This window comes from Haloferax marisrubri (genome assembly GCF_001469875.2).
GTDB classification, from domain to species: Archaea; Halobacteriota; Halobacteria; order Halobacteriales; family Haloferacaceae; genus Haloferax; species Haloferax marisrubri.
The window spans coordinates 1-195,812 of the sequence record NZ_LOPW02000010.1 but is presented as its reverse complement, the minus strand read 5'-3'; the positions used below and the strand labels follow the sequence as shown (position 1 = coordinate 195,812).

Annotated in this window: 203 protein-coding genes, 5 tRNA genes and 1 other RNA gene; 115 read left to right on the top strand and 94 right to left on the bottom strand. The window is 67.7% G+C overall.

Annotated features, from left to right (window positions below; genetic code table 11):
* The 4 genes from AUR65_RS08170 to AUR65_RS08155 all read right to left on the bottom strand — a co-directional run.
* The coding region (locus AUR65_RS08170) for a DUF7345 domain-containing protein (RefSeq protein WP_449405008.1) at positions 1–726 on the bottom strand (726 nt) is incomplete at its 3' end.
* Between the two features lie 52 nt (positions 727–778).
* Positions 779–3,028, bottom strand: coding sequence for a transglutaminase TgpA family protein (locus tag AUR65_RS08165; protein WP_058566358.1), 2,250 nt, complete (start codon positions 3,026–3,028; stop codon positions 779–781).
* Positions 3,025–4,053, bottom strand: coding sequence for a DUF58 domain-containing protein (locus AUR65_RS08160; RefSeq protein ID WP_058566373.1), 1,029 nt, complete (start codon positions 4,051–4,053; stop codon positions 3,025–3,027). The genes AUR65_RS08165 and AUR65_RS08160 overlap by 4 nt, the downstream gene beginning before the upstream one ends.
* A gap of 5 nt (positions 4,054–4,058) precedes the next feature.
* Positions 4,059–5,015, bottom strand: a complete 957-nt coding sequence (locus AUR65_RS08155) for an AAA family ATPase (protein WP_058566357.1) — start codon at positions 5,013–5,015, stop codon at positions 4,059–4,061.
* 184 nt (positions 5,016–5,199) lie between these two features.
* Here AUR65_RS08155 and mutS point away from each other — a divergent pair, with 184 nt between their 5' ends.
* On the top strand, positions 5,200–7,983 hold the full coding sequence (gene mutS / locus AUR65_RS08150; RefSeq protein WP_058566356.1) for a DNA mismatch repair protein MutS: 2,784 nt from the start codon (positions 5,200–5,202) through the stop codon (positions 7,981–7,983).
* Complete coding sequence (mutL, locus tag AUR65_RS08145; protein WP_058566355.1) at positions 7,980–9,671, top strand: DNA mismatch repair endonuclease MutL; 1,692 nt, start codon at positions 7,980–7,982, stop codon at positions 9,669–9,671. The genes mutS and mutL overlap by 4 nt, the downstream gene beginning before the upstream one ends.
* 122 nt (positions 9,672–9,793) lie before the next feature.
* On the opposite strand, the gene AUR65_RS08140 is transcribed toward mutL, so the two are convergent.
* On the bottom strand, positions 9,794–10,051 hold the full coding sequence (locus AUR65_RS08140) for a DUF7573 domain-containing protein (RefSeq protein ID WP_058566354.1): 258 nt from the start codon (positions 10,049–10,051) through the stop codon (positions 9,794–9,796).
* Positions 10,052–10,204: 153 nt separating this feature from the next.
* Here AUR65_RS08140 and AUR65_RS08135 point away from each other — a divergent pair, with 153 nt between their 5' ends.
* Positions 10,205–10,441 carry a hypothetical protein gene (locus tag AUR65_RS08135; protein ID WP_058566353.1) on the top strand — a complete coding sequence of 79 codons (237 nt, stop codon included), beginning with the start codon at positions 10,205–10,207 and terminating at the stop codon, positions 10,439–10,441.
* On the opposite strand, the gene AUR65_RS08130 is transcribed toward AUR65_RS08135, so the two are convergent.
* The 3 genes from AUR65_RS08130 to AUR65_RS08120 all read right to left on the bottom strand — a co-directional run bounded on the left by AUR65_RS08130 (position 10,395) and on the right by AUR65_RS08120 (position 12,845).
* On the bottom strand, positions 10,395–11,381 hold the full coding sequence (locus tag AUR65_RS08130; RefSeq protein ID WP_058566352.1) for a 5,10-methylenetetrahydromethanopterin reductase: 987 nt from the start codon (positions 11,379–11,381) through the stop codon (positions 10,395–10,397). The genes AUR65_RS08135 and AUR65_RS08130 overlap by 47 nt on opposite strands.
* 52 nt (positions 11,382–11,433) lie before the next feature.
* A complete protein-coding gene (locus tag AUR65_RS08125) occupies positions 11,434–12,189 on the bottom strand; it encodes a coenzyme F420-0:L-glutamate ligase (protein ID WP_058566351.1) in 756 nt (251 codons plus the stop codon).
* A gap of 161 nt (positions 12,190–12,350) precedes the next feature.
* Complete coding sequence (locus AUR65_RS08120; RefSeq protein WP_058566350.1) at positions 12,351–12,845, bottom strand: metallophosphoesterase family protein; 495 nt, start codon at positions 12,843–12,845, stop codon at positions 12,351–12,353.
* A 60-nt stretch (positions 12,846–12,905) separates the two neighbouring features.
* On the opposite strand from AUR65_RS08120, the gene AUR65_RS08115 reads away from it, so the two are divergent.
* The 3 genes from AUR65_RS08115 to ddh all read left to right on the top strand — a co-directional run bounded on the left by AUR65_RS08115 (position 12,906) and on the right by ddh (position 16,251).
* Positions 12,906–14,156, top strand: coding sequence for an NUDIX domain-containing protein (locus AUR65_RS08115; protein WP_058566349.1), 1,251 nt, complete (start codon positions 12,906–12,908; stop codon positions 14,154–14,156).
* Between the two features lie 284 nt (positions 14,157–14,440).
* Complete coding sequence (locus AUR65_RS08110) at positions 14,441–15,211, top strand: DUF3179 domain-containing (seleno)protein (protein ID WP_058566348.1); 771 nt, start codon at positions 14,441–14,443, stop codon at positions 15,209–15,211.
* A 113-nt stretch (positions 15,212–15,324) separates the two neighbouring features.
* Positions 15,325–16,251: a D-2-hydroxyacid dehydrogenase gene (gene ddh, locus AUR65_RS08105; RefSeq protein WP_058566347.1), complete on the top strand. Its 927-nt coding sequence runs from the start codon at positions 15,325–15,327 to the stop codon at positions 16,249–16,251.
* A gap of 54 nt (positions 16,252–16,305) precedes the next feature.
* On the opposite strand, the gene engB is transcribed toward ddh, so the two are convergent.
* Together engB and AUR65_RS08095 are read right to left on the bottom strand one after the other, a co-directional pair.
* Positions 16,306–16,923, bottom strand: coding sequence for a GTP-binding protein EngB (gene engB / locus AUR65_RS08100; protein ID WP_058566346.1), 618 nt, complete (start codon positions 16,921–16,923; stop codon positions 16,306–16,308).
* Positions 16,924–17,062: 139 nt separating this feature from the next.
* On the bottom strand, positions 17,063–17,395 hold the full coding sequence (locus AUR65_RS08095; protein WP_058566345.1) for a DUF7344 domain-containing protein: 333 nt from the start codon (positions 17,393–17,395) through the stop codon (positions 17,063–17,065).
* Positions 17,396–17,876: 481 nt separating this feature from the next.
* Here AUR65_RS08095 and AUR65_RS08090 point away from each other — a divergent pair, with 481 nt between their 5' ends.
* From AUR65_RS08090 to AUR65_RS08075, 4 genes are all read left to right on the top strand, one after another.
* On the top strand, positions 17,877–18,539 hold the full coding sequence (locus AUR65_RS08090) for a helix-turn-helix domain-containing protein (RefSeq protein WP_058566344.1): 663 nt from the start codon (positions 17,877–17,879) through the stop codon (positions 18,537–18,539).
* A gap of 91 nt (positions 18,540–18,630) precedes the next feature.
* Positions 18,631–19,353, top strand: a complete 723-nt coding sequence (locus tag AUR65_RS08085) for a 5-formyltetrahydrofolate cyclo-ligase (protein ID WP_058566343.1) — start codon at positions 18,631–18,633, stop codon at positions 19,351–19,353.
* Positions 19,354–19,395: 42 nt separating this feature from the next.
* Positions 19,396–20,700 (top strand): TIGR00341 family protein, encoded by a 1,305-nt coding sequence (locus AUR65_RS08080; RefSeq protein WP_058566342.1) that lies wholly within the window; start codon positions 19,396–19,398, stop codon positions 20,698–20,700.
* 92 nt (positions 20,701–20,792) lie between these two features.
* Positions 20,793–21,530 carry an SIMPL domain-containing protein gene (locus AUR65_RS08075; protein WP_058566341.1) on the top strand — a complete coding sequence of 246 codons (738 nt, stop codon included), beginning with the start codon at positions 20,793–20,795 and terminating at the stop codon, positions 21,528–21,530.
* 136 nt (positions 21,531–21,666) lie between these two features.
* Here the strand turns inward: AUR65_RS08075 and AUR65_RS08070 are convergent, their stop codons facing one another.
* A complete protein-coding gene (locus AUR65_RS08070) occupies positions 21,667–22,644 on the bottom strand; it encodes an NOG1 family protein (RefSeq protein WP_058566340.1) in 978 nt (325 codons plus the stop codon).
* A gap of 213 nt (positions 22,645–22,857) precedes the next feature.
* On the opposite strand from AUR65_RS08070, the gene AUR65_RS08065 reads away from it, so the two are divergent.
* Both AUR65_RS08065 and AUR65_RS08060 read left to right on the top strand, forming a co-directional pair.
* Positions 22,858–23,220 carry a DUF5518 domain-containing protein gene (locus AUR65_RS08065; protein WP_058566339.1) on the top strand — a complete coding sequence of 121 codons (363 nt, stop codon included), beginning with the start codon at positions 22,858–22,860 and terminating at the stop codon, positions 23,218–23,220.
* Positions 23,221–23,358: 138 nt separating this feature from the next.
* The gene (locus tag AUR65_RS08060) at positions 23,359–24,147 is read left to right on the top strand and encodes a hypothetical protein (protein ID WP_058566338.1); all 789 of its coding nucleotides are present in this window, start codon (positions 23,359–23,361) and stop codon (positions 24,145–24,147) included.
* A 37-nt stretch (positions 24,148–24,184) separates the two neighbouring features.
* Here the strand turns inward: AUR65_RS08060 and AUR65_RS08055 are convergent, their stop codons facing one another.
* Positions 24,185–24,682: a DUF367 family protein gene (locus tag AUR65_RS08055; RefSeq protein ID WP_058566337.1), complete on the bottom strand. Its 498-nt coding sequence runs from the start codon at positions 24,680–24,682 to the stop codon at positions 24,185–24,187.
* Positions 24,683–24,796: 114 nt separating this feature from the next.
* Between AUR65_RS08055 and AUR65_RS08050 the strand changes: the two genes are divergently transcribed.
* Entirely contained in the window at positions 24,797–25,147 is a 351-nt protein-coding gene (locus AUR65_RS08050) for a nuclear transport factor 2 family protein (RefSeq protein WP_058566336.1), read from the top strand.
* Between the two features lie 102 nt (positions 25,148–25,249).
* On the opposite strand, the gene serS is transcribed toward AUR65_RS08050, so the two are convergent.
* The 3 genes from serS to AUR65_RS08035 form a co-directional block, all read right to left on the bottom strand.
* Entirely contained in the window at positions 25,250–26,635 is a 1,386-nt protein-coding gene (gene serS, locus AUR65_RS08045) for a serine--tRNA ligase (protein WP_058566335.1), read from the bottom strand.
* A 177-nt stretch (positions 26,636–26,812) separates the two neighbouring features.
* The gene (locus AUR65_RS08040; protein ID WP_058566334.1) at positions 26,813–28,381 is read right to left on the bottom strand and encodes an SLC13 family permease; all 1,569 of its coding nucleotides are present in this window, start codon (positions 28,379–28,381) and stop codon (positions 26,813–26,815) included.
* 140 nt (positions 28,382–28,521) lie between these two features.
* Entirely contained in the window at positions 28,522–28,782 is a 261-nt protein-coding gene (locus AUR65_RS08035) for a hypothetical protein (protein ID WP_058566372.1), read from the bottom strand.
* Positions 28,783–28,865: 83 nt separating this feature from the next.
* Between AUR65_RS08035 and AUR65_RS08030 the strand changes: the two genes are divergently transcribed.
* From AUR65_RS08030 to AUR65_RS08020, 3 genes are all read left to right on the top strand, one after another.
* On the top strand, positions 28,866–29,774 hold the full coding sequence (locus tag AUR65_RS08030) for an MBL fold metallo-hydrolase (RefSeq protein WP_058566333.1): 909 nt from the start codon (positions 28,866–28,868) through the stop codon (positions 29,772–29,774).
* 222 nt (positions 29,775–29,996) lie between these two features.
* Positions 29,997–31,997 carry an AMP-dependent synthetase/ligase gene (locus tag AUR65_RS08025; protein ID WP_058566332.1) on the top strand — a complete coding sequence of 667 codons (2,001 nt, stop codon included), beginning with the start codon at positions 29,997–29,999 and terminating at the stop codon, positions 31,995–31,997.
* A gap of 129 nt (positions 31,998–32,126) precedes the next feature.
* On the top strand, positions 32,127–34,034 hold the full coding sequence (locus AUR65_RS08020) for a cation:proton antiporter domain-containing protein (protein ID WP_058566331.1): 1,908 nt from the start codon (positions 32,127–32,129) through the stop codon (positions 34,032–34,034).
* A 50-nt stretch (positions 34,035–34,084) separates the two neighbouring features.
* Here the strand turns inward: AUR65_RS08020 and AUR65_RS19925 are convergent, their stop codons facing one another.
* The 6 genes from AUR65_RS19925 to nasA form a co-directional block, all read right to left on the bottom strand.
* Complete coding sequence (locus tag AUR65_RS19925) at positions 34,085–34,255, bottom strand: hypothetical protein (RefSeq protein WP_004976349.1); 171 nt, start codon at positions 34,253–34,255, stop codon at positions 34,085–34,087.
* 351 nt (positions 34,256–34,606) lie between these two features.
* Complete coding sequence (locus tag AUR65_RS08015; RefSeq protein ID WP_058566330.1) at positions 34,607–35,740, bottom strand: thiolase family protein; 1,134 nt, start codon at positions 35,738–35,740, stop codon at positions 34,607–34,609.
* Positions 35,741–35,870: 130 nt separating this feature from the next.
* Positions 35,871–36,050 carry a hypothetical protein gene (locus AUR65_RS08010; RefSeq protein WP_058566329.1) on the bottom strand — a complete coding sequence of 60 codons (180 nt, stop codon included), beginning with the start codon at positions 36,048–36,050 and terminating at the stop codon, positions 35,871–35,873.
* A gap of 2 nt (positions 36,051–36,052) precedes the next feature.
* Entirely contained in the window at positions 36,053–37,807 is a 1,755-nt protein-coding gene (locus AUR65_RS08005; protein WP_058566328.1) for a nitrite/sulfite reductase, read from the bottom strand.
* A 265-nt stretch (positions 37,808–38,072) separates the two neighbouring features.
* Positions 38,073–38,705, bottom strand: a complete 633-nt coding sequence (locus AUR65_RS08000) for a molybdenum cofactor guanylyltransferase (protein ID WP_058566327.1) — start codon at positions 38,703–38,705, stop codon at positions 38,073–38,075.
* A 58-nt stretch (positions 38,706–38,763) separates the two neighbouring features.
* Positions 38,764–40,878, bottom strand: a complete 2,115-nt coding sequence (gene nasA, locus AUR65_RS07995) for an assimilatory nitrate reductase NasA (protein WP_103429256.1) — start codon at positions 40,876–40,878, stop codon at positions 38,764–38,766.
* A gap of 349 nt (positions 40,879–41,227) precedes the next feature.
* Here nasA and AUR65_RS07990 point away from each other — a divergent pair, with 349 nt between their 5' ends.
* The 5 genes from AUR65_RS07990 (at position 41,228) to AUR65_RS07970 (ending at position 44,636) form a co-directional block, all read left to right on the top strand.
* Positions 41,228–42,646 carry an ATP-binding protein gene (locus AUR65_RS07990; RefSeq protein ID WP_058566326.1) on the top strand — a complete coding sequence of 473 codons (1,419 nt, stop codon included), beginning with the start codon at positions 41,228–41,230 and terminating at the stop codon, positions 42,644–42,646.
* A gap of 50 nt (positions 42,647–42,696) precedes the next feature.
* On the top strand, positions 42,697–43,308 hold the full coding sequence (locus tag AUR65_RS20180; protein ID WP_233194334.1) for a hypothetical protein: 612 nt from the start codon (positions 42,697–42,699) through the stop codon (positions 43,306–43,308).
* Between the two features lie 50 nt (positions 43,309–43,358).
* Positions 43,359–44,183, top strand: a complete 825-nt coding sequence (locus tag AUR65_RS07980) for an MBL fold metallo-hydrolase (protein ID WP_058566325.1) — start codon at positions 43,359–43,361, stop codon at positions 44,181–44,183.
* The gene (locus AUR65_RS07975; protein WP_058566324.1) at positions 44,180–44,392 is read left to right on the top strand and encodes a hypothetical protein; all 213 of its coding nucleotides are present in this window, start codon (positions 44,180–44,182) and stop codon (positions 44,390–44,392) included. The genes AUR65_RS07980 and AUR65_RS07975 overlap by 4 nt, the downstream gene beginning before the upstream one ends.
* A 61-nt stretch (positions 44,393–44,453) precedes the next feature.
* Positions 44,454–44,636 (top strand): hypothetical protein, encoded by a 183-nt coding sequence (locus tag AUR65_RS07970; RefSeq protein WP_233194333.1) that lies wholly within the window; start codon positions 44,454–44,456, stop codon positions 44,634–44,636.
* A gap of 24 nt (positions 44,637–44,660) precedes the next feature.
* Here the strand turns inward: AUR65_RS07970 and AUR65_RS07965 are convergent, their stop codons facing one another.
* The gene (locus AUR65_RS07965) at positions 44,661–45,644 is read right to left on the bottom strand and encodes a DUF5787 family protein (protein ID WP_199180577.1); all 984 of its coding nucleotides are present in this window, start codon (positions 45,642–45,644) and stop codon (positions 44,661–44,663) included.
* A gap of 126 nt (positions 45,645–45,770) precedes the next feature.
* On the opposite strand from AUR65_RS07965, the gene AUR65_RS07960 reads away from it, so the two are divergent.
* From AUR65_RS07960 to AUR65_RS19920, 12 genes are all read left to right on the top strand, one after another.
* Positions 45,771–46,580 carry a DUF6517 family protein gene (locus tag AUR65_RS07960; RefSeq protein ID WP_058566322.1) on the top strand — a complete coding sequence of 270 codons (810 nt, stop codon included), beginning with the start codon at positions 45,771–45,773 and terminating at the stop codon, positions 46,578–46,580.
* A gap of 237 nt (positions 46,581–46,817) precedes the next feature.
* Complete coding sequence (locus AUR65_RS07955; protein ID WP_058566321.1) at positions 46,818–48,053, top strand: translation initiation factor IF-2 subunit gamma; 1,236 nt, start codon at positions 46,818–46,820, stop codon at positions 48,051–48,053.
* Between the two features lie 22 nt (positions 48,054–48,075).
* Positions 48,076–48,444 carry a twitching motility protein PilT gene (locus tag AUR65_RS07950; protein WP_058566368.1) on the top strand — a complete coding sequence of 123 codons (369 nt, stop codon included), beginning with the start codon at positions 48,076–48,078 and terminating at the stop codon, positions 48,442–48,444.
* Between the two features lie 7 nt (positions 48,445–48,451).
* Positions 48,452–49,024, top strand: coding sequence for a DNA-directed RNA polymerase (locus tag AUR65_RS07945; protein WP_004041780.1), 573 nt, complete (start codon positions 48,452–48,454; stop codon positions 49,022–49,024).
* Entirely contained in the window at positions 49,024–49,221 is a 198-nt protein-coding gene (gene spt4, locus AUR65_RS07940) for a transcription elongation factor subunit Spt4 (protein ID WP_004967450.1), read from the top strand. Before AUR65_RS07945 ends, spt4 begins: the two co-directional genes overlap by 1 nt.
* Before the next feature lie 2 nt (positions 49,222–49,223).
* The gene (locus AUR65_RS07935) at positions 49,224–49,763 is read left to right on the top strand and encodes a GTP-dependent dephospho-CoA kinase family protein (protein ID WP_058566320.1); all 540 of its coding nucleotides are present in this window, start codon (positions 49,224–49,226) and stop codon (positions 49,761–49,763) included.
* A gap of 68 nt (positions 49,764–49,831) precedes the next feature.
* Positions 49,832–50,137 carry a 30S ribosomal protein S24e gene (locus AUR65_RS07930; protein WP_004041777.1) on the top strand — a complete coding sequence of 102 codons (306 nt, stop codon included), beginning with the start codon at positions 49,832–49,834 and terminating at the stop codon, positions 50,135–50,137.
* A gap of 33 nt (positions 50,138–50,170) precedes the next feature.
* Positions 50,171–51,829: a bifunctional N(6)-L-threonylcarbamoyladenine synthase/serine/threonine protein kinase gene (locus AUR65_RS07925; RefSeq protein ID WP_058566319.1), complete on the top strand. Its 1,659-nt coding sequence runs from the start codon at positions 50,171–50,173 to the stop codon at positions 51,827–51,829.
* Between the two features lie 65 nt (positions 51,830–51,894).
* Positions 51,895–52,173, top strand: a complete 279-nt coding sequence (locus AUR65_RS07920; RefSeq protein ID WP_058566318.1) for a DUF5808 domain-containing protein — start codon at positions 51,895–51,897, stop codon at positions 52,171–52,173.
* A 54-nt stretch (positions 52,174–52,227) separates the two neighbouring features.
* Positions 52,228–52,866, top strand: a complete 639-nt coding sequence (locus AUR65_RS07915; protein WP_058566317.1) for a non-canonical purine NTP pyrophosphatase — start codon at positions 52,228–52,230, stop codon at positions 52,864–52,866.
* A gap of 98 nt (positions 52,867–52,964) precedes the next feature.
* A complete protein-coding gene (locus AUR65_RS07910) occupies positions 52,965–53,372 on the top strand; it encodes an ACT domain-containing protein (RefSeq protein ID WP_058566316.1) in 408 nt (135 codons plus the stop codon).
* Positions 53,373–53,590: 218 nt separating this feature from the next.
* Complete coding sequence (locus AUR65_RS19920) at positions 53,591–53,764, top strand: hypothetical protein (protein WP_199180576.1); 174 nt, start codon at positions 53,591–53,593, stop codon at positions 53,762–53,764.
* 31 nt (positions 53,765–53,795) lie between these two features.
* On the opposite strand, the gene AUR65_RS07905 is transcribed toward AUR65_RS19920, so the two are convergent.
* A complete protein-coding gene (locus AUR65_RS07905) occupies positions 53,796–54,272 on the bottom strand; it encodes a PIN domain-containing protein (RefSeq protein WP_058566315.1) in 477 nt (158 codons plus the stop codon).
* A gap of 231 nt (positions 54,273–54,503) precedes the next feature.
* On the opposite strand from AUR65_RS07905, the gene AUR65_RS07900 reads away from it, so the two are divergent.
* The 3 genes from AUR65_RS07900 to AUR65_RS07890 are packed head-to-tail and all read left to right on the top strand — an operon-like array spanning position 54,504 to position 57,118.
* Entirely contained in the window at positions 54,504–55,532 is a 1,029-nt protein-coding gene (locus tag AUR65_RS07900; protein WP_058566314.1) for a substrate-binding domain-containing protein, read from the top strand.
* A gap of 24 nt (positions 55,533–55,556) precedes the next feature.
* On the top strand, positions 55,557–56,255 hold the full coding sequence (locus AUR65_RS07895; protein WP_008574837.1) for an ABC transporter permease: 699 nt from the start codon (positions 55,557–55,559) through the stop codon (positions 56,253–56,255).
* Positions 56,252–57,118, top strand: coding sequence for an ABC transporter ATP-binding protein (locus AUR65_RS07890; RefSeq protein WP_058566313.1), 867 nt, complete (start codon positions 56,252–56,254; stop codon positions 57,116–57,118). The genes AUR65_RS07895 and AUR65_RS07890 overlap by 4 nt, the downstream gene beginning before the upstream one ends.
* A gap of 363 nt (positions 57,119–57,481) precedes the next feature.
* Here the strand turns inward: AUR65_RS07890 and AUR65_RS07885 are convergent, their stop codons facing one another.
* Complete coding sequence (locus AUR65_RS07885) at positions 57,482–58,135, bottom strand: potassium channel family protein (protein ID WP_058566312.1); 654 nt, start codon at positions 58,133–58,135, stop codon at positions 57,482–57,484.
* A gap of 41 nt (positions 58,136–58,176) precedes the next feature.
* Complete coding sequence (locus AUR65_RS07880) at positions 58,177–58,794, bottom strand: hypothetical protein (RefSeq protein ID WP_058566311.1); 618 nt, start codon at positions 58,792–58,794, stop codon at positions 58,177–58,179.
* Positions 58,795–58,892: 98 nt separating this feature from the next.
* On the opposite strand from AUR65_RS07880, the gene AUR65_RS07875 reads away from it, so the two are divergent.
* Both AUR65_RS07875 and AUR65_RS07870 read left to right on the top strand, forming a co-directional pair.
* The gene (locus AUR65_RS07875; RefSeq protein ID WP_199180575.1) at positions 58,893–59,504 is read left to right on the top strand and encodes a metal-dependent hydrolase; all 612 of its coding nucleotides are present in this window, start codon (positions 58,893–58,895) and stop codon (positions 59,502–59,504) included.
* Between the two features lie 145 nt (positions 59,505–59,649).
* Positions 59,650–60,261 carry a class I SAM-dependent methyltransferase gene (locus AUR65_RS07870; protein ID WP_058566310.1) on the top strand — a complete coding sequence of 204 codons (612 nt, stop codon included), beginning with the start codon at positions 59,650–59,652 and terminating at the stop codon, positions 60,259–60,261.
* A 27-nt stretch (positions 60,262–60,288) separates the two neighbouring features.
* On the opposite strand, the gene AUR65_RS07865 is transcribed toward AUR65_RS07870, so the two are convergent.
* Complete coding sequence (locus AUR65_RS07865) at positions 60,289–61,614, bottom strand: MFS transporter (protein ID WP_058566309.1); 1,326 nt, start codon at positions 61,612–61,614, stop codon at positions 60,289–60,291.
* Positions 61,615–61,770: 156 nt separating this feature from the next.
* Between AUR65_RS07865 and AUR65_RS07860 the strand changes: the two genes are divergently transcribed.
* Entirely contained in the window at positions 61,771–62,820 is a 1,050-nt protein-coding gene (locus AUR65_RS07860; RefSeq protein ID WP_058566308.1) for a pectinesterase family protein, read from the top strand.
* A gap of 88 nt (positions 62,821–62,908) precedes the next feature.
* Here the strand turns inward: AUR65_RS07860 and AUR65_RS07855 are convergent.
* Positions 62,909–62,980, bottom strand: a tRNA-Thr gene (locus AUR65_RS07855).
* Positions 62,981–63,058: 78 nt separating this feature from the next.
* Positions 63,059–63,736 (bottom strand): DUF7114 family protein, encoded by a 678-nt coding sequence (locus tag AUR65_RS07850; RefSeq protein ID WP_058566307.1) that lies wholly within the window; start codon positions 63,734–63,736, stop codon positions 63,059–63,061.
* A gap of 60 nt (positions 63,737–63,796) precedes the next feature.
* Here AUR65_RS07850 and AUR65_RS07845 point away from each other — a divergent pair, with 60 nt between their 5' ends.
* The gene (locus tag AUR65_RS07845) at positions 63,797–64,492 is read left to right on the top strand and encodes an enoyl-CoA hydratase/isomerase family protein (RefSeq protein WP_058566306.1); all 696 of its coding nucleotides are present in this window, start codon (positions 63,797–63,799) and stop codon (positions 64,490–64,492) included.
* A gap of 33 nt (positions 64,493–64,525) precedes the next feature.
* Here AUR65_RS07845 and AUR65_RS07840 read toward each other — a convergent pair whose 3' ends face one another.
* Positions 64,526–65,356, bottom strand: coding sequence for an NAD+ synthase (locus AUR65_RS07840; protein ID WP_058566305.1), 831 nt, complete (start codon positions 65,354–65,356; stop codon positions 64,526–64,528).
* Between the two features lie 275 nt (positions 65,357–65,631).
* On the opposite strand from AUR65_RS07840, the gene AUR65_RS07835 reads away from it, so the two are divergent.
* Positions 65,632–65,702 (top strand) — tRNA-Gly (locus tag AUR65_RS07835).
* A gap of 583 nt (positions 65,703–66,285) precedes the next feature.
* On the opposite strand, the gene AUR65_RS07830 is transcribed toward AUR65_RS07835, so the two are convergent.
* From AUR65_RS07830 to AUR65_RS07820, 3 genes are all read right to left on the bottom strand, one after another.
* The gene (locus AUR65_RS07830) at positions 66,286–66,465 is read right to left on the bottom strand and encodes a hypothetical protein (protein ID WP_004041759.1); all 180 of its coding nucleotides are present in this window, start codon (positions 66,463–66,465) and stop codon (positions 66,286–66,288) included.
* 50 nt (positions 66,466–66,515) lie between these two features.
* Positions 66,516–66,812, bottom strand: coding sequence for a DUF7577 domain-containing protein (locus AUR65_RS07825; RefSeq protein WP_058566304.1), 297 nt, complete (start codon positions 66,810–66,812; stop codon positions 66,516–66,518).
* Positions 66,813–66,926: 114 nt separating this feature from the next.
* Positions 66,927–67,844 carry an acyltransferase gene (locus tag AUR65_RS07820; protein WP_058566303.1) on the bottom strand — a complete coding sequence of 306 codons (918 nt, stop codon included), beginning with the start codon at positions 67,842–67,844 and terminating at the stop codon, positions 66,927–66,929.
* Between the two features lie 167 nt (positions 67,845–68,011).
* On the opposite strand from AUR65_RS07820, the gene AUR65_RS07815 reads away from it, so the two are divergent.
* Positions 68,012–69,298, top strand: a complete 1,287-nt coding sequence (locus AUR65_RS07815; protein WP_058566302.1) for a glycoside hydrolase family 68 protein — start codon at positions 68,012–68,014, stop codon at positions 69,296–69,298.
* Between the two features lie 13 nt (positions 69,299–69,311).
* Here the strand turns inward: AUR65_RS07815 and AUR65_RS07810 are convergent, their stop codons facing one another.
* Positions 69,312–71,495 carry a GH32 C-terminal domain-containing protein gene (locus AUR65_RS07810; RefSeq protein WP_058566301.1) on the bottom strand — a complete coding sequence of 728 codons (2,184 nt, stop codon included), beginning with the start codon at positions 71,493–71,495 and terminating at the stop codon, positions 69,312–69,314.
* 173 nt (positions 71,496–71,668) lie between these two features.
* Here AUR65_RS07810 and AUR65_RS07805 point away from each other — a divergent pair, with 173 nt between their 5' ends.
* The 4 genes from AUR65_RS07805 to AUR65_RS07795 all read left to right on the top strand — a co-directional run bounded on the left by AUR65_RS07805 (position 71,669) and on the right by AUR65_RS07795 (position 73,884).
* Positions 71,669–72,742, top strand: coding sequence for an aldo/keto reductase (locus AUR65_RS07805; RefSeq protein WP_058566300.1), 1,074 nt, complete (start codon positions 71,669–71,671; stop codon positions 72,740–72,742).
* Positions 72,742–72,912, top strand: a complete 171-nt coding sequence (locus AUR65_RS19915) for a hypothetical protein (RefSeq protein WP_006601108.1) — start codon at positions 72,742–72,744, stop codon at positions 72,910–72,912. Before AUR65_RS07805 ends, AUR65_RS19915 begins: the two co-directional genes overlap by 1 nt.
* Positions 72,913–73,053: 141 nt before the next feature.
* The gene (locus tag AUR65_RS07800) at positions 73,054–73,506 is read left to right on the top strand and encodes an SHOCT domain-containing protein (RefSeq protein WP_058566299.1); all 453 of its coding nucleotides are present in this window, start codon (positions 73,054–73,056) and stop codon (positions 73,504–73,506) included.
* A 129-nt stretch (positions 73,507–73,635) separates the two neighbouring features.
* Entirely contained in the window at positions 73,636–73,884 is a 249-nt protein-coding gene (locus AUR65_RS07795; RefSeq protein WP_058566298.1) for a hypothetical protein, read from the top strand.
* Positions 73,885–74,061: 177 nt separating this feature from the next.
* On the opposite strand, the gene AUR65_RS07790 is transcribed toward AUR65_RS07795, so the two are convergent.
* From AUR65_RS07790 to AUR65_RS07780, 3 genes are all read right to left on the bottom strand, one after another.
* On the bottom strand, positions 74,062–75,612 hold the full coding sequence (locus AUR65_RS07790; protein ID WP_058566297.1) for a heme-binding protein: 1,551 nt from the start codon (positions 75,610–75,612) through the stop codon (positions 74,062–74,064).
* A gap of 105 nt (positions 75,613–75,717) precedes the next feature.
* On the bottom strand, positions 75,718–77,505 hold the full coding sequence (locus tag AUR65_RS07785) for a site-2 protease family protein (RefSeq protein ID WP_058566296.1): 1,788 nt from the start codon (positions 77,503–77,505) through the stop codon (positions 75,718–75,720).
* A 148-nt stretch (positions 77,506–77,653) separates the two neighbouring features.
* Positions 77,654–78,106, bottom strand: a complete 453-nt coding sequence (locus AUR65_RS07780; RefSeq protein WP_058566295.1) for a hypothetical protein — start codon at positions 78,104–78,106, stop codon at positions 77,654–77,656.
* A 130-nt stretch (positions 78,107–78,236) separates the two neighbouring features.
* Here AUR65_RS07780 and AUR65_RS07775 point away from each other — a divergent pair, with 130 nt between their 5' ends.
* A complete protein-coding gene (locus AUR65_RS07775; RefSeq protein ID WP_058566294.1) occupies positions 78,237–78,776 on the top strand; it encodes an LURP-one-related/scramblase family protein in 540 nt (179 codons plus the stop codon).
* Between the two features lie 104 nt (positions 78,777–78,880).
* Positions 78,881–79,396: a BGTF surface domain-containing protein gene (locus AUR65_RS07770; protein WP_058566293.1), complete on the top strand. Its 516-nt coding sequence runs from the start codon at positions 78,881–78,883 to the stop codon at positions 79,394–79,396.
* A gap of 39 nt (positions 79,397–79,435) precedes the next feature.
* Here the strand turns inward: AUR65_RS07770 and lysS are convergent, their stop codons facing one another.
* Both lysS and pyrH read right to left on the bottom strand, forming a co-directional pair.
* Positions 79,436–81,109, bottom strand: a complete 1,674-nt coding sequence (gene lysS, locus AUR65_RS07765) for a lysine--tRNA ligase (protein WP_058566292.1) — start codon at positions 81,107–81,109, stop codon at positions 79,436–79,438.
* Position 81,110: 1 nt separating this feature from the next.
* The gene (gene pyrH / locus AUR65_RS07760; RefSeq protein ID WP_058566291.1) at positions 81,111–81,824 is read right to left on the bottom strand and encodes a UMP kinase; all 714 of its coding nucleotides are present in this window, start codon (positions 81,822–81,824) and stop codon (positions 81,111–81,113) included.
* A gap of 93 nt (positions 81,825–81,917) precedes the next feature.
* Here pyrH and AUR65_RS07755 point away from each other — a divergent pair, with 93 nt between their 5' ends.
* The 4 genes from AUR65_RS07755 to AUR65_RS07740 all read left to right on the top strand — a co-directional run bounded on the left by AUR65_RS07755 (position 81,918) and on the right by AUR65_RS07740 (position 85,184).
* The gene (locus AUR65_RS07755; protein ID WP_058566290.1) at positions 81,918–82,262 is read left to right on the top strand and encodes a hypothetical protein; all 345 of its coding nucleotides are present in this window, start codon (positions 81,918–81,920) and stop codon (positions 82,260–82,262) included.
* Between the two features lie 24 nt (positions 82,263–82,286).
* Positions 82,287–83,072, top strand: a complete 786-nt coding sequence (locus AUR65_RS07750; RefSeq protein ID WP_058566289.1) for a molybdopterin synthase — start codon at positions 82,287–82,289, stop codon at positions 83,070–83,072.
* A 307-nt stretch (positions 83,073–83,379) separates the two neighbouring features.
* Positions 83,380–83,625 carry a DUF7123 family protein gene (locus tag AUR65_RS07745; RefSeq protein WP_049917659.1) on the top strand — a complete coding sequence of 82 codons (246 nt, stop codon included), beginning with the start codon at positions 83,380–83,382 and terminating at the stop codon, positions 83,623–83,625.
* A gap of 419 nt (positions 83,626–84,044) precedes the next feature.
* Positions 84,045–85,184: a site-2 protease family protein gene (locus tag AUR65_RS07740; protein ID WP_058566288.1), complete on the top strand. Its 1,140-nt coding sequence runs from the start codon at positions 84,045–84,047 to the stop codon at positions 85,182–85,184.
* A 39-nt stretch (positions 85,185–85,223) separates the two neighbouring features.
* Here the strand turns inward: AUR65_RS07740 and thiL are convergent, their stop codons facing one another.
* A complete protein-coding gene (gene thiL, locus AUR65_RS07735; RefSeq protein ID WP_058566287.1) occupies positions 85,224–86,114 on the bottom strand; it encodes a thiamine-phosphate kinase in 891 nt (296 codons plus the stop codon).
* Between the two features lie 152 nt (positions 86,115–86,266).
* Between thiL and AUR65_RS07730 the strand changes: the two genes are divergently transcribed.
* The 10 genes from AUR65_RS07730 to AUR65_RS07685 all read left to right on the top strand — a co-directional run bounded on the left by AUR65_RS07730 (position 86,267) and on the right by AUR65_RS07685 (position 93,957).
* Entirely contained in the window at positions 86,267–87,295 is a 1,029-nt protein-coding gene (locus AUR65_RS07730) for a lysylphosphatidylglycerol synthase transmembrane domain-containing protein (protein ID WP_058566286.1), read from the top strand.
* A 115-nt stretch (positions 87,296–87,410) separates the two neighbouring features.
* On the top strand, positions 87,411–87,866 hold the full coding sequence (locus AUR65_RS07725; RefSeq protein WP_058566285.1) for a 30S ribosomal protein S19e: 456 nt from the start codon (positions 87,411–87,413) through the stop codon (positions 87,864–87,866).
* A 105-nt stretch (positions 87,867–87,971) separates the two neighbouring features.
* Entirely contained in the window at positions 87,972–88,337 is a 366-nt protein-coding gene (locus AUR65_RS07720) for a DNA-binding protein (RefSeq protein ID WP_004976420.1), read from the top strand.
* A 3-nt stretch (positions 88,338–88,340) separates the two neighbouring features.
* Positions 88,341–88,931, top strand: coding sequence for a DUF7411 family protein (locus AUR65_RS07715; protein ID WP_058566284.1), 591 nt, complete (start codon positions 88,341–88,343; stop codon positions 88,929–88,931).
* A 76-nt stretch (positions 88,932–89,007) separates the two neighbouring features.
* Positions 89,008–89,913, top strand: coding sequence for an EamA family transporter (locus AUR65_RS07710; RefSeq protein WP_058566283.1), 906 nt, complete (start codon positions 89,008–89,010; stop codon positions 89,911–89,913).
* 63 nt (positions 89,914–89,976) lie between these two features.
* Entirely contained in the window at positions 89,977–91,272 is a 1,296-nt protein-coding gene (hisS, locus tag AUR65_RS07705; protein WP_058566282.1) for a histidine--tRNA ligase, read from the top strand.
* Between the two features lie 117 nt (positions 91,273–91,389).
* Positions 91,390–91,857 (top strand): universal stress protein, encoded by a 468-nt coding sequence (locus AUR65_RS07700; protein ID WP_058566281.1) that lies wholly within the window; start codon positions 91,390–91,392, stop codon positions 91,855–91,857.
* A gap of 90 nt (positions 91,858–91,947) precedes the next feature.
* The gene (gene truA / locus AUR65_RS07695) at positions 91,948–92,796 is read left to right on the top strand and encodes a tRNA pseudouridine(38-40) synthase TruA (RefSeq protein ID WP_058566280.1); all 849 of its coding nucleotides are present in this window, start codon (positions 91,948–91,950) and stop codon (positions 92,794–92,796) included.
* 86 nt (positions 92,797–92,882) lie between these two features.
* The gene (locus AUR65_RS07690) at positions 92,883–93,530 is read left to right on the top strand and encodes an HAD family hydrolase (RefSeq protein ID WP_058566279.1); all 648 of its coding nucleotides are present in this window, start codon (positions 92,883–92,885) and stop codon (positions 93,528–93,530) included.
* 100 nt (positions 93,531–93,630) lie between these two features.
* Positions 93,631–93,957, top strand: coding sequence for a hypothetical protein (locus AUR65_RS07685; RefSeq protein ID WP_058566278.1), 327 nt, complete (start codon positions 93,631–93,633; stop codon positions 93,955–93,957).
* Positions 93,958–93,966: 9 nt separating this feature from the next.
* Here the strand turns inward: AUR65_RS07685 and AUR65_RS07680 are convergent, their stop codons facing one another.
* Positions 93,967–95,304 carry a M28 family metallopeptidase gene (locus AUR65_RS07680; protein WP_058566277.1) on the bottom strand — a complete coding sequence of 446 codons (1,338 nt, stop codon included), beginning with the start codon at positions 95,302–95,304 and terminating at the stop codon, positions 93,967–93,969.
* 138 nt (positions 95,305–95,442) lie between these two features.
* On the opposite strand from AUR65_RS07680, the gene AUR65_RS20590 reads away from it, so the two are divergent.
* Together AUR65_RS20590 and pepF are read left to right on the top strand one after the other, a co-directional pair.
* Positions 95,443–95,598 carry a DUF7563 family protein gene (locus tag AUR65_RS20590; RefSeq protein WP_013035426.1) on the top strand — a complete coding sequence of 52 codons (156 nt, stop codon included), beginning with the start codon at positions 95,443–95,445 and terminating at the stop codon, positions 95,596–95,598.
* A gap of 84 nt (positions 95,599–95,682) precedes the next feature.
* Entirely contained in the window at positions 95,683–97,482 is a 1,800-nt protein-coding gene (gene pepF / locus AUR65_RS07675) for an oligoendopeptidase F (RefSeq protein ID WP_058566276.1), read from the top strand.
* A 21-nt stretch (positions 97,483–97,503) separates the two neighbouring features.
* Here the strand turns inward: pepF and AUR65_RS07670 are convergent, their stop codons facing one another.
* Positions 97,504–98,115 (bottom strand): universal stress protein, encoded by a 612-nt coding sequence (locus AUR65_RS07670; protein WP_058566275.1) that lies wholly within the window; start codon positions 98,113–98,115, stop codon positions 97,504–97,506.
* 144 nt (positions 98,116–98,259) lie between these two features.
* Here AUR65_RS07670 and AUR65_RS07665 point away from each other — a divergent pair, with 144 nt between their 5' ends.
* From AUR65_RS07665 to AUR65_RS07650, 4 genes are read left to right on the top strand one after another with little or no spacing between them, the layout of a single operon-like run.
* Positions 98,260–99,039 carry an electron transfer flavoprotein subunit beta/FixA family protein gene (locus AUR65_RS07665; RefSeq protein ID WP_058566274.1) on the top strand — a complete coding sequence of 260 codons (780 nt, stop codon included), beginning with the start codon at positions 98,260–98,262 and terminating at the stop codon, positions 99,037–99,039.
* The gene (locus AUR65_RS07660; protein ID WP_058566273.1) at positions 99,040–100,071 is read left to right on the top strand and encodes an electron transfer flavoprotein subunit alpha/FixB family protein; all 1,032 of its coding nucleotides are present in this window, start codon (positions 99,040–99,042) and stop codon (positions 100,069–100,071) included.
* The gene (locus AUR65_RS07655; RefSeq protein WP_058566272.1) at positions 100,068–101,441 is read left to right on the top strand and encodes an FAD-dependent oxidoreductase; all 1,374 of its coding nucleotides are present in this window, start codon (positions 100,068–100,070) and stop codon (positions 101,439–101,441) included. Before AUR65_RS07660 ends, AUR65_RS07655 begins: the two co-directional genes overlap by 4 nt.
* A complete protein-coding gene (locus tag AUR65_RS07650; RefSeq protein WP_058566271.1) occupies positions 101,438–101,749 on the top strand; it encodes a ferredoxin family protein in 312 nt (103 codons plus the stop codon). The genes AUR65_RS07655 and AUR65_RS07650 overlap by 4 nt, the downstream gene beginning before the upstream one ends.
* 240 nt (positions 101,750–101,989) lie before the next feature.
* On the opposite strand, the gene AUR65_RS07645 is transcribed toward AUR65_RS07650, so the two are convergent.
* Positions 101,990–102,424: a group I intron-associated PD-(D/E)XK endonuclease gene (locus AUR65_RS07645; RefSeq protein WP_084816392.1), complete on the bottom strand. Its 435-nt coding sequence runs from the start codon at positions 102,422–102,424 to the stop codon at positions 101,990–101,992.
* 147 nt (positions 102,425–102,571) lie between these two features.
* Positions 102,572–102,679, bottom strand: a tRNA-Lys gene (locus AUR65_RS07640).
* Positions 102,680–102,765: 86 nt separating this feature from the next.
* Here AUR65_RS07640 and AUR65_RS07635 point away from each other — a divergent pair.
* Positions 102,766–104,019 carry a M20/M25/M40 family metallo-hydrolase gene (locus AUR65_RS07635; protein ID WP_058566270.1) on the top strand — a complete coding sequence of 418 codons (1,254 nt, stop codon included), beginning with the start codon at positions 102,766–102,768 and terminating at the stop codon, positions 104,017–104,019.
* Here AUR65_RS07635 and AUR65_RS07630 read toward each other — a convergent pair.
* Together AUR65_RS07630 and AUR65_RS19910 are read right to left on the bottom strand one after the other, a co-directional pair.
* Complete coding sequence (locus AUR65_RS07630; protein WP_058566269.1) at positions 104,007–104,678, bottom strand: DUF7119 family protein; 672 nt, start codon at positions 104,676–104,678, stop codon at positions 104,007–104,009. The genes AUR65_RS07635 and AUR65_RS07630 overlap by 13 nt on opposite strands.
* Before the next feature lie 171 nt (positions 104,679–104,849).
* A complete protein-coding gene (locus AUR65_RS19910; RefSeq protein ID WP_199180574.1) occupies positions 104,850–105,020 on the bottom strand; it encodes a hypothetical protein in 171 nt (56 codons plus the stop codon).
* Between the two features lie 304 nt (positions 105,021–105,324).
* On the opposite strand from AUR65_RS19910, the gene AUR65_RS07625 reads away from it, so the two are divergent.
* The 4 genes from AUR65_RS07625 to AUR65_RS07610 all read left to right on the top strand — a co-directional run bounded on the left by AUR65_RS07625 (position 105,325) and on the right by AUR65_RS07610 (position 109,162).
* Entirely contained in the window at positions 105,325–105,648 is a 324-nt protein-coding gene (locus AUR65_RS07625) for a hypothetical protein (protein ID WP_004041667.1), read from the top strand.
* A gap of 88 nt (positions 105,649–105,736) precedes the next feature.
* Positions 105,737–107,515 (top strand): nitrite/sulfite reductase, encoded by a 1,779-nt coding sequence (locus tag AUR65_RS07620; protein WP_058566268.1) that lies wholly within the window; start codon positions 105,737–105,739, stop codon positions 107,513–107,515.
* Positions 107,516–107,638: 123 nt separating this feature from the next.
* Entirely contained in the window at positions 107,639–107,923 is a 285-nt protein-coding gene (locus tag AUR65_RS07615; protein WP_058566267.1) for a DUF6360 family protein, read from the top strand.
* Positions 107,924–108,241: 318 nt separating this feature from the next.
* Positions 108,242–109,162 carry a DMT family transporter gene (locus AUR65_RS07610; protein ID WP_058566366.1) on the top strand — a complete coding sequence of 307 codons (921 nt, stop codon included), beginning with the start codon at positions 108,242–108,244 and terminating at the stop codon, positions 109,160–109,162.
* 29 nt (positions 109,163–109,191) lie between these two features.
* On the opposite strand, the gene AUR65_RS07605 is transcribed toward AUR65_RS07610, so the two are convergent.
* Positions 109,192–110,139 (bottom strand): DMT family transporter, encoded by a 948-nt coding sequence (locus AUR65_RS07605; protein WP_058566266.1) that lies wholly within the window; start codon positions 110,137–110,139, stop codon positions 109,192–109,194.
* A gap of 202 nt (positions 110,140–110,341) precedes the next feature.
* Here AUR65_RS07605 and AUR65_RS07600 point away from each other — a divergent pair, with 202 nt between their 5' ends.
* Both AUR65_RS07600 and AUR65_RS07595 read left to right on the top strand, forming a co-directional pair.
* Complete coding sequence (locus AUR65_RS07600; protein ID WP_058566265.1) at positions 110,342–110,830, top strand: Lrp/AsnC family transcriptional regulator; 489 nt, start codon at positions 110,342–110,344, stop codon at positions 110,828–110,830.
* Between the two features lie 68 nt (positions 110,831–110,898).
* Positions 110,899–111,150, top strand: a complete 252-nt coding sequence (locus AUR65_RS07595) for a hypothetical protein (RefSeq protein WP_233194356.1) — start codon at positions 110,899–110,901, stop codon at positions 111,148–111,150.
* A 16-nt stretch (positions 111,151–111,166) separates the two neighbouring features.
* Here the strand turns inward: AUR65_RS07595 and AUR65_RS07590 are convergent, their stop codons facing one another.
* Complete coding sequence (locus AUR65_RS07590; RefSeq protein WP_058566264.1) at positions 111,167–113,278, bottom strand: PAS domain-containing sensor histidine kinase; 2,112 nt, start codon at positions 113,276–113,278, stop codon at positions 111,167–111,169.
* A gap of 240 nt (positions 113,279–113,518) precedes the next feature.
* Between AUR65_RS07590 and AUR65_RS07585 the strand changes: the two genes are divergently transcribed.
* Both AUR65_RS07585 and AUR65_RS19905 read left to right on the top strand, forming a co-directional pair.
* Positions 113,519–113,893, top strand: coding sequence for an SHOCT domain-containing protein (locus tag AUR65_RS07585; protein ID WP_058566365.1), 375 nt, complete (start codon positions 113,519–113,521; stop codon positions 113,891–113,893).
* Between the two features lie 151 nt (positions 113,894–114,044).
* A complete protein-coding gene (locus AUR65_RS19905; RefSeq protein ID WP_199180573.1) occupies positions 114,045–114,182 on the top strand; it encodes a hypothetical protein in 138 nt (45 codons plus the stop codon).
* A 57-nt stretch (positions 114,183–114,239) separates the two neighbouring features.
* Here AUR65_RS19905 and AUR65_RS07580 read toward each other — a convergent pair whose 3' ends face one another.
* Positions 114,240–115,472, bottom strand: a complete 1,233-nt coding sequence (locus tag AUR65_RS07580) for an MBL fold metallo-hydrolase (RefSeq protein WP_058566263.1) — start codon at positions 115,470–115,472, stop codon at positions 114,240–114,242.
* A 92-nt stretch (positions 115,473–115,564) separates the two neighbouring features.
* Between AUR65_RS07580 and AUR65_RS07575 the strand changes: the two genes are divergently transcribed.
* Positions 115,565–115,948: a hypothetical protein gene (locus AUR65_RS07575; RefSeq protein WP_058566262.1), complete on the top strand. Its 384-nt coding sequence runs from the start codon at positions 115,565–115,567 to the stop codon at positions 115,946–115,948.
* Positions 115,949–116,029: 81 nt separating this feature from the next.
* On the opposite strand, the gene AUR65_RS07570 is transcribed toward AUR65_RS07575, so the two are convergent.
* The 4 genes from AUR65_RS07570 to rnpB all read right to left on the bottom strand — a co-directional run bounded on the left by AUR65_RS07570 (position 116,030) and on the right by rnpB (position 119,618).
* Complete coding sequence (locus tag AUR65_RS07570; RefSeq protein WP_058566261.1) at positions 116,030–117,262, bottom strand: digeranylgeranylglycerophospholipid reductase; 1,233 nt, start codon at positions 117,260–117,262, stop codon at positions 116,030–116,032.
* A 238-nt stretch (positions 117,263–117,500) separates the two neighbouring features.
* Positions 117,501–117,812 carry a hypothetical protein gene (locus tag AUR65_RS07565; protein ID WP_058566260.1) on the bottom strand — a complete coding sequence of 104 codons (312 nt, stop codon included), beginning with the start codon at positions 117,810–117,812 and terminating at the stop codon, positions 117,501–117,503.
* A 105-nt stretch (positions 117,813–117,917) separates the two neighbouring features.
* Entirely contained in the window at positions 117,918–119,048 is a 1,131-nt protein-coding gene (locus AUR65_RS07560; protein WP_058566259.1) for a zinc metalloprotease, read from the bottom strand.
* 142 nt (positions 119,049–119,190) lie between these two features.
* An RNA gene (gene rnpB, locus AUR65_RS07555) (RNase P RNA component) lies at positions 119,191–119,618 on the bottom strand.
* A gap of 150 nt (positions 119,619–119,768) precedes the next feature.
* Here rnpB and AUR65_RS07550 point away from each other — a divergent pair.
* Positions 119,769–120,371: a TIGR00296 family protein gene (locus AUR65_RS07550; RefSeq protein WP_058566258.1), complete on the top strand. Its 603-nt coding sequence runs from the start codon at positions 119,769–119,771 to the stop codon at positions 120,369–120,371.
* 88 nt (positions 120,372–120,459) lie between these two features.
* Here the strand turns inward: AUR65_RS07550 and AUR65_RS07545 are convergent, their stop codons facing one another.
* The 3 genes from AUR65_RS07545 to AUR65_RS07535 form a co-directional block, all read right to left on the bottom strand.
* Positions 120,460–121,617, bottom strand: coding sequence for a nicotinate phosphoribosyltransferase (locus AUR65_RS07545; protein ID WP_058566257.1), 1,158 nt, complete (start codon positions 121,615–121,617; stop codon positions 120,460–120,462).
* A gap of 160 nt (positions 121,618–121,777) precedes the next feature.
* Positions 121,778–123,208 carry an Hvo_1808 family surface protein gene (locus tag AUR65_RS07540; RefSeq protein WP_058566256.1) on the bottom strand — a complete coding sequence of 477 codons (1,431 nt, stop codon included), beginning with the start codon at positions 123,206–123,208 and terminating at the stop codon, positions 121,778–121,780.
* Between the two features lie 45 nt (positions 123,209–123,253).
* Positions 123,254–124,699, bottom strand: a complete 1,446-nt coding sequence (locus tag AUR65_RS07535; RefSeq protein ID WP_058566255.1) for an Hvo_1808 family surface protein — start codon at positions 124,697–124,699, stop codon at positions 123,254–123,256.
* 99 nt (positions 124,700–124,798) lie between these two features.
* On the opposite strand from AUR65_RS07535, the gene AUR65_RS07530 reads away from it, so the two are divergent.
* A complete protein-coding gene (locus AUR65_RS07530) occupies positions 124,799–125,371 on the top strand; it encodes a cysteine hydrolase family protein (protein WP_058566254.1) in 573 nt (190 codons plus the stop codon).
* An 84-nt stretch (positions 125,372–125,455) separates the two neighbouring features.
* Here AUR65_RS07530 and AUR65_RS07525 read toward each other — a convergent pair whose 3' ends face one another.
* Complete coding sequence (locus tag AUR65_RS07525) at positions 125,456–125,941, bottom strand: PaaI family thioesterase (protein ID WP_058566253.1); 486 nt, start codon at positions 125,939–125,941, stop codon at positions 125,456–125,458.
* Positions 125,942–126,055: 114 nt separating this feature from the next.
* Between AUR65_RS07525 and AUR65_RS07520 the strand changes: the two genes are divergently transcribed.
* Positions 126,056–128,647, top strand: a complete 2,592-nt coding sequence (locus AUR65_RS07520; RefSeq protein ID WP_058566252.1) for a PAS domain S-box protein — start codon at positions 126,056–126,058, stop codon at positions 128,645–128,647.
* Between the two features lie 82 nt (positions 128,648–128,729).
* On the top strand, positions 128,730–129,857 hold the full coding sequence (locus tag AUR65_RS07515; RefSeq protein WP_058566251.1) for a hypothetical protein: 1,128 nt from the start codon (positions 128,730–128,732) through the stop codon (positions 129,855–129,857).
* A 202-nt stretch (positions 129,858–130,059) separates the two neighbouring features.
* Here the strand turns inward: AUR65_RS07515 and AUR65_RS07510 are convergent, their stop codons facing one another.
* A complete protein-coding gene (locus AUR65_RS07510; protein WP_058566250.1) occupies positions 130,060–130,743 on the bottom strand; it encodes a helix-turn-helix domain-containing protein in 684 nt (227 codons plus the stop codon).
* A 219-nt stretch (positions 130,744–130,962) separates the two neighbouring features.
* The gene (locus tag AUR65_RS07505; RefSeq protein ID WP_058566249.1) at positions 130,963–131,874 is read right to left on the bottom strand and encodes a hypothetical protein; all 912 of its coding nucleotides are present in this window, start codon (positions 131,872–131,874) and stop codon (positions 130,963–130,965) included.
* A 54-nt stretch (positions 131,875–131,928) separates the two neighbouring features.
* Between AUR65_RS07505 and AUR65_RS07500 the strand changes: the two genes are divergently transcribed.
* Both AUR65_RS07500 and AUR65_RS07495 read left to right on the top strand, forming a co-directional pair.
* On the top strand, positions 131,929–132,615 hold the full coding sequence (locus AUR65_RS07500; RefSeq protein WP_058566248.1) for a lipoate--protein ligase family protein: 687 nt from the start codon (positions 131,929–131,931) through the stop codon (positions 132,613–132,615).
* 114 nt (positions 132,616–132,729) lie between these two features.
* Entirely contained in the window at positions 132,730–134,019 is a 1,290-nt protein-coding gene (locus AUR65_RS07495; protein WP_058566247.1) for a dihydroorotase, read from the top strand.
* A 33-nt stretch (positions 134,020–134,052) separates the two neighbouring features.
* On the opposite strand, the gene AUR65_RS07490 is transcribed toward AUR65_RS07495, so the two are convergent.
* Positions 134,053–134,505, bottom strand: coding sequence for a hypothetical protein (locus AUR65_RS07490; protein ID WP_058566246.1), 453 nt, complete (start codon positions 134,503–134,505; stop codon positions 134,053–134,055).
* A 131-nt stretch (positions 134,506–134,636) separates the two neighbouring features.
* Here AUR65_RS07490 and AUR65_RS07485 point away from each other — a divergent pair, with 131 nt between their 5' ends.
* A complete protein-coding gene (locus AUR65_RS07485) occupies positions 134,637–135,158 on the top strand; it encodes a DUF7529 family protein (protein WP_058566245.1) in 522 nt (173 codons plus the stop codon).
* An 80-nt stretch (positions 135,159–135,238) separates the two neighbouring features.
* On the opposite strand, the gene AUR65_RS07480 is transcribed toward AUR65_RS07485, so the two are convergent.
* The gene (locus tag AUR65_RS07480) at positions 135,239–135,976 is read right to left on the bottom strand and encodes a DUF5806 family protein (protein WP_058566244.1); all 738 of its coding nucleotides are present in this window, start codon (positions 135,974–135,976) and stop codon (positions 135,239–135,241) included.
* A gap of 120 nt (positions 135,977–136,096) precedes the next feature.
* Between AUR65_RS07480 and AUR65_RS07475 the strand changes: the two genes are divergently transcribed.
* Complete coding sequence (locus AUR65_RS07475; protein WP_058566243.1) at positions 136,097–136,465, top strand: universal stress protein; 369 nt, start codon at positions 136,097–136,099, stop codon at positions 136,463–136,465.
* Positions 136,462–137,016 carry a GNAT family N-acetyltransferase gene (locus AUR65_RS07470; RefSeq protein WP_058566242.1) on the top strand — a complete coding sequence of 185 codons (555 nt, stop codon included), beginning with the start codon at positions 136,462–136,464 and terminating at the stop codon, positions 137,014–137,016. Before AUR65_RS07475 ends, AUR65_RS07470 begins: the two co-directional genes overlap by 4 nt.
* Before the next feature lie 36 nt (positions 137,017–137,052).
* Here AUR65_RS07470 and AUR65_RS07465 read toward each other — a convergent pair whose 3' ends face one another.
* A complete protein-coding gene (locus AUR65_RS07465) occupies positions 137,053–137,508 on the bottom strand; it encodes a universal stress protein (RefSeq protein WP_058566241.1) in 456 nt (151 codons plus the stop codon).
* A gap of 101 nt (positions 137,509–137,609) precedes the next feature.
* Between AUR65_RS07465 and AUR65_RS07460 the strand changes: the two genes are divergently transcribed.
* Positions 137,610–138,071, top strand: coding sequence for a universal stress protein (locus tag AUR65_RS07460; RefSeq protein ID WP_186328097.1), 462 nt, complete (start codon positions 137,610–137,612; stop codon positions 138,069–138,071).
* Between the two features lie 125 nt (positions 138,072–138,196).
* On the top strand, positions 138,197–139,456 hold the full coding sequence (locus AUR65_RS07455) for a DHH family phosphoesterase (RefSeq protein WP_058566239.1): 1,260 nt from the start codon (positions 138,197–138,199) through the stop codon (positions 139,454–139,456).
* A 63-nt stretch (positions 139,457–139,519) separates the two neighbouring features.
* Here the strand turns inward: AUR65_RS07455 and AUR65_RS07450 are convergent, their stop codons facing one another.
* Genes AUR65_RS07450 through AUR65_RS07440 form a run of 3 tightly spaced genes read right to left on the bottom strand, consistent with a single transcriptional unit; the run spans position 139,520 to position 140,866 of the window.
* On the bottom strand, positions 139,520–139,948 hold the full coding sequence (locus AUR65_RS07450) for a DUF5807 family protein (protein ID WP_058566238.1): 429 nt from the start codon (positions 139,946–139,948) through the stop codon (positions 139,520–139,522).
* A gap of 54 nt (positions 139,949–140,002) precedes the next feature.
* Entirely contained in the window at positions 140,003–140,440 is a 438-nt protein-coding gene (locus tag AUR65_RS07445) for a DUF7112 family protein (RefSeq protein WP_058566237.1), read from the bottom strand.
* 24 nt (positions 140,441–140,464) lie between these two features.
* Positions 140,465–140,866, bottom strand: a complete 402-nt coding sequence (locus AUR65_RS07440) for a 30S ribosomal protein S6e (protein WP_058566236.1) — start codon at positions 140,864–140,866, stop codon at positions 140,465–140,467.
* A gap of 154 nt (positions 140,867–141,020) precedes the next feature.
* On the opposite strand from AUR65_RS07440, the gene AUR65_RS07435 reads away from it, so the two are divergent.
* Complete coding sequence (locus tag AUR65_RS07435; protein WP_058566235.1) at positions 141,021–141,323, top strand: rubrerythrin-like domain-containing protein; 303 nt, start codon at positions 141,021–141,023, stop codon at positions 141,321–141,323.
* Positions 141,324–141,326: 3 nt separating this feature from the next.
* Here AUR65_RS07435 and AUR65_RS07430 read toward each other — a convergent pair whose 3' ends face one another.
* Together AUR65_RS07430 and AUR65_RS07425 are read right to left on the bottom strand one after the other, a co-directional pair.
* Entirely contained in the window at positions 141,327–141,845 is a 519-nt protein-coding gene (locus tag AUR65_RS07430) for a high-potential iron-sulfur protein (RefSeq protein WP_058566234.1), read from the bottom strand.
* A gap of 117 nt (positions 141,846–141,962) precedes the next feature.
* The gene (locus AUR65_RS07425; RefSeq protein WP_058566233.1) at positions 141,963–143,057 is read right to left on the bottom strand and encodes an aminopeptidase; all 1,095 of its coding nucleotides are present in this window, start codon (positions 143,055–143,057) and stop codon (positions 141,963–141,965) included.
* Between the two features lie 168 nt (positions 143,058–143,225).
* On the opposite strand from AUR65_RS07425, the gene gnd reads away from it, so the two are divergent.
* From gnd to AUR65_RS07385, 8 genes are all read left to right on the top strand, one after another.
* Complete coding sequence (gene gnd / locus AUR65_RS07420; protein ID WP_058566232.1) at positions 143,226–144,125, top strand: phosphogluconate dehydrogenase (NAD(+)-dependent, decarboxylating); 900 nt, start codon at positions 143,226–143,228, stop codon at positions 144,123–144,125.
* A 174-nt stretch (positions 144,126–144,299) separates the two neighbouring features.
* Complete coding sequence (locus AUR65_RS07415; protein ID WP_058566231.1) at positions 144,300–144,878, top strand: 2Fe-2S iron-sulfur cluster-binding protein; 579 nt, start codon at positions 144,300–144,302, stop codon at positions 144,876–144,878.
* A gap of 198 nt (positions 144,879–145,076) precedes the next feature.
* Positions 145,077–146,543 (top strand): MATE family efflux transporter, encoded by a 1,467-nt coding sequence (locus AUR65_RS07410; RefSeq protein WP_332888738.1) that lies wholly within the window; start codon positions 145,077–145,079, stop codon positions 146,541–146,543.
* A gap of 62 nt (positions 146,544–146,605) precedes the next feature.
* Positions 146,606–146,678, top strand: a tRNA-Arg gene (locus AUR65_RS07405).
* Between the two features lie 162 nt (positions 146,679–146,840).
* On the top strand, positions 146,841–147,455 hold the full coding sequence (locus AUR65_RS07400; protein WP_058566230.1) for a DUF7437 domain-containing protein: 615 nt from the start codon (positions 146,841–146,843) through the stop codon (positions 147,453–147,455).
* On the top strand, positions 147,445–147,966 hold the full coding sequence (locus AUR65_RS07395; RefSeq protein WP_058566229.1) for a hypothetical protein: 522 nt from the start codon (positions 147,445–147,447) through the stop codon (positions 147,964–147,966). The genes AUR65_RS07400 and AUR65_RS07395 overlap by 11 nt, the downstream gene beginning before the upstream one ends.
* 250 nt (positions 147,967–148,216) lie before the next feature.
* Positions 148,217–148,588 (top strand): hypothetical protein, encoded by a 372-nt coding sequence (locus AUR65_RS07390; RefSeq protein WP_058566228.1) that lies wholly within the window; start codon positions 148,217–148,219, stop codon positions 148,586–148,588.
* A complete protein-coding gene (locus tag AUR65_RS07385; protein WP_058566227.1) occupies positions 148,589–148,918 on the top strand; it encodes a hypothetical protein in 330 nt (109 codons plus the stop codon).
* Between the two features lie 194 nt (positions 148,919–149,112).
* Here AUR65_RS07385 and AUR65_RS07380 read toward each other — a convergent pair whose 3' ends face one another.
* A complete protein-coding gene (locus AUR65_RS07380; RefSeq protein WP_058566226.1) occupies positions 149,113–150,258 on the bottom strand; it encodes a Fic family protein in 1,146 nt (381 codons plus the stop codon).
* A gap of 356 nt (positions 150,259–150,614) precedes the next feature.
* On the opposite strand from AUR65_RS07380, the gene AUR65_RS07375 reads away from it, so the two are divergent.
* Both AUR65_RS07375 and AUR65_RS07370 read left to right on the top strand, forming a co-directional pair.
* The gene (locus AUR65_RS07375) at positions 150,615–151,769 is read left to right on the top strand and encodes an HNH endonuclease (RefSeq protein ID WP_084816391.1); all 1,155 of its coding nucleotides are present in this window, start codon (positions 150,615–150,617) and stop codon (positions 151,767–151,769) included.
* 264 nt (positions 151,770–152,033) lie between these two features.
* Positions 152,034–153,845: a methyl-accepting chemotaxis protein gene (locus tag AUR65_RS07370; RefSeq protein ID WP_233194331.1), complete on the top strand. Its 1,812-nt coding sequence runs from the start codon at positions 152,034–152,036 to the stop codon at positions 153,843–153,845.
* A 208-nt stretch (positions 153,846–154,053) separates the two neighbouring features.
* Here AUR65_RS07370 and katG read toward each other — a convergent pair whose 3' ends face one another.
* From katG to AUR65_RS07300, 14 genes are all read right to left on the bottom strand, one after another.
* The gene (katG, locus tag AUR65_RS07365; protein WP_058566225.1) at positions 154,054–156,210 is read right to left on the bottom strand and encodes a catalase/peroxidase HPI; all 2,157 of its coding nucleotides are present in this window, start codon (positions 156,208–156,210) and stop codon (positions 154,054–154,056) included.
* 312 nt (positions 156,211–156,522) lie between these two features.
* Entirely contained in the window at positions 156,523–157,182 is a 660-nt protein-coding gene (locus AUR65_RS07360; RefSeq protein WP_058566224.1) for an aspartate/glutamate racemase family protein, read from the bottom strand.
* The gene (locus AUR65_RS07355; RefSeq protein ID WP_058566223.1) at positions 157,182–158,114 is read right to left on the bottom strand and encodes a nitroreductase family protein; all 933 of its coding nucleotides are present in this window, start codon (positions 158,112–158,114) and stop codon (positions 157,182–157,184) included. Before AUR65_RS07355 ends, AUR65_RS07360 begins: the two co-directional genes overlap by 1 nt.
* Positions 158,111–159,058 carry an aminopeptidase gene (locus AUR65_RS07350; RefSeq protein WP_058566222.1) on the bottom strand — a complete coding sequence of 316 codons (948 nt, stop codon included), beginning with the start codon at positions 159,056–159,058 and terminating at the stop codon, positions 158,111–158,113. The genes AUR65_RS07355 and AUR65_RS07350 overlap by 4 nt, the downstream gene beginning before the upstream one ends.
* A gap of 1 nt (position 159,059) precedes the next feature.
* Entirely contained in the window at positions 159,060–159,719 is a 660-nt protein-coding gene (locus AUR65_RS07345; protein WP_058566221.1) for an AroM family protein, read from the bottom strand.
* A 1-nt stretch (position 159,720) separates the two neighbouring features.
* Positions 159,721–160,638 carry a DUF1177 domain-containing protein gene (locus tag AUR65_RS07340; RefSeq protein WP_058566220.1) on the bottom strand — a complete coding sequence of 306 codons (918 nt, stop codon included), beginning with the start codon at positions 160,636–160,638 and terminating at the stop codon, positions 159,721–159,723.
* Between the two features lie 8 nt (positions 160,639–160,646).
* Positions 160,647–161,792, bottom strand: a complete 1,146-nt coding sequence (locus AUR65_RS07335) for a DUF917 domain-containing protein (protein ID WP_058566219.1) — start codon at positions 161,790–161,792, stop codon at positions 160,647–160,649.
* Positions 161,789–162,151, bottom strand: coding sequence for a hypothetical protein (locus AUR65_RS07330; RefSeq protein WP_058566218.1), 363 nt, complete (start codon positions 162,149–162,151; stop codon positions 161,789–161,791). Before AUR65_RS07330 ends, AUR65_RS07335 begins: the two co-directional genes overlap by 4 nt.
* Positions 162,148–163,212, bottom strand: coding sequence for an ABC transporter ATP-binding protein (locus tag AUR65_RS07325; protein ID WP_058566217.1), 1,065 nt, complete (start codon positions 163,210–163,212; stop codon positions 162,148–162,150). The genes AUR65_RS07330 and AUR65_RS07325 overlap by 4 nt, the downstream gene beginning before the upstream one ends.
* Positions 163,209–164,351, bottom strand: a complete 1,143-nt coding sequence (locus AUR65_RS07320; protein ID WP_058566216.1) for an ABC transporter ATP-binding protein — start codon at positions 164,349–164,351, stop codon at positions 163,209–163,211. The genes AUR65_RS07325 and AUR65_RS07320 overlap by 4 nt, the downstream gene beginning before the upstream one ends.
* A gap of 1 nt (position 164,352) precedes the next feature.
* Positions 164,353–165,258: an ABC transporter permease gene (locus tag AUR65_RS07315; protein WP_058566215.1), complete on the bottom strand. Its 906-nt coding sequence runs from the start codon at positions 165,256–165,258 to the stop codon at positions 164,353–164,355.
* 2 nt (positions 165,259–165,260) lie between these two features.
* Positions 165,261–166,280 (bottom strand): ABC transporter permease, encoded by a 1,020-nt coding sequence (locus AUR65_RS07310; RefSeq protein ID WP_058566214.1) that lies wholly within the window; start codon positions 166,278–166,280, stop codon positions 165,261–165,263.
* 54 nt (positions 166,281–166,334) lie between these two features.
* Positions 166,335–168,020, bottom strand: a complete 1,686-nt coding sequence (locus AUR65_RS07305) for an ABC transporter substrate-binding protein (protein WP_058566213.1) — start codon at positions 168,018–168,020, stop codon at positions 166,335–166,337.
* Between the two features lie 304 nt (positions 168,021–168,324).
* The gene (locus AUR65_RS07300) at positions 168,325–168,807 is read right to left on the bottom strand and encodes a DUF7529 family protein (RefSeq protein ID WP_058566212.1); all 483 of its coding nucleotides are present in this window, start codon (positions 168,805–168,807) and stop codon (positions 168,325–168,327) included.
* A gap of 193 nt (positions 168,808–169,000) precedes the next feature.
* On the opposite strand from AUR65_RS07300, the gene AUR65_RS07295 reads away from it, so the two are divergent.
* A complete protein-coding gene (locus tag AUR65_RS07295; protein WP_058566211.1) occupies positions 169,001–169,540 on the top strand; it encodes an Lrp/AsnC family transcriptional regulator in 540 nt (179 codons plus the stop codon).
* 344 nt (positions 169,541–169,884) lie between these two features.
* Here AUR65_RS07295 and AUR65_RS07290 read toward each other — a convergent pair whose 3' ends face one another.
* From AUR65_RS07290 to AUR65_RS20505, 3 genes are all read right to left on the bottom strand, one after another.
* Entirely contained in the window at positions 169,885–170,118 is a 234-nt protein-coding gene (locus AUR65_RS07290) for a DUF7123 family protein (RefSeq protein ID WP_058566210.1), read from the bottom strand.
* Positions 170,119–170,233: 115 nt separating this feature from the next.
* Positions 170,234–170,650, bottom strand: a complete 417-nt coding sequence (locus AUR65_RS07285) for a hypothetical protein (RefSeq protein ID WP_058566209.1) — start codon at positions 170,648–170,650, stop codon at positions 170,234–170,236.
* The gene (locus tag AUR65_RS20505; RefSeq protein ID WP_058566362.1) at positions 170,643–170,936 is read right to left on the bottom strand and encodes an ArsR/SmtB family transcription factor; all 294 of its coding nucleotides are present in this window, start codon (positions 170,934–170,936) and stop codon (positions 170,643–170,645) included. Before AUR65_RS20505 ends, AUR65_RS07285 begins: the two co-directional genes overlap by 8 nt.
* A gap of 588 nt (positions 170,937–171,524) precedes the next feature.
* Here AUR65_RS20505 and AUR65_RS07275 point away from each other — a divergent pair.
* The 4 genes from AUR65_RS07275 (at position 171,525) to AUR65_RS07260 (ending at position 176,043) form a co-directional block, all read left to right on the top strand.
* Positions 171,525–173,051: a COG1361 family protein gene (locus AUR65_RS07275; RefSeq protein ID WP_058566208.1), complete on the top strand. Its 1,527-nt coding sequence runs from the start codon at positions 171,525–171,527 to the stop codon at positions 173,049–173,051.
* Entirely contained in the window at positions 173,048–173,725 is a 678-nt protein-coding gene (locus AUR65_RS07270; protein WP_058566207.1) for an ABC transporter ATP-binding protein, read from the top strand. The genes AUR65_RS07275 and AUR65_RS07270 overlap by 4 nt, the downstream gene beginning before the upstream one ends.
* Positions 173,722–174,870, top strand: a complete 1,149-nt coding sequence (locus AUR65_RS07265; RefSeq protein ID WP_084816389.1) for an ABC transporter permease — start codon at positions 173,722–173,724, stop codon at positions 174,868–174,870. The genes AUR65_RS07270 and AUR65_RS07265 overlap by 4 nt, the downstream gene beginning before the upstream one ends.
* Before the next feature lie 204 nt (positions 174,871–175,074).
* A complete protein-coding gene (locus AUR65_RS07260; RefSeq protein WP_058566206.1) occupies positions 175,075–176,043 on the top strand; it encodes a DUF7551 domain-containing protein in 969 nt (322 codons plus the stop codon).
* 56 nt (positions 176,044–176,099) lie between these two features.
* Here AUR65_RS07260 and AUR65_RS07255 read toward each other — a convergent pair whose 3' ends face one another.
* Positions 176,100–177,101: a lysylphosphatidylglycerol synthase domain-containing protein gene (locus AUR65_RS07255; protein WP_058566205.1), complete on the bottom strand. Its 1,002-nt coding sequence runs from the start codon at positions 177,099–177,101 to the stop codon at positions 176,100–176,102.
* A gap of 149 nt (positions 177,102–177,250) precedes the next feature.
* Here AUR65_RS07255 and fer point away from each other — a divergent pair, with 149 nt between their 5' ends.
* From fer to AUR65_RS07230, 5 genes are all read left to right on the top strand, one after another.
* Complete coding sequence (gene fer / locus AUR65_RS07250) at positions 177,251–178,015, top strand: ferredoxin Fer (protein WP_058566204.1); 765 nt, start codon at positions 177,251–177,253, stop codon at positions 178,013–178,015.
* A 117-nt stretch (positions 178,016–178,132) separates the two neighbouring features.
* Positions 178,133–178,729 carry a TlpA family protein disulfide reductase gene (locus AUR65_RS07245; RefSeq protein ID WP_058566203.1) on the top strand — a complete coding sequence of 199 codons (597 nt, stop codon included), beginning with the start codon at positions 178,133–178,135 and terminating at the stop codon, positions 178,727–178,729.
* A complete protein-coding gene (locus AUR65_RS07240) occupies positions 178,723–179,481 on the top strand; it encodes a cytochrome c biogenesis protein CcdA (RefSeq protein WP_103429255.1) in 759 nt (252 codons plus the stop codon). Before AUR65_RS07245 ends, AUR65_RS07240 begins: the two co-directional genes overlap by 7 nt.
* Before the next feature lie 52 nt (positions 179,482–179,533).
* Complete coding sequence (locus AUR65_RS07235) at positions 179,534–181,042, top strand: hypothetical protein (protein ID WP_233194329.1); 1,509 nt, start codon at positions 179,534–179,536, stop codon at positions 181,040–181,042.
* Positions 181,043–181,111: 69 nt separating this feature from the next.
* On the top strand, positions 181,112–181,585 hold the full coding sequence (locus AUR65_RS07230; protein WP_058566201.1) for an FKBP-type peptidyl-prolyl cis-trans isomerase: 474 nt from the start codon (positions 181,112–181,114) through the stop codon (positions 181,583–181,585).
* 72 nt (positions 181,586–181,657) lie between these two features.
* Here the strand turns inward: AUR65_RS07230 and AUR65_RS07225 are convergent, their stop codons facing one another.
* From AUR65_RS07225 to AUR65_RS07210, 4 genes are all read right to left on the bottom strand, one after another.
* On the bottom strand, positions 181,658–182,539 hold the full coding sequence (locus AUR65_RS07225) for an ABC transporter ATP-binding protein (protein ID WP_058566200.1): 882 nt from the start codon (positions 182,537–182,539) through the stop codon (positions 181,658–181,660).
* Positions 182,539–183,654: a FecCD family ABC transporter permease gene (locus AUR65_RS07220; protein WP_058566199.1), complete on the bottom strand. Its 1,116-nt coding sequence runs from the start codon at positions 183,652–183,654 to the stop codon at positions 182,539–182,541. Before AUR65_RS07220 ends, AUR65_RS07225 begins: the two co-directional genes overlap by 1 nt.
* Positions 183,651–184,640 carry an FAD-dependent oxidoreductase gene (locus AUR65_RS07215; RefSeq protein ID WP_058566198.1) on the bottom strand — a complete coding sequence of 330 codons (990 nt, stop codon included), beginning with the start codon at positions 184,638–184,640 and terminating at the stop codon, positions 183,651–183,653. Before AUR65_RS07215 ends, AUR65_RS07220 begins: the two co-directional genes overlap by 4 nt.
* 230 nt (positions 184,641–184,870) lie before the next feature.
* Positions 184,871–185,407, bottom strand: a complete 537-nt coding sequence (locus AUR65_RS07210) for a DoxX family membrane protein (protein ID WP_058566197.1) — start codon at positions 185,405–185,407, stop codon at positions 184,871–184,873.
* A gap of 123 nt (positions 185,408–185,530) precedes the next feature.
* Here AUR65_RS07210 and AUR65_RS07205 point away from each other — a divergent pair, with 123 nt between their 5' ends.
* A complete protein-coding gene (locus tag AUR65_RS07205) occupies positions 185,531–186,154 on the top strand; it encodes a GNAT family N-acetyltransferase (protein WP_058566196.1) in 624 nt (207 codons plus the stop codon).
* Between the two features lie 18 nt (positions 186,155–186,172).
* On the opposite strand, the gene AUR65_RS07200 is transcribed toward AUR65_RS07205, so the two are convergent.
* The 3 genes from AUR65_RS07200 to AUR65_RS07190 all read right to left on the bottom strand — a co-directional run bounded on the left by AUR65_RS07200 (position 186,173) and on the right by AUR65_RS07190 (position 187,081).
* Positions 186,173–186,532 (bottom strand): hypothetical protein, encoded by a 360-nt coding sequence (locus AUR65_RS07200; protein ID WP_058566195.1) that lies wholly within the window; start codon positions 186,530–186,532, stop codon positions 186,173–186,175.
* A 111-nt stretch (positions 186,533–186,643) separates the two neighbouring features.
* On the bottom strand, positions 186,644–186,826 hold the full coding sequence (locus AUR65_RS07195) for a hypothetical protein (RefSeq protein ID WP_058566194.1): 183 nt from the start codon (positions 186,824–186,826) through the stop codon (positions 186,644–186,646).
* 57 nt (positions 186,827–186,883) lie between these two features.
* Positions 186,884–187,081: a CopZ family metallochaperone gene (locus AUR65_RS07190; RefSeq protein ID WP_058566193.1), complete on the bottom strand. Its 198-nt coding sequence runs from the start codon at positions 187,079–187,081 to the stop codon at positions 186,884–186,886.
* A gap of 132 nt (positions 187,082–187,213) precedes the next feature.
* On the opposite strand from AUR65_RS07190, the gene AUR65_RS07185 reads away from it, so the two are divergent.
* From AUR65_RS07185 to AUR65_RS07175, 3 genes are all read left to right on the top strand, one after another.
* A complete protein-coding gene (locus tag AUR65_RS07185) occupies positions 187,214–187,813 on the top strand; it encodes an AsnC family transcriptional regulator (protein ID WP_058566192.1) in 600 nt (199 codons plus the stop codon).
* 138 nt (positions 187,814–187,951) lie between these two features.
* Positions 187,952–190,537: a heavy metal translocating P-type ATPase gene (locus AUR65_RS07180; protein WP_058566191.1), complete on the top strand. Its 2,586-nt coding sequence runs from the start codon at positions 187,952–187,954 to the stop codon at positions 190,535–190,537.
* A gap of 49 nt (positions 190,538–190,586) precedes the next feature.
* The gene (locus AUR65_RS07175) at positions 190,587–190,814 is read left to right on the top strand and encodes a hypothetical protein (protein WP_058566190.1); all 228 of its coding nucleotides are present in this window, start codon (positions 190,587–190,589) and stop codon (positions 190,812–190,814) included.
* Positions 190,815–190,826: 12 nt separating this feature from the next.
* Here the strand turns inward: AUR65_RS07175 and AUR65_RS07170 are convergent, their stop codons facing one another.
* On the bottom strand, positions 190,827–191,681 hold the full coding sequence (locus AUR65_RS07170; protein WP_058566189.1) for a hypothetical protein: 855 nt from the start codon (positions 191,679–191,681) through the stop codon (positions 190,827–190,829).
* A gap of 216 nt (positions 191,682–191,897) precedes the next feature.
* Here AUR65_RS07170 and AUR65_RS07165 point away from each other — a divergent pair, with 216 nt between their 5' ends.
* Positions 191,898–195,503 (top strand): tetratricopeptide repeat protein, encoded by a 3,606-nt coding sequence (locus AUR65_RS07165; RefSeq protein WP_233194328.1) that lies wholly within the window; start codon positions 191,898–191,900, stop codon positions 195,501–195,503.
* A 60-nt stretch (positions 195,504–195,563) separates the two neighbouring features.
* Here AUR65_RS07165 and AUR65_RS07160 read toward each other — a convergent pair.
* Positions 195,564–195,640: transfer RNA gene (locus AUR65_RS07160), tRNA-Cys, on the bottom strand.
* Positions 195,641–195,812: the final 172 nt, after the last annotated feature.

Sequence of the window (195,812 nt, the reverse complement as noted above, 5' to 3'; positions counted from 1 at the left end):
GCCCGTGGCGGGCGTCTCCGTGTCGGTCGGAGTCGGGGTCGGAGTCGCCGTCGTTCCGGGGCCGCCCGCGCCGTGTTCGAGAACGACGTTCGGTTCGCCCGAGACGAACTCGGTCTGCGAGCCGCGCCAGATGACCGTGTGTTCGCGCGTCTCGTCGCCCGCGGGTTCGACGGTCGTCGCGCCGTACTCGTCGGGCCACGAGAGGATGAGCCGGGAGCTACTGTCGAGGAAGAAGCCCTCGATGGCGTCGCCGACGACGAGGCGGTCGCCGTCGACCGCCGCGAAGTTCGACCACTCGAAGGAGTAGCTGACGACGCCGAAGCTATCGGGGAGCGACCGCGTCTCGGCGGCGACCGAGACGTTCGTCGCGGTCATCTCCCGGCCAGTGGTGTTCTCGGCGGCACCGACGGTCGAGGCGATGCGGTCTGCGAACGCCGAGGTGTAGTCGTCGGGATTGGCCCGCACGTCGTCTCGGAGCGTCTGGAAGGCCTCGGTCGTGTTCTCGTCGTCGAGTCGGGTCCAGTACTGAATCTCCCAGCGGGCGTCGCCGCTCTCGGAGACCTCGACGACGATTCGCGTGCTGTCCGGTTCGACGCCCTGCTGGACGAGCGGTTCGACGCCCGGACCGCTCGCGGGGGCCTCCTGTGCGGCCGCGGTCGGCGCGACCACGGCGAGCACACAGAGGGCGGCACACAGGACTGCGAAGACAGCGTCTCGTGTCGCCATTGACCGTTCGTGCGAGCGCCCGCAGAAAAAGTGACGCGGTTCTTCCCGCCGTTCAGTCCGTCCAGCGTCTGACGAGCGGCAGACGGGCGCGGACGACGGCGTTCGCCGCGGCCACGGCCTCGTCGGCGTCGGCGCGGGTGACGCCGTCGCCGTACTTGGCGCGCTCGTAGAGTCGGCCGACCTGTCGGGTCCGCTCGTCCACGCCGACGCGGGAGAGCGAGTCGAGGTACGCCCTGACCGTCTCGCCGGGGCGACGCGGCCGGTAGTCGCGTTCGAGGGCGAGTTCGAGGCGGTCGTACGCCCGGAACACGTCGTCTGCCGGCGAGTCGGTGCGCCGCTGATACGCGGCGGTCGCAAAGCGGAGGTGCGCCGGAAGCCGCGTCCGCCTGACGCCGGCCACGACGCCGAGGAGCCCGACGAGACCGACGAAAACCGTCTCCCGAGACGGCACCTCGGGGACGAGGCCGCCGCCCTCGTCCTCCTCGGTCGTGCCGTCACCCGTGGGCGTGATACCGAGGCGCTCGTCGATGTTGGGGCCCGGCGCGTTGCTGTCGATGGGCGTCCCGTTCGGCTCAGACCCGTTTTCGGTCGGCGTCGCGGTGTCGTTCGCGGTCGTCGTGGGCTGTTCGGTCTCGTTGGACTCGACGTTCGTCTCGTTGGTGTCGACGCCCGTCTGGCCCTCGGTGCGGGCGTCGCTGAGGGTCGTCGACTCCGCGTCCTGTCGCGGGCCGGCGGGCGTCGGGTCGAAGCGCACCCAGCCGGTGTCCTCGAAGTAGACCTCGACCCACGCGTGGGAGTCGAGGCCGCGGACGACGTAGCGGTCGTCGCCGACGCGCTCGCCGGTCGTGTAGCCGGTGACGAAGCGCGCCGGGACGCCCTCCGAGCGGAGGAGCACCACCATCGTCGAGGCGTAGTAAGTACAGTAGCCGGCGTCCATCTCGAAGAGGAACGACTCGGCGATGTCGCCGTCGGGGCGAGACACCCGAAGCGAGTACTCCTTGTTGGCTTCGAGCCACTCCTCGACGGCGACGGCCTTGTCGTACGGCGTCTCCGCGTCGCCCGTTATCTCGGCGGCGCGGTCGCGGACGCGGTCGGACGTGCTGTCGGGGAGCGCGAGATACCGCTCGCGAATCTCGTCCGGGTAGTCGGTGCCGGTCCGCCGGAGCGACGCCGCGGTGTACTGCGGGACGGCGCTCGTGACGTTGTAGGTCTCGCCGATTTCGACGGCTCGGTCGGGCCGGAGGTTCCCCTGCTGGGTGACGAGCGTCTCGTTTTCGATGGCTCCGGAGACGGCGACGGGCCGCCACGCCGCGGGCATCGAGTCGAGCGGCGTCGCCGGCGTGACGGTCTGGCGGACCAGCCGCGACGGACCGTCTGGTCCGGCCAACCGGCCGCCCTCGTAGTCGCGGGTGTCGCCGGTCCTGACCCAGCCGTCGCCGGTGTAGCGGTCGAACGTCGCCGTCTGCCAGTAGTCCGGCGACGTGCTCTGGACCTCGAAGCGGACCTGCGGCGAGAGGCTGATGCTCCCGACGATGGAGATGCGGTCGTCCGCGCTCACGAGGCTGGCCTCGACGGTCGGCTGGTCGGCCACGCCCTCGTCGGGGATGACCGGCGACCCGCCCGTCCCGGGAAGGACCGTGACGGTGGCCGAGAGGACGACCATCGCGGCGAGGACGACCGTCAGCACGTCGAGTTGGCCGCCGGCGCTCCCGAAGCGGTCGATGCCGTCGAAGCCGACCGCGGCCATGCCCGCGCCGACGCCGAGGAGCGTGAGCGTCCCCGTGGCGTCGGTGGTGAGGACGAACAGGCCGAGACCGCTCCCGGCGACCGCGACGGCCGGCGCGATTCGCCCGCGGACGGCGAGATACCACGCGAGGAACACCGGGCCGGGCGTCACCGCGAGCGCCCACACGTCGGCCGACAGGAGCCGAAGCGCCGAGAGGCCGCTGAGGAGCGCGAACGTGTCGGCCAGCAGGCGCTCCGGCGAGAGCAACGCGACCTGGCTCTCGGGGAGCGCGAGGAAGTACGCCGCGAAGCCGCCGGCGGCGATGAGGACCGCGAGGGCGAGCGCGTATCTGGGCCGGAGCGTCCAGCCCACGACGGTGGCGAGGGCGAGCGTCCCCGCGGCGAGGAGGACGAACTGGTCGCGGCGACCCACGACGTTCGTGATGTCGTAGACGACCGCAAGGAACGCGCCGATGAGGACCAGCGAGGCCGCCGTCGCGAGGAGGCCGGTGGGGACGCCGAAGACGGTGTTCGTCGGCGAATTTGTCGATGACGACGATGCGTTCGCGGTCGTCACGCCGACACCCCCGAGTCGGTACCGCGGGTTCCGGCGGGACTCGCCGCGCCTCGGGGCGACGAAGCCGCCGCGTCGCCGTCGGCGCGCAGGCGGTCGAACGTCGTCTCGCGGCCGCCGAGCGCGACCCGGGTCTTCCCGGCGTCGCCGCTGACGACGACCTCGGCGGTCTCGTCGGGGACCGACCCCGAGCGGAGCCGCGAGAGGTGGACGAGAACGCGCCGGCGGTCGCCGGGCGTCGCCTCGACGACTCCGGCGGGCGAGGTGAGGTGGACCGGAACGCCGGCGTCGAGGAGCGCACAGCAGAGCGTCGCGGCCGCCTCGGCCGCGTCGTCCTCGTGGCCGTCTGTCGCGCCGGCCGAGACGCGCACCGCGTCGGCCGTGACCCGGTCGGAGTAAGCTTTCACCACGAGGTCGCCGGACTTGGCGCTCGACTTCCAGTGGATGTCGCGGAGCGGGTCGCCGGGGACGTACTCGCGCAGGCGGTCGAACTCGGCGCGCTCGTTGGTGCGCCCCGCGTCGGCGAGCGCCGAGAGGTCGCGGCGGGCCGCGGTGCCGAGCGACCGGACCCGCGGGAAGACGAGCACCTCGGTCGTCCCGCCGGCGGTGAACGACTTCGAGAACAGGCCGAGGATGTCGCGGGCGACGACGGTCGCCGGGCCGAGCGTCGCCGGGCCGCGGGCGCGGTAGGTCACTTCGTAGTCGACGCGGCCGTCGCCGACGACCGAATCGACCGCGGTGTCGCCGTCGAGGCCGGGTGAGAGGGCGTCGGTCGTCGTCGCCGGAAACGGCCTGTCGGCGTCGAGGGCGAGCGAGACGGTGCGCGTTTCGCCGGGGAAGCCGTCGTCGGGGGCGACGCGCTCGACGCGGGGCGGCGAAACCCGCCAGACCTGCACCGCGCCGACGACGAGGCCGACGGCGACCGGGACGACGACGGCGTTGAGCGCCCGCGGGCCGTAGGCGACGGCGTTGGCGACGCCGGCGACCACGACCGCGACGGCGACCCAGCCGCGGAGCGTGAGCCTCATCGGTTTCATTCGACCGGGACGGTGTCGAGCGCCCGCTCGACCACGTCGCGGCCGGAGCGCTCGTCGGTCGTCCGGACGCGGTGGGCCCAGACGCTCCGCACCTCGCGTTGCACGTCGTCGGGGACGACGTAGTCGCGGGCGTCGAGGGCGGTGCGGGCCTGCGCGGCGCGGACGAGCGCGATGGAGCCGCGGGGGCTCACGCCGAGGTCGGCGCGCGCTCTGGTGTCGGCGGCGAGCCGAGAGACGTAGCGGCGGACCGGTTCGCTCACCGTCACCCCGAGGATGCGCTCGCGGGCGTTGCGCACGTCGCCCGCCGACGCGACCGGTTCGAGCGACTCGATGGGGTGGTGTCCCGAGACGCGGCCGAGCAGTTCCGTCTCCTCGGCCTCGTTCGGGTAGCCGAGGTGAATCTTCTTCATGAACCGGTCGAGTTCGGCCAGCGGGAGGTCGTACGTCCGGTCGGGTTCCACGTCGTTCTGCGTGGCGATGACGGTGAAGGGGTCGGGGACGCGGCGGGTGACGCCGTCGACCGTCACCTGCAGTTCTTCCATGACTTCGAGGAGGGCGGCCTGCGTCTTCGGCGGCGCGCGGTTGATTTCGTCGCCGAGGACGACGTTCCCGAAGACCGGTCCCTCGCGGAACTCGAACTCGCTGGTCTGTTGGTTGAACACGTTCACGCCCGTCACGTCGGACGGGAGGAGGTCGGGCGTGAACTGAATGCGCTCGAACGAGCCCTCTATCGAGGTGGCGATGGCGCGGGCGAGCATCGTCTTGCCGACGCCCGGCACGTCTTCCAAGAGGAGGTGGCCGCGGGCGAACAGCGCCACGATGATGTCTTCGATGGCGTCGTGGTGGCCGACGATGACTCGTTCGACGTTCTCGGAGATTCGTGTCGCGAGGTCCGACACCGCCTCGACCGAGAGCGCGGGGTCGAAGTCGGCGTCTGCATGTGCATCAGTCATTGATATCCCGGATTTCCCACCGACCGTGTCGCGGGGCGGCGGGACTCTGTGTGTTAGTATTGCCTCAGTCTACCTAACCTTGCTGGGTGTGTGCACGACCCAGCCCGGGCGGCGGTTCGGGCGAACGGCCGCCGACCGCGTCGTTCCCGGCCGTTTTTATTGCTCGGCCGCCCGCCTTGTGGGTATGAACGCGGACGCCCAGCGGGAGGCGGTGTACGGCGCGCCGCCGGAGATGCTGGAAGTGCGAGACGACCTGACGCCGATGCTCTCGCAGTACGCCGACCTCTGCGAGGAACACGACGACGCCGTCGTGCTGTTTCAGGTCGGCGACTTCTACGAGGCGTTCTGCGGCGCGGCGGAGGCCGTCGCCCGCACCTGCGAGGTGACGCTGACCCAGCGCGAGGACTCCACCGGGACGTGGCCGATGGCCGGCATCCCCATCGACAACGCCGCGGGCTACCTCGAACGCCTGCTCGACGCCGGCTACCGGGTCGCGCTCGCGGAGCAAGTCGAAGACGCCGAGGAGGCGTCCGGGCTCGTCGACCGCGCCGTCACCCAACTCATCACGCCCGGCACCGTCGTCGACGAGGAACTGCTCGACGCCGGGCGGGCGACCTATCTCGGCGCGGTCGCTCGGGGCGGCGGCGACGCCGAGAGCCGCGACAGCGACGCCGAGGACGACACCGACACCTACGGACTCGCCGTCGTGGACGTTTCGACCGGCGAGTGCCTCGTCACCGGGGCGGACCGCGCGCTGGCGCTCGAAGAACTGGAGCGCCTCGCGCCCGCCGAACTCGTCGTCGGCCCGGACTGCGACCTCCCGAACCTCTCGTTCGACCCGATGGAGACGCCGTTCGAACCGGGGGCGTTCGACGCCGACGCGGCCCGCGAGACGCTGTCGGCCTACGCGCCCCGGCCGGACGCCGTGGTCGAGTCGGACGCCGAACTCCGGGCGGTCGGCGCGGCGCTCGCCTACGCCGAGTACGCCCAGGGCGACTCGAAACTGGAGTACGTCACCCGAGTCACGCGGTTCGACCCCCGCGAGTTCCTCCAACTCGACGCGACGGCCATCCGAAGCCTCGAACTGTTCGAGTCGCGGAGCGCCCGCGCGGGGAGCACGCTGTTTTCGGTCCTCGACGAGACGGCCTGCGCGCTCGGTCGCCGCCGACTGGAGGCGTGGCTCCGCCGCCCGCTCGTCGACCGCGACCGAATCGAGGCCCGACTGGACGCCGTGGACGCCCTCTGCGACGACGCCCTCGCCCGCGCCGACCTCCGAGACCACCTCTCGTCGGTGTACGACCTCGAACGGCTGGTCGCCCGCGTCTCCCGCGAGCGCGCCGACGCCCGCGACCTGCGCTCGCTGAAGACGACGCTCGACCGGGTGCCGGAAATCCGCGAGGCGCTCGCCGGGACTGGTTCCGACCTGCTGGCGGACCTGCGCGACTCGCTGGACGAACTCGAAGACGTGCGCGACCTCGTCGGCGACGCGGTCGTCTCCGACCCGCCGCAGGAGATTACCGAGGGCGGCGTCATCGCCGACGGCTTCGACGCCGAGTTAGACGACATCCGCGGCACCGCCGAGGCGGGCCGCGAGTGGGTGTCGAACCTCGAAGCCCGCGAGCAGGAACGCACCGGCATCGACTCGCTCGAAGTCGGCTACAACCAGGTCCACGGCTACTACATCGAGGTGACGAACCCGAACCTCGACCGCGTCCCCGACGACTACCAGCGCCGCCAGACGCTGAAGAACTCGGAGCGGTTCTACACGCCCGAACTGAAGGAGCGCGAGGACGAGATTCTCCGCGCCTCGGACCGCGCCGACGCTCTCGAATACGACCTGTTCTGCGAGGTCCGCGCCGACGTGGCGACCGAGTCGGCCCGGATTCAGGCCGTCGCCGACGCGCTCGCCGACCTCGACGTGCTCCGAACGCTCGCGGACGTGGCGGTGGCGAACGACTACGCCCGCCCCGAGTTCCACGCGGGCGACGAGACCGGCGGCATCCGCATCGACGCCGGCAGACACCCCGTCGTCGAGCGCGCACAAGACGAGTTCGTCCCGAACCCCGCCGACCTCCCGCGGGGGAGCGTCGCGCTCGTCACCGGCCCCAACATGTCCGGCAAATCGACGTACATGCGGCAGGTGGCGCTCGTCTGCGTCCTCGCGCAGGTCGGAAGCTTCGTCCCCGCGAAGTCGGCCCGACTGCCGGTCCTCGACCGCGTGTTCACCCGCATCGGCGCGTCCGACGACATCGCGGGCGGCCAGTCCACGTTCATGCGCGAGATGAGCGAACTGACCGAAATCCTCCACAACGCCACCGGCGACTCGCTCGTCCTCCTCGACGAGGTCGGCCGCGGCACCTCCACCGCCGACGGCCTCGCCATCGCCCGCGCGGCCACCGAGTTCCTCCACGACGAGGTCGGCGCGACGACGCTGTTTGCGACCCACTACCACGACCTGACCGACGCGGCCGACGACCGCGAGGGCGTGTTCAACCTCCACTTCACCGCCGCGCGCCGCGACGGCGAGGTCACGTTCCTCCACAGCGTCGCCGACGGCCCCTCCTCGTCGTCCTACGGCGTCGAAGTGGCGCAGTTGGCCGGCGTGCCGGCGAGCGTGGTGGCGCGCGCTCGGGACCTCGTGGACGAGACCGAGACCGACGCCGGAACCGCGGACGACTCCGACGCGGACGGCGTGGCCGCCGCGAACGGTGAGACCGACGAGACCTCCGAAGACGGCACGCTGGCCGCCTACGTCGATGGGTTAGAGAACGGCCACGGAGAGAACGAGCACCGGAAGCAGGGAACCGCGGCAACCGCGACGACCGCGACGAACGCAACGGCCGCGGCGGCCGAACCGACCCCCGAACTCGAAGCCGTCGCCGAGGCGCTCCGCGAGGCCGACCTCGTGGACACCACGCCGTTGGAGGCGCTGAATCTCCTCTCCGACCTCAAAGGAAAGCTCGAATGATTCGCCGACTCGACCCGGAGACGCGCTCGAAAATCGCCGCCGGCGAGGTCGTCGCTCGCCCAGCGAGCGTCGTGGTCGAACTGGTCGAAAACGCCCTCGATGCCGACGCTGAGACCGTCGAAATCGAGGTCGACGGCGACGGAACCGAGCGAATCCGCGTCGCCGACGACGGTCGCGGGATGGCAGAATCGGACGCCGCGCTCGCGGTCGAGCGACACGCGACGAGCAAACTCTCGGCGGCCGACGACCTCGAAACGGTCGAGACGCTCGGCTTCCGGGGCGAGGCGCTGCCGAGCATCGCCGCGGCCGCCGCCCGCCTCGAACTGACGACGAACGACGGCGGCCCGCGGGGGACGCGAGTCGTCGTCGACGGCGACGAGCGGACCACGGACGGCGAGCGCGAGAAGACCGTCTCGCCCGCGGGTCGGGCGCGCGGGACGACCGTCGAAGTGACCGGCCTGTTTTCCGACCGCCCGGCGCGGAAGAAGTCGCTCGCGTCTCCGAAAGCCGAGTTCGCCCGCGTCTCGGCGGTCGTCACGCGCTACGCGCTCACGCGCCCGGACGCGCGGTTCGTCCTGCGACACGACGGCCGCGAGACGCTCGCGACGCCCGGGACCGGCCGCTTCGCCGACGCGCTCTTGGCGGTGTACGGCCGCGACGCCGCGAGTCACGCCTCGACGTTCGACTCGTCACGGGAGGTCTCGGCCGCCGGCGAGACGGCCACGGTCGAAGTCGACGGCGCGCTCTGCCACCCGGAGGTGACGCGCTCCCGACGGGACCACGTCCACGTCTCGGTCAACGGCCGCGCCCTCGCCGACTCGCGGCTCCGCCGGGCGGTCGCCGACGGCTACGGGACGCTCCTGCCCGACGGGCGCGAACCGGTCGGCGTCGTTCGACTCCGCCTGCCGCCCGCGTGGGTCGACCACAACGTCCACCCCGCGAAGGACGAGGTTGGCTTCAGAGACGCCGACGCGGTCGCCGAGGCGGTCGAATCGAGCGTACGTGACGCGCTCTCGACGGTCGACCTCCGCCGGAGCGGCGAGGTGGCGATGGACCTCGATAGCTCGCTCGCGCCCGTCGAGGCCGCGTCGGTGTTCGACGACCTCCGCGTCATCGGGCGCTTCCGCGACCTGTACCTGCTCTGTGAGGCCGACGACGAACTCCTCGTCGTCGACCAGCACGCGGCCCACGAGCGCATCAACTACGAGCGACTCCGCGAGGCTGTCGAGTCGGCGGGTATCGACGCGGTCTCCGTCGACCCGCCCGCGACCGTCTCGCTGTCGCCGACCGACGCGGCGCTCCTCGATGCGAACCGCGACCTCATCGAGGAACTGGGGTTCCGCGTCGCCGAGTTCGGCGACGGGGGCGGGAACGACACCTACCGCGTCGAAGCCGTGCCCGCGCCGCTCGGCAGGCCGTTCGCCCCGGACGCCCTCGCCGACGTGGTGGCCGACCTCGCCGCCGGCGACGACGCAGACCCCCGAGACGAACTGCTCAAAGACCTCGCGTGCCACCCGTCGATAAAAGCCGGCGACGACCTCGGAGACGACGAGGCCGCGCGGTTAGTCGAGCGACTCGGCTCGTGCGAGACGCCCTACACCTGTCCGCACGGCCGGCCGACAGTCCTCTCTATTGACGAGGAGACGTTCGTCCGCGGATTCGGCCGACGAAGCGGTCGGCTCGGGTAGGTCTCGGGGAGGCCTCAGCGGGAGCAACGTTGCCGAGCCACCCCGACTGAGTCGTGCGAAGTGGTGCGGTGGCTCAGACAGGGGTAGTTACCAGATAGTGACGAGAATTTCGCGGCCGGCCGCTACCAGTCCTTGCAGTCCAGACAGACGTACTCGTCGCCGTCAAGCCACCGCTTTTGGACCGACTCTCCGCACTGCGGGCACGCCGCGGCCTCGGGTGTCCACCGATAGGTGGCGAGCGTACTCACGTCGCGGTCGTCGGCGTCGCTGGCATTGGTGTCGCCGGCATCGGGTGAGTCGTCAGCGCCGTCGACAGCCGTCGGTTCGTCGGCAGCGCCGTCGTCGCCGCCGGCGAAGTCGTCGAGCGAGCGGTTCGGCATGACTCAGCGTCCGTGGGCGCGGTCCTTATCGGTGCCGACCGAGCGGCGCGGTGGACGACCGCCGCGAACAGGGGGGCGAGGCGAGTTCCACCGGACGGGTGAGCGCCGTGCGAAACCCACACAATCAATACCCCCGAATCCCGAGAGTCGCGCATGGCAACACTCACGGACTTCGTCATCGCGCTCCTCACGAGCGTCCTCGAACTGGTGGTGACCTTCGCCGACGTGGCGCTGAGCGACCCGCTCTCGACGGTGAGTTTCCTCTTCGGCAACATCTTCATCCTCCTCGCCGTCGGCGCGTTCGCCTACGTCACCCTCGGCGCAATCGGCGCGGAACTCGGGATTATCGGTGTCGGCTCGTCGACCGGTAGGCCGCCGCAGCGAGAGTAATCGCTTCTTCGAGGTCGGGGCCGACCGGTGACCCGACCACGACGCCGTCAGCGTGTTCGAGCACCGCGTCCATCTGGTCGGCCACGTCGTCCGGCGTCCCGGCCATCGAGAAGGCGTCTATCATCGCCGGCGTGACGAGGCCGAACGCCTCGGAGAACGCGCCGGCGGAAATCTTCTCGCCGATGTCGCTCGCGCGGTCGGCGTCGATGCCGTGTCTGTCGAGGACCGGCGGGGCCGCTCCGGCGGTGATAAACGCGACCGGCGGGCGGGCGGCCTCGCGAGCCGCCTCCGCGTCCTCCGAGACGGAGACGCTGGCGTAGGCGGCGAGGGTGAACTCGCCGCGCGAGTCGGGGCGGTCCTCGACGCCGATATCGACCTGTTCTCTGGCCCACGCGAGGTCGTCGGGGTGCGAGCCGTTGAACAACAGGCCGTCGGCGTGCTTGCCGGCCATGCGACACATGTGCGGTCCCTCGCCCCCGACGTACACCGGCACCTCGCCGGGCACGTCGAAGTTGAGGCCGGCGTCGGTCGCCTCGAACGTGCCGTCGTGGGTGACGCGCTCGCCGTCCCAGAGCTTCTGTGCGACCTTGAACGCCTCCAGCACGGAGCGGAGGCCGCGCTCGTCTTCGAGGCCGAGGTTGCGGAGCGTCGAGGGGTCCCCCGGGCCGATACCGAGGAGGCCGCGGCCGCCCGAGGCCTCGGCGACGGTCGCCACCTTGCCGGCGAGCGTCACGGGGTGCAGCTCGTAAGGGTTGGCGACGCCGGGGCCGAGGCGGATGTCTTCCGTCTCGGCCGCGAGCCGCGCGAGGACCGCGAAGGGGTCGCGGTTGTTGTAGTGACACGAGACGAAAAGCGAGTCGTAGCCCTCGCGTTCCGCCTGCGTGCCCAGTTCGACGAGGTCGTCGACGGGATGTTCCGGGGTGAGTTCGAGTCCGAGCATAGTGTGAGCGTGGTGTGTGCGTGATGTGAGCGTGAAATGGTGAAGCGAGTCGTCAGGGGTCGTAGCGCCACTCGCGGAGCGCCTGTCGCACGAAGTCGCCGTCGATGTCGCGGAAGTGGGCGTCGCTTTCGCCGTGGTCGCCCCACTCGAAGTCGCGGACGACGACGACGGGCGTGCCGCCGTCGCCCTCGCCCTGCACGAGGTTGGCGGCGGCGGCGAGTTCGTCCACGACGCTCTCGACGGTGACGCCGAGTTCGCGGCCGTCGCGATCAGCCTCGCCGCGCCAGTCGCGCGAGGCGCTCAGGCCCGCCCAACCGATGGCGACGCCGCGCTGGCCGTGTCGGAACGGCCGGCCGCAGGTGTCGGTGACGACGACCCGGTCGGCGTCGATGCCGGCGCGGATGCGCTCGGCCGACTCGCTCGGGCGCTTCGGGAGCAACAGCAGGTCGTGGTCGGGGACGTTCGAGCGGTCGATGCCGGCGTTGACGCCGACGTGGCCGAACCGCGTCTCCGTCAGGAGGAACGGCTCCGCCATGACGAGGTCGACGCTCTCTTCGAGGACCGCCTGCGCGAACCGCGGGTCCTTCTCGTCGCCGGTCAGTTCGGCGAGGCGGGCGGCGAGTTCGCGCGCCCGCGGGCCGGCCGGGAAGTCGTCGAGGTCGGCGAACCGCCCTTCGGCCTTCGAGACGACGGTGGAGGCGACGCAGACCACGTCGTCGGGCCGGAGGTCGACGCGCTCCGAGACGAGGGCGGCGAGGTCGTCGCCCTCGCGAATCTCGGGCACGTCGGGGACGGGAAACAGCTCCATACCGAACCGGAAGGCGAGGGCGGTGAAAAACGACGGGATGCTGGCGAACCGGGCCGGTATCGCAGGCGGGCGGGGAGGGCCGACTCGCTGGTGGGCGCATCGCCCGACGAGACGGTTCCGGGGCGGCGACGCGGCGGCGGTGCGTCGGCGACCCGCCGAACTCAGTCGTCGCGGACGACCTCGACCGACAGCGTGCCGTCGACGACAGAGCCGACCATCATCGTCGCGTCGTCGCCCGGATTCGCCGCCGTCGCGGTGCCCGGGTTGAGGACGCGGACGCCGTCGACCGTCTCGTCGACCACCTCGTGGATGTGGCCCGCGACGCCGACCGCACCGTTGCCTGCGGCGTCCCTGACCGCGTCGGCGACGCGGGACTCGTAGCCCGTTCTCGTGCCCGTGCCGTGGGTGACGACGAACGTGACCCCCTCGACCTCCGCGACCTCGACGAACGGGAGGTCGATTGCCGGCGGGTCGATGTTCCCGCGAACGCCGACGAACCGCGCCGAGAGGTCGCGGAGGCGGTCGAGCGTGTCCGGCGAGTCGAAGTCGCCCGCGTGAATCACGAGGTCGGCCTCGCGGACCCGTTTTTGGACCCACGGGGGAATCCCGTCGGCCCGCCCCGGAACGTGCGTGTCGCTCAGGATAGCGAGTCGCATACCGACACCACGCGACCGGCCTGAATAGTCGTTTTGTCAGTCGCTGACGTAAGTCACGATATGCCACACGTCGTCACCGTCTTCCTCCGACACGGCGGCCGCGTCCTCCTCGCCCGCCGGAGCGAGGCGGTCGGAACGTATCAGGGCCGCTGGGCCGCCATCTCCGGCTACGTCGAGGGCGACCTAGCCGACGCCGAGCGCGACGTCCGGCGCGAACTCGCCGAGGAAATCGGCGTCCACGAGTCCGACGCCGACCTCGTCCGTGCGGGAGAACACGTCTCAGTCGCCGACGGAGGGCGCGAGTGGACCGTCCACCCGTTCCTGTTCGACGCGCGGAACCGTGACATCGACCCGAACGAGGAACTCGCCGCGGTCGAGTGGGTCCACCCGACCGCGATTCGGGAGCGCGAGACGGTCCCCGGACTGTGGACGGCCTACCGCCGGGTCGCGCCCGCGGTCGAGACCGTCGCCGCCGACGAGACCCACGGGTCGGCGTGGATTTCGCTCCGAGCGCTGGAGGTCCTGCGCGACACCGCCGCCGAGGCGGATTCGCGGGACGCGGTCGCGTCGGTCGCCCGGCGACTCCGCGACGTGCGCCCGAGCATGGCCGCCGTCGAGAACCGCGTCAACCGCGTTATGGCGGACGCGGACCCTGAACCCGAATCGGTTCGCCGCCGCGCCGAGACGGCCATCGACACCGCCGCCGAAGCCGACGACGCGGCGGCCGCCCGCGCCGCCGAACTCATCCGCGAACGCGGGTTCGACCGACTCGCCACGCTCTCGCGGTCGGGGACCGTCCTCGCGGCACTCGAAGCCGTCGCGGCCGCCGAGGCCGATGTATTCGTCGTCCTCGTCTCCGAGTCCCGACCCGGTGGCGAGGGCGTCGGCGTCGCCGAGAGCCTCGCCCGAGAGGGACTCGACGCGACGCTGACCACCGACGCGGCGCTCCCCGGATTCGTCGCGGGCGGGGGAGCAGACGCCGTCCTCCTCGGGGCCGACTCGGTGCTCGCGTCCGGCGGCGTCGTCAACAAGGTCGGGAGCCTCCCCGTGGCGCTCGCGGCCGCCCGCGCCGACGCCCCCGTGTTCGCCGTCTGCGCCCGCGACAAGGTTTGCGGCGACGACCGCTTCGTCGGCGAGGACGCGGGCGCGCTGTACGACGGCGAGGCCGCGATAGGAACCGAGAACCCGCTTTTCGAGGTCGTCCCCGCGGACCTGCTCTCGGGCGTCGTCACCGAGGACGGGGTGTTGGACGCGGACGAAATCGGTGCGGTCGCGGCCGAACACGCCGCGCTGGCGGCGTGGGACGACTGAGGCGAGTGTGGGGTTTCGGGGAACCGTCGGGACCACCGCTCGGCGGGGCGAAAAGGGTGGATTCTTGAGCGTCCGACCCGGACTCCGACTCGGTGGCGATGACGAAGGTTACCCCCACTCAGCCCCTTGTGATGATAGATTTCATCCGAGCCACCAACTACTGACGACCCGCCGCTCGGTCGCCCCGAACACACTTCGCCCCGGAGCGCCGCGTCCGCGACCGTAGCGCGCCGAATCAGCCGTTTCGAGCTAGCTATTTCTCGTCAAACGAACAATATGAGGGTATGTACCGCCGCACGTTTCTCGGCCTCGTGAGCGCGGCGACCGCCGGACTCGCGGGCTGTACCGAGGGGAGTGTGCGGCCGCCGAGGGCCGGATTCCCCCCACCGGAGAACCCCGACCCGGTCGTCGCGCAGGGCTTCCCACGGACGGTCTGTAGCGCGCCGCCGAGCCCCGTCGACGGGGTCCACGCCATCGTCGACCCCGCGGTCGATTCGGGGTGGGCGGGCCGGCGAGTCGACGCGAAGTACCGCTTCGGCGACGACCCCGAACCCGGTCTGTACGACGGGACGTACGTCGTCGGCGTCGAGCGCGGCGGGGCGACCCGCGCGTACCCGCTTTCGGTGCTCTGGTGGCACGAAGTCGTCAACGACAGCCTCGGCGGCGACCCGCTGTTCGTGTCGTACTGTCCGATGTGCCAGTCCGGCCTCGTGGCCGAGCGGGTCGTAAACGGGGCGCCGACGACGTTCCTCGTCTCGGGGCAACTGTGGCAACCGCCGGCGACCCGCGGTTTCACGAGCGCCGCCGAGGGGCGGGTGTTCGGCGCGTCGGTCCTGACCGGCGACGCAGAACTCCGAAACGCCGCGAACCTCGTGCTCTACGACGAGGCGACCGGGAGCTACTGGAGCCAACTGCTGGCGACGGGTATCTGTGGCCCGCAGTCCGGCGAGGAACTGGCGGTACTCCCGTCGTCGGTGACGACGTGGGCGGAGTGGCGCGCCGACCACCCCGACACCGACGTGCTCCTCCCGCCGCCGTGGTCGAAGACGACGTAGGGCGGGGGCAGAGACCGGGAACCGAAAATCGGAGAGCGGAAACCAGAACTCCGAAACCGGACACCGACGCCGAAGCCGCAACGTCCTTCGTGAGCCGCCGCGACCCCTCGGCCATGCACATCGAACGCATCGCGGTCGACGAGTCGGTCGGTCGGACGATGCCGCCGGGGCTGTTCGTCGAGGCGCTGTCGGGACACGGCGTGCCCGTCGAGCGCGTCGGCGACGACGAGGAGTTCGGGCCGGGCGACGCGGTCGCCACGTTCGGCCACAGAGACGCGTTCGTCGACGCCGACTGGGTCCACTGCGTCCGCGCCGGCTACGACGAGTTCCCCGTCGCCGACTACGAGGCGGCCGGCACGGCCCTGACGAACAGCACCGGCGTCCACGGGACCACGGTCGGCGAGACGGTCGTCGCCTACATGCTGACGCTGGCCCGCCGTCTCCACGCCTACCGCGACGCTCAGCGCGACCGTGAGTGGGACCTCCCGCGCTACAAGGAGCCGTTCACCCTCGACGGCGAGCGGGTCTGCGTCGTCGGCCTCGGCACGCTCGGCCGGGGCGTCGCCGACCGCGCGGCCGCCCTCGGCATGGACGTCGTCGGCGTCCGGCGCTCCGGCGACCCGGTCGAGAACGTCTCCACGGTGTTCACGCCCGACCGGCTTCACGAGGCCGTCGCCGACGCCCGGTTCGTCGTGTTGGCGATGCCGCTGACAGAGGAGACGGCGGGCATGGTCGCCGCGCCGGCGTTCGAGGCGATGCGCGAGGACGCCTACCTCGTGAACGTCGCGCGCGGCCCCGTCGTCGACGAGGACGACCTCGTGGCGGCGCTCGACGCCGGCGACATCGCGGGCGCGGCGCTCGACGTGTTCGCCGAGGAACCGCTCCCCGCGGAGTCGCCGCTGTGGGGCTTCGACGAAGTGCTCGTCACGCCGCACGTGAGCGCTGCGACGGGGAAGTACCACGAGGACATCGCGGCGCTCGTGCGGGAGAACGTCGAGAAGATAGCCGCCGGCGACCCGCTCACGAACCGGGTGGCGTGAGGGGCCGCCGCGGTCCGAACCGGGGACGAAACAGCCGACGCGTCGCCGCGTCGCTCAGAGGAACTTGAACAGGTCGTCGCGGCCCTGTTCGTGGAGGTGCGACCGCAGGGCCTCCTCGAGGTGCGAGATGTCGCCGCGCTTGGCCGTGATGGGCGCGATGACGTTCCGCCACTGCTTCCACGGCGGAAAGAGACCGAGACGGTCACAGAGGTCGTTCAGGCGTTCGTCGCGGTCGTCGACCTTGTCCATCTTGTTGACCGCGACCACGGTCGGGATGTCGAGTTCGTCGAGGAAGAAGAACATCTCCACGTCGTGGGGGATGGAGTCTTCGGTGGTGTGGCGGTCGATGATGTCGATGACGCTTTTCCCGTCGACGACGAGGACCGCCGCGAGGATGTCGTCCGCGTGCTCCTCGATGTACTGGACGACGTCGGTCTTGATGGCCTCGCGGGTGTCGCGGTCGACCCCGGACATGAACCCGAATCCGGGGAGGTCGGTGAACATGAAGTGCTCCGCGTTCCAGTCGAAGTGGTTGGGTTTGCGGGTGACGCCGGGCTTCTTGCCCGTCGTGAATTTGCTGTGACCCGTCAGCTCTCGCATCAGGGTGGACTTCCCCACGTTCGACCGCCCGACGAGGACGATTTCGTCGCGGTCCGGTCGGTCTTGGAACATACCGGTGGTTCGCCACCGCGACAGATAAGATGGGCGGAACGGACCCGCCGGTTCGGGGCGTGGGCGTCGAAAAAATCACGTCTCCAAGCGAGTCGCCCCCACGACGACTCGCCGACGACGCGTGAATGCGGCGGTCGCGTCAGTCACAGCCGCTGGCCGATAGCTCGCCCGCGTTCTCGTCGATGAATCGCAGCAGCGGCTCGATTTCGTCGAATCGAGGGCCGCACGCGACGGAACCGCGACGACGGTTCCACTCGACGAAGCCGGCGTCAGCGAGCTTCGGGAGATGAACGTGGAACAGTTCCACCTTCAGTCGGTCGCGGTCGCGGCCGCCACCAACGGCCGCGTCCCGCGTTGCCGCTTCGAGGCGTGCGCGTCGCCGTCGGCGAAGGCCCATCAGCAACCGTCGCCGATGGACGTTCCCGAGGGCGTCGAACGCCTCGTCGAGGCGGGGAGACGTCGCGGCTACCATCGGCGCGACCCCCGCTGGATCCGAACGGGCGTCGCGCGACGGACGCGAGACGCCGAGGCAAGGCGTCTCCCGCAAGTCGCCGGAAGGCCCCGCTCTGGGCACCCGGTGGACACCACCCGATACCGGTACCGTCGAGAGCGCGACCAGTCAATCACACGTCCGTACGCCTCTGCGCCACCACGACGCGGTTTGACGGCGTACGGCTGTCGATGTCTGTGTGTGTTCACAACTACGTCCCCCGAGAGAGCATAGCTAGCAAGTCAGCATTCTCTTTCTGCTTTCACACTCCGGCCATTGAAGTACCACATCCGGAAGCCTACGTTACAGGTTATGAACCGAATCCGGTCACGAACGGGTTGAATCGGCCTGAATGCTAGCTAAATGAGGTGAATGCCGGCGTCTCCGAACCACCGCAAACCCCGTTTTTGGCAGTCGTTCGACAAGAGAGTTCAATACGGCGGCGGCTGAAGGTCAGCCAGTAATGGCCGTAATCGTCGAGTTGACGATGGACTCAGAGAGCTTCGACCTCGGGAGAGTCACCGCCGTGGCGAACGGCATCCACATCGAGTTGGAGCGCGTCGTCCCGACCGGCGGTGAGGTCATGCCGTTTTTCTGGGCACACGGAACCGACTTCGAGGCGTTCGAATACGCCGTCCGAGACGATCGGCTCGTCGACGAGCTGACCGCGGTCGCGCGCGTCTCCGACCGCGTGCTGTACAAGGTCAACTGGGGCGAGACCACGTCGAGTCTGACCCGAATTCTCACCGACAGCGAGGCAACGATTCTCGAAGCCCACGGCAACGACCCGTGGGTGTTCCGCCTCCGATTCAACGACCACACGGGGCTGACCGAGTTCCACAACCGCTGTCAGGACGAGGCCATCGATTTCCACGTCGAGCGCATCTACACCCTCGCAGAAGGTGAGTCGGGGGTCTACAACTTCGACATCACGAACGAGCAACAGGAGGCGCTCGTCACCGCCGTCTCGGAGGGCTACTTCGAGGTCCCCCGGCAGACCACGCTCAACGAGGTGGCAGACCGACTCGGAATCAGCCCGCAGGCCGCCTCCGAGCGCGTCCGCCGCGGGGCCGACACCGTCTTACGGAAGGTGCTGTTGTCGCAGTCGGCGGCCGACCTCTCGTAGCGACCGACCCCCCGACCGCGCGACGGCGGGAGTCGGTCGCGGCCCGAACGCGGGAGCTATTGGCCCGGCGCGAGTACGCGACGGCGACGCGATGGACAAAGCGACGCTCCGAACGACGGTGTGGGACGACCTCGAATCGTCGGGCGCGGCCCGGTTTCCCTTCCCGCCGCACGGCCGCATTCCGAACTTCGCCGACGCGAGCGCGGCCGCCGAGCGCCTCGCGGCGACGCCCGAGTGGGCCGCCGCCGACGCGGTGAAGGCCAATCCGGACGCCCCGCAACTCCCCGTCAGGCGGCGGGCGCTCCGCGAGGGCAAGACCGTCTACATGGCCGTGCCGCGGCTCCGCGACGAGGAGTGTTTCTACGAACTCGACCCCGCGCGCATCGACGACGAACACCTCGACAGCGCGCCGACCGTCTCGCACGTCGAGACCTACGCCGACAAAGTCGGTCCCGACGCCCTGCCGCCAATCGACCTCGTCGTCTCGGGGTCCGTCGCCGTCTCCGAGGCGGGCGCTCGCGTCGGGAAGGGCGAGGGGTTCAGCGACCTCGAATACGCGGTGTTGCGAGGGCTGGGAGCCGTCTCCGCGGAGACGACCGTGGCGACGACGGTCCACGAGCGACAGGTCCGCGGCGACCTGCCCGAGCCGGACGCCCACGACGTGCCGATGGACCTCGTCGTCACCCCCGAGCGGCTGGTCCGAACCGAGACCCCGTATCCGCGCCCGGAAGGCATCGACTGGGACGCGCTCCCCGACGAACGCCTCGACGAGATGCCCGTCCTCCGGCGGTTGCACGACGAGTCCGACGAGTAGCCGAGCCCCTGCTTATTTGACCGCCCGGGCCGACGTGAGGCCGTGCGACTCGTACAGGTGTTGGTGCCGACCGGCAAGCGCGAGGCCGTCCTGCGGACGCTCGACGAGGAGGGCGTGGACTACGCCGTCTCCGAGGAGACCTCCGGGCGCGGCTTCGTCGCCGTCGTCACCTTCCCGGTCCCCAAGGAGGCCGTCGAGCCGGTGTTGGCGCGGCTCCGCGAGGCGGGCGTCGAGCGCGACGCCTACACCGTCGTCGTCGCGGCCGAGACGGTCGCGTCCAAGCGGTTCGACCAACTGCGCGAGCAGTACGAGGAAGACGACGAGAACGGCGACCGCATCGCCCGCGAGGAACTGGCCTCGAAGGCCGCCGACCTCGCGCCGTCGGTGCCGACCTACGTGCTCATGACGGTCATCTCGGCGCTCGTCGCCACGGCGGGCCTGCTCCTCGACTCGCCGGCCGTGGTCGTCGGCTCGATGGTCATCGCCCCGCTCGTCGGCCCCGCGATGTCCGCGAGCGTCGGCACCGTCGTCGACGACGACGAGATGTTCGCCCGCGGGGTTCGCCTGCAGGCGCTCGGCGGCCTCCTCGCGGTCGGTGCGGCGGCCGTCTTCGCCTTCCTGCTCAGACAGACCGGGGCGGTGCCGCTGTCTCCGGCTGAGGTGCTGTCGATTCCCGAGGTGGACGAGCGCCTCGCGCCCGACGTGCTGTCGCTCGTCATCGCGCTCGGCGCGGGGGCTGCGGGCGCGATTTCGCTCTCCTCCGGCGTCTCGACCGCGCTCGTCGGCGTCATGATAGCCGCCGCGTTGGTCCCGCCGACCGCCGTCGTCGGCATCGGCGTCGCGTGGGGCGCGCCCGAGGCCGTCGTCGGCTCGGCCATCCTCGTCCTCGTCAACATCCTCTCCGTCAACTTCGTCGCCATCGGCGTCCTCTGGCAGCAGGGCTACCGGCCGGAACGCTGGATTCGCCGCGACGAGGCCCGTCGGGCCGCCCTGTTCCGCATCGCCGTCATCGGGGTCGGCCTGCTCGTCCTCTCGTCGTTCCTCGGCGCGGTCACCTACACGACCTACCGGAACGCCGACTTCCAGAGCGACGCGCGCGACGCCATCGAGGACGCGCTCTCGGACACCGACGCCCGGCTGCTGTCGATGGAACTGCAGTACGACAGCGGGCCGCTCCAAGAGCCCGAGGGCGTCGTCGTGACCGTCGGCTACGACCCGGCCTCCGACCCGCCGATGGTCGAACGCGAACTCACGAGGCGGGTAAACGCCGTCGCCCCCGAACCGCTGTCGCCGTGGGCGGCGGCGGAAATCGACGTCGAAGTGCGCTACGTCGCCGTCGTGGAGTAGCACGCGGCGGGGGCTTTGTCACCCGTTTCGAAGGCTACAGTCGCTCTTTGTCTCTAGCGCGAGTTGAATAGCTGAACCGACGTACGATGGGTATGCAACGACGCACGATTGCTCCGATATTCCTCGTCGGCCTCGTCCTCCTCGCGGGCTGTCTCTCGGCACCCCTGCAGGCGACGACCGACGGCGGCGTAGACGCGACGAACGCGACGACCATCTCCACGACCGGTACCGGCGAAGTGACCGCCGACGCCGACCTCGCCGTGGTCTCCATCGCCGTGACGGCCTCCGCCGACTCGGCCGACGAGGCCCGCGGCACCGTCGCCGACGACGTGGCCGCCGTCCGCGCCGCCCTCACCGACGCCGGTGTCGCCGAGGACGCCATCCAGACGACCGGCTTCAACATCTACCCCGAGTATGACTACAGCGGCCAGGAACGCGACCTCCTCGGCTACCGCGCCACCCACACCCTCCGCGTCGAGGTCGCCCCCGACCGCGCCGGTGAAGTCATCGACCTCGCGGTCGGTGCCGGTGCCAGCGAAATCCGCGGCGTCGCCTTCACGCTCACCGACGAGAAGCGCGCCGAACTCCGCGAGGAGGCCCTGACCCGCGCCGTCGACTCCGCGAAGGCCGACGCCGACGCCGTCGCCAGCGCCTCCGACCTGACCGTCACGGGCGTCCACACCGCCACCGTCGGCGGCAGCGCCTCGCCCGGTCCGTACCCGGTCGCCTACGCCGAGGACGCCGCCCGCGCCTCGTCCGGTTCGACCGAACTCTCGCCCGGCCCCGTGACCGTCTCGGCGACCGTCCAGATGGTCTACGAAGCCGAGTAAGCACCCGCGCCCCGCTGACCGAACTCGCGGTTCGACCCACCCCACGCCCTCATTTCTCAGGCATTCACCGCGTAGCCGCTGCTCTCCGGGCGTTGCGGCGTGACGAAAACGACAGAACCGAAAAATCCCGCGTCGCTTACTCGTTGCGCGACGGCGGGATGTCGGGTTCGAACCCGATGGCCTCGACCGCGGCGTCGAGGACGGCCTCGACGTTCTCGCCCGTCTCGACACTCATGTAGAGGTCGGCCTCCATGTCGGTCGAGCGGTCGCTCTTGTTACAGACAGTGAGCACCGGGATGTCGCGCTCCTCGAAGCGCGCCTTCACGGCGTCGCGGAGTTCGAGTTGCGACTCGATGGGGTAGCCGCACGCGCCGCTGGCGTCGGCGACGAAGAGGACGGCGTCCGCGAGGTGTTCGAGGGCGCTCACGGCCTGCCGCTCGATGTCGTTGCGCTCGTCCTCCGGGCGGTCGAGCAGTCCCGGCGTGTCGATAATCTGGTAGCGGATGCGGTCGCGGTCGAAGTGCCCGATTTGGACGCCCTTCGTCGTGAAGGGGTAGCGGGCGATTTCGTTCGACGCGCGGGTCACGTCGTTGACGAACGAGGACTTGCCGACGTTCGGGTAGCCGGCGACGACGATTGCCGGTTCGTCCGGGCGGATGTCGGGGAGGTCCTTCAGGGCGTCGCGCGCCTCGCCGATGCGGAGCAGGTCGTCTTCGACCTCCTCGACGACGCTCGCCATGCGGGCGAACGCCTGCTTTCGGTGCTTGCGCGCGAGGTCCGCGTCGGTCTTGCGGAGCTTCGGCTGGTACTCGCGGGCGATGTTGTCGACCTGCCGGGAGGCCCACATCACTTCCGAGAGGCTCTTTCGGACCTCGTCCACGTCGACGATGGCGTCGGCGAGTTCGTAGTAGAAGGGGTCGACCGTCTCGAAGTCGGGCCACTCGACGACGACGTTCTCGAGGTTGTCCGAGAGGATGTTCGACGCCGTCTGGAGCATCGACTGCTGAGCCTCCAACTTGTTCTGCTTCGCTCGCCCCGTGCGCGCGGCCCGCGAGAAGGCCTTGTCGATGAGTTCGTCCGACCGGGGCGTGGTCGGGAGAGACTCGAAAATCATTGCAGTCCGCTACATGGCCGAGCCGTAAAAGCGCGTCCGTTTGGGGCTCGGCGCTTCGAACGGGGGATTCGCCGTGCAGGTCTCCCGCACGGTTCGACCGGAAGCGAAGGGGTTCGCGGCGGCCGACGCGGAGACGCGAGCGAACGCGAACGCCGAACCGCCCCGCTCGCGACCGCCACGAAGTTCTTGCCCGCCCGCGACCTACTTCGGCCCATGACTGACTGGAAGGCGGTCGCCGTCGGGTTCGTCGTTATCGTCGTCGTCGGTACCGGGGGACTCGCGCTCCCGCTCGTCGGCCAAATCGGCGCGGGCCTGCTCGGGGGCTTCGCGGCGGGCTACCTCGCGGGCGGCACGCTCGGTAACGGCGCGTGGAACGGCCTCGTCGCGGGGTCCATCTCGGGTATCGTCGTGACGCTCCTCGCGGCCCTGCTCGGGAGTCTCGTGGGACTCGCGGGCGGCCCGCTGGGCGGCCTCCTCGGCGGCGTCGGCGTCCTCGTCGCGGGCGTCGTGTTGACGCTCATCTTCGCAATCGACAGCGCCATCGCCGGGGCCGTCGGCGCGTGGGTGAAGGGGTAGCTCGACGGCGCGGGGGAACGACCTCCGACCTCGCCGGATGTGGAACCGCCGAAAAACGAGGTTTAGCAGGGTCCTAAGTCCGTTATTTCACGTAAACCGTCGCGGGTCTCTAAGGGGGAGGGACCACACCCGACGGCCATGGGTAAGGAGTCAACGCACACCCGTCGAAGAACCCTCCAATCGATTTTCGGCGTCGCCGTTGCCGGCCTCACCGGTCTCGCAGGATGTAGCTCGCCCGACGCCTCGGGCTCGACGGCGCGGACGACCGACGCGGGGACACAGACCACGACCGAGACGCAAACCACGACCGACGCAGAGACGACTGCGAACGAGACAACCGCGAACGAGACGACCGAACAGGAGGACGAAACAACCGAAAGCGGGCTCGAATCCGCCGACTTCGTCGAGAACCCCGAGGAGATACACCCGACGCTGGTCGAAGAGACATCGGTCCCCTCGGACGAGGTCTTGCTCGGCTTTCGGCTCGAAGACTCGTCGCTCCCGTTCACGACCGAGGTGTACCGCGCGCCCGACGACGCCGAGGTTCAGGCGACCGAAACCTACGACACCCAAGACCTCTCGGAGGTCGACCTGCTCCCCGACTCGCCGCAGTCGCTCGACACCGTCGACACCGACCGCGAGGACATCCACTACGGGACGACGGCCATCGGAGAACCGCTGAAAGTCACGCTCGTCGCGCGCCACGACGGCGACACTATCGACTGGAGCGCGTGGTCCCGGACCGGCTATCCGCACGACGGCCACGACGAGGAAGAGCCCGCGCTCGAAGTCGACTGTTACTGCGGCGGGATGAACTACACCGCGCCGAGCGGCGGGACGTGGGCGCGAGTGATTCAGGTGACGCCGACCGAGCGCGTCGAGACCGGGACGACCGTCGCGCTCAACTGGACGTCGAGTCGGCTCTGAGACGCGGCCCGGACGGACGGGCCGTGCCAGTCACGGACTACTCGCCGCGTTCGAGGTACTCTTGTTGAATCTCGACGACTTCGGTCGAGTCCGCGCACTCCGAGTACCGGCGCAGCGGTTCCTCGTTGAGTTCGAGGAACGTGTGGCCCCAGTTGAACTTCGAGAGCACGTCCTCGGCCCGCTTCTTCTCGCCGAAGATGACGAGCGCGGCGGCTATCGCCTCGACCGTCGTCAGTTGCATCGGGCGACCGAAGTTCACGGGGTTGGCGGCGACGAGATACGGGAGCGCGCGGTGTTCGCCGGGGAGCGAGAACATGGCCTCGCCGGCCGACTCCCACGAGCAGTCGAGCGCGACGAGCGCGCCGGTGTCCGCGTCGGCGGGCGACAGCGCCTTGTCGGCGTGAGGGTTGAGCACGACGCCGTAGGGAGTCTCGCGGTCGGAGCCGTGGAGGGCGGCCATGTCGAAGCGTTCGAGCTTCTTCGCCGTGCACTTCTTCGGGTCGTCGTCGCCCTCGTATCGAACGTGCAGGTCCACAGCCGCGATACGCGACTGGCCGAGAAAAGCGTCCCGAACGCGGCGTCGGTGCGCGAGGCGTGCGCGAGGCGAAACCGGCGTCGGATTCTTGCCGCCGGCCGACGAATAGCGGGTGTGCATCCCGACGCGACGTATCTGGCCCGGCAGTACTACACGGCGCTCGACCACCACGGATACGACATGCTTCGGAACATCCTCGAACCGGGGTTCGTCCAGCACCGCGGCGATATGGCGCTCTCGGGGCGCGAGGAGTTCGTCGAGTTCATGCGGGACGACCGGCCGCAGAAGGACACGCGACACGTCATCGAGCGCTACATCCAGTCGAAGTCCGACGACGAAATCGTCGTCCGCGGCCACCTCGAAGACCGCGACGGCGACGAACTGTTCGTCTTTCTCGACCGGTTTCGGGCGCGAGACGGGAAGCTCTCGGAACTGAAGACGTTCGTCAAGTCGTCGCCGAACTGACGGCGTGCGTCGCCGGGGAAAACGGGAGAGAGGGGAGAAGAGAAGAGAAGAGAAGAGAAGAGAAGAGAAGAGAAACTCGCAGTCGCGGCGTATGTCAGTCGCTCAGTCCTTCTTGCCGGCACCGACGGCGGCCTCGCCGACGGGCTCGTGGCCCTCGATGACTTCGAGGCCGCCCATGTAGGGCTGGAGCGGTTCGGGCACGTCGACCGTGCCGTCCTCGTTCTGGTAGTATTCGAGCAGCGCGACCATGACGCGGCCGACGGCCGTGCCCGACGCGTTGAGCGTGTGGAGGTACTCGGCCGACTCGTGGCGCTCGGGGCGGTAGCGGAGGCCGGCACGGCGCGCCTGGAAGTCCTCGAAGTTCGAGGCCGACGAGACCTCGAGCCAGCGGCCGCCGAGGTCCTCGGGGCTGTCCTCGGACTCCGTGCCCGGGGCCCACACTTCGAGGTCGTAGGTCTTCGCCGACGCGAAGGTGAGGTCGCCGGTGCAAAGCGAGAGGACGCGGTACGGCAGGCCGAGCCGTTCGAGCACTTCGGCGGCCTCGTCGACGAGGGCTTCGAGCCGGTCGTACGACTCCTCGGGCTCGACGAAGTTGACGAGTTCGACCTTGTTGAACTGGTGGACGCGGACGATGCCGCGGGTCTCGGTGCCGTGTTCGCCCGCCTCGCGCCGGAAGTTCGGCGTGTACGCCTGGTGCTTCAGCGGGAGGTCGTCCTTCAGCAGAATCTCGTCGCGGTACATGTTCGTGACCGGGACCTCGGCGGTGGGACAGAGCCACAGGTCGTCGTCCTCGTAGCCCTCGGTCTCCGAACCGCCGATGCGGTAGGCGTCTTCCGCGAACTTCGGGAGCTGACCGGTGCCCTCCATCGAGGTGGTCTTGACCGGAATCGGCGGGAACAGGTCGACGTACTCCTGTTCGCGGTGCACGTCGAGCATGAACTGCACGAGCGCGTGTTCGAGCATCGCGCCCTGTCCCTTCAGGAAGTAGAAGCCCGAGCCGGTGGTCTTGGCCGCGCGGCCCTCGTCGATGATGTCGAGTTCCTCGCCGAGGTCGTAGTGCGGCGTCACCTCGTCGGGGAGGTCGCGCAGGTCGTCGAAGCCGACGCGGCTGACCTCCTCGTTGTCGGCCTCGTCGGCCCCGACGGGGACCGACTCGTGGGGGAGGTTCGGCAGTTCCATGAGCGCCTCGTCGAGTTCCGCTTCGAGTTCGTCGGCGCGGGCTTCGAGCTCCTGTAGCTCCGTCTTGAGTTCGCCCGAGCGGTCGATGGCCTCCTGTGCCTCCTCGTCTTTGCCCTCCTGTTTCAGCTGGCCGATCTTCTGGCTGACCTCGTTGCGCTCGTGGCGGAGGTCGTCGCCTTCGGCCTTCAGCGAGCGCCACTCGTCGTACACGTCGAGGACGCGGTCGATGTCCACGTCCTCCATGTTACGGGCGGCGAGCGCGTCGCGAACTCGCTCCGGTTCGTCGCGGAGCAGTTGCCTGTCAATCATTGGGCTATGATTTCCGGGCGGGCGGGAAAATCGTATCGCATCGCCGAGGGTCGGGGGCGAGAACGCGGCGACCGAACGCGACGAAACGGCGTCGAAAGAACGCGGCAAATCCGCGTCGAAAGAGCGCCGCGAATCCGCGGTGAGAGCGGCCGCGGCGGTCGGAAGCCGACGGACCGATTACCAGAGGAACGCCGGCCAGACGAACTGGAAGAGGAACCAGATGAGGATGGTTAGCACGCCGGTCATCACGACGTTGAGGACGGTCCCGGCCCGCATCATGTGAGACTGCTTGATGTGGCCGCTCCCGAAGACGATGGCGTTCGGGGGCGTCGCCACCGGCAACGCGAAGGCGAACGAGGCCGCGATGGCCCCGCTGACCGCGAGGAACACGGCCGCGGAGACCTCGGTGAGTCCGAGCGTCGCCGCGAAGACGCTCCCGATGCCGATGAGCACGGGGACGATGATGGTCGCCGTCGCGGTGTTCGAGGTCATCTCCGTGAGGAAGATGACGAGGAGCACGATAGCGCCGACGACGAGGATGATGGGCGCGCCGGTCAAGGAACCGAAGACGGCCTCGGCGAGCCACCGGGTCGCGCCCGTGGAGGCGAACGCGTCGGCCAGCGAGATGCCGCCGCCGAAGAGGAGAATCGTCCCCCAGTCGATGTCGACGAGCTCGTCCCACTCCATGGTGTCCGCGAGGACGAGCGCCGGGATGGAGACCATCCCGACCATCACGTAGTACAGGAGACCCTGATGGCCCTCGACGCCGAGGAGCGTCATGCCCTCGCCGGTGCCGAACAGGGTGTTGAACACCGGGTCCGAGAGGACGCCCTCGAACGCGAGGTCGAGGCCGCCGAGCACCCACAGCCCGGCCGTGGCGGCGAAGATGTACGCGACACGACGGCCGCGGGTCGAGAGCGCGCCCTCGTCGGCGAGGTACTCGCGCGCCTGTTCGCGAGCGCCCTCCACGTCGTCGACCTCGGGCGGGAAGAAGCGGAACGTGAGGAGGTACCAGACGATGGGAAGGGTGATAGCGACGATTGGGAGTCCGACGAGGAGCCACTCGGCGAAGCCGATGTCGTAGCCGAGGAGCGCGTTGAGTTGAGTGGCGACGACCGCGTTCGGTGGCGTGCCGATGAGGGTGCCGACCCCGCCGACGCTCGCGGCGTAGGCGGTGCCGAGAAGGGTCGCTATCTGCATGTTCGAGAACGTTCCCTCGTCGGCGTCGGCCTCGTAGACCTCCTCGCGGCCGAGCACCTGCGCGAGGACGCCGAGCGCGATGGGCGTCATCATCGCCGTCGTGGCGGTGTTCGAGACCCACATCGACAGGAACGCCGTGGCGAGCATGATAGCGAGGATGAGCCGCCGCGGCGACGACCCCATGACGGCCATGAGCCACAGCGCGATGCGGCGGTCGATGTTGTACTTCTGGAGCGCGTTCGCCAGCATGAAGCCGGCGATGAAGAGGAAGATGAGGTGGTCGGCGAAGCCGGCGAGCGCCGGGTCGATATCGCCGTAGACGCCGTAGGCCGTGAGCAACACCGGTATCGACAGCGCCGTCACCGCGAGGGGAAGCGCGCCGGACACCCAGAGGATGCCGGCGAACACCATCGTCGCTAATGCGTACTGACCCCGCGTCGAAAGCCCCTCAAGCGACGGCCCGAAGGCCAGCGCGAGAGACGCGACGAGGGCGAGCGTGAAGACGGCGAATCGTCCGCGAGCAGTCTTTGTAACACCGCGTATCATTGATACACGCGATCTCTAACGATAGTCTTACTTAATTATTTTCAATACGGTAGCGAATGGCGGTATATCGGTGTCGACAGCCGTCCTCCCGTCGAAATCGGCAGACAGAAGCGAGATTTCGCGTCGCGTCTCGACGCGATTTAAAAGTGGTCGACGAGCGTGCGGACCTGTTCGTCGTCGAGTTCCGCGGCGTACAGCGAGAGCAGGGCGCGGCGGCGCGACCGCGAGAGGCCGCGGCTCCCGGATTCGAGCATGGAGATGTGCGCCTGCATGAGGTCGTCGACGGCGCGCTCGACGGCCCGCTGGTTGTAGCCGGCGGCGACTCTGAGCAGTCGCCACGCCATCGGCGAGACGTCCGAGATGTCGACGTCCGGGAGCGGGTCACCACCCTGTTCGGACATGGAGACGGCTTTGCGGTCGCCCATAATCAACGTGGGGGGTCGGCCGACCGAACGCTTTTCTTGCCCGGAGACGGCCGTCAACTATGGCTATTGGCGACGTCGAACCCGTCCCGGACAGTACGGACCTCTACTACGTCGACAGCGGCATGTACGAGGTGGAGAAGTACGGCTCGGTCTACCTCGTCGACGCCGAGAAACCCGCGCTCATCGACACCGGCATCGCCGCCGATAGAGAGCACGTCTTCGGGATGCTCGACGAGGTCGGCGTCGACGACCTCGCGTACATCCTGCCGACGCACGTCCACCTCGACCACGCGGGCGGCGCGGGTTACCTCGCCGAGCGCTACCCGGACGCGACCGTCATGACCCACGAAATCGGCGCGCCGCACCTCGTGGACCCGTCGCGGCTCATCGAGGGCACGAAGGCGGCCGTCGAAGACCAATGGCAGTTCTACGACGAACCGCGCCCAATCGACGAGGACCGCGTCGAGAGCCTCACCGACGGCGACGAAATCGACCTCGGCGACCGGACGCTCACGGTCCACCACGCGCCCGGCCACGCGCCGCATCAGGTGATGTTCCACGACGACGGCGACGACGTGCTGTTCGTCGGCGACGCGCTGGGCATCTGGGAGCCGAAGTCGCGGACGCTCCGACAGACCTCCCCGCCCTCGCAGTTCCACCTCCAGAAGGCGCTCGACGACGTGCGGACCATCGAGGACATCGACCCCGAGACGGTCTGTTTCGGCCACTTCGGCCCGAAACCCTACGACGGCGACCTCGCCGAGGCGTACAAGCGCGTCCTCGTGGAGTGGGTCGAGGCCATCCGACAGAAGCGCGCCGAACTCGGCGACGACGAGGCCGTCATCGACCACTTCGTCGAGCACACCCAGATGGACGAGGTGTGGGGCGAGCGGAAGGCCCGCGACGAAGAACGCCTGAACACCCGCGGCGTGCTCGGCTATCTCGACTACATCGGCGACGACGAGTGACGCGAGTCGGTCGGCGGGTTCGGTCAGTTCGGCCAGTTCGGTCAATCCGGTCAATCCGGCCAACCCGACCGAGTCAACCAGCCCGGGCGACGCGCTGACACTACCGCTGCCGACCCAAAAGCGCCGCGCTCGGGTTCGAAATCAGCGTTTCCCCGCGGTACCGCGGGCTTTCAACAGACCGAACGTACATAGTTTTAAATGTTGAATCATTACTAACAGAGCATGGACTGGCGGGACGCGGAGGCGGCGTTCGACGACCCTGTCATCGAGCGGACGACCCTCCCACGGATGTTCGAAGCGAGCGCGTCACGGAACGCCTCGCGAGTCGCACAGCGATACAAAGGCGGCGTCTACCGGCGGTCGCTGGTCGCCGAAGGCGTCGTCCCGGCGGCCCCCGACGGCGACTACGCGGACCTGACCTACGAGGAGATGCGGGGCATCGTGCGCCGGCTCGCGGCGGGATTCCGCGACCTCGGCATCGAGGCCGGCGACCGCGTCGGCATTCTCTCGCACACGCGCATGGAGTGGGCCCAGACGGACTTCGCGGTCCTCGGCGCGGGCGGCGTCGTCACCACGGTGTACACCTCGTCGTCGGAGCGGCAGGTGCAGTACTTGCTCTCCGACCCCGGCGCGAACGCCGTCGTCGTCGAGAACGAGGAGCTACTGGAGCGCGTGCTCGCCGTCGAAGACGAGTTGGACCTGCGGTTTATCGTCGTCGTGGACGAGTACGACGGCCACGACGACCGCGACGACGTGCTGACGCTCGGCGAACTCTACCGCCGCGGCGAGGAGGTGTACGACGAGGCTGCCTACAAGTCGTGGCTGGACGAGCGTGACCCCGACGACCTCGCCAGCCTCATCTACACCTCGGGGACGACGGGCCAGCCGAAGGGCGTCCAACTCACTCACTGGAACTTCCGGTCGAACGTCAACGAGAGCTATCGGCGCTTCGGCCCGCGCCCGGACAAGGGCGACACGCCGGTCATCGGCCCCGATTCGGTGGCGCTGTCGTTCCTTCCGCTCGCACACGTCTTCGAGCGCATGGCGGGGCACTTCATGATGTTCGCGGCGGGCGCGGCGGTCGCCTACGCCGAGAGCCCCGACACGCTCCGCGAGGACTTCCAACTCGTCCGGCCGACGACCGGGACGAGCGTCCCGCGGGTGTACGAGAAGCTCTACGACGCGATTCGGGCGCAAGCCAGCGAGTCGCCCGCGAAAAAGCGCATCTTCGAGTGGGCCGTCGGCGTCGGGCAGGCGTACCACACGACCGACGCGCCGGGCTACCTGCTCACCGCGAAACACCGCCTCGCCGACCGCCTCGTGTTCGGGCAGGTTCGCGAGGCGCTCGGCGACAACCTCGACTTCTTCATCAGCGGCGGCGGGAGCCTCTCGGCCGAACTGTGCGCGCTCTACCACGCGATGGGCCTCCCGATTTACGAGGGCTACGGCCTCACCGAGACCTCGCCGGTCATCTCGGTCAACCCCCCGGAGGAGCCGAAAATCGGCACCATCGGCTACCCGCTTCGGAACGTCGAGACGAAACTCGACACGACCGTCGTCGGCGACCGACTCGGCGACGCGGGCGGCGAGGTGGGCGAACTGCTCGTCCGCGGGTCGAGCGTCACCGAGGGCTACTGGAACAACCCCGAGGAGACCGAGGCGGCGTTCGTCGAGGACGACGAGGGCAACCGCTGGTTCCGCACCGGCGACGTGGTCGAACTCCGGCCCGACGGCTACATCACCTTCCGCGAGCGCGCCAAGCAGATTCTCGTCCTCTCGACGGGCAAGAACGTCGCACCCGGCCCCATCGAGGACGCCTTCGCCTCCTCGGCGGTGGTCGAACAGTGCATGGTCCTCGGCGACGGCCGCAAGTTCGTCTCGGCGCTCATCGTGCCCAGTTTCGACGGCCTGCGGAAGTGGGCCGACGAGGAGGGCATCGACCTCCCCGACGAGCCGAAAGCCATCTGCCGCGACGACCGGGTGTACGAGCGCATCGAGGCCGAAGTGGAGGCGGCCAACGAGAACTTCGAGTCCTACGAGCGAATCAAACAGTTCCGCGTCGTCCCCGAGGAGTTCTCGGAGGGCAACGACCTGATGACGCCGACGATGAAAAAGAAGCGCCGGAACATCCTCGACCGCTACGCCGACGAGGTGTCTCTCATCTACGACGAGGACCGCCAGACCGAAGAGCGACGGGGCGACGGGCGGACCGCGACCCAGTAGAATCCGACAGCCGAAACGTCTCCAGCCGTTTTTTCGCCGAACCTCCCCCCAAGTCCGCGGAAATACCGCCCGAGATGTGTGGACTTATCTTCCGTCGTCACATGCACCGAATCAATGGAGGCGATATAAGTGGCCACAGCAGGAGGGGCCAACCTCATCCCGCTCGTCGCCGCGATAATCGGCATCGGCGTGGTCTCGCAGGTGCTCTCGGACCGGTTTCAGGTCCCCAGCGTCGTGTTCCTCATCGCGTCGGGCATCCTGCTCGGCCCCGAGGTCCTCGGCGTCATCTCTCCCGACTCGTTCGGGAACGCACTACAGGCCATCGTCGGTCTCTCGGTCGCTATCATCGTTTTCGAGGGCGCGTTCCACCTTCGAATCGACAAGCTACGGGAAGCGCCGGCCGCGACGTTCCGCCTCGTCACCGTCGGGGCGATAATCTCCTTCGTGGCGACCGGCGTCGTCGTCCACTACGCGCTCGGCGCGCCGTGGCCGGTGTCGTTCCTCGTGGGCGCGCTCCTCGTCGCGACCGGGCCAACGGTCATCGCCCCGATTCTCGAAGTCGTCCCGGTCCGCGACCGAGTCGGCGCGGCGCTCGACACGGAGGGTATCGTCAACGACGTGACGGCGGCTATCGTCGCCATCGTCATCTTCGAGGCCATCCTCGAAGGCGTCAGTAGCCCCGACGCCCTCGTGGTCCTGTTCGCCGAGCGCCTCGGCGTCGGTGTCGTCATGGGCGCAATCGTCGCCGGGGCGCTGTACTACGCCCTCCGGTACGTCGACCTCTCGCCGGGCAACGCGCCGCAGAACGCGCGCCTGCTCGTCCTCGCCGGCGCGCTCGTGTCCTACGCGGCCGCCGACTACGTCGCCACGGAGGCCGGCATCGCCGCGGTGGCGACCGCCGGCATCCTCCTCGGCAACGCGGACGTGCCGTACGAAGAGGAGATTTCGGCGTTCAAGGGCGACATCACGCTGCTCGTGCTGTCGTTCGTCTTCATCGCCCTCGCGGCGCTGTTGGACTTCCAGAACCTCCTGAACCTCGGCGTCGGCGGCCTCGCCGTCGTCGCCGCCGTCGCGCTCGTGATTCGGCCGCTCTTGGTCTTCGTCTCGGCGCGCGGCGACCGCTTCACGAGAGAAGAGAAGCTCTTCATGAGCTTCGTCGGCCCGCGCGGTATCATCCCCGCGTCCGTGGCCTCGCTGTTCGCTATCGCCCTGCAGGAGGAGGCGACGCGGCTCGCGGCCGAAGGGATGGCCCAGCAGGCCGCCGCGCTGAACCAGAGCGCCTCGATTCTCGTCGGCACGGTGTTCCTCGTCATCCTGACGACCGTCGTCTTCGAGGCCGGCCTCGCTCGCCAAATCGCAGAATACCTCGACGTCATCCCAATGCGTGTACTCATCATCGGAGGCGGGAAGGTGGGCCGTGCGCTCGCCGAACGCCTCGCAGACCGCGGAGAGAACGTGGTCCTCATCGAGGAGGACCAAGAAGTAGTCCAGACAGCCCGGAACATGGGCTTTACCGTCCATCACGGCGACGGAGCCGACACGAGCGTCTTACGCTCCGCGGGGGCCGCGAACGCCAAGTTCGTGGTCGCCGCGACCGGCGACGACGACGTGAACCTGCTCGTCGCGCAGTTGGCGAACTCGAAGTTCGAACCCGAGAGCGTCCTCGCGCGGGCGAACAACCCCGACAACGTCGAGGCGTTCGAAGAACTCGGCGTCCGGACCATCTCGTCGACCATCGCCACGGCGCAGGCGCTCGACAACTACATCGAGCGCCCGTCGATGTCGAACTGGATGGGCGAAATCGGTCGCTCCGGCGACGTCCAAGAGGTCGAGGTCACCGCCGAGAGGCTCATCGGTCGGACCATCCGCGAGGTCGGACCCGAACTGCCCGACGGCTGTCTCATCACCCTCGTCTCGCGGAACGGCGACACGACGGTCCCCAACGCGGAGTACACGCTCCAAGAGGGCGACCGCATCACCATCATCGGCGAGCGCGAGGCCGTCCGGGACGCAGAAGAGTTAGTCAACCCCGAATAGCGGCTCTCGCCGCCCGCTGAATTTCGGTTTTTTGCGTCGTCCCCGACAGGTCAGCGCCGCGCCCAGCGGACGAACACCGCCCAGTAGCCGACGGTGAGCGCGACGAGGACGTACCAGACGGGCGCGCCGAGGTCGGGCCTCGGAACGAACCCCGCGGAGGCGGCCCCGGCGGCCGCCAGCGCCGCGAACGCCCCCGACAGTACGGTCGTCGTGAGGTTCATCACCGGGATACTCTCGACTTCCGGAGTATGAACGTGACGAAAGGCGCACGTATGTTCGTGAGCGTTAGCGGCGGAGAAACGAGCGGGAGGCGACCGTCGCGTCGTCACCCGGTCTCACCGACTTCGCTTCGAAAACTAAAACAAAAACAGCCGAATTCTCGTTCTACCTGCTGAACTCGATTGCCACACCACTGCCACCTTTTTCCCTCGCTTCGCTCGGCAAAAATCTGGACCAAAAAAACAGCCGAATTCTCGCCCTACCTGCTGAACTCGATTGCCACACCACTGCCACCTTTTTCCCTCGCTTCGCTCGGCAAAAATCTGGACCAAAAAAACAGCCGAATTCTCGCCCTACCTGCTGAACTCGATTGCCGCGCCCTGACCGAAGCCGACGCAGAGCGACGCGAGGCCGCGGTCCACGTCGCGCTTCTGCATCTCGTGGATGAGCGTCACCGGCAGGCGCGCCCCGGACGCCCCGAGGGGGTGGCCGAGCGCGATTGCGCCGCCGTTGACGTTGAGTTTGTCCGCGTCGATGCCGAGTTCGCGGCGGGAGTACTCACACTGGCTGGCGAACGCCTCGTTGATTTCGACGAGGCCGTAGTCGTCGATGTCGGTGCCGGCGCGGTCGAGGAGGCCGCGGGTGGCCGGGACCGGGCCGATGCCCATGACCGTGGGGTCGACGCCGGCGACGTTGTTCGTGCCGACCGAGGCGAGTACGTCGAGGCCGTGTTCGTCGGCGAACTCGCGGCTGGTGACGAGGACGGCGGCCGCGCCGTCGGTTATCTGCGAGGAGTTACCGGCGGTGACGGAGCCGTCGCCCGAGAAGGCGGGGTCGAGACCGCCGAGAATCTCCATCGAGGTGTCGCGGCGGATGCCCTCGTCCTCGGTGACGACGCCGTCGTCCGTCTCGACCGGGACGATTTCGTCGTCGAAGCGACCCGAGTCGGTCGCCTCGGCGGCGCGCTGGTGGCTCCGGAACGCGAACTCGTCTTGGGCCTCGCGGGAGACCTCGTGCTCGTTTGCGACCTTCTCGGCAGTCATCCCCATCTGGAGTTGGAAGATGTTGTACTGCTCGCTCAGTTCCGGATGGAGATGCTGGTAGGAGTCGCCGTCCATCGGCACGCGGGACATGCTCTCGACCCCGCCGGCGACGATGCACTCGCGGTTGCCAGCGGCGATGGCGTCGGACGCGGAGATGATAGCCTGCATCGAGGAGGCGCACCAGCGGTTGATGCTCGTCGCGGGCGTCCCCTCGCCGAGCTCCGACAGGAGGGCGATGACGCGGGCGACGTTGTTGTCCTGTTCGGTGCGCTGTTGGGCGACGCCCCACATCAGGTCCTCCACGTCGTCGGGGTCGACGTCGTGTTCGTCGAGGATGTGGTCGATGAGCGTGACCGAGAGGTCCTCGCTTCGAACGTCTTCGAACACGCCGCCCGCCTTGCCGAACGGCGTGCGGTACGCGGCCGCGATGACTGGCTCTGGCATGGCACATCATCAGGGTTCGAACACCATAAATAGTTTAGAACTCACTATTCGTCGTAACGAGTTGTTCTTCGGGTCGAAAAACGCCGAGAAAACGGTGAAAGTGGAGACGACGGCACCGAGTCTCGGAACGTCAGGAACGAGTGGCGGAGTCGCTGTCCTGCCGACCGGGGATTCCGCCGGTACCCGCGTCGGCAACCGTTGGCTCCGCCGGGAAGAGTTCCGGCGCGACGTCCGCCGAGGCGTGCTCGAAGGCCACGTCGTCGGCGTCTGCGTCGTCCGCCGGGTCGTCGGATGCGATGCGTTCGGTCATGTTCAGTCGCTCGTGACCGTCTGTTCGGACTGCGCTTCGTCCTCGGCGAACGGGTACCACGACTGCTTCGCGTCGTGCATGTACGGCGCTTCGAAGTCCGTCTCCTCGGGGACGCAGTACTCGGTGACCGCCTCGGTCCCCTCGGCTTCGACCCACTCGCGGAACGTCTGTCCGGGCTCGCGGCGCTCCGCGAACGCCTCCACGAGCGAGGCGATGGCACCCGGCACCTCGTCCGCCGGGATGCGCTGTTGAATCCACTCGACGAACGACGGCTCCTCGCCGATGCCGCCGCCGACGCCGATGTCCATGGCCTCGACCATCTCGCCGTCCTTCTGGGCGCGCATGCCGAACAGGCCGATGTCGGCCGTGTTCGCCTGCCCGCAGTCGGCGGTACAGCCGGAGTAGTGAATCTTCAGTTGGCTCACGTCGTCGGGCACGTCCACGTTGTCGCGGAGCCACCGGAGCATCCGGGCGGTCCGGGCCTTCGTCTCCGTGAGCGCGAGCGAGCAGAACTCCGTGCCGGTGCAGGCGACCGTGCCGCGCTGGAACGGGTTCGGGACGGGCGTGTGTTTTCCGAGGAGCGGCTCTGCGAGCAGGTCGTCGAGCTTCTCCTCCGGCACGTCCATCAGAAGCGGGTTCTGACGACGGGTGAGGCGGACCTCGCCGGAGCCGTACTCGTCGGCGATGTCGGCCAGTTCGATGGCGTCGGACGCCGTGAGTCGGCCGACGGCGACGCTGAGGCCGACGTAGTAGTCGCCGTTAGCCTGCTCGTGGACGCCGATGTGGTCGTGTTTCCCGTCGGACTCCGGGCGGCCCGCGTTGTAGGTGTACTCGTCGCGGATGTTCTCGCCCGCAGACTGGAGTTCGAAGTCGACGTACTCCTCCTGAAGCAGGTCGCGAATCTTCTCCGTTCCCCACTCGTCCACGAAGAAGCGACTGCGGGCGCGGGCCCGAACGTCGCGGTTGCCGTGTTCGTGGTAGAGTTCGACGAAGCCGCGGACGACCTCGTAAGCGCGGTCCTCGTCGGCGACGAAGATGTCGAGGTCGCGGGCGACGCGCGGCTTTCGAGAGCCGAGGCCGCCGCCGACGCGGACGTTGAAGCCGGTGACCGTCTCGCCGTCGATTTCTTTCTTCGCGGGTTCGAGCCCCACGTCGTTTATCGAGTCCTGTGCGCAGCCCTCGCGACAGCCGGTGACGCTGATGTTGAACTTCCGCGGCATGTTCGACAGGGCGTCGTTCCCGCGGAGGTCCTCCTGGAAGCGGTCGAGAAGCGGCTGGGACTCGACGAGTTCGTGCTTGTCGCGGCCGGCGACCGGACAGCCGGTGATGTTCCGCATGGTGTCGCCGCCGGCGGACCGCGAGGAGACGCCCGCCGCTTCGAGCTTCTCCCAGACCTCGGGGATGTCTTCGAGTTCGAGCCAGTGGAGCTGAATCGACTGGCGGGTCGTCAGGTCGACCCACGCGTCGCCGAACTCGGGGTTCTCGACGGGGCCGGAGGCGTAGTCGCGCGCAACCTCACCGATGGCCCGAAGTTGACCCGGGTCGAGGACGCCGTTGGCGTTCGTCAGCCGCATCATGAAGTACGAGTCCTGGCCCGTCCGCTGCTGGAAGACGCCCCAGAACTTGAAGCGGGTGAACCACTTGTCGCGCTCGTCTTCGGGGATGGCGTCGACCCCCTTTTCCGCGAACTCCTCGATTTTCTCGCGAACCTCGTCGCCGTACAGTTCCGACTTCCACGCTTCCTTCTTACTCGCCATTACCGACCACCAGTGGGCAATTGTCCACTATTTGTGTGCGTTTGTTTCCGAACTTGGTCATGTTTCGTGATAACACGACTCGATAGAGGTTCATAAGAGTATTCGTTGATAATGTGTAGAAATCGACGCCATACGGACTATTCGTCCATTTTATAACCAGATATTCCGAATATAAGGTCGTATTCTGTGCAGATAATCGACTGTTTATTCGACAATCTAAATCTAATGTAATGGAAGATAATGTGGTATGGGCCTCGAACGCGGTTCACCGACGAACGGTGAGCGCGCGCAAGTCGTCGAAGGAGTTCACGTTGTGAAACGCGTGCGTTCCGGCGTGAGCCTCCACTTCGCGGTCGTCGAGGACGGTGGCGTCGAGCGCGGACATGACGGCCTGCAGGCGCTCGTCGCCGTCGCGGATGGTGTCGGTGCAGGCGACCACGCCGGCGCGGCAGTGGATGACCGCGGGCAGCGGTTGGGTCGTCTCGGAGACTCTCGGGACGACGCCGGCGCCGCCCTGCAGGCGGCCGAAGAGGTGTGAGATGAACCCGCTCGGGACGAGCGGCATGTCGCACGGGAGGACGGCCGCGTACTCGGCGCTCGTCGCCCGGAGTGCGGTTCGGAGGCCGAAGACGGGGCCTCGGTCGGGGTGCGGGTCCTCCGCGAACTGGACGTCGAAGTCCAAGAGCGCGCCGGCGAGCGAGTCGCGCTGTTCGGCGCGGCAGTTGACGATGAGTTCGTCGACGACGGGGTCGAGCGAGGCGGCGACCCGGTGAATCATGGGCTGGCCGCCGACGGTGGCCGTCGCCTTGTCTATGCCGCCGAATCTGGTCGACCGGCCGCCGGCGAGGATGATGCCCGCGCGGCCGGTGTCGAGGTGGGGGTGCGACGCGTCTGCCATTCTCAGGCGGCGGTGCGTTCGAGTTCGCAAGGCCGTCCGCCGGCGGCGACGAGCGCCATCAGTCGCTCACCTCCGCCACGAGGCTGTCGGACGCGGCGGTCGTCTCCGGGTGTTCGAGGCGGACAGCGCACTGCTTGAAGTTCGGTTCGTTCGACTGCGGGTCGACCGCAGGGCTGGTGAGTCGGTTAGTCATAGGATGGTGGATAGAGAGCCAGACGAGGCCCGGCGGGACGGCGTCGTCGGGGTCGAGCGTCACCGGGACCGACGCCCGACGGGAGACGACGGTGGTTCGGCGGTCGCCCTCGGGGTCGGCGACCGCGTCGCGGTGCGCGTCGATAGTGTCGGGATGCGCGCGGGCGACCGGCTGGTCCGGCGTGTCGCTCCGCGTGCGAACCCCGGTGTTGTACCCGTCGGCCTCGCGGCCGGTCGTGAGCGTCAGCGGGTACGACTCGTCGGCGGGTTCGGGGAGCGACGACCCGGAGAGCGCGCTGAACTGCGCCTTCCCGGACGCCGTCGGGAACGACCACGTCGGGTCACCCGACTCCCCGTCGCCGGCGTCGTAGTAGCGGTAGCCGCCCTCGCTCGTCGGGTCCGGCGCGGGCCAGCGGACGGCGCGCTCGCCGTCGAGTCGGGTGTACGAGAGCCCCGAGCAGTCGGCGTCGGTGCCCTCGGTGAGGGCGGCGAACTCGTCGAACAGGTCGCTCGGCGAGACGGACGGTCTCGGGAGCAGTCCGGGCGCGACGCGGGCGGCCACGTCGGCGATGATGTCGAGGTCCTGCCTGACGCCCGGCGGCGTCTCGGTGGCCGGGCGGACCCGCGAGACCGTCCGCTCCATGTTCATCGTGGTCCCCTCGGACTCGCCCCACGTCGCCGCGGGGAGCACCACGTCGGCGAGTTCGACCGTCTCGGACCGGAAGGCGTCCTGCACGACGAGGAAGGAGTCTTCGAGCACCTCGCGGGCGGCCGTCGCGTCCGGGAACCCGGCGAGCGGGTTGGTCGCGACGGTCCAGACGACCGACGGCGACGACTCGAACATGCCGACCGGTCCCGGTCCGTTGTCGTCAGGGAGCCGAGAGACGGGCACGTCCCACGCCTCGGCGACGGTCCGGCGGTGGTCCGGGTGTTCGAACGGTCGGTGGCCGGGCCACGTCCCCTTCGAGGAGACGACGCGGGTGCCCATCGAGTTCGCCTGTCCGGTGAGCGAGAAGGGGCCGGAACCGGGGCCGAGGTTCCCGGAAGCGAGACAGAGGTTCACGAGCGCGCCGGCGGTCGCGGTGCCGCGAACGCTCTGGTTGACGCCCATGCCCCAGTAGACGAGCGTGGGCGCGTCGAGGAGCGACGCCAGTTTCTCGACCTCGTCGAGGGTGACGCCGGCGTCCGACGCCGCCTCCTCGACCGGGGGGAGTTCGTCGACGACTCGGTCGAACCCCTCGGTGTGTTCCGCGACGAACGACTCGTCCACGCGGTCGGTCTCGACCAGATGGCCGAGAACCGCCTGCGCCAACGCGAGGTCGCCGCCGGGGTCGATGGCGACGTGGTCGTCGGCGACCCCCGCGGTCTTCGTCTCGACGGGGTCGACGACGACGAGGTCGCCGTCGTCGGCCGACTGGCGAATCCACCGGAACATCACGGGGTGGGCGACGGCCGGGTTCGCCCCCCAGACGAGGTGCGTCTCCGCCTCGGGGATGTCGTCGTAGGTCGGCGGCGGCGCGTCGCTGCCGAAGGCGCGGTAGTAGGCTTTGACCGCGCTCGCCATACAGAGCGTCGTGTTCGCGTCGTAGTTTCGGGTGCCGATACCGCCGCGGGCGAGTTTTCCGAGGGCGTAGGCGGCCTCGTTCGTCTGTTGGCCGCTCCCGAGGACGGCGACCTCGTCGGGGTCGTCGGCCATCGCGTCGGTGATGGCGTCGCCGACGCGCGCGAGCGCGTCCGACCACGAGGTCTGACGGAGTTCGCCGTTTTCCCTGACGAGCGGTCGCGTGAGCCACGACCCGTCCGGGTCGGCCGACTCACGGATGCCGCGACCGCAGGCCAGCCCGTTGTTCACGGGGTGCGAGGGGTCCCCCCGGACCGCGTCGAGGCCGTACGCCGTGTCGGAACCGAGATGGACGTGGCCACAGCCGACAGCACAGCGCATACAGGTCGTCGGGACTTGTTTCGCCACGCGATTCACCACCTACCGTCCGCGTCGAATGTACCGCATTCGGGCAAGTATCCCGTGCCGTTCGTGAATATCATTTCACTTTCTTGGCTCACAGTGGCGGAAGATAACCATAAAGACCTAATCGTTTAAGAAGCAATATTTTCCCCACATATTCTGAATAAAGAGACAATATACAAACGTATGGAAGGAATATAATCGCGTAATTCGTCCGTTTTAGGATATGTTTTTGAATTGTTTTTCAGAAATTAACGGACCACCGCGGTTCTGTGCCGCGTTCCTTGCCATCGGGGTAGTTCGGTCGCGCGCACCACGCGGCGGCGCTCCGACGCTCTTATGCGTCTCCCCGGGCAATTTCTGGGGGATGAGTGAACGGGCGCTCGAGGTTGTCGAGTTTCTGCTGACGGCCCACCTCTACACCGACGACCGAACGCTTGACGAAAACGACCTTCCCCCGCGGTATCGACGCGTCTTCTGGGCGGACGCCGAGGACGACGGCGACGAGGACGACTCGTCGATGGCCGGCATCGAGCGACCGCTCGTTGTGACCGAGTCCGTCGCGCGGAAGGCGACCGGTGTCGAACACCCCTGGGACGCGATTTCCGACCTCATGTTCACCCAACGTGAGGACTTCTCCGGCCGCCTCTCGCTGACGCAACCCGAGATGGCGCTGGAGTGGTTCGTCAAACGAGCCGACTACGACCGGCTCGTGACGAACCCGACGGTCGCGAAGTCGGTCGAGGACCGAGACGACGTGGACGTGACCCACGCGGACGCGAGAGAACAGACCCGGCCGATTCACGCCGACCGCGTGTGGATAGACAGCCTGCTGGACGAGTACTTCGACGACGAGGACGACGCCGAGATGCTCGACCTCGTGCAGGTCCGCGCGCCCGAGGAAATCGAGATGACCCTCGACGACCTCGTGCTCACGACGGACCAGGAAGGTGAGATTCACAAGTTGATGAAGGCCATCGAGCACCGCGAGTACCTCGCGGACATCGGCCTCCGTGAAATCGGGAAAATCCTCTTCGTCGGGCCGCCGGGGACCGGCAAGACCACCGTCTCGCGGGCGCTCGCCCACGAGCTCGGCCTCCCGTTCGTCGAGGTGAAGCTCTCGATGATTACGAGTCAGTACCTCGGCGAGACGGCCAAGAACGTCGAGAAGACCTTCGAAGTGGCAAAGCGGCTGTCGCCGTGTATCCTCTTTATCGACGAGTTCGACTCGGTGGCGAAGACCCGCCGGTCGGACGAGCACGCGGCGCTCAAGCGCGCGGTCAACACGCTGCTCAAGAGCATCGACGACATCTCGCTGATTCGTGACGAGGTCATCCTCATCGGCGCGACCAACCACCCCGACCAGCTCGACTCGGCGGCGTGGCGGCGCTTCGACGAAATCGTCAACTTCCCCAAGCCGGACCGCGGGATGCGCGCCGACATCCTTCGGGTCATCACGAACCGGATGGACATCGACGAGTTCGACCCCTCGGCCATCGCCGACGTGACGGAGGGCCTCACCGGCTCCGACCTCCGACTCGTCCTCCGCGAGGCCGTCCTCGAAGCGCTCACCGAAGAGCGGATGGAACTCACGCAGGACGACCTGCTGGAAGCCGTCGCCGACTTCGAAGAGCGTGACAACCTGAAGAACCTCGACATGATGTCCGACTCGTCGGAACTCGTCGCGGGGTCGGGTTCGGACGACGGTCACGACCACGACCACGACCACGACCACGCGGACGAACACGAAGGCGAGACGCAGAAAGACGCCGGCGCGGCGCAGTAACGCTCCCTTTCTGACAAAACATTTACTAGTGGGCCGCAAACGGCGAGCCGATGCCCTCCAGCAGACGCCGATTCGTTCGCACGATTGCGGCGGGCGGGGTTCTCACGGCGCTTTCCGGGTGTACGTCGGACCTCGAACCGTCCACCGAGACACCCCTTCCCGAACCGGAGTCGAATCCTGCGCCCGCCTCTGGTGACCCGATTACAATCTCGCGCGACTACCGAGACTCGTCGAAGTACGACTACTATCCGGACACTGCGGAGATTCGACGACGCACCGGTTATCGCAAACACGTGAACGAGTCGGGAACGACGAAAGAGCCGATATACGACCGGGAACCGGCATCGTCGTGGGTGACGCGAGTCGGTGGGACCATCGCAGGAACCGAGGCGATGGCGACGGCTCGGGAACGACTCGGCGTCGAGTCGTTAGCTGATATCAGCCGAGGAATTGGCTACGACGACGGGGAAGCGAGGCGAGTGATGCTCGCCTACGAGGTGTGGCCGAATCGGAGCGGTGAAGCACGAACGCCGTCCGTCGAATTCGAGGCCCTCGTCTCGGCGGTTCCGCGCACGGTTACTGCGAACCTCCAGTTCGAAGCGGCGACGCTCTCGGGGACGTTCCACCCCGTGGTCGAGTTCCGGCAGATATACCGGTCCTGACTCGCCGCGGTCGGCCACGTTTATACCTCGCCGCCCCCGTGGTTGAGTCAATGCGCGTGACCCTCCTCGGGACCGGCGACACGACCGGCACGCCCACCGTCGGGTGCGACTGCGAGACCTGCCTCGCGGCCCGCGAGCGAGGCATCGAGCGGACGCGCTTTTCCGTCCACGTGCAAAACGAGCGGACCGGCGAGTCGCTCCTCGTGGACTTCAGCCCCGACTTCCGCCATCAGTTTCTCACGCAGGACGTGCCGCTTCCCGACGAGGCCCTCGTAACCCACATCCACTTCGACCATCTCGACGGCCTCGGGAACGTCTACCGCCTCCTCGACGACCTCGCGGTCCACGCCGCCAACGAGACCGACCCGGTCACGGGCGAGAGCGTCGCCGACGCGATTCGCTCGAAGTTCGACTACCTCGACCGCATCTCGGTCGAAGACCAGACGCCGTTCGAGTCGTTCCGCGCCTGCGGTCTCGACGTGACGTTCGTGCCGGTCGTCCACCCGCCGCTGGTCTGTTACGGCGTCGCCATCGAGGACCCCGAGACGGGCGCGAAGCTCTCGCTGTCCGGCGATTCCACCTACGCCATCCCCGAGGAGTCCCGCGACGTGCTCCGTGACCCCGACCTGCTTCTCGCCGAGGCTATCGTCCCCGCGTCGGTCTGCGAGTACCACCCCATCGGCGGCGACGACTACGACGAAAACGGCGTCGCACGGACCTTCGGCACGAAGCACATGACCCGCGAGGGAGCTATCGCGCTCGGCGAGGAACTGAACGCCGACGAGACCCGCCTCGTCCACGTGGCGCACTTCTACCCCGCCGACGAGGCGTTCGAAGAGCCGCTGGCGGTCGACGGCGAGGTGTACGAACTGTGAAACTGCGAACCGTCGCCGAGGACAAGGCGTTCAGGTATCTCATGGTCGCCGGTGTCGTCGCGGCCGCGGGCAACTTCGTCCTGACGTACGTCGATACGGGCCAACTGGACGTCTTCGGCGTCGTCGTCCAGGTCGTTTTCGTCGCCGTCATCGGCGTCGCGCTCGTCACCTACTGGAACTACATGGAGCGGCGGGCCGACGCGGAGTGAGGCCCGGGAGCGAACCCGGCGGTCCGGTGCGGTTTTGCGACCGGAGCGCGTCGAGTCGGTCGTGACCGATATCCTCGCGGCGCTCCGATACAGCACGCCGCTGGCAGTCGTCGCCGGAGTCGTCTGGTTCCTCGTCGCCTCGTGGTCCGGCGAGCCGAACTGGGTCGAGGGCGCGGTGTTCGTCGTCGGTTTCGGCGTCGTCGCGACGCTCGGCTGGATCTACTCCGACGAGCGGAACGAGTAGCGACTCGGCGGGAGGCAGGGCGAGTCAGAAGTACCGGTCGAGTCCCGACTGTCTGCGGACCGCGCCGGGCGGGTCGGCGACCCAGCCCGTCCGCGACTCGCGGAGGCCGTCGCGGTCCAGTTCGGGCGGGTCGGCCGCCTCGAACGCCGAGCAGTCGGCACCGCACTCGGAGCCGGGGTCGACCACGCGGTCGAAGTGGGCGCAGACGGGGCGGCCGTCGGCGTCGGCGCGGGCGTGGGCACAGCCCGGCAGGTCGTAGGCGCGCCACCCCTTGCCGTAGGCGCGTTCGGCGAGTCGGAGGCGCGCAGTTCGCTTTTCCGCGGGCGAGACGAGCGCCACGTCGGTGTGGAGCGAGTGGTACTCGACGGGTTCGACGCCGGTAGAGTGCGGCGAGAGCGGGCGGGCCTCGCGGACCACCTCCCGGTCGCCGGTATCGGGGTCGAAGCGCCAGACGCCGACTTCCTCGGGGATTCGGTTGAGGTGCGCGCCGGTGACGTAGCTCTCAGTCGTGAGAATCACTTCGTCGAAGACCGCGAGGCTCACGTCGAGCCGAAGCTGTCGGAGCAGGTCGCCGGGAGTGCCGAGGTCGGGCTTGTTCTCGATGCCGACGAGCCGGGCGAACCAGTCGTCCGGATAGCGGGCGGCGCGGCGGACGTACTCCCTGCTTCGGCGGCGCTCGGACTCGAAGAAGCCGACCTCGACGGCGCGGTCGGTGGCGCGCCGGGCGCGCCCCGGGTGGCAGTCGAAGCCGTCGCGCCAGAAGACGGCGCTTCCGGCACCCACGTCGCTCTCGATGGCCGCCGCGGGAATCGCGCGGTCGGTGATGCGGGCGCGCTCGTCGAATCCCGGCCCCGGGACGACGGCGCACACGTCGATGATGCGGCTCCCCGGCGAGGCGACCGACGCGCCGAGTTGGCGCGCGGGGAGCCAGTCGGTCGTCTGTTCGAGGTGGGCGCAGAGCGCCAGTTCGAAGGCGAACTCCGACGGCGACGACACCGGAGCGGGCACGTGAGACGGTCGGAGGCGGAACGGCAAAAAGGTCGCTCCCGACGCCGCCGACGAGTCGTGTCGGTGTTCTCGCATTTGATTTTCGGGGAGGTACATATTTGAAACAGAGCGGGGCAGTACTGACCGATGAAGGGGGAAAACAACGAAACCCACAGTATCAGACGGAGAACGTACCTCGGTATCGCGGCCAGCGCGGGCCTCGCGAGTCTCGCCGGCTGTAGCTCCGGGACGACCGCGAGCGCCGCGCGGGCACCGCCGAAGGTACCGGAGGGGGCGCTCAAATCAGGCGGCTGGGAGTACATCGGGGGACACTCGCTGGACCCGGCGTTCGAGCGGTCGGTCGGCCCGGCGAGCGTCTCCGCGGCGTTCGAGACGCTCGTCTACGAGGACATGGACCTCGCGGAGACCCTGAAGGAGAAGACGCTCGGGCAGGCCGAGGGGCAGTTCTCCCTGTTCTTCGCGACGCGCGTGACGCTCAACCCGAGCCTGTCGAACCTCCCGGAGACGGTCCGCGGGACGGTCGTCGACTTGGTCGAGAAGCACGCGCAGAAGCACTACGAGGGGCAGTTGGAAGACGTGGACGTCACGGACATCGAACAGACGGACACGCGGACGACGACGGTCGATACCGGAGACTCGGCGCGCGTGACCGAGTACGGGGCCACCATCGCCTTCGACGAGATTACGTTCCCGTTCACCGACGAAAAGGAGTTCACCATCGAGAGCCAGGAGTTCGACGTGAGCGGGATGCTCGCCGTCTGGGAGCACGACGGGACGATTCTCGTCGCCGGCGGCGCACACCCCGGCGAGAACATCGAACTCAGCGTGACCAAGGAGCCGACCGAGGCCATCGAGGTCTCGGTCGACATCGACCTCGGCCTCACGCCCGACGCCTACCGCGAGGAACTCCGTTCGCTCGTCAAGGGCGTCGAATAGCCGGCGAAGCCCGGAGCCGACAGCCGTTCGAGGGGTTACTCGAATCGGTTCGTGAACCGTCGTGCTGGGGGGCACGACGACCCATTTTTCGGAGCGTCACCGGGACCGGGAGACGCCGCTGAATCGCCGCGCGCGGTGTGTGACCGCCCGACGCAGCCACAGCGTCGCCGCTCCGAGAACAGCACCTTTATCAGTCGTTCGGAGCCAAGTTCACGCAAGATTACTCTCAGGAGGTCAATGGTGACGAAAAACCCACAACAACCGGAGGTGAACATCGGACTCGTCGGTCACGTCGACCACGGAAAGACGACGCTCGTCCAAGCGTTGTCCGGCTCGTGGACGGACCAGCACTCGGAGGAGATGAAGCGCGGTATCTCCATCCGACTCGGGTACGCCGACGCGACGTTCCGTCAGATTCCCGGCGTTGACGCGCCGGAGTGTTACACGGTCGAAGAGGAGACCGAAGACGGCGAGGAGACGGACGTACGCCGCACCGTCTCGTTCGTCGACGCGCCCGGCCACGAGACGCTCATGGCGACCATGCTCTCTGGTGCCGCCATCATGGACGGCGCCATCCTGCTCGTGAGCGCGACCGAGGACGTGCCGCAGGCCCAGACGGCCGAGCACCTGATGGCGCTCGATATCATCGGCATCGAGAACATCGTCATCGCGCAGAACAAGGTCGACCTCGTCGACCGCGAGCGCGCCCTCGACAACTACGAACAGATCAAGGAGTTCGTGGAGGGAACGGTGGCCGAAGACGCGCCCATCGTCCCCATCAGCGCCCAGCAGGAGGTCAATCTCGACCTCCTCATCGAGGCCATCGAGGAGGAGATTCCGACGCCCGACCGCGACGAGACCGAAGACAGCCGGATGTTCGTCGCGCGCAGTTTCGACATCAACCGCCCGGGGACGACCTGGGACGGTCTCATGGGCGGCGTCATCGGCGGCAGCGTCGTCGCCGGCAAGCTCGAAGAGGGCGACGAACTCGAACTCCGCCCCGGCCGCGAGGTCGACGAGGAGGGCCAGACCGAATGGCGCTCCATCACGACCGAGGTCCGCTCGCTGCAGGCGGGCGGCAACATGGTCGATGAGGTCCGCCCCGGCGGTCTCTGCGGCGTCGGGACCGGTCTCGACCCGAGCTTCACGAAGGGCGACGCGCTCGCGGGACAGGTCGCCGGCGAGCCCGGCACGCTCCCGCCGACGCGCGAGCAGTTCACCATGGACGTGGAACTGCTCGACCGCGTCGTCGGCGGCGAGGAAGACGAGGGTATCGACGAGATATCCACCGGCGAGCCCCTGATGCTCACCGTCGGCACCGCGACCACGGTCGGCGCGGTGACGAGCGCGCGAAGCGGCGAGGCGGAAGTCTCGCTCAAGCGCCCCGTCTGCGCCGCCGAAGGCGCGAAGATAGCCATCAACCGCCGCGTGGGCGCCCGCTGGCGGCTCATCGGTATCGGGACGCTCAAGTGACGTGACCGCCACCGTAGTCGTCATGGACACGAACGCGCTCATGATGCCGGTCGAACTCAACGTCCGCGTGTTCGACGAACTCGACCGGCTGCTCGCGGCCGACGCCGACCTCGTGGTCCCCACTGCCGTCCTCGACGAGCTGGAGAAGCTCTCGGCGGGCAGCGGGACCGAAGGCGTCGCGGCGAGCGTGGGCGCGGACCTGGCGACCCGGTGCCGGGCGGTCGAAACCGAAGAATCGTACGCCGACGACGCGGTCGTCGAACTCGCCGAATCGGGCGAGGCCGACTACGTCGTCACGAACGACAAGCCCCTCCGTGACCGGGTGCTCGACTGCGGGATTCCCGTCGTCGGCATCCGGGGGCACGCCACGCTGGCAATCACGGAACCTTAACGAAACTATGTACAAACGGGTACGACTCAAAGATACAGTCGAAGTCCCACCCCGACACCTGGGCGACGTGACGCCCGAGCGGGTCAAGCGACTGTTGCAGGACAAGTTGGAAGGACGGATGGACGAAGACGTGGGGAGCGTCGTGAGCGTCGTGAACGTCAACGACATCGGCGAGGGCACCGTGCTGCCCAACCGCCCCGGCGTCTACTACGAGGCCGATTTCGACGCCATCACCTACGACCCCGACATGCAGGAGGTCGTCGACGGCATCGTAGTCGAAGTCGTCGAGTTCGGTGCCTTCGTCGGCATCGGCCCGGTCGACGGGCTGCTGCACGTCTCGCAGATATCCGACGAATACCTCGCCTACGACGGCGAGAACCAACAGCTCGCGTCGACCGAGTCCAACCAGACGCTCGCCGTCGACGACGAGGTTCGCGCTCGCATCGTCACGAAGAGCATCGACGAGCGCAACCCGCGCGACTCGAAGATCGGCCTCACGGCCAAACAGCCGGGGCTCGGCAAGCACGGCTGGCTCGAATCGAAGCGCCAGCAGAGCGAGGCCTCGGCGGAGGGTAACTGATGGCGAAGCCCCGTCTCGCCTGCCGCGAGTGCCACTTCGTCAACGAGCCGGACAAACAGACGTGTGAGAACTGCGGGTCGAGCAGTCTCACCGAGGACTGGGCGGGTTACGTCGTTATCACCCACCCCGAAGACAGCGAAATCGCCACCGAGATGAACGTCACCGAACCCGGTGGCTACGCGCTGAAGGTCCGCTGAGAATGCTCACCCTGCCGACGGCGCTTCGCGCGGCGTTCAAAGAGCCGTTCGGCCCGGTGTACACCGAGGCCGACGACCTCCTCGCAGACGCATCCAGCGAGGACGTGGACGCGCCGCTCGTCGCCGTCGGCGACGTCGTCACCTTCCATCTCCGCCGCGCCGGTCGCCCGCCGGACGTGGCCGTCATCGACGGCAAGACGAAGCGCGAGGCCGTCGGCGAGGAGATTCGCCGCGCGGTCGAGACCGGCCGCCTCGTCGAGGTCGAAAACGAACCGGGAACCCTTTCGGTCGACCTCGTGGAGGCGCTCGTGGCCGCGCTCGACGCCGACGAGCCGACGACGCTCCTCGTCGAGGGCGAAGAGGACCTCGCCACGCTCCCGGCGGTGCTCGCCGCGCCCGTCGGTTCGACCGTCGTCTACGGCCAACCCGACGAGGGAATGGTCCGCGTCACCGTCACCGACGCGACCAAGACCGAGATGCGGGACCTCCTCGCGCGGTTCGACGGCGACTTCGACGCCGTGGTCGCGCCCATCGACGCCTGAGACGCGGGCGCGCTCGTCCCTTCGAAATCCTTTTACTTGCTTCGGGGGGAATTACTGGTAACTGAACCATGGATATCGAAATCATCTCCGAGGAGGAGAACCCCATGTTGCACCGGACGGACGTTCGATTCGAGATCGTCCACGAGGAAGCGACGCCCTCTCGTCTGTCGGTCCGCGACTCGCTCGCGGCCAAACTGAACAAGGACTCCGACGAGGTCGTCGTCCACGAACTCGACACGAAGTTCGGCATGCGCAAGACCGCGGGCTACGCGAAGGTCTACGAGAGCCCCGAATTCGCGCGTGACGTCGAGCAGGACCACATGCTCGAGCGCAACAAGATCACCGACGCCGAAGTCGAAGCCGAAGAGGCGTAGTCCCGGCTTCGAACCGCCGTTTCTTCACACTCGATGCGCATTCTCGGAATCGAAGGTACAGCGTGGGCCGCGAGCGCCGCGGTTTTCGAGACCGACGACCCCGACGCGCTCCGCTCCGGAACCGAGCGGACGCCCGACCCCTCGGCCGACCACGTCTTCATCGAATCTGACCCCTACCAGCCCGACAGCGGCGGCATCCACCCGCGCGAGGCCGCAGAACACATGGGGACCGCCGTCCCCGAGGTCGTCGAGACCGCGCTCGCGCACGCCGCGGAGCGACACGACGGCGACGGCCCCGTCGTGGACGGCGTCGCCTTCTCTCGCGGGCCCGGACTCGGCCCGTGTCTCCGCATCGTCGGCACCGCGGCCCGCTCGGTCGCCCAGACGCTCGACGTGCCGTTGCTGGGCGTCAACCACATGGTCGCGCACCTCGAAATCGGCCGCTACCAGTCCGGTTTCGACTCGCCGGTCTGTCTGAACGCCTCGGGCGCGAACGCCCACCTGCTGGGCTACCACAACGGTCGCTACCGCGTCCTCGGCGAGACGATGGACACCGGCGTCGGCAACGCCATCGACAAGTTCACCCGCCACGTCGGCTGGACCCACCCCGGCGGCCCGAAAGTCGAGGCGGCCGCCGAGGACGGCGACTACGTCGAACTGCCGTACGTCGTCAAGGGGATGGACTTCTCGTTTTCCGGCATCATGAGCGCCGCGAAGGACGAGGCGGACGCGGACACGCCCGTCCCCGACATCTGCGCCGGCCTGCAGGAGACCATCTTCGCCATGCTCACCGAGGTGGCCGAACGCGCCCTGTCGCTGACGGGGACGGACGAACTCGTCCTCGGCGGCGGCGTGGGTCAGAACGCCCGCCTGCGAGAGATGCTCGCGGAGATGTGCGACCAGCGCGGCGCGAAGTTCCACGCGCCCGAACCGCGCTTCCTCCGCGACAACGCCGGCATGATAGCGGTGCTCGGCGCGCGGATGCTCGCCGCGGGCGACACGCTCGCGGTCGAGGAATCGACCGTGGACCCGAACTTCCGCCCCGACCAGGTCGACGTGACGTGGCGCGGCGCGGACGAGTCGGTCGCGCGCGCCTACACCGACGACGGCGCGATTCGCGGGGCCGAGGCGACCGTCGACATCGGTCCGGACGAGGTCGTCAAGCGGCGCGTGCCGAAGACGTACCGCCACCCGGAACTGGACGACAGACTCCGCCGCGAGCGAACCAAAGCCGAGTCGCGGCTGACGAGCGACGCCCGGCGCGCCGGCGTTCGGACGCCCGTCATTCGGGACATAGACCCCGTCGAGGGCGTCATCACGTTCCAGCGGGTCGGCGACGCGGACCTCGCGGAGCGACTGGACCCCGAGTCCGTCCGCGTCGTCGGTGAGTACCTCGCGCGCCTCCACGGGGCCGGTATCGTCCATGGCGACCCGACCACGCGGAACGTCCGGGTCGGAACGGGGCCGGACGGCGAACCGCGCGTGTATCTCATCGACTTCGGCCTCGGCTTCCACACGGGTCACGTCGAGGACCACGCGATGGACCTCCACGTGTTCGCCCAGAGCGTCGAGGGGACCGCGGACGACGCCGACCCCCTCATCGACGCGCTCGAAGCGGGCTACGAAGCCGTCGGCTCCGAGGAGGTCATCGCCCGGTTGCGAGAGGTCGAATCGCGCGGCCGGTACCGATAGGTCGCCGCGGCCGAATTCGTCGGAAGGCCAAAACGATTTATCCCGAGCCGGCGTATTCGTCTCACATGGCAGACAAACCGCAGCGCGGAACGCTTTTCGGCATCCCGTACAACTTCGAGCGCCCGAGCGCCGGCCGACTGCTCTCGTCGTACTGGCAGCCCGGCAAGGGCATGCTGGTCGAAAAGCCGTTCGGCATCGGCTACACGCTGAACCTCGCGAGCTGGCGGTCGTGGGTCGTCCTCCTCGTCGCCGGCGGCCTCCTCTGGAACGAGCGCCAGAAGGCAGAAGAAAAGGAAGAGGCGGCCGAGGCCGACGACGGCCCCGTCGAAGTCATCGTCGACTGAGGCGAAGCGACCGACACCGACGACTTTTCCACGTCCGCCCGCAGAGGGGCGGGCATGCTCCGATACGTCACCACGAACGCGGGGAAGGTCCGCGAGGCGCTTTCGTACCTCGACGACGACGTGACCCAACTCGACTTCGACTACACCGAGGTGCAGGCGTCCGAACTCGGCCCCATCGCGGCCCACGGCGCGCGCGAGGCCTACCGCTACGCCGACGAACCGGTGCTCGTGGACGACGCCGGGCTCTTCATCGACGGCTTCGAGGGCTTCCCCGGCCCGTACTCCTCGTACGTCGAAGACACCCTCGGCGTCGAGGCGGTCCACCGACTAGCCGCGGCCGAGCTCGACGAACCCCGGCGGGCCTCGTTCCGTTGCGTCCTCGCGTACTGTGACGGCGAGCCCTTCGAGGCGAGTCCGGACCCGATAGACCGCGACGACCGGACCGTCGCGGCCGCCCGCGGCGCGGAACAGGACGCGGAGGAGACCGAGGCGCTGCCGGTGAAGCTCTTTACCGGGAGCGTCAACGGCCGCATCGTCCCGCCGCGCGGCGAGGGCGGCTTCGGCTACGACCCCATCTTCGAACACGACGGCGCGACGTTCGCGGAGATGAGCGCCGAGGAGAAAAACGGCATCTCCCACCGCGGGCGGGCGTTGGCGAAGTTCGCGACGTGGTTTGCTGAGCGAACGGAGTGAGCGAAGCGAACGTCGTCGGACGAACCGAGTGAACGGAAGCCGCCACGACCACCGCCACCGGCCGCTACGTTTACCCCGCCGGGGCGACCCCGAGACGCATGGACCCGAGCGACTTCTTCGAGGGCGGGACGGTGACCGTTTCGGCGGCGACCTACGCGGTCGTCAAGGCCGAGCGGGGCGACCCGGACGCCTTCGCGACGATTCGAGACGAGAACGAGACGACCGTCGTCGTCGAGGAGGGGCGCGTCGACGAGGCGACCGCCGTCGAAGTCGAGCGAGGCTGGAAGCGGCTCACCTTCGAGATGGTCCTGCCGTTCGAACTCGTCGGCTTTCTGGCGCGGGTCGCGGGCGCGCTCGCCGAGGAGGACATCTCGGTGTTCGCGCTGTCGGCGTACTCGACCGACCACGTGCTCGTCCGGGAGGACGACGTGGCGGCGGCCGCGACGAAACTCGAATCGCTCGGCTGTACCGTCGAGCGCGCCGGGACCACCGCCGACGGGAACTAACGTCGAAACTGGTTCGCGAGCAAACAGGTTGATACGTTCGGCGGTAGCAGACTAGCCGTGATGTTCCCCGACTGCGACGAGTACCCTCCACTTGTCACCGGCCCCTCCAGCGGTACCGACCGCCCGCGCGCCGCCCGATTGACAGCCGACCCCGGCCCCGTCACTCCCCACAATCGCGGGGGTTCACACTCAGGGACCGCGGGCGCGTACGGAGACGCATGAACCGAGCGAACGTCGTCGCCGCCGGCGCGGCGAGCGGCTACGGAATCGCCGTCTTCGCCGCCATCGCGGTGTTCTTCGGCGACGCCTCGCAGGGACTCGGTGTGGCCCTCGGCTTTGGTCTCGTGACCGTCCTCGCCATCTTCGCGGTGACTCGCGTGCTCAGCGACTGACCCGCCGGGTGGTCGGCGGTTCGGGCGGCGACTACGCCCGCGGGTCGCGGTCCGGCCCGGGGTACGACCCGCCTTCGACTTCGACGTAGAGACTCTCCGGCGCGAACAGCGACGCGAACGCCTTCGGGTGTCGGACGCTGACCGGGAAGCGGCCGCCGAGCGCCGCGCCCGCCTGCGCCGAGCTGAGCCGGTCGTCGAACGTGAGGAGGTGCATCGCGCCACCGCGGTAGGCCGACGCCAGCGCGGGGTTGTCGCCGTCCGGGTGGGAGACGAGTTCGGCCCACGAGTCGATTTTCTCGCGCCAGTCGGCCGCGAGGTCGGCGTCCGCGAGCGAGGAGACGACCGCCTCGGCGTCGTCGAGAAGCGGGTCGCTGGCGACGAGCGTCGTCCACGAGTGCCGGCGGAGGTGGTCGAGCGCCGCCCTGGACGGGCCATCGACGAGAAGGTCGGCCGCGAGCACGTCGGCGTCGGCGACGACCCGCGCGGGCGAGGGCTCCGTCTCAGGCATCGTCGCCTCGGCGGGCGCGAAGCGCCTCGGTGATGTCGGCTTCGGTCGTCTCGTAGGCGGCGGCGCGGTCGAAAAGCGACTCCCAACTCATGTCCGTCACCACGGGACGGGTCGAAAAGAATCCGACGCAACCGGTTTCGGACTCGAATAGTTTCGATTTGTCGTTATTGAAATGTTTTGTGGTTACGTTACGTGGGAAACAGTTAATCCGCGTTCGCCGAACCACAATGCATGGCGATAGAGCGACGGCGCTTCTTACAGGCTGCCGGTGTCGGTGCGATTCTCGGACTGAGCGGATGCACGGGGGACGCGAATCCCCCGCAGGCGAACAACGAGACCGCGGGGGGCTCCGAGGGGAGCCAAAGCGCGAGCGGCGCGACCCAGGAACTGACGCTGGCGACGACGACGAGCACGTACGACACGGGACTGCTCGACGCCCTGAACCCGGTGTTCGAGGAGAAGTTCAACGCTCGGGTGAAAACCATCTCACAGGGGACCGGCGCGGCAATCGAGACGGCGCGAAACGGCGACGCGGACGTGATTCTCGTCCACGCTCGCGGCGCGGAAGACGAGTTCCTGCAGGAAGGGTACGGCGTCAACCGCCGCGACGTGATGTTCAACGACTTCGTCGTCGTCGGGCCGGCGGACGACCCCGCGGGCATCTCGGGGATGGAGAGCGCGGCCGACGCGTTCGCGACCATCGCGGACGCCGAGGCGACGTTCGTCTCCCGCGGCGACGACTCGGGGACGAACAAGAAGGAACTGCTCATCTGGGAGGCCGCCGACGTCGAGCCGTCGGGGACGTGGTACCGCGAAATCGGTAAGGGCATGGGCGACACGCTCGTGCAGGCCGACCAGTCGGGCGCGTACACGCTCGCCGACCGCGGGACGTTCCTCGCGACGCAGGACAACATCGACCTCGAAATCCAGGTGCAGGGCCCGCTCAAGGGCGGCCCGACCATCCTGAAGAACCCCTACGGCGTCATCCCGGTCAACCCCGCGATGTACCCCGACGTGAACTACTCGCTGGCGATGGCCTACGCCGGCTTCCTCACGAGCCCCGAGGGACAGGAGATAATCAGCAACTACACGGCGAACGGGTCGCAGTTGTTCTTCCCCAACGCGCTCTCGGAGGACCCGCAGTTCGGCCAGTACGTCCCCGAGAACTACGACGGCGGGGAGAACGCCTCGTCGTCGGCGTCGGTCTCCGACGCGCAGTTCGAGTCGTGGGTGGCACAGCACGTCCCCCAGGACTTTTAGTCCGACCGGACCCCACCACCGCCCGTGTTCGCCCTCGGCGACCTGAACCTCACCTACCTCGTCAGCATCACGGCCGTCTCGCTGTACGTGAGTACCGCGGCGGTCGCGCTGAGCGCCGCGCTCGGCCTGCCAATCTCGCTGGCGGTCGGGTTCCGCGACTTCTACGGGAAGTCGGTCGTCACCTCCGTCATCTCGACGGGGATGGGCTTTCCGAGCGTCGTCGTGGGGCTCGTCGTCCTCTTGGCGCTGTCTCGCTCGGGGCCGCTCGGGACGTTCGAACTGCTGTTCACCCCCGAGGCGATGATTCTCTCGCAGACCATCCTCGCGCTCCCCGTCCTCGTGAGCGTCTCGCTTTCGGCGGTCCAGTCGGTCCCGCAGGACCTCAGAGACGCCGCGTTCGCCGCCGGCGGCACCTCGACCGACGTCGCCCTGTTGGTCGTCCGCGAGGCGCGCTACGGCATCGTCACGGCGCTCTTGGCCGCCTACGGCCGCGCCATCAGCGAGGTCGGCTCCGTGCTCATCGTCGGCGGCAACATCGTCTTCTCGGACAGCACGTCGTTCACCCGGACGCTCACGACGGCCATCACCGTCGAGGCGCGGAAGGGGAACATCGAGACGGGCATCGCCCTCGGCGCCATCCTGCTCGCGCTCGTCCTCGGCGTGAACGCCCTCGGCGCGCGCTTCCGCGACCGGACCCCCGGACGGAACGGGAGGGGACGATGACGACCGAGAGACCGGGAGCCGATGAACCCGATTCCGGAGAACCCGACGAGACCACCGCACCCGACCCGGCGTCGAACGGTGCGCGGCGGAGCAAGACCCGACTCGCGGCCCGCGGCCTCGGCCACGGCTTCGGCGACGGCACGGTGCTGGAAGACATCTCGCTCGCCGTCGAACCGGGCGAGATTCTCGCCGTCGTCGGCCCCTCGGGGACGGGGAAGACGACGCTCTTCCGACTGCTCGCCATGTTCGAGCGTCCCGACGAGGGGACGGTCGAGGTCGGCGGCGACGACGTGTGGGGCCTCCCCGAGGCCCGCCGGCTGGCGGTCAGACGCCGGGTCGGGATGGCGTTCCAGACGCGGAGCCTGTTTTCGACGACGGTCGAGGAGAACGTCTCCTACGGGCTCCGAGTCCGCCGGTCGTGGTCGGCTCGCGTCCGCGACGCGGTCGAAGGGCTGTTCGGCCGCGAAGAGCCGTCTGAGACGGTCGAGGACGCGCTTCGGACCGTCGGGATGTTCGACAAGGTCGGCCGCGACGCCGGCTCGCTGTCGGCGGGCGAGGCCCAGCGCGTCGCCATCGCTCGGGCGCTCGCGCCCGACCCCGACGTGTTGCTGCTGGACGAGCCGACTTCGAACCTCGACCCGCGGAACACCGCCGCCATCGAGTCGGCGATGCGGGCGGCGCGGGACCGCGGCATCGCCGTCGCGCTCGCCACCCACGACATGCAGCAGGCCCGGCGGGTGTCAGACCGGACGGCCGTCATCCTCGGCGGGACGTGCATCGAATCGGGGCCGACCGACGAGGTGTTCGAGTCACCGGACGACGACCGAGTCCGCCAGTTCGTCGAGGGGAAACTCGTCTACTGAGCGCGGGGAACCGGGGTGGTTTTACCGGCGGTATAACAGCAGATATTGCGCATAGATGGCGTGTGACCCCCGTCTGACGCAGATTTAAGGTTCCCCATACGTACCCGATGATAGGGCGCGCACTCGGCCTCAGTTCCCATCCTCCCACCGGCGCGCCCGGCACGAAAACCACCACCACCATCGTCGTTCTGGTTCCCCCGGTACGACAACGCGGCGCCGCCACCACGGCGCTGTTTTCCGAGGCAGACTACAACCGCAGAGAGCCGTCTCGACGGCGACAGGCGTCGACACAAGTGACACCGCACAAGTGACACCGGCACGAGCGGCAGCGCGAAGAGAAGAGCGTCGGTTCGGGGTCGGGAGTCAGCCGAGCAGTTTCGACCGGACTCGCTCCAGCGCGTTGCGCTCCGTGAGGAGCGCGAGCTGGTCGCCGGGCTCGACGACCGTCCCCGGAAGCGGAATCGTCATGGGCTCGCGCTCCCGGCCGTGGGCGTAGACGCGGCCGTCCGCGCCGAGGTCGATGTTGGCGACGTGTTCGCCGACGACGGGAGCGTCGTCGGGGACGGTTACCGTCGTCAGTCGAAGTTGGTCGGTCAGGTCGCCGATGGCGTTGAAGTCGCCGCCGAGGAGGGCCGTCTTCGCGCCGGCCGCGCCGAGGCGTTCGGGGTAGATAATCTCGTCCACGTCGTCGGCGTAGCGCTCGTAAATCTCCTGGCGGTAGTCCTCGCTGATTCGCATGACCGTCCGGCAGTCGTACTCCTTGCCGAGCATGCAGGCCGCGAAGTTGATGTTCGGGTCGCCGGTGAGTCCGCCGACCGCGTCGGCGCGCTCGATTCCGGCCTCCTGGAGGACGCTCTCGGTCCCGCCGTCCCCGAGGACGGCCTCGAACCCCTCGTCGCGGGCGCGGTCGACTTTCTTGTCGCTGTTGTCGACGACCGTCACGTCGTGGCCCTCTTCGCGGAGCACTCGGGCGGTGCGTGAACCCACGCGACCGTACCCAACGATAACGAAATTCATGGTAGTAGTATGCACACCGGGTGGCTAAAAGATGGCCCCCGTCAGGGTCGGGTCCGTTCGAGACGCTCGATGACCGAGTCGATGGTGTCCGCGAGCGGCGGCGTCCCGAAGAGGGCGACGAGCACCGCGCCGACGGTGTCGAAGACGAGGTCGACGATGGTGTCGGCGAGTCCGTACTGGACGAGGATGGCCTCCGAACCGACGGCTTCGGCGGCGAGGCGCGCACCGAACTCTAACACCTCCCAGAACACGCCGGCCGCGAGCGTGAAAAGCAGGATGTAGACGAACATGAAGCGGTCGGGGAGGTAGACGGCTTCCGTGTACTCGTCGACGGCCCGCGCGGTGACGTAGCCGACCGCCGCGACCACGGACGCCGAGAGCGTGTGGGTGACGTGGTCCCACCAGTCGATGTAGTGGTACGGGCCGAGCATGCCGATAGCGTGGAGCAACACCGCCAGCGCCAACCAGAGACCGAGAAGCGGGTGGAGCCGAATCTGCCAGTCGCGGCGGAGCACCGCGGGGAGGAACGTCGCGCCCAGCGCGAGCACCGCGTTGACGACGACGCTCAGGTTCCGCGTGTAGAGACCGATGAGGAAGATACACAAGATGACGACCTGAATCGCCCGTCCCGCGACCCGCTCGATTCGACGGGGTATCATTGCGGTGTGCTACGGCCTGAACGGCCTAAATTCGACCGTGGTACTAGCTAGCACGACCACCGACATCGTTTTTCCTCCAGATTGCATACGCCCCATCGATGATGGCCACCACTCACGCCCTCGCGGGTGTCGTCCTCGGCACCGCCGTGTGGGCGCTGGTCCCCGAGGCCGGGATGCTCCCGGTACTCGCGGCCGCACTCGGCGGCCTGTTCCCCGACTTCGACCTGTACGCGGGCCACCGGAAGACCCTCCACTTCCCCGTGTACTTCAGCGCGCTCGCCGTGCCCGCAGTAGCGGTCGCCGCGCTGAACCCGACGACCACGACGCTCGCCGTCGCGCTGTTCCTCGCGGCGGCCGCGCTCCACTCCGCGTCCGACGTGCTCGGCGGCGGCCTCGAACTCAAGCCGTGGCTCGGCACCTCCGAGCGCGCCGTCTACGACCACTGGAACGGCCGGTGGCTCGCCCCGAAGCGCCTGATTCGCTACGACGGCGCGCCCGAGGACCTCGCGCTGACGCTCGCCTTTGCCGTCCCGCCGGTCCTCGCCTTCGACGGCCTCGCGGAGACGCTCGTCATCGCCGCAGTCGCCGTCTCCGGCGTCTACGTCCTGCTCCGGAAACCGATGGTCGCCGTCGCGGAGACCGCCGTCGCGGCGATACCCGACCACGTCGTCGACTACGTACCGGAGCGGTTCGTCCGCGACCTCCGGTAAGCGGCTCCCCGTTTTCGAGGCGTCTCGACCGCCGATTCTCCGTGTTCAGCGTCGCTTCCGTTTCTAACCGACAGCCCGCGAGCGGGTCGACCGGGACAAGACACTTATCGGGCGACTGCGCGGTCGAACTCACCCGAGTGCCAGAATGACAGACCAACGACGCGCCGTCAGAGACGCGTACGATAGCCTCGCCGACGACTACCGCGACCAGCGGAGCGACGACGCGCCCGCGGTGCTCGGCGAACTCGCCGACGCCCTCGACCCGGGCGCGCGGGTCCTCGACGCCGGCTGCGGGCAGGGAACGCCCGTGACAGACGCCCTCACGGCCGACTTCGACGTGGTCGGCGTCGACTTCTCCCGCGAGCAACTGCGCCTCGCCCACCGAGACGTGCCGGCGGCAGAGTTCGCACAGGGTGATATGACGGCGCTTCCGGTCCGGTCGGCCGCCTTCGACGCCGTCTGCGCCTTCTACTCCGTCATCCACGTCCCGGTAGCGGAACACGAACAGGTGTTCGCGGAGTTCGCCCGCGTCCTCCGGCCCGGCGGCACCCTGCTTTCGACCGTCGGCGGCGAGGCGTGGACCGGGTCGAACCCAGACTGGCTCGACAGCGGCGTCGAGATGCGGTGGAGCTTCCCCGACATCGAAGAGACCTACGAGACGCTCGATTCGGTCGGGTTCGCGGTCGAATCCGAGTTCGTCGTGGACGACGAGTTGGGGAGCCAGTACCCGTTCGTGCTGGCGCAGTACGAGGGCTGAAACGACATCTCACTGGGAGCGAGCGGCTCAGTCGGTCGGCTCCGCGGTCGCCGATGGAGCCGCGTCGGTCCGGGACTCCCGCCGGTGGAGCAGGTACGCACAGCACACCGCGACGACCCCCGCGGCGGTGGCGATGCCGAACGCGACGCGGTAGCCGGTCGGCGTGTAGACCCGAGCGCCGGCCACCGTCTCGCCCGTCCAGTAGGCGTCGAGAGCGAGGCCCATCACCGCCGGGAACAGCGCCGCGCCGAAGTAACCCATGCTGTTTATCGCGCCCGAGACGGTCGCGCTCGCGGTGGCGTCGTGGCGCTCCTTGGCGACCGTGAACGCGATGACGGCCCCGCCCATGACGAACAGCGCCGAGAACAGCAGGACGCCGACGAGCAACAGCGGCGGCGTCACGAGGAGGAAGACGAGCCCGTACGCGAGGGTGAAGACGACACAGGAGGCGACGATGAGTTCGGTGCGGTAGCCGATGCGGTCCGAGAGCGTCCCGAGCACGGGCGACCCGAGGAGGAAGCCGACGTTGCCGACGAAGACGAAAAGCGAGGCCGTGCGGACCGACACGTCGTAGAGGTCGGCGATGTAGGGCACGCCCCACAGGCCGGTGACGGTGAAGTTCGTGCCCAAGACGAGAAACAGCATCGTCCCCATCAGCCACGTCTCGCCCTCGCGGAGGACGCGTCTCGTGTTCTCGACGACCGTCGCGAGTTCGACCGACGAGGCGGGCGGACGGACGCCGTCGAGGGGGTCGAACCCGGCGTCCCGCGGCCGATCGCGGACGGCGAAGAACGTCACGACCGCGAGGCCGACGCCGCCGACGCCGACCGCGAGGAGGACAGACCGCCAGCCGACCGCGTCGATTGCGACCGCGAGCGGCGTCGTCGCGAGCACGCCGCCCATCCCCGCCGCGGCGACGGTCCACCCGGTCATCGTGGCGAACTCGTCCGGTCGGTACCAGTTGGCGAGGAACCGGAGCGTCGCCGTGTAGAGGACGCTCCCGCCGAGGCCGAGGAGCGCCCGCGAGGCGAACGCCACCCCGTAGGTCGGCGCGAGCGCGAAGCCGAAGACGCCGAACGCCATCACGGCCAGGCCGCCGGCGGCGACCCGGCGCGACCCCGCGCGGTCTACGAGGATGCCCGCCGGCAACTGCAGGCCGGCGTAGATGTAGAAAAAGGAGGCGTGGAGCATGCCGAGTTCCGCGCCGGTCGTGTCGAACGCCCGCGCGAGGTCGTCGGCGAGAACCGCCGAGGTCACGCGGTGGAAACTGACGAGGAGAAAGCCCGTCGCCAAGAGCGCCCAGAGCGCCCACCGGAGACGAGTCGGGGCGGTCCGAATCGAGAACCGTGACATGGCTCAGGCGACACCGCGTGCGTGTAAATGTTTATCGTGGTCGTTCGTGACGGTGTGGCGCGAATTCGAGGTGACGTGGTGAAACCGCACCCCGCGCCGCCGTGAGTTCCACCGGTATCCCCCAAGCGTATAGCGTCGGGGAGGGAGGTACGACCCATGCTCGCATTACTCACGTCTCTCGCAGTTGCGGTCGGCTGTCTCGGCGTCGCCGCCGGGGCGGTCGGAACTCTCGGGGACGCTGACGACGGCGACGACGCTGACGAGTCTGACGACCCGGAGAATGCCCGCGGTTCCGACGACTCCGGCGACTACGACTACGTCGTCGCCAAGGACGGCAGCGGCGACTACGAGACGATTCAGGCCGCCATCGACGGCGCGAAGTCGTTCCCGCCGGACCGAATCCGAATCCTCGTCCGAGCGGGCGTGTACGACGAGAAAGTCGAAGTCCACGCGTGGAACCCCGACATCACCCTCGTCGGCGAGAGCGCTGAGGAGACGGTCATCACCCACGACGACCACTTCGAGAAAATCGACCGCGGGCGCAACAGCACCTTCTTCACTTACACGCTGAAGGTCCGCGGCAACGACTTCCGCGCCCGCGACCTGACCGTCGAGAACAGCGCCGGCCCGGTCGGACAGGCCGTTTCGCTCCACGTCGACGCCGACCGCGCCGTCTTCGAGAACTGTCGCTTCCTCGGCCACCAAGACACCGTCTACACCGCCGGCGAAGGTGCGCGCCAGTACTTCTCCGAGTGCTACGTCGAGGGGACGACCGACTTCGTCTTCGGCGGTGCGACCGCCGTCTTCGAGGACTGCCGCGTCCACTCGAAAGCCGACTCGTACGTGACGGCGGCCTCCACGCCGGAGAACGAGCCCTTCGGATTCGTCTTTCTCGACTGCGAACTGACCGCCGACTCTGACGTGTCCGAGGTGTATCTGGGCCGCCCGTGGCGGAATCACGCCCGAACCGCGTTTATTCGCACGCGGATGGACTCGCACGTCCTCCCCGACGGGTGGCACAACTGGTCGCGCCCGGAAGCCGAGCAGACGGTCGAATACGCGGAGTACGACAGTCGAGGACCGGGTGCGGAAAGCGAGCGGGTTTCGTGGACGACGGTGTTGGCCGAGGACGAGGCTGAGCGGTATTCGAAGGCGAACGTGTTGGGTTCTGAGAGTCGTGGGGAGTGGTGGGACTGGGAGGAATGAGCGTGCGAGCGGGGCGGGTCAGTTTCGACCGGAATCCAGCAACCGCTCGGCGACGAGACGCCTCTCTCGACAGTTGAATTTCGAGAAGAGCCTAGGCCGGGATTTGAACCCGGGGTCTCGTCCTTACCAAGGACGCGCTTTACCGCTAAGCTACCCAGGCAGGCATTCCTTGGTTGTCCGGGTTACTCTTTAGGGGTTTCGATTCGAACCGACCCGGAACCGTGGTAGCGTATGTCGATTAGCGGTCCGCCGCGGAGGTGACCGCGTCGTCGCCACCACCGCCTCGGTAGAGGGCCGCGATGCGCTCGACAGTGCCCTCGGAGACGGTCTCGTCGGCCGGGGGGAAGTCGCCGTCGTGGGTGTCCGCCAGTCCGGCGGCGTACTCCACGAGCGCGGTCGGCGGGGCCGAGCCGACGGCCGTGGTGCCAGCGACGACGGCGAGCGTGCAGATGTTCACTTCGAGTTCGCCGTCAAGGTCGGGGCGCTCCGACTCGGCGACCGAGCGGCGACGGGTCTGGTCGCGGCCGAAGGCGCGGACCGTCTCGACGGCGTGGTCGGCGGCCTCGGTCCGGGCGAGGAGATAGAAGCCGCGCGAGACGAGCACGTCCGCCGCGAGGATGTCGAGGTCGGCGTCGGTGTCCTCCTCGGGGGTGTCGAGATGCGACCACGGCTCGTCGTGGGCGAGCGACCGGGTGAGCCGGAGGCCCTCGTAGATGAGTTGCACTCCGGCCGCGCGGGAGGCCAGCCCGTTCAGGTCGACCTTCGGTTCGACGGCCCGCGCGCTCACGAACGTGAGCACTGCCGGCGTCAAGGAGGCGGCGTCGAGGCGTTCGTCCAGCGCCGCGCGGAGGGCCTCGGGCTCGATGTCGGAGAGGGCCTCGCGCGCGGCCTCGCGGGCTCGCACGGCGTCGTCCATCGGCCGAGACTTACGGTTGGGAGGGCAAAGACCTTTGGAAAACCACGGCACAACGGGCGTATGATACGGACGACGGACGACGGCGACCTCCGGGTCGTGACCATCGACCGCCCGGCGCGACGGAACGCCCTCAGACCGACCGACCTCGACGCCCTCGAAGCCGCTGTCGTCGAGGCCGACGCGCCGGTCGTCCTCCTCCGAGGGAACGGCCCGGCGTTCTGCGCCGGCGCGGACCTCGACAGCGTCGCCGACCTCGACGACCCGGAAGCGTTCGCAAAACACGGCCAACGCGTCGCCGACGCCATCGAAACCGCCGAATCGGTCGTGGTCGCCGGCATCGACGGGGCGGCCCGCGGCGGCGGCGTCGAACTCGCGCTCGCCTGCGACGTGCGGGTGGCCACCCCGCGGGCGACCCTCGGCGAACCGGGCGTCCGACTCGGCCTGTTCGGCGCGTGGGGCGGGACAGTCCGCCTCCCGCGCGTCGTCGGCGAGGGCCACGCCCTCGAATTCTCGCTTTCGGGGCGCGTCGTCGACGCCGACGAAGCCCTTCGGATGGGTCTCGTCTCCCGAATCGTCGACGACCCGCGCGAGGTCGCGGGCTCGATGGCCGACAACGATCACCGGTCGCTCCGAATCATCAAGGAGCGACTGCGCGACCGCGACGGCCGGGAGGCGCGACTCGAACGGGAAGCCGCCGGCTTCGCGGAGCTTCATCGGGCGAACGTCGACGACATCGCGGCGTCGCGCGAAAAGTGAATTCTGCGGGCGGGACTGCGGGCCCGCGGCGGCCTACACGTCGAGCGCCGACGGCGCGGGGGGCATCGACCGCTTGTGGGCGCTGCCCTCGACGAGGCTGACCACGCGGTCGACCTGCTCTTCGGTCACGCCGAGGTGGCGGACCGTCGCGGACTTCGAGAGCGGGCCGTCCACGTGGAGCGCGAGAATCGCGTCGAGCGCGTCGTAGGTGAGGCCGAGTTCGCCCTCGTCGGTCTGACCGGACCACATCTCGGCAGAGGGCGTCTGCAACACGAGTTCCTCCGGGACGCCGACGTGGGCGGCCAGTTGGCGGACCTGCTGTTTGTAGAGGTTCCCGATGGGGTTGCAGTCGACCGCCTGGTCGCCGTACTTCGTGAAGTAGCCGGTCATCGCCTCGGCGCGGTTGCCCGTCCCGAGCACGATGCGGTTCTCGTGGTTGGCGACGAAGTAGTTGAGCACCGCCCGCGTGCGGACGTAGACGTTTCCGGCGGCCATGCGGTCGTCGGCCGCCTCGGGGAACGTGTCGAAGAACGTCTCCGCGATGGGCTGAATCTCGACCACGTCGTACTCGATTCCCAGCATTTCGGCGACGCCCTCGGCGTCGCTCATCATGTCTTCGGCGTTCGCCACGCTCGGCATGACGAGGCCGTGGAGGTTCTCTTTCCCGAGCGCCTCGACGGCGAGGAAGGCGGTGAGCGTCGAGTCGATACCCCCGGACAGGCCGAGGACGGCCCCGTCGGCACCGGCGGCCTCGACGGTGTCTTCGATGAAGGTCGTGATGTGTTCGCGGTGTGCTTCGAGTTCCTCGTCGGAGAACAGGAGGTCGAACGGGGCGTCCTCCGAGAGAACGTCGACGGATGTCATGGGCCCCGGTTGGAACCGGGGGCCCAAATAGTCACGTGTCACGCGAAAACAATGGACGGCCGTCCAGTTTTCGCGGGCCTGTGATGGGGTGAAGCGCTACGTTCAAGTGCCCCCGCAGTCTACGAATTTTTGCTTCGGAAGGCGGTTCGAAGCGGAGCACAGCGCGCCGATGGGTGACTGAACGAAGTGAAGTCAGCCACGGGGCGAACGAATGTGAGCGCCGATGGTCGACCGAGCGGAGCGAGGTCGAGTCAGGGGCGCAAGCAGAGCACAGCGCGCCGATGGTCCAGTGGTAGGACACGAGCTTCCCAAGCTCGGAGCCCGGGTTCAATTCCCGGTCGGCGCATCTTCTGAACGGAACCAGACGAGGAGCCGAGAGGCTCCGAGTCCATGGAGTGAAAAGATGCGACCCGAGGGAATTGAAGCAGCGAGCAACGCGGAGCGTTGCGAGTGAGGTTCAATTCCCGGTCGGCGCATTTCTGTCGAACGTAGTGAGACGAAATGCGCAGGGAATCTGAACCCGGCCAGTCGCAGCCGACGAGCAACGCGAGGAGGAACGTCTGGCTCAGGTTCAATTCCCGGTCGGCGCATTTCTACCGAGACAACCGACGAGCAACCGCGAAGCGTGTTGCTCGTCCCTGTCGAGTGTGTATGCGACCCGAGGGAATTGAAGCAGCGAGCAACGCGGAGCGTTGCGAGTGAGGTTCAATTCCCGGTCGGCTCGCTTCCGGTGAGACGCTATCTCACCGACGTACCGTTCGTTTCACTCACGGTACTCCCTACGGTCGTTTACCGACCGACCTTCGCAAACAGTCGGTTTGCTCAGTTCTGGCGAGAAACTATCTCGCCAACGTGCCGCTCGTTTCACTCGCGGCACTCCCGGTCGACGCACAAAATCCCGTCTTCGAAGGAGAGTCCGCCTCGCCGACTCAGAAAAACAGGTTCTGTACGTCGTCGAACTCCGGGGACTCCGAGCGGAACACCGGCTCGCGGGCGGTCTGCCGAATCATCGCGTGGCGTTCGAGGGCCGAGTCGAATTCGAGAATCGCCCGCTCGATGTCGCGGGCCAGCGCGTCGATTTCGCCGTGGAGTTCGTCGTCGTCGGCCATGATACGCGTAGTTAGTCGAGGGCTGGTAAAACGGGCTCGGCCGCGAGTCGTCACCGGAGCCGCCGGGTGCAGTTCCAGCAGAGGTCGAAGGTGGTATCGGCCTCGTTTTCGACTCCACAGTTCGGGCAGATGCGCTCGCCCGTCGGCGTCGTCTGCACGCCGGCCTGCGAGCCGTCGTCGAACGACGCCGCGATTTCGGGGTGGGCGTAGCGGTCCGTCCGGGCGGAGTCCCGACCGGACCCCTCACCCATCGTCGGCTCACCGCCGTTGACGAGGTACCGATAGACCAGGAGCTGGAGCAGGGTCAACCCGAGGGCGTAGACGACGATCCAACCCCAGACGTCCATCACACATTGACTTACGTTAGCATGCTATATCGGTTCTTCGGTCGAACGGGTCTGCTGACGCTCTCGGCGGTGGTCGCGGGCGATGCCGCCACGGCGGCTTCGCGTCGAAAGGGGTTACTCGCGCCGGTGGGAGGCCACCGGTCCGTCGAGGTCGCGGTCGAACTCGTCGAAGGCCTCGATGTCGTCGGGGAGTTCGTAGGGAATCTCGCGCTCGTCGGCGCGGCGCTCGCCGCCGGCGTCGAGCGGTTCGGCGACCTCCTCGAAGCCGGGCTTTACTTTCACGCTCTTCGCGGGGGAACCGACCGCGATGTGGTGGGCGGGCACGTCGCCCTGCACGACCGACCGAGCCCCGACGATGGCGTTCTCGCCGACCGAGACGCCGGCGTTCACCATCGCGTCGTAGGTGACGCGCGCGTCGTCGCCGATGGTCGTGTGGTAGTTTCTGACCTCGGTCTGGTCGACGGTGTCGTGGGAGTGGCTGTAGATGTGGGCGCTGTCGGAGATGGAGACGCGGTCGCCGATAGTGAGTTTCCCGCGGTCGTCGAGGTGTACGTCGTCGTGGATGACCGTGTTGTCGCCGACGGAGATGTTGTGGCCGTACGAGAAGGTGACGCCCTTGAAGATGCGGAGGTTGTCGCCCGCCTCCTCGAAGAGGTGGTTGGCCAGCATCTGTCGGAACCGGAGGGCGAAGGCGACGTTGTCGGCCATCGGCGTCGCGTCGAACTGCCGCCAGAGCCACTGGAGATGCTTCGAGCGCTTGAACTTCTCCTCGTCTTTCTCGGCGTAGTACTCGGCTTCGAGCGTCGCGTTACAGGGGTCGTACCCCTGCAGTCGGACCCGGGTGGCGGGCGAGACGGGCTTGCCGTTCTGCCAGCGCTCCCACGCCTCGCGGTCGCCGAACAGGTCGATGAGGGTGTCCCGAACGACCGTGCAGGTGTCTTCGTCCGAGGCGAGCCGACCGTCGACCTCGTCGATGAACGCCCGCAGGCCGTCCTCGGCGTCCTCCGGAAGCGAAACGTGGACCTTTGTCATTGCACCGTCGTAAGCCGTCGAGATTCAAATGGATTCGGTTGTGCGAACCCCGCGTCAGGCCTCCTCCGGGCAATACTGGCTGGTTCCGAACTTCGGAGTGGGTCGAAACGGATCGAAAAACCACGCGAAGGGTGACACCTATACTCCACGGCAAAGTTAACTAGAATATGAGTGAACAATTCGAAGGTAACACGCCGGCGTGGACGCGTGCGCACGCCGAACGTCTCCGCCGCGACGATTCGAACGTCGCGCCGGTCATCTACCCCCCCGAGGAACGACTGGACGAAGACCTGCACATCTGGGATACGTGGTTCCTCCGGAACCGCGACGGCTCCGTCGCCGAAATCGACGGCTACCGCGTCGTCTTCTCGCTGACGTCGTCGTCGGACCTCCTCCCGGGCAAGCGCCACGACGTGGCGACGATTCGCTACTTCTACTCCCGAGACGGCGAGGAGTGGACCACCGGCGGCGTCGTCTTCGACGGCGGCGCGTTCGGTCAGCGGCAGTGGGCCGGGTCGGCGATGTACGACCCTGACGGAGACGGCGGCGACGTCTATCTCTACTACACCGCCGCGGGCGAGGACGGCGCTGAGGAACTAACCTACACCCAACGTATCGCACTGGCGACGGGTGGTACCGTCCGTACTGACGACGCCGGGTTCAGCATCGAAGGGTCGTGGGACCACCGAATCATCCTCACGCCGGACGGCGACTGGTACGAGCGCGAGGACCAGTCGCGCGGGATGATATACACCTTCCGCGACCCGTGGTTCTTCGAGGACCCCGTGTCGGGCGAGACGTACCTCCTCTTCGAGGCGAACACGCCCGTCCCCGAGGGGGCCGGCGAGTGCGACGACCCCGTCTGGGAGGAGTTCAACGGCAGCGTCGGTATCGCCCACTCGCCGACCGGCGACCCGACCGACTTCGAACTCCGGCCGCCGCTTCTCGACGCCGTCTGCGTCAATCAGGAACTGGAGCGCCCGCACCTCGTCGTCCGCGACGGGACGTACTACCTGTTCGTTTCCAGCCACGTCCACACCTTCGCGCCCGAGTTGACGGGCTACGACGCGCTCTACGGCTTCGTCGCCGACGACCTCGCGGGCGACTACGAACCCCTGAACGGCCACGGGATGGTGCTCACGAACCCGAAAGGCGCGCCCTTCCAGGCGTACTCGTGGCTCGTCTACGACCACGGCGACGACCTGCTCGTCTCGTCGTTCTTCAACTACTTCGACTACGACCGGCCGAGCCTCGACGACGTGGGACTCCTCCCTCCCGAAGGGCAGATGCGCCGGTTCGGTGGCACGCTCGCGCCGACCGTCCGGGTCGCCCTCGACGGCGACGAGACCGACCTCGTCGACACGCTCGACCACGGACACCTGCCGCTACCGCGCGAGGAACTTCCGACTCCCTGGTGGGAGCGAAACGGCGACACCACCCGCGGCGGCTACTGAACGGACGCGGCGGTCACGCTCGTTTTCGCGCCTCGAACGTCGCGTCCAGTTCCCACGCGTCGAGCGAGCGGACGTCGACCCGACCGCCGCCCTCGCCGCGTCGGAGCGCGACCGAGACGCCGTCGGCGTCCGCGCGCGTCGGGTAGACCCGGGTCGTTAGACAGCGCTGGTCGTCGGCGAACACCTCCACGACCGAACAGTCGACGAACACGCGAAGCGACACCGAGTCGCCTTCGACGGGCATCGAGCGGGGCTCGCGGTCTGCGTCGTGGGGCCGGGTGCTCTGCTCGCGGTCGACCGTGACCCGGTCGCCGTCGTACCGGAGGACGGTTCGCTCGGCTAACGTCGGCGACTCGAACAGTCCGAGTTCGAACGTCGCGTCACCCTCGACCGCGACGTCGACGGCGAGTTCGTAGGCGTTACCCGAGAGGTCGAGCGGTGCGTACTCGCCGGCACCGAGTGCGCGGCCGTCGAGTCCGACGTGGCGGCCGCGGAGGTCGGCGAGTTCCCCGGCGGGTCGCTGGCGGAACTCGCCGTCGGCGTTCACCGAGAGTTCGCGCGGGAGCGAGAGCAGTCCAGACCACCCGGCGTCCCACTGCGCGTGGACGCCGCGGGTCTCTTTGACCCATCCCCACGCGAGCGCCCGACCGTCGTCGGCAACGGTGGACTGCGGGGCGTAGAAGTCACCGTAGTCGAGCAGTCCCTCGCGTTCGACCGCGAACTCCGGCGCGTCGAGGTCGGCGGTACCGACGAAGTAGCGCACGTCCTCGTAGTTCGAGACGTGCAGCAGTTGGTGGTCGCCGAAGTCGAGGAGTTCAGGGCACTCCCAGACGGTTCCGTGACCCTCGGTACCGGAGAGGAGCGGACCGACGTACTCCCACTCCCGCAAGTCCGGTGAGCGGTAGAGGAGCGCGACGCCGCCGACCCCTGCGAGTGCGGAGCCGATGAGCTGGTACCAGTCGTCGCCGACCTTCCAGACGGCGTGGTCGCGGAACTCCGCGGCCCAATCGTCGGTCCCGAGGATGTCGAGGTCATCCGGGGCCGACTCGATGACGGGGTTGTCGGACGCTTTGTCCCACGACCGGAGCAGCGGGTCGCTCGTCGTTGCCAGACAGGGAAGCTGGTGGTGGTCGCGGCCGCCCGTGTAGATAATCGTCGGCACGCCCTCGTCGTCGACGACGGCGCACCCGGACCAACAGCCGTCGCGGTCCGGGCCGTCCTGGTCAGGTGCGAGCGCGACCGGTTGGTCCACCCAGTGCAGAAGGTCCTCGCTGGTGGCGTGGCCCCAGTGAATCGACCCGTGGAACGGCCCGCCGGGGTTGTACTGGTAGAACAGGTGGTAGGTCCCGTCGTACTGGATGACGCCGTTCGGGTCGTTCAGCCAGTTTGCGGGGCCGGCGAGATGGTACCGGGGGCGGTGATGGTCGTCGCCGAGTCGCTCGCGCATCGCGGCGAATCCCTCGGCGTCGGCGGGGCGGTCGGTAAACGACGGTCTGCGGTGGGCGGGGCCGCCGAGGACCGCGAGCGCGTTGCGGAGGAGGTGCTCGTTCGCGCCCATCGTCTCGAAGTCGTTGCCGTGGTGGGTGAGAAAGGAGACTTCGGCACCGATACCGTAGACCGCGCCCGCACCCGCGCCGCGGTCCCACGCGACGACGGACTTGAGCGCGACGAGGAAGTCGTCGCCGTGGAGCGTGCTGGCGAGAACCTGCCCGTTCTCGGGGAGGACGTGTTCGTACCGGGCGAATGGGCGCGGCGCTTCTGGCGGTTGAAGGTGGACGCCGAGCGTGTCGAACCCGTCGAAAAGCGGGTGGTCCGCGTGGATGGACTTCGTCAGTAGTCCGGTCGGGTGCGGCGAGTTCTCGGTCCCGACCGCGTCGGGCGCGACGGAATCGATTCCGAGCGCGTCGACCGCCGAGAGGGCGTTGAGCGTCAGGAGGAGTCCGCCGCCGTCACCGAGGTACGCGTCTAGTGCGGGCACACACTCGGCCGCGAGGGCACGCAGGTCGGCGTCGACGTGGCGGTCAGAGTGCCACCACAGCACGTCGAACTCGGAAAGGTCGGTCTCCCCGGTTGCGACGGCGTCGAGAGAGATTGTTTCGACGCTCGCTATCGACTCGGCCCACTCGAACGCCACTCGCTGTTCCTCCGTGAGTTCGGCCGCGAAGAGAAATCCGACTCGAACCGGAATCACGTCCATTGCAGATGTGGTTCGACATCACCGTGCATGAATCTGCGGATTCACTCGGTAGCGAGCAAATACACACAGCATCCAGAGGGCGACCGCGGGACGCGAACGCCGTTCGCGTCGGGATTCCCACGAGACGAAAACAAAACACACCCAATAAGTCGCCCCAATTCGTAGGGCCGGGCATGCACTACCGCGAACTCGGCACCTCCGGAATCGAAGTCAGCGAGGTCGGCTTCGGTGCGTGGGTCGTCGGGACCGACTGGTGGGGCGACCGCTCGGACGAGGACTCCATCGAGATGCTCCACCACGCCATCGACCGGGGCATCGACTTCTTCGACACGGGTGACGTGTACGGCCACGGCCACTCCGAGGAAGTCGTCGGCGAGGCGCTCGCCGACTACCGCGACGAGGTCACCGTCGCCACCAAAATCGGCTACGACTTCTACAACAACCCGCAGGCCGGCCACGGCGAACTCCCCAAGGAGATAACCGGCGAGTGGGTCCGCGAGGCGACCGAAAAGAGCCTCGAACGCCTCGACATGGAGTACGTGGACCTCCTGCAACTCCACAACGCGAACGTCGACGAGGTCACGCCCGACGTGCTCGAAGCCCTCGATGAACTGAAAGAGGAGGGCCTCATCAAGGCCACCGGCTGGGCGCTCGGCCCCTCCATCGGCTGGCTGGCCGAAGGCGACATGGCCATCGAAGAGGAGTTCGACGCGCTCCAAATCGTCTGGAACGCCTTCGAGCAGGACGTGGGCAACCACTTCCTCGACACCATCCGCGAGACCGGTTCCTCGACGAGCCTCATCGCCCGCGTGCCGCACTCCTCGGGCCTCCTGAACGAGCAGGTCCGCCCCGAGACTGAACTCGGCTCCGGCGACCACCGCGGTTTCCGCCCCGACGAGTGGTACGAGACGGGCTGGGAGAAGCTCGAACAACTCCGCTTCCTCGAACGCGACGGCGAGCGAACGATGGCACAGGCGTCTATCGCCTACCTCCTCGGCTACGACGAGACCGCGGCCGTCACGCCGACGTTCCGCACGAAAGACGACATCGACGAGTGGGCGAAGGCCTCCGACGTGCCGAAACTCACCGACGAGGAGATGACCCGCGTCGAGGAGCTGTACGCGGACAACTTCGGTATCGACCGCTTCGACGGCATGGACGCGCTCCGCTCGTCGGTCGACGGCGAGGACATCCGCGCGGCCGGCCTCGACAAGCGCGTCGCGAAGGGCGCGCGCAACGAAGCCTGATGGGTCGCCTGAAGACTCTCCTCGGCGTCACCGCGGTCGCCCACGTCGCGCTCGCGTGGCTGGTCAGCCTCGACGCCAAGAAACGCGGCGACGACGCCGGCCGCTGGATAGCGCTGACGCTCCTCACCGGCGTGGTGGGTGCCGCGAAATACGTCCGAGACGGACGCTGACGGCGCGACCCCGACGGCGACACCGCCGAGAACCCGGGACGAAGCGACGACAGTCCGGGACGCGGTAACGAGAACGGAAACAGAGACTAATCAACCCCGACCGGACGCGGTTTTTTGTATTTCGAGAGACACGTTCGACCGATGGTCCTCGAACGATTCGGTTCGGCACTCTCCCGCGAGGCCCGCGTCGTCGCTCAGAACCCACCACTACTGGGCGTGGTCACCGGCGTGTGGATGATGCTCATCGCGCTGATGGTGGGACTCGAAGCGCACCTCGCGGTCGTCTGGTTTCTCGCCGTCGCCCCGTCGACGGCGGTGTTGGCCTACGGCGGACGGCGCGTCCTGCGTTGCTTCGGCGGCGAGTCCGACGGCGAAGACGAGTGGGCGCGGAGGACGGACCGAGAGGCCTACGACCCCGTCGATGACGAGTCGGCCATCGAGCGCCTGCGGGAGCGTTACGCCGCCGGTGACCTCTCCGACGAGGAGTTCGAGCGCCGCCTCGACAAACTGGTCGAGACCGAGCGCTACGTCGCCGGGTCGGAGTCGCAATCGACCTCCGGCGACGGGCGAGAGCGAGCCTTCGAGCGGAACTGACGGGCCGGTAGTCGGCCTGGTTTCGGGATGATTCCGGCTACCGGTGACGGTGTCGGAGCGTGGCTCGCGGCCGAATTGGGGGGTCCGAGACCAAAAGAGCCACAACGCTCGACTGGGTTTGGGACGAGCATGCGTACTTCAGTCGTCGAACTCCTGCCGGACCTCCTCGAACTCCTCGTCTTCAGTCTCGGGAGCGCGGGGCTCTCTCTCGCCGGCGCGTACATCGAGCGCTTCGCGTTCGTCACCTTCGAACAGGGTAACGTCGAAATCGCCGCGTGGGCGGTCGTGATGGGCGCGGTGGCGCTGTACTTCGCGTACAGCGTCGGCACCGACAAGGTCCGCCCGAAGCTCCGAGACGTTCGCGCCGCGCTCGCGTAGAAAAAGCCGCGTCTGATTTTCGACCGCGTTACGCGAGGAACGCGTGTCGCGGGCGGTCTGTGAGCACGTACACGCCACCGTTTCCTGCGCTCGCTCCGCTCGCTGGCAAAATCTGGACCGAAAGGGTGCGTCACCCCCGCATGGGGGTTCCTCACCCCGCTCCCGATGGTCGCGAAGTTACGCTAAGAACACGTGTCGCGGGCGGTCCGCGAGCACGTCGCGACCCCACTGGACCGTGTCGCGGAACGCGTCGGAGCGGAAGAACTCCATGGCGTCGTCCTGCGAGCGCCACTGGCTGGCGATGAACATGTCGTCTTCGTCCTCGACGTTGACCATCAGGTCCGTGTCGAAGTGGCCGTCCATCTCTTCGAGGAGGCCGCCGACGGTGCCGAACTTCTCGACGAAGTCCCCGCGGTGTTCGGACTTGACGGTGTAGAACATCCCCATCGTGCCGAAGCCGGACTCCTCGCCGGCGCGCTCGACGATGCCGGGAAGCTCCGAGAGGAATCCCGCGGCGGTCTCGGCGGCCGACGCCGTCTCCCAGATGGAGACGACGGCGACCCGGCCGCGCTCGTTGGCCTCGTAGACCGCCGTCTTGACGTGCGTCGGGTAGTGGTCGAAGTTGCCGCGGAGGCCCTCGACCTCGTCGAACAGTTCGTCGGCGTCGGCCTCGGAGTAGAGGACCGTCGCGTACACGTCCTCGCCGTGGGGCTTGCCGGCGTAGATGTTCAGGTCTTCGAGCTGACCGCGAATGTCCTCGTCGTCGGCTTCGTCACCCCCGTCGTCACCGTGGTGGTGGCCGCCGTCGTCGCCTTCGCCGTGATGGTGACCGTCGTCACCCTCGCCGTGGTGATGACCGCCCTCTCCGTGATGGTGGCCGTCACCGCCGTGGTGTCCGCCCTCGCCGTGTGCGTGCGCACCGTGGTGGGACTCGTCGCCGAACTCGCTCGTCGGGACGCCGTCGCCCGCGAGGAACGCGCCGAGGTCCGACGGCGGGAAGCGCCGGCCGACGTAGAACTGGCCGAACTCGCCGTACTTCGAGGAGACCTCGTCGAAGCGCATCTCGTAGACGATGTCCTTGATGTCGGTCGGGTCGTCGCCGAACAGCGTGACGCCCCATTCGTAGTCGTCGAAGCCGACCGAAGATGCGATGACCTGCTTGATTTTCCCGGCGTACTTCCGACCGGTGTCGCCGTGGGTGGACATCAGGTCGCGGCGCTCGTCGAACGAGAGGTCGTACCAGTTGTGCTCCTCGCCGCGGCGCTTCGACATCGGGTAGAAGGACATGTAGGTGTCCTCCGGGATGTCGGGCTTGAGCTTGCCCTCGATATAGCGGAGCAGGCCGGTGTCGATGTCCTCCTCGTTGCCCTCGAAGTAGTCGTCCGAGACGTAGCCGGACACCTCGGTGACGGAGACGTAGGAGGTCGGCTGTTCGGTGAAGGCCGCGAGCGCGGTCCGCTCGAACTGCCGCTCGGCGCGGGAGATGTCGTCGAGCGTCGGCCGGAAGTGGACGACCACGAAGTCCGCCTTGTGTCCGAGGACGGAGAAGACGGCTGACACGCCCGCCTCGGCGTCCTCGACCGCCTCGTGGGCGTCGAGGTACGCGACGCCCTCCTCGATTGCGCGGCGGCGCTCGTGTTCGGGCGCGTCACGCCACGCGTCCCAGTCGACGGTTCGGAAGTCGTGCAGCGCGAACCAGCCCTCGTCGGTCTGTGGGGCCTCTACCATACCGTGGCCTAGGGAGTCATCCGGTATTGAAGTTGCGAGTCGTTTTCGCGGTTCGAGAACCGTCGAAGAGAGGCGAGTCGGTCCCGGCGGGAGCGACCGGGACGCTCAGCCGAGGAGCGTCGGTCCGAATATCATGAGCACGAGCGACGCGAGCATCGTGAGCCCGATCGAGGTCGTGATGGTCCGGACGACGGTGTGGGGGTCGTCGACCGGGAGCCGCGAGACCACGGCCTCGGTCGAGGTCCGCAGGATGCGACCGCCGTCGAGCGGGTAGCCGGGGATGCAGTTGAAAAGCCCCAGTTGGAGGTTAATCCACGCCGTCCAGAACAGGACGTTGGCGACGATGAAGACGCCGCCGCCGAGGAAGCCGAGCGGGCCGCCGACCTGATAGAAGTTGATGACCTGCCCGGTGAAGCCGGGGAAGTTCGGAATCCCGAGGACGACCGACGCGAGGGGCAAAAGCAGCGACACGTAGACGAGTTGCAGGGGCGACCCGGCGAAGGCGCTGCCGAGGCCGCCACCGTCGCCGCCGTCGCCGCCGAGAAGCGAGAGGTACGTCCCCGCGGGGTACTCCTGCGTGCCGAAGTCGGTCAGGAGCAGGCCGCTCGTCCCCTGGAAGATGTTGACGCCGAGGAACCCGTTTCCGTCCTGCGGGTTCTCGCCGAGCGTCACCTGCACCGTCTCGAAGCCGCCGTCGCGGTAGACTTCGACGGGGACGGTCTGGTCGGGGTCGGTCCGGTCGAGCGCCTCCTGCAGTTCCGTCGAGGAGGTGATTCGCTCGCCGTTGAACGACGAGACGATGAGGGGTTGGGTCGTCCCGGTCGCGTTGTACAGCGGGCCGTCCTCGGCGACGTTCGTGATGTAGGCACCGACCGGGATAGTGCGCTCCCCGGCGGAGGTGTCGAGGCGGGCGAACCGCGAGTCGCCGACGGCGGACTCGAAGTCGGCGCGCGTCGAGACGGCGGTCCCGTTGACCGCGGTCACGCGAATCGGGTCGCTCCCGGACTCGACGGTCAAGTTCGCGGGGTTGCCTTCGACGGAGCCGGCGACGACGAGTTCGCGCGTGACCGAGACGGTCCGCTCGCCGTCGAGTTCGACGGACACCGTCCCCGCGTCGGTCGCGAGGAGCGCGGCGTCGAGTTCCTGCGTCGTGTTGACCGGCGTGCCCTCGATGGCGGTCACGCGGTCACCGCCCGAGATACCCGCCACGTCGGCCGGCGAGCCGGCGTACGCGCCTGAGACGGCGACGCCCGGCGCGACCGAGATAGAGCCGATGACTGGGCCGAAAAGCAGGGCGAACGCGACGAGCGTGACGGCGAAGTTGTTCGTCACGCCGGCGGCGAACATCCGCGACTTCCCGCCGCGGTCGGCGCGGCGCTGGCTCTCCTCGGAGGGTTCGACGAACGCCCCGATGGGGAGTATCGTCAGGAGGACGATGCCCATCGATTCCACGTCGATGCCCTCGACGCGGCTGAGGATGCCGTGGCCGCCCTCGTGGACGACGAGGCCGACGAGGAGGCCAAAGAGAATCTCCGGCGCGACCGAAAGCGGGAGGAAGTCGTTGACGCCGGGGATGACGAGGAAGTTCTGCGGCTGGTTCACCTGCGTCGGGGCGGGCGGGTTCTGGAGGATGACGACCGCCTGGTAGACGAGGAGGAGGAACGTCCCGACCATGATGACGAGAGCGATACCGAGGCCGATGTTACTCCACGCTCGCCAGAACCGCTTGGGGGCGGCGAGTCTGTCGAGGAGTTCGCGGCCGCGACGGGTGTGGACCGTCGTGAGCGGACCTTGGACGCGGACGTACTCGGGGAGGATACCGCGAGCACGCAACAGCGCCGCGAGGAGAGAGTAGGCGATGAAGCCGGCGAGAACCCAAAGCAGCGTGTTCATCGCCCGAAGGGAAGCGGCGCGCGCCAAAAGGCGTTCGGGTTACGGTACCACCGTTCGGGTCACGGTACCGCGTTCGACGGCCGCGAGCGGGCGTTGGCGGTCGCGAACGACGACCGCAACCGAACCCGACCCGCGGGAGAGCGTCGGGTTACTCCTCGTCGTCGCCGTCGTCGCCGGGCGACTCGATTTCGACTTCGACCGCGCCGTCGTCGTCCGCGTCGGTCTCCTCGTCGGCCGCCTCGTCAGTCTCGTCGTCGGACCCGTCGTCTGCCGTCTCGTCTTCGGGGTCGTGTTCGACGGTGACCGTGGCGTCTTCGTCGTCCGCGTCGGCCTCGTCGTCGGCCGCCGAGTCTTCCTCGGTCGGGTCGTCGGCGAGCGCGATTTCGGTGAAGGAGTCGCCGGACGACGAGCGGAGCCGCGAGACGGCGTAGGCGACGCCCACGAGGAGCAGGGCGACGAGGAGCAGACGGCCGTACGAGCGGCCGCCCGAGGACTCGTCGTCGACGGTCGCCTGCTCGGAGTCGGCGTCGAACTCCTCCAGTTCGACGTCGAATTCGTCTTGCGATTCCTCCACGGACCGGATGAAGTCAATGAGAGACATGTGAACTGTGTGCGGCGAGGCCGCGGTAGGCGTCGTTCGCGGGGGAACGAGCCCGTCTCTCCGTACGCACGTCGGGGACATAAGTCGTCCCCCAGAAGGGTTTTAGCCACCCCGGCGACCATCGGGAACCGTGTTCGACAGTTCCCGCTACGAGGTCCGACAGAAGGTATCTATCAGCAACAAGTACGTCGTCTACGAGGGCGACGAACCCATCCTCTCGGCGAAGCAAAAGAAGTTCAAGCTGAAAGAGGACTTTCGGCTGAACGACCACGACTCCGGCGAGGAGCGCTTCCGCGTCAAGGCAGACAGCGTCCTCGACGTGTCGGCCGCCTACGACATCGTGGACAGTCGGACCGGCGAGCGCGTCGGCGCGGTCAAACGCGGCGCGTTCTCGTTCGCCAAACACACCTACCAACTGCTCGGCCCCGGTGGCTCAGTCGTGGGTCGAATCGTCGAGGACAACGTCCCGATGGCGGTCGCCAGACGGCTCCTCACGACGCTTATCCCCTTCTCGTATCGCATCGAGGACGCGACCAGCGAACCGGTCGGCGCGGTGAGCGAGCAGTTCTCCCTCCGGGACAAGTACACCGTGGACGTGGACCGCGAGCGAATCGACCCGCGTCTCGCCGTCGTCGGCGCGGTCGTGATTGACGCCATCGAGGAGAACTGAGCGGGGTCGAAGCCCGAGTCGCGGCCCGCGCATCGTCGGTGACTCAAAGAGCTATTTGACATTCGGGTAACTATTTTCCGCGGATTCGAGTAGTACTACGCGGAATGTTCGCGCACGTCCGCTTCCGTTGGTTCGTGGTCGCCGCCGTCGTCTGTGCCGCGCTCGTCGGCGGTGCGACCGCAGTCGAAGCACAGAACACCTCGTCGGTGTCGCTCGCAACAGACGACGGGAACGTGACCGTCGCACAGAGCGAAGCCGCGACCATCACCGGGACGAGCGACCTCGAAGCGGGGACGACGCTCTCGGTCCGCGTCCAGTCGACCGGCGACACGAGCCCGCGGTTCCTCAAGACGAGCGAGGCCGTCGTCGGCGACGGCGGGAACTTCTCGGCGACGCTGGACTTCTCGGAGATTCCGCCGGGCTCGACGTTCTCCGTCACGGTCCGCAACGAATCGACCGAACTCGCGGAACGCGAGGGCGTCGTCGTCGGTGACACGACGCCGTCGACCACCTCAGCGTCGACGACCGACACCGGCATCCCCGGCTTCGGCGCGGGTCTCGGCGCGCTCGCGGTCGCGGGGCTCGGTGCGGTGGCGCTGCTCGCGGGTCGTCGAGCGTGAGAATCGAACCGCAAACAGCGAAGCGCGGGTCGGGCGAGGTCAGTCCTCGCGGCGGAGTCGCGTGACGACGAAGTCGCGCTCTAGCTCGCCGAGGAACTCGCCGAGTCGCGGCCCCTGTTCGGCGTCGAAGAACAGGCGGTAGCCGGCGGCGAAGAAGTCGCCCATCTCGATGTCGTGGCGGCGCGCCGTCTCGTAGATTTCGCCCTGAATCGCCTCGCCGTCGTGGCCCTCGGCGACGAAGTCCGCGAGGTCGTCGAGGGCGGCCTCGACCGCGGGCTCGAAGTCGAACTCGGGGAGTTCGACCTGCAGGCGGTAGTTGTACTGGTTGTCCATCTTCTCGGCCCAGCGGCGGGCGCGTTCGACCCGACCGAGCGCCTCCTCGACCACCTCGTCGGGGGTGTCCTCGTCGAAGAAGCCCTCGTTGCGAGCCATCTTGACGCGCAGGTCCTCGTCGTCGGTCATACCGAGGACGGCCGCGAACGTGTACGGGAGTCGAATCCGGTCCTCGCGGACCTCGTCGACGACGAACGGGTAGGCGCGCTCGGCGAAGCGAGTCAGGCTCTCGTCGTCGACCTCGCCGAAGTAGGCGCGCTCGAAGCGGTCGAAGTCGTCCACGAGCTGGTCGAGTCGCGTGAGGTCGAGGTCGCGGGCCTTCCGCGGGTTGAGCGCGAAGAAGTACCGGAGCACCTCGGGTTCGAGCAGGTCGAGCATCTCCGCGACGGTGACGATGTTGCCGGCGGACGACGACAGCGCCTCGCCGTTGAGCGTGAACCACTCGTACACCATCGGTACCGGCGGCTCGATGCCGAGGACGTTCTCGGCGATGTCCTTGCCGGAGGGCCACGAGCCCTCGGCGTGGTCCTTGCCGAACGGCTCGAAGTCGACGCCGAGGACCTGCCACTGGCCGGGCCACTCGAAGCGCCACGGCAGTTTGCCCTCGCGGAACGTCGCGGTCCCCTCGTGGCCGCAGCCGTCGATGGTGTTGTCGCCGACGGTCATGTCGGTACAGACGTAGTCGACGGTGCCGGCGTCGAGGTCGATATCCGTGACCGTCTCCGTGATTTTGCCGCACTCGGCGCAGACGGGGTTGAAGGGGACGTAGTCCTCGTCGACCTTCGACTGGTACTCGCCCAGCACCTCGCGGGCGGTGTCGGCGTGTTCGAGGACGTGTTCGACCACGGGGTCGAAGTCGCCGTTGTCGTACAGTTCGGTGTTGGAAATCATCTCCACCGGGACGCCGAGGCGGTCGGCGTCGGCCTTCAGGAGCGCCGCGAAGTGCGCCGCGTACGACTCGGCCTCGCCGAACGGGTCCGGAATCGACGTGTACGGCTTGCCGAGGTTGCGGCCGAGCGCGCCGGCGTCGACCTCGCCGAGACCGACGATGTCGCCGTCGGCGTCCGCGAGCTTTCGCGGGAGCTTCCGGAGGGGGTCCTTGTCGTCGCTGGTGAACACCTGCCGGACCTCGTGGCCGCGCTCGCGGAGCACCTCGGCGACGAAGTAGCCGCGCATAATTTCGTTGAAGTTGCCGAGGTGGGCCACGCCGGACGGAGAGACGCCGCCCTTGACGACGACCGGTTCGTCGGGGTCGCGGGCCTCGATTTCGTCGGCGACTTCGTCGGCCCAGAAGCCGTGGTGGTTGGCGTCCGCGTCGCCGTCGCCGTCGGTCGCGTCCGCGGCGGGGGCGTCGCCGCGGGAGAGGTCGTCGGTCGTCATCTTAGGGGGCCCAGTAGGTCGGTTCGTCGCCGCCCTCGGGGATGATGTCGGTGCCCGTGTGTTCGCCGCGGAGGACCGCCGGCGTGATGCGGTCGGGGTCCGTGCCGTCGAGGACGATGGTGCGCATCTTCGCGCGCTCGATGAGCTTCGCGGCGAGGAGGTCGACCGGGGCGGACGACCCGGCGTTCATCTCGATGTCGCCGATGACGTCGACGAGTTCCGTTGCGGTCATCTCCTCGAACTTCGTCGCGTCGGGGTCGCTGTTCGGGTCGGCGCTGAAGACGCCGTCGACGCTGGTCGCGTAGACGAGCAGGTCGGCGTCGACGTACTCGGCGAGCGCGGCCGCGACGGCGTCGGTGGTCTGGCCGGGCATGACGCCGCCCATCACCGAGATGTCGCCGCGTCGGATGGCGTCGCCGGCGTCCTCGTAGTCGTGGGCGACCTTGGGGTCGACCTGCGAGCCGAGCGCCGCGATGAGCAGGCGGGCGTTGATTCTGGTCACGTCGATACCGATCTGGTCGAGTTGGACCTCGTTCGCACCGAGGTCGCGGGCTGCGCCGATGTAGTCGCGGGCGACACCGCCGCCGCCGACGACCGCACCGATTTCGCACCCGTCCCGCGCGAGCGTTTCGACGACGGAGGCGTGACCCTCCACGCGTCGGGCGTCGAGGTCCGGCGCGAGCACGCTTCCGCCGATGGAGATGACGACTCTCATTGCACACGGGTATCCGTGAGCGCATCTTAAGGGTTATCAAGTGCGAGACGCCCGTGTCGGGGGCTTTAAACCACTCTCGCGGCGACTACCGGTATGCGACTCGTCACCGTGGAGACGGTCACGCTCATCGTCGTCGGCTGGGTGCTCGCTCTCGGGGCGATTCTCGCCCGCCACCGACGCGGCGAGTTCGACCGCCGCACCGTCTTCAACTGGGCATTGGTGGCCTGTTTTTCCGTGGGCTGGGCGCTCTGGCAGTTCGACACGCTTCCCGCGACGGCCGACACGCCCGTCGGCGCGGCGGCCCCGTGGCTGGCGACGCTTCTCAGCCTGACCGGCGTGGCCGTCGCCGTCCACCTCTATCGGACCCGCCCGCGCCCCGAGTCGGTCGAGACGGAGTCGTCGGCCGACGCTGACGAGGCCGGCACGGAGCAATCTTAAACCGGCGCGGGCCGTCCTTCGGGTATGCACGTCCTCGGAATCGTCGGCGCGGGCGCGACGACGCTCTGCGACCGACTCGCCGCGCAGTTGGACGGCCGCGTCGCCACCGTCGAATCGCTCCCCGAGAGCGCGACCGAACCGGAGTCGACAGACGGCGCCGCCGCCGCGTACGGCCTCTCGCCGGCCGGTAACTGGGTCGGGACGGGCGACGACCGCGACCTCGACGACCTCCTCGACGACCTCTCGGCGGAGTACGACTACGCGCTTCTCTCGGGGTTCCCCGACGCGCGCGTCCCGACGCTCGCACTCGCGGGCGCTGAGGCGGCGAACGTCGTCGCGGAGGCCGAAACGGCGGAGGCGGCGGACGTGGCGTCCCTCGCCGCCGAAATCGACTCGCACGAACCGCACGTCACGCTCGAAACGCTGGTCGAGCGCGCGAAGGCGGACCCGCTGGAGGTGTACGCCGGGGCGATTGCGACGTTCACCGGGCGGGTGCGCGCGAAGGAGTCGGAGGACGACGACCCGACGCTCAGCCTCGAATTCGAGAAGTACGACGGCGTCGCGGAGTCGAAGATGGCCGCGATTTCGGCGGAGTTGGAGGAGCGCGACGGCGTTCTCCGCGTTCTCATGCACCACCGGGTGGGCGTCATCGGCGACGGCGAGGACATCGTGTTCGTCGTCGTCCTCGCCGGCCACCGGCGAGAGGCGTTCAGAACGGTCGAAGACGGCATCGACCGCCTGAAAGACGAGGTGCCGATATTCAAGAAGGAGACGACCACCGACGAGGAGTTCTGGGTCCACGACCGCTGAGGCGGAGCGGATTATTCAGAATACGCAGATAGTCGCGAAGGCGCGAAAATCGACCGATATTGCGGCACGGGTTGCCGCAAAATGCGGCGTCAGACGGGGTGAAACGGGGCGTGTTTACCCCCATATATTCAATATAATATTTTCAGAAAGGATTTCTCAAAACCGGTTCTAAAAAATCTAAGCGGATTTCAAAGATTCCTAAAACGTACCCTTTGAGTCGATTCAGGCTGAAAGCGGCCGAACTAATTCTAACGGACCTTCCTTTATAACAGGTGATGGGCCATTAGGTGGAAGTGAGGTGTACCAGATGAGCGCAACAGTACCCCCCTCCACCGACAGTAGCTCCAAGGAAGACCGCCTCAAGCAGTACCTGCTCGACCGTGCGAAAGACGGCGAGATGTACTTCAAGAGCAAATTCATCGCCGACGACGTCGGCCTGTCTCCCAAGGAAATCGGCGCGCTGATGGTCAAGCTCCGCGACTCCGCGACGGACCTGACCATCGAGAAGTGGTCGTACACGAGCGCGACCACGTGGCGCGTCGAGACCGCCTGAAAACCCGCATTGCCCGCCCCGGCCCCGACCGACGCCGCGCCAGCACGACGCGCACCGCCCGGTCCCCGGACGAACTGACTGCGACCCCGCGACAGCCCACGGCCCCGTGACAGCCCCGCCGAGCGCGCTCGGAACCCAAGCCGAGAGGCGACTCGACTCCAACTGCCCGACAGCCCCGCTCGGTTCGTGACTCCGACGAACCGGCGCACTCCCCGCGTAAGCCCGCCGGAACGGGCTCCACCACACACCCCCGGTGACGGCCCACCCGTTCCGTGGCGACACCCGCACGGTTTCGCGACGCTTCGTTTTCCTCGGTTCGACGTAAACACCCGGAGCGACGGCTCTCTCGCGTCGCCATCGCCGGGTCGGTTCGGGTCCCGTCACGGGATTTATGCGCGTCGCACGCTTACTGCCCGTCAATGGAACAGTCCGAATCGGCGGACGGACCGCCGGTGGAAGCACTTCGCGCCGTCTTCGACGTCCACGAAGTGCGGTCAGACGGCCGTCGGCGAATCTACTACGGCGAGTCGCTCGTCCCCGAGCAGATGCTCGTCCGCGAAATCTGGCCGGCGTTCCGGGAGGCCGGCTACGACGTGCAGGCGCAGGTCGGCGACCTCGGACAGACCGACGTGGTCATCGTCGAACCGGCCTCGCAGGGCGTTGAGGGAGTCCCGTGGAAGAACATCGCGCTGTTCGCGCTGACGGTCCTCTCGACGCTGTTCGTCGGCGCGTACGCGTGGTACTACATCCCCCTGTCCGACATCACCGCGAACCCGCTCGTGATCCTGCGGGCGTGGCCCTTCACCGCCGCCGTCCTCGGCGTCCTCTCGGTCCACGAACTCGGCCACTACGCGGTCGGCCGGTACCACGGCGTCAACGTCTCGCTTCCCTACCTCATCCCGTTCATCTTCCCGTTCGGCACGCTCGGTGCCATCATCCGCATGCGCGGGCAGATGCCCGACCGCAAGACGCTGTTCGACATCGGCGTCGCCGGCCCGCTCGCCGGCCTCGTGGCGACTATCATCGTCACCGTCATCGGCCTCTCGCTCGAACCGATGACCGTCCCGAGTCGGGTCCTCGTCGGGTCGTCCGACACCATCGTCTTCAACAACCCGCCGCTCCTCGACGCCATCGCGACCGTGCTCGGTCGCCCGACCGAGTACGCCGACCCCCGGACCGTCGTCCACCCCGTCGTCATCGGCGGCTGGGTCGGGATGTTCTTCACCGTCCTCAACCTGCTCCCGGTCGGTCAACTCGACGGCGGCCACATGGTCCGGGCGATGCTCGGCGAGCGCCAGGAGTCGCTCGCGGCGGCCGTGCCGCTCGTCCTGTTCGGCATCGCCGGCTACCTGCACTACGTCCGCGGCCTCGGGCTCAACGAGTCCGTCGGCCTGTGGTTCTTCTGGGGGCTGATGGCGACGTTCATCGCCTACAACGGCCCGGCGAAGCCGATAGACGAGACGCCGCTCGGACCGGCCCGAATGGCCGTCGGCCTCTTTACGTTCGCCCTCGGCGCGGCGTGTTTCCTCCTCGTGCCGGTTCAGGTCATTCCGGGATAGGGCGCGGGCGGGCGCGAATCCGCCGAAAAAACAGGTATTCTATTCGTCGCCGTGGGTGTAACCGCGGTCCGGCACAGCCTCGCCGTCGGCGACGACGGCGGCGTCGGCGGATTCCTCGACGACTTTCCCGACTACCGTGAGCGGCACGTCGGTCGCGTCGCGGGCGGCGTCGAGCGCCGGCTCGGGGACCGTGAACACGAGTTCGAAGTCCTCGCCGAAGAACGCCGCGAGGTCGCGTCTATCCTCGGAATCGGTCGCCACCTCGGCGACGCCGTCGTGGACCGGGAGCGCGTCGAAGTCGAGTTGGAAGCCGCAGTCGCTGGCCTCCGCGAGCTGGTGGACCGAGCGGGCGAGGCCGTCGCTCGAATCCATCATCGCCGTCGCCGACCCGCGGAGGGCGACGCCGGCTTCGACGCGGGGCGTGAACCGAAAGAGGTCGTTCGCGCGGACGGTCTCGCCCGCCTCGAACAGGCGGACGGCGGCGGCCGACCGGCCGAGTTCGCCGGTGACGCAGAGCAGGTCGCCCGGCTCCGCGCCAGAGCGGCGAACCGGGTCGTCGGTGCGGCCGATGGCCGTCGTCGCCGTCGTGAACTCCCGATGGGTGTCGAGGTCGCCGCCGACATACGCCGCGCCGACCGCCTCGCACACGTCCCGCGCGCCCCGGACGAAGTCCCCGAGTTCGGTCTCGTCGAGTTCGACGGCGGCGTAGGCGGCGACGGCGCAGGTCGCGCTCGCGCCCATCGCGGCCACGTCCGAGAGGGACGCGCCGACGGCCCGCCAGCCGGCGGTGTAGCGGGTCGTCCCCGCGGGGAAGTCCGTCGTCTCGTGGAGCATGTCGGTCGTGACGACGAGGTCGTCCACGACGGCGGCGTCGTCGCCGGCGTCCGGCAGGTCCGCGGCGAGCAGTCTGAGGGCGGCGCGCTCGTCCATATCCGGACGTGTCGGGCGGAGCGGAAATGTCCATCTATCCGCCAGCGAGCGGCGGTGCGGGCCGCGAGTCCCCCGACGGCGGCGACGCGAGACCTGTTACTCGGCCGTCGAATCCGGTGACTTAATGCCCGTCGTAGACGCATCCCCAGCAAATGGCCCGCGAGAACCTCCGCGCGACGGTGCTCGGTTTCGCAGCGGCGATTGTCGTCTTCGCCGTCCTGTTCTACTTCGCGGGCGTGGACGAACTCGTCGACCGGGTGACGATGGCGGAGCCGACCTATCTGGTCGCCATCCTCGCTATCACGTTCCTCTGGCTCGTCTCGTGGGGCACGTCGCTGAAGACCGTCCTCGGCGTGCTCGGCGTGGACATCTCCGTCATCCGCTCGTTCCTCATCTTCACGGGCGCGACGTTCTCGAACAACATCACGCCGTTCGGACAGGCGGGCGGCGAGCCCGTGACCGCGCTCCTCATCTCACGGAGCGCCGACACCGAGTACGAGACCGGACTGGCGGCCATCGCCAGCGTGGACACCATCAACTTCGTCCCCTCCATCACCATCGCGCTCATCGGTGCAGGCTACTACGCCACCGAGGTGACGCTCGGCCGCAACCTCGAAATCGCGCTCGTCGCCGTGGTCGCCCTCGCCGTCGGCGTGCCGGCGGCCGTCTACACCGCGTGGAAGCGCCGCTACGACCTCGAACGCCGACTCATCGGCGTCCTGACGCCGTTCATTCGAACCATCGCGCGGTACGTCCCGCGGGTGTCGGTGCCCACGAACGACGGCATCGAGCGCCGCATCAACGGCTTCTTCCGCTCCATCGAGCGCGTCGGTCGGAACCCGCGGGGACTGGCGGTCGCGCTCGGCCTGTCGGGGTTCGGCTGGTTCTGCCAGATGGTCGCGCTCTGGGTGGCGTTCCACGCCATCGGCGCGCCAATCGCCTTCTCCATCGCGCTGTTCGTCGTCCCCATCGGGGCGATAGCCGGCGTGACGCCGCTTCCCGGCGGCGCGGGCGGCATCGAGTGGACCCTCGCAATCCTCGTCGCCGCCGCGAGTTCCGCCGTCTCGTTCGACGTGGCGACCGCGGGCGTCGTCGTCTTCCGGGGGTTCATCTACTGGGTGCCCGTCGCGCTCGGCGGCCTCGTGATGAGCACGGAGAGCGCGCGCGGGTGGCGGTCCTGACGGCGCGGACGCGGGCTGTCGGCCCGGCAGACGCCGGTCGGGGCGCAGGAGCCTCCAACCGCCCGTATCGGGCGAATACGATGCCTTTAAACGCCGCGATTATGAACCAATAGCCATGGTAACCATCTATGACGTCCCGGCGGACGCCCTCATCGAAGAGGTCGCCGGACGACTCGAGGACCGTATCGAGCAACCCGACTGGATGGCCTTCGCGAAGAGCGGCCAGACCCGCGAACTCCCGCCCCAGCAGGACGACTTCTGGTACGTCCGTGGCGCGAGCCTGCTCCGCAAGGTCGCCATGAACGGCCCCGTCGGCGTCGACCGTCTCTCCACCGAGTACGGCGGCCTCAAGCGCGGCACCAACCGCTACAACGTCTCCGGTGCGCACAGCGACGCCGGCAGCAAGAACATCATCCGCACGCTCCTCCAGCAGCTCGAAGAGGAAGGCCTCGTCGAGACCGCCAAGGGTGAGGGTCGCCGCATCACCGCCGAGGGGACGAGCTTCCTCGACAACGCCGCGTCCGACGTGCTCGCCGACCTCGACCGTCCGGAACTCGAACGCTACGCGTAGAGCCGCCGACACACACCGAGAGTTCTTCTTCGACCGCCGATTCCCCCAGAGCCGTCCGTATGCGGGTCCGTAATGGTTTTCAGACATCGGACCGTGCGCTAGGGTATGAGTGGCAGTCCCGACGATGAGCGACTGGAGGAGCTTCGGAAAAAGAAGATGCAGGAACTCCAAGAACAGCGGGGCGGCGGCGGTCAGGGCTCCGCGGAGCAACAGCAGGCCGAAGAGGCCGCCCAGCAGCGCGCCGAACAGCAGAAACAGGCGCTGCTCAAACAGCATCTGACCGACGAGGCCCGCCAGCGCCTCAACGCGGTGCAGATGTCCAAGCCGGACTTCGCGGAGCAGGTCGAACGCCAAATCGTCGCCCTCGCCCAGAGCGGGCGCATCCAGGGCCGCATCGACGACGACAAAATGAAGGCGCTCCTGAAAGAGCTGCAGCCCGAGTCGAAGAGCTTCAACATCCGCCGCCGGTAACACGTGGAACTCGCGCTCCTCTACAGCGGCGGCAAGGACTCCTCGCTCGCCGCGCTGCTTCTCGATACCTTCTACGACGTGACGCTCGTGACCGCGCACTTCGGGGTCACGGAGGACTGGACGCACGCCCGCGACGCGGCGGCCGAACTGGGCTACGCCTTCGAGACGCTGGAACTCGACGACGAGGTCGCACGGGAGGCAACCGCCCGCATGGTCGAAGACGGCTACCCCCGCGGCGGCATCCAGCGCGTCCACGAACACGCCCTCGAAGCGGTCTGCGGCCTCGACTTCGACGCCGTCGCCGACGGCACCCGTCGCGACGACCGCGTGCCGTCTATCTCGCGGGCGCAGGCCCAGAGCCTCGAAGACCGCCACGGCGTGGACTACCTCTCGCCGCTTTCGGGGTTCGGCCGCGGCGCGGTCGACCGCCTCGTGGAGTCGCACCTCGACGTGGAGACCGGTCCGTCCGAGGAGATTCCGAAGGCCGACTACGAGGGCGAACTCCGCCGACTCATCGCCGCCGAACACGGGCAGGCGGCGGTCGACGAGGTCTTTCCGGACCACACCCAGAGCTACGTCCACGGCCGACGCTGAGGGCGGGCCCCCGCGCTCAACCGCCACCCCGGCGCGTACCGCGTCGTTTTTCACCCCGCCGCGCACCGGGTGAACCATGGACCCCGGCATCGCCTACTCTGTTCTCGCCGCGTTCGTCTGGGGTATCTACATCTTCGCCCTGAAGCGGTACTTCCCGGGCTACTCCGGTGCGGTCCTCACGGTCGTCGTCAACGCGTTCGCCGTCGTCCTGTACCTCCCGATAACGGCAGTAAGGTACGACCCCGCCGCCGTCCCCTCGCTGGCCGACCTCGGCGCGACGGGCGTCGGAATCGTCGCCGGCACGGCCGCCCTCGTGGGCGTCGCGCTCATCTTGTTTGTCGACGCGCTCGACGCGGGCGACGTCTCCTACGTCGCACCCATCAACAAACTCGTCCCGGTGTTCGTCCTCCCCATCGAGATTCTGTTTCTGAACCAGTTCCTGACGGGTGTTCAGGTGCTCGGTGTCGCGGTCGCCACCGTCGCCGTCTACGTTGCGAACTACGAGGGCGGAGCGTTCCTCGACCCGCTGCGGCGCGCGGTCCGCTCGCGGCCCGCCCAACTCGCGCTGGCGAGCGCGGCCTGTTACGCCGTCAGCGACGTGGGCAAACGCGTCGCGCTGCAGGAACTCGGTATCCCGACGAGCGTGTTCGTCCCGGTGCTGTTCGTCGGCGCGGCGCTCGCCGTCCTGCCTGTCGCAGTGCGGGAGTGGCCGGGGGTCCGCGGCGACCTCCCGAAGTTCGCCGCGGCGGGCGCGCTCGTCGCCGTCGGCGAACACGTCACGTCGACCGCCTTCGGGCTGGTGCCGGCGAGCATCGCCTCGCCCATCGTCAACATGCAGGCCATCGTCGCCGTCGTCCTCGGCGGCGTCGTCCTCCGGGAGGCCCGGTTCGGGACGCGTCTCGCCGCCGCCGTCCTCGCGGTCGTCGGCGTCTCGCTCATCGCCCTCGGCGACCTGTCGGCGCTCGCGTCGCTCGTCGGGTGACCGGCCGCGGCCCGGTCGGGTCGAACAACAGGTTTCAAGCGCGACCTTCGCCAACCAACGCGCATGTACGACCGACTCAAGGGATTTCGTGACTTCTATCCCGGCGAGATGTCGGCCCGGCGCGAGGTCGTCGACACCGTCGAGACCGCCGCCGCCCGCTACGGCTTCCGCGAAATCGGGACGCCCCACCTCGAACGGACCCAGATGTACGTCGACAAGTCCGGCGAGGAAATCGTCGAGGAACTGTACGCCTTCGAGGACAAAGGCGGCCGCGAGGTCACCCTCACGCCCGAACTGACGCCGACGGTCGCCCGGATGGTCGTCGCCAAGCAACAGGCGCTGTCGAAGCCCATCAAGTGGGTCTCGACCCGCCCCTTCTGGCGTTACGAGCAGGTCCAGCAGGGTCGCTTCCGCGAGTTCTACCAGACCAACGCCGACATCTTCGGCTCCACGGAGCCGGAGGCCGACGCCGAGATTCTGGCCTTCTGCGCCGACGCGCTGACCGACCTCGGCCTCACCGCCGACGACTTCGAGTTCCGCGTCTCCCACCGCGACATCCTCGGCGGCCTGCTCCGGTCGTTCGACGCCGACGTGGACGTGGCCGACGCGGTCCGCGCCGTCGACAAGTCCGAGAAGGTCGAACGCGAGGAGTACCTCGGCCTGCTTTCGGACGCCGGCCTCTCGTACGACCAGGCCGGCGAGTTCGCCGACCTCATCGAGCGCGGCGACCTCGACGAAATCGCCGAGTTCGGCGGCGACAACGTCGAGGCCGCGGTCGAGAACCTCCGGAACGTCCTCGCCGCCGCCGACGACTTCGGCGCGGGCGAGTTCTGCGAGGTGTCGCTTTCGACCGCCCGCGGGCTGGACTACTACACCGGCGTCGTCTTCGAGTGCTTCGACTCCACGGGCGACGTGTCGCGGGCGACGTTCGGCGGCGGCCGCTACGACGACCTCATCGAGTCGTTCGGCGGGCAGCCCACTCCCGCCGTCGGCGTCGGCATCGGCGGCGCGACGCTCCAACTGCTCTGCCAGCGCGCCGGCGTCTGGCCCGAGGAAGAACTGGCGACCGACTACTACCTCCTCACCGTCGGCGACACCCGCGCGGTCGCCTCCGATATCGCCCGCGACCTCCGCGCGGCGGGCAACGTCGTCGAGGCCGACGTGTCCGGCCGGAGCTTCGGCGCGCAGATGTCCTACGCCGACTCCGTCAACGCCGACACGGTCGTCATCGTCGGCGAGCGCGACCTCGAAAACGGCGAGGTGACGGTCAAGGACATGGCGAGCGGCGACCAGACCACCGTCCCCGTCGAGGACTTCCCCGGCGACCGCGACGCGCCGACCTACGAGGACTACGAGTAGCGAACGCCGGCTCGCACCGGGAAACCCGGTCCTCGTACCGGCAGACTCCCGCCGCGTTCCCGCGCCCCGGTACTGGCGCACGCCCTTTTGTTCCCGCCCGTCGTACAGACGAGTGACATGTACGACAGGATTCTCGTCCCGCTCGACGGCAGCGCCCCCGCCGACGAGGCGCTCGAACGCGCCATCGACCTCGCCGCGACGGCGGACGCGACGGTGTACGCACTCTACGTCGTCGACGAGCGCGTCCTCCACGCGACCCAACTCGACGCCGGCGGCCTCGTCCGCGCCTACGAGGAGGAAGGCGAGCGCATCGTCTCCGAGGCCGTCGAGGCGGCCGACGCGGACGGCGTCGAGGTCGTCACGGCCGTCGAACACGGCTCGCCGCACCGGGCGATTCTCCGGTACGCCGAGGAGGTCGACGCCGACCTCATCGTGATGGGCACCCACGGCCGCCGGGGCATCGAGCGCTACCTGCTCGGGAGCGTCACCGAGCGCGTGCTCCGGATGGCCGACGTGCCGGTACTCACCATCCGAAGCGAGGACTCGCCGGTCGAAGACGAGCAGTCGCTGGACGCGGACGTGTAGTCGCGGGGCGACGGCGCGGAATCGACAGGGCGACCGATGCTGGCGAACCGGGTGGAGTCGGTTAAGTAGTCCGCCGGGAAATCACCCGACATGCGCGCCTTCCGCGTCGCCTACGACGGACGCCCGTACAACGGGTTCCAGCGACAGCCGGACGTGCCGACCGTCGAGGACGCCCTCTTCGACGCCTGCCGCGCGCTCGGCGTCTGCGACGACGACGAGGAACCGACCGACTACGCCGCCGCCGGGCGGACCGACGCGGGCGTCTCCGCGCTCGCACAGACCGTCGCCTTCGAGTGCCCCGACTGGTGTACGCCGCGGGCGCTGAACTCGGAGCTCCCGGGCACGGTCCGGGCGTGGGCCGCCGCCGACGCCCCCGACGACTTCCACGCCCGACACCGGCCGACCCGCCGCGAGTACGTCTACGACCTCCACGCGCCGAGCGAGGGGTTCGACGACGCCCGGGCGCGAGACGCCTTCGACGCCTGCCGCGGCGAACACGACTTCCACAACCTCACGCCCGACGACCACGGAACGGTCCGGGCCATCGACGGCGACCTGACCCGCGACGGCGACTTCCTCCTCGTGCGCGTCGAGGCCGGCGGCTTCGCCCGCGAACTCGTCCGCCGACTCGTCTCGCTCGTCCGCGCCGTCGGGTCGGGCGCGGCCCCGCCGTCGAAGGTGGACGACGCGCTCGGTCCCGACCACCTCGACGGCCCCGCGGGCATCGCGCCCGCGCCGCCGACGCCCCTGCTTCTCACGGCGGTCGACTACCCGAACGTCGAGTTCGACGTGGACTCGATGGCCGCCGAGAGCACCGCGGCCGCCTTCGGCGAGCGGGCGCTGGCGGACCGCATCGGCTGGCGCGTCGGGTCGCGCATCCGCGACGGAGTCGTGGCGGGCGACGCCGGAAGCGTCGGTGACGGCGAAGACAGCAGTTGACGGACGCGCGAGGAGTCAATAGCCCTCCGGAGCGGTTGGGGTCGCACATAGCAACGTTATCTTGGTTCGGGTGCGAATCGCCGACCATGTGCTACGACGCTGTCATCTTCGACAACGACGGCGTGCTGACGAAGCCGACGCTCCTCGAAGTCCAGCGGGAGGCGGTCAGGCGGGCGTTCGCCGAGTTCGACGTCGAACCGACGACCGAGACGGTCGACGGGGTAATCAACGGCGGGCTCACGCGCCTGCGCCGCATCTGCGCGGTCCACGACGTGCCGGTCGACGACTTCTGGTCGCACCACGAGAGTCACGCCGCGGCGACCCAGCGGGCGTGTCTCGAAAACGGGACGAAACCGCTGTACGACGACGTGACCGCCCTCGACGACATCGACCACCCGCTGGCGGTCGTGAGCAACAACCAGCACGCGACCATCGAACACATCCTCGACGTGTTCGACATCGACGACCGCTTCGAGGTGGCCTACGGCCGCGACCCGACGGTCGAAGGCGCGCGGGTGAAAAAGCCGAACCCGCACTACATCGAGCGCGCGATGGGCGACCTCGGCGTCGACTCGGCGCTCTACGTCGGCGACAGCAACGTCGACGTGGTCGCGGCCGACCGCGCCGGCATCGACTCGGCGTTCATCCGCCGACCGCACCGCGACGGCTACCAGTTGGCCGCCGAACCGACCTACGAACTCGACTCGCTGGACGAACTGCTCGCGGTGTGCTGACGCGCGGAAGCACGACTCCCGCGATCCTCACCGCGGGTCCGCGGCCCCGAGCCGCGTATCGACCAGTAGACACATCACGCGGCTCGCCGTCGGCTCACGCATGGACCGGTCCGCCGCGTGGGACGCGACCCTCCGCATCGTCTTCGGCCTGTTTATCGTCGGCGTCGGCAACGCCGTCGGCGGCTTCCTCGCCAGCCTGACGGGCATCGCCGGCCTCGCGCTCTATCTCCTCATAGCCGTGCCGACGTTCGTCTACGGGATGTACTACGTCGTCATCGGGGCCGGGATGGTCGTCGAGGCCGCGACCGAAAGCGCGCTCGAAGCGGCGGAGCTAACGGTCGAAGTCAGCGACGCCGACGAAGGCGGCGACGGGCGCGACTCGGGCGGCGACAGAGGAGACGACACCGAGTCGTCCGCGCGCGACTGACCGCCGGACTCACTCCCAGCCGTCGGGCCAGATGCCCGCGGCCCGCATCCCCGTCTCGAAGTCGGCGTCGCGGAACGCCGCGGCGAGGTCGTCGTCGTCGAGCCGCGGAATCTCCCCGTCGGCGGCCGCCGCCGCGAGTTCGCGGACGATAAGTGCAGTTAGCATCCCGTGTTCGCGGACGTTTCTGTCGTCGACCTTGTCGCGGGTGTCGGCGTGGGTGTGGCCCCAGCCGCGGCCGCGCTCGCCGCTTTCGCTCCTGAGCTGAAGCGCCGGGACGCCGGCGCGGACGAACGGCCACTGGTCGCTGAAGGGGTGCGGTTCGGGTTCGATTTCGACCGGGTGGCGCGTCTCGTTGCCGACTCGGGTCGCCACCTCGGCCGTCGCCTCCGAGGTGTGGCTGTGGGCGACGAGGTCGCGGAACCGCCCCGCGCCGTCGACGTTGACGACGGCGGCGACGCGGTCGAGGTCGAGTCGGTCCGCGAGGTGTTCGGAGCCGGTCAGCCCGAGTTCCTCCGCACCGACGCCGACGACTTGGACCCCGAGGTCGAGGTCCATCTCGGCGAGCAGTCGCGCCGCGGTGACGACGACCGCGATGCCACAGCCGTTGTCGAGCGCGCCCTCGGCGATGTCGTGGGCGTCGAAGTGGGCACAGAGGACGAGTTCGCGGTCGGTGTCGGGGCCGACGCGACCCTCGACGTTCCGGCTCTCGCCGGGCGTCGTCTCGGCGTCGACCGCGAGGGTCGCCTCGCCGCCGCGGGCCGCGTAGTCGGTCAGCCACGACCCGGTTTCGGCGCTCACACCGACCGCGGGCGCGGCGGCCTCCTCGTCGTAGCGGAGCGCCCCGGTGGGCGGGAGTTGCCCGGGGAGGTGGTTGACGAAGACGAAGCCGACCGCACCGGAGTCGATTGCGTAGTTGAACTTCTCCATCCGGTGGACGAACCGGCCGCCGGCTGGCGTCGTCGTGCTGGCGACGGCGAGCGCGCCGTCCACGTCGGCGGCGTCGATTTCGCTCGGCGTGCCGTAGCCGACATCGACCAGCGGGCCGGAGACCGTCGCCGGCGGAGCGTACGGGAGCGCGACGGCCTCGAAGCGCCGCTCGTCGGGCGCGGTGAGGTCGAGCGTCGTGTCGCCGCGGGTCCAGCGCGCCATCTCGAAGGGGTCGAACTCGACGCGCCTGACGCCCGCGTCGGCGAGGGCGTCGGCGACGAGCGTGCTCGCGCGGCGGTCGCCCGGCCCGCCGGCCATCCGGTCGCCGATGGCCGTCAGGTCGGTGAGGAACGCCCACGGGCGGTCGTCGACCCACGTCCGGGCGAACGCCTCGCGGACTGCGGAGGAGAGGTCGTCCATAGCACTCCCACACGCTCGCCGAGCAAAGTGATTTGCGCCGCCGGGGGCCGCCACCGGACCTTCGCGGTCGAAGTCGGTGTCGGGTGCCGAAAATCGCCCACAACATCTAACTCAGTTGACGTGGTACGCACGACCGCCATGCCTACATGTCAGAACTGCAATTCTTTCGTCACGGAAGGCTACGTCAGGGTGTTCGCCCCGGAGGGCATGGACGCCCCCCGCGTCTGTCCGCACTGTGAGGACCTAGTCCGGGACGGTTCGCAGGTCCGAGAAGCGAGAGCGACCCGACACTAACCGCGACGCGACCGCCCTCCTCGTCCCCGCTTCGCCGGTCGATTGATAAGGCTTACCACCCGCGCGTGCGTCGGATTATCCAACATGAGTTCGGTTCCCGAGCGGAGCGACATCGACGAGGAGTACAAGTGGGACCTCGACAGCATCTACGCGTCTGACGAGGAGTGGGAGGCGGCGTACGAGGACGTCGCAGAGCGCGTCCCCGAACTGGCGAGCTACGAGGGTCGCGCCACCGAGGACCCCGAGACGCTCCTCGAACTCCTCGAGACGATGGAGTCGGTGCTCCGCGAGGTGTCGATGGTCGTCTCCTACGCGAACCTCCGCAGCAGTCAGGACACCCGGAACCAGGAGTACCAAGCGCAGGCCGGCCGCGCGGAGGCGCTGGCGTCGAAGGCCCGGAGCGCGGTCAGCTATCTGGACCCCGAGCTACAGGAACTCGGGCGCGACGGCGTCGCCGAGTTCGTCGAGGAGGAACCCGAACTCGAAGCCTACGAGCACCACTTCGACGACGTGCTCCGGACGAAGGAACACACCCGCTCCGCCGAGGTCGAAGAGGTCCTCGCCAACCTCTCGGACGTGACCGGCGCGTCGAGCGATATCTACTCCATGCTCGCCAACGCCGACCTCGAGTTCCCGACCGTCGAAAAGCCCGACGGCACGTCGGTCGAAATCACGCAGGGCAACTTCACGAAGCTTCAGAAACACCCCGACCGCGAGTTCCGCCGGACCGTCCACGAGGAGTTCTACGACCGCTGGGCCGACGTGCGCAACGCCGTCGGCACCTCGCTGAAAAACAGCGTCAAGAAGGACGTGAAGACCGCGCGCATCCGCGACTACGAGACCGCCCGCGAGGCCGCTCTCGACGGCCCCAACGTCCCGGTCGAGGTGTACGACAACCTGCTCGACACCGTCCGCGACAACCTCGGCCACCTCCACCGCCACGCCGAGTTGAAGCGCGAGGCCATCGGCGCGGACGAACTCCAGATGTGGGACCTGTACGTGTCGCTCACCGGCGACCACGGCCCCGAGATTCCGTACGAACAGGCGAAGGAGTACATCATCGAGGCCGTCGAACCGCTCGGCGAGGCGTATCAAGCGCGGATGGCCGAGGGCCTCGAAGACCGCTGGGTCGACGTGTACGAGAACCGCGGCAAACGCTCGGGGGCGTACTCCGCGGGAACCTACGACACCCAGCCGTTCATCATGATGAACTACCAGGACGACGCCGCATCGATGTTCACGCTCGCCCACGAACTGGGCCACTCGATGCACTCCGAACTCGCCAACGACGCCCAGCCGTGGCACGACGCGAGCTACGACATTTTCACCGCCGAGGTCGCCTCCACGGTCAACGAGACGCTCCTGACCGAGTACCTACTGGAGAACGTCGACGACGACGAACTCCGGACGCACGTCCTCGACGAGTACCTCGAACGGTTCCGCTCGACGCTGTTCCGCCAGACGATGTTCGCCGACTTCGAACTCCAGATTCACGAAATCGTCGAGGACGACGGCGCGCTCACGCCCGACCGCTTCGACGAACTGTACGGCGACCTGAAGGCGGCGTACTACGAGCCCGCGGCGACCGACGACCACATCGCCCGCGAGTGGATGCGCATTCCGCACTTCTACTACAACTACTACGTCTACCAGTACGCGACGGGCATCTCCGCGGCGGCGGCCATCGTCGAGCGCATCCGCGAGGAAGGCGAGTCGGCCGCGGCGGACTACCGCGAGGCGCTCGCGCTCGGCGGCAGCGAGTACCCCCTCGACGTGCTCCAAACCGCCGGCGTCGATATGACCGAACCCGAACCCATCGAGGACGCGATGTCGGTCTACGCCGAGTTCCTCGACGAGGCCGCGACGCTCCTCGACCTCGAATAACCGAAAAATCGCAGGCCGGACTCAGCCGACCTGAACGAGTTTGGCCTGCCCGGACGCGCTGTTGATGTGGACGTTGTACTCCCCGCGGTCGTCGGCGGCGCGGACGACCCACGCGGACCGCTGGCGAGACGGCGATTCGATGACGGCGTCGTCGTGGCCGGTGTGGGCGAGCTTTTCGCGCGCGATGCGCTGTGCCTCGAGCGCCGAGCGGACCGACTGCTCGCCGTCGCGGAGCCGAATCGTCGTCACCGGGACGCTGGCGAGTCGGCCGACGCGCTCGGCGACGCTCCCGTTGAACAGTCGGTCCACGCCCTCGCGGCCGTGAGTGCCCATCACGATGAGGTCGGCGTGGTTCGCCTCGGCGAAGTCGGCGATGGTCTCCGCGGGGTCGCCGACGAGGACGGTCGTCTCGACTTCGACGCCGTGGTCCTCGGCGCGTTCGACCACGTCCGCGAAGGCGCGTTCGCTCCGCGACTGCGAGCGCTCGCCGTCGTCGTCGGTGTCCACGGGCGGTCGCGTGACGTACAGGGCGTGAACCGACGCGCCGACCGCGTCCGCGAGGCGAATCGCGTGACTCGCGGCGTTCATTGACTCGGGACTGGTGTCGACGGGAACGAGGATGTTGGTGTACATTTGTTGGCCCTCCTGAGCCAGAATACGGCTGGCGCGGGGTAATATCGGGTATTTGGTTCTTATATTTCGAGAATGAGCGGGGCGGTATGTAGCCCGGTGCGTGCTATGTTCGGTAAGCGCCGCACACGACGGCGTCGTCAAATTATGAATGACGGATGGAACATCGTCGTCTGCGTCAAGCAGGTTCCCGATGCGGACGACGTCACGATAGACCCCGATACGGGGACGTTGAACCGCTCCGACGCGCCGGCGGTGCTGAACAAGCCCGACCACAACGCCGTCGAGTCCGCGCTCGCGCTCCGCGACGCCGTCGGCGGGACCGTGACCGCAATCACGATGGGACCGCCGCCGGCCAGCGCCGTCCTGCAGGCGGCCGTCGCCGCGGGCGCAGACGGCGGCGTCCTGCTCACAGACCGCGCGTTCGGCGGCAGCGACACGTGGCCCACGAGCCTCGCGCTCGCGCGGGCGGCCGAAGAACTCGACGCCGACGTGGTCATCTGCGGCGAGGAGAGCACCGACTCCTCGACCGGACAGGTACCGCCGGGCATCGCCGCCCACAACGGCTGGGCCCAACTCACCTACACCGAATCGCTCGACCCCCGACCCGACGAGGGCGTCCTCGTCGGCACGCGAGACGTCGAGGGCGGCTACGAGCGCGTCGCCGCCGCGCTCCCGGTCGTCGTGGCGATGGTGTTCGGCGCGAACGACCCGCGACCCGCCGGGTTGCACCGGAAGATATTCGCCGAGACCGAGTTCGAACCCGTCCAGTGGACCGCCGCCGACCTCGACATCGAAGACCGGGTCGGCCTCGCCAACTCGCCGACGAAGGTCGGCGGGATGGACACCGCCTCGCCGGTCGAACGGGAGCGGACGCGCGTCGACAGCGTCGAAGCCCTCTACGACCACCTCGCGGAGGTGCTCTAGATGAGCGCCGCGAGCGGGCCGGAAATCGACGTGGCCGACTACCGGGACGTCTGGGTGTTCGTCGAACAGCACGACGGTGAGGCCGCGCCGGTGTCATGGGAACTCCTCGCGAAGGGCCGCGAACTCGCCGACGAGACGGGCGAGTCGCTCGTCGCGCTCGTCGTGGGCGACGGCGTCGCCCACCTCGCAGAAGAGGCGGTGGCCCGCGGGGCCGACCGCGCGCTCCTCGCCGACGACCCGGTGTTCGAACCGTACCGCGCCGACCCCTACGGCGAGCAGTTCCGCGCGCTCGTCGAGGCGCGCAAGCCGAGCATCGTCCTCATCGGCGGGACCCACACCGGCCGCGACTTCGCGGGCCGGGTCGCGGTGCCCGCCCACGCCGGCCTCACGGCCGACTGCACCGAACTCGCCGTCGACGAGGCGGGGCTCCTCCTCGCGAGCAGACCGACGTTCGGCGGGAGCGCCATGGCGACCATCAAATGTCCCGCCCACCGCCCGCAGATGGCGACGGTCCGCGCCGGGGTGTTCGACGCCGGCGAACCCGCCGAAGCGGCCGAAAACGCGGCGGAGGCCGTCGAATCGGTCGACGTCGTCGTCGCCGAGGAAGACACGCTCTCGACCGTCCTCGAACGGGTCGTCGGCGGCGTCGTGGACATCACCGACGCGGACGTCATCGTCGCCGGCGGGGCCGGGTGCGAGGGCGACGTGACGCCGCTCGTCGAACTCGCGGAGGCGCTCGGCGGCGAAGTCGCCGCCACTCGCGCCGCCGTCGAGGAGGGCTGGGTCGAACCCGCGCGGCAGGTCGGCCAGACGGGCAAGACCGTCCGACCGCACCTCTACATCGCCGCGGGCATCTCGGGTGCCGTCCAGCACCTCGAAGGGATGAACGGAAGCGACGTGGTGGTCGCCGTCAACACCGACCCCAACGCGCCCATCTTCGAGCACGCCGACTACGGCATCGTCGGCGACCTTCACGAGGTGCTTCCCGCGCTGACTGCGATGGTCCGCGAGAAGCGGGAGGTGGCGGCATGAGCCACGAGACGACCACGGCGGGCGGCCTGCAACGCCCGGCGCTCCAGACGGAGACGCCGAACTACGACGACGCGTTCGACGCCGTCGTCGTCGGTGCCGGGCTGGCCGGCACCGCCGCGGCGCTGACGATGGCCCGCGACGGCCTCGACGTGCTGATGCTCGAACGCGGCCCCGCACCGGGGACGAAGAACGTCTTCGGCGGCGTGCTCTACACGCCGACGATTCGGGAGTTAGTCGATATCGACGGCGCGCCGCTCGAACGCTACATCGCCGAGAAGCGCTTCTCGATACTCTCGTCGGACGGCGACGAGACCGCGATGTCGATGCGCCCCGGCGCGTGGCGCGACGACCCCCACAACGACTCCTACACCGTCCTCAGACGGCGGTTCGACGAGTGGTTCGCGAAGCAGGCGGTCGAGGCCGGCGTGACGCTCGTCACCGAGACGACGGTCACGGGACTCCTCCGCGACGGCGGCGCTATCGTCGGCGTGACGACGGACCGCCCGGACGGAGAGATTCACGCCCCGGTCGTCGTCCTCGCCGAGGGCGCGAACTCGCTCGTGACCGAGGGCGCTGACCTCAAGGAACGTCCCGAGCGCGAGGAAGTCGCGGTGTCGGTCAAAGAGGTGTTCAAACTCGACCGCGACACCATCGACGACCGCTTCCGCCTCGACGGCGACGCCGGCGCGGCCTACCAGTACTTCGGCGAGGGTGCCGTCGGCGAGGCAGTCGGCGGCGGCTTCGTCTACACGAACAAGCGCTCCGTGAGCGTCGGGGTCGTCTACCGCGTCGAAGACGCCGCGGCCGGCCAGACGCCCGAGGCGACGCTCGACGCCTTCGAGTCGCACCCGGCGGTCGCCCCGCTCATCCGCGGCGGCCGCCGCATCGAGTACAGCGCGCACGTCGTCCCCGAGGGCGGCGCTCGCGCGATGCCCGACCTCGTCCACGACGGGGCGGTCGTCGTCGGCGACGCCGCCGGCCTCGTGCTGAACAGCGGCGTCCACCTCGAAGGGACGAACATGGCCGTCGAAAGCGGCTACCACGCCGGCAAGGCCATCGCGGCCGCGCTGGCGGACGGCCGAAGTGACGCCGAGGCGCTCGCCGCCTACGCGCGCGACCTCGACCAATCGTTCGTGGTCGAGAACCTCCGCCACTACGACTGGTTCCAGCGGACCATCGCGGCGGACCGACAGTTCCTCTTCGAGGACCTACCGCGCGCCCTGGCCAGCGCCGAGACGGAGTACTTCAAGATGGACCGCACGTCGAAAGACGAACACACCGGCGCGGCCCGCGACCACCTCGTCGCCGCCGCGGGCGGGTGGTTCGGCGCGGCGAAACGCGCCTGGCGCTTCCGGAGGATGTTATCATGAGCACCGCACAACCCCACGTCCCCGACGTGAGCATCGAAGACCGTCTGTACACGGTCAAGTACCGCGACGCCGGCGAGTCACACCTCGGCGTCGAGAACCCGGACGTCTGCGCCGACTGCACCACCAACGAGTGCACGTCGGTCTGTCCGGCCGCGGTCTGGACGGTCGACCCGGACGGCGACGGCGTGCCGTCTATCGCCTACGAGAACTGTCTGGAGTGCGGGACCTGCCGCTACGGCTGTCCGTACGACAACGTCGAGTGGACCTATCCGAAGACCGGCGGCGGCGTCGTGTTCAAACAGGGCTGAAAAGCCACACACCCCCAGTTTCGGAGGTTCACGGTCGGTATCTGCCCAAACCAAGATATAGTTGGGTCAGTAACATGTGTGCAGGGACTATCGATGTCAGACGAGTGTTTTCGTTTAACTCTGGGGGAACAGACGGACGTTGACGAGGTGGTGCTCGGGTTTCGAAAGGGAGGTGAGTACTACGAGCTTGCGGTGTTAGAACCGCCGCTACAAGCAGAGATACGAAAGGAATGACACAGCCTACGCCCGGACGCTGTTAACCCAGCTGTCGAGTTCGAACTCATCAGCCCAATTGACGTTTGGAGACTTCTTGCGTGCTTGTTCAACACGGAGACCCATGGATGTTTTCGGCGCTTCGTTAATTGGTACGATATACGATTCCTCAATCTCAGGAGCGTAAACCGCGAAGATGTCTATCTGCCCGTCATATCCCTCTTTTTTGACTCGTCGAGTTAGGGTACCTGAGCTACGAGTTTCAAACTGAACTCGCCCATTGGTCAACCGGCCAGTCTTCACTTGAACACGATAGAATGTACCAGCGATTTCGACGACGAAATCGTACCGTTCGTTGTCACCAAATGGCTCTAATACGGTGACTCCACGGCGAGTGAATTCGAAGAGAATCGCTGCCTCACTACACTGTCCCCGTTGCTTTGGGTGACTAATCTCGTCCATAGCTCCACAAGGATTCTGTTTGGAAAGAACGGCAGGTACAGAGTGAAAGTAGTCAACGCGGTTCGAAAGACAGCCCGGGGATGCTGTCGCTCGCTGACGTAGAAGTTGGAAGAACAGCGTCACTCCGCACGAAGTTCGTCGCAGAAACGGGCTGGGAGGGACTTGAACCCCCGACCGTCTGGTGTCTTCCGAAACCACGCGACTCGCGTAGTCCCGCTAAAAGCCAGACGCTCTGCCTAACTGAGCTACCAGCCCTCAGCGATTTCTTAAGTGGGGATACTGATAAGCGTTTATTTTCGCCGCCCCCTCCTGCTTTGTACCCCGTTCCCGTCCCCCACAATATGGACCTTCGCGACTTCGTGGACGCGCTGCTCCGGTTCGAGAGCGTCGCCCGCGCCGAGGCCCCGGCCCAGCAGTGGGTCAAAAACCGACTGCACGACTTCGGCTTCGACACCTACGAGTGGACCGCCGACCCGGCGCGTCTGGCCGAGCACCCGTCGTTCCCCGACGACCCCGACGACCCCGACGACATCGACACGGCGAACCGCCCGAGCGTCGCCGGCGTGGTCGAGTTCGGCGACCCCGACGCGGGCCCGACGCTCGTCCTCGACGGCCACGTGGACGTGGTGCCCGCCGACAGAGAGCTGTGGTCTCACGACCCGTTTTTACCCGACTGGGACGACGAGGCCGGCACCGTCAGCGCCCGCGGCGCGGCCGACATGAAAGCGGGGGTCGCGGCGTGCGTCTTCGCGGCGCTCGACCTCCGAGACGCCGTCGAAGCGGGCGACATCGACCTCGACGGGCAGGTCGTCGTGGAGAGCGTCGTCGGCGAGGAGGAAGGCGGCATCGGGGCCGCGGCGGCCGCGCTCGAAAACCCCTATCCGTTCGAGCGGGACGCCGCGCTCGTCGCCGAACCGACGCGGCTGAAGCCGGTCGTCGCCACCGAGGGGTCGGTCATGAAGCGACTCCGACTGACCGGGCGCACGGCGCACGCCGCCTCGCGGTGGCGCGGGGTGGACGTCATCGAGAAGTTCGAGGCGATTCGGGAGGCGTTCTTCGACCTCGAAGCGGAGCGGACCGACGCGGTCTCGCACCCGCTGTACGACTACCCGATTCCGTGGCCCGTCTGCGTCGGCCGCGTCGAGGCGGGAACGTGGGCGTCGAGCGTCGCGGGGACGCTCACCGCGGAGTGGCGACTCGGCGTCGCGCCGGGCGAGACCGTCGCCGAGGTCGAAGCCGCGTTCGAGGAACGACTGTCGCGCGTCGTCGCCGACGACGAGTGGCTCTCGGCGCACCCGCCGGCGTTCGAGCGGTTTTCGGTGCAGTTCGAACCGGCCGAAATCGACGCCGACGAACCGGTCGTGGAGTCGCTGCGCGCGGCGCTCCGGGCCGACGGCCGCGACGACGACCCCGTCGGCGCGACCTACGGAGCGGACTCGCGGCACTACGTCGAAGCGGGTATCCCGACGGTGCTGTTCGGGCCGGGCGACATCGACCAAGCGCACTTTCCGGACGAGACGGTCGAGTGGGAAGAAGTCGAGGTGGCGCGGGACGTGATTCGCGAGACGGCGACGCGGTTCCTTCAGTCGAGATAGTCGTCGAGGGCGTCCGCGACCACGTCGCCGGGAGCGGTGTCTTCGAGCGAGGCGCGGCGGCGGAGTTCGAGGTAGACGTCGGGCGGGAGCGTCACGTCGAGCGTGCCGATATCGACGCCGTGGGCGGAGAGCGCGTCCACGGCGGGCGTGCCGTCGTTGACCTCGCTGGCGAGGCGGCGGACCTCGCGCACGGTCAGGCCGGCGTCGAGCGTCGCCCACGCGAGGTGGAGTCTGGCGTCGCCCGAGACGCGGGCGATGTGCTTGGCGGCCGTGGGGGCGATGCGGCCGCGGGCGACGTGCCGGCGGACCGACTGCGGGAGGTCGTGGACCCGGGCCCACTTGCGGATGAAGGAGACCGACACGTCGCCGCCGGCGCGCTCGGCGGCGCGCTTGTAGGAGCCGACGCCGCGGACGAGCGCGGCACAAGCGGCCGCGCCGCGAAGCATGAACACGTGGTCGTCGTCGCCGGCGGTGGACTCGGAGAACGAGCGGACCGTTCTGGCGGCCTCGGCGAGGCTGTCGGGGTCGGTGGGGTCGAAGCCGACGGCCTCGCGGGCGCGGTCGCCCGTGACGGCGGGGTCGCCGCGGACGACCGGTTCACCGACCGGTTCCCGTCGGTCGGCCGGAACCTCGGTCGTTCGGCGTTCGTCGTTCGTCATCTACGAGTCGGTAACGCGTTCGGCCTTAAAAACGTCCCCCCGAGAGGCGAGATTCGCGCGCGAGCGGTCGGCGGGCAGAATACGAGCAAGTAGCTGGAGGCCCGCAAACGAGGGACGGCAGAGGGCGGGGGGGTCGCTGACGGCGACCGATTACGGGCGGTCGGCGGGCGGTTACTCCTCGCGGGACTCCGAGAGGTGCGACCAGATTTCGGTACAGCCCGCGCCGTCTTCGAGGTCCTTGAGGTGGGCCGTGGGGTCTTCTTCGTCCGTCTCGGTTGACGGGTCGGCCTCGGCGTCGGCCTCGCGGTCGAGTTCGGGTTCGAGTTCTGCCTCGCCGGTCATGCGTCACCCTCCTGCGACTGTTCGAACAGCTCTGGGGCGACGTCGGCGGAGGCGTGTTGTCGGACGGCGGTGCGGTGGTCACTCATCACCACCACGTACCGGCCGGACCCGCATAAGGGAATCCGCACCTGTAATGTGTACCCCCACTCCCGGCTACCGGAACGGGTTGCCCCTACCTCTGACGGTCGATTTCGGCCACAATCGCACGACTACGCCGGAACGACCGCCAAAACGCGCGTCGCGCTCCCCCGCGGGGATTGCGGACGCCACCCAGCATAGGTAGCCAGAGCGCGGAAGGTGAGGTATGAGCGTCTCCCTGCGCGTCCTCGACGACGGGGCGTGGGTCTCCGTGAACGACGCCAGAGAAGTGAGCGTGAGCGAACTCTGGCGGCTCGACGACCCGTCATTCTGTGGGTGCGAGCTTCCCGACTTCGTCGTCGAGAACGTTCTCGACGTCGGTGCGGACGGCAGAACCGTCTCCGCGAAGGTGTACGGCCAGTGTATCGCCTGCGGCCAGACGGGCGTGCCTGGCTGGGTTCCGGTCGGCAGGCTCCGCGAGGGCGAATTCGTCGATATCGACCGCGAGCGGGTCGTCCTCCCGGTTCGACGCGGCGACGACGACGAATAGGCAACATTCTCCTCTTTTGGGCAGCACCGGGAAGGGTTGACGGTACGCTCGGGGCCTTACGTGGGCACGTATATGGACATTCATACGAATGCCCACGGACGTCGAACGCTGGAAGTCGGAGGTCTACGGTAACGAGATACGAGAGCACCTGCTCGAATTCGCCGAGCAGGGCTGGGACACCATCCCGGAAGACGAGCGAGACGCCTGGTTCGAGCGCTTCAAATGGTGGGGACTGTACCACCAGCGCAACGGCCAAGAGAGCTACTTCATGATGCGCATCGGGACGCCGAACGGCGTGCTGACGCCCGGCCAGACCGAAGTCGTCGCGGAGGTCGCCGACGAGTACGCCCGCGGCCCCGCCGAGAACCCCATCTTCGGCAACGGCTACGTCGACTGGACGACCCGCCAGTCGATTCAGCTCCACTGGATCAAACTGGAGGACATCCCGGAAATCTTCGAGAAGCTCGAATCGGTCGGTCTCTCGACGCAACAGGCCTGCGGTGACTCGTGGCGCAACATCGTCGGCTGTCCCGTCGCCGGCAAGGACAAACACGAGCACGTCGACGCGCTCCCCGTCGCGATGGAGCTCAACGAGACGTTCAAGGGCAACGACGACCACTCGAACCTCCCGCGCAAGTGGAAGGTCTCTATCACCGGCTGCCGCGAGGGCTGCGGACAGGGCGACATCAACGACCTCGCGCTCGAACCCGCGACCAAGGAGATAGACGGCGAGGAGACGAAGGGCTTCAACATCCGCATCGGCGGTGGCCTCTCGCGTAACGAGCCGCGGCTCGCCCGCGACATCGACGTGTTCGTGACGCCCGAGCAGGCCGCCGAGGTCTCGGGAGCCATCTCCGCGCTGTTCCGCGACAACGGCGACCGCGACAACCGCTACAACGCCCGCATCAAGTTCCTGATGGACGAGTGGGGCGCGGAGAAGTTCCGCAACGTCCTCCAGGAGGAGTACGTCGACTTCGAACTGGAGACCGCCGGCGACGACCTGCGCTCGGAGTACTCCTACAACTCCGGCTACGCCGATGGCGGTCACTCCGACCACGTCGGCATCCACGAACAGGCCGACGGCAACTACTACGTCGGACTCGACGTGCTCGTCGGCCGCATGGGCGTCGACGACACGAAGGAACTCGCCCGCATCGCCGACGAGTACGGCTCCGGCGAGGTTCGCATCACGCAGCGCCAGAACGTCATCATCACCGACGTTCCCGAGGAGAAACTCGACGCGCTGCAGGACGAGGACCTCCTCGACCACTACTCGCCCGACCCGCACCCGTTCATGCGCGGCTCCATCGCCTGTACGGGCACCGAGTTCTGTTCGCTCTCCATCGTGGAGACGAAGAACCGGCAGGTCCGCTACGCCCGCTGGCTCAAGGAGAACGTCGAACTCCCCGCGGGCGTCGAGGACTTCCACATCCACCTCTCGGGCTGTACGGCCTCCTGCGCGCAGCCGCAGATTGCCGACATCAGCCTCCGCGGCATGAAGACCCGCAAGGACGGCGAGCCGGTCGAGGCGCTCGACATCGGTCTCGGCGGCGGCCTCGGCGAGAACCCGAACTTCGCCGAGTGGGTCACCCAGCGCGTCCCCGTCGACGAGGTGCCGGGCGCAATCAAGAACCTGCTCGCGAACTTCGAGGAGCGCCGCGAGGGCGACGAGACGTTCCGTGAGTTTGTCGCCCGGACGGACGAGGAGGACCTCGCCGAACTGGTCGAACCCGAAGAGACCAGCTACGAGGACCCGATGATGCACAACACGAAGCGCACGTGGTACCCCTACGCCGACGACGACAGCCTCGACGCGAGTCCCGCGCCGACGCACGGCGACGGCACGCCCATCACGAGCGACGACTGAGCGGGTCGCCGGCCGACGACCGAGCGCGCCGACCGCGTTCGTCGCCGGGTTCCGACGCCGGCTCCCGCCGGTGACGACTCCGCCGCGCTACCTATTTACGACGACACCAAACACTACTCACAGATGCCAGACCGAATCCTGAAGGTCAACGCCTACACGACGCTGGACCTCGTCGACGCGTCGGCGACGGGTCACGACTTCGAGGAGTCGGCGTTCGCGGTGTGCAACGTCACCTCGCCGCGGAAGCACCCCGACGAGATTACCCTCGAACTCGAACTCGACTGGACGCAACTCGACGCGCTCCCGCCGCACGCGGACAAACTGACGCTGTCGCCCGAGGAGGCCCGAAAAATCGCGGCCGACCTCGAAAAGCACGCCGACCGCGTCGAAGCCGAACAGCGCGACTGACCGCAGTCTCCCGATTTTCGACGACTTTCGACGACCCCGAGCGGCGCGACCGGCCGTGCGACCTCGCCGCCCCATGACAACACCACCCATGACAACTTCTAACCTAGATTAGTCAACGAATCGTGGTAAACGGTGACTCGAACTGCGTATTCGTATTGCAACGAGACCAATCGTTAGACATATGACTTCGGAAGTCGCAGGATGTGTTGTGATACAGACGACGCCTCTACGCCGTCCACGCACCGAGCGTCGACCGCACTCCACCTCCCGCGCTCACCCGGCGAATCGAACGCCGGCCACAGCGCGGGGGGTGGTGGCGTGAGCCGTCACCGGACTCTCGTCCTCTTCGTCGCGGCCGCGGTGCTGTTCGGCACCTCCTTCGTCGGCATCAAGGCCGCCATCGGCTCGGTCCCGCCGGTGCTGTTCGCCGCCTTCCGCGTCGACGTCGCCGCCGTCGCTCTCCTGACGCTCGTCGCCGTCCGCGGCGGCTACTGGCTCCCGCGGACCCGCGCCGACGCGCTCGGCATCCTCGCCAGCGCCGCGTTCGTCCTCGGAGCGAACAACGTGTTCCTCTTCCTCGGCCAGCAGCACGCGACGACCGGCGCGGCGGCCGTGATGTACAGCATCATGCCCGTCGCCTCCCCGGTGTTCGCCGTCCTGCTCCTCGACGACGCGCGCATCTCGGCTGTCGACGCCGCCGGCATCCTGCTCGGACTCGTCGGTGTCGTCGTCATCGTCGGCCCCGAGAGCGTCCTCGGCGGCGGGAGCGTCGGACAGGCCCTCATCGTCTGTTCGGCGCTGTCGGTCGCCTTCGGGACCGTCCTGCTCAAGCGCGTCGGGCCGTCCATCGGGACGCTCCCGCAGACCGCGTGGGCGATGGCGGCCGCCGCCGTCGGCATCCACGTCGCCAGCCTCGGTCTCGGCGAGTCGGTCGCGCAGGTCGCGTGGTCGCCGGAACTCGTCGCCGCGATTCTCTACGTCGGCATGCCCGCGACCGCCGCGGCCTACCCGGTCTACTTCGCGCTCCTCGCGGAGGCCGGCCCGGTCCGCGGCAACCTCGTCGCCTACGCGATGCCGGTCGTCGCCACCGTCACCGGGTGGGCGTTCCTCGGCGAGTCGGTCTCGCCGGCGACCGTCCTCGGCTTCGGGGTCATCCTCTCGGGGTTCCTCCTCGTCCAGCGCGACAGCGTGGCTCGGGTGGTCGGTCTCCGGGGAAGCGTCCCCGCGGAGGCTGAATAAGAAAACAGAACTCGAAGCGCGGACCGACTTCAGGCCGCGACCCGTCGCCGGACCGCGACGGCGACCGACACCAGCGTCTCCTTTTTCATCGCGGCGAAGCCGAAGAAGATGGCTCCGAAGCCGACGAGCGCAGACGTGTCGATGACGTGGCCGAGAAGCACCCAACTCATGAGCGCCGCGACCACGGGTTCGACGTAGCCGATGAGGTTGAGTTCGGTCGGCCCGAGGCGGTCCAGAAGCTCGAAGTAGAGGAGGAACGCCACCGCGCCGGAGACGAGCGTCAGGTAGAGGAACGACGCGATGCCGGTGGGGGCGAGTTCGATGGCCGAAAGCGACTCGCCGTTGGCGAGCGCCCAACCGTGGAGCAGGACGCCGCCGCCGAGCATCGCCCACGCCTGCATCGACTGGACGGGGAGGTCGGTCCGGAGCGGACGGGTGAGGACCGCGCCGAGCGCGAACGACACCGCGGCGAGGAAGATGAGGACGATGCCGAGCCCCTGCGACGAGCCGGACGGCCCGGAGAGCGCCGAGACGGGGTCGGCGACGAGGACGACGCCGGCGAACCCGGCGAGGAGGCCGACCGCGCCGGTCGTCCCCAGCGAGCGCTCGGTGAGGATAAACGAGGCGAAGACGGCGGTCAGGATGGGCGAGAGGCTGATGATGATGGAGGCCACCGCGCCGGGGACGTGTTCCTGTCCGAGGTAGAGCAGGCCGTGGTGGGCGGCGATGATGAACACCGCGCCGATGGTCGTCGCGAGCAGTTCGTCTCTCGTCTCCGGCCGCCAGCGGTCGGTCGAGTAGCAGGCGTACGCCAGCATCACGAGTCCCGCGAGTTCGTAGCGAAGCGCCGCGAAAGAGAGCGTCGGGAAGAACTCCAACCCGACCTCGATGGCGACGAACGAGGTTCCCCACATCGCCGCGAGCGCGACGAAAAGCAGGGGCGTCGTCGGAATGTTTCTCCAAGTGGTACGCGTCATGGTCGAATCTGTTTCAGTTCTCAGAGACGCGCCTTGTTAAAGCCTTCTACAAGAGATTCGTTATAGATTGGAGATTAGATTAGATTTTGAGTGTTTTTCTGTATCAAACGCTCTTTAATTCGTGATAGTTCGAGAGCACGAGAGAGGTGGCGAAAACGGCGGACAGAACAAGGACTTACGTCACCGACCGCAACGAGAGGGTATGGACGAACGCGACGTGCGCCTGTTGAAGGCCATCGCGGACCTCGGGACGGGCAGTCCCGAGAAGCTACACGAAGAGACAGACATCCCAGTCTCGACCATCCACTACCGCCTGAACAACCTGAAGGACGACGGCGTCATCGAGAACGACCTCTACGACATCGACTTAGAGGCGTTCGGACTCGGCGTCACCGTGGTCGTGGAAGTGCTGGCGGACTACAGCGGGTCGTACGAGGAAGTCGGAAACAAACTGCTGGAGATAGAGGGCGTCACGCAGCTCTACTTCACGATGGGTGAGACGGACTTCATCGTCGTCGCCCATCTCGCGGACTCCGACCGCGTGGAGCGCCTCATCAGCGACTTCGAGGCCACGCCGGAGGTCGAGCGGACGAACTCGACGTTCGTCATCTCCGCGATGCGCGACAGCCACCGGGCGCTCCAGAGCTACACGCTGGAGACGCTCCTCGACGAGTTGGGTATCGAGGACTGAGAATCGGCCGGGGACGTATCACGGTTCCGCTCGTACGCTCGACCATGGCGAACGAGGTGCGGACGTGACTGGTCGAACGGACCTACTCGGACGACGAACAGAACGTCATCGTCCTCGTGTACGCGACTCCCGACGGGACGCGCTACCACCGCAAAGAGCGCTCGCTGACGAGTTTCGAGTCCGACGTGCGCGACACCTACGCCGCCGTCGACGTGCCCGAGGACGAACTGGGCCGCGTCTCCGACGAGGAGACGAAGGCGGCGTACGCGGCCGCCGCGACCGAGATGGCCGAGTCCCACGAGCCGACTGACACGGTCTGAGAGCGTCGCGGTCGGCTCAGTCCGCCGACGCGAGCGGGAGCGAGACGACGACGACCGTACCCGTGGGTTCGCTGTCCTCGAAGTGGACCTCGCCGCCGAACGAGTCGACCAGTTGGTGAACGAGATACAGACCGAGTCCGGTGCCGGTGCTCTCCAGACCCTTTTCGCCCTTGCCGAACACCACCGGTTTCCGCGCGTCGGGGATGCCCGTTCCGTCGTCGGCGATGCGGATGACCGCCGTCTCGGTATCGTCGTCCACGGCCGCTGAGATGGTGACGACGGTGTCGTCGTCGTTGTGCTGGACGGCGTTGTTGAGGAGGTTTCCGAGCACCGACGCGATGAGCGGGTTCGCGCGCACCGCCACGTCCGGAATCTCTCCGGCGACCTCGAACGTCGCGTGGGGGAACGCCTCGCGGCGGACCGCGATTTCCCGCTCGACGGCGTTCACGAGCGACATCGGGCGGGTTTCGACGCCGCCGCCGCTCATCGTCTCCATCAGGTCGCGGGCGACCTCGGTTATCTCGATGGTGTGGCGACCCGTCGAGAGAATGCGCGAGAGGATGTCCGCGCCCTCTCCGTCGACGTGTTCTCGGAGGAGCTCCGCCCAGCCGACGATGACAGCCATGTCGTTGCGGATGTCGTGGCGGACGATGCGGTTGAGCGCCTCCAGTTCGGCGTTCGTCCGTTCGAGTTCGCGCTCGCGGGTTCGGCGGGCGGTCACGTCCTGTATCGTCCCTCTGAGCGCCGCCACCCGCCCGTTTTGGATGACCGGCTCGCCCCGGTTGCGGACCCACAGCTCCGACCCCTCGGCGGTGACCAGTCGAAACTCGTCTTCCCACGGGACGCCCTCGGACCGACAGCGGTCCAACAGCTCGCGGACCCAGTCGCGCTCGTCAGGGACGTAGAACTCGATTGCGTCGTCGACCGTCGGCTCGTAGTCGAGCGGCACCTCGTGGATGCGCTTCGTCTGGTCGGTCCACGCCAGCGTGTCGGTCGTGAGGTCGAGTTCCCAGCCGCCGACCTTCGCGATGCGCTGGGTTCGTTCGAGGAAGTCGCGGTTCCGTTCGAGTTCGTCCTCTCGGGCCTTCTGGTCGGAGAGGCTCTGGAAGACGATGACGTTCCGGTCGCCTTCGAGAGACGTGATGGAGAACCGGACCGGAACGAGGTCGCCGTCGTCGGGCCGACGAATCGCCACCTCGCCTTGCCACTTGCCGTCGGCTTCGAGCGCGGGCGGTATCGTCCGCCGCAGGCGTTCGAGTTCCGACTCGTCGTGGAGGTGACCCCAGCCAGTCCCGAGCATCGACTCCGGGTCCGGACAACCGCAGATGTCGGCCGCGGTCTGGTTGACGTACACGTGTCGGCCGTCCTCGGTGATGGTGACGCCGGCGTCGACGGCGTCGACCGCGCCCTTGAACGCCTCGAGTTCGCGTTCGCGGCGGCGCTCTTCGGTTACGTCCTCGACCGTCGAGACGAGTCGGTCCCGCCCCGAAATCTCGGCGACGGTGAGGCTGACGCGAATCCAGACGGTGTCGCCCGACGCGTTCTCGATGGGCCACGTGAAGGCGTGCTCGCCCTCCTCGCGGGCGGTCTCGACCTCGTCGAGGGCGCGGTCGGCGTCGTAGCCGGGAACGTCCGCCGTGACGTGAGCGGGGGTCGTATCGATGACCGACGCGCGGTCGATACCGAGGATGTCCAGGTAGTGTTGGTTGATATCGACGAGTTCGAGCGTTTCGAGGTTGCGAACCGCGAGGCCGACGTTGACGGCCTCGAAGAGCGCGCGGTGGTCGAGCGACCCGACGGTGTTGCGGGCGGCGTCGTAGACGACGCGGCCGAGGTTGTCGAGGTCGTGTTCGTCGGGGGCCGGCCGCTCGAACGAGACGAGCGGCACGCCGTCGACGCGGAGTTTCGAGACGAGCGGTCTGCCCTCCGAGTCGGTGACCTTGGTCGAGACGACGAGACAGTCGATGCGACTTCGTTCGAGCACCGCGTGAACCGCGTCGAGACTGTCGGCAGTCGAGACGCGGACGTCGGTCGTGGCGTCGCCGACCGAACCGGGGAGTTCGGCCGCGAGACGCTCGCGAACGGCGGCGTCCCCGCTGACGACGAGGACGTTCAACCGACCAGGCATACCGGCGAGAGGACAGCGAGGTTCAAGTATGAACCGACAGCTGTCGGCGAAAAATCACGACTGAGGAGGGGAGTGAATGCCGCGTCCGCCCGCGTCGAAGATTCCAAAGTCAGGGCGACGCAAAGCGGCGGAATAGAAGCTTTGCCGGCGGCGGAGCCGAAGGCTCGAAGCGACAATCGACCTAAACGTGGAGTGCGTACTGTCACCTGTGAGGCGGACGCCACCGCCTCGGTGAACACCATGACGACGACAAACGACTCGACGCGACTCGCGGGCATCGTCCTGCTCGCGCTGGCCGCGCTGTTCGCGCTCCCCGTCCTCTTCGGGATGGCCGGCCTCGGCGGCGGCATGCCGATGGGATGGGGCGGCGGCTGGATGCACGACACGTGGATGCACGGCGGGACCGTCCCGTGGTGGATGTGGGGGATGGGACTGTTCGGTCAACTGCTCGTCCTCGCGGTCGTCGTCGGCGGGGGCGTCCTCCTGTTCCGCGCCCTGCGCGACGGGGGCGACGGAGGCGACGACGCGCTCGACGAACTCCGCCGGGCCTACGCCCGCGGCGATATCGACGACGAGGAGTTCGACCGCCGCCGCGAGCGACTCGAGCGCGACTGACGCGTCGAAAACCGAGAGAGTCGCCTCGTTGCAGGCGAAACGAAGGGGTTCGACCGAGCGGCGGTCGCGGGGGTCGGCGCTCGGCCGACCCATCGGAGAAAGTGCGCACGCTGACCGCAACGACTATAATTATTTAGGCCAACCTAAAACCATGGGTTCGGATTCATCTGATGGAAAGCTCCGCTCGTTCGTCGGTCGGTTCCGGTCGCAACGGACCCGACTCCGCGTGTCCGCGTGCGTCGCCGCGAGTCGGTCGATAGCGGTGCCGGACGACGACGAGCGCGCCTAAGGTCGAAACCGGAGTCTGACGGTCGCTTTTCAGCCGCTTCGCCGGCTGTCGCGCGTCTCAGACTTCGACCGTCGTTCCGATTTCGGGAGCCGCGGCCTCGTAGCCGTCGGCGCGTAGTTCCTCGGCGAACGCCGCACAGCGGTCGCCGTGGTTGACGAACACCGGGGCGTCGCGGTAGTCGTCGAGGAACGATAAGAGCCCGTGGCGGTCGGCGTGGGCGGAGAAGTCGTACATCTCGGCGCGGGCGGCCACCGGGACGACGCCGCCGTTGAGTTCGCACCGGCCGCGTTCGACCAGTTCCCTGCCCGGCGTCCCCTCGACCTGATAGCCGGTGAGACAGATTTTGTTCGTCGGGTCTCCCCGAATCTCGGGGATGTACGTCATCGCGGGTCCGCCCGAGAGCATCCCGCTCGTCGTCACGATGACCGAGTTCTGCCGGGCGATGCGCTTTCGCTGGCCGTCTCTGCCCGAGACGATTCGGGCGTTCGATTTCGCCCGCTTGAGCGCTCCCGCGTCGCGGACGTAGTCGGGGTGGTTTCTGAGCATCTTCAGCACGCGGGTCCCCATGCCGTCGACGTAGCAGTCGATGTCGTGGGCGTCGAGCACCATGAGAATCTCCTGCGTCCGGCCGATGGCGAACGCGGGGACGACGACGGTGCCGCCCTCCCAGACGGTCGTCCGCACCGACTCCACGAAGCGCTCTTCGACGGTCGCGCGGTCGTCGTGTTCCACGTCGGAGTAGGTGGACTCGCAGACGACCACGTCGGCGTCCGGGCGGTCGGTCGTGCCCGAGACCAACCGCTGGTCGTCGGTGTGGAAGTCGGCGGTGTAGAGCAGGCGGGTCTCCCCGTCGTCGACGAGGACGTGGGCGCTCCCGGGGATGTGGCCCGCGTTGTAGAACGTGACCTCGTGGCCGGCGGCCTCGAACGCCTCCCCGTAGTCGTGGTGTTCCGACTGCTGGGTCATCCGCCGGACGTGCGTCTCGGTGAACGGGCAGTTGTAGCTCCCGCCGTGGAGTTTGAGCGTGTCGCGCGCGAGCGTCCGAGCGAGTTCGTCGGTCGGCGGCGTCCAATGGACCGCCGGCCAGTCGTCGCCCGAGAGGAGCGAGGGGACCGTCCCGACGTGGTCGAGGTGGCCGTGCGAGACGACGACGGCGTCGGGGTCAACGGAGCCGACGGGGAACTGCGGGGGGTTCCCGGTCAACATCCCGTAATCGAGCAACAGCGAGTCGTTGACGAGAATCGCGCTGCGCCCGACTTCCTCGGCCCCGCCGAGGAACTGGAGTTTCATTGCCGGCAGTACCGACCGGAGGGGCTTTTGCTCGTCGGTCCCGCCGGAGTCCGCACTCGACGCTTTTCACGCCGGCCGCCGTCTCCCGAGGCGTGACCGGCTCCGAACCCGAATCCGACGCCGAGGGCGACACGGAACCCGAGGCCGAAACCGACCGCGACTCCCTCGAACGGCTGGTGACGGCGCTCCACGACCGACTCGCCGCGACGGCGACCCGGCCCGTCCGCGAGGACGCGAGCCGGTGGCTCGGCGAGGCGGAGGCCGTCGCGGGCGACCTCGCGGTCGGCCCGCTCCCGGACGACGAGGTGGTCCGGACGCGACTCGGCCACGTCGAACACCTGCTGTCGAACGTCGGCGAAACCGAAGACGAGGCGGCCGACGAACACGTCGCGTCGGCGCGGGCGGCGCTGGCCGACGCGCTGGCGATGCTCGGCGACGACGGCGGCGTGCGCGACGAGCGCGACGAAAGCGAGTGAGCGGCGCGGAAAGAGAGACGGAATCGTGACCGAGAGACGAGAACCGCGGGGACCGAGAGAGAACCCCGTTCCGGCCGGCGTTCAGTTCGAGAACCAGTCTCTCGCGGTGGACGCGAGGATAGAGAGGTCTTCGAACTTGAGCATGCGGAACATGGCGAGCGGACTGCCGCCGTTCGCGGCGTCCAACTGCTCGTTGGGGAGGCGGTGGAGGTCCGCGAGCAGTTTGTCGTAGCGCTCGTTGGAGGCGCGGTAGAGCATCTCCGTCATAAACAGGCGGTTTTTGACCTTTGGCGCGACCCGCTCGTGCCACAGTTGGTCGTAGACGGCGAGTTCGGACGCGGAGGTGTCGCGCTCGGAGTTCGTGAGCGCGCGGTCGGCAGTCGCGGCCGCGGCCCGGCCCGAGCGCATGCACTTGTCGATGCCCTCGCCCCACAGCGGGTCGACGGTCGGGACCGTATCCCCGATGGCCATGAAGTTGTCCGTGCTCATGCGACCCGGAAGTTGGATGTGCGCGGAGCCGCGGTGCTGTTTCCCCTCGATGCGCTCCGCGTTCGCGAAGCGCGGGTCGGTGTCGAGCCAGTACTGGAGGTAGTCGTCGATGGTGTAGCCCGACTTGGCGTTGTGGCGGTGTCCCTCGTTTTGGATGTAGCAGACGCCGACCTTCGCGGTGTCGCCGCCGGTGTGGAATATCCACGAGTAGCCGCCGGGCGCGATGTCGTGGTCGAGTCGGAGCATCATCGCGTCGGTGAGGTCGCCGTAGCCCTCGGGCGCGAGGTCCATGCCCTCGAACTCGAACTCGATGCCGATAGCCTGCTTTTGCCGGTCGAGGTCGCACACGTCGAGCGCCTTGGCGAGCGGTGCGCTCGGGCCCGTGGCGTCGATGACGATGTCGGCGTACACCTCTTTGTCGCCGTTGTACCGGACGCCGACGATTTCGCCACCCTCCATGATGGGCTTGGAGACGCGCGCGTCGAATCGGTACTCCGCGCCGTCGGCCGTCGCCGCGTCAACGAGCCAGTTCTTGAAGTCCGCGAACTCGAGGACCGCACCGGGTTGGTGCCGGTGGTAATAGTCGTTCGGGGACTCCAAGACAACGTCGTCGGTGAAGTTCATCACGACCTCGTCGGGGATGTTGAACGAGGCCATCGTCGACGGGAACGTCCCGGCGGTCGACTTGTTGCTTCTGGAGGGGAACTCGTCTTCGGACTCGGTTTCGAGGACGCACACGTCGTAGCCTCGGGCGGCGAGGTCTCGTGCCGCCTGTCCACCTGCAGGGCCCGCGCCTGCGATAATCACGTCGTAGTTGTCTGTCATTGTAGAGTAGGCATCACCGGTAGGGTTGGTCGTACGCGTTACACACCCTTTCTGTAACAAGCGTGTAATCTGCTTTGGTTTTGAACGGTCGGAGCGGCGGGAACGTTCGGCGGATTCCGACCGCTCTGGGGCGACAGATACATCGGAGAGACGACGGGCGAGGGAGGGCGCGACGCGTCGCTCGACCGGGAGAGAGACGGCGGCCACGTGGCCACAGAACGTCGCGCGGAGGCGGGGGTCAGGCTTTCGGGATGCGGCGGACTTGGAACTCGCGGTAGCCGCCGTAAGCGGCTTCGAGCGCCCCGAGCCACCAGTTCCAGCGCGTCGCGGGGCCGCCCTCGGGCGCGTCGCGCATGTTGCGGACGATTTCGTCGCCCGTGAGCGGCGCGCCGCGGTCGGCCTCGGCCTGCCCCGAGTCGGCGAGGTCGCGGGCCTGCCGCGCGACGACCCGGCGCTCCGCGTCCGTGCCCCCGAACTCGGCGAGCGCGTCGCGGAACGACTCCTCGTCGAAGGCGGGGTGGGCGTCACCGTGCCTGTCGGTGGGAATCACGACCGTATCTACGGGGGCCGTACCAAAGAAGGACTCGGCCGATTCGAACGGGTAAGAACCGTCGTTTTCGGGGAGCGAGCGACCGCCGGACGCGTTGTGACCGCGCTACGTCCACCACTCGCTGCGGCGCTCGTTGTACGTCGCGTTCCGGAACGGCTCCGGCTTTTCGTCGTCGGCTTCCGCGCCGAGGTAGTGGGCGGTCCAGTAGCCGACGTGCCAGCCGACGGCCTCGGTGTCGAGGTCGACGAGGATGACCCGGTAGCTGTTGTAGGTCTCTAGCGCCTCGTCGCCGTCGGGGTCGTAGCCGCTGGCGGCGGCACAGGAGACCGCGCCCGGGGCGCACGGCGAGGAGTCGGCGAAGGAGATGCGCACCTCGGCGTCCGCGGGGTCGTCCACGTAGGTGTAGGTGAGGTTGTCGGTCATGCCCGGCGCGCCGTCGGCGAAGTAATCGAGCGCGTGGCGGACCTGCTCGCGGGCCGCGTCGGGGTCCGAGGCGTTCGTGTCGTCGATGTAGACCGTGAAGTTCGGGTCGTCCCACGGGAACGCCTTCTCGGTCGCGTTCGTCCGCGGGGTCGTATAGAGGATACCCGTGGCGTTCATCAGGGCCGCCGGCTCGTCGCCGTGGGCGAGACCGAGCGTGTGCCCCAGTTCGTGTTCGATGATTTCGACCGTCGAGTCGTCGCTGAACCCGGTTCGGACGTAGACGGTCTCGGGGCGGTCAATCTGCCGCTCGCGGGTGATGTAGGGCGCACAGCCGACCGCGTCGGCCTGCCCGCTACACTCGGGAATGGTGTCCGAAAACCGGACCACCATGTCCGGGTCGGAGGCGTTGGCGTCCACCTCGTAGTCGACTTCGTAGCCGAGGTAGCGCGCGTCGTTCGCCTCCCAGAACGTCGTCGCCTCGCTCACGAGCGTGGCGTAGTCGCGGCCGTCGTCCGGGGCGTCGACGGCGACGACGACGGGGTCAGAGCCCCACGGACCGTAGCCGGACGCTGGCGTGAACGTCTCGGTCGGTTCGGGTGTCGGCGACGCGGTGGGCGTGGCCGTCTCGGTCGGGGTTGTTTCCGGGCGGGCGGTCGTCGGGGCCGCGGTCGTCGCCGTCGGCGACTCGGTCGTCGGAGTGGACACCGCAGTCGTCGCAGTCGTCGCAGTCGTCGCGTCGTCTCCCGGCGACACCGGAGCGGCACAGCCGGCGAGGACGACGAGCGCCGCGACGAGGAGGGTCGAACCGCGCATACCGAGACTGCGGCGGCGAACGGTCAAGAGCGTTTCCCGACGGCCCGGTCGGTGATTCGGGTGGGCGGTTCGGGCGCTCGGTCGGCCGGGGCGACCGACATCGCGCTCGCCCGACAGCGCGGCCGCTCAGGCGTTCGAAAGCGGCTGAGAGGAGTAAGCCCCCTTCTGTTCGTCCCAGCATTCGGCTCAGCGTCCGCGTCCTTCTCGGGGCGAGCCCCGAGGGCGCGACGGGCGAACCCGACGCGCCGTCCGAACTACCTTCGCGGCGCGGACTTGCACCGGTGAGGATTCGCCGTTCCATCCGTTCTCGACCGTCGAAGATGGCGAAGCCATCTCGCTCCCTCTGCGGGTTAACTCCCTCCCCTTACGGGTCGGTTCGCTCGCGGCCATGACGGCCGCGACGGCGACGGCGGGGCCGTCGCGCGCGCATCATCGGTCGGGTCGAGCGGTCTCGTTTCTGTTCCAGCGCCAGCCGTCTCCGACTCCGGGCTTGCGCCCGGTCACCTGTCCGGACGGTGGGGGGACTTTCCTCATGCCCGTCTCGGGCACGGGAACTGGGCTCTCTCTGCCGACCTACCCTAGTCCAGTCCGTCGGATAAGCGGTTCGATTAACGGGGTCATACGTGGGTTTAGTCGCCCGTTATGTGGCACTTAATCTACATAACAAGCGGATAACATTCGAGGGAAGCGTTGAAGTCACCACAGGACTTGAATAATAATATGTCCGAGGCGCAGACCGTACACCTCACCTACGAGGATGGGGCGCGGGCGGTCGAACTAGCGCGGGAATCGGTCGAATCGTACGTTCTTCACGGACAGAGAGAACAACCGGGCAGCATGCGCGACGCGTTTTACGCCCGAACCGGGGCGTTCGTCCGCATCAAGTCGACACGTGGGCGCGGTCGACTGCGGGGCTGTGCGGGCGCATATCGGGGGAAAGACCAACTCGGTCACGCCATCGTCGACGCGGCCATCAAGGCCGCGTCGGGCGACTCGTGCCAGACCGAAATCGAAGCACCCGAACTCCCGAATCTGAACATCTCTGTTTGCATCGTCAACAATTACACGCTGACTAACGACCCAGTCGCAGACATCGAGCTCGGTACTCACGGAGTCGCCATCGACGCCGGCGGCACCCACGGCTGGATGTATCCGACGCTCCCCATCGAACTCGGCTGGTCGAAAGAAGAGTTCCTCACGAACGCCTGCCGCAAGGCCGGCCTGTCGCCGCTGGCGTGGCAGGACGAAGACACCATGATTACCCTGTTCGAAGGGCAGGTCTTCCGCGAGCGCGACGACGGCGGAAGCGTCGAAGCGCTGTAAGTCGTCGCGGCGACGACGCGACTCCTTGGGGGGAAACCTAACTGGCGAGCGACGGCTCCGAGCGTCGCCGGAGAACGAGCGCGCGTTCTTACTCGTCGCCGAAGCCGACCAACTCGGCGTCTTCTCTGGCCCGCGTCGCGGCCGCGTCGATGTCGAAATCGAACTCCGAGACGACCTCGCCGTCGCGGATGAGCGGTTCGAGGAGCGACTCGCCGTCGGTCGGGCCGGGTCGCCCGCGGAGGCCGACGTGATGGCCGCCGTCGGCCGTGCGGAAGACCTCTTTGACGCCCGAGAGCTTGCCCCGCTTGGCCGCGGGTTCGCCGTTGACCTCGACGATGTCGAGCGCGAAGTCAACCGGGTTGGCGTTCGAGATGTAGCCGCCGACGCCGAAGCCCTCGACCACGTCGCGGAGGTGCCGGAGTTCGGCCGGACCGAGGCCGCCGCTCACGAAGATGCCCACGTCCTCGTGGCCGCGGGCGTCGAGTTCCCAGCGGACCTCGCGGACGATGTGGCGGAAGTCGCCGCGGCGCGAGGAGGTGGTGTCGAGGCGGACGCTGTCGAGGTCGTCGCCGAGCGTCTCGACCGCCTGCAGGACTTCCTCGGTCTCGTCGCCGTAGGTGTCACAGAGGGCGACCCGCGGCACGTCCTCGGCGACCGCCTCGTCGAAGGCGCGGAACGCCTCGGCCTGATTGCCGCGCCCGAAGGCGATGAGGAGCGCGTGGGGCATCGTCCCCGACGCCTCCTTCCCGAGAATCTCGCCGGCGGCGACGTGCGAGAAGCCGTCGAGGCCGGCGACGAGGGCGCTCCGCTCGATCATCGCGGCGATGGAGGGATGGACGTGCCGCGCGCCGAACGAGAGGACAGTCGAGTCGGGAGCCGCCGAGCGGGCTTCGAGGGCGGCCGTCGCACAGCCCGACGCGTGCGAGAGGAAGCCGAGCAGCGAGGTTTCGAGCCGGGCGAATTCGAGGTAGTCGCCCTCGATTCGCATCACGGGGCCGCCGTCGAACAGCAGGCCCTCGGGCATGGCGTCGACGTCGATATCGCGGCCGGAGAGCAGTTCGGCGGCGTCCTTCACGCCGGCGAACAGCTCGAAATCGCCGTCGGGGAACTGGTCGGCCGTCACCTCGGCGACGACGCGGGGGTTCTTGCCCGCGTGTCGGAGGGTCGCCTCGGTCCGCTCGAAGTAGGCGTCGGTCGCGACGCCGTCGCGGATGGCCTCGGGACCGACGATATCGAAGTCACTCATTGGCGCGGATTCCACCCGGCCGATGAAAAAGGTGTATAATCGGTCACGTGCGTCGAAGACGAATTTTCTTCAACGGGTCAGCAGACGGCGACCCAGGGACGAGACTGTCCCGGTCTTTCGACTCCCGGGTGTTCGGCGGACACATCCGGCCCGTCACCCGTCACTCCCGACTGTGAACCTCGTCTAACTGCTCCACCGTCGGCGCGTTGACGATGGTGACGGTGTTCCCCTCCCTCGTCACGCGGTAGGCGTCCGCGAAGGGACCGTCGTCGACGAGATAGGTGTTCTCGCCCGCGTACGACCCGCCGAGTCGGAGCCGCAGCGTGTAGGTCACGTAGGCCCGCTCGAACTGCTCGGCGTCAGCCTCGGTGTCCCAGACCGTCCGCCAGACGTAGCCGCGCTCGTGGGGGTTCGCCTCGTAGCTCTCGTCCGACGCCGGGCGGTAGGGAACCACCGCGTCGCCGGCCCAGCCCTTGGAGGGGCCGGCCGTGTAGTTGTACGGCGAGTACGCGCCGGTGTCCTGTTGGAGTCGCGCCCGGTCGATGGCGCGGTGCTTCCAGAACGTGGCGAAGATGGACGCCTCGCCGACCGTGTCGGCGACGGGGTCGGTGTCGTAGCGCGTCCACGCGGCCGACGACCGGTCTTCGACCGTCACCTCGACCGGGCGCTCGTCGGGGTACCGCTTCGGGTGGAGAATCTGCTCGGTCGAGGCCGGACGGTCGGCGTAGGCGTCGTCGACGGCCGCCCAGCCGCCGCGCTCGCGCAGGTCCGAGACGAACGTCGCCCCCTCGCTGTAGGGTGCGTAGATGGTCAGGAACACCGGGTAATCGTACGAGCCGCTTCCCGAGCCGCTGGCCGGCGGCCGGGGAACGCAGTCCCAGTCGGCCGCACAGCGCTCCTCGTACAGCCGGTCGACGTAGCGGGCGTCGCCTTCGACCAGCCCGCTCTCGGCGAGTTGGGCGTCCTGCGTCGACGGCGAACCGTCCAGCCCGAACTGCTGGTCCTGCAGGGCGTGGTGGAGTTCGTGGGCGAGCGTCCGCCGGTCGATGGTCGGCTGGTCGTCGTCGCTCACGATGACGATTCGGTCCTCGGAGGGCGAGTAGTAGCCGAGCACCGCGCCGCCGTACAGTTCGTCGAACACCTCGTCGATGGTCCGGTCCTCGCCGACTAACAACAGCGCCTCCCACACCTGGTCGTTCCAGTCGCTGTGGACCGGGTCCGCGGGCTCGTCCGATTGGTTTCGGTACTCGGCGCGGGAGATGACTTCGACCGGCACGGACTCCTCGAACTCCAGTTCGCGGACGACCTCGACGCGGGCCATCGTCCGAGCGACGAACGCCTCGCGCTCGGTCGCGTTCAGGCCGTCGGACTGGTTGACCGCGATGGACTCGTTGTACCAGTAGCCGGCCTCCCAGCCCAGTCGGTCGGTCGGCGGGTCGTCGGGCCACGACCAGTCGTCGGCCGGGTCCGCGGTCCCGTCCGCCTCGTTGGACGCGTCTCCCGCGGCGTCGGGGTCGGCGACGGGAGCGGCACAGCCGGCGACGACGAGGAGAAGGGCGGAGAGAACGGCGGCGAGGCGACGGCGATTCATAGCGGGTGCAGGGGCGGAAGACGAAAAAGCGTCTCGGCGCGGGGGTTACGACGCGAGCCCCGGCCGAATCTCGTCCACGTCGGCGGGTGCCGGGCCGTTGACGATGACGACGCGGTCACCGGTGCGGACGACCCGGAAGGCGTCGTTGAACGAGCCGTCCTCGATGACGTAGATGCCGTCGTCACGCTGGGTGGCGTCGTGGGCGCTGAGGATGTTCAGGTAGGCGTCGTGGAACTCCTGTGCGTCGCCGTCGGTGTCCCACTCGGTCACCCAGACGTAGCCGTACTCGGTCTCCGCGCCGGCCTCGTTACGGTAGGGGAACAGGCGGTCGTTCGCCCAGCCGTTCGACGGCGCGGCGTCGTAGTTGTACGTGTCGTACTCCGAGGTCGTGTCGAGGATGGACTGGACGCGGACGGTCTCCGCGCCGGACGTGCGAGCCTGATACCAGAACATCGAGAACATCGACGCCTCGCCGACCGTGTCGGAGCCCTCGACGCCCTGACCGGGGAAGGTGGTCCAGCCGTTCGTCCCCTCGTCGGCGAAGGAGATGGGACGCGGCGACTCGTCGGTCACGTGGATGGTCTGTTCGGAGGACACCGGCGGGTTGCGAAGGGCGTCGTTGACGGCCTCCCAGCCGCCCTGTTCGTACAGGTCGTGAACGTAGACCGGGCCGTCGGAGTACGGCTGGTAGATAGTGAGCAGGATGCCGAGGTTCGGGCCGCCGCCGCCCGACCCGCCGCCGGAGCCGCCCGCGGCGGGCGTGACGACGCAGTCCCACGTGCCGGCCGCGCACTGGTCGACGTACTGCTGTTCGACGTATCTGGCGTCGCCCTCGACGATGCCGTCGATGGCGAGGTCGCCGTCCTGCGTCTCGCCGCGGAAGCGGGCGTCGGTCAGGTCGAAGTGCTGGTCCTGCAGGGCGTGGACCAGTTCGTGGACGAGCGTGGTGTTGTCGATGGTCGGCTCGTCGGTCGAGTCGGTGACGATTTTGATCTCGTCGGCGGACGGCGAGTAGAACCCGAGGACCGAACTGCCGGTCGTCTCGGAGATGGCGCTCGCGCTTCCGGTCGATTCACCGGTGATGAACAGCGCCTCCCACACCTGGTCGTTCCAGCGGTTGAACTCGGAGTCGGCCGGCCCGGAGTTGTTGGCGCTGTCGCTCCGGTAGTCGTCGCGGGAGATGACGTTCACGGGGACGCGCTCGTCGAACTCCAACTGCCGGAGGTGTTCGACGCGGGCCATCCCGCGGGCGACGTACGCATCCATCTCGGAGTCGTTGAGGCCGTCGGACTGGTCGACGGCGATGGGCTCGTCGTACCAGTAGCCGTCCTCCCAGCCGAGCACGTCCTGGTCGGGGTCGGCGAATCCTTCTCTGTCCGGGTCGGGCGTCGCGGGTTGCGCGTCGCCGCCGGGCGCGGCCGTGGGAGCGGCACAGCCGGCGAGAACCAAGAGTAGGGCGGCGAAAACGGCGCGGAGACCGGGCGTTCGCATACCGTATCCTTGGACTCCGGAGTGAAGTACCTTGTCGGGGTCGAGCGTCGAATCGCCCCGTCGCGTACTGTTTTGGTCGTCCCGGCGCAACTCACGCGCATGGCACTCGACCCGAACCGAGCCGCGGTGGTCGTCGTCGACATGCAGAACGGCTTTTGCCACCCCGACGGGAGCCTGTTCGCACCGGGGAGCGAATCAGCAATCGAGCCCGTCACCGACCTGGTCGACGCCGCCCGCGACGCCGGCGCGCGCGTCGTCTACACCCGCGACGTGCACCCGCCGGAGCAGTTCGACGGCAACCACTACTACGACGAGTTCGAGCGCTGGGGCGAACACGTCGTCGAGGGGACGTGGGACGCCGACCTCCACGGCGACCTCGACGTGCGCGACGAGGACCTCGTCGTCGAGAAGCACACCTACGACGCGTTCTACCAGACGCAACTAGAGGGGTGGCTCGACAGCCACGGCGTGGACGACCTGCTCATCTGCGGCACGCTGGCGAATGTCTGCGTCCTCCACACCGCCGGGAGCGCCGGCCTGCGGGACTACCGACCGATTCTCGTCACCGACGCGCTCGGCTACATCGAAGCGGAACACAAGGAGTACGCCGTCGACCACGCCGACTGGCTGTTCGGCGAGACGACGACGCTCGCGGACGTGACGTTCGAGTAGGCCGGCGGCCCCGCCGGGAGCGAGCGGAGCCTCGACTCCGGCCCCGACTCCGGCCCCAACGCTGACCGCGCCTTCGGCCGCGTCTCACTCCCGAAAGAGCCGGTACGCGCCCTGTCCGGTGGCGACGGCGTCGTTCCAGTCGCTCGACGGCGACTGCCGGGCGGCCACGTCCGAGTCCTCCTCGGGGTCGGTGCTGACGACGGTGATGGTGCTCACGCCGACCGACCCGCCGGCGCGGACGACCTCCGCGACCGCGGTCAGGTCGCCCGACGCCCGCCGCAGGTAGTTCACGTTGAGGTTGATGGTGGCGACGCCGCCGGCGAGCGGGTCGTCGAGCATCGTCCGGAGGGCGATGCCGCCCGCGGTGTCGATGAGCGTCGCCGCGATGCCGCCGTGGATGGTCGGCGGCGACACGGTGTTGGTGAGCTTTTCGTCGTACGGGATGGTCATCACGATGCGGCCGCGCTCGATGGCGCCGACCCGGGTGTTGAGCCACGACAGGTAGCCGTGTTCGTCCTCGATGTGCCGCTGGACGATTGCCGCGGCCTCGGCGGGAAAGTCGTCGGACATGTCACGAACGAGTGTGTCAAATAGTATGTAACCGACGGTCGGTGTCGGGGGCGTCGGACACTCGTCAGGTTGGTATCACGTGAGATATATACAGTTTCCCGGACTGATACTGGTATGAGCGATTCCCGCGTCGTGCTCGTCGACGAGTGCCCAGACGGCCTCGTCGAGGCCGTCGAGCGACGCGGCTTCACGACCGAGACGTGCGAGGGACCGGACGCGGCGTTCGACGCCCTGGACGACGGGGTCGGCGGCGTCGTCCTCTGCGGCGACGTCGACACCGAGTTCGTCTCCCGCATCCGCGACCGAGTCGGCGTCGTCCCGGTCTTCTTTCTCGTCACCCACGGAACCGCGAGCGCCGGCGGGTCGGCCCACGGGAGCGGGGCCATCGTCGTCGGTCTGCCAAGGACGAAGAAGGCGACCGCCGCGGTCGCCGCGCGAATCGAGCGCACCATCGAGTTCTCCCGGTGGGCGTCGAGCGGGCGGGACTCGGACTCGCTGTACCGGACCGTCGTCGAGCAGAGCCACGACGCCATCTTCATCGCGCAGGACGGCGACTTCCGCTTTTGGAACCGCCGGCTGACCGAACTCACCGGCCGAAGCGACGACGAACTCGCCGAGACCGCGCTTCTCGACGTCATCCACCCCGACGACCGGGAGAAAGTCAGCCGCATCTCCGAGACGCGGCGGCGGGGCGGCGACGCGCCCGTGAGCTACGAGGTCCGCCTCGTCGACGCCGAGGGCGGCGTCCGCGAGTGCGCGGCGAACGTCAAGGACATCGAGTACCACGGCTCGTACGGCGTCCTCGTCTCGATGCGTGACGTGACCGAACAGCGCGCCACGGAGGCGCAGTTCCGCGGTCTCGTGGAGTTGGCGCGCGACCTCGTGACCCTCGTCGGGACCGACGGCCGAATCAAGTACCAGAGCCCCTCCGTCACCGACGTGCTCGGGTTCGAGCCCGGCGAACTGGTCGGCAGGCGCGTCGCCGACCTGATTCACCCCGACGACTGGGAGCACGTCGAGGCCGTCTTCGACCACGCGCTCCAGACGGGGGCCGACGGGACCGAGGCCGTCCGGTACCGCCACCGGAACGCCGAGGGGTCGTGGACGTGGCTCGAGTCCGTGGGGAGCAATCAGGCGGACACCTCCGTCGGCGGGTTCGTCGTCACCTCGCGGAACGTGACCGAACAGCGGAGCTACGAACAGCGGCTCAAGCGGTACGAGACCATCGTCGAGAGCATCGGACAGGGCGCGTACGTGGTCGACGAGTCCGGCGTGGTCCAGTTCATCAACGAGACCGCGCTGTCGCGGACGACCATCCCCATGTCGGCGTTCGTCGGCCGGCACATCTCCGCGCTCCGCGACGCCGGCTATCTCGCCGACGAATACTACGAGCGCGCCGAGGCCGCCCTCGACGCCATTCTCGACGGCGAGAGCACCCGCGAGCGGTTCGAAATCGAGCTGTCGCTCCCCGAGAAGAACTACGTGGTCGAGTTCACCGTCTCGCCCATCGTCGGCGACGACGACGAGGTCGTGGGCGCGGTCGGCATCTCGACGGACGTCACGGCCCGAAAGCGGTACGAGCAGCGGCTCAACGCGCTCCACGCCTCGACCCGGCGGCTGACCGGGGCGACGAACCGCGAGGAGGTCGCCGAAATCGTCCGCGAGGCCGCCACGGAGGTCCTCGACTACGCGATTAGCGGCGTTCTCCTGTACGACGAGTCGCTGGACGCGCTCGTCCCGACGGCGTTCACGGACGAGGCGTGGGCGGTGTTCGGCGACGTGCCGCCCATTCCGCGGGGGGCCGGTCTGACGTGGGAGGTGTTCGAGCGCGGCGAGCACAACCTCTACCGGGACGTGGGCTCGAACCCGCGGCGGTTCGTCCTCGACGCCGGGGTCAAAGAGGAACTCATCGTCCCGATTCCCGACCACGGCGTGTTCTTCGTCGCTTCCCTCGGCGATGACTCGCTGGCCGACCAGCGCATCGCGTTGGCGAAGGTGCTGGCCGCCAACACCCGCGCGGTGTTGGACCGGGTCGAACGCGAACAGCTCCTGCGGCGGCGCGAACGCGAACTCGCCAGCCAGAACGAACAGCTCGAATCGTTCGCGTCGGTCGTCTCTCACGACCTCAAGAACCCGCTGAACGCGGCGATGGGCTATCTCGAACTCGCCCGCGAGCAGTACGACGGCGACGAACTGGACCGGGTCGCGGCCGCCCACGACCGGATGGCCGGCATCGTCGAGGACGTGTTGGCGCTCGCGCGCAACGGCCAGACGGTCGAGGAGGCCGAGCGACTGTCGCTCGGGTCCGTCGCCGAGGCGGCGTGGACGACCGCCGCGAGCGACGCGCCGGAAGCGACGCTCGTCGTCGACGGCGAAATCTCGGTCAACGCCCACCGCGGGCGGCTCAGACAGCTCCTCGAGAACCTCTTTTCGAACGCGATTCGCCACGGCGGCGACGAGGTGACCGTCGGGGTCGGCCCCCTCGACGACCGCGCCGGGTTCTACGTCGAAGACGACGGTCCGGGGATTCCGCCGGACGACCGCCCCCGCATCTTCGAGGCGGGCTACACCACGAGTTCCGAGGGGACCGGCTTCGGGCTCAGCGTCGTCATGAGCGTCGTGAACGCCCACGGCTGGAGCGTCTGGTTCGTCGAGAGCGACGACGGCGGCGCGCGGTTCGAAATCACGACCGAGAGCAACCGCTGACGGCCTCGGAAGCGACCGCTGACGGGACGGGAGTGTCGCCGCCGGCGGCAACACTAATTGCGGGTCGTCCGAACGGAGCGCCATGGAGACACCAGACGAGACGACCGTCCGCGCGGCCGACTCGTGCCGGGAGTCGCTCCCCGAGCGCGTCGACGGCGGGCGGGTGCTGTTCGGGTTCGACGGCTACATCGACCGCGTTCGGGAGTTCGTCTCCGAGCGGCAGTCGGCCGACGCCTACGAGCGAGTACCGACGCTCGAAGCGTTCGCCGACCGCGTGAACGACTCGGTCGAAGCGGAGAGTTCGCTCACCTTCGAGTGGATCCAAGACGGCGTCCGAACCGGTGGACACGTGAGCCACCTCGCGCGCGCCTTCGACCGAATGGGGTTCGAGCCCGGAGTCGTCGGCTGTCTCGGAGACCCGGTCGAAGAGCCGTTCGTCGAGGAGTTCGGCCACCTCCCGCTGGAGACCCTCGGGTCGCCGGGCTACACCGACGCCGTCGAGTTCGGCGACGGAAAACTGATGCTCACCGAAATCGGCGCGCTGATGACGCTCGACTGGGCCGGAATCGAGTCGCGCGTCGGCCTCGACCGACTCGCCGAACTGGTCGACGGGACCGAACTCGTCGGGATGGGCTACTGGTCGGAGATGCCCGAGCTACCGGACGTGGCCCGCGGCCTCCGCGAGGAACTGTGGCCGACGCTCTCGGACCCGCCGGAGACGCTGCTGTTGGACCCCGGCGACCTCAGAAAGCGAGAGCCCGACGTGGTCGCCGCGGGCGTCGAGCAGGTGTCGGCGCTGGACGACGCGGTGCGCGTCGTCGTCTCGGCGAACCGCTACGAGACGCGCTACCTCGCGCGGCTGGCGGGCGTCGAGAGCGACGACTTCGGCCGCGAGTCGCAGGCGGCGTTCGACCACCTCGGCGTCAGCCGATTCGCGGGCCACGGCATCGAAGAAGCGCACCTCGTCGACGAGGAAGGGACCGCGACCGTCGGCGTCCCCCGGACGGACGACCCGGTGTTGACGACGAGTTCGGGCGACCACTTCAACGCGGGCCTCGCGCTCGCGCACGTCCTCGACCTCGGCCGCGCGGAGTCGCTCGTCGTCGGCAACGCCGTCGCGGGCCACTTCGTCCGAAACGGGTCGCCGCCGACGTACGACGAGGTCCGGGCGTTCGCCTCGGCGTACCTCGATTACTTCGACGAGCGTTAAATACCGATTGTCCACACAAGGGTCAGATATATTACTAGAATCGGTGTACAGGTATGCGTCGGTGGCACCCCCCACGCGGGCGCACCGCCGGAGGCTCCGCGAGTCGCCTCCGTCCCGGTCGAAAAATCGACACCGCCGTGGCATCTCGCGCCCGGTTGCCACGCCCCCCACCACGGTCCCATTCTGACGCGACGCCGACTCCTCACTCGGACCGCGAGTCGCGTTCGAGGTCGTCTATCGCCGACCCCACGAGGTGTCGGAGCGCTCGGCGGAGTCGCTGCGAGAGCGCCTGCTCGGTGATGTCCAAGTGGCTCGCGATGTCGCCGAGACCGGCCTCTTTCGGCGTCTCGAAATAGCCCCGTTCGAAGGCGAGCCGAAGCGCCGTCAGTTGCTTCTCCGAGAGGGCGGTGTCCGGGGGGTGACGCTCGTCGAGGCGGGCGGGCTCGACGCGGCGCACGTCGATGTCGATGTCGCGGGAGAGACACGCGTCGTGGAACCGGGTGGTCAGCTCGTTCGACGGGAAGTACACCGACAGCGACCAGCCGTATCTCGTGCCGACCATCCGGCGGACGATGCCGTCGCACTCGCGAATCGCCGAGATGATATCGCCGTCGCGGGTCGCCCACTCGCAGCGGTAGAGCCGTCCCTCGGGACCGTCGGAAACCGGCTCGAAGCGCGCGATGCTCGCGTGGTCGTCGAGGAAGTCGTCGAGCGTCTCGCGGTCTCTCCCGCGGGCGACGAAGTACGGAACGGGCTTGCCGGACACGGGGACGCCGCCGACGAACGTGAGTTCGAATTTGGGGTCTTCGAGCGTCGCGTCGGAGGACACGCTGGCCAGCGGGTGGCCGAGTTCGACCTCGTACCCGGTGTCGTGGTCGTCGGTCATCGCGGCGCGGGGACGGCGGCGTCGAAGACCGAAACGACGGCACACGTTCGTATGTCGAGTCTCACAAACGGAGAAAAATACGGGTGAGCGAAGGATATTTTTTGCGGAGACTCGCCCTTTCATAGTAAAGGAATTTAAGAACTGACCCTCAATATGGAGGACCCGTTCAGTCGCCACCGACCGGCGCATTCGTGTCAGCCATAAATCACTTCTGCGGACTCAGTCGAGTCTAATGGGGTCGGAACTGGGGTGAATCGCGACCGACACCTCGTCACCGACGGCGAAGTCGTGGCCGGGGCAGACGATTTTGGTCCCGAAATCGACGCGGGACGCAAATAGTGACAACCCGTTGACTTTCTCGCCGTCGACGAGCACGTCGAAACCGGCCCACGGAACGTCGCGGCCGGCGGTTCGACCGACCCGCTCGCCGAGGAGCGACAACGACTGTCCGTCTCCGACGGGCGAGAGCGTGCCCCCGAAGCCGTAGTGGGCGAGACCGCCGTCGAGAACGACGCCCTCGTCGCTGGCGAGGCCGACGAACTCGTCTGGGCCGAACCCCGCGTCGGCGCGGGCCGGCGCGTCGAGGACGACAAACGTCTCCGCCGTCTCGACGACGGTTCCCGTCCCGTCCCAGTCGAGCGGCGAGACGGTCACGTCGGGCGAAACCGGGAGCGACCCGCGAGCGCGGTGGTGATTCGCGTCCACCGACCGGAAGCCGAGGTGGACGTGGTTTGCGACCCACGGGGCGAAGAATCCGGAGCGGACGAGTCGTCCCAGCGAGTCGCCGACGGCGACCTCGTCGCCCGCGTCGACCCCGGGGTCGACGTGGAGGATTCGCGCGACCAGTCCTTCGCGCGGGTCGTCGTCTGGGTCGCCGAGCCAGTCCAGTCCGGTGGCGTCGGCGTCCACGTCCACGAGAATGAGGTACTCGTCGTCGTGGGCGTAGGGCTTGTCCGGTGCGCGGACAGTCCGCGTCTCGCGGACGACCCCCGCGACGGGCGAGCGGGCCACCGGGTCGTCGTCGGCGACGTAGAGGTCGATTGCACAGCCGCTGTCGTGGGCGGGATACGGCGAGTTGTAGAGCGAGAAGCGCTCGAAGCGCGAGAGTATCGACCGCGGCAGTCGCAGCATGGTCGTCGGGACGGGACGGGTGCGCTTAGGTACGTCGGGGTGGTTCTCTCAGGCATGCGCGTCATCCGCGGCCGCGGGCCCGACCGGGACGCAGACCGGGCGGTCACCGCGGCCATGCTCCGCGAGGCGGGCGAGACGGGCGAACCGGCCGTCCGCGCGTGGACGCCGCACCGACAACTCGCGTTCGGCAGGCGCGACACCCGTGCCCCGCGGTACGACGAGGCCGTCGCCGCCGCCGAGGAACGCGGATTCCCGGCCGTCGAGCGCTCCGTCGGCGGTCGCGCGGTGGCCTACACGGGAACCACCGTCGCGTTCGCCCACGCGCTCCCGCTCGACGACGCCCGGACCGGACTCGACGCGCGGTACGAGGCCGGAACGACCGCCGTCGTCCGCGCCCTCCGAACACTCGGCGTCCCCGCGCGTCGGGGCGAGCCCCCGCAGTCGTACTGTCCCGGCGACCACTCGGTCCAAGCGGGCGGGAAGCTCTGCGGCATCGCCCAGCGGGTCCGCAAGGAGAGCGCGCTCGTCTCCGGCGTGGTCGTCGTCGCCGACCGCGACGAGATAGCCGACGTGCTCGCGCCCGTCTACGAGGCCATCGAGGTCCCCTTCGACCCGGATTCGGTGGGCAGCGTCGCCGACGCCGGGGGACCGGGAAGCCCGGACGCGGTCTGCGACGCCCTCGAAGCCGTCTTCGTCGGCGACGCGGACACCCGAGTCGAAGACGCGGCGGACCTCGCGTGAGCGACGCGGGGCGTGTCCAGCGGTGGGAGAATATGATGGGTCGAAGCCACGTTCCGAACCGCCGCCACTACCCGAACCGCCGGACTTAGCACCCGGCGCGTCGCACCCCCTCGTATGCGAATCGAGAACGCGACGCTGGCCGACGGCCGCGTGGTCGACGTCCGCGTCGAGGACGGGACCGTCGAGGCGGTCGGCGACCTCGACCCCGTCGCCGACGAGGAGACCGTCGACGCCGAGGAGAACCTGCTTCTACCGGGCGCTATCGACGTGCACGTCCACTTCCGCGAACCGGGCTTCGAGCACAAAGAGACGTGGGAGACGGGCGCGCGGAGCGCCGCCGCGGGCGGCGTGACGACCGTCGCCGACCAGCCGAACACCAACCCGACGACGACCGACGGCGCGGGCTTCGACACGAAGGCCGAGCGCGCCGCGAAGTCCTGTATCGACTACGGCATCAACGGCGGCGTCACCGCCGACTGGGACCCCGACAGCCTCCTCGACCGCCCGCTTTTCGCCCTCGGTGAGGTGTTCCTCGCCGATTCGACCGGCGACATGGGCATCGAGGCCGACCTGTTTTCCGAGGCCGCGGAGCGCGCCGGCGAGGCGGGCGTGCCCGTCACGGTCCACGCCGAGGACGCCGACCTATTCGACGAGTCGGCCATCGAGGGCGACCTCGGGGGGGTCGGCCACGACGCCGACGCAGACGCGTGGAGCGCCTACCGCACCGCCGAGGCCGAGGCGGCCGCCGTCGAGCGCGCCGTCCGCGTCGGCGGCGAGACCGGTGCGCAGATTCACATCGCCCACACGAGCACACCCGAGGGCGTCGACGCCGCCCGCGACGGCGGCGCGACCTGCGAGGCGACGCCGCACCACCTGTTTCTGTCCCGCGACGACCTCGCCGAGTTGGGCACCTACGGCCGGATGAACCCGCCGCTCCGCTCCGAGGCGCGCCGCGAGGCCATGTTCGAGCGCCTCGCCGACGGCCGCATCGACATGGTCGCCACGGACCACGCGCCGCACACGCGCGAGGAGAAAGAACAGTCGCTCCTCGATGCTCCGAGCGGCGTTCCCGGCGTCGAGACGATGGTGCCCCTGCTTCTGGGCGCGGTCGTCGAGGGCGACCTCACCGCCGAACGAGTCCGCGACGTGGTCGCCGCGAACCCCGCAGAGGTGTTCGACCTGCCGCGCAAGGGCCGCATCGAGGCGGGCGCTGACGCCGACCTCGCGCTGTACGACCTCGACGCCGCCCGCGAGATTCGCGGCTCGGACCTCCACTCGAAGTGCGACTGGACCCCGTTCGAGGGCCACACCGGCGTCTTCCCCGAGTGGACGATGCTCCGCGGCGAGTTCGTCTGGGACGGCGACGGCTTCGGCGAAGTCGCCGGCGAGAACGTCCGCGACTGAGCGCGATTGAGCGCGACTGGGGCCCCGAAACCCTCAGAACCGCGCGGCCGCGACCTGCGCGCCCTTCCAGCCGACGCCGACGAGCACCGCGAGCGGCGCCGTCAGGACGACGAGCGAGACGGCCGACCCGGCGAGGCCGCCGAGGCCGCCGAGTGCGGACGATGCGACGACGGTTGCGAGGAAGCCGCCCACGGCGAGGGCCGGCGAGACCAGCGCGTAGGCGAACAGCCAACGCTGGTTGCGAGTGAACGCGACGCCGTAGCCCGGCCCGGGCGGGATGAGCAGGCCGCCCGCGAGGAGGACGAAGCCGGCGACTCCGAACACGAGGAGGAAAAAGCCCGCGAGCCCGTGGACGAAGCCGTCACTTCCGGGCGGCGGCGGGGGCATCGTGACGGCGGTCCGCCAGACGAACGCGAGGAGCGCGACCCCGGCACCGGCGACGGGGAGCTGAAACGACCCGAGGACCGCGCGGAGTGACCAGCGCATCGGGCCGACTGTCGGCGGGGAGACAGATAGCAGTTCCGTCGTCACCGGGTGTCGAGGGCTCGGTCGGGGACCGGACGAACCCGATGCAAGCGAATCCTTTTCCCGTCCGACACCCCGAGGGAGTGACACGCATGACCGACGAGCAGACGCCGCCCCGAGGTCGCGGCCCGAACGCGGACGAACCGCACGCACTCACGGGACTGCTGTCGTTCTGGGAGACGGTCGTGGAGGACGCCGAGGCGACCGCGGCCGAGTACGAAGACGAGGGCTGGGAGACGCTCGTGCTCCACCCCGGCGACGTGACGGTGCTGCCGCCGGCGAACCTGCCCGAGGCGACGGACCGCGTCGGGTTCGACGTGCTCGTCCCCGGAAGCGAATTCGAGTCGCTGTCGTCGTGGGTCGAGTCGGCCGAGTTCGACCGCTACGACGTGTACCGCGCCCGCGAGGACGACACCGTGTTCGCCGTCTCGGTCGTGCAGGACGCCGCGGCGTCGAAGGCCGTCGTCGTCCCGCTGTACTACGGGCTGGACAAGGTGGACGCGATGGTGACGCGAGCACGAGAACAGGGTGAGCTCCGCCTCTACGTCCGACCGGTCGAGGCGGACCGACGCGTCGAGTTAGTCCAGTCGAACCCCGAGCCGCTGTTCCCCTGAGCGCGAATCCGCGGGGAGTCGGTTTGGGGGCGGGGCGGTTCGAAACCGGTTCGAGGCCGGTGCGTACCGGCCGCGGAGTCTCACTCCTCGTCCGACAGCTCTTCTTGTCGCAGTTCCGTGCTCGCCTCGCGGACCTCCCGCATGACGCTCGAAATGCGCTCTTCGGCCTCCAGTTCCTCTTCGACCGAGAGGTCCACGCCCTCGACTTCGAGCAGGAACTTGGCGATTTCCGTCACCTCGTACATCATCTCGTCGAGTTCCTCGGCGGTGAAAAAGCCGGACATCGCGCCGTAGAGGAACGTCGCGCCCGACTTTCGGACCTTGTCGCGGAACGCAGACCGGGCCTGATTGACCGCCTGCGGGGTGTAGGTGTCGGTCATGAAGGGGACGAGTTCGGGGAGGTTGTTCCCGATTTTCGTCATCTCGACGCCCGTCTCGGTCCGGAAGTCGGCGCAGAGTCGCGCGATGGCCCACTCGCGGGCGGTCACGTAGGTCCGCTGGCGGAGGAAGTCGTTGACGCGGTCGTACTGCGCGCCGTCGACCTTCTTGAACCGGGCGTACTTCTGTACGTCCTCCGGAACGGCGTCTTCGGCGTCTTCGGCGTCTTCGGAATCGGAATCTGCACCGTCGGCGTCGGCCTCGGGGTCGGCCGCGTCGGCGGCCTCCGCGTCCGTCGGTTCCGCGCCTGCCGTCTCCGTAGTTGCCGCCGCCGCGTCTGCCGCCGCTTCGTCCGCCTCCGCTCGCGCGTCCGCGCCGGGGCGAGCCGTCTCCTCGGCGTCGCTCGCGCCCGTCTCGAACTCGTCGGACTCGTCTGTCATACCGCGGGCTACCGCGGCACGGCCGAAAAGGGTTCCGCGACGTGCGGTCCCCCGCCGGCGGGGGTGTCGCCCCCCGATTCCGGGCAAGGGTTTTCTATCACGACCGCGAGATTGGGAATCATGAAGGTACTGCTCGGAATCGGTGGCAGCGACGATTCCATCCGAGCGCTCGAAAAGACGGTCGAACGGACGGCCAACGTGGGCGACGACCTCACGGTCGCCATCGTCGACAACCCGGCCGGCGAGCGCTCGCGCGAGGACATCGAAACGCGGGTGACGGAACTGCTCGACGAGCGCGGCGTCGACGCGCCCGTCCGCCTGCTCGACGGCGACCCGGGGAGCTCCCTCGTGGACCTCGCCGAGAACGAGGGGTTCGACCAACTGGTGCTCGGCGGCGGGGAGACGAGCCCGATGGGGAAGATACAGATCGGCAACATCGCGGAGTTCGTCCTCTTGAACTCCCACGTGACCGTCACTCTAGTACGATGAGCAACCGAACGTTCTCCGACGCCGTCGCCGACCCCTACGACGCGCCGCCGCTGTCGTTCACCGACAGGGAAGACCGCACCATCGAGGTGCGCGCGTACGACGGCTCCGACGAGGAGATGGAGGCGCTCGTCGAGATGTACGACGCGTTCGACCCCTCGGACCGCGCGCAGGGCATCCCGCCGGGGCGCGAGGACCGCATCCGCGACTGGCTGGAGAACATCCTCGACGAGGACTGTCTGAACGTCATCGCGTGGGACGGCGACGAGGTGGCCGGCCACGCGACGCTCGTCCCCGACGGCGACGCCTACGAACTCGCTATCTTCGTCCACCAGACGTACCAGCGCGCCGGTATCGGCACGCGGCTCATCAAGGCGCTCCTCGGCTACGGCCGGGTGTCCGGCGTCGAGAAGGTGTGGCTCACGGTCGAGCGCTGGAACCGCGCGGCGGTCGGCCTCTACCAGACCGTCGGCTTCGAGACGAGCGACGCCGAGAGCTTCGAACTGGAGATGACCATCCGACTCGCCGAACCGCCGGACGAGGAGGGCGGTTGAGGGCGACGCGGAGTCACGACGACAACGACCTGCGACTCAGACCGAGAGGACGGGCTGGCTGGCGTACAGAAGGACGTACTCGGCGGCCTTGGCGAGCACTTCGCCGGGGTCGCCCGACACCGGCTCTCGGGGCACGACGATGAAGTCCGCGTTCAGTTCTTCTGCGGTGTCGAGGACGACGCTTCCGGGGTGGCGGAGCTTGCTCGTCCGCGAGAAGCCGTAAGCCACGGAGGTGGTGACTGGAACGTCGGCGTTTTCGGCGAGGGCCGAGACCGTGTCGGTCACGGCTTTGCTGTCCTCGGCGACGGCGTCCTCGTCGACGACGCCCTGCTCTATGGCGCGGACGACGTCCTCGCCGAGGACGTGGACGGCGTGGACCGCGGCGTCGTACTCGGCCGCGACGGCGGCGGCGTACTCCGCCGCGCGCGTCGCCTCCTCGCTTTGGTCGACCGGCACGAGAACGAGGTCGATAGAGAGCGGGCGCGGTGACATGTCCCCACCTGCGTCGGGGGACGACAAAAAACTCACCCCACGCTCCCGACGGCCGACCGCCCCAGACTGGTTTTATGCCGCCGCGCCGTGAACCCGTGGACATGTTCGACACCATCGTCATCGCCACCGACGGTTCGGCGAGCGTCCGCCGGGCGGTCAGCGTCGCCGTCGACCTCGCAGAGCGGTTCGACGCGTCGGTCCACGCGCTGTACGTCATCGACGCCGGCGACGTGGAGACCGCGCCGGACCGACTCCGCGACGAGATGCGTGACGCGCTCACCGAACGCGGCGAGGAGGCGCTCGCCGAGGTCGAGGCCGCGACCGACCGCGAGGTGACCGTCGCGGTGCGAGAGGGCCGCCCCGCGGCCGAGATTTCGAACTACGCCCGCGAGGTTGACGCCGACGCCGTCGCCATGGGCACCCGCGGCCGACACGGCGAGAACCGCTTTCTCATCGGGAGCGTCGCCGAGCGCGTCGTTCGGACCTGTCCGGTGCCGGTGCTGACGGTCCGCCAGTTGGAAGAGGGGACGACGGACTCCCTGCTGAGCGACGAGGCCGCCTGAACGACGAGGTCGCCCGAGCAGTCGGCGGTCCGTCGGCGACAGGCCGGTGACCAGCGTGACCAACGGGCGACCGGCGAAGCGACCGAATCGGGAGGAGTTTTCCCCGTCGCGCCCGAGTTCGGCGTATGGAAGACGAGCTCATCGACAGTTCTCAGCTCTCGCTCCCCCGTAAGTCCGTGCTCCCCGGAGCCGGATTCTTCTACCCCGACTCGTTCGACGAGGAACGCGCCGAAGAGCGCGCCAAGGAGAAGCTCGAAGACGCGTCGGTCGCGGTCGTCACCGACACCGACGCCGACGGCCTCGGCTGCGTCGCCCTCCTCCGGGAGGCGTACGACGCCGCCCTCGACGTGGCCGACTTCGAAGAACGCATCGAGGAGAAACTCGCAGACGACGAGGACGACGAGGAGGAAGACGAAGCCGCCCTCGCCGAGGAAGACGAGGAAGAACGCCCGAAATCGCCGGTCGCGTTGATGGGGTCGAGTCCGTACTCGCTCGAAGACGACCTCCAGCGCGTGGCCGACTACGCCCCCGAGGGCGTCGAGGTGTACGTCTGTGACCTCTGTCCGGACAAGTTCGAGTACGTCGAGGAGGAACTCGCCGCGCTCGTCGAGACGGCGGGCGAGATTCACTGGTACGACCACCACCAGTGGAAGCCCGAGGTGGCCGAGGCGGTCCGCGAGGCCGGCGTCGACCTCGTCGTCGGCGAGTCCGACGAAGAGTGTTCGACCGACGTGACGCTCCGCGAACTCGACTACGAGTTCGACGAGCGGTTTTCGGAACTCGCGGCCGTCACCCGCGACCACGACCTCTGGCTGAACGAAGACGAGCGGAGTCAGGACCTCGCGGACTACGCCTACTGGACCTCGAAAGAGGAGTACGTCGCCGTCGTCGGCGCGTACGGCGCGGACCTCCCGCCGGTCGTCGAGGAGTACATCGCCCACCGCCGCGTCGAAAAGGAGAACCTCATCCAAGCCGCCGTCGACCGCGCCGAGCTGAAGACCGTCGGCGACTGGACGGTCGGCGTCACCTACGGCCGGTGTTCGCAGAACGAGGTCGCCGACGCCCTCCGCGAGTCGGGCGCGGACGCGGCGGTCGTCGTCAAGCCCGCCGGAAGCGCCAGCATCCGCGGCTCCGACGACTTCGAACGCTGTCACGAGGTCGCGGACCTCGTCAACGGCGGCGGCCACCCGAAGGCCGCCGGCTGTAAGCCCGACATCTACGACGACATGCTCGACTACGCCCACCACTGGACGACGCAGGGCGCGACGACGAAGCGCGTCATCCTCCGGGCGTTCGAGCAGGTCGCCGACGCGGTCGAGAAAGCGGAAGCCGAAGCCGACGACGAGGCGGCCGACGACGACGAAGGCGTCGAGACCGAGCGCTAACGGCGAACGCGACCCCGAAGCCGAATCCGAGTCGGAAAACCAGCGTCAAAAAACGGGGGCCGATTACGCGTCGTCGACGACCCAGCGGTCGGAGTACGTCGTCCCGCAGGTGCACTTGGCGTAGGCGTGGACCACGTCGCCCTCCTCGTAGATGCCGCCGACCTCCTCGTTTTGCTCCTCGGCGAAGGAGAAGATGAACTTCACCTCGTGGTTCTCCTCGGCGGCCGCCTCGGGGCAGGTGCCGCCGCTCAGGTCGTCGTCGATGTCGCCGTCGTTGCCCATGGCGGTCTGGGCGAACTCCATGGCGTCCATGCCCGTGCCGGCCGCGAAGGCGCGGCGGCCGTCGTCACCGGGGACGACGAGAACGTAGCCGTTGTCGACTTCGACGCCCATGTTCGGTAGTTTGCCCTGGCTGTCGAGGTACTCGTGGGTGAGATAGAGCGCCACGTCGTCGAGGCGCTCGCCTGCGAGGTACTCCGTTACCTTGCTCATACCCCGCCTAGAGCGGTCGGCGCGTAAAAGCGGCGTGTCTCGGAGTGCGACTAGTCACTCGTCGGACAGACCGAACTTCTCGGCGATGCTCGAAAGCGAGTCGTTCGGGCGTTCGGTGATGCGGTACACCTGCCGGACTCCGGGAACCCGGAGACCGTACTGGTAGCCGTCGTCCAGTTCGTCGAGTTCGACGGCGTCGCCGTCGGCCCGGTCGTGTTCTCGGCACCACTCGACGAGTCGGTTCTCGCCGTCGTTCGGGGTGCGCGCGAGGCGCTTGTTGTCGTACGCGCCGCGAATCACGAGTCCCGAGGCGTCGGCCGAGAGACGGGCGTGATACGCGGTGCCGTCGAGGTGGAGACGGACGAACTCGCCGTCTTCGGCGGTCACGTCGTCGGGGACGCGAAGACAGGGGCGACGGGTCCCGCCGCTCCGGGCGATGTTCGCGCGGAACGTCTGGACCGACGGATGATCGGAGGGCAGTTGCTCTGGCACGGGGAAGAGAGGAGTGAGACTGCGTTATTCGTCGGCTTCTTCGTCGTCGCCCTCGCCGAAGGCGGCGGCGACGTCGCCGTCACCGGAGACGACCTTCGCGTTGATCTGGACGGTCTCGTCGGAGACCTCGCGGCCGCGGACGGTGACGCGCTTGCGCTCGCCGTCGCGGGACGGCTTGTAGCCGATGCCGTCTTCGGCGAGGATTTCCTTGAGCGCGCCGCCGGGGACGTCGGGGTGCATCGGTCGGCCGGCCTTGTCCGAACCGCCCGTCAGTTCGAGCGTGAAGCCGTCGAGACCGACGGCCGCGCCGTCGACCTCGTCACCGAGGTCGCGGCCGAGGAATCGGTTTGCGTCCTGTCCTTCGACGTCGACTTGGTAGGTCGCACCGGTGTCGGGGTCGGCGACGACGACCATGAATTCTGCCATGCGCGGATGAAAACGGTCGCGGATAAAAAGTACGTCGAAAGCGCGTCTCGGGACCGCACCCGCCGAATCGGGTTGAAACCGTCGAATTCGGCGGTATCAGCGAGAACGACGCGTGCTGGTAAGAGTTAACATCTAACACGGCGTACACCGTAGCATGAGCAAGGATATCGCCACGCGTGAGCCTGCAGACCTCGTCAAAGCCAAATCGAGGGCGCTGGTCGACCCCGAGCCGACGGACCTCGTCGAACGACGCCCAGCGGAGTTAGTCGAACGCCGGACCGAGGCGCTCGTCGAGCGCCGGACAGAGATGCTGGTCGAGGCGGACCCGACGGCGCTCGTCGAGCGCTCGCGGTACGAGTGCACCGCATGCGGCTACCGCTCGGGACACGGCGTCTACGAGCAGGTCTGCCCGCGGTGCGGCGGGTCGCTGAAGAACATCGGCGTGGCTCAGGAGTGAGCCTCACGCGACGGACGCGGTCTCGTCTCCGTCTCCGCCCGCTTCTTCTTCGGCCTCGGCTTCGGCCTCCTCGATAGACTCCCAGAGCGAACACCAGTCTTCGGGGTCGACGTAGCCCTCGACTTTCGCGCAGGCACCGAAGCCGTCGCCGTTCTTGTCGGGGATGTACTCCGCGCAGTTGCCGCAGTCCCGCCCGGCCTCCGTGAGCCCCGCCTCGACGGCCTCGTCCGCCTCTTGGAACTTGACCGCCTCCTTCGTGAACAGGTCGTCGGGGTCCCGCTGCTCGTTCGCCTGCGAGAGCGCGGTCCGGTACGCCTCGGGAACCGGACCGTGTTCGAACTCCTCGGCGGAGACGCCTTCTGGACGCTCCTCGTCGTGGTCGTCGTCCATCGCTTCGGTCGTCGTCTCCGTCTCGGTCTCCTGTTGGCCGCCACCCCCGCCGAGACAGCCAGCGATTCCCACCACCGCACCACTCCCCGCCAGTTCGAGGAACCGTCGCCTCGTTCGGACGAATCGCGCCATAGCCGGAGCTACGTCCTCACGAGATTTTAGTAAGCGGGTAGTTACCACGCAACATGGTATCTTAATCGTCTCGACGCCCGACAAACGTTCGATTCAGAAAAACGGCGTTAAGACGGCTTAGAACCCGTCTTCCCAGCGGAACGTGCCGTTCCGCTGGACGACCTCGCCGTCGACCTCGATGCGCGAGTCCTCGCTCATGTCGGTTATCATGTCCACGTGGACCGCGGACTGGTTCCCGTCTTCGCCCTCCGGGAGGCACGCGCCGTAGGCCCGGCCGACCGCGAGGTGGATGGTGTCGCCCATCTTCTCGTCGAAGAGGATGCTGTCGGTAAAGCGGTCGATGCCGCGGTTCATGCCGATGCCGAGTTCGCCGAGTCGGCGCGCGCCCTCGTCGGTGTCGAGGATGCCGGCGAGCGCGTCCTCGCCCGCGCCCGCGGAGAAGTCCACGACTTCGCCGCCCTCGAACGTCAGGTGGACGTTCTCGACGCGCTGGCCCTCCAGCGTCATCGGCACGTCGAAGAACACCTCGCCCTCGACGGCGTCCTCGACGGGCGCGGTGAACACCTCGCCCGACGGGAGGTTGTGGGAGTCGTAGGCGACGGAGGCCGCGGAGTTGACCGCGGTCCGGCCCTCGATGGACATCGTGAGGTCGGTGTCCGCCTTGACGATGCGGACCTCCGACCCGGCGTCGAGCACGTCCTTCATGTTCGCCATCTCGTCGGCGAGTTCCGACCAGTCGCGGAGAATCGCGTCGTAGACGAAGTCGGCGTACTCCTCGAACGACATACCGGCCTGCTGGGCCGCCGCGCGGGTGGGGTGGACCGTCGAGACCCAGTCGGTGTCCATGCGCGCCTCTTTGACCTCGCTCGTGGCGCGGCCGTAGGCCTGCCGCGTCTCGGTGGGCACGTCCGCGGTCGCCGCCGTGTTGCGGGTGCCGCCGAGGAAGAGCACCGAGTCGGCGGCCTCGTAGAGGGCGAGTTCGTGTCCGGGGAGTTCGAAGTCGCCGTCGTGCGCGCGGAGGTACGCCCGCTGGACCTCCTCGGAAGCGTACGTCGTGACGACGTTCGCGCCGCGCTCGCCGAGGGCGTCGGCGACGGCGACCGCGAGGTCGTGGGCCCCCTCGCCGACGGAGACGACCACGTCGTCGCCGGCCTCGATTCGCGCGCTCCAGTCGACGAGCACCGCGGCGTGCTCGTGGATGCGTTCGTCCATACGCGACCCTCGCGCGGGGCGGTAAAAACGTCGGCGTCTGCGGGCGCGAAGTCGCCCGCCTTCGGGCGCAGTCACCCGAAGGCGGGCAGGCGACGCGAGTCGACGCGACGACGACCGCGCACGCGCCAAACCACAACCACTACCACCCCCCGCGGACGATGCCGACGCATGCAACTAGGCGTCATCGGCCTCGGCCGGATGGGGCGCATCGTAGTCGACCGAGTGCTCGATGCCGGGCACGAGGTCGTGGCCTTCGACCTCTCGGCGGAAGCCGTCGCGGCGGCCGCCGACGCGGGTGCCGAACCCGCTGACAGCGTCGCCGACCTCGCCGACCGACTCGGCGACGACAAGCGAATCTGGCTCATGGTCCCCGCGGGCGACGCGGTGGACGCCACCCTCGACGACCTCGACCCGCATCTCGACGGGGACGACGTGGTCGTCGACGGCGGCAACTCCCACTTCGAGGAGTCCGTGCGGCGCGCCGAGGCGTGCTCGGCGGCCTACCTCGACTGCGGCACCTCCGGCGGCCCCGCCGGTGCCGAACTCGGCTTCTCGCTCATGGTCGGCGGCCCGCAGTGGGCCTACGACGAGCTGTCCCCCGTCTTCGACGCCGTGGCGACCGGCCCCGCCGGCCACGGCCACATGGGCGAGTCCGGCTCCGGCCACTACGTGAAGATGGTCCACAACGGCGTCGAGTACGCGCTGATGCAGGCGTACGGCGAGGGCTTCGAACTGCTCGCCGAGGGCCGCTACGACCTCGACCTCGAATCGGTCGCCAACACGTGGAACAACGGCGCGGTCATCCGCTCGTGGCTCCTCGAACTCTGCGAGGAGGCGTTCCGCGAGGAGGGAAGCGACCTCGGCGACGTGGACGACCACGTCGCGGGCGGCTCGACGGGCACGTGGACGGTCCAAGAGGCACTCGAACAAGAGGTACCGGTCCCGCTCATCTACCAGTCGCTCGCCGAGCGGTTCGGCTCCCGCGCCGACGACCGCTTCTCCCGCCGCCTCGCGAACCGACTCCGGTACGGCTTCGGTCGCCACGAGGTCGCGCGGAAGGACGACTGAGGCGGTCGTACCCGGCGAACTGCCCCGGCGCGACCGCGACGACCGCGACGGACGCCTCGCGCCCTCGATATTGTGGGAACCCCCGTGAGACCCTCGTCTCGGCGGCGAAATCGACCGCCCGCGGGTGCCGCCACAATCACAATTTCCTTAACCCCTCCCTCCATATCCGCCGGTATGGCAGTCATCAGTCTGGTGGGTGTCGGGGCCGGATTGGTCCTGGTACTCCTCGCCGTCGCCCTGCACTACTCGAAGGGCACCGGCTGGGAGCCGACCGCCGACATCACACAGGAGGTCCTCGAACGCCGCGCGGCGACCGTCGCAGAGACCGACTTCCCCGAGCCGATGAACCGCTCTATCGGCGGCGGCGGCGTCGCCGCGGTCGCGGGCGGCGAAGAGGGCGCCGAACTCGAAGGCGAGGAAGAGGAAGCAGAGCCCAGCCCCGCCGACATGCCCGAAGACGAAGTCGAGTACTTCGAAGTCGAGTTCGTCAAGCAGGGCGAGACCATCGAGCTGGCGAGCAACGAGACGGTGCTCGACCAGGGCGAAGACGCCGGGATGGACCTCCCCTACGCGTGCCGACAGGGTTCCTGTGTCTCCTGTGCCGCGAAGATTACCGACGGCCCAGCAGAGGAGTACATCACGCACCACACCCAGGAGACCCTCTCCGACGAGGAGATGGACAACGGCTATACGCTCACCTGCGTCGCCTACCCGAAGGCCGACTTCGCCATCGAGACCGGCGAAGCGCCGTAACGCGACGACCGCAACCACCCACCGTTTTCTCTCGACGCCATCCGTTCGTGAGCCGTCGTCGCCGCTTCTGAGACTAGCTCCCGCGTCGTCGGGCGCGGTCGGGTACGCGCGAGTCGCTCCCGCCCACCGCCGACCGCCTCGCCGGGCGACGACGCCTATCGACGCTTTCAAACGGTCTCCGCGTGTCTCACCTGTTCAGTGTCCCTCCCCGAAGGAGGTTCCCTCACCGAAGGCGACCTCAAACGTCCGATGTTCGCACTGGCGTGGCCGATTATCGTCACCGAACTCCTCCAGGTGGCGTACAACCTCGCCGACACCGTCTGGCTCGGCCGGCTCTCGACCGACGCCGTCGCCGCCATCAGCCTCGCGTTTCCGCTCATCTTCCTGCTCATCTCCGTCGGCGGCGGCTTCACCGTCGCCGGGAGCACGCTCGTCGCCCAGTACACCGGCGCGAAAAGCGAGGGCTCCGCCGGGACCGTCGCCGGACAGACGCTCACGTTCATCACCGTCATCGCCATCGTCGTCGGCGTCATCGGCTTTTTCGCCACCGACGCGATGCTCGGCGTCCTCCCGAGTTCGGAGGCGACCGCCGGGCAGGTCATCCCCCTCGCCGGCGACTACATGCGGGTGTTCTTCCTCGGCCTGCCGTTCCTCTTCGGCTTCTTCGTCTTCTCCGCGCTCATGCGCGGCTACGGCAACACCCGCGCCCCGATGGTCGTGATGTTCATCAGCGTCGTCATCAACATCGTCATCGACCCCGTGTTCATCTTCGGCTTCGACGCCAACCCGCTGTTTTCGATGCTCGGGTTAGAGGGGCTTCAGGCGAGCCTCTTCACCGCCACGGGCTTCGACGGCTTCAAAGTCGCCGGCGCGGCGTACGCCACGGTCCTCTCGCGCGCCGTCGCCACCATCATCGGCATCTACGTCATCTTCGGGACGAGCGCCGGCCCCGACGTGCAACTCGCCGACTTCCGCCCGCAGTTCGAGTACATCAAGAAAATCGTCGATATCGGCGTCCCGAGCGCCATCGAGCAGTCCGCCACCGCCCTTGGCTTCATCACCCTCACCGCGATGGTCGTCACGTTCAAGCCCGAAGTCGTCGCCGCGTTCGGTCTCGGCAACCGCCTCACGTCGCTCGTGTTCCTCCCGGCGCTCGGTCTCGGCCGGGCGACGAACACCATCGTCGGCCAGAACCTCGGCGCGCAGAAACCGGAGCGCGCCGAGAGCGCCGTCTGGCTCGCCGCCAAGGTCGGCGCGAGCGTCATGCTCGTCACCGGCGTCCTCGCCTACGTCTTCGCCGAACCCATCGTCGCGTTCTTCCTCCAGACCGGGACGGCCTCGGCCGCACAGACCATCGACCTCGGGGTCGAGTACATCCGTATCCGGGCGTTCGAGTTCGGCTTCATCGGCGTCCTCCAGGTCGTCCTCGGCGCGTACCGCGGCGCGGGGAACACGAAGACCGCCCTCGGGTTCTCGCTGTTCGCGCTCTGGTTAGGCCGCGTGCCCATCGTCTACCTGCTTTCGTTCCAGTTCGGGTTCGCCGAGACGGGCATCTGGCTCGGGATGGCCGTCGGACAGATTCTCGGCGCGATTGCGGCCACGGCGTGGTTCACCCGCGGGACGTGGAAACACAGCGTCGTCGACGCCGACGCGACCGGAACGTAATCGGCCGCCGGCGTGGGTTCCACAACGGTTTTACGTCGGTGCCGTGTAGCTCTCTCCGCTGAGGGCCCGTAGCTCAGTGGACAGAGTGCTTGGTTCCGGACCAAGATGTCGCGGGTTCAAATCCCGTCGGGTCCGTATACTTTTGGAACGCTTTAGAACCAAAGAGCGAGTGCTCTAACTATCGAATTAGCATATTTTCCCGCCAACCGATCTCGTCACGCACCGTGACGGACTCGCACTCCAGAGAACGAGCACCACCAGCACAAATCTAAAATACATAGATTTCGTATTTTACGTATGCCCACCCTCACTGACCGTGGCGACGCACCGCCAATCGAAGACGCACCTCCACAACCGTTCGACGATTTCGATGGGTTGCTGGCAGCCACGACGTTGCTGCAGAACCCACGCCTCGCCCGCGAGTACGTCTACCTCTGCTACTACGGGCCAGCAACGATTCAAGACCTCATCGAGGAACTGAGCCTCGCTCGTGCAACGGCCTACGACGATGTCGAACGACTCGAACGACTCGGCGTCGTCGACCGCGATGAGAGCACGCGCCCCCACCAACTCACCGCGAAACCGTTTGCGTTCGTCGACGGCCGCGAAGTCGCAATTACCCCGACGCTGCTCCACGCAGTCGCACTCACGGAATTCGACGACGATGCCGAATACTTCCACAATCGGTACGGCGTCGGGCGACTCGTAAGAGCAGTCCGAGCAGCAGCAGAGTACTACGCCGGGAAGCTCACCCAACGAATGGCGACCGAGGAGATGGACGTCAAACCAGTCGAAGGGATGGCCATCATCTATGCAGTCCGACCCGTCCTTGAGGCTGGTCGGGAGAACGACCCATACTTCGAACAACTCATCTCGTCTGACCCTGACGATCTGGAGTTCGATGGAGAGTAGTGACCTCCACTCGGACGACTTCGTCCTCGCCGACACGAATCTCTTCGTCGCTGTGGGTGGCCCGGAGAATCCGAAGTTCCAGAAGCTACAGAAGTTTGCTGCACGGCATCAGCTAACCTTGCAAGTTCCCCAACGTGTTGTCGAGGAACTGAGCACGATGCACATCGCGGACCGAGTAGAAATGGCCATAGAGGAAGGATGGGCTACCAAAATCAATCCACCATCGCCAACCGATTCCGGTGCAGTCGCAGCGATGGACTACGTTCGAAGAGAGATTGCCCGAAAGTCTGGCAAGAACGAACACGAAGTAGAGAAAGCTGATACTGTATTCGCCGGATTAGCAATCGAGTTTCTCCGAAGTGGCCACTCACGAGTCGTCGTTCTCACTGACGACAAGATTGCAGCGGCAGCGATAGAGGGTGCAGTCAAACAGCAAAGGTACGGCGAATCGATTCTCGTGCTTCGTCGAAGCGACATCATGGACGACGGTGGCGACGTCCGAGTGATTTGAGGAGGAGGTGAGCCAAATCGCCAGACAGCGTTCCAATTAAAACAAATTCGTCACACGCGATGACGCATTCCCGTCGGGTCCGTACACTTCTGGAACGTTCTGAAACCAAACAACGACCGCTCTACCCGTAGAATCGTATATTCTCCCACCGACAGGTTTCGTCACGTAGCGTGACGAACTCTCCTAGCGGAGGCGCCAGCACACAGAGTACAACAGTACACTCATTACATCAGCACACATATTTCACAGTATGCCCGTGAGTATCGACGACTTCGAATCTGGTGACCTACCCCGTGGTCCAAGCGTCCCAGAGCAGGTGGTCACATATCTCTACACACACAGCGACCAAGCGTTCACGCGCTCCGAGATTGCGACAGCAATCAGTGAAGACCCGAACACAGTGGGCACTGCGCTTTCCCGATTGAAGGCTCGCAACCTCGTTCGACACAAGAGAGAGTTCTGGGCAATCACGAACGACAACGAACGTGTCGCCGCGGCCTACGACCTCCACACCACGACCGACAGACTCGACGACGAAGATGGCGGCATCGACGCCGACGAATGGGACGCAGTCGCTCCAGAGACACCGCATCCAAGCGAACGAGACGAGGACGAACAATAGATGCAGCCAGAGCGTGGTGACGTTGTCCGAAGTTCTGACCCGTTCAAACTCGGCGACGACAGGCAACGACCCTGGCTCATCGTCAACAACGATTCTCACCCGTTCGCTGACCAGCAGTACATCGCTGTCGCCATCTCGACGAAAGAGTACGACGATTCACTCCCACTCACCGACGAGGTGTGGGAGGTTGGTGGTGTTCCACGCGACTCGTTCGTCTCTCCGTGGGCAGTACACTCACCTCGAAAAGAGGACTTCGTGGCGTGGCAGGGACGTCTTGAGGCGAAGTTTGTAGACCAAGTCGTCGAGCACGTCGGTGGGTATCTGAAGTAGCCAGAACTGGAGTTTGCTAATCGCCAGACAGCACCCCGATTAAACCAATTCTGTCACACGCGATGACGAATTCCCGTCGGGTCCGTCATTTTCTAAAACCGCACATTCAGGCCACAGAGACACCAGAATATCAGTCATCAATTCAAGAAACGAACTCGCGTAGATTTCGTTCGGCGAACCGAGAGTCACGCTGTTTACGCGAACACGTCGAACACGTCGACCGCTTTGTACTCTTGGCCCCACTCCGCGCCAGTCACTTCTTCGATGAGTTCGGCGTCTTCGAGGTTCTCGATGACGTTGTACGCCGTCCCACGCGACACGTCCAGTTCTCGCACGATGTCGTTCGCCGTGAAGTACGGAACCGCAAGTAATTTGCGGGCAAATCTGTCCGTCGACGTGCTCCCCGAGTATTCTGTTTCGTACTTCGTCTGGAGTTCCTTGAGCGCCCACGTCCGGTCGTACGACTCTTCGGCCTGCGACCGGAGCGCTTCGAGGAAGAAGTCGATCCACTCGACCCATTCGCCCTGCTCGCTCACGGCGCGCATCTTCTCGACGTACTCGACCTTGTGCCGGTTGAAGTAGGCACTCGGGTAGATGTACGGGCTCTCGATGTAGCCCTGATCGACCAGATAGAGGATGATGATGAGTCGGCCGAGGCGGCCGTTCCCGTCCGAAAACGGGTGAACCGTCTCGAAGAAGTAGTGGATAATCGCGGCATCGACAAGTGGGTGGTACTCGCCGTCTGCCTCGACGTACTCGACGAGCGACGACATGAGAGGACCGAGAGACGACGCCGAGGGAGGAACGAACGGATCTCTGGCTGGATTCGGGCTATTGAGCCGAACCATGTGGTCGCGGAACTCCCCGACGACGTCGCCCTCGTTACGGACGCCGTCGAGGAGCATCTCGTGGAGGCGCGTAATCAGTTCAAGCGTGAGTTCCTCACCACGTTCGATGTGCTCGATACCGTACAGGAGCGCGTCTTCGTAGTTCAGAACTTCACGCAAGTCCTTGCTTTGCGGTTCGGCATCGGCGTTGTCTTCGTGCTTCGTGTGGAACGCGGCGACGTCCTGATAGTCGACTTCTGCACCCTCGATACGAGCCGACTCGACTGCCTCGATTCGGATGAGTGTCGTGTAGAGGACGGCCGCGAAATCGACTGTCGAGCTAATGCCATCGACACGGCCAATCTGATAGGCTGCATCGGCGACGAGGTCGTGTGTCTCGACGGGAATCTCGATTTTTGGCTCCGGAGGAAGCGGGTCTGGCGAATAATACGGACGTGGGTGATACTCAACGTACTTCCCCGGTGCCTCCTTCGGGAGCTTCTTCGTCCGCATTTTTTCGTTATACAGGGCGAGAGCATGTATAACTACTCATATACCAATTGAACAAGATTGAGAATACACCGCAGCATGTGCAGAGTGACCCATGAAATTTCGAATGGTGGTGGTCAAGACCGGTCTTTGTAAATCGTCTATTTAAGTAGATGGACAAGTGTTGCTGTGCGAGTCTTCATTGTCTACCACTAGCGATGAGATTTGACAACGAGTCGTTCCAGCCGAGAGGCCAAATACCGATGTTCAGATTTCGAACGAACTGAATCCAAAATACGGCCTACAGACACGTTGAAAACGAATGTTTAGTGTTTGCACAGCAGTACAAATTAACCCGGCAAGGCTCTAACTCGTTTCATATGAGTGGGAATTGGACGGTGAGTCACTATACGGGCGAATTCTCGTCCGATACGAGGCAGAATCTCCGAAACCTGTATTCAGGTCACTGTGCAGTATGCGGACAGAGGCGTGAATCTCCCTTTGGACATCTTGAGGCGGAAGCTGCACACATCCATCCCGCACAACACGGAGGGCCGGATACAGAAGCGAACGGCTTGCTTCTCTGCCGACAATGCCACTGGGGCTTCGATTCCGGCTGGCTCAGCCTGACAGACGACGCCAGAATCATTGTCTCAAACGACGACGCTGCAGATGGCCACGAGTACTTTCAGCAGTTCAGTAACGACTCTATCGAAGCACCTAGTGTGAACGATCTTGAACCATTGCCACGCTTCACACAGGTCCACCGCAAGCTCTCTGGATTCGATCCCATCAACGCTGGTGACCGACTGACTATCGGCGGACTACGTAGTGGTAAGGTTCAGCTCATTGACGGACGACAGGTTATCGTCGAAGGGAGCACAGACGAAGCACTCGTCGTCAACTGCGAGGTTACAAGCGTAGATTCGCAAGCAGTCCGCTGTTCTCATCACACTATCCTCGAGCAAAGAGTAAAAACAGATTCTGGTCGAGCCGAGTCTCCGTTCAAATTAGACCCAGTAGACTACTCATTCGACAAACTCGAGGAGTACGTGCGCGAGATCAAGCGGGACTATTCGGGTGTTGCCCAAAAATGGGAATGGGGGCGACTGTTCCGTAATGGGCGAACAAAATATGGATTGTCGCATAAGGAAATCGCGGATACAATCGATGTAGAAGGAGCCAGCGAACTACAAGTTCAACGGGCTGAACGGGTGTATGAAATGTTCCCTGACCGTGGCTATGAGGGTAACGACATCCCATTTTCTGCAATTGCTGAGCTACAACGTATCTTCCCGAACACCGAAGATGCCCGTGCAGCATACGACTGTATCGCCGCGACGGGCACTTCCTTGACGACGATGGAGACTCGCGCGTGGGTCGAACTACTATTGTCCGAGAGTGAAGTGACTCGTGAAACAGCTAGAGAGTCCGTGGAAGAACACGTGCCGAAATCAAATGTAGGGCTGAGTGAACGCGTTAGTCGAATCCTTGCGGTCCACGACGAATACCTATCAGTATTTACCCCGAATTAGGAATTCTTCCAAAGGTTTCGTTGGTTCCCGCATTGTCTATTCCATCGTGAGTTCCGGAGGTCGCTCCTAACCCCGCCGCCGATAGCCATTCAACGACCGCCCCCGTCGGCCACACGAGAACCTGTCTATAATCAAACAAACAAATGTCGAAATCCCACAAAGTACCACAATATTTGGGTTTTTGAGTTCAAATCCGCCGCTACGAGAATCATCCTTGATAAACGAGCGGCAATTCATTTCACCCCGAAGTCGAAGGGAAGGGGCATGGGAACGTCGACAGCGGACAGGCAGAACCGTCGCGGCGGTGTGGGGCGGTGGCGACAGGGGGTTCGAGACGCAGTACGATACGTCCCGCAAGGGGACTCGATTCCGAGCGAGTCGTGGCGGGCGCGTCACCGAAACATCCTCGTCTTCCTCGTGGCGCACGCGCCGCTTTTGTATCTCCTCGGGAACTTCACCGGGTCGGAGCCGTACGTCACGGGAGCGACGCTCACCGCCGCGCCCACTGAGCACGTCCTGCTCGGCGTCGGTGCAGTCGTGGGGTTGGCGCTGTTCGCGTGGCTCCCGTGGCTCCCGCGCCGGATGCGAAGCGGATTCGCGTCAATCGGGTTGCTGACGTGTTCCGCCCTGCTCGTCTACTTCTCGGGCGGCTACATCGAAGCGCACTTCCACTTTTTCGTCATCGTGGCCGTCCTCGCGGTGTACGAAGACTGGGTGCCGTTCGTCGTCGGCATCCTGTACGTCGCCATCCAGCACGGCGTCTTCGGCATGGACCACCCGGAGGCGGTGTACAACCACCCGGAAGCTATCGCGAATCCGATGGGATGGGGGCTCGTCCACGCGGTGTTCATCCTCATGCTCGCGTCGGCGTTAGTCACGAACTGGTTCTCCGTCGAGCGCTCTCGGGAGGAGACCAGACAGAAGATGCAGAGCCTCGAAGACAGCGAGGAGGCGAAGGCCGAAGTCGAGCGCCTGAACGAGCAGTTGGTGGTGCAGGCCGACGAACTCGCCGCAGCCATGGACGCGGTTTCGGAGGGTGACTTCACCGCGAACCCGCCCGAGAACAGCGATATCGAGGCCATCGAGGCCATCAGCGACGCGTTCGTGGCGATGAAGCGCGACCTCTCGTCGACCATCGTCGACCTCCGGTCGTTCGCGGCGACCGTCGAGCGGACGACGCGGTCGGTCCACGACGACGCGGAGACGCTCGAACGGACGCAACGACAGCTCGCGGCCGACGTGCGGGCGTTCGCCACGGAGGTGCGCGAGCAGGCTCGCGACCTCGAATCCACGACCGACGAACTGAGCAGTCTCTCGGCGACAATCGAGGAAATCGCCGCGAACGCCGACCAGGTCTCGGACGAAGCCAGTAACGCGGCGGCGGCCGCGGACGAGGGCACGGGCACCGCGGCGGCGGCCATCGAGGCGATAGAGAACGTCGAACAGAGCGTCGGCGAACTCGCGTCGCTCGTCGAGTCGCTCGACGACCGGATGGACGACGTCTCGAAGAGCACCGACCTCATCGAGTCGATTGCCGAGCAGACGAACACGCTCGCGCTCAACGCGAACATCGAGGCCGCCCGCGCCTCGGACGGCAGCGAGGGGTTCGCCGTCGTCGCGAACGAGGTGAAGTCCCTCGCCGACGAGACGCAGAACCACTCGGCGGCCATCGAGCAGACGATAACCGAGACGGTCGAGGACGTGGCGCGCGTGCAGGCGGAGATGAAACAGACGAAGGCGCAACTCGAAACGGGAGAATCGACGACGACCGACGCCGCCGAGGCGTTCGCGGCGGTCTCGGAAATCGTCGAGAGCGTTGATATGTCGGTCAACGAGGTCGCCACGGCGACCGACGACGGCGCGCGGACGACTGAGGAAGTGGTCGACGCGATTATCGGAATCGCCGACCACTCGCGGGACATCGCGGAGCAGAGCGACGCGCTGGCGAGCCAGGCCGAGTCCAGAGCGGCGACGATTTCGGAGATTCGAGAGCAACTCGACGAGCTCAGGGGCCAGACCGGCGGCCTGCAAGAGGAGCTCGAAACGTTCGACTGCGAGGTTCCGTCCGACGACTGAACCGGGTCAAGCCGGGTGGCGGCCGGTCAGTCCGGTCCGAGTCGAGCCGAGTCGAAACCGCCCGAACGCACGATGGCAGTCGCTCGGAGAGCGAGTAAGAGAACGCGAGCGAAAAAGTCAGCCCGCGGCGGCGACCGCGACCGCAGACGCCGCGACGGGGACCGACTTCGCGCGCCTCAACCGCGACCGAAAGCGGCGGGCGGCGCGGTTATTCGAGGTCGAAGCGGTCGTGGCTCATGATCTTGTGCCACGTCTCGACGAAGTCCTCGACGAACTCTTCTTCGCCGTCGTCGCCGCCGTACACTTCCGCGATGGCGCGCAGGCGGGAGTTCGAGCCGAAGATGAGGTCGAAGCGAGTGGCCTCCCACTCGACGTCGCCCGTCTCGCGGTCGCGCACTTCGTACAGGTACTGGTCGTCCGAGACCGGCTCCCACTCGTAATCCATGTCGAGCAGGTTCTCGAAGAAGTCGTTCGTGAGCGTCTCGGTCTCGTCGGTGAGGACGCCGAGGTCGGAGTCCTGGTAGTTCGCGCCCAGCGTGCGCATGCCGCCGACGAGGACGGTCATCTCGTGCGCGGAGAGGTCGAGCAGGTCCGCCTTGTCGACGAGCAGGTCCTCGGGGCGCTCGTCGACGCCGTCCGCGACGTAGTTCCGGAAGCCGTCGGCGTCCGGCTTGAGCATCTCGAACGACTCGACGTCGGTCTGTTCCTGCGACGCGTCGGTCCGACCGGGCTCGAACGGAACCTCGACGTCGTAGCCGGCGTCGGCCGCCGCCTGCTCGATGGCCGCGGCGCCGCCCAGCACGATGAGGTCCGCGAGCGAGACGCGGGTGTCGTCGGACTGCGCGCCGTTGAACGACTCCTGAATCTCTTCGAGGGTGCCGAGCACGTCGTCGAGCTGGTCGGGCTCGTTGACTTCCCAGCTACGCTGGGGTTCGAGGCGGATGCGAGCGCCGTTCGCGCCGCCGCGCTTGTCGCTGTCGCGGTACGTGGACGCCGAGGCCCACGCCGTCTTGACCAGCTGAGACACCGAGAGTCCCGAGTCGAGAAGCTCGGCCTTGAGTTCCTCGACGTCGTCCTCGTCGATGAGGTCGTAGTCGGCGTCCGGGATGGGGTCCTGCCACAGCATCGCTTCGTCCGGGACCTCGGGACCGTAGAGCCGGGACGGCGGGCCCATGTCGCGGTGCAGGAGTTTGTACCACGCCTTGGCGAACGACTCCTGGAACTCCGCGGGGTCCTCTCGGAACTCTTCGAGCACCGCGCGGAAGTCGGGGTCCTTCTTCAGCGCGATGTCGGTGGTGAGCATCATCGGGTCGGTGAACTGGTCGGGGAGGTGCGCGTCCGGAGTCGCGTCCGGAATCTTGTCTGCCGGCGAGTCACCGGCCGGCCGCCACTGCCACGCACCGCCGGGGCCCTTGTGCGCTTCCCACTCGTAGTCGAGCAGGTTGGCGACGTAGCCGATGTCCCACTCGGTCGGCGAGCTGGTCCACGGACCCTCGATGCCGCTGGTGATGGTGTCGGGGCCCTTTCCGGAGCCGTGGTTGTTCTTCCAACCGAGACCCTGTTCCTCGATGGGGGCCGCCTCGGGCTCGGCTTCGAGGTTGTCGCCGGAGTCCGCGCCGTGGACCTTCCCGAAGGTGTGGCCGCCGGCGATGAGCGCGACGGTCTCCTTGTCGTTCATCGCCATGCCGCTGAACGTCTGGCGGATGTTCTTCGCGGAGCCTTCGAGGTCGGGTTCGCCGTTGGGACCCTCGGGGTTGACGTAGATGAGGCCCATGACGGTGTTGCCGAGCGGCTCTTTGAGGTTACCCTCCTCGTCGAAGCGGTCGGGGGAGGTCGTCTCCCACTCGTCTTCGGGACCCCAACTGGGAGCCTTGTCGCCGACGTAGTCGTCGGCGCGGCCGCCCGCGAAGCCGAACGTCTCGAAGCCCATCGATTCGAGGGCCACGTTGCCGGCGAGGACGATGAGGTCGCCCCACGAGAGCTGGTTCCCGTACTTCTTCTTGACGGGCCAGAGGAGTCGGCGCGCCTTGTCGAGGTTGACGTTGTCCGGCCAACTGCTGATCGGAGGGAGGCGCTGATGCCCGCCGGAGGCGCCGCCGCGGCCGTCGTGCGCGCGGTACGTCCCGGCGCTGTGCCACGCCATTCGGATAAAGAGGGGACCGTAGTGGCCGTAGTCCGCCGGCCACCAGTCCTGCGAGTCGGTCATCAGCTCTTCGAGGTCGGCTTTCACCTGCTCGTAGTCGAGCTTCTGGAACTCCTCGGCGTAGTCGAACTCCTCGCCCATCGGGTCGGTCTGCTGTGCGTTCTGGTCGAGGATTTCGAGTTTCAACTGGTTCGGCCACCAGTCATGGTCGGAGCCATTCATACGCCAACGGTTACCGCTTTTGGGTGATAAAATTGACTGATTTTGAATTAAGTCTTGGCTATAGCCAAAGCAATCTTTTTACTTTATGAATAATTCTCAGTACAGGGCTCTTGACGAGTATATATTCCTCAAACCCATTGTCTTTTTGACTGGTTGTGGGTTGTCGGTGGAGTTACCTACCGAGTATTGTCGTTCTTCTGACTGGTTGAGGATGCTGGTGCCCGCGGAGCCGGGTGCACGAAAAGTCGCCCGCGCGTGTGACCCCGAGCGCGGCGCGAGCGGCGCGGAATGCCATCGGGGTGGTCCGGCAACCTACTGCCGTAGTGGACGCGGCGGCGAGACCGCGGTCGTCGCCACCGCGCCCATCGCCACGACAGGGTCGACGAGGGGTATCGGAACGTCGGCCCGCACGTCGGGTATCGCGCCCGACGAGGAGATACCGGTACAGCTCGGCGCGACGACGTCACAGCCGGCGTCGACGAGGCGGTCGACCGCGGCGCGAATCGCCGCTCGCCCGTCGTCGGTCGTGAGGAAGTTCGTCGTCGCCGCGCCCTCCACGACCGCCTCGGCCGCGAGTCGGTCGCCGAGCAGGTGTCGGATGCTCGACCCGGCCCCGTTTTCGAGGCCGAGCGTCCCGACGCGCTCGCCGCGGGCGGACGCGACGGCGGACACGCTCGCGCCCGCGCCGACGACCGGGATGTCGAGCGCCTCGCCGAGCAGTTCCACGCCGGGGTCGAGCGCGCAACTGACGCAGAGCGCGTCGACCTCGGTCGCCATCTCGCGGCCGAGCGCCTCGATGTACGGGAGGGCGTCGGTCTCGGCGGCCGCGTTCGGAATCCCGTCGGGGTGGTCGGGGATGCACCGCGACAGCGTCGAGACGTGCGGGTAGTGCCGCTCGATGAGCCGCCCGTGGAGGGCGACCTCCTCGCGGTCGTCGAGCGTGAGTACCCGGAGGACGCCGAGTTCGACCATCAGGCGGCACCCCCGGCGTGTCGGTCGGCGTCCGGCTCGGTGTCCGCATCTGCCGGTTCGTCGATGCCGCGGGCCTCGAAGAAGCCCTGCTGGCGGAGCGCGTCGAGCAGTTCGCCCTCGCGGCGGTTCATGAAGCCGTTCGGTCCCCAGTAGCGTTCGAGCGTCTCCTGCCACTCGCGGCGGTCGTCGCCGTAGACGCTGTCGCCGTACATCTCGTTCATCGCGTCGTAGCAGGCGTCGAGTTGCGCCTCGGTGGCGTCGCGGTAGCCGCCCTCGTGGAGCACCGTGTCGAGCGGAACCCGCGGGGCGTTCTCGGTCGCCTCGCCGTGACGCGGGACGCCGAGACAGAGTCCGAAAATCGGCAGGACGCCCGCCGGAAGGTCGGCCGTCGCGGCGACTTCGGTGAGGTTGTTCAGGATGTTGCCGATGGGACAGACGCCGTAGCCGCGGCTCTCGGCGGCCAGCATCACGCCCATCGCGGCCAGCGAGGCGTCAATCGACCCCTCCAACAGCCCCATCGCGGGCGTCATGCGGAACTCGCGGTCGCGGTGTTCCAACAGCAGTCGAATCCGACGGATATCGATGCAGACGAGGAGGAAGTGGCTCGCCTCCTCGACCTGCACGGTGCCGCGGCTACACAGTTCGTGAATCCGCTCGCGGCGGTCGGAGTCCCGTATCCAGACGAAACTGTACATCTGGGCCGTCCCGCTGGTCGGGGCCTTCCGTCCGGCGTCGACCATCGCGCGGACCTCGTCGTCGGGAATCTCGGCGTCGGTGTCGAACTGGCGGACCGTGGCGCGACGCGCCAGCCACGGGGCGAGGTCGGGGACTTCGGCGGCCGCCGCGGCGAGGGCGGGTCGGTCCACGTGGTCTGCTTGCTCCGTGTGGTCCGTGCCCGCGCGGTCACCGGTCGAGGGTGTCCGGTCGCTCACACGAGCACCTCGCCGTCGTCGACGACGACTTCGCCGTCGAGCGAAACCGTGGGTTCGAGGATGACGCCGTCGAGGTGCGAGTCGCAGTCGATGGTTCCGCCGAAGCCGAGGTTGTCGCCGAAGGCGACGTGGCAGGTGCCGTACACCTTCTCGTCTTCGAGGACCGTCCCGATGATGCTCGCCGCCGGGTTCGTCCCGAGGCCGAGTTCGCACACTCGCCGGGCGCAGTCGTCGCCGCTCGTCGCGTCGAGGAACTCGTCGGCCGCCGCGCCCTCGACGGACGCGATGCGCCCCTCGTCGATTTCGACCGTCAGCGGCTCGTCGAGGACGCCGACGCCCGCGAGGCCGCCGTCGAAGACGAGCGTGCCGGTGGCTGTCCCCTCGACCGGCGCGATGTAGCTTTCGCCGGACGGGAGGTTGCCGGAGTCGCCGGGTTCGGCGATGATGCCGTCGCTCGGGATGCCGTCGCGGCCCGAAAGCGACATCGTCGCCGACGCGTCGCCGACCTCGATGCGGGCCTCGTCGGCCGCGGTGAGTTTCTCCGTGAGCGCCGCCGTCAGGCGCTCGACCTCCTCGTAGTCGGCCGTAATCGCGCCCTCGCTGAACATCTGGTCCGTGATGCCGGGCATCGTGGCGACGCGAGCGCCGGCCTCGGTCGCGGCCTCCCGCGCTCGCGTGTGCGTCAGCGACGCGCTGGTCGGACAGACCACGATATCGGCCGATGTCATGGCGCGGGCGACCGACTCGGGCGGCTCCATCCCGTTTCGCTCCATCGGCGGAATCTCGAACAGGCCGGACTCCAAGCCGAGTTCGACCCCGGCCTCGAACAGCGCCCGCCCGATGTGGTTCGTGTCGGTGTCGGTCACGACGAGGAGCGTCTCTCCGGGGGCGGCGTTCATGTTCTCGGCGAGGAGTCGCGTCGCCACCTCGCGGAAGTCGGCCACGTCAGAGCACCTCCTCGGCCGTCTTCGCCAGCACCGACCGCCCGAGCAGGACGCTCGTGTCCGTAGTCTCGCGGACGGTCGCCTTCATCTCGGGCGTGTAGCCCATGCAGTCCATCACGATGAGGTCGGCGTCGGTGCCGATTTCGGCCGCCGCGGCCGACACCTCGTCTTCCTCGGCGTACGGCGACCCCGCGGCGGTGACGATGTCGTAGTCGGCCCACTTCTCGAACGTCATGGCCTCCTGTTCTTCTTTGGGCATGATGACGCCGAGGGTCCCCCCGTCGAGGATGGTCGAAACCCACGCCGAAAGCAGGTCGCTCGGCTCGAAGACGGGGACGCTGACGTCGAACGACGGGAAGTGACCCGTACAGAGGACGCCGATTGCCGTGACCTCAGATTCGAGGTCGCGGATGCGCTCTCCGAGGAGTTCGACGACCGACTCGCGGTCGACGGTGACGGGCGTCCCGTCGGCGAGTCGCGAGACGTACACCGCCTTTCCCTCTCGCGGGCCGACCGCGGCTTCGACCTCGGTCGCCGAGTTGAACTGGTCGAGCGCGCCGACCTCGACGATGTCTACCTCCGGCGGGAGGGCCGCCGCGATATCGGGCGTCACGTCCGTCCGGGGTGCCTGCCCGATGGTCACCAGTCCGAGCGTGGACATCTCAGACGCCCTCGCCGAGGGTCTGGAGGCGGCCCATCGAGCCGTACAGCGACGTGAGGCGGTCGTACTCGGCCTCGTCGTAGAACGACGCGCGGCCGCGAGTGAAGTCCTTGGCCGTCTCGACGACGAACCCGGTCGCGTCGAGCAGGTCGGTGAGGTAGTTCGCGCCGGTCCCACAGCCGGGAACGGGTGAGACGCTCGTCGTCGCCACGCCCACGACGGGCGCGTCGGTCGCCGTCGCCGGCTGGAGGATGCTGTTGATGTGGTGCACGTCGTTGCCGTAGGGGGTGATGTCCTGCATCGTGAGCGTGAGCGTGCTCGGCGGGCGGCCGGTCGCCCGCTCTTGGATGTCGAGGAGGCTGTCGCTCACCTTCAGCACCCACCCCTCCTTGACGGTCGGCGTGATGGCGAAGCCGCGCTCGCAGTGGACGCGGTTGCCCTTCGTGGCGTCGACGGAGACGACCGCGTCCATCTCCTCGTCCACCTCGTGTTCGTTCATGGTGCGTGTATCGACCGGACTGCCCATGAAGGGCACCGGGTCGTGGGGGGAAGTCGGCGCGTCGGGACAGACGTGCGTGGCGATGCGAACGTCGCCGGCGAGCACGTCGCCGCGGGCGCGCATCTCGCCGAGGTGGAGCGCGACCGCGAGAGCGACGATGGCCCCGTCGGCGTCTGAGACCGGGCCGAGTTCGGCCGGTCGCGCGGCGACGCCGCCGAGGCGACCGACGACGCCGAGCGTCGGCGCGTCCGGGTCGGCCCCGGGGACGACCGTCTTGACGAAGTCGGTCGACCCCTCGTCGGTCGAGATGGTCGTCACTTCCGTGTCGAGACCGTACGTTTCGAGCGCGTCGCGTACCAGTTCGCCGTCCGCGTCGGGACGGCTGAGGATGTCGTAGGCTTGCTGAATCTTGTCGAACATGAGTTTCGTTAGTTGAATACGTGTGATTTGACCGCTTTTCCGACCGCCTGTTCCACCGAATCGAAGAGCGCCGGGTCGGCCATCCCCGCGCCCAGAGAGAGGTTCGCCGCGGGCGCGACGACGACCGCCACGGACCGCCCCTCGGCGAGTTCCGCCGTCGAGACGGGCATCCCCGTCTCGGCGTCGAGCGTCGTGATGAGGTCCGGGAACGTCGCGAGGCGCTCGCCGTCGAGTTCGAGCGTCATGTACTCGTTCCAGAAGGTGAGTTCGCGCCCCTCGATTTCGACCTCGCCCACGTCGAAGCCGCCGGTCGTTTCGAGCGCGAACGACTCGACGGGGCCGACGAGCGAGACCTCGCCACCGAGGACCTCGGCGACGCGTTCCGCGGCGTCGCGGCCGCCGCCCGCGAGTCTGACCGCGCGACCGACTGCTTCGGCCTGGTCGTAGGTGTCGAGCGCCGCGTTTGCCTCGGCGTAGCGCGCCGAGACCGGGTTGCGGGCGACGGCGACGAGGCCGCCGGCGTCTTCGGCCGCGTGCCGGACGAGCGACGCCGCCGTGCCGAGTTCCGCCTCGACGACCGTCTCCAGTCGGCTGGCGGTTCCCGGCACGCCGCCGACCGCCGCCTGCACCGAGTTCGCGTCCTGCGACAGCCCGATAGAGCCCATCGGCCCGGTCGGGTGCGCCCGCCCGTTGCAGGCCGCATCGACGAGCGGGAGGCCGGTCACGGCCGACTGAAGCAGGCCGTTGACGGTGGCGAACCCGCCCATCTCGTTCGTCATCAGCGCGCCGACGGTCGTCCCGTCGGCCGCGAGTCTGTCCACCAGTAATTCCACCGCGCGCACGTAGTCCGCGGGGTCGACGTGGCTCTCGGTCGCGGCGGGCGCGCCCACGCCGCTGACGGTCAACACCACGTCCGTCGGGTCGAGGTCGGCGACCGAGACGATTGTCGGCCGGCCGTACTCGACGGCGAGTTCGCCGAACTCGATACCTTTGGCCAGCGAGCCGCCGCCCCCGCCGCCGAGGACCGCGCCGCCGACCGCGACGTCTTCGACCCATTCGGCCGTTATCGTCCGCTCGCCGTCGGTCGGCGCGGGCTGTGCGTCGTCTGTCGGCGCGTGCTGCGCGCCGTCCGTCTGCGTGTCGTCTGTCGTCATTGGGGTTCCTCGGGGGCGTCTGCGTCGTCGGCCGTCACGCTGAGGAAGGCGTTCGGCCGCTGTCTGTCGGCGTTGCGAAGCGTCGCGGTCCCCCGCGCTCGGAGTCGCTTCATGCCCGCCGCGAGCAGGTGATACGTCTGGTCGCGACCCATCGATTCGAACAGCCCGTCGGACTTCGCCACCGCCGTGGCGCAGACCTCGTCGGCGCGGCACGGTCGGTCGCAGGCCGAACACGCCGGCTGGGCGGCCTTGAACGCCGCCGGGTCAGACGCGCACGACCGGAGCAGTTCGTCGGTCCACGGCCGGTTCTGCCGCGCCCGCCGGAGGGCGGCGAGGCGCTCCGCACGCTCTGCGGTCATTCCCACTCCGCGCCCTCCTCGAACCGGTCGTCGTGGAGGAAACACCGCGCGACCTGGTCCGGGCCGCGCTCGTACAGTTCGGGTTCCTCGACCGCGCAGGCGTCGAACTCGTGGGCGCAGCGCGAGCGGAAGGCACAGCCGCTGGGCTTCTCCCGCGGGTCCGGAACCTCGCCGTCGAGCGTGATTCGGTCGGGTTTCGCCAGTTCGTCCTCCTCGCTGATGGTCGAGATGGCGGAGAGGAGCGCCCGGCTGTAGGGGTGTTGCGGCGACCCGAACACCGAGTCCACGTCGCCGACCTCCACGAGCCGACCGAGGTACATGACGCCGATTCGGTCGGCGACGTTCTTCAGGAGCGAGAGGTCGTGCGTGATGAACAGGTAGGTGATGCCGAACTCCTCCTGTATCTCCTCGAGGATGTTGATGATGCGGGCCTGCACGCTCACGTCGAGCGCGCTCGTCGGCTCGTCGAGGACGACGAACTTCGGGTTGAGCGCCACGGCGCGGGCGATACCGACGCGCTGTTTCTGGCCCCCCGAGAGCTGTCCGGGGTAGCGGTACATGAACTCCCGCGGGAGGTCCACCATGTCCAACAGTTCCTCGACCCGTTCGAGCCGGGCCTCGGAGTCGCCGTAGTCGTGAATCTTCAGGGGAGCCTCGATAATCGACTTGACGCGGTGCCGCGGGTTGAGGCTCGACGACGGGTCCTGGTGGACGATTTGCATGTTCCGGCGGAACCGCTTGAGCTCGCCGTCGGAGAGGTCGACGACGTTTTTGCCGTCGATTTCGACCCGCCCGCTCGTCGGCTCCGTCAGGCGGAGCATCGACCGGCCGGTCGTCGTCTTGCCGGACCCCGACTCGCCGACGAGACCGAACGTCTCGCCCTCCGCGATGGAGAAGCTCACACCGTCTACGGCGCGGACCTCGCCCGCTTTCTTCTGGAAGATGCCCTCGAACAGCGGGAAGTGCTTCTTGAGGTTCTCGACCGTGACCATCGGGTCGTCGAGGTCCCGGTCGCGCTGTGCCGCCGCCGTCGATTCGGTCGTGTACGCTGAGTCGTTCATTGGTCCGTCCCCCCGTCGGCGGAGATGTCGCCGGGGGCGTCGCCGCTATGGGTGTCACCACCAGCAGACAGCCACGGCGCGGTGCCGATATCGACCCGTTCCGCGGCGAGCGATTCGTGACGCTCGCGGGCCGGAAGTCCGTCGAACAGGTGGCACGCGGTCGCGTGGTCGGCGCCGGTCTGCCGCGGGTACGGGTACGCCTCGTGGCAGGCCGCCTCCGCGTGCGGACAGCGGTCGGCGAACCGACAGCCGGCCGGCGGATTCGTGTAGTCGGGCAGGTGTCCCTCGATGCCGTCGCCGATGCCGGTCGAGAGCGTCGGGATGCTCTCTAACAGCCCGCGGGTGTAGGGGTGCTGCGGGTTCGCAAACAGGTCGGCGGTCGGCGCTTGTTCGACGATTTCGCCCGCGTACATCACGTTGATTCGGTCGCTGACCTCGCGGGCGACGCCGAGGTCGTGGGTGATGTAGAGGACGCTCGTGTCGCGCTCTTCGACGAGTTCGTCGAGGAGGTCGAGCACCTTCGCCTCGGTCGTCACGTCGAGGGCGGTCCCCGGTTCGTCGGCGATGAGCAGGTCCGGCTCCGACAGGAGCGCGATGGCGATGAGGACGCGCTGGCGCATCCCTCCGGAGAGTTCGACCGGGTAGCTCTCGAAGACGCGCTCGGGGGCCGAGATTTCGACCTCGCCGAGCATCTCGATGGCCCGCTTCCGGTGTTCGGCTTTCGCGCCGGTAGACAGCGCGTCGCGGACGAGTTTCGACAGCGACAGGCGCGGTCGCCCCTGCCACTTCAGCACGTCCATCATCTGCTCGCCGACCGTCAGGACGGGGTTGAGACTCGTCATCGGGTCCTGCATTATCATGCTCATCTCCTTGCCGCGCCGCGAGTGGCGCTCGGCGTCGGACAGCGAGAGCACGTCCTCGCCCTTGTAGCGAATCTCGCCCTCGGGGATGGTCGCCGAGGGGAGCAGTCCCATGATGGACTTCACGGTGACGCTCTTTCCACAGCCCGTCTCGCCGACGAGCGCCGCGGTCTCGCCGCGGTCGATGGCGAAGTCGATGCCGTTTATCACTTCGGCCGTCCCGTCGTGGGTCTCGAAGTGGACGTGGAGGTTCTTCACCTCTAAGATGGGGTCTGCCATCTCAGTCCACCTCCACGTCAAGCACGTCGCGCAGGCCGTCGCCGATGAAGTTGAACCCGAGGACGGCGAACGAAATCGCCAGCCCGGGGAACACGGCGATCCACCAGAAGCTCGTGACGTAGTTGCGGCCCTGTGCGATCATCGCGCCCCACGTCGGCGTCGGCGGTTGCGCGCCGAGGCCGAGGAACGACAGGCCCGCGCCGACGAGGATGACGAATCCCATGTCGAGGGTCGCTTTGACCGTGATGGGGCTGACTACGTTCGGGAGAATCTCCCTGAACGTCGTCCGCATCCACCCCGACCCGAGCGCACGGCTCGACTCGATGAACTCGTCTTCCTTTATCGAGAGCACCTCGCCTTGCACGAGGCGGGCGTACCACGACCACCACGAGAAGGCGATGGCGACCATGACGTTGAACAGCGACGCGCCGGTCGCGGCGACCACCGCCATGGCGAGGAGCGTGGGCGGGATGGCGAGGAAGATGTCCGTCACCCGCATGATGACGGTGTTCGTCGTCCCGCCGAGGTAGCCCGCGATGAGCCCGAGCGTCACGCCGATGGAGATGGCGATAGAGAGGACGATACCGCTCATCAGGAGCGACAGGCGCGCCCCGAACAGGACGCGGCTGAAGATGTCGCGGCCGGTCGTGTCGGTGCCCATCAGGTGCGTCGCGCTCGGCGGCTCGCTCGCCTGGTCGAAGTAGACGCCCGCGCCGGCGTGTTCGGGGAACGGCGCGATGTACGGCGCGAGGAGCGCCGCGACGACGAGCGTCAGAATCATCGCCAGTCCGACGAGCGAGAGCTTGTTGCCCGCGAAGGTCCGAAAGCCGCGTTTGAGCTGTCGAATCCGCTCTTTCCGGGCGGCGCTCTCGGTGTCGAGAAACGGGATAGAGGTCTTCGTGGACACGATTATCCCTCCTCCAGCCGCACCCGCGGGTCGAGGTAGCCGTACAGCAGGTCGACCACGAAGTTGGCGGTCACGAAGCCGATGCCGACCACGATGGTGACGCCGACGATGGCGTTGAAGTCCTGATAGAGGATGGCTTGGACGCCGTAGCGCGCCATCCCCGGCCACGCGAAGACGATCTCCACGAGGAACGCGTTCCCGAGGAGGAATCCGAAGGCGAGACCGACCACCGTGAGTGAACTCGTAAAGGCGTTTTGCAGCATGTACTTGTATTCGATGAGGGTGTTCGGAAGGCCGTAGGCCCGCGCGGCGAGGACGTAGTCCTTGCGCTGCTCGTCAATCATGTCCGAGCGGATGAGCCGCATCACCTGCGCCAGCGTGGCGAGGCCGAGCGCGACGGTCGGCAACAGGAGGTGCGTGGCCGCGTCGAGGAACGTCCCGAACTGGCCGGCGATAAGGCTGTCGACCAGGTACAGGCGCGTGACCGCCGGCGGAGGTGCCACGCCGTCGCTGAGCCGCCCCGAGAGGGGCAACAGCCCGAGGCTGACGACGAAGACGATTTGGAGGACGATAGCGACCCAAAACCGCGGCATCGACACGCCGAACAGGGCGGTGATGCGCGAGAGGTGGTCCTGCCAGCGGTCCTTGTTGGTCCCGGCGACGACGCCGAACGGAATCGCCAGTAACACGGCGAAAAACAGCGTCACGACGGTCAGTTCGAGCGTCGCGGGCAGGCGGGCGACGATGTCGGAAAAGACGTTGTTGTTCGTCCGAAGCGACATTCCCCAGTCGCCCTGCACGACGCCGAACAGCCAGTCGGCGTACTGCATCGGCAGCGGCTGGTCGAGGCCCATCTCGGCCCGGAGTGCCGCGACTTGCTGGTCAGTTGCTTCCGGTCCGAGCGCCAACCGAACGGGGTCGCCCGGAATCACGCGGGATATCAGGAAGATGAGCACTGACAGCCCGAAGATGACGGGGACCGAGTGGATGGCGCGCCGAACGAGGTAATCTACGTATGACATTGGTGAGTTAGATCGACGACCCGAATCGGGGCGTCGGAAACCGCCTGGAGACGGTTACTCCGCGCGACCCTCGCCGCTGCGAGTCATCGAGTGAACGTCCCAGTCGAACGACATCACGCCGCGGTACTGCCAGCCCTCGACGTTCTCGTTGATGCCGATGCGGTACGGCGGGTTGGCGATGTAGACGCTGGGCATGCCCTCGACGATGAGCGCCTGCGCCTCCTCGTACTTCTCCAGCCGCGACTGGAGGTCGGAGGTCTGGCGCGCCTCTTCGAGGGTGGCCGCGATTTCGTCGGTGGAGTACCACGACTGGGAGATGTACGACCCGAACGAGGAGGGGTGGTACATCAGGTAGGTGTGGCTGTCCGGCGACGGCATCTTCGCCGTGTGGAAGATGTTCGTCATGTGAGCGGTCGACTCGGCGCTCGTCGCGCGGTCGGTGAGGCGGGCCCACTGCAGCGGGTTGATTTCGAGGTCGATGCCGAGTTCGTTCAGCCCGGCCTGGTTGAGAAGCCCCATCTGGCGCTGGAGTTCGGTGCCGGCGACGACGACGTGTTCGAGGCCGATTTCGTTGATTTCCTCGACGGAGTAGTCCGCCCTGTCGAGGAACTCCTTGGCTCTGTCGAGGTCCTGTTCCATCGGGACGAGGTCGTCGTTGTGGCCCGCCATCTCGCGGGGGACCGGCCCGGCCGCGACGCCGCCGCCGCCGATGATGTCGTTGACGGCGCTGTCGTAGTCGAAGGCGTAGGCGATGGCCTTCCGGACGTTGATGTCGTCGGTCGGTGCCTTCTGGCAGTTCAGCGGGAAGTGGAACAGTTGCAGCTGCGGCACCTCGGGGACGCGGACGTTGGAGTACGAGTCCATCTCCGCGTACGCCTGCGTGCCCATGTACTGGTCGGTCATGTCGCCTTCGCCCTGCTGCATCGTCGTCTTGATGGTGGACTCCTCGGTGATGACCGTCGAGCGGAACGTGTCGAAGCTATCCTCGCTCCAGCCCTTCCAGTAGTCCTCGTAGGCGGTCGCCTCGATGGAGTTGCCCTGCTCCCAGCTGTCGAGGACGTACGCGCCCGACCCGGCGGAGTTGCTCTGGAGATAGGTGTTCCCGTAGTCGCCGTCCTGCTCGTTCTCCTGGACGACGGTGCTGTTGACGATGTAGAACTGGACGAACGTCGCCAGCGCCGGCCCGTACGCCTGATTGAACTCGAAGGCGACCGTCTGCTCGTCGCGGACGGTGATGTTCGAGGGGTCGAGGTAGTCGAGCCAGAATGACGAGTAGCCGCGCTGGAGTTCTAGCATCCGGGTGAGCGAGTACGCCACGTCGTCGGCGGTCAGCGGCGTGCCGTCGGAGAACGTCACGTCGTCGCGGAGGGTGAACACCCACGTCTGCCCCTCGTCTTCGGTGTCCCAGCTCTCGGCGATGTGCGCGGTCGGCTGGAGCGTCTCGGCGTCGACCGTGATGAGTTCGTCGTAGAGGTTCTGCGCCGCGAGCCCCTGCGTGTAGTCGACCTGCTCTGCGGGGTCGAGCGTCCCGAAGACCTGTCCGGCGATGAAGTGGAAGTCGTTGCTGCCCCCACCGCTTCCGCCGTCGCTCGTCTGGTCGGTCGTAGTCGAGTCGCTCCCGGAACTCTCGTCGGTGGTCTCGGTCTGCTGGGCTCCCTGACAGCCTGCGAGGGCGACGCTCGTCGCTCCCGCACCGATGAGCTTCAGCAGTTTTCTGCGTTCTATGTTGCCGGTTGGCATAGACGGTTGTGGATACCCCATTCGTATAAAGCTTTCCTAGTGATTAAACATATCGTCGACGAAAGAAGTTGATTCATCTAATTTTAGTCCTGTAATAATTATAGAGAGAACCGAGAACCCACGGATATGGACGAATACGACCCGCAGACAGAGATAGGTGCCCATTCGAATTTGTCTCATCTGATAGAGACTAGATATACACATCTAATAGTGGTATTAGTGGACAGAAATCGACCCAGTAATCTCGGAGATGTCGGGTCGAGCGCGGTCGAAAACGAGGCGGTATCAGCGACCCCGCGAGCAGTTACTGCGGGAGAAACAGGGCGGGTTCGGTGTGTCGGAACGAGCAACGACGGGTGTCCCCCAGGTCGCTCACCGTCGTCCGAATCTCGGGCTCGGTCCGCAGCGTTTCGACGAACGAGTGGTCGGTTCCGGGGTCGTAAAACACGGGGTAGAGGACCGCTTCCATCGTTTTCTCGGATTTCACGACGACGACGAAGATTCGAACGTTCGTGTCTCGGGCGCGGTAGACCTCGAACTGGTCAAACGCCGAATCAGGGCCCGAGACGGTCGATTCGAGCGCTTCGAGTTCGGAATCCGGAACGAGGAGCCGGAACCCGGAGTCGGCGGCCGCCGCCGCGTCCGTGGTGGAGACGTCCCCCGGATGAAGAACGAGCGTCTCCCAGCCGGAATCTTCGAGTTCCGCCGAAACCTCGTCGATCTCGGTGAGGATATCAGCCCAATCGGCGAGGGCCTTGTTCGTTCGGTTGATTTTTCCGCGTACCATGACGACACCCTCCGTGAACGCGGAGTAAAAGTGTTTGGGGGGGCGAAACGCGCGTTCCCCCGACGGCCTGCGATTTCGGTCGTCCATTGCTTCGACCCGAGTAAACGATTCGTTCATCTATTGTATCCGATTCGGAGATTTTGAAGAAACATTCATATATATGAAGCTAAGCGATATAACCGTGAGAATAGCAATGCCCGATTCGCAGGAGTGGATGGAGGACCCGCGGGTTGTCGAGCTTCTCGAAGACCGGATGGACAAAAAGGACGTCCTCATCTTCCGCGAGCTGAACAAAGACGGGCGGATCTCGGACACGGAGCTGGCCGACCGCGTCGGGCTCTCGCGGACGGCCGCGCGGCGGCGGCGCAAGATGCTCCAAGAGGACGGCATCCTCGAAATCTTCGCGCTGTTGGTCTTTCGGGCGGCCAACTACCCCTACGCGGAGGTCCACATCTCGTACGGCAAGGGCGCTACGAACGACGAAATCACGGCGTTCATCGAGCGACTCCTCGACGAGGGGCTGGTCTACGAGGTCGCCGAGTGCATCGGCGAGTACGACCTGCTGATTCGCGTCTGGCAGTCTTCTCTGAGCAGCATCAACAGCTACGTCCGCGAACTCCTGCAGGACAGCGACGTGGTCGACACCTACACCATCGTCCCCATCACCGACTCGTACAAGATGTTCCACCGGACGTTCTACAGGCCGGGCGAAGAGGCCCCCGACGCGTCGTGACCGAGTCGCGGGTCGCCACGAGCGAGAATTGGGTGTAATCCGAACGGAGTTCGGCGGGAGTTCGGTCGGTGTTGTCCCGAAGTTCGGAAAACCGCTATTCCCTCGTCCGCCGACTCGACAGACGGGGAGACAGAGGCACCCCCTCCCTCCCCCGTGACGAGCGCCGTCGGTGGCGCGTCGCGCCCGCCGAACACCAACCAGCCCGTTTCGGCGGGCGGACGGTCACCGGTTCCCTCCCCCTCCGGCCCGACGCAACGCTCCCCTCGGACCCAGTTGCCCCTGCCCCGGGTCGGAACCCCACCAACGGTTTCTTTTGCGAACAGTCGGTCGAGTCGTTCCCCGGTTCAGTCGGCGCGCTCGACGTACCACGTGGTGCCGCGGGTGTACCCCCACTGGGAGATGCGGACGGCCTCTGCCTCGCGCTGGAGCGTCCCGACGAGCGACCCGATCTCCTTCGGCGAGAGCCCCACCTCGTCGGCGATGTGCCTGCTCTTGAAGTAGAACGCGCCCTCCGAGGCGCGCGCCGAGAGGTACTGTTCGAGTCGGTCTCGCTTGGACGGGGCACTACCGGAACTCATAGTTCGGGGTGCGAGCCGCGAGGTGAAATTCGATTTCCGAACTTACGACCAATTCGGGGCCAGATGAGGCACAACTCTCACCGAGTTCGGACGGCCCAATCGCGGGGGGCGACCCCTACCTGTGGCTCTGGTACAGGAGGATGACCACCGCGACGCTCGTAAAGAGGTCCGGGAGGTACGTGAAGGGGCCGAGTTCGACGCCGCGGCCGAACCCCAACAACAGCGGGAGAAACGGGTTCGACGTGACCGCGTGCAACAACAGCGCGACGGTAAAGAGGATGAGACTCAGCGTGAACCGGTTCGGGAACTCGCGGTAGACGCGGCCGTACGTCGCGAGCAGGACGACCAGTAAGAGCGTCGTGAACGTCGAGAAGAATAGCTTCGCCTGCACGAGCGCGCCGAAAAGCGGGGTCCGCGGGTCGACGAACGCCGGAACCCCCGCGTCGGGGAGCGAGAACACGACGCCCAGCGAGGCGGCGACCGCGACTACGGTGTACCCGACGGTCCGGCGGAGCGCCGCGGTCTCATGCATCCTCGTCCTCGATGTCGGTCTGTTCCGCGATATCGTCGAGGAGGTCGAGGTTGTCGTCCATCTTGGGCGTCAAGAAGAACAGTTTGCCGTACTCCTCGCCGCTGGTGGTGAGGACGCCGTTCTCCGTGAGCATCTCTAGGTGGTGCTGGACGGTCTTGTAGTTCAAGTCGAGTTCGTTCGAGAGCTGGTTCGTGTTCATCGGGCGCTCGTTCAGCGCGCGGATGATTCTGAGACGGTTCTTCCCGCCGCGGGTCCCGCCGACGAGCCACCACAGCAACTGCCTCATCTGCGCTCCCGTTCTGCTCCGCCGGTGTTCGTGACGTGCATCTGTCGTCGTCTGCTGGAGCGCCTGCGTTCTCGTGGCGTGGTTCGTCATCGTCGCGCGACCGTCGCGGTCGTCCCGCGGCCGGTCGTCGAGGGCGTGTTCGTCTCGCAGTTCATCGAGTGCGTCATCTATCGAATACACCCACGCTACGGCGGATAATGATTCGCCGAACTCGACGCAGAGTTGCCCCCGAGAGAGGCACAAGTTAGACCCAAATTCGGATTCGTGCGTGTTGGATTCGGGTGCAGCCGAACGGACAGAATTCGGAGACGAACACGTTCACGAACGATAGTCGAGGACTCCATGACCCGAGTCGTGGGGCGAAATCGAACGCCCCCGCGGTTGTCCCGAATTTGGGCCTAACGTGTGAGTGATTTTCGGGGAATGTCGGCAATAGAATAAATCGGTGGCAGACAGCCCTCCGACCGTGAACATGCGAAGACACGCTCGAACGGACAGCGCAGTCAGGTGTCGCAGGGACGCGGTGGTCCCGCGCGTCGCGTCGACGGCGACGCGTGAACGTCGGCAGACGCAGACGGAGGGCACGCGATGAGCAGACGGGTCAGCGCCTTCCTGGTCGGACTGCTCGTGGTCACCTCGGTCGGCTCCGCGGCGGGCATCGCGAGCGCCGCACAGACCGACATCGCGATTCAGTCGGCGAACACGTCGGTCGACCAGCCCGCACCGGGCGAGTCGTTCACCGTGACGACGACGATAGCCAACTTGGAGAGCAGTTCTGGGCCGGTCGATATCACGGACGTGTACGTCCGCGATTCGAGCGGGTCGAAGGAGTACGCGCGCGTCGAAGACGTCGGGTCGGTCTCGTCGGGCGGGACCATCTCCGTCCCGCTGACGATGAACATCGCCGACGCCGGCGAGAAGCGCCTGACCGTCCACGTCGTCGCACAGGACTCCGACGGGACGTACCACCGCCTCAACTACCCGCTGTACGTTGACGTCGACGAACCCGACGAGGCCGCGATTTCCTTCTCGACGCCCGACCTCGTGGCGGGACAGGAGAGTTCGGTCAACGTGTCCGTCTCGAACGGCGACGACGGCGCGCTCTCGAACGTCAAACTCGAACTGGGCGGCGACGCCGCCGTCGAGAACGCAGAGCGCGTGAGCGCGTCGATTCAGTCCGGCGAGCAGGTGACGAACACGTATCAGGTCACCTTCGACGAGACCGGCGAGCAGACGCTCGGGGCGACGCTGACGTACAAGACCGACGAGGGCGTGACGCGGACGATAAGCCGGAACGTGACGGTCGACGTCGACGAGTCGAACGTGGACGCCGAACTGACCGCGAGGACGACGACGGCGAACGGGTCGTCCGTCATCGAGGCGTCGCTCACGGAGTACGGCAACGTCGAACTCCGCGACGTGCAACTCAGCGCCGTCGTCGACGGCGAGACGGTGGCCCGAGGCATCATGGCCGACGTGCCGGCCGAGGAGACTCGAACGGTCGCGCTCGACGGGACGGACGTCCCCTCGGGGACCGTGACGGTCGTCGCGCGGTACACCGCCGCGGGCGAACAGCACACGACGGAACGGACGTTCGAGTACAACCCACAGGAGTCCTCGAACATCACGCTGACCGGCGTCGAAGCCACAGTACAGGGGTCGACCGTCACGCTGAGCGGCGAGGCCGCGAATCTCGGGAGCGCCGACGCCGACTCGGTCTTCATCAGCGTCGCCGAGTCCGACGGGGTCTCGCCCAGTTCCTCGAACGGCGAGTACTTCGTCGGGACCATCGAGACGAGCGAGTTCTCGACGTTCGAACTGACCGCGACCGCGAGCGGGAACGGCTCGGTCGAGCGCGTCCCCGTTTTGATTAGCTACTCGGTCGACGGCGAGCGCTTCGAACAGGTCGTCGACGTCGATGTCGGCGGCACGAGCGCCGCGGCCGCGAGTGCGAGCGCGGACGGGGGCGATGCGCAGGCCGCGGCCGGTGCCGGCGGACCGCCCGGTCAGAGCTCCGACTCCGGCGGCATCCTCTCCGCACTTCCGATGGCGCTCGGCGTCGTGGGAATCGGCGCCGTGGGGTTCGGCGTCTACCGATGGCGTCAACAGTCATGAGCGTCATCGAACTCGAGGACGTCGTCAAGCGCTATCAGAGCGGAACGGAGACCATCGAGGCGCTCAAGAGCGTGGACTTCCGCGCCGACCGCGGCGAGATGGTCACCGTCATCGGCCCTTCGGGTTCGGGCAAGAGTACCATGCTCAACATGATTGGACTGCTCGACACCCCCACCGAGGGCCACGTCCGCCTCGATGCCCGCGAAGTGACCGACTTCAGCGAGGACGAACTCACGGAAGAGCGCCGGACGGGAATCGGGTTCGTGTTTCAGGACTTCCACCTGCTCCCGATGCTGACGGCGGTCGAGAACGTCGAACTCCCCTCGATGTGGGACACCTCGGTAGACAGGCACGACCGCGCAGTCGACCTCCTCGAACGGGTCGGGCTCGGCGACCGACTCGACCACACGCCCGGACAGCTCTCCGGCGGCCAGCAACAGCGCGTCGCGGTCGCGCGGTCGCTCATCAACGAGCCGGACATCCTCTTGGCCGACGAGCCGACGGGGAACCTCGACCAGGACACCGGGAAGACGATTCTCGAAGAGCTGACGCGACTGAAGGAAGACGAGAACGTCGCCATCGTCGCGGTCACCCACGACGACCAGATGCTCGACTACACCGACACCACCGTCCGCATCGTCGACGGTGTCATTCGAGAGGTGAGCCGACCGTGAGCGTCGCCAGCTACCTGTGGCGGTACCCGAGCGCGCTCATGGCGTGGCGCAACCTCGGCCGCAACAAGCTCAGAACCGCGCTGGCGGCGCTCGGCATCGTCATCGGCGTCGTCTCCATCTGCTCGCTCGGGATGGCGACGGTGGCGCTCCAACAGCAGGCGAACTCCCAACTCGGCGACATCGGGAACGAGGTGACGCTCTCGTCGGGACAGGACAGCGCCACCGACGGCGTGACCCCCGACCAAGTCGAGATGATGGAGAACCTCGCGGGCGACGCGGCGGTGGTCCCCCAGAAGACGAACTCGACGACGCTGACGACGAGAAACGGACAGGAGGCGCGGATGAGCGTCACGGGGGTGACGAACGCGGCCGCGCTGTACAACCTCACGTCTGGCGACGCGCCCACTCGCCTCCAGTCGGGCGCGCTCATCAGCAACGACACGGCCCAGACGCTCGGCTTGGAGCTGGGCGACCCCGTCGAGTACGACGGAAGACTGTACAGAGTCGAGGGCTTCATCGAGGAGTCGGGGTCGTCGTTCGGTCCCGGCGGCGGCGGCGAACTCGTCTTGCCGCTGTCGGCGCTGTCCGACCAGCAGTACTACGACACGGTGACTATCGTCGCCGCCGACGGCACCGAAGCCGAGGAAATCGGGACCACCCTCGACGACTACTTCAACACCGACGAAGAGGAGGAGGTGAGCATCCGAACGGCGGGCAACGCCCAGCAGGTCGGCGGGTTCCTCGACACGCTGTCGACGGCCCTGCTGGCGATAGGCGGCATCTCGCTCGTCGTGGCGAGCGTCGCCATCCTCAACGTGATGTTGATGAGCACGGTCGAACGCCGCGGCGAAATCGGCGTCCTCCGCGCGGTCGGAATCCGCCGCATCGAGGTGTTGCGGATGATTCTGACCGAAGCGACGCTCATGGGGGCGCTCGGCGGCCTCGTCGGCGCGGTCGCGTCGCTCGCCGCGGGGCTGGTGATATTCAACACGCTCACCGGCGACCCGCTGGCCGCGCTCGACTGGAGTAGCTCGCAGTACCTCGTCTACGGGTTCGGATTCGCCGTCGTGGCGAGCGTCCTGAGCGGCATCTACCCCGCGTGGAAGGCCGCGAACGACCGCCCGGTCGACGCTCTCAGAGGCTGACGCCGAAATTTCGCCGCCGGGTTCTGTTTTCCGCGCACCAATTCAGTACGAGCGGACAGCCTCCCGAGACCGACCGGTCCGCCCCGGCACCCGGTCCGACCGCCTGAACCAACACGTTTTAGGCCGACCTAAACAATCTGTCGAGCGAACGACGCACGGACCGCGGCGTCGGCGACGGCCCGCGAACCAGTAGACAGAGACACCATGGTCGGCACGACACTTACCCAGATTCGGACGCGCATCGAATCGCTCGCGAGCGACGACGGGACGTACGAACTCGTCTGCGGACGGACCGGAGAGCGACCGGTCCCGGTGGACGGGCTCCGGTTCCCGGACCGTTCGACGGCGGAGACCGCCGCCCGCGCGGCGAGGCAGTATCGGTCCGCCCTCAGGCGGTACGACCCGAAGGTCCCGTACTACGACCTCATCGTCTCGGAGTACGACGACGGACCGGGCATCGGCGGCGCGAACGCGACCGCCGACGGCTGGGCGACCGCCGGGGCGACGCCCGGCCTCCCCGAACCACCCAGCGACCTCGACCTCGGAGCCGACGCGGACGGCGGACCCGAGTGCGGCGACGGCGGGGAGCGCTCCGAGCGGGTCGAGTTCTGTCACCGGGTCGCGGCGGCGGTGTTCGAGGCGCTCGTGGACGCAGACCACCGGGCGGTCGAGACGGCGGTGATGGACTCGTACTTCGACCTCGCGGAGACCATGTCCAGCGCGGACGACCTCTGTCTGCGCCTGTTGGAGAGCATGGCGACCGCGCTCCACGTCCACCTCACGTCGGCCGAGCAGGCTGACGTGCTCGAACGCGCCGCCTCACACCTCGCGTCGCGGCCCGACTCGGCGGGCGCGCTGGGGGCGACGCTGGCGGAGATGGAACGGCTCGACCTCGTCGGGTCGTACACCTGCTCGCCGTGGCGGCCCGGCCCGGACGCCAGCACGAGGTCAGCGGAGCTGACCCTCGAAGGCTACGCGCTCTCGGCGCGCGAGGGGCGGCTCCCGGTGTTACCGGTCGTCCTCGACCTCTACCGCCGGGCGGAGTCGTGGAAGCCCGTCTCCCTGCACGTCACGCCGGCCGAGGAGGGCTGGCACGCGACGCTCTCGGTCTCCTCGAAGTCCAACGCGGTCGGGCTGGCGAGCGTCCCGATTCACGAGCGCGCCGCCGACTGACTGTTCTTCCTCCCGTCCCCTCGCGCCGACGCGGCGGACGCGCTTTCGACTCCGTCTCAGGCACGGAAGCCGCGCAGGAACCCGGTTGCGACGCCGCCACAGCCGAGCGACACGAGGAGTTCGAACGTCCGCACGACGAGCACCGCCGCGACCGCCCCCGCGGCCGGCGCGCCGGTCGTGAGACTGAGCGCGCCCGCGAGAAGCACGTCGTACGCGCCGAGACTCCCCGGAACGGGGACGACGCTCGCCGCCTGCGGGAGCGGGATGACGGCGACAATCGGGAGAAACGCCACCGTCGTTCCGGTGCCCGCGAGTGCGACCCAGAGCGCGAGCGACGTGAGCAGTTGCTCGAAGACGCCGCTGAGCGCGATGACGCCGAGGAGTTCCGGCGCGTCTCGGAAGTGGACGACGCGCTCCCAGAACCGTTCGACCGCGTCGGCGACGGCGTCGCGGCCGAGCGGCGTCTCGCGGGTGACCCCGGTGACGACGCGGACGACGGGGGCCAAGACAGCGACGACGACCGCCGAGAGCGCGTCTCGCGCCCAGAGGAGCGCGGCACCGACGGCCAACAGCGCGACGACCGCGCCAGCAAGCGTCACGAGGACGAACCGCGGTGTCGGCGCGTCGAGAAAGAGGACGCCGACGATGGCGACCGACAGGAGGAGTTGCGCCGCGGATTTGACGTACTTGGCGACGCCGCGGACGCCGAGGGCCTCGCTGTAGCTCGTCTCGGTCGCGACGCCGAAGAACTGCGCCATGATGGGCTCTGAACTCACCGGGCCGGCGGGGCTGAGCACGTCGAAGAAGTCGCCGGCGAACGCGAACTGGACGCTCGCCCGCGGCGAGAGCCCGCCCCGGAGGGGACGTACCGACGCCCAGACGCCGAGGCCGTCGACGGTCGCCTCGGCGAGCATCAGAACGCAGACGACGCCGACGGCCCACGGGGCGACGGCCGCGACGCGCGAGCCGACCTCTTCCGGACCGACGTACCAGAGGTACGCCGCGAGCGCTCCGATGCCGAGTCCCGCGCCGACGACGAACCGAACCCCGCGTCTCACACCCGAAGCAAACGAGGCCCGCTACAAAACCGCCGCGGCTCGCGGCCGCGTCCGGTCCGGGGCGACCGACCCCCGTATTCGAGGACTAAACCACGACGAGACGGCCGGTGGCCGTGGATTTATGCTCGCGAGTTCCTACTAGCCCCGATGTGGACTCCCCGTTCGAGACGCTCGGCATCGACCCGGACGCAGACGAGGACGAACTCGTCGACGCGTACCGTCGGCGGGTGAAGTCGGCCCACCCGGACCACGGCGGGTCGGCCGAAGAATTTCAGGCGGTTCGGACGGCCTACGAGGCGATTCGCGCCGGCTACGAGCCCGGCGACGAACTCGAACCCGTCGAGACGGACAGCCGTCGTCCGGCCGACGAGGGGACGAGCCGAAACGGACAACACGACGCCGGGGCCGCCCGAAACGGACGGACCGAAAACGGGACCGGCGGCGCGAGTTCCGGTGCCGGTCCCGACTCAGAGCCCGAGGCCGAACGGCGGGGGGCGCGAGTCGAGTTCCTCGACTACGACGTGCTCACGGAGCGCGGCTGGTCGCTCACCGACGACGACCTCTTCGAGAAGGCCGCCGAGAGCGGCCTCGACGGCGACGCCTACGGCGAGGTGTTCGTCGAGCCGCGGACCAACCTCCTGAAGGCCGCCGAGGACGCGGGCCACAGTTGGCCCTTCGCCTGCCGCGGCGGTGCCTGCGCGAACTGCGCCGTGGCGGTCGTCGAAGGCGACGTGAAGATGCCCTCGAACCACATCCTCTCGGAGGAGATGCTGGAACAGGGCGTCCGGCTGTCGTGTATCAGCCTCCCGGTGACCGACGACCTGAAAGTCGTCTACAACATCGAACACCTCCCCGGACTCGACGAACTTCGGCTGCCCCCGCAGCACGCCCGGAAGATGAGTACGGGCGACTGAACAGGGCGCGACAGCCGGCTTACCCGACGGCCGACCCTCTCAACCCACAACAGGGGTTGTGCGTCACTCGCGCCCCAACGCGGCCGAATTAAGCTTCGATAGCGACCCTACAACGATATGAAAGGAACGCCGACGCGGAGAGACTTCCTTCGGCTCGCGGGCGCGGGCGCTGGGGCGGGGACGGTCGGGCTGGCGGGATGCCTCGGCGGGAGCGGCGGCGGACGTGTCGATGCCGGCGGTGACACGACGACCGGAGGCGAGACGACCGGCGCGGCGGCCGGCGACGGCGCGTGGCGGACGGCCGAACTCACCGACGTGCGAACCGGCGAGACGTTCAGTATCGAGGGGCTCCTCGACCGACCGATTCTCCTGGAGACGTTCGCGGTGTGGTGTTCGAACTGCCTGCGCCAACAGCGCGAGCTAATCGAGTTCCACGAGGCCGTCGGCGACGACGTGCTGACGGTCGCGCTCGACATCGACCCCAACGAGGACGCCGAGAAGGTCAGGACGCACGCGGCGGACCACGGCTTCGACTGGCGCTACGCCGTCTCGCCCGAACCGGTCACGAGGAGTCTCACCGCCGAGTTCGGCTCGTCGATGGCGAGCGCGCCGGTGGTGCCGATGGTCCGGGTCTGTCCCGGTGGGAGCGCGACGCGGCTCAAAGACGGCCACAAGACGACCGCGTTCCTCCGCGAGCGGGTCGGCGAGTGCTGACCGACCTCGCGCCGCGGCTGTTCGAACTGTTCGTCCTCGGCGTCGGCACCCCGCTCACCGCAGCCTGCGCCCTCCCGCTGTACCCCGGCTTCCTCGCGTATCTCGCGCGACAGAGTTCGCGGGCGAGCGGGGAGTCGCCGTCATCCGATGATTCGACCGGCGACGGCGGCCTCCCGATAGCCGTCCTCGGCGGCCTCGTCACCGCCGGCGCGGTGTCGTTCATGCTCGTCGTCGGCGTCGTGTTCTCGCTCCTCCTCGAAGTGTCGCTCACGGCGGTCGTCGAGGTGGTCTCGCCCGCGGCCTTCGTCGTGCTCTTCGTCGTGAGCCTCGCGCTCCTCTTCGACGCGAAGGTGTTCGCGCGACTCCCCATTATCGAGCCGCCGGAGACGCGTCACCCGGCGCTGTCGGCGTTCGCCTACGGCTTTTTCTTCGGCGCAATCGTCCTCCCCTGCAACCCCGGTTTCATCGCCCTGTTCTTCGCGCGCGTCCCCGTGCTGTTCGACACCGCCGCCGAGAGCCTCCTCGGATTCCTCGCGTTCGGCCTCGGCATCGGCGCGCCGCTCCTCGTCTTCGCCCTCGTCTCGGAGCGGTACAGCCGACGGGCGACCCGGTGGTTCGCCCGCCACACGACCGCCATCAACCGCGTCACCGGCGCGGTCATGCTGGTCGTCAGCGCCTACTACCTGCTCGTCGTCTTCGACGTGCTCGGCGTCGCCCCGGCCCTCGAATCGCTCCTCGACGCGGTCGTCTGAGCCGACCCCCCGCAAGCAGACCGTCGCGACCGCCGGACTCGCAGAAGCGCCTATGCCCGTCGGTCCCCTCCTTCTAGGGAAGTACCAGATGAACCCCGACCAGCGAGCCGACCGATACCGGACGGTCGTCGCCGCCCGTCTCGAACGCCTCTCGGCACGGGCGCGGCTGGCCGTCGTCGCCGACCTCTGGGCCGCCCGCGGCTTCGAGACGCGCGTCGAGGCGGGGGCCGTCCGCGCCGAGCGCCGCGGCCGGTCGGTATGGCTTCGCCCCGTCACCGGCCGTCGGTCGGAAGCGTCGGCGACGGCCGAACGAGAGATGGGCGCGGACGCTGACGCGCCCCCTGTGAGACATCTCACCAGCGACGACATCGCCGAGGCGCTCCTGTACGCCCTCGACCGGCCGGACGCCGACGCGGTCTGTCGCCGTCAGTTCGGCGCGCCGCTGGACGACCTCCGTCCACCGTTTCGGATGCGCGCCCGGCGGGGAGCCCGACGGTTCGGCGACCAGGTCGCCGGGTCCGGCCGCGACGCCGCCCGCGGACTCGCGGCGCTCATCGTCGTCGTCGCCGTCGTAAGCGGGGCGGCCGTCGCGCTCGACCTCGTTCCGTCCCCGCTCGACGGGGCGATGCAGTCCGCCGGCGTCGGGACGGGCGGGGCCGGTGAGTCGGGGCCGCCGGCAGCCACACCCGAGCGCGACGACGCGGCGAGGGAGGAACCGTCGGAAACCGCGGCGACCGAGAGCGCCTCGGGGGCGGAAACGCGGAACACCGGCGTGCCGAGCCTCGGGGACGGACAGCGCTCCGGCCCGGTCGAACCCGTCGAACCGGGCGAGTTAGAGCGCGTCCCGGGCGTCGGGCCGGACGGCATCGAGAACCTGACCGCGCTCAGCGCGGCCCACGAGCGCGTACTGGCCGAGGAGTCCTACACGCTGTGGGTCGATATCTACCGCCCCGAGGGCGCGGACCCGAACTCGACGCGGACCCAGTACGACACCGACATCGCCGTCGCCGGCGACCGGTACGTCATCGCTGAGAGCGTCGAATCGGGGCGCGAGCGAACCAGACTCGAGACGGTCTACTACGACGGCGACGCGTGGTACGTCGCCGAGACCGAAGACGGGGTCGAGCGGACCCGCCGAGTCGCCGGCAACGCCACCGCGCCGCCGGTGCAGTTCGAACCGCGCGGGTTGAACCGCGGACTCGTCCGCCAGTACCTCGACACGCGGGCGACGAACGTGACCGGGAAAGTGACCGACGGGAACGTCACGTACTACCGAATCGAGGGGAGCCAACGCCCGGCAATCGGCGGCGTCGAACCGGTCCAAGACTACCAGTTCGTCGCCCACGTGGACGAGCGGGGATTCGTCGCCGACGCGACGGCGACCTACGCGCTCGTCTCGGATGAGGGGTTCTACTGGGTGCGCTTCGAGTGGACCTACGGCCGCGTGGGCGAGACGACCGCGACGCCCCCGGCCTGGGTCGAGGGCGTCGAAAACGGGACGGAAACGGAGACGACGACGGCCGACAGCAACAGGCCGCCGGCGCTCCGGACGCCAGTCTGACCCGTGGTGATTCCCCCGGCGGAATGCCTCGATGACGACTTTTATGCGCGTCCTCCGCCGACCCCCGCTATGGCAATCGAATCGGGAGACCGAGTCGCGCTCGCGTACGTCGGACGCTTCGAAGACGGGACCGTCTTCAACACCTCGCGGTACGAGGTCGCGGTCGAACACGGCCTGTTCGAGGCCCAAGAGAAGGACCGCGACGACTACGCCCCCCAGACGTTCGTCGTCGGCGCGGGCCAGATTATCCCGGGTCTCGACGAGGCCGTCGTCGGGATGTCGGCGGGCGAGGAGGCGACCGTGACCGTCCCACCGGCGGACGCCTACGGCGAGTTCGACCCCGACCGGATTCGGACCTACGACCCCGAGACGTTCGAGGGGATGGTCGGCGAAGAGCCCGAGGTCGGCCTACACGTCCACGCCGAAAACGGCCTCCACGGCGACGTTACCGCCGTCCACGACGACGAGGTCGAAGTCGACTTCAACCACGAACTCGCGGGGAAGACGCTCGTCTTCGACATCGAAATCGTCGCCGTTCAGTAGGCGCTCGCGGGCGGGCGGGGCAGTTGTGATGGAGCGATGGAACGGACTCGCAAGAAAGAGCGTCGAACCGCGCTACAGCGAGTGCTTCGGGACGATTTCGGGGTCTGGCGTGTAGTTGACCGCGGCCTCGACGCGGAACACGTCGGCGAGGAGTTCCTCGGTGACGACCTCGCGTGGCGGGCCCCAGTCGTACAGTTCGCCGTCCTGCATGGCGACGAGGTAGTCGGCGAACCGCGCCGCCTGCGCGATGTCGTGGAGGACGACCGCGACCGTCACGCCGCGTTCCTCGTTGAGTTGGCGGACCGTCTCCAGCACGCGGAGTTGGTGGTGCAGGTCGAGGTACGTCGTCGGTTCGTCGAGGAGGAGCACGTCGGTGTCCTGTGCGAGCACCATCGCAATCCACGCGAGTTGGCTCTGGCCGCCCGAGAGGTTGCCGATCTGCTTGTCGCGGATGTGCTCGACGCCGGCGAGGTCGATGGCGCGTTCGACCGCTTGGTGGTCGTCGTCGTTGACCTGCTCGAAGAAGCTCCGGTGCGGGTATCGGCCGTGATAGACGAGGTCCTCGACGGTGAGCGACGTGGGCGAGTCGTGCTGTTGAGAGAGCATCCCCAACTCGCGCGCGAACGCCTTGTCGTCGTACTCGCTGATGGATTTCCCGTCGAGGTAGACGTTCCCGGTGTCGGGCGAGAGCTGTTTGGCGAGCGACTTCAGGAGCGTGCTCTTGCCGGAGCCGTTCGGCCCGACGAGCGCCGTGATTTCGCCGCGTGGGATGTCGATTCGCTCGCACTCGACGACCGGCTCCTCGCTCGTCGGATACGAGAGTTCGAGCGCGTCGCCGGTGAGCGCGCTCTCGCGTGTCGAGCCGTCTTCGACGCTCGCGCGTCCGTCCGCGTTCGCGTCCGTTTCGCCGTGTTGTACCATCTGTTGGGAGTCTCCTGATTGCTGGTTCGACATCACACTTCACCGATGTTCTGCTGTTTGCGCATGAGATAGAGGAAGTACGGCCCGCCGACGAGGCCCGTGACGACGCCGACCGGGAGCTGAATCGGGTTGAGCGCGAGGCGCGCGCCCACGTCGGCGGCGACCATCAGCGCCGGGCCGGCGAACAGACAGCCGACGACGAGCCGCTTGTAGTCGCTGCCGACCACGTTCCGCACGAGGTGCGGGACGACGAGGCCGACGAAGCCGACGATGCCGGCGACGGCGATGCTCGCGGCGGCCGCGAGGACCGCGACGCCCGAGAGGGCGAATCGGACCTTCTCGATGGACATCCCGAGCGAGCGGGCGGTCTGTTCGCCCAGAAGCAGGACGTTGAGCTGTCGGGAGCTTCCGAGCGCGAGGCCGACGGCGATAATCGACCACGGCAGGGCCATGCGGACCTGCTCCCAGTCGGTGCCGGTGAGCGACCCGGTCGTCCACGCGATGGCCGATTGGACGACGCCGATGTCGTCGACGAAGAAGAACAGCCCCGTCTGGAGGCTCTGGAAGACGGTGCCGACGATGACGCCCGCGAGGACGAGCCTGACCGGCGAGGTGCCGTTCTTCCACGCGATGAGGTAGACGAGGACGAACGCGAACATCCCGCCGAGCGCCGCCAGAAGCGGGAGGTACGCCGCGAGCCCCGAGAAGACGACGAGCGTGAGGAGGATGAGCAGTCCGGCCCCCGACGAGACGCCGAGGATGAACGGACTGGCCAGTTCGTTCCGGGTGACCGCCTGGAAAATCGCGCCCGAGATGGCGAGATTCGCGCCGACGAGGACGGCGACGAACACCCGCGGGAGCCGGATGTTCCAGACGATGAGCGTCTGGCGGCCGAGTTCGGGGAGTTCGCCGCCGAGGAGGAACACCTGCCAGACCTGCGGGTCGAAGATGACAGCCGGGTCGAAGACGGCGCGCCACGCCTCGCCGATGGTCATCGAGAACGCGCCGAAACTGACCTGCACGAGGCCGCCGGCCACGACGACGACGAGGCTGGCGAGACAAAGCGACAGGAGCGAGCCGTCTATCCAGCCGAACAGCCGATTCAGTACCGACCCCGAAGACTGTTCGGTCGGCGTCGTCCCGCTCACTGCTCGACACCTCCGAGTTCGCGCCCGTCGAGGTAGTCAGCGAGCGTCTCGTCGGAAAGCGCGTCGAGGACGCGCTCCGTGCCGATGGTCTCGACGAGTCGCCGGATGCCGCGGGGTTCGGCGGCCTCGACCTCGTGGTCGGTCCGCCGGGTGTCGAACGCCCGGTCGATGTAGGTCTCGCGGAGTTCGGCGAGGCGCTCGTCGTCGAGGTCGGCGTCGGCCGGTACCTCGCTTTCGAACCACTCGCGCCAGCGGTCGCGGTCGCCCCACTCGCCTTGGAACTCGGTGTCGGCGCGGAGCCAGTCGTAGTGGCGCGCGAGGTCGCCGGGGAAGCCGCGCTCGCGCCGGCGGTCCTCGATGAGACACCGGGCGACGTGACCGCCCTGTCCGGCGGCGATGCCGACCTGCGCGTTCCGGTCGCCCGAGGGCGCGGCGACGTACAGCCCCTCGACGGGAGTCCGCCCGTCGTCGTCGGGGTAGTCGGAATCGAAGTGCTCGTGGACCTCGCCGTGGTGGTCGTGTTCCTCGAACATCGCGTCGTCGTCGTCGAGGCCGCGGAGGTAGTCGCCGTCGTACCACGCGGCGGCGACGACGTAGTCGGCTTCGACCCGGCGGCCGTCCTGCGTGTGGACGACGAACCGCCGGGCGTCGGCGTCGAACACGTCCGACTCGTCCCCGCTCGCGTCCGTACTCGTCTCGTCGTCGCGCAGTCGCTCGACCGAGACGACCATGTCCGCGACGTAGTCCGCGCCGACTTCGGCGACGTGTTCGTGCATGAGCGCGGTGAACGTGTCAACGCCGATGCCGGCGGGGAAGCCGAGGTAGTTTTCGAGGTACGCACACCGACGGAAGGCGGCGTTGCCCCGGTCGAAAACGACGGTGTCGAGGCCGTATCGCGCGGTGAAGACGGCCGCGGCGCACCCGGAGGGACCGCCGCCGACGACGACCACGTCCGTCGAATCGGGTTCGGTGCCTTTGTCGGTCACGGCTCAGACCGCCCCCGTGAGAACAGCCCGTCGAAACGCGTGGTCGAAGCCGGCTCCGTCTTCGTTCATACGTTTTAGGCGTCCCTAATACAATAAACCACTTTCGGATTTTAGGGACTCCTAAATCCAGCGACACGCTGAGAACGGCCCGCAGGGACCCGCGTCGGGGGAATCTTCGGCGACGTCGTCCGAGAGAAAAGGCGGTCGAACGCGGTCGGAAACGGTCCCCCTCAGCCGAGGAGGTACCGGAGCTTCGGTCGCTGACGGACGAACTCCATCTCCTCGAGGTACGCGTCGAGGCCGAGGATGCGGCCCGCCGCGAGCGCGCCGACCACGAGGAACATCACGAGCCCCAGCAGGTCGCCGTTGACCAGCCCGTGACCCCAGTCGGCGTTCCCGAGGTAGAAGAACGTCATGAGGAACGTCCCCCCGGCGGCGGCGAGGCGGACCGCGGCCCCGGTGATGAGCGCGAACCCGATGAGCGTCTCGCCCAGCGGAACCATGAAGTTCGTGAACTCGAGCATCAGCGGCGTCTGGCCGACCCACGCGAGGAACGCGTGGACCGGGCCGGGCGCGCCGGTGGTGCCGTTCACGAGCCAGCCGCCCGCGTTAAACGGCTCGGCGGCGAGGTACTTCGTCACCCCCGCGTGGAGGAACCAGTACCCCGTGACGATTCGGGCGAACACGAGCACGTAGCCGGTGACGCCCTCGGCGTAGTCGAACTCCATCCGGTTCCCCAGCATCTCGATTTCGCCGGTTGCGGCCATCGTCTGTCACCTCACATGTGAAGCGTGGGCCGCCGGGAGGTTATAAATCCGGACCGATTTTCGAATCCTCGGAAACTGGGAATCGGCGGCCGCCCTCAAGGGTCGCGCTCGCGCCGTTCCTGTATGGGAGAGACGGACGTTGACGGGCCGAACGGCGCGGGCGGGTCCGACGGGTTCTGGGACGCGAGTCGGTGCGTCGGGACGCCGCACTATCCCCCTCGGTGCCCGCGGTTCGTCAGCAAAGACGGGCGGGGCCTCGTCGTCCGCCCGTACGACGACGCCGACCGAGACGCCCTCGCCGAGATGTACCGCGACTACGACCCCGACGCCCGGTCGATGGGACTGCCGCCGGAGCGGGGGCCGCGCATCGCCGAGTGGCTCGCGACCCTCGTCGACCGCGGCCGCAACTTCGTCGCCGTCGCCGACCGGGGTATCGTCGGCCACGCCACGTACGTCGCGAGCGACGACCCGGAGCCGGAGCTAGCGGTGTTCGTCCATCAGGACAGCCACGACCGCGGCATCGGGACCGAACTGTGTCGTCACGTCGCCGCCGACGCCGCCGACGCCGGGCACGAGGCGCTCGTTCTCCACGTCGCCCCCGAGAATCAGCGGGCCGTCCACGTCTACCGCGAACTCGGATTCGAGACGGTTACCTCAGACAGCACGGACGCGAAGATGCGTCTCGACCTGACGTCGCCGGTCCCGCCGGCCGCACGGCCGACGACCCGACCCGAGAGTCAAGGATGACCGGGCTCCCGCCGCACCTCACTCGGGTGCGATGACGACGCCGTCCTCGTCGGCGTGGTCCATCGACACCTCGTGTCGCGTGTGGCGGGCGTGCGTGCGGGCCCACCGGCGGGCGCTGGTCTCGGAGAGGAACTGCTCGCCGTCGGGACACCGCCGACAGCTGACGACCCACGGCGAGACGCCGTCCGGGAAGTGGCCGGTGTGGCGGCGGTGGTCGAGCGCGAACTGCTCGACCGACTGATTGCCGAGCTGTAGCTCGTCCAGTTCGTACGAGAGGTCCCACTCCTCGCCGCACCGCGAACACGAGACGGTGGGCGTGTCGTCTATCGGGTCCGTCGGGGAGTGCGTGCGAAAGTCGTCGTCGCTCGGTGGAGACACAAGCGGGGTTCGAACCGCGGCCTCTTGTAACCGTCTGCAGCCGAAGTGAGAGACAACCGATTGATATGTGGTCGCGGAGCCGACGCGGTCGGGGGTCGCCGCACGGGGCGCTCAGTCCGCGCTCGTCTCCCAGTCTCTGACCAGCGCGACGGCGAAGACGGTCAGCAGGGCGGCGATACCGGCGTTCCGCGCGAAGTCGCCGGTGTCGCCGGCGGCGAGTCGAACGACGCCGAGCGCGAGGAGGAGTCCGATGACGAGCGCGAACAGGACAGTCGCCCACGACCGCGCGTGCATAATCGAGCGTAGCGGGTCGCCGGCTAAAACGGTTCAGGTCGGCGCGTCGAACCGAGTTCAGGCGCTCGCGTCGTAGCCCGCGTCTTCGACGGCCGCGACGAGGGCGTCGGTGTCGGCGTCGCCCTCGACGGTCGCGCGCTCCGTCTCGCGGTCGGCGGTCGCGTCATCGACGCCGTCGACGCCGGCGAGGGCGTCGGCGACGCGCTGTTCGCAGTGTTCGCAGGTCATTCCGGTGACGGTGAGGGTGGTCGGCATACGGTTCGAAGTAGGGGCTTCTCGATTTAGTGGATTGCCCTTTCGTCGGTTCGCCGACCGGCCGACTTCGACTTTCGAATCGAAAGCCGAACGCGAGGAACACCTATGACATCGCGGCCCCTACCGAGGCGCATGCGCGCGCTCGACGAAACCGACCTCCACATCCTCGAACTCCTCGCCGAAGACGCCCGCCGACCCTTCAGCGACATCTCCGCCGAAGTCGGCCTCTCCGCGCCGGCGGTCTCCGACCGCATCGACCGCCTCCGAGAGGAGGGCATCATCCGCCGCTTCACCGTCGACCTCGACCAATCGACGCTCTCGGGCGGGACGCCCGTCCTCGTCAGGCTGACCGTCCGCCCGGAGTTCGTCGACGAGGTCCGCGACGCCCTCCGCGCGGCCAACCCGGTCCAACACCTGTTCGTCGCGGCCGACGGCGAGGTGACCGCTCACGCCCGACTCGACGGGAGTTCCGTCCGCGCCCAGTTGGACGACCTCGTGGACCTCTCGCGGGTCCGCGACTACGAGGTGAGCCTCGTGGAGTCCGCCGAGTGGACGCCGACGGTCAACGGGACCGGGTTCGCCCTCGAATGCGCCGAGTGCGGCAACACGGTGACGAGCGAGGGCGAAAGCGCCCGCATCGGCGGGACGCTCTACCACTTCTGCTGTTCGTCCTGTCTCGGCCGGTTCGAAGACCGATACGACCGCCTCGAAGCCGGCGCGAACGACGACTGACCGGGCTGGCGACGAGGTGGTGCAGGCGGCGACTGAGCGTCGGAATCGGCGGTTTCGAATCCAAAGTTCCGACCCGCTCGGGCGCTCGGTTCTGAAGGGGCAATCGAGGTAAGAGAGGGGCACGTAGGTGTAGATAAGATGAGTAGCCGAACGGCCCACCTAGACATCCGCGGGATGAGTTGCGCGAACTGCTCGCGCACCGTCGGCGAGGCGTTGGAGGCGCTCGACGGCGTGACGAGCGCCAGCGTCAACTTCGCCACCGACGAGGGCTCCGTGGAGTACGACCCCGAGGAGGTATCGCTTCGCGAGATATACGACGCCATCGAGGACGCCGGCTACGAGGCGCTCTCGGAAACCCGGACCATCGGCATCACCGGGATGAGCTGTGCGAACTGCGCCGACGCGAACCGGAAGTCGCTGGAGTCGGTTCCCGGCGTCGTCGCCGCCGAGGTCAACTTCGCCACCGACGAGGCCCACGTCACCTACAACCCCGCCGACGCGAGCCTCGACGACATGTACCGGGCGGTCGAAGACGCCGGCTACACGCCCGTCCGCGAAGACGACGACGGCGAGGAGTCCGCTGAGGACGCCCGCGACGCCGCCCGCAACGACGAGATTCGCCGACAGAAGCGCCTGACGCTGTTCGGCGCGGCGCTGTCGCTCCCGCTTCTCGCGATGCTCGCGGTCGAACTGTTCGGCGGCGGCCTCCCCGAGACGATTCCGGGCACGGGCGTCCCCGTCGGCTGGGTCGGCTTCGCGTTCGCCACGCCGGTGCAGGTCTACCTCGGCCGCGAGTTCTACGAGAACTCCTACACGGCGCTCGTCCGGAACCGCACCGCCAACATGGACGTGCTCATCGCCATGGGGTCGTCCACGGCGTACCTCTACTCCGTCGCCGTCCTCGTCGGCCTCCTCGCCGGCAGTCTCTACTTTGACACCGCCGCGCTCATCTTGGTGTTCATCACGCTCGGGAACTACCTCGAAGCGCGCTCGAAGGGACAGGCGTCTGAGGCGCTCCGGACGCTCCTCGAACTCGAAGCCGACACCGCGACGCTCGTCGACGACGACGGGACCGAACGCGAGGTCCCCCTCGACGAGGTCGAGGTCGGCGACCGCATGAAGGTCCGCCCCGGCGAGAAGATTCCGACCGACGGCGTCGTCGTCGACGGCGACTCCGCGGTCGACGAGTCCATGGTCACGGGCGAGTCCGTCCCCGTCTCGAAGGCCGAAGGCGACGAGGTCGTCGGCTCGACGGTGAACCAAAACGGCGTCCTCGTGGTCGAAGCGACCAAGGTCGGCTCCGAGACCGCAATCCAGCAGATTGTCTCGCTCGTCAAGGAGGCGCAGGGCCGCCAGCCCGAGATTCAGAACCTCGCCGACCGCATCTCGGCGTACTTCGTGCCCGCGGTCATCGCCAACGCCCTCCTGTGGGGCGTCGTCTGGTTCCTCTTCCCCGAGGCGCTCGCCGGCTTCATCCGGTCGCTCCCGCTTTGGGGACTCGTCGCGGGCGGCCCCGTCGCGGCTGGCGGCGCGGTCTCGACGTTCGAGTTCGCCGTCGTCGTCTTCGCCTCGGCCGTGCTCATCGCCTGCCCCTGCGCGCTCGGCCTCGCCACCCCGGCCGCGACGATGGTCGGGACGGCAATCGGCGCGCGCAACGGCGTCCTGTTCAAGGGCGGTGACGTGCTCGAACGCGTCAAAGACGTGGACACCGTCGTCTTCGACAAGACCGGCACGCTCACCAAAGGCGAGATGACGCTGACTGACGTGGTCGCCGTCGGCCCCGCCGCCGACGGTTCGGGCGTCGTTACCGCCGATGACGACGAGACGCTCGACGAAGACGCGGTGCTCCGGTACGCCGCCTCGGCCGAGCGCAACAGCGAACACCCGCTGGCCCGCGCCATCGTGTCCGGCGCGGCGGACCGCGGCCTCGACCTCGCCGACCCGGAAGACTTCAAGAACGTCCCCGGGCACGGGATTCGCGCGACCGTCGAGGGGAAGACCGTCCTCGTCGGTAACCGCAAGCTCCTCTCGGACGCGGGCGTCGACCCCGTGCCGGCCGAAGACGCGCTCCGCGACCTCGAAAGCGAGGGCAAGACCGCGATGCTCGTCGCGGTCGACGGCGACCTCGCGGGCGTCGTCGCCGACGCGGACGAAATCAAGGAGTCGGCCGCCGAGGCCGTCGCCGCGCTCCGAGACCGCGGCGCGACCGTCCACATGATTACCGGCGACAACGAGCGGACCGCCCGCGCCGTCGCCGAACAGGTCGGTATCGACCCCGAGAACGTCAGCGCCGGCGTCCTCCCCGAGGACAAGGCCGACGCCGTCGAGTCCCTGCAGGCCGACGGCACGAGCGTCATGATGGTCGGCGACGGCGTCAACGACGCGCCCGCGCTCGCCGCCGCGTACGTCGGCACGGCGCTCGGCTCCGGCACCGACGTGGCCATCGAGGCCGCCGACGTGACGCTCATGCGCGACGATCCGCTCGACGTGGTGAAGGCCATCCGCATCTCCGCGGGGACGCTCGCCAAAATCAAACAGAACCTGTTCTGGGCGCTCGGCTACAACACCGCGATGATTCCGCTCGCGTCGCTCGGCCTGCTCCAGCCGGTGTTCGCCGCGGGCGCGATGGCGCTCTCGTCGGTGTCCGTCCTCACGAACAGCCTCCTGTTCCGGACCTACACGCCGGACCACGACTACCGCTTCCTCGACTTCCTCCGGCGGTAGTCCGCTCCGCCACCTCATTTTTCTCCTCGCGCGGCGATTCTTTCAGGGTATGTCCACTCGAACCTCTGCGGGGCCAGCGCCGTGGCTCCTGGTCGCCGTCGGCGTGTTCCTCGTCCTCGTCGGCCTCGGAACGCTCGTGAGCGCCCCGTGGCGCTACGCAGGCGGCGGGTCGGTCGTCGCAGTCGCGGCGCTCCAGATACTCGGGTCGCTGTCGTCGGTCGTCATCGGTGCCGGAGTCGCGTGGCTCGGGGCGAGTGAGGCGCGCGAAAAACGGTGACGAGCGAGGCGTTCAGTACCGCGACGGGAGGAACGCCATGCCGATGAGGAGAATGACCGTGGTGAACGAGACGATGGCGATGCCCCAGAGGCCGTTTTCCGTCTCGTGGAAGCTGTCGATTTCGGACAGTTGCGCCTGGTAGCTGTCGTAGTCCTGCGTCAGGACGAGCGTCTCGCCGTCCGGGAAGTACGCGAGGTACTGCTGTCCCGAGAGGGTCAGGTTCGCCTCGTTATCGACGGTGACGGTGTTCTCCTCGGACGCGAACCACTCGATGGTCACGCCGGAGGTCTCGACGGCGTCGACGGTGACAGACTGGTTGTTGTAGTCGAAGGAGTCACCCTCGGCGACGGTGCGCGTCTCGTTCGCCGGGAAGTACTCATCGACCGAGACGAGCGTCGAGTCGTTGACGACGACGTAGCGCTCGCCGTCTCGGGTGACGGTCTCGTTGTCGGCGTTCGGGTCCTCACGGAGGATTGCGGTCTCGTTGTACAGTTCGACCAGCGTCGCTTCGGTGGGGTCGGAGACGTTGGCGATTTCGACACGGTAGTCCGTGCCGTCGAGCGTGACGGTGCTCTCGTTGTCCCACGTCTCGGTGAAGCGAGCGGAGTCGTTCACGTAGGTGAGTTCACCGGAGCGAACCAGCGTGGTGCCGCCACCGTGGCCGCCCGACTCCTCCTCTTCGGTTATCGACGATACTGTGTACGCCTGGTCGCTACCGGGGACGGAGAACTCGTCTCCCTGTGCCAGCGAGTACTCGGGGTTCTCGAAACTGACCGACGGCGTCGATGCAGTCGCGATGAGCGAGTATGCACCGGCACCGATGACCAGGAAGAACACGACGGAGATGACCGCGGCGCGTCGTTGCATGGTTTCGGCATGGGCCACGCGGCGTATAACGATTACTTTTCCTCGGAGCATGTCACCGCGTCGCGCGACCGCCGGCGGCGACTCTCACCCTCAATACGGTGGGGCCGGAGGGCAGTCGCGGTTACAGGTTGACGAGACTTTTTGAATCTGTCGGCCGAACGGGCGTATCATGAGTTACGGACCAGTCGTTCGACGGAACCGACCCGGGAGCGCGTCGTGACGCGCGAGGACGACTACGTGATGGAACAGTTGGAACTCGTCTCCGACCGGTTCGACTTCCTCGACGCGCTCGACGGCGCGCGCCTCGACAAGCGCGACCTGACCGAGTCGCTTCCGCACTCCCGGTCGACGGTCGACCGCGCGATACGCGACCTGACCGCCGCGGGACTCGTCCTGGACGACGGCGACTACACCACGTCGCTGAAGGGCCGACAGCTCGTCTCCCTGTTTCGGACCGCCCGCGACGCCGCCGCCGACGTGCTCGAACTCGACTCGTTCGCCGCCGGAACCGCCGCCGACTACCCGCTTCCGGTCGAGGCCGTCGTCGGGGCCGACGAACTGCTGACCGGCCCGCGCGTGTCACACCCGTTCGACGCGCTCGGCAACAGGCTGTCGGCGACGAACAACGGGACGTTCGTCCTCCCGTTCCTGCCGAGTCAGACGTTCGTCGACCGATGCACGTCGTGGCTCGTCGACGGCCACTCCTGTCGGTTCGTCGCGCCGGAATCGGTCGTCACCGCCATGTGGCGGGCGTATCCGGCGTTTCTCGAAACCGTCCAAACCGTCGCCGACTGCGAGCTTCGGGTCGGCGACGTTCCCCCGTTCGCCATCGCGCAGACGACGCTCGACGGGACGCCTCAGATGACGGTCGTCGCCTACGGTGACGACGCCCGCGCCCGCTGTGTCATCGAGAACACGAGCGAGCGCGCCGTGGCGTGGGCCCGGAGCCGCGTGCAATCCGTCTGGAAGGCGGCGACGCCGTTCGACCTCAACGGAACCATCGGCGACGACGCGCAAGCGGCCGAAGCGGGGACCCCAAACGAACCCGATTCGGAGCCGTTCCCATCCGAGTCTGCACCCGAAGCAGAGACCGACTCCAACGGCACACCCGACGGTGCGAGCGCCGAATCGACGACGACCGAGTCGCAGGACGGCACAGACGACGCCGGCACGGACTTGTCGGTTCGCGGGCCGTCGCTCCCCACGACGCTCCGGTCGCAGGGCTTCGTTCGGCTCTCACCGGCGTACTTCGACCGCGTCGGTGTCTCGCCACCGCTCGCGTGCTGGCGCGCTGGATTCGACCTCGGCGAGGTCCGCGTCGGGTACGCGCTCGACCGCGAGCGACCGGCCGAAGACGGACGCGAGAACGTGACCGACGACCTGTTCTCGCGGCTTCGCTCTGGGGCAGACCACGTGGTGACGGGACCACCTGGGGCGGGAAAGAGCACGGTCTGTATGTCCGTCGCGTGCCGATGGTACGAGCGCGAACAGGGGCCCGTGCTCTACCGGAAGTCCGGCCAGCGCGACCCGTTTACCTCCGCGGCACACCTCGGGTCGTACCTCGCCGAGGCCGAGGGACACGTCCTCGTCGTCGTCGAGGACGCGACCCGAAGCGAGGCGAACGGCATCTTCGAACTCGTCCGCGAGTTCGACGACGACGACCGCGTGACGTTCCTCCTCGACAGCCGGGAAAACGAGTGGCGCGACGGCTCGCTCCGCGGGTCCGCCCGCCTCGAATCCCACCGCACCCAGTCGATAGACGTGGTCTCCGTCCCCGTCGTCGACGCCCGCGAACGGGCCCGACTCGTCGATCACTTCGAGGCGACCGTCGGGACACAGGTCGATATCGACCCCGACGAACTCTCCCCGAGCGGGGATGACGACCTCGAACCCGGCGAGATGTATCTCTTCTTCCACCGGCTCGCCCGGCACGCCGAACCGGCGACCGGTGAGGCCGCCCCGACGAGCCTCCTCGACGACATCGATTCCGTCTACGCCGACCTCGAACGCGTCGACGAGCGCCTCGGGGTCGACGTTGGCGTCCTCGTGAACCTCCTGAACGCCTCCGGCGTCGGCGTCTCGCCCCCGCTCGCGTACGCACTCAGCGAGTCGAGACACGACGAATCGGTCGTCGAGGAAGCCCTCGACGCCCTCGAGCGGTCCGTCCTCTACTCCGCGTTCGGCGACGACGCCGGCGGTGAGCGGGTCCGGGCGGTCCACGAGACGTGGTCCGCGCGATTCCTCCAGCGATTGCTCGACCTCGAATCCGAACGCCGCGCCCGTCGTCGGTTCGAGCGATGTCTCGACGCGCTCTGCTCGCTCGTCGACGACGACGACGCGCGGCAGGCCGTCCAATCGGTGTTCGGCGGGACCGCCGATATCGTTCGCACCATCGAGAACGACCCCGCGGCGTGGGGCGAGCGACTCGTCCGCGGCGTGTTCGAATTCGGCGTCAACAACCCGGCGCTCTCGGAACTGTACGCCGAGACCGACTTCTCGAACGTCGACGTGCCGCGAGCGTGCGACGACGACCTCCGACTCGACGTGCGTCGGTGGCGCGCTCGCATGTTCGTCAACGGCGGCGAACTCGAACGCGCCGAGCGGGAGTTCGAGTCGCTCGCGTCGCTCGACGGCGAAGACTTCGACGAAACGATGCTGGTCCGCGCGCGCGCCGACGGCTTCGCCGGACTCTCCGAAGTCGAACGCTACCGCGGGTCGTTCGAGCGCGCACGCGAGTACGCACAGGAAGCCCTCGAACGGTTCAACCGAATCGACGACGACGTGGGCCGAAGTGACGTGTTGAACGCGCTGGGTGCTATCGAAGCACAGACAGATAACCCAGAGCCCGGGAAAGCCTACTATCAACAAGCACTTGAGATACGCCGTGACGTCGGAGACGACACGAAAATCGCGAGCACGCTCGCAAACCTCGGACTCGTCGAGATAACGCTCCGAGAGTTCGAATCAGCGGCGGCGCACGCCCGCACGAGCCTCCAAATCCGGCGAGACATCCAGTATCCGTGGGGAGAGGCCCTGAGTCTCGCCGTCCTCAGTCGTATCGAACTCGAGAGCGGAACACTCGACGAAGCGGAGCGCTACTCTCGGTTAGCGCTCGATATCCGTGCCGAGATTGGCGATTCCATCGGCGTCGCCTCGACATCGAACAACCTCGGTAAGATAGCGTTCGACCGCGGGGCGCTCGGCGACGCACGCGAGCGCTACGAATCGCTCCTCGACGACGTCGAAGACCCGGAGTTCGATTGGATTCGAAGGGACGTGTACTACGGACTCGCCCAGACACTCCAAGAACTCGGCGAGTCAGCAGAGGCTATCGAGTACGCGGACCGCGCTATCGAACTCCTCGAAGAAAACGAGTCGAAGCGGACTGAACTCCAAACCGTTCGGGCCCGCGCTCTCTTGGACAGCGGCAAACTCGACGATGCCCGCGCGGTCGCAGAACGGGCCCACGAGCGAGCGGCGACGCTTGGTGACGAACCGGAGGCGCTCGCGAGCATGACCCTTGGAGACGTGTACGTGCAGTCGGGGGAGACCGACGACGGCCGCTCGCTACTCAAAACCGCAATCGAATCTGCCCCAACGGCGGTCCTCGAAGGTCGATGCCGCCGACAGTACGCCGGCGCACTTTGCGAAACAGGGAATGCGTCCGAGGCACTCGCCGAACTGCGGCGTGCTACTGCCTGCTTTTCGTCCGTCGAAGCAGGGGTTCGAGCGCGGAAGACGGCACTCGACGCCCTCGAACTCGCACGCGAACTCGACGACGACGAGGCGGTCGGCGCGTTGGAAGCACAGCTCGTGCAGTAACGTCGCCGGTCGCTATTCGGGTCGAGACGCGTCGCTCACGGGCTTGCACTCGAAGAGAAAAGCCAAGGGCCGGATTTGAACCGGCGGGGGTTCCGCTCTGCAGGCGGATGCGTTGGGCCGAACTCTGCCACCTTGGCGCAGTTACTGGTATCCTTGTCTTGTGCTTAAGCCTGACGGTGTACGACCTGAGTCGGGCGTTTTCGAGGTCTCGACTCGACGCGGTCGCTGTTGGTGTAGGGAGTCGAGCGGACGTGCGTGCCGCTCGCTGTAAATGAAAAAAGCCCACTAGACCGAAGTCTAGTGGGCTTT

Coding starts and splice junctions, on each gene's coding strand:
- AUR65_RS08160 (WP_058566373.1), bottom strand. CDS start 4,053: ATGAGGCTCACGCTCCGCGGCTGGGTCGCCGTCGCGGTCGTGGTCGCC.
- AUR65_RS08155 (WP_058566357.1), bottom strand. CDS start 5,015: ATGACTGATGCACATGCAGACGCCGACTTCGACCCCGCGCTCTCGGTC.
- mutS (WP_058566356.1), top strand. CDS start 5,200: ATGAACGCGGACGCCCAGCGGGAGGCGGTGTACGGCGCGCCGCCGGAG.
- mutL (WP_058566355.1), top strand. CDS start 7,980: ATGATTCGCCGACTCGACCCGGAGACGCGCTCGAAAATCGCCGCCGGC.
- AUR65_RS08140 (WP_058566354.1), bottom strand. CDS start 10,051: ATGCCGAACCGCTCGCTCGACGACTTCGCCGGCGGCGACGACGGCGCT.
- AUR65_RS08135 (WP_058566353.1), top strand. CDS start 10,205: ATGGCAACACTCACGGACTTCGTCATCGCGCTCCTCACGAGCGTCCTC.
- AUR65_RS08130 (WP_058566352.1), bottom strand. CDS start 11,381: ATGCTCGGACTCGAACTCACCCCGGAACATCCCGTCGACGACCTCGTC.
- AUR65_RS08125 (WP_058566351.1), bottom strand. CDS start 12,189: ATGGAGCTGTTTCCCGTCCCCGACGTGCCCGAGATTCGCGAGGGCGAC.
- AUR65_RS08120 (WP_058566350.1), bottom strand. CDS start 12,845: ATGCGACTCGCTATCCTGAGCGACACGCACGTTCCGGGGCGGGCCGAC.
- AUR65_RS08115 (WP_058566349.1), top strand. CDS start 12,906: ATGCCACACGTCGTCACCGTCTTCCTCCGACACGGCGGCCGCGTCCTC.
- AUR65_RS08110 (WP_058566348.1), top strand. CDS start 14,441: ATGTACCGCCGCACGTTTCTCGGCCTCGTGAGCGCGGCGACCGCCGGA.
- ddh (WP_058566347.1), top strand. CDS start 15,325: ATGCACATCGAACGCATCGCGGTCGACGAGTCGGTCGGTCGGACGATG.
- engB (WP_058566346.1), bottom strand. CDS start 16,923: ATGTTCCAAGACCGACCGGACCGCGACGAAATCGTCCTCGTCGGGCGG.
- AUR65_RS08095 (WP_058566345.1), bottom strand. CDS start 17,395: ATGGTAGCCGCGACGTCTCCCCGCCTCGACGAGGCGTTCGACGCCCTC.
- AUR65_RS08090 (WP_058566344.1), top strand. CDS start 17,877: ATGGCCGTAATCGTCGAGTTGACGATGGACTCAGAGAGCTTCGACCTC.
- AUR65_RS08085 (WP_058566343.1), top strand. CDS start 18,631: ATGGACAAAGCGACGCTCCGAACGACGGTGTGGGACGACCTCGAATCG.
- AUR65_RS08075 (WP_058566341.1), top strand. CDS start 20,793: ATGCAACGACGCACGATTGCTCCGATATTCCTCGTCGGCCTCGTCCTC.
- AUR65_RS08070 (WP_058566340.1), bottom strand. CDS start 22,644: ATGATTTTCGAGTCTCTCCCGACCACGCCCCGGTCGGACGAACTCATC.
- AUR65_RS08065 (WP_058566339.1), top strand. CDS start 22,858: ATGACTGACTGGAAGGCGGTCGCCGTCGGGTTCGTCGTTATCGTCGTC.
- AUR65_RS08060 (WP_058566338.1), top strand. CDS start 23,359: ATGGGTAAGGAGTCAACGCACACCCGTCGAAGAACCCTCCAATCGATT.
- serS (WP_058566335.1), bottom strand. CDS start 26,635: ATGATTGACAGGCAACTGCTCCGCGACGAACCGGAGCGAGTTCGCGAC.
- AUR65_RS08040 (WP_058566334.1), bottom strand. CDS start 28,381: ATGATACGCGGTGTTACAAAGACTGCTCGCGGACGATTCGCCGTCTTC.
- AUR65_RS08035 (WP_058566372.1), bottom strand. CDS start 28,782: ATGTCCGAACAGGGTGGTGACCCGCTCCCGGACGTCGACATCTCGGAC.
- AUR65_RS08030 (WP_058566333.1), top strand. CDS start 28,866: ATGGCTATTGGCGACGTCGAACCCGTCCCGGACAGTACGGACCTCTAC.
- AUR65_RS08025 (WP_058566332.1), top strand. CDS start 29,997: ATGGACTGGCGGGACGCGGAGGCGGCGTTCGACGACCCTGTCATCGAG.
- AUR65_RS19925 (WP_004976349.1), bottom strand. CDS start 34,255: ATGAACCTCACGACGACCGTACTGTCGGGGGCGTTCGCGGCGCTGGCG.
- AUR65_RS08015 (WP_058566330.1), bottom strand. CDS start 35,740: ATGCCAGAGCCAGTCATCGCGGCCGCGTACCGCACGCCGTTCGGCAAG.
- AUR65_RS08010 (WP_058566329.1), bottom strand. CDS start 36,050: ATGACCGAACGCATCGCATCCGACGACCCGGCGGACGACGCAGACGCC.
- AUR65_RS08005 (WP_058566328.1), bottom strand. CDS start 37,807: ATGGCGAGTAAGAAGGAAGCGTGGAAGTCGGAACTGTACGGCGACGAG.
- AUR65_RS08000 (WP_058566327.1), bottom strand. CDS start 38,705: ATGGCAGACGCGTCGCACCCCCACCTCGACACCGGCCGCGCGGGCATC.
- AUR65_RS07990 (WP_058566326.1), top strand. CDS start 41,228: ATGAGTGAACGGGCGCTCGAGGTTGTCGAGTTTCTGCTGACGGCCCAC.
- AUR65_RS20180 (WP_233194334.1), top strand. CDS start 42,697: ATGCCCTCCAGCAGACGCCGATTCGTTCGCACGATTGCGGCGGGCGGG.
- AUR65_RS07980 (WP_058566325.1), top strand. CDS start 43,359: ATGCGCGTGACCCTCCTCGGGACCGGCGACACGACCGGCACGCCCACC.
- AUR65_RS07960 (WP_058566322.1), top strand. CDS start 45,771: ATGAAGGGGGAAAACAACGAAACCCACAGTATCAGACGGAGAACGTAC.
- AUR65_RS07955 (WP_058566321.1), top strand. CDS start 46,818: ATGGTGACGAAAAACCCACAACAACCGGAGGTGAACATCGGACTCGTC.
- AUR65_RS07950 (WP_058566368.1), top strand. CDS start 48,076: ATGGACACGAACGCGCTCATGATGCCGGTCGAACTCAACGTCCGCGTG.
- AUR65_RS07945 (WP_004041780.1), top strand. CDS start 48,452: ATGTACAAACGGGTACGACTCAAAGATACAGTCGAAGTCCCACCCCGA.
- spt4 (WP_004967450.1), top strand. CDS start 49,024: ATGGCGAAGCCCCGTCTCGCCTGCCGCGAGTGCCACTTCGTCAACGAG.
- AUR65_RS07935 (WP_058566320.1), top strand. CDS start 49,224: ATGCTCACCCTGCCGACGGCGCTTCGCGCGGCGTTCAAAGAGCCGTTC.
- AUR65_RS07930 (WP_004041777.1), top strand. CDS start 49,832: ATGGATATCGAAATCATCTCCGAGGAGGAGAACCCCATGTTGCACCGG.
- AUR65_RS07925 (WP_058566319.1), top strand. CDS start 50,171: ATGCGCATTCTCGGAATCGAAGGTACAGCGTGGGCCGCGAGCGCCGCG.
- AUR65_RS07920 (WP_058566318.1), top strand. CDS start 51,895: ATGGCAGACAAACCGCAGCGCGGAACGCTTTTCGGCATCCCGTACAAC.
- AUR65_RS07915 (WP_058566317.1), top strand. CDS start 52,228: ATGCTCCGATACGTCACCACGAACGCGGGGAAGGTCCGCGAGGCGCTT.
- AUR65_RS07910 (WP_058566316.1), top strand. CDS start 52,965: ATGGACCCGAGCGACTTCTTCGAGGGCGGGACGGTGACCGTTTCGGCG.
- AUR65_RS19920 (WP_199180576.1), top strand. CDS start 53,591: ATGAACCGAGCGAACGTCGTCGCCGCCGGCGCGGCGAGCGGCTACGGA.
- AUR65_RS07905 (WP_058566315.1), bottom strand. CDS start 54,272: ATGCCTGAGACGGAGCCCTCGCCCGCGCGGGTCGTCGCCGACGCCGAC.
- AUR65_RS07900 (WP_058566314.1), top strand. CDS start 54,504: ATGGCGATAGAGCGACGGCGCTTCTTACAGGCTGCCGGTGTCGGTGCG.
- AUR65_RS07890 (WP_058566313.1), top strand. CDS start 56,252: ATGACGACCGAGAGACCGGGAGCCGATGAACCCGATTCCGGAGAACCC.
- AUR65_RS07885 (WP_058566312.1), bottom strand. CDS start 58,135: ATGAATTTCGTTATCGTTGGGTACGGTCGCGTGGGTTCACGCACCGCC.
- AUR65_RS07880 (WP_058566311.1), bottom strand. CDS start 58,794: ATGATACCCCGTCGAATCGAGCGGGTCGCGGGACGGGCGATTCAGGTC.
- AUR65_RS07875 (WP_199180575.1), top strand. CDS start 58,893: ATGATGGCCACCACTCACGCCCTCGCGGGTGTCGTCCTCGGCACCGCC.
- AUR65_RS07870 (WP_058566310.1), top strand. CDS start 59,650: ATGACAGACCAACGACGCGCCGTCAGAGACGCGTACGATAGCCTCGCC.
- AUR65_RS07865 (WP_058566309.1), bottom strand. CDS start 61,614: ATGTCACGGTTCTCGATTCGGACCGCCCCGACTCGTCTCCGGTGGGCG.
- AUR65_RS07860 (WP_058566308.1), top strand. CDS start 61,771: ATGCTCGCATTACTCACGTCTCTCGCAGTTGCGGTCGGCTGTCTCGGC.
- AUR65_RS07850 (WP_058566307.1), bottom strand. CDS start 63,736: ATGGACGACGCCGTGCGAGCCCGCGAGGCCGCGCGCGAGGCCCTCTCC.
- AUR65_RS07845 (WP_058566306.1), top strand. CDS start 63,797: ATGATACGGACGACGGACGACGGCGACCTCCGGGTCGTGACCATCGAC.
- AUR65_RS07840 (WP_058566305.1), bottom strand. CDS start 65,356: ATGACATCCGTCGACGTTCTCTCGGAGGACGCCCCGTTCGACCTCCTG.
- AUR65_RS07830 (WP_004041759.1), bottom strand. CDS start 66,465: ATGGCCGACGACGACGAACTCCACGGCGAAATCGACGCGCTGGCCCGC.
- AUR65_RS07825 (WP_058566304.1), bottom strand. CDS start 66,812: ATGGACGTCTGGGGTTGGATCGTCGTCTACGCCCTCGGGTTGACCCTG.
- AUR65_RS07820 (WP_058566303.1), bottom strand. CDS start 67,844: ATGACAAAGGTCCACGTTTCGCTTCCGGAGGACGCCGAGGACGGCCTG.
- AUR65_RS07815 (WP_058566302.1), top strand. CDS start 68,012: ATGAGTGAACAATTCGAAGGTAACACGCCGGCGTGGACGCGTGCGCAC.
- AUR65_RS07810 (WP_058566301.1), bottom strand. CDS start 71,495: ATGGACGTGATTCCGGTTCGAGTCGGATTTCTCTTCGCGGCCGAACTC.
- AUR65_RS07805 (WP_058566300.1), top strand. CDS start 71,669: ATGCACTACCGCGAACTCGGCACCTCCGGAATCGAAGTCAGCGAGGTC.
- AUR65_RS19915 (WP_006601108.1), top strand. CDS start 72,742: ATGGGTCGCCTGAAGACTCTCCTCGGCGTCACCGCGGTCGCCCACGTC.
- AUR65_RS07800 (WP_058566299.1), top strand. CDS start 73,054: ATGGTCCTCGAACGATTCGGTTCGGCACTCTCCCGCGAGGCCCGCGTC.
- AUR65_RS07795 (WP_058566298.1), top strand. CDS start 73,636: ATGCGTACTTCAGTCGTCGAACTCCTGCCGGACCTCCTCGAACTCCTC.
- AUR65_RS07790 (WP_058566297.1), bottom strand. CDS start 75,612: ATGGTAGAGGCCCCACAGACCGACGAGGGCTGGTTCGCGCTGCACGAC.
- AUR65_RS07785 (WP_058566296.1), bottom strand. CDS start 77,505: ATGAACACGCTGCTTTGGGTTCTCGCCGGCTTCATCGCCTACTCTCTC.
- AUR65_RS07780 (WP_058566295.1), bottom strand. CDS start 78,106: ATGTCTCTCATTGACTTCATCCGGTCCGTGGAGGAATCGCAAGACGAA.
- AUR65_RS07770 (WP_058566293.1), top strand. CDS start 78,881: ATGTTCGCGCACGTCCGCTTCCGTTGGTTCGTGGTCGCCGCCGTCGTC.
- lysS (WP_058566292.1), bottom strand. CDS start 81,109: ATGACGACCGACGACCTCTCCCGCGGCGACGCCCCCGCCGCGGACGCG.
- pyrH (WP_058566291.1), bottom strand. CDS start 81,824: ATGAGAGTCGTCATCTCCATCGGCGGAAGCGTGCTCGCGCCGGACCTC.
- AUR65_RS07755 (WP_058566290.1), top strand. CDS start 81,918: ATGCGACTCGTCACCGTGGAGACGGTCACGCTCATCGTCGTCGGCTGG.
- AUR65_RS07750 (WP_058566289.1), top strand. CDS start 82,287: ATGCACGTCCTCGGAATCGTCGGCGCGGGCGCGACGACGCTCTGCGAC.
- AUR65_RS07745 (WP_049917659.1), top strand. CDS start 83,380: ATGAGCGCAACAGTACCCCCCTCCACCGACAGTAGCTCCAAGGAAGAC.
- AUR65_RS07740 (WP_058566288.1), top strand. CDS start 84,045: ATGGAACAGTCCGAATCGGCGGACGGACCGCCGGTGGAAGCACTTCGC.
- thiL (WP_058566287.1), bottom strand. CDS start 86,114: ATGGACGAGCGCGCCGCCCTCAGACTGCTCGCCGCGGACCTGCCGGAC.
- AUR65_RS07730 (WP_058566286.1), top strand. CDS start 86,267: ATGGCCCGCGAGAACCTCCGCGCGACGGTGCTCGGTTTCGCAGCGGCG.
- AUR65_RS07725 (WP_058566285.1), top strand. CDS start 87,411: ATGGTAACCATCTATGACGTCCCGGCGGACGCCCTCATCGAAGAGGTC.
- AUR65_RS07720 (WP_004976420.1), top strand. CDS start 87,972: ATGAGTGGCAGTCCCGACGATGAGCGACTGGAGGAGCTTCGGAAAAAG.
- AUR65_RS07710 (WP_058566283.1), top strand. CDS start 89,008: ATGGACCCCGGCATCGCCTACTCTGTTCTCGCCGCGTTCGTCTGGGGT.
- hisS (WP_058566282.1), top strand. CDS start 89,977: ATGTACGACCGACTCAAGGGATTTCGTGACTTCTATCCCGGCGAGATG.
- AUR65_RS07700 (WP_058566281.1), top strand. CDS start 91,390: ATGTACGACAGGATTCTCGTCCCGCTCGACGGCAGCGCCCCCGCCGAC.
- truA (WP_058566280.1), top strand. CDS start 91,948: ATGCGCGCCTTCCGCGTCGCCTACGACGGACGCCCGTACAACGGGTTC.
- AUR65_RS07690 (WP_058566279.1), top strand. CDS start 92,883: ATGTGCTACGACGCTGTCATCTTCGACAACGACGGCGTGCTGACGAAG.
- AUR65_RS07685 (WP_058566278.1), top strand. CDS start 93,631: ATGGACCGGTCCGCCGCGTGGGACGCGACCCTCCGCATCGTCTTCGGC.
- AUR65_RS07680 (WP_058566277.1), bottom strand. CDS start 95,304: ATGGACGACCTCTCCTCCGCAGTCCGCGAGGCGTTCGCCCGGACGTGG.
- AUR65_RS20590 (WP_013035426.1), top strand. CDS start 95,443: ATGCCTACATGTCAGAACTGCAATTCTTTCGTCACGGAAGGCTACGTC.
- pepF (WP_058566276.1), top strand. CDS start 95,683: ATGAGTTCGGTTCCCGAGCGGAGCGACATCGACGAGGAGTACAAGTGG.
- AUR65_RS07670 (WP_058566275.1), bottom strand. CDS start 98,115: ATGTACACCAACATCCTCGTTCCCGTCGACACCAGTCCCGAGTCAATG.
- AUR65_RS07665 (WP_058566274.1), top strand. CDS start 98,260: ATGAATGACGGATGGAACATCGTCGTCTGCGTCAAGCAGGTTCCCGAT.
- AUR65_RS07660 (WP_058566273.1), top strand. CDS start 99,040: ATGAGCGCCGCGAGCGGGCCGGAAATCGACGTGGCCGACTACCGGGAC.
- AUR65_RS07655 (WP_058566272.1), top strand. CDS start 100,068: ATGAGCCACGAGACGACCACGGCGGGCGGCCTGCAACGCCCGGCGCTC.
- AUR65_RS07650 (WP_058566271.1), top strand. CDS start 101,438: ATGAGCACCGCACAACCCCACGTCCCCGACGTGAGCATCGAAGACCGT.
- AUR65_RS07645 (WP_084816392.1), bottom strand. CDS start 102,424: ATGGACGAGATTAGTCACCCAAAGCAACGGGGACAGTGTAGTGAGGCA.
- AUR65_RS07635 (WP_058566270.1), top strand. CDS start 102,766: ATGGACCTTCGCGACTTCGTGGACGCGCTGCTCCGGTTCGAGAGCGTC.
- AUR65_RS07630 (WP_058566269.1), bottom strand. CDS start 104,678: ATGACGAACGACGAACGCCGAACGACCGAGGTTCCGGCCGACCGACGG.
- AUR65_RS19910 (WP_199180574.1), bottom strand. CDS start 105,020: ATGACCGGCGAGGCAGAACTCGAACCCGAACTCGACCGCGAGGCCGAC.
- AUR65_RS07625 (WP_004041667.1), top strand. CDS start 105,325: ATGAGCGTCTCCCTGCGCGTCCTCGACGACGGGGCGTGGGTCTCCGTG.
- AUR65_RS07620 (WP_058566268.1), top strand. CDS start 105,737: ATGCCCACGGACGTCGAACGCTGGAAGTCGGAGGTCTACGGTAACGAG.
- AUR65_RS07615 (WP_058566267.1), top strand. CDS start 107,639: ATGCCAGACCGAATCCTGAAGGTCAACGCCTACACGACGCTGGACCTC.
- AUR65_RS07605 (WP_058566266.1), bottom strand. CDS start 110,139: ATGACGCGTACCACTTGGAGAAACATTCCGACGACGCCCCTGCTTTTC.
- AUR65_RS07600 (WP_058566265.1), top strand. CDS start 110,342: ATGGACGAACGCGACGTGCGCCTGTTGAAGGCCATCGCGGACCTCGGG.
- AUR65_RS07590 (WP_058566264.1), bottom strand. CDS start 113,278: ATGCCTGGTCGGTTGAACGTCCTCGTCGTCAGCGGGGACGCCGCCGTT.
- AUR65_RS07585 (WP_058566365.1), top strand. CDS start 113,519: ATGACGACGACAAACGACTCGACGCGACTCGCGGGCATCGTCCTGCTC.
- AUR65_RS19905 (WP_199180573.1), top strand. CDS start 114,045: ATGGGTTCGGATTCATCTGATGGAAAGCTCCGCTCGTTCGTCGGTCGG.
- AUR65_RS07580 (WP_058566263.1), bottom strand. CDS start 115,472: ATGAAACTCCAGTTCCTCGGCGGGGCCGAGGAAGTCGGGCGCAGCGCG.
- AUR65_RS07570 (WP_058566261.1), bottom strand. CDS start 117,262: ATGACAGACAACTACGACGTGATTATCGCAGGCGCGGGCCCTGCAGGT.
- AUR65_RS07560 (WP_058566259.1), bottom strand. CDS start 119,048: ATGCGCGGTTCGACCCTCCTCGTCGCGGCGCTCGTCGTCCTCGCCGGC.
- AUR65_RS07550 (WP_058566258.1), top strand. CDS start 119,769: ATGTCCGAGGCGCAGACCGTACACCTCACCTACGAGGATGGGGCGCGG.
- AUR65_RS07545 (WP_058566257.1), bottom strand. CDS start 121,617: ATGAGTGACTTCGATATCGTCGGTCCCGAGGCCATCCGCGACGGCGTC.
- AUR65_RS07540 (WP_058566256.1), bottom strand. CDS start 123,208: ATGAATCGCCGTCGCCTCGCCGCCGTTCTCTCCGCCCTTCTCCTCGTC.
- AUR65_RS07535 (WP_058566255.1), bottom strand. CDS start 124,699: ATGCGAACGCCCGGTCTCCGCGCCGTTTTCGCCGCCCTACTCTTGGTT.
- AUR65_RS07530 (WP_058566254.1), top strand. CDS start 124,799: ATGGCACTCGACCCGAACCGAGCCGCGGTGGTCGTCGTCGACATGCAG.
- AUR65_RS07525 (WP_058566253.1), bottom strand. CDS start 125,941: ATGTCCGACGACTTTCCCGCCGAGGCCGCGGCAATCGTCCAGCGGCAC.
- AUR65_RS07520 (WP_058566252.1), top strand. CDS start 126,056: ATGAGCGATTCCCGCGTCGTGCTCGTCGACGAGTGCCCAGACGGCCTC.
- AUR65_RS07515 (WP_058566251.1), top strand. CDS start 128,730: ATGGAGACACCAGACGAGACGACCGTCCGCGCGGCCGACTCGTGCCGG.
- AUR65_RS07510 (WP_058566250.1), bottom strand. CDS start 130,743: ATGACCGACGACCACGACACCGGGTACGAGGTCGAACTCGGCCACCCG.
- AUR65_RS07505 (WP_058566249.1), bottom strand. CDS start 131,874: ATGCTGCGACTGCCGCGGTCGATACTCTCGCGCTTCGAGCGCTTCTCG.
- AUR65_RS07500 (WP_058566248.1), top strand. CDS start 131,929: ATGCGCGTCATCCGCGGCCGCGGGCCCGACCGGGACGCAGACCGGGCG.
- AUR65_RS07495 (WP_058566247.1), top strand. CDS start 132,730: ATGCGAATCGAGAACGCGACGCTGGCCGACGGCCGCGTGGTCGACGTC.
- AUR65_RS07490 (WP_058566246.1), bottom strand. CDS start 134,505: ATGCGCTGGTCACTCCGCGCGGTCCTCGGGTCGTTTCAGCTCCCCGTC.
- AUR65_RS07485 (WP_058566245.1), top strand. CDS start 134,637: ATGACCGACGAGCAGACGCCGCCCCGAGGTCGCGGCCCGAACGCGGAC.
- AUR65_RS07480 (WP_058566244.1), bottom strand. CDS start 135,976: ATGACAGACGAGTCCGACGAGTTCGAGACGGGCGCGAGCGACGCCGAG.
- AUR65_RS07475 (WP_058566243.1), top strand. CDS start 136,097: ATGAAGGTACTGCTCGGAATCGGTGGCAGCGACGATTCCATCCGAGCG.
- AUR65_RS07470 (WP_058566242.1), top strand. CDS start 136,462: ATGAGCAACCGAACGTTCTCCGACGCCGTCGCCGACCCCTACGACGCG.
- AUR65_RS07465 (WP_058566241.1), bottom strand. CDS start 137,508: ATGTCACCGCGCCCGCTCTCTATCGACCTCGTTCTCGTGCCGGTCGAC.
- AUR65_RS07460 (WP_186328097.1), top strand. CDS start 137,610: ATGTTCGACACCATCGTCATCGCCACCGACGGTTCGGCGAGCGTCCGC.
- AUR65_RS07455 (WP_058566239.1), top strand. CDS start 138,197: ATGGAAGACGAGCTCATCGACAGTTCTCAGCTCTCGCTCCCCCGTAAG.
- AUR65_RS07450 (WP_058566238.1), bottom strand. CDS start 139,948: ATGAGCAAGGTAACGGAGTACCTCGCAGGCGAGCGCCTCGACGACGTG.
- AUR65_RS07440 (WP_058566236.1), bottom strand. CDS start 140,866: ATGGCAGAATTCATGGTCGTCGTCGCCGACCCCGACACCGGTGCGACC.
- AUR65_RS07435 (WP_058566235.1), top strand. CDS start 141,021: ATGAGCAAGGATATCGCCACGCGTGAGCCTGCAGACCTCGTCAAAGCC.
- AUR65_RS07430 (WP_058566234.1), bottom strand. CDS start 141,845: ATGGCGCGATTCGTCCGAACGAGGCGACGGTTCCTCGAACTGGCGGGG.
- AUR65_RS07425 (WP_058566233.1), bottom strand. CDS start 143,057: ATGGACGAACGCATCCACGAGCACGCCGCGGTGCTCGTCGACTGGAGC.
- gnd (WP_058566232.1), top strand. CDS start 143,226: ATGCAACTAGGCGTCATCGGCCTCGGCCGGATGGGGCGCATCGTAGTC.
- AUR65_RS07415 (WP_058566231.1), top strand. CDS start 144,300: ATGGCAGTCATCAGTCTGGTGGGTGTCGGGGCCGGATTGGTCCTGGTA.
- AUR65_RS07400 (WP_058566230.1), top strand. CDS start 146,841: ATGCCCACCCTCACTGACCGTGGCGACGCACCGCCAATCGAAGACGCA.
- AUR65_RS07395 (WP_058566229.1), top strand. CDS start 147,445: ATGGAGAGTAGTGACCTCCACTCGGACGACTTCGTCCTCGCCGACACG.
- AUR65_RS07390 (WP_058566228.1), top strand. CDS start 148,217: ATGCCCGTGAGTATCGACGACTTCGAATCTGGTGACCTACCCCGTGGT.
- AUR65_RS07385 (WP_058566227.1), top strand. CDS start 148,589: ATGCAGCCAGAGCGTGGTGACGTTGTCCGAAGTTCTGACCCGTTCAAA.
- AUR65_RS07380 (WP_058566226.1), bottom strand. CDS start 150,258: ATGCGGACGAAGAAGCTCCCGAAGGAGGCACCGGGGAAGTACGTTGAG.
- AUR65_RS07375 (WP_084816391.1), top strand. CDS start 150,615: ATGAGTGGGAATTGGACGGTGAGTCACTATACGGGCGAATTCTCGTCC.
- AUR65_RS07370 (WP_233194331.1), top strand. CDS start 152,034: ATGGGAACGTCGACAGCGGACAGGCAGAACCGTCGCGGCGGTGTGGGG.
- katG (WP_058566225.1), bottom strand. CDS start 156,210: ATGAATGGCTCCGACCATGACTGGTGGCCGAACCAGTTGAAACTCGAA.
- AUR65_RS07360 (WP_058566224.1), bottom strand. CDS start 157,182: ATGGTCGAACTCGGCGTCCTCCGGGTACTCACGCTCGACGACCGCGAG.
- AUR65_RS07345 (WP_058566221.1), bottom strand. CDS start 159,719: ATGTCCACGCTCGGACTGGTGACCATCGGGCAGGCACCCCGGACGGAC.
- AUR65_RS07340 (WP_058566220.1), bottom strand. CDS start 160,638: ATGTTCGACAAGATTCAGCAAGCCTACGACATCCTCAGCCGTCCCGAC.
- AUR65_RS07335 (WP_058566219.1), bottom strand. CDS start 161,792: ATGACGACAGACGACACGCAGACGGACGGCGCGCAGCACGCGCCGACA.
- AUR65_RS07330 (WP_058566218.1), bottom strand. CDS start 162,151: ATGACCGCAGAGCGTGCGGAGCGCCTCGCCGCCCTCCGGCGGGCGCGG.
- AUR65_RS07325 (WP_058566217.1), bottom strand. CDS start 163,212: ATGAACGACTCAGCGTACACGACCGAATCGACGGCGGCGGCACAGCGC.
- AUR65_RS07320 (WP_058566216.1), bottom strand. CDS start 164,351: ATGGCAGACCCCATCTTAGAGGTGAAGAACCTCCACGTCCACTTCGAG.
- AUR65_RS07310 (WP_058566214.1), bottom strand. CDS start 166,280: ATGTCATACGTAGATTACCTCGTTCGGCGCGCCATCCACTCGGTCCCC.
- AUR65_RS07305 (WP_058566213.1), bottom strand. CDS start 168,020: ATGCCAACCGGCAACATAGAACGCAGAAAACTGCTGAAGCTCATCGGT.
- AUR65_RS07300 (WP_058566212.1), bottom strand. CDS start 168,807: ATGGTACGCGGAAAAATCAACCGAACGAACAAGGCCCTCGCCGATTGG.
- AUR65_RS07295 (WP_058566211.1), top strand. CDS start 169,001: ATGCCCGATTCGCAGGAGTGGATGGAGGACCCGCGGGTTGTCGAGCTT.
- AUR65_RS07290 (WP_058566210.1), bottom strand. CDS start 170,118: ATGAGTTCCGGTAGTGCCCCGTCCAAGCGAGACCGACTCGAACAGTAC.
- AUR65_RS07285 (WP_058566209.1), bottom strand. CDS start 170,650: ATGCATGAGACCGCGGCGCTCCGCCGGACCGTCGGGTACACCGTAGTC.
- AUR65_RS20505 (WP_058566362.1), bottom strand. CDS start 170,936: ATGAGGCAGTTGCTGTGGTGGCTCGTCGGCGGGACCCGCGGCGGGAAG.
- AUR65_RS07275 (WP_058566208.1), top strand. CDS start 171,525: ATGAGCAGACGGGTCAGCGCCTTCCTGGTCGGACTGCTCGTGGTCACC.
- AUR65_RS07270 (WP_058566207.1), top strand. CDS start 173,048: ATGAGCGTCATCGAACTCGAGGACGTCGTCAAGCGCTATCAGAGCGGA.
- AUR65_RS07260 (WP_058566206.1), top strand. CDS start 175,075: ATGGTCGGCACGACACTTACCCAGATTCGGACGCGCATCGAATCGCTC.
- AUR65_RS07245 (WP_058566203.1), top strand. CDS start 178,133: ATGAAAGGAACGCCGACGCGGAGAGACTTCCTTCGGCTCGCGGGCGCG.
- AUR65_RS07235 (WP_233194329.1), top strand. CDS start 179,534: ATGCCCGTCGGTCCCCTCCTTCTAGGGAAGTACCAGATGAACCCCGAC.
- AUR65_RS07230 (WP_058566201.1), top strand. CDS start 181,112: ATGGCAATCGAATCGGGAGACCGAGTCGCGCTCGCGTACGTCGGACGC.
- AUR65_RS07225 (WP_058566200.1), bottom strand. CDS start 182,539: ATGTCGAACCAGCAATCAGGAGACTCCCAACAGATGGTACAACACGGC.
- AUR65_RS07210 (WP_058566197.1), bottom strand. CDS start 185,407: ATGGCCGCAACCGGCGAAATCGAGATGCTGGGGAACCGGATGGAGTTC.
- AUR65_RS07205 (WP_058566196.1), top strand. CDS start 185,531: ATGGGAGAGACGGACGTTGACGGGCCGAACGGCGCGGGCGGGTCCGAC.
- AUR65_RS07195 (WP_058566194.1), bottom strand. CDS start 186,826: ATGCACGCGCGGTCGTGGGCGACTGTCCTGTTCGCGCTCGTCATCGGA.
- AUR65_RS07190 (WP_058566193.1), bottom strand. CDS start 187,081: ATGCCGACCACCCTCACCGTCACCGGAATGACCTGCGAACACTGCGAA.
- AUR65_RS07185 (WP_058566192.1), top strand. CDS start 187,214: ATGCGCGCGCTCGACGAAACCGACCTCCACATCCTCGAACTCCTCGCC.
- AUR65_RS07180 (WP_058566191.1), top strand. CDS start 187,952: ATGAGTAGCCGAACGGCCCACCTAGACATCCGCGGGATGAGTTGCGCG.
- AUR65_RS07175 (WP_058566190.1), top strand. CDS start 190,587: ATGTCCACTCGAACCTCTGCGGGGCCAGCGCCGTGGCTCCTGGTCGCC.
- AUR65_RS07170 (WP_058566189.1), bottom strand. CDS start 191,681: ATGCAACGACGCGCCGCGGTCATCTCCGTCGTGTTCTTCCTGGTCATC.